The following is a 230,686-nucleotide window of genomic DNA, read 5'->3' on the forward strand; positions in this document are numbered from 1 at the left end:
ACCATTGGTACGCGTCAACAGGTCGGCCAATGATGACAGGTCGCGCTCGAGCGCATCGGCCCAGCGTAGAAGTGCCAACTGTCGTTCACGCGGTTGTTTCGGCCAGAGTGTGCTATCGAAGGCGTGACGCGCGGCTGCAATCGCCGCTTCTGCCTCGGCCCTGCCTCCGGCGGGGAAGCGTCCGATTAATTCACCCGTAGCGGGGTTGATAGACAGCGCCTCTGCCCCACCCTCGCTCGCTTCTCCCCCAATTGAATGGAGGGCCTGGTAGCGGCCAGTGTTGTCGTTATTCTGCACGTTTAAGCCTCTTATTATATTTGTACGTATCGCTTAGCTGTTGCCGATAGACAGTGGACTCAGGAGCTGGATCTCCTTTCTCATCCCCTGTTACTGATACATCCATGCTCCCGGATTGCCCGACTGATCGAGCGCCATAGAAAGGTCTATCTCCTGTTCGCCCGGCACGCTGATCCGCTTGAATCGGAAAGCCGGAGCATCGACGGGAACCGTTGCATCGAGCCCCATTTTGGCGCCCAGACCCTCATCGTTCGACGGATCGAGTTTTGAGCCCTGCGATCCCGCCACCACAAGCAGATCGGTATCGGCCTGGAATCTTGTAGCAACCGCCCACTCGACCATCTCGGCATCGTAAATATCGACATCTTCATCGACAACAACGACTTGCTTGATGTCATAGTGCGCAGCGAAGGCCGCCATGATGACATTCTTAACCTCCCCCCGCTGCCTTGGCTTCATCTGGACATAGAGGTGGTAGCGGCAGGTTCCACCCGGCGCCAGATGCACATTGCTGACACTGGGGAACATCGACTGGATCGTATTCAGGATTGTCGCCTCACGCGGAATACCGCCGAGGATCAGATGTTCCAGGCCTCCGCCCACGATCGTATGGAACAGCGGGCGCTGACGGGTTGTGACGCAGTCTACCTCCACCACGTGGCGATCTGCCCGGGCGCCGTAATATTGCGGGAACTCACCGAAGGGGCCTTCCGGACGCATTGTATTGGCGAGAAGACGGCCCTCAATCACGATTTCGCATTGCGCGGGGACGAAAAGCTCCTTGGTTTTGCACCGAACCACGTCCAGAGGTGCACCTCCGAGCGCGCTGGCGATTTCCAATTCATCCACATCGATCGGTACGATCGCCTGAGAAGCCAACAGACATGCAGGGGACGCCCCAATAACGATCGCAACCTCAAGATCCTGCCCTGCTTCTTCAGCGGCGGTGAAATAGGCCAGGGTATGGCGTGGCAGCAGCAGCGCTCCCAGCTCACGGGGACCTGACACCTGCAGCCGGTGGATCGAGACGTTTTGCAGGCCCGTGCGCGGGTCGCGACAGATCATCAGCCCCGCAGAAATATAAGCGCCGCTGTCATGTTCGTTATGGGTGGGGATTGGTAGCATGCGCGTCAGATCAACCGCCTCGCCTTCGTGAACCACCTCCTGACAGGGACCAGCTTCCAGCGTCTGGCATGCCACAGGCCGCGCCGCTGCGCGCTGGAACTCACTGAGCAGCTGGTCAGGCTCAATGCCCAGAGCTTCTGCCATCCACTCCCGTCGCGACAAAAGTCCGGATATCACCGTGCCCTCGGCACAGCCTTCCGGAGCGGGAGCTACCAACGCTTTATCTCCATCCAGTCGATTGGCCAATCCGGCGACACCATAGCGCAGCGCCGCACCAGGTTTCGCCACAGCCAAACGGCCAGTCTCATTCAAACGGGTCAGCCAACTGCGAAGATCCATATCTCTACGCTCGGCTTTGTTGATCCCGGCACTCGTATCATGCCACTTGTAAGCTGCCATCATTCGATTCCTCCTAGCTTCAGACTCAGGCTAGAAGAGCACTTTGATAATTTCTATTAATATCTATTTATGTTATGTATTGTAAAAAATGATACCTAAGAATAAGAGATGCTCTAGCAATGGAACTCCGTCAACTTCAATATTTCACGGTGATCTACGACGAAGGCTCACTGACGCGCGCAGCACAGCGACTCAATGTGGTTCAGCCCGCGCTGAGCCAGCAGCTGTCAAAGCTGGAAGAAGAGTTGGGTCGTCCGCTTTTCTTACGCACACCCAAAGGAATGATCCCGACGGAGGCAGGTATCCAGGCCTATCCACTTTTTGCCGGGGTACTGAGCGACATAAAATCGGCCAAACAGCAGATTGAAGAAAATAGCAGTAAGGTGCAGGGCAATGTCTCAATCGGCGTCGTGCATACCGTTTCTCACAACGTCCTGGCAGACACACTCGTCAGCTATCATCAGAAATATCCGGACGTCCAGGTAAGAGCCACCGGAGGCTACACCACCGACTTAACCGAGATGCTGCGGACATCTCAGCTGGACCTGATCGTCATTAACGCACCGCCTCAGGCACGCAACCCGGATATGATCGATATCATCTGCGAAGACCTGGTTTTGGTTGGTGCCGCGGATACGCCTTTGCCACTGCCCGTCCCGGTGGACTATGCCTCGGTTAACCAGTTGAAGCTGGTTATCCCGTCACCGCGCCATGGCTTGCGCTACATCATGGATAGCGCGGCCTCCAAGCTCGATTTTGCCCTCAGCCCGCGCATGGAGTTTGATGACCTAAAGCCCATTGAGGACTTCGTCGGGCACTCCGACTTCTTTACCATTCTGCCGCCGCTGACGGTCCACCGGGAACTACGCGCAGGCCGGCTGAAAGCCTACCCGATCGCTTCATCGATTCCACGACGTCTGATCTATATGTCATCGAAAAACCGGCCGCTATCCCACGCCGCCGAGTTACTCATTGAAGAAATCCGCGAGAGAATGATCGATGTCTCGCACGAGATATCGGCTTCCCTCGACATGGGATAAACGACCTAAAAGGTCACCGCTAGAAAGACTTGATCAGAGAACAGCGGTGAGAAACACCGCTGCGGTTCTCACGCGCCACGCAGCTTAGACTCCGCTGACGCCAAAGGGAGATCGATGCCGGTAGGTCACATTGGGAATATCCGTCACATTCCAGGCACCGGACTGCGCCATAGCCACCGCGAACTCCTCACGGATCAACTCCGCAAAATGCTCCCCGCCGCTATCGCCCAGCGCCGCAAGCGCGTACAGAAAAGCTCTGCCGCAAAAGACAGCCTCTGCCCCCAGCGCCAGCGCGCGCACCGCATCGAGCCCTGAGCGTACGCCACTGTCAAAAAGCAGGTGCGCACGCCCATCGATACGGTCACGTATAAGCGGCAACATATCCGCAGGACTTGGCGCAGCCTCGGACTGCCGCCCACCATGGTTCGACACCAGAATACCGTCTACACCGGCCTGGACTGCCGCTTCAGCATCATCCGGATGAAGCACGCCCTTTACGATCAGCGCCCCATCCCACGCCCGGCGCATCCGTGCTATCTCTTCCCAGGAGAAACTCCCGACCAGCTCTTTCTGCACAAAACCAGCGACCTGGTCGAGGCTAGGACGCCCCTCAACATAGCGCTCTATATTGGCGAACTTGGGCGATCCATGGCGCAGCAGGGCCCCAACCCAGGCAGGTGAAGTCGCCACCTCATACACGGTACGCGGTGTTGGCCGAAACGGTACGACAAGACGGTTGTGAAGATCACGGGGCCGCTTCGCACGAACCGGGGCATCGAGCGTCGCGACGATCGCGGTAACGCCCGCGGCCTTGGCGCGCGCTATCAGATCGAATGTCACCTTGTGCCCGTCGCGGGGAAATCCATAAAGCTGCAGCCAGGTGTTTCCTGCAGCTACAGACGCGACCTCCTCCAATGTCGAGTTAGCCAGAGTCCCCGTAATATAGGGCAGGTTGCCAGACCGGGCCGCCCTCGCCAGCGCCATACTGGCCCCAGGCCAGATCAGCGCGTCCATCCCGGTAGGCGCTATGCCGATGGGCGCAGCATAGCGGCGCCCAAATATTTCAGCGGATGTATCGGCTCGGCGCAGGTCGCCATAACGTGGAACGATCTCGACGGCGTCGAGCCCGCGTCGATTCACATCAAGACCGTAGTCAGCGCCGGTTCCACCTTGAACAAAGTCGAACGCAAACTTCGGCACCCTTTTGCGTGCCCGAGCTTCCAAAAACTCATAGGTCGGAGCGGCATACGTCATTCGCGCCGCTTGTCCGCTGCGCGACCCGGGGCCCCATGCAGACTTCGCCATGCTGCCCTCCTTAATAGTCGCAGATCACATTGATCAGCGCCTGGCGTCCTTCTCTCGTCGCCGCCAAAGCTCGCTCGATGGCCGGCTTCAGCTCCTCTACGGTTTCGACCCGAAGCCCGAGCCCTTCGGCTCCCGCCAGGGTTTCAAACGCCGGAGTCGGGCTCAAGTCAGCCAACATGCGCCCGGCACTCTTTGAGGAGTGACCGCCGGGATACATTGCGAGGGTCGAGTTTCGCACCGCACCGTGCAGGGCGTTGTTATAGATAATAGTGAGTACCGGCAAGCCCTGAGCCTGCGCGACCCAGTGGCTGGCGGTCGGGTTAGTAAAGATGTAGGCGCCATCCCCCATGGTGCAGATAACATCCTTTTCCGGGCTGGCCAGCTTGATACCCAGTGCCGCGCCCAAACCCCATCCCAGACCGCCGGCCGGCGAGAGACCGAAATAGGTACCGGGCTCTGTGCGAGAGCAATGTTCCACCCGAAGAGGATACTCGTTGACTATAACCGCATCCGGGTCTGCCACCTCGCCTATGACGCGGCTTATATATTCGGGGGTGAGGTGCTCCTTAGGTTCGCTCTCTGTGCGGATGCGAGCCTGAGCCGAAGCAATACGCTCAACCAGCAATCCGCGACGCGACTCTGCAACCGGAAGTTCTTCACCTAACTCCGCCAGCAAGGATTCGAGTACATCGACCGAGCGAGACGCCATCGACATATCCGACTGAAAACTGCGCATTGGATAGCGTGCAAAAATGGGATCCTCTCCCACATGCACAACCTTCGCGTCGTCCGCAGGCTCTGCAATCTGCGGAATCCAGGGAACGTCACAATCGAGCACCAGTATAAAATCAGCCTCTCGAACCCAAGGCATCGGATCCCCTCCCGCATTGAAGGGGTGATCAGTAGAGATCGAATTGAACCGCTGGTGATAACTGGTCACCGGCACTGCATATCGGTTGGCGAACTCGGCAAGCGCCTGAAAGGTCTCTGAGTCTCTGCCTGTACTTCCGGTGACAATCAGCGGCCGCTCGGCTTCACGCAACCAGCTGGCGATACGTTCGATATCCTGAGCCGCCGGCATCGACTGCGCCACTGCGGGACGCATTTTAGAACGTCCCTCCGCTGAGGAGTCCGGCGCGGCCAGAATATCCCGGGGTAACGTCAGGTAAACCGGGCCTTTGGGAGATGAGTTGGCTACTTCTATGGCGCGATTAACGACATCGCCCACCTGATCTGGCAGGTGTAGCTCGTAGTCCCACTTAACGGCCTCGCGGATCATGCCTGCCTGATCAAACATTTCCTGCGCCCAATGTATGTAGCGCGTCCGCGTGCCCAGATGACCTTTTTCCGAATAGGGTGAACGCCCTGCCATCAGGAGCATCGGAATCTGCTCACGGCTGGCATCAAGTACGGCGTTGATAGTATTGGCGGTCCCGACGTTAACGTGCACCATGACCGCCTGCATTTTACCCGTGGCCAGGTAAACCCCATGAGCCATCGCTACGGCTGTATTTTCATGAGGAACAACGATGGGCTGCGGCAACTTCCGCCCCTCAGCCTCGGCTTTACAGTAAGCCTCAACGATTGGTGGAAAGTCAGTCCCACCATTGGCAAATATATAATCGACTCCAGCCTTTTCGAGCTGTGACAGCAGTGTGTCTGCAGCTGATGGAGCTTCTACCTTCGACACATTTTTTAAATAATTATTCATTGCGTCTCCTCCGTCCTGAGGTTGATAGTCGGAAACCATGCCCATAAATTCAAATAATAAATAGATAACTCTGACATCATGAATAGTAATACCCCACTATTCATGGTCAGTTGGCGAGCCTAACGGTCTTTTGCCATAAGAGCACCTCTCTCGATACATCACGCATAAATAGCACCGCAGACAACAGTAACCCGATTCCCGGTTGCATTCGGAGAACGAGAATGAGGTATCGCGGCAGAAGGCAACGACAGAGGCTGCGCAGTAGATCCTGAGTCGACAGTGAAACAGCCCTTCAGGAAACTACCTGCGGCATCAAGTAGCCCAGGTGATGCCGAAAAGCATGCCTGGACATCCGCTTAGGACAGCAGCCTGAAAGCTTGTTTAGACCGGGCAGATTAGCCTTAAAAAAGAAAACGCCCGTCAGCTAATTAGCATGACGGGCGTGAGCTATTCACACTCGGTTTGATTTTCAGCCCGGGGGCTCCCAAGCGTCGAGTGGTTTAGCTGTTCTCGGTAGGCTCTGCCGGGGCTACGGGCGCGTCAGGGACCGCCTTAACTTCCTCGGCAACCGGAGCTTTTGGAGCGGGTTTTACTTCTGGAGCTGCTTTAAGTTCTGGAGCAACTTTTACTTCCGCAGCGGGTTTGGCTTCTGGAGCGGCCTGCACCTCTGGGGCTGCTTTAACTTCCACAACAGTCTTAACTTCCTCAGAGGCCATCTTCACTTCTGGAGCTGCCTTAACTTCGGGAGCCTTGGCCTTTCGAACGGGAGCTTTTGGGGCTGCCTTCGCTTTGGGGGCTGCTTTAGGAGCTGTCTTCGCTGTTGGAGTTGTTTTGGCCTTCGGAGCTACCTTTGCAGCTACCTTAGCCTGTGGAGCCGTTGCGGCCTTGGAAGCTGCTTTAGGAACGGCCTTTGGAGCAACCTTCGCAGCAACCTTGGCTTGTGGCGCTGTTTTAGCCTTTGGAGCTGCTTTGGCCTTTGGAGCGGCCTTTGGAGCTGCTTTCGGAGCGGCCTTGGCTTTTGCAGCTATCGGCGCCTTGGGGGCAGCCTGGGTTTTCGGTGCTTCCGGCTTCACAGTCTCTGTCTGGCCGGGCGTGTACTTAGCCAGGTCGAAGTAGGCGGGTAACCACTCGCCCATACCGGAAAAGCTCTTTTCTACGATGGCGGTCGCCTGCTCTCTAGCTTCGGTCAGTGCGGCCATCTCCTTTTCCGAAACGCTGGTAATCTTGCCTTCCAGCTCCTTAAAAAACTTGATCTGCAGATCCATCGCCTGCTTCGGCTCTTTAACTTCCAACATGGATTTAAGCTGAGCAAGGCTGGCATTGAAGAAATAAGCGAAGTAGTCAGATTGCAGGGATATCAGCGTCTCAGCTGCCTTCTTATTGACTTCGGCCAGTTCTGCGGCGGGCATCATCTTTTCTTTCATATTTTTCATCATACCGTCCTGCATCGCGACTCTCTCATCTCGGATGTTGGTTGAGCGGCTTATTGTGCAGCGCACCATTTTATCCCAAGTTAATGTGCGTCTTTTGAACTGTCAATACTCCCCACTTTTATCAAAAGCACCCCGGCGACTACCCCAGCTCTTTGCATCCAAACAGCCTGGCACCGCTCAAACTTTGTGTGTTTACTCAGAACAAGAGACCATCTCTTCGGAAGACGACAACATCGCCTCCACTGAAGATATACAGGTGGTCCACAACCCTGACCGTCCGCCTCTGATGCAAAAAGCCGCGCATTCGCGCGGCCAAATCGATGAATCCCAAACGACGAAACCGGTGTTACTCAGGACGTCGCACTACCCCCACGCGCTCTGCATATTCAGCCCAGGCCTGCTTCAGGCGCTCCAGAGTTTCCGGCTGACTTGCGGCGAGATCATGGGTTTCACCACGATCAACACTGAGATCGTAAAGCTCCCAGCGCATCTGCTTGCTCTGGCGATCAGTGTAGCCGACCAGTTTCAGGTCGCCTTCGTGGTAGTAGAGGTTGCCGAACAGTTCACCGGCCATTTCGCTTTTTGCACCAGCAGCGTCGGCTTCGCCCAACAGCGCAGACAGCATGGATTGGCCAGTAATCGGGTGCTTGGTCTGCCCCTTGTAGCTGTCGCCAGGCAGCGGTGTGCCACTGAGTTCCAGGAAGGTGGGTGACAGGTCATCCACACGCATACGAGTATTCACCAGGCCAGTGCGGGAGATCCCTTCAGGCAAACGCACGATGGCCGGAACGCTGATGCCACCTTCAAAGCTGGTGATCTTGAACTTGTTCAGCGGGCCGGAGCTGACTTCCGCCCAGCGGATACCGTAATCCACCTGGGAGTTTTCCCGCCCCAGGTTTGCATAGCTGTTATCGGTGTCCGGGCCGTGGGGATAGAAGCGCGTATGGTTGTCGCCCGAGGCGCCGTTATCCGACAGAAACACGATCATCGTGTTGTCGTACTGACCGCTCTCCTTCAGATAATCGATCAGCCGCCCCACGTTGTCGTCCAGGTTATCCACCATGGCCGCGTAGATCTCCATCAGGCGGGCCTGGTATTGGCGCTGCTCCTCATCCAGCTGCTCCCACTGCGGCAGCTTGGGGTTACCCGGAATGCGGTTGGCCGGCTGCATATCCTCAGGATAGAGACCCAGTTCTTTCATCCGCTCTATTCGCGCATCGCGCACCTCGGCATAACCGCCGTCATAAACGCCCTTGTACTTGTCCAGATAGGCATCCGGCGCCTGCAGCGGCCAGTGCGGCGACGTGTAAGCGGCGTAAGCGAAGAACGGCTTGCCGCTGCCCTCGTTGGCCTTGAGATAATCGATCAGTTTGTCGGTGTAGAAGTCGGTGGAGTAGAAATCATCCGGCAGCTCGACCGACTGGCCGTTTTCTCGGTAGGTAACCTGATCCAGTCGCGCCGGGTTGGTGGTGTTGGGTTTGAAGTGGACCGCGCCACCTTCAAACAGGGCGAACGAGCGCTCAAAACCACGGGCATCCGGCCCCTGATCCGCTCCCATCCCCAAATGCCATTTGCCGACCATGTTGGTGCTGTAGCCCGCGTCCTGCAGCAGTTCAGCCAGGGAGTGCGCCTTCTCGTTCAGGTAGCCCTCATAACCGGGTTTGCCCTGATGGAAAGGCTCGTGGGGCAGCGCCTCCGCCATGGTGCCAAGGCCAGCCAGGTGGTTATCGGTACCGGACATCAGCATGGAGCGTGTCGGTGAGCAACTGGCCGCCGCATACATATTGGTCAGTTTCAGGCCTTCATCGGCGAGGCTGTCGATGCTTGGGGTTTCGATCTCGCCGCCAAAGCTGCCGAGGTCCGAATAGCCTAGGTCATCAGCCAGGATCAGCAGAATATTCGGCTTTTCCGTCGCAGCCTGAACGCTGAGAGAACTGGCCATCGCCAGCGCGAACATGGCACCCACCAAAGGTTTAACTGTCATTTAATCTCTACTCCATCTTGTTCTTATTAGGTCGTTGCCGGAACCGGGGCCCGGAATCGAATCAGCGTAACGCACAGCAGGGCAACCAGCAGTTGCGCCAGGCCTACGGCCAACAGCGCGCTGGTCAAAGCCACACCGATCCCACCCGTCATCGCCAGAACAACGAGGGGGCTGGCAAACTCACCACCGAAAAGGGTTGCGGTGAAACCTCCGGCGGCGCGCCCACGCTGCCTGAGTTCAACCTGTGACATGATCCGGGTAATCAGTGTCGGCAGCATAAGACCGACACCCAGCCCATTAATCAGGACCGCCAAGGTTACCAGCATATGAGTCTGAGCGAACGCCATCAGGATGCCGCCGGCACCGGCCAGACTGAATCCGAGCATCAGCAGCGATCCGCTGGAGCGGCTGGATATCAGCCTGAACCCGAGCGCACCAAGCAATACGCCCAGCTGGTTGGCCCCCATGGTCATGCCGATATCCTGGGGCGCATCGATCTGCAGCTGGGTCAGCAGGAAACCCGCCTGCACCGGTACGATAAACAGGCTGATACCGGCCAGGAACGAGAGCAGGTAGAGCGGCGCCAATCCGCCCCAGGGAAAGGTTTCGTCCTGCCCTGCTGCGGCCTGGGCGTGATGTTTGACTGGCTCCCACAGCAGCCAGGCCATCAACGGCAGGAAGATAAAGCCCGCCGCGTAAAGTACAAACGGGGTACGCCAGCCCTGTTCGCCCAGCACGCCGCCTACGGAGATAAACACCGCTGCAGACAACGAGGTGACCACCGCCTGCAGGGCAAAGAGTTTTTCGCGACGTTTGCCGCCGTAGTAATCACCGATCAGCGTTGTGCAGCAGGTCATGATACCCGCCTCGGCAAAGCCAAGACCTGCCCGGCTGATAACGATGCCAACGAGCGAGTCGAGCCAGAACGGCATCAGGCCGAAGATGCTGTAAACGACCATCGATACCAGCAGTAGACGGCGACGGCCGAAGCGGTCGGCGACTAGCCCGGCAAAGGGCGCGGTCAGTGCAATCACCAGCGCGGGAATCGTCAGAGCGATAGGGACCAGCGCTTCCAGGCCCGGCGTACCGACAAAGTGGCTCTGCATCCGCGGCAGCACCGGTGCGATCAGCACCGCGCCGAGCACCGGCAGACAGCTGCCCAGCAGCAGCAACAGGGATTGCGGCAGACCCGCCTGACGTTCAGTGTTCATGATTCTCTCCTTCAATACCACTGCCAGGCTGAACACTGCCCCAGCAGAAAGATGGCGCCGAAAAAAGGGCCCAGGACGCAGCGTTCGAGGGCCTTCAAGGAAGGGGGATATATCTTGCAATCGGGCGGCTACAGCGCTTGTGCAGCCGGCGCTAAAGCCGCCCTTCTATGCCGGTTTAACGTACGCCCCGGCCAGCCATAATGGCGGGGTTGAACTCGGCCGCGCCGTGACGATCCACCAGGCGATAGGTGTGGTCATCGCCGACATAGAAGTTCTGTACGAACCAGGACTTGGAGGTCAGGTCATAGAAGCCACTGGTCATCGGGATGGTGCCTGGCGCCTTCGGGATCACCGCATTCAGGGCCCAGAGGGTTTTCGCCAGCTCGCCCTGCGCATCCCAGCGGTCAGCCAGAGTGGCGGACCAGGTGTCTTCATCGATGTAGTAGCGTGAACGTGGCAGCTGGTGACGCTCGCCCTCTTTCAGGTTCGCCTCTACCACCCAGACGCGGTGCATCTCCCAGCGTACGTGATCCGGGTTCAGGTGGTGTTTGTCGAACGCCGCTTCCGGGCTGTCCAGGTGCTGGATAGCGTTGTTGTTGTACGGAATCAGCATCTCCTGCTTGCCGATCAGCTTCCAGTCGAAACGGTCGAGACGACCGGAGAACACGGTCAGCTCGTCAAAGGACATCACCCCGGCGGTAGCCGGCGTCGGCGTATCACAGCAGGCGTTCGGCAGCTTACGCACACGGCGCTGGCCGGTCAGGTAGACATGGGACTGGCTCTTTTCCGGGTCCACGTTGTTGCGGCCCATGATCTGTTCACCGGCACGGATCGGCGGACCGATATTTTTCAGGCGGAACAGCCAACGGTCACCATCCTTGTCGAACTCTTCCACCGAGCTATCCCGATCGTAGAAAGGCATCTGCATCACCGATTCGCCATCGGTGGTCATCACCGATTGACCATCGGCGGTGATCAGGTAGTGGCGGAAGATCATGTCCGCCGCGAAGCCGCGCCAGAACATCAGGTGGTTCCACATCACCTCGGCCCCATTCTCGGGAATCGGGAAGGGAATACCGGCGAAGGCGCCCTTCACCACCGGTGCACCGTTGATCTCTTCTATCGTGGCGCGGGTGGCGTTGGTAGCCGTGTTCTCATACACCCAGTCCGGAGCCTTGGCGGTACGGACAGTTGGGTACACATCGATGCGGTAAGTGTCCGGGTATAGCTCGAACATCCGCTTGGTGCCTTCGGTCAGCTTGTCGGCATACTCGGCCAGATTGGCGGCCGTAATGCTGTAAAGCGGCTTATCATCACCAAACAGATCGGGAATATCCTGCTCCGCTTCCGCTGCATCCTTGGGGGTATAACCGCCGGTCCAGGCAGGGATCAGACCATCGGCGCTGGCCGCCATCTCGGCACCCAGCGGGGTCAGGCTGTCACCCAGCTTGGCGGCTTCTTCGGCGCTGACGCCGGCCATACTCAGCTGGGCACTCAGGGAACAGACGCCGATGATGGCGACACTCAAGGCTTTGAGTTTAGTTGTAGTTATCATGCTCAAGTCCTCTTAGAAGGTGGTCTTGACGTAAAATGAAATGAAGTCACGGTCAGCGCGGGACTGGTCGAAGGTCAGCTCCTGCACTTCGTCACGCGCGGCTTTTTCGCTACCGTAATAGTGGGTGTACTGCAGGCCCATCTGGATATCGTTCAGGTAGGTGGCGTCGATACCCAGGCTGATATCACCGCCCTCATCAACACCGAAGTTGCTGATGACCGAAGACTTGCCTCGCGGGAAGTAACTGATACCCACCGGAACGCTGATATCCCAGCCCGGGAACGCCTGACGATAGGTCGGGGTGTACACAACCTTTAGACCCCAGGCGTCGCGTTCTGCCTTGGAATCCAGCATTTCGGGGTTATCGGTGATACTCAGCAGGCGGTGCCAGGCCACCTCACCGACCAGGCTCGCTTCCTTGGCGATAAAAGACGGTCCCAGGGACGCCAGCATGTTCAGGTTGACATGGGCGGTGCGGCCAACCGCGTGCAGCGGATCATCCACATAATCGGATGGACGGCTGTCGTCATGCAGCTCTACCGCGTTGGACACCAACGGCATGTCCCAGCGCAGCGAGCCCTCACCGGCAATATTGACGTTGCCTACCGTGGTAATGAAGCTGGCACCTACGGTCTTGATATTCTCCTGATAGAGCCAGGCGTAGTGGCCCAGGTCACCCGCGGCGTAGTTGGCGCCGTATTCGTAGAGAGTCGGTGTACGAGCGTGGGTCTGCATGGCATAGAAGCCATAGTCTGTGGATTCACCGGCATAGCGCAGCTGGATACCGCCCTGGCCGGAGTCGCCCGCTTCGGCGTCGCTGGCCCGGGAGACACGTCCCAGCGGACCGGCGACGATGTTTTCGGCACCATCACCAATGATATCGGCGGTGGAGAAGTAGCTGCCCGATCCCGGCAGGCGGGTTTCCTCCCACTCCAGCTGGTAGAAGGCACCCAATGTCAGGTCATCGGTCAGCTGAAAAGTGCTGGAGAGCTGGTTAACCGGGCGGATCAACTCCTTGAACTGAGTATTCGGTACAGAGAGCGCCTTAACCACGTCCACCGGCGCCATGACACCGGCAACGGCGTTCGCGCCAAAGAACAGGCTCTCACCCCAAACCAGACCATGCTGACCGGCACGCACCGACAGGGCGCGATCGCCGATCAGGCCGTTCCAGTAGACGAACGCATCAAGCAGCTCGACATCGCCGCCGTGCAGATCCGCGGTCGCGTTGGTGAATTCGTTATAGGGAACAGAGGTAGCGTTGGGAGTATCCAGAAACGGAGGGATCGCCGAGCCCGGCTCGCGATCGGTTTTCTTGTGATACACATCGTCATACCAGGCGGCGCCGCTGAAGCGCGCACCGAAGTTTTTATAGCCGATATCCAGCTCTGACAGGATATCCACGCGGTTGGAGATCAACCCCTTGTCAAAGTTCAGGTCGCCATCGTTACCGTTCAACCCGCCGGTACCGTAGATCAGCTCCTCGCTTTGATTCTCCAAACGAAACGCTGTGCTGTATTTGACGGTGTTATCCCACCGCATATACAGGTCCCTGTTACCTGTGTCGATCTCAAATGCCTGGGCGACCGGTACCCCCAGTACCAGAGCCGCTGCCAGTGTCAGCCGGAACGGCGCAGCTGGCCGGAAAACCGCCTTTTTATTGGTCATGAGAACTGAGCCCCTGTTGTTTTTTTTAATTGGGAAATCGCCGCCAGTTCGCCAGACGCTCCCGATCACCCGGGGGTTACCGCGTCTGCCGATTCAGCGATGGGGAGAGGTTCTCTCTAAACGAGGCATCTGACCAATCGTTTATAAAAATGTAACCTATCGGTTTTACGGGTAGTAAACGCCTCTTCAAGATATCCACACAATCGATGGCTTACATGCCTATAAACGATTTATTGGATTGTCCGTCGATTGCATAGATTTATAGCGTCTCGAATTTATTCCCGGGTCGAAGCAGCCCTGAGCTCAGGTTTTAGATCAGCTTAAGTCCTGCTGCGCCGCCCAAGATAATCATAAAAAAAGGGAACCCAATGGACGCCATCCAACTGCATATCTGCGACTCCCGCTGTCCTCCCTCCTGTTCGCTGGCAAACAAGGCGCAACAAGCGGTTAACCAGCGCTCCCGGGCGGTTCAGGTTATCGATCTGCACTGCCACGTATTTGTACCCGATGTCGAAAGGCTGACTGCTCAGGAAGAGCGGCGCCGTCAGGAAAACGCCCGCATGCGGCTGACCACCGGCGAAGCCTCATCCCAATACAACGATGAGCGGATGCTGCCCGACATCGCCGGCAAGCTGGTTGACCCGGGCGCCCGGCTGGAAGATATGGAACGCCTGGGGATCGACCTGCAGGTGCTCAGCCCATCCCCCAGCCACTACTGCTACTGGGCGGATGAAACACTGGCCGAAGCGCTGGTGGATGTACAGAACAACGCTATCCTGTCGCTGATCGATCAGTATCCTGAGAAGTTCAGCGGCTTCTGTGCGCTCTCGTTACAACATCCGGAGCTGGCCGTTGCCCAGCTGGAAACAGCGGTCAAGAACGGCTTTCGTGGCGCAGAGATCTCCACCCACGTGGAAGGCACCCCGCTTAGCTCGCCTGCTTTAGAGCCGCTCTGGGCCTGCGCGGAAAAGCTCGGCGCGGTGATCTTTATCCACCCCTTTGGGGCCGACCTGGGCGATCGCCTGGACACCCATTATCTGTCCAATGTGATCGGCCAGCCGCTGGAAACCACCATTGCGCTGTCACAGCTGATCTTCGGCGGCGTATTCGACCGCTATCCGAATCTGAAGATACTGGCGGCCCACAGCGGCGGCTACCTGCCCTTCTACCCGGAACGCAGCAATCATGGTTATCGGGTGCGCCCGGAAGCACAGACGATGAAGTATGCACCCAGCGAATACCTGCGCCGCATCTGGTTCGATACGCTGGTCTATACACCGGAAGCGGTTCAGGCGCTGATCAATTCAGTCGGCGTGGATCAGGTGGTGGTGGGCACGGATTACCCGTTCGATATGGGCGCCTACGATATTCACGCACTGGTGAATGAGCTGACGGAACTCAGCCCGGAGGAGCGGGAGAAGATTCTCTCAAACAACGCCAAGCGACTGCTTGGGCTTTAAATCCGGACCGAGGACGGTAGTTATCAACTGCCGTCCTCGATGCCTTCAAGATGCCTTCAGAGCGCTTTACAGCGGTTGCGCATCACACCAATTCCGCTGATCTCCCCTTCCAGGCAATCGCCATCCCGCAGGAAACGACCATAGTGACTGCCATTACCGGACGGAGAACCGGTAATCAGGATATCGCCCGGTAGCAGGCGGATGCGGGAGCTCAGATAAGCGATCAGCTTCGCCACCGGGAAGATCATGTCCGAGCAGCCCTCATCCTGCATCACCGCGCCATTCAGGCTCAGTTTGACATGCAGATGCTGTGGATCACCGATCTGCGATGCCGGCACTATAAACGGCCCCATGGGGTTGTAGGTCGGTAACCCTTTGCCCATCACCCAGTCGGTACCGATCGCTTTCATATCGGTACGGTGGATCAGCTCACGGTTGGAGATATCGTTGATGATGGTATAGCCAGCGACATAGTTGAGCGCCTCGGCTTCGCTAACCTGAAAGGTCTCCTTCCCGATCACCACCGCCAGCTCCAACTCCCAGTCCGGCTGCTCAACGTCGGGCTGCAGCAGGATGTCATCATAAGGCCCGCAGATAGATCCCACAGGCTGAGTGAAGACGTAGGGCTCGCCGTGTTTGATCCGCTCGTCCATCGCCTGCTCAGCGGCGCGACGGGTCTCCTCCTTGGACAGATTCTGCAGCCCAGGGTCCCGCCCCTGATCCACGATCAGATCGATGACATGCTTGCGGTAATTAGCGCCTGCACAGAAAAACTGGCGTGGGTTTTCGATCGGAGCGTGTACGCGAAGATGCTGCAGAGAGACCCAGGGTAAACTCGGCGTGGCGAGCTCAAGGTCAGCGTATAGCGCCGGCATCACGGCTTCGAGCGCTACCCGATTTAACTCCCAATGATCGAGAAGATTCCGCATGGAATCAACGGCATAAAGCGGTTTAGCCAGGTTATGGCAGAACGGCAACAGCGCCTGGAGCGCGACCATGCGTTCGCCCAGAACAATACCGGGAAAAGCAGGAGAACCCGCCACTGAAAACGTACCTAGCGCATAGCCTAGAGACGAAGAGCAATCTGGAGATAAAGAGTAATCTAGAGACAAAGGAGCAGCCTTATTATGTTTTGTTTTGCGCTCTTGGCACACTGTATCGGTACAATGGCCATCTGTTAGAAGCTTAAACAATAATCCGGTTATCGGCCCATGCCAAGCGCCACTCCCGCCCTTTTAGACGAGACTGACCGACTGAACAACCTGTTGGTCCAGCGTGCGACGAATCAGGCTTTGCAGATCGCCATCATGTTTGAAACCCGCCGCCAAGGCAGCGCCGGACTCCAGCTCTGGAAAGCGTCCAAACACTGCTTCCAGCGCGTCATCGGGCTGGTATTCAACCAGCGCGGTACGGTTATCACCAAAGCGTTTGGCAAGCGCCTCTACCACGTCGGCAACGGTGAGCCTGAGCACCGGCAGGGTGTAATCGCAGCGCTGTTGCCAGGCTGGATCGCGATCGGTCACGGCGTGAATCAGGTTATCCACACAGCAACCCACCGACATCCACCAGGCCACCGCATCCGGCGACACCGGGCAGATCATCGGCTCACCCGCAGACAGTTTCCAGAACAGGTCGCTCATAAATGCGGAGCGCAGCCCCGACGGCTGGGGCGGCCTGGCAACGATACCGGGCAGGCGCAGAATACGGGCTTCGATCCAGCCACGCCGGTGATAGTCCTTCACCAGCACCTCGACAGCCAGCTTCTGCGCGCCGTAGCTCAGGCTCGGATTCATGGTTGAGTCATCGGTCACCGGATCCGGCATCGGCGCGCCATAAACGGCGATGGAGCTGGAGAACAGGAACACTGGGCACAACCCCTGGCAACGGACTAGCTCCAGCATAGCCAGGGTGGCGCGCAGGTTCACATCCAGACCGAGCTCATAGTGTTCTTCGGCAGCGCCACCGGGAATACTGGCCAGGTGATAGATCACCTCCGGCCTGCTGGCAAACGCCTGCTTCAGCACCCCGGTATCGACAATACTACCGCTGACCGCAGTTATGCGCGGATCATCCGGTAAACCGTCCACCGAGCAGTCCACGACGGTGAGCAGCTCTATCGACCGATCCTTCAGCAAACGGTTAACCAACGCTCGACCGACAAAGCCGTTACCGCCGGTGACCAGCACCTTCATCTTTTGGTATCCGCCTGCACAAAGCGATGATCGATGGCGCCGAAGATCGACTGGCCGTCGCGGCCAAACATCTCGAAACGCAGTCTTTCACCGAAGTGAAGGAAATCGGTTTTCGGCTCACCGCACTCGATCACATCGATGGCGCGGCGCTCGGCGAGGCAAGCTGAGCCCACCTTGTTGTATTTCTCATTGGAGAAGGTACCGCTACCGAGCACCATGCCGGCGCGTAGGTTACGGTTGTAGCACAGGTGCGCGATCAGCTCGCCAAAGCTGAAGTCCATCTCGCCGCCATTGGGATTGCCGAACCACTCGCCATTGCGCGATACGTTCATATCCAGATGCACGCGCCCCTCTTTCCAGTCCTCGCCCAGCTCATCCGGCGTGACAGCAACCGGGCCGAACACGGTGGCCGGTTTGGCCAGCAGGAAGCCGAACCCCAGCTGGATCTCCTTGAACAGATGGGCACGCATACTGACATCGTTCATCAACACCAGCAGACGGACCTTGCTTTCCGCTTCCGCCGGCGTGACGCCCATGGGGGTATCATCGAGGATGACCGCGACCTCGCCCTCAAAATCACCGTTATCGGCCTCTGACGGGAACGGGTAATCCTCACAGGGACCTCGGAAATCGTCGCCCTGGCGCTGAATCATGATCGGTCGGTTATCCTCGTTCTTAATGGTCAGATTGAACGCCTGCTCCATGATGTTGCCATGATTGAGGAAGGCCGAACCATCGACGAACTGATGAGTGCGCGGCAGCGGCGCCATCACCTGGGCCGGGTCGAAAAACAGTGTCTCGCTGAGCTCACCGTTATTAAGCTGGGCATACTGCTGCTGCAGACCGGGCTCAAAATCGGACCAGTTTTCCAGTAACTGCTGCATGGTATTAACGCCCTGCGCCTTGACCGCATGGCTCAGATCACGGGAGACGACCAGCAGCCTTCCATCACGGCTGCCGTCATTAAGAGTGGCCAGTTTCATCCTTTATATCCCTCTTTTAATACTTTTTATTCTTTGCCCGGCTCAGCGGGCTTCGAGTGCTTCGGCCAGCGCCGGATCATAGCGGCCATCGACCAGGATAAAGGCGATGCGGCAGGGCTTGCCGGAGCGGTTGGCCCAGGCGTGATTGGTACCGCGCTGCACCACCACACTGCCCGGTTTTAAAGTGACCACGCCCCTGTCGAGCACCAGCACCAGTTCCCCCTCCAGCAAAATGCCGTAATCCACCGTTTCGGTACGGTGCATCAGCGGATGGGGCGAATCGGACTTCACGGTGGAGGCCTCGACCTCGCCGATCTGGCTGAACGCCGCATCCATCGCCTCGGCGCCGCGGGCGAGAAACTCTTCACTGTCCGGCGGAATATCGACGATGCGGATACGGGTGCCCGATGCCGGTGGCGATAACTGCAGATCGCCCAGGGTGGGATCTTCGCCATTATCCACGACGGCCGGTGTCGCACCAGTGGCCCAGATCTCTTGGAACAGGGTGCCTGGGATCGACTCGATCTCGACCACCTTGGGCGGCGCCCCCTCGCTGGCGACCACGGCATTGCCCTCGGCATCATGGCCGGTGACTACCCGGTGAATCGGTGGAAAGCTCATCGCGGCTTCTCCCTGCCGGTTAATCTTCGTCGAAGATCGCCACGGCACGGGTCCAGCCCGCGGAAGCGCCACGAATCTTGTGCGGGAAGCAGCTGATCATGAAACCGGTGGCCGGCAGTGCTTCCAGGTTATGCAGCTTCTCCAGGTGGCAGTAGCCGATATCGCGCCCGGCCTTGTGCCCTTCCCAGATCAGGCTCTTGTCACCGGTTTCGCGGATACGCTCGGCGGTGTAGCTGAACGGGGCATCCCAGCTCCAGGCATCGGTGCCGGTCAGGCGCACACCGCGTTCGAGCAGATACATGGTCGCTTCATAGCCCATGCCGCAGCCGGCGTTCACGTAATCGTTATTGCCGTAGCGGGAGCCGGCGCGGGTGTTCACCACCACGATATCCAGCGGCTGCAGTTCATGCCCGATCCGCTCCAGCTCCTCTTCAACCTCTTTGGCCGTGACCACGTGACCATCCGGCAGGTGACGGAAATCGAGCTTTACGCCCTGCTGAAAGCACCACTCCAGCGGCACCTGGTCGATGGTCATGGAGGGCTTTTTCTCACCCAGCTTGGCATCCTGGGTGGAGTGAAAATGGTAAGGCGCATCCAGATGGGTGCCACTGTGCGTGGTGCAGGTGACCCACTCCGCCGCAGCTGCCTCACCATCGGGGAAATCTTCCGGCGTGGTACCCGGCAGCATCTGCACAAACTCATGCACGGTTTCGTCATGGGTCTGGTAGGTAATTTTCGGCGCCAGCGGCGGCGGATCGGAGAGAACATCGTTTTCCAGAAAGATCGACAGATCGACGAAACGACGCTTGGGATTGATCGCCATTGTTTGTCTCCTAAAAACTGTGGGGAGCAACGCCCGGAGCAAGCCGGGCGTTAAACCGAAGCGGAGCTGACCTTAGATCGGCTGTGCCAGCGTGGCCATGGACTCACGCATGATGCTCGCGTGCTCGTCACGGCTGCCGCCGCTCTTCTCGATCTCGCACAGCGCGGCGGAGTTCTCGATCACCATGCGGCAGCGCTCCCAGCGGCGCGCTTCGAACGCCTTGAGACCGGTTTCGATATCGGCGCTTTTATCCAGCTCTTCGGCCAGCACCATGGCGCTCTCGATACCGATACCGGCACCGGAGGCCAGATGCGGTGTGGTGGCGTGGGCGGCATCGCCGATCATCACGATGCGACCGGTGTGCCAGGGCAGCGGCACCAGCAGGTTAGCCAGCGGACGGTAGTCCACGTTGGCATCCGGTTTGTCCAGCTCGTTGGCCAGTTCCTGCAGCATCGGCGCAGGGAATTCACGCACCAGAGCAGCCAGCACTTCGGTTTGTTTTTCCGGTTCCACGCGATCATCGATGGCGCGATCTTCGGTCAGGAACATGTACATCTGGGTTTCGGAGATCGGGTTTACGCCGACCTTGGTACGGCCCATCCACATGCGAGGACGCACCACGTCGGCCGGTCGCGGCAGCACGGCACGCCAGACGCTCTGATGAATCGGTTTGGGCTGTGGCGCATCGGGAAAATAGGTTTTACGCACACTGGAGTGGACGCCATCGGCAGCCACCACCAGGTCATAATCGCCCTCGCTACCATCGGTAAACTGGACACGTGCGCCCCTTCCTGTCTGCGTAATCTCGCTGTAGCTCAGCCCCAGGCGCACGTTGGTGCCCACTTCCAGGCACTTGTCCGCCAGGATCTTTGCCAGCGCCGGGCGCAGAATCCCGCCTCCGCCCGGCAGTTCACGCTCATGCACTGGCGGACGTGTTGGCAGCTGCACGACAAACTCGCCGGTGGCGGCGAACACGTCGAAGTTTTCGCTGACGTAGCCGTGTTCCTTGAACTGTTCGTAGACTCCCAGTTCGTCGAGCGCACGCAGTGACGGGCCATTAATGGAGATACCTGCGCCTTCCGGGCGCCATTTTTCGTCGATCTCTACCAGATCAACCTCAACACCGGCTTTGCGAAAAGAGATCGCCGCCGACATGCCGGAAAATCCGCCCCCAATCACGAGGACCTTGTTCAAACCCGCTGCCATGATGACACTCCTGTTGTTCTTATCTTTGTTTTATTCGGTCAGGTAGACGTTTCCATCCCGGTCCTGCGACAGGGGCACCGCTGTCAGGGAAGCCCCCTGACAGGGCCCGTCGATGCAGAGACCGGATTCAATATCGAATTGCGCGCCGTGGGCGAAGCAGACGATCAGCGAAGCCTCTTTATTGAGGTACGCGTGTCTGCGCCAGGCCATGGGAGCGCCGGGCTGATGGGGGCAGCTGTTACGATAGGCGTACAGGACGCCTTCGCGATGCACGACAAACAGCTCGTCCTGACCGTCCCCATCCAGATCGAAGCCTTTTGACTCCCCTTCCGGCAACTCGTCGATAGCGCACAACCGCTGAGGGTTGTGAGACAAGTTACTTGCCTCCGCCCGGCCCCGGGATCCACTTCTCGCGATACTGGAACAGGAACGCCTGGGAGATCTCTGCACTGATCGGAATTTCACGGGCAACCCACTGCTCGTCGTGCAGGTCCATATCCGCGTCCATCTCCATGCGGGCGCCGAACGGGCTGTTGAAATACCAGAACCAGTTGGAGCCCATCTGATGACGACCCGGGCCCCAGAACGACTGGTAGCCTTTTTCGACCATACGGCTGCCGGCGAGCATCACCTCGGTGGGGCCACCAAAGTGGAAGGTGAAGTGCTCAAGACCACGCATAAACTCGGGTGCCTGGATCATGAACAGGGTATGGTGATCCTGGGTGCCGCCCGGCTGCATGAATGGGCCTGCGCCCACCAGACGGTCGGTGACACGGAAACCAAGACGATCACGGTAGAAAGCTTCGGCCTTGTCGCCATCGGGCACGAAGTAAACCAGGTGTGACAGAGAGCGCGGGGTAATTTTTACGCTGGGATCTACGCCTAGCTCGTTCAACTCACGTTTTGGAGCGTTGCTGCCCGGAGAGTGAACCACTTCGGCAGGCGCTTCATAGTCCCGGCGGATGGTGAGCTGAAAACCGAGGGTGAAGCCCATATCATCGAGCGCTTCGATCGAGCCATCTTCAAGGCGACGAACCTCACGATCCTTGCCCAGCTCCTCAGCAACAGCATTCAGAGTAGCTTCGTCTGCCACGCCGTAGAGTGTCTTGCGCAGCTGACAGCCATTGCCCATATCGGCAGGCAGGCTTGTATCGTCTTTAGCAGCGATAACGATGGCCGTGCCATCCATCGCTTCAAAGCGGCCATCACCGACCGGAGTCAGGCCATAATCGGTCAGGTATTGGGTGCAGGCTTCCAGGTCATCGACCCCAAAGAGCAGCGCGTCCGGTCCTATAATTTTCATACTTGATCCTCGTTATTATTCTTAGGTGCTGTTTGTGGGGTACGACTTATGCGGTGTGACCACCCAGCTTTTCGGCAACCCAGTCTACGATATAGGCACCGCTGTTGGCGGAGTTATCGAAGCTACCGTGCTGGATGCCGCCTTCCCGCTTGGTGAATACCTTCAACTCACGGTCGGGGCTATTCACCAACTGATCGTAGGTACGCTGGGCATACTCCAGCGGAATCTGTGAATCCTTTTCACCGTGAGTCACCAGAAACGGCACCTTGATGTTCTCTACAACACCATCCAGATGCACTTTTTCGGCGATCTGCATGAACTCGTCGATATCCTTGGCACCCCAGACCCAGCAGACGTGTTCCCAGTAATGCGGCACCGGGAAATCACCCTCGCGCTTGAGACGTGCCTTCTGCACGGCGCGCCAGTCGTGGTTTGCGCCCCAGACAACACCGCAGGCAAAGCGCGGCTCATAGGCCACGGCACGCGGGCAGTAGTAACCGCCTAAAGAGACGCCTTCCATACCGATCCGCTTGGCATCGACTTCTGGATGCTGCTCCAGCCAATCCACCACCTGGGAGGCCCAGTGCTCGGCGTTGTAGATCGCTTTCAGCCCCTGCAGGCGCAGTGCCTCACCAGTACCCGGCTGATCGATAATCAGAGAGGACACACCACGCTTGGCCAGCCAGCCCGGCATGCCAACGAAGTACTTCATCTCCTTGGTGGAATCGAGGCCGTTAACCTGCACCAACAGCGGCGCCTTGCCTTCAACACCCTCGGCGCGCACATAAAGGCCAGTCAGAAAAGAATCGCCGTAGGGAATCTCGACCCGAATGCAGTTATCTTTCGCCAGGTCGATACCACGCAAGAAGCTATCCAGAAAACGCTGATAAAGCGCCTCGCGGCCTTCAGAGCCATGCCCCTGCAAACGCTCGGCCGTGATGTAGTAGTTCGAAGCGCGCTTGTACTTGTCACCGGCGGAGATCATCCGGCCGCGCTCTTCATCCTCTTTGGCAAGCTCGCAGAGCTTGTCCGCCATCTTTTCCCAGCTTTCCCGGAATGCCCGTGTACCTTCGGCATCCTGCTGCTTGGCGGCTTCCTGAAGCGGGCCGCACATCTCTTCAATTTCACCGATTCTGGCGCCCATCTCGATAGAGAGATCCACCGACAGGTTCCAGACATAATTGGTTGGAAAGTATTTGAACACCGCAACTACCCCGATAGCTATTATCTAAACGTCGCCCTGAAGAATGAGTGACTTTGCGACTTTCACAGGCTACTCGGCGCGCTAACATCGTAAAAATCGTTTGACCGGATGACTTATATCGATCTTGCGGATACCTAACCGGCATGCAGCCTGGCACAGGTGAGGCAAAGGTGAAGGAAAGGTAAAGAGAGGAAGCAGATTGCTGCTGACAGCCTTAGCCGCCAGCAGCGTTTAGAAAGGTCATGGCGACGAAAGAGCCGCGACTTTATAGGGAGGAAGCATCGGACGCTGCTGCAATAACCGCTTCAAAACTGACCGGTTTATCGGCTCTTGCACTTTGATGTGATGCGAGCTGCTCCAACACCCTGCGGTGTTTATCTGACAGTTTTATCTTTGGGCGCGCCGCTTCAACCTGAGTAACAGCATCATCCACGCTCGTCCCGGATCGATAGCAAAGCAACCAGGCAGCCACCGCCATCGCACTGCGCGATACCCCCAGGGCACAACACACCAGTATCGGGCCCGACTGGCGATACCTTTCAATATGATCGGCGGCACAAAGACACTGATCGATGCTGGGCACCGTTAGATCCAACACCGGTACCGAGCAATAGTGGGCGGGCTTAGCTTTCCGCAACAACCCTAGCGGCAGCTCCGCACAGAGATCGACAATGCCGCAGTAGCGCCCTGCTTCCCGGGCTGAGGGCAGCCGCCCGAGATAGACGTTTTCATCGATCTGGCTGGCGTTCGGGTAGTTGAAAGTCCAGCCGCGCGAGTTCAACCAGGCCGCCGCCGTATAGGGCATGAACAAGAGCTGTGTCGTGAGGCTAAACCGACCCTCAGAGCGCTTTTGAAACCCGTCAGCTCCGATCAGCAGATAGTTCAGCGCGACCAAACTCAGCGATGCGGCCGGCCAAAACAGCCACAGCCCCCAAGGCTGGAGGTAGACGGCAAGCATAGCCGTTAAAAACGTACCAGCCAGGTAAGCAAATCCCAACTTCAGACGTCGCTGTAATAGCGAATTAGCCGGATCTCTGAAGACTTCGAGACTGCACATCCGGTACACCGGCTTCTCTTCGAATGGCCACAACCAGCAGCACAAACAACCCGCCAGAATACCGGTAGGCAGATCGATAAAATGGTGCTGCCAAGTAGTGAGCACCGATAGCCCTATAAGGAAAAACCAGCCATGAATCAGCCAGTTCCAGCGTCGTGCACAGTACTCACGGAAACAGGACCAGATAACAACTAACAGTGCGATATGCAGTGAAGGCGCCTGATTAAAGGGCTTATCAAAACCCATCAGAATATCGAAAAGATGCCCAAACACCCCGCCGGTATCCGGCCGGGTGAACGAGAAATGCAGCGGCCAGAGCATAAAGCAGGTCACACAGATGACCTGTACACTCAGCAACCGTAGCCCCAGGCGATGAATGCTGGTTCGTGTCCGCGGTAGCAGCAGCGACAGTCCATAAAGCAGATCGATCGACCAGTAGGGAATAATCGTCCAGGCCCAAAACGGCATATGCTGTTCCCAGGCAAATACCAGGCTATCGACCTCTGGCAGCTGAGCTGCGTAACGGTTGGCGAGGTTATAGGTAATAAAGAAGAACGGCGCGAGGAAGAGCAGCCAGATCAACCTCAACCGGAAAAAAGGAAAAGCCCTGTCCATATCCCTGTCCTGATGACACCTGATTCAAACGGCCATCCTGGCCGCGGCTATTTATCACACTTTGTACGACCTGCTCGTTATCGCTCGCTACCGCCCAATTCGCGCTTTCACGGGTTTGTACCTTGCTGGTCAGCCTGCTATCTCGTACAACGAACGGGCTTTGAAACTGCCAAAAGCAGATCACTGAGTCTATCTGTCGAGACCTGGAAATGGATAGTCCAGTGCCGGTTCTTGGCATCCAGTGAACTGCGGATGCGCTCTCCTGTCCATAACTAACCGGATACAAGGAGTAGATCTGCCGATGCAACCTCAGTCTTCAAACGATATCGTTCAACCATCCATGCCCGTCGAGCAAACAGCTCGCAATAAAAACGTCTGGGTGGCTTACGCGCAATGGATCGCGATTATTACCATGACGCTGGAGCACAGTTTCCATTATCTCTGGCCGGATTCTCCACTCGCACCCTGGACCCAGACCGCTGGCCGCACCGCCTTTCCTCTCTTTGCCGCATTAATCGCCTGGCACCTGGTACATAACACCCGCCGCCCCTATATCTACGGCCTCAGGGTTTTGGTGCTCGCAGCGATTAGTCAGATTCCCTATTTCTTCGTCATGGACAACGGCAAGCTGAATGTCTGCTTTACGCTGGCACTTGGACTGCTGGCATTCGCCACTGTCGATCGGATCGATAAAGGCGCCCTTAAACTCCTGGCTGCCGGCGGCATGTTACTGCTTGCCTTAGCGGTCAACCCTTATTTCGAATACAAACTCTGGGGCTTGCTACTGGTACCCGCCTTTGCATTTGGATTCAGGTACCGCGACCAACTCATCAGCCTGGTCCCCGCCTTGACGATCTGCGCACTGATTAACCACGCTCAGATCTCGATCCTGATCAGCTTTCTCACCGGCTGCGCCGTTTTCGCCGTCTCCCAGGCAAACCTGGATCGTGCGCCTATTCCAGGCATTCCCCGCTGGCTGCGACAGTCCTGGTACCCGCTGCATCTTGGGGTTATAGGATTGGTGGTTGCGTTTTAACTTGTGGCTCTCGATCAGCAAATCAGCTTAAAAAGCGCCAATTTCAATTTTGGTGGCGAGCCAGTATGACAATATTCACAAAGAGGACAGTATGGAGCCGCAACCGATAAGAGGCTCGTAGTGCGGTCACGAGGAAGATGGTGCGTTAAGAGGCAGTGAACAACTGTCATAAGATACTGTTTTAATTATGGCTAGTCATAAGAAACAGCCCAACATACCCCCATAAACACCCCCAAAATTAATTTTCATATTTCGCGGGCGTGAAAAAATGACGGGGGCGTCGCTATCCAGGACTAGGCGCTCCAAGGATTTGATACCCCTACCCAGTCATCCAGATGATTTAGGTGTGGTCTGCTCTGATATCGGATGACAGAGTCCGGCACTAATGCACCATTTGCGATTTTTCTGAAAAGCTGCGCACCCATGCACTCTCCAAACCAGCTTTCAAATAATCTGTACTGGCCGCACTCAAGTGCTGTGCGTCTGAAAAAAAACTCCACTGACCATTGTGAGCTACACACCGTCCTTCATGGCAGAATAGGTCACTTGGGCTAAGATAACCAGCTCGACCATTTAACATTGCGACAAATTCAGAATTATCCTGTATTAAATCCTTACTATCTGCAATCAATAGCTTGGAGAGTAACTTTTGGTATTTCTCTCTACTTGAAAAAATAGTTGGCTGTAAATCAGCTATACCTTCAACCATTGGATGAGGCCCAATAATAACTACTCTACTTCCCTGCCTTTTGAAATGGTCAATAGTAGATTCAATAAAGGGGCTCCATCGTGCGATTACATTTTTTGAACGATCAAAGTTCAGCACCGAATTGGAATATGATTTCCAAGACTGCGATAAAAACACTACTTCATAATGCTTTTCAAGATTGTACAAATTTTCTCTAAGAGCGTTACAAGAAATATCTGAAAATTTATCCTCGAATTCGACACCCTTTAGCAGAACACAACCGCCTCTAGTAACGAGATCAATGTCAGACTTTTCTATGCTCAGTGCTTGAGTTATTGGGTTTACGTATTGCTGCAGCAAAGAATCACCGACAAAAAGAACTCTGCCATCGCTTATTTGAAATCCCCTCTTGTAGTTTTCATGAAAAGTAGCCTTTTGTTGTTTTGATATTTCGCCTGCAAACGGGTTTAACAGGGTGAATCGTTGCGGAAATCCATTACTTTTAGCAACATAAAAACCTGATAAGGCAAAAACAGGTATTATCGCAACAAGACCGCCCCAAATTAACCACCCTTTCTTATGTCTTGCGCTTTTAAAGCGTGCGTAGTTACGAATTGGCTTTTCTACAAATTTGTACGTAATCCATGATGCAGGTAATGCAATAGTGAGAGTTACAATTAGTAGGCTTATAGGCTGAATTTTAGGCTGAAAGAATAGTACAAATGAAATAATCGGCTGGTGGTATAGGTACAGAGGATAAGAAATTAAACCAACTAGTACCACATACCTATTCTCTAGAATAGTTTTCACTATTCCGCTTGGTTTATTTAGTATCAAGAGAGAAGCACCAATGCATGGAACCAAAGCATTTATGCCAGGAAAATAACTGGCTTTACTTAGTAAAATACTTGGCATGAAAATCATTCCAAGTCCAATTAAAGACCAAACAGTATGGCCTAGATAAAACTTTTTTTCCTTTTTATTCTTTAGCAATAAAACAGAACAAAACGCTCCTATCAAAAGTTCAAATGCTCGATAATGGGGGAGAAAGTAACTGCCGCTTGTCCGCTCTAACAATGAAATTTCAGACCAAATAACAGATAAAATACTAATAAGTGTGATCAAACCAAGTAGATATTTACTAGATAACCTTACAGTGACAAGCAAAATAAAAGGCCATAGTAAGTAGAATTGCTCTTCAACACCAAGTGACCAAAGATGTATCAGTGGCTTATAAGAAACATCCTGTACAAAATAATTTAAACCTTGAGCAAACAAGATATTTGCCGCGCCAATTGAAGAAAAAAACACGTCTTTTCCTAAACTATCAAACGCATGCTCGGTGTAGAAAAAAAAACCAAAAATCAAAACTAATAAAAGCGTGATACTTAAAGCTGGCAGCAAGCGTGCAGCTCGGCGCTGATAGAAGTTAAGGAAAGTAAATTTTTTGTTTTCAATATCACTAATCAAAAGCGTGGTAATCAAATAACCACTGATAACAAAAAAAACATCTACGCCAACATACCCCCCCGTAAACATAGTGTTTGTGTGAAAAAAAATAACGAGCAAAACCGCAAGTGCCCGTAGACCATCTATGTCAGCTCTGTAAATCAATTGAGGGTCGCCTAATAAGTACATTAAATTTAACTAAAGTTACCATTTCTCACGTGACGACTGGAGCATCTGAAAAGATTTATTTTTGGTTCTCTATCTCCCGCCGATAAAGTCACTCCCAAAATTTCGAATGTCTACTTTGAATCGATCTGACATTCGCATTCATACCGGATCTGAACTACCACAGTTTAGGCGGATATCTGCTGTTGCTCGATCAGCATCCGGTAGATTGTGTCAGCCACCACTGCTATCAGCCGCTGATCGGAGTGAATCGGTAATAAATCTATCAGTTCAGCATCGAACAGATCGGGAAAGGGCAAAGCGTTGGATAGGGTGAAGGTGTCGCCGGTAGAGAGTAGGCGTACCCCGTTACGGATTGCCAATAGTTTGTAGTCCATGTGATCGCCTCCTGCGTTGATGGTTCGTCCTTAGTCCGGCAAGTATAGGCATATGGTGTCGGCATTGAACATACCCCACTGGGGGAAGTCTGCTGATCTGCGGCTGGCGCTTTTTATGGACTCCGATAACTCCGAGATATCCCGTAATTAGAACTACGATACTTCCGTAGGGGGGGGTGGGGGGCAGAGCCCTCTGAATGGCTTTGAGGCGGTCGCTTTTTCTGGAGCCAAGAAACTCAGAAGCCCCGTTTTTATAGCCGGGAAAATCTAGCCCCTATCGGGCCGTTATCCGGCCCTTTTTATGGACTAAAGAAACTCTACTCGGTCGGTCGCCTCCCTCGCGTAGTGAGGTTGGAAAAATCTTCATGCAGTCTCACGTAGTGACTGGGAAAAAATCTTTGCTTGTCTCGCGTAGTGATGTCAGAAAAACCTTTCCCGCCACCTCAGCGCCAGCGTTCACAATGTCAGGTTTTATCAGGTTTCGGCGTGGCCTTTTGCTGTGTTCGCACCCTTAGTTTTCTTGAGTAGTTACAGCCGGTTGAACGACAGGTTTTGACAGGTAGCTAGCGCCAGCAGAGTACAAGTTTTCCCTAGTAGTTAACGCCAGACTTAACAGGCGACTCCAGCAGGGAAAAAATCTCTGTATGCGGGGTGACGTGGTTTCCGTTGCTCGATCATGCCGAGCTTTCAACTTACCCCCCAGCCGTTACCCGTTTTCGGGTAGTTGGCCTGTTATGGTTTGTTATGGCTCCAGGTGTGAGGGTGTAATGGATCGGGACTCCCCGGTAACTGAAGTTTTTTGAAGGTGTGGTGTGCTGGTTGCCTGTTAGCTTTTGTTAGTAGATCGAAGCCCAGCCAGGGGGAAGCGTTACAGGTGTTCAGTGGTCACAGCGCCAGCATGGTTCCGTTGTTGGGTTGGCAGTTGCTGGATGCACTGCGAGGCTCGAATCCAGCTCACTGCCAATACTCCCGCTGGTATGGCTCGATCAGTTGGCGCAGTGCCGGTGTGCTGATCGGGCGTCAGGGTGTGCCCTCTTGGTCGTTATCACCTCCAGTACTTTTTTGCCTAATGTATGGCGTTATATATAAACCCTCAGTTTTTGAATGGATCGACACCCAAAAACCCCCTGTTAGTACTCAGTTTTTGAATGGGTTAGGCAATTTTGCGGTTTTGACCATTCAGTTTTTGGGTACTATCGGCCTCTATCCATTCAGTTTTTGAGGAGTTCTTTTGTAAGCACCTGGGGATTAGCTCCCATGTATCCGGGTGCTTGCACCAGTAATTGAGCGGCGCAGGTGACGGCTTCACCCCAGCGTCATACCGCACACCTTTGGCGGGCTCATCAATCCCGTTCCAGGTGATCGCCACGAGCGTTGCCCAGCCTCGCACCTTGTAGCCTTGCCGGGTTACAACTATCCAGCCTTTGCGCTGTAGTCCCGTTGATGCGGTGTATATGGACGAAGCAGCCCACCCCCTTTTGCTCAACTCTGACTCTGCAGTCGTTAGGCAGCCGTTATTCTTCCCGTTGAACTGCGTAAGAAGCTCGATAAGAAGCCTCAGCTCGCCGCCTTTGAGCTCATAGAAGTAGACGGACCTGGCCACGTTGTAGGGGATCCCAACGAAGCGGCCTTTTTTCCTCTGGCGCTCTGCCATCGGTTAACCTCCTGCCGGGCGCAATGCCCGGCCCTAAAGTCTCAAGCGGCAGAATCGGGCAGGAGTAACTGCTTCGGGTCTGTCCCTGGTCTCAGGTGGGAGGCTCGTTTTTCGATCAGCGCCAGCCGCTTCGCAAATGCAGACCGGGCCCGCTGGCGCTCAATGCTGGCGGCAGTCTCCCTGTCTGGCAGCAGATCCACGACTTGAATGGCGGCAGTTAGATCGGAGGGGCTGGGGGTTAGGGTGATGCTGCCAAGTAGGCGGTAGCTGTCCCCACCTTCCTGGTAGCTGGTGATGATGATCAGACCGAACTCTCTCAGCGTCGCCAGCGGGCGGCGTGTTTCTGCCTTGCCCTTAAGGCTTGCCGATAGAACCCAGTGACCGGGCCGTAGGTACGTCAGAATCTCGCACTCCCGACTCGACAAATACACCACAAAGCCCTCAGGGGCTGCTGGCGGCTGATAAACCGCTTTACAGTATCCCAGCGACTGCTGGCGCTTACGGTGGCTCTCAGCGGCTGCTAGAGGGTTTGTGGAGCCGATGTTTAACCGGGCGTTATCGGGTAGTGCCTCGATCTGGTCACGCCAAGGCAATGGAAATTCCAAAGCTTTCCGCCTAGTAAGCATTCCAGATACCAGCAAAGCTGCTATGATTGAAGTCGGCTTATCGACGGTGGCTCCCGCTTTGGCGGGGGCTGCTGTTGTTTTAGGCATACCTTCCCCCTTACGCTGCATTGTCATTGCAGCGACTATCAAGCCACCGATCGACATCAGACGCCCTCCATCCCACAGCATGAGCCGTAAGCTTTAGAGGCTTAGGAAAGTCGCCTTTTTCCATTAGGCGGTAAAGCGTTGAACAAGACAGGCCCACCCGCTGCTCTACTTCGCGGCGGCGGAGAATATGATTTGTGGAAGACATGTTCACACCTCGCTTGATTCAGACGTGTTAATGAAACGACCGAAAAACGGGGTGATAGGAGGGGGCTCAGTACTCCTGTCGGCGCACTTTGGCCTGACTACTGAGGTTCCGCGTGAAAGGTACGATTGGTTGGCTAGGGTGCAGCAATATGCTCCCTCAAAGGTATCAATGACCATATCGGTATTCGCCTTCTGTAATCGAAACATAGGATATTCATAGCGCGGTATTTGCCTCTGTTAGCCTTCTGTGCTTCCTGCGTAGAAGACGGTTTTTTGGATTCGCTTTCAAAAATTAAGCAAACAACAGCTCTTAAAGGGCTTGATCGTTTGCGCATCGCTAGGCTGTACGCCTAACCAGTATGTCAATTTATACAGCCCTTTCAGAATTATGCAAGCCTATTCAGGCGTTCTCATTTATCCGCCACAACCCACGATGGCGTTTAAGTCGGTGCCAGATTGCGCAATAAGATTTCAGGTTACGGATGTTATAAGCGGGTTGGGTTGGGTTGGGTTGGGTTGGGTTGGGTTGGGTTGGGTTGGGTTGGGTTGGGTTGGGTTGGGTTGAGTTGGGTTAGCCTTAGCAGCAGCTGTGTAGCGCACCCTCAGTTTGAGTAATCACCCGGCTCGGCCGCCAAAGCTGGCGCTTATCACGTTACCGGCTGCGGCTGCTGTCTTGAGCTGATCCAGGTAATCGGCCCAGCGTTGCATCATTTCCCGGCGTTGCTCCAGGTGCTGGGTGCGGTTGTAGGCCCTGCCGTTTGTGTCCCTTACCTCATGCGCCAGCTGTTGCTCGATCCACTCAAAGCGGTAGCCCAAAACCTCATCAAGCAGGGTGCGGGCGGTGGCTCTGAATCCGTGGGCGGTGTGGGTGTTATTGTCGTACCCCATGTTTAGTAGAGCTGTGCGTACCCCATTTTCAGATAGCGGGCGGCTAGCACCTCTGACACCCGGGAACACGTATTTACTGCGGCGGGTGAGCGGTTCCAACTCCCTAAGTATCTCGATACTCTGGCGACTGAGGGGGATGATGTGATCGTTGCGCATCTTCATGCGGTCGCCGGGAATAACAATCATCTGGTTATCAAAGTCCACCTCTGCCCACTCTGTTTGCCTTAGCTCTCCAGGGCGGCAAAACCACAGGGCTGAACACTTTAGGGCAGCTATCACTGCCGGGGTGCCCTGATAGTTATCAATGGCAAGCAGCAGCCTTCCGAACTCCTGAGGGGTGGTAATTGCGGCGTAGTGTTTGGTCTGTTTAGGCTTGAGCGTGCCCACCAAATCACCCGCTGGGTCACGGCTGGCCCTGCCGGTTGCTATGGCGTATTTGAAAACCTTGCTGGCATAGCTGCGCACCCGGTGGGCTGTTTCGTAGTGTTCTTTGGCCTCTATCTTGCGGATAAGGGTTAACAGCTCAGGCGCTTCTATTGAGTCTATGGGACGGCTTCCAATCACCGGGAACAGGTATTTCTCCATTCGCCCTTTAATCTTATCGGCGTTGCTTTGAGCCCATCCGGCAGACTTGAGTTGGTGCCACTCCAGCGCTATAGCTTCAAAGCTATTCAGTGCTGCCGTTATGGTTGCCTGCTTCCTAGCCCTCTTAGCTACGCTGGGGTCTGTCCCTTCAGCCAACAGTTGCCGGGCTTCGTCCCGTTTGGTGCGGGCGGCTTTCAAGCTAGTCTCAGGATAAACGCCGATAGACAGCAGTTTCTCCTTACCAGCAAAGCGGTATTTCATGCGCCAGTATTTGGCCCCGTTGCGCTTCACCAGCAGAAACAGGCCCTTTTCGTCAGCTAGCTTGTAGTCCTTTTCAGCCGGTGCGGCGGCCTTTGCCTGTTTATCGGTCAACGGCATGGAGTCCCCCTCTGAATGCGCTATTTGGGGGTATCAGATTTCACAAAAGCAAATACACCCCTAGATATACCCCCAGACACCCCCGGATAGGGTGGGCACGTATGGGAATAGCTGAACACAGAGATTAGGCTGTACGCCGCATGGGCACAAGGGATAAAGGAATAGGTAGGCACAGGAAAGAATGGTGATTGGTGCCGTTAAGAGGACTCGAACCTCCGACCTGCTCATTACGAGTGAGCTGCTCTACCAGCTGAGCTATAACGGCGATCAGGAATAGGTCCAAAAATATTAGCAACGGCGCATAACTAGAACAAGCAGCCGCTTGTGCAGCCCGACACAACCTTCTATTTTATGTGGGATTAGCCTGTATTCAGGTTTCAGCAGGGACGCTGTGTACCAACCATAATAATGAAGAACAGCGTGGGGGATATGTCGCCTATGGGTACGCCCGGCTTCCTGCCGATGGAAGAGTTTCAGAGCCTGCTCGAACAGCTGAGCCAGTGCGGTTACCGCTGTGTAGCCCCACAGGTCAAAGATGGCGCACTGCTGTTCGAAACCATCGAGCACATCAACGCCCTGCCCCGCGGCATAGTGCAAACCCAGGCACCGGGCCGATACCAGCTGCAACAGACCGACTCCCCGCGTTATTTCAGCTGGGCCAATGGCCCCCAGGCCTTAAAGCCCCTTACCTTCGCTCCCCGAGAAAATCTCTGGTATTCCGAAGTCACGGCAGAGGGAGGGTTGCGCTTTCGCGAAGCGCCTACCGAAACCGAACCCCTGGCAGTGATTGGAGTACGCTCCTGCGACCTGGCGGCGCTTAAACTCCAGGAACAGCACTTCCAGGGCGATCAGCTTGACCCTTACTTCACGGCCCGACGCCAGCGCCTGTTTCTGGTAGCCATCAGCTGTACCCACCCGGCCGATACCTGCTTCTGTGCGGCCACCGGCGATGGTCCGGAAGTAGACAGCGGCTTCGATATCTCACTGTACGAAACCGATCACGGCTATTTTGTCAGCCCCGGCAGTATCAACGGTGAAGCCATAGTGCAGCGGCTCACTCTGGAGCCTGGCGATGCCAAAGCGTTCACCCAAGCCCAAAAAGAGGTGACCGACTCCGCCGCCCAGCAGTTACGTCAGCTACCGGGCGAGGACCTGCAGCACAGTTTATTCACCAACCTGGATCACCCGCGCTGGCAGGAGGTTGCCGAACGCTGCCTGAGCTGCGGCAACTGCACCCAGGTCTGTCCCACCTGCTTCTGCCACAGCGAAAACGATGTGCCGGATATCTCCGGCACGAAGACCGGGCATGAGCGTCAGTGGGACTCCTGTTTCAGCCCCGGCCACAGCTACCTGCACGGTATCACCCTGCGTCAGGAAACCTCCCAGCGCTATCGTCAGTGGCTGACCCACAAATTCGGCAGTTGGCACGAACAATATGGCCGCAGCGGATGCGTCGGCTGTGGCCGTTGTATCACCTGGTGCCCGGTGGGAATCGATCCGACCGAGGAGCTGGCGGCGATCTGTACCCCCCCTAGCGGCAAGGAAAACTGACCGTGAATCCCTATCTGCCTCTCGAGGCCGAAGTGGTGGAGCGGATTCAGGAAACGCCCACCATCGTCACCCTGCGGCTGCGCCTTACCGATGCCGATGCGCGCCATCGGTTCTACTGCGCGCCTGGGCAGTTCAATATGCTCTACCTTTACGGGGTGGGTGAAGTGCCTATCTCTATCAAGTCAGGTCCCCAGGGCTTTCTCGATCAGACGCTGCTGCTGGATCACACCATCCGCGCCGTCGGTCGTGTTACCCGCGCCCTGGTGCGGCTGCAGCCTGGAGACCGTCTGGGACTTCGCGGCCCCTACGGACAGGGCTGGCCGATGCAGCGCGCCCGCGGCCAGGATGTGCATATCATCACCGGCGGTCTGGGCTGCGCACCAGCGGTCTCGGTCGTCCATGACCTGATGCGTCAGCGTGAACTCTATGGCCATATTTCCGTGGTTCAGGGCGTGAAACATGCTGATGATCTGATCTGGCATGAGCAGTATGAGCATTGGTCGCAGCAGCCCGATACCCAGGTACTGCTGGCTGCCGACCAGGCAAGCGCCCGCTGGCACTGGCATACCGGCATGGTCACAGGCCTGCTGGATAAACTTCGGTTACAACCGGACCGCGCCATCGCATTTCTCTGCGGCCCCGAACCGATGATGCGCGCCTCTGCCGAACGGCTCATGGAGCTGGGGCTTAATGCGGACCGGATCTGGCTCAGCATGGAGCGCAATATGCAGTGCGCTGTCGGCCACTGCGGCCACTGCCAGTTCGGCGCCAAGTTTATCTGTCGCGATGGCCCGGTCTTTAATTATCCGCAGGTACGCGACCTGCTCGGTACAAGGGGATTTTGATGAAGCCCTTTGGAGAAAAGCCCCGCATTGCAGTGCATAAGTTCAGCTCCTGCGATGGTTGCCAACTGGCGTTTCTTAATCTGGGCGCAAACCTGATTACGCTAAGCCAGCGTGTTCAGCTGACTCACTTTCTTGAAGCCGGTCTGGACGCCCCTGACACCCCGGTTGATATCGCCTTTGTTGAGGGCAGCCTGTCCACACCGGATGAAGTGGAGCGGATCCGTAAGGTACGTGAGAACAGTCGCTATCTGGTCAGTATCGGTGCCTGCGCCACCGCCGGAGGCTTACAGGCGCTACGCAACCTGGATAACAAACATGACGAATGGCGTGACGCGATTTACGCCCAGCCCGAATTTATCAACACCCTTAAACATGCGCGCCCCATCGCTCAAGAAGTGCGGGTCGACTACGAACTCTGGGGCTGCCCGATCAATAGTCGTCAGTTGGTAGCCTGCATCAACGCACTACTGTTCGGCGTGCCGCCGTTCGATAACAGCGAAAAGCTCTGCCTGGAGTGCAAGCGCCAGCAGAAGGTCTGCGTGATGGTCACCGAAGACAAGCCCTGCCTGGGACCTGTCACCCGCACCGGCTGCGGCGCGCTCTGCCCAAGTTTTGGACGTGACTGCTACGGTTGCTATGGCCCCTCGGAAAACAGCAATACCCAAAGCCTGAGCCGCCGTTTTGCCGGTATGGGGCTGCTGCCCGATGCCATCGCCCGGCGTTTTTTGCTGATCAACAGCGCAAGCCCTGCCTTCAATGAAGCGGGGCTTGCCGCACGAGCAACCGGGGAGGAGAAGGATGGGCAATAAGCGACGAATACGGATCGATGTTCCGGCGCTGACTCGGGTTGAAGGCGAAGGCTCACTTACCCTTAAGATCGACCAAGGGCGTATTGAACAGTTGCAGCTGTCGATCTTTGAACCACCGCGCTATTTCGAGAAATTTCTGGAAGGGCGCGCCTGGCATGAAGTGCCGGATATTGTCGCGCGTATATGTGGTATCTGCCCGGTGGCCTATCAGATGAGTGCAGTTCAGGCACTGGAGATGGCTTTCGACGTCACACCCTCCGACTGGGTCCAGCGCATGCGCCGCCTGTTCTACTGCGGAGAGTGGATCCAGAGCCATGCTCTGCATATCCACCTGCTGGCCTTGCCCGACTACCTGGGCTTTGACAGCGTGATCGGCATGGCGGAAAAACACCCGGATGAAGCCCGTCGTGGGCTGGCCCTTCAGGCGCTGGGCAACGAGCTGATTAAGCTGTTTGGCGGACGTTCGGTACACCCGGTGGGCGCTCGTGTCGGGGGCTTTCACCATGCACCCGATACCCTAGCCATGGAACGGCTGCATGAAAAGCTACAGCAGCTCAAACCTGAAGCCCAGGCGCTGACGGACTGGTGTGCTTCACTGCCGATGCCAGAAGTGGTGGATAACTTTATATCGGTGGCGATGACCAACACCACTGAATACCCCTTTCATACCGGCCGCCTGACCAGCTCGGAGGGCCTGGATATTAGCGCCCAGCAATGGGAACAATACTTCCGTGAGGAACAGGCTCCACACTCCACCGCGCTCTGGTCGTTCCTTCATAACAGACCCTACCTGGTCGGCCCCCTCGCCCGCTTGAACCTCAACAGCACACACCTGCCTGCTTCAATCACTGCAAGACTAAAAAACAAAGGGGTTAGTTTTCCCAGCCAGAACATGTTTCACAGCATGCTCGCCCGCGCCGTTGAGATCGAGATCGCTATCGAAGAAGCGCTGGCAATCAGCGGCAGCTATCACCTGCCGGACCGCCCCTACATTGAAATCACACCCCGCGAGGGCGTTGGCTACGGCATGACGGAAGCGCCCCGCGGACTGCTCTGGCATCGCTATGAAACCGATGCAAAGGGGCTGATCCACTCAGCGCGTATCGTTCCTCCCACCAGCCAGAACCAGGCACGTATCGAGCAGGACCTGCACCATTCACTGCAGGCGTTCGGTCTTGACCGTAGCGAAGAGGAACTGCGGCTTCATTGCGAAAAGGTGATTCGCAACTACGATCCCTGTATATCCTGCGCCACCCATTTTCTGCAGCTAAAGCTAGAGCGTAGATGAGCGACAAACTGAAGATTATCGGTATCGGCTCACCGAACGGTGATGATCGTCTGGGGTGGACGGTGATCGAACGGCTGTCGGAAAGGCTTGGCGAGAGAAAGGATGTTGAGCTGATTGCTCTAGATCGACCCGGTGTCGGGCTGATCGATTATCTGGCGGGTGAAACGGAATGTTGGCTGGTGGATGCGGTGAAAAGCGAGAGGAAAGCCCCCGGCTGCTACCTGCAACCGGGGCTTGATCAGCTGCTGCAGGCGGGAAGCGCTACAACTGGATCACATGGCGTTGGCCTGGCCGAAGCCCTGAATCTGGCCGGTACTCTTGGTCTGCTTCCGCAGCGCCTCGAACTCCACGGCATTACGATCGGCACGACGAATATCGTCGGCCAGGATCTGAGCCTGGCGGTTAACACAGGTGTTAACAGACTGGTTGAACGCTTTCTTGAGCGCCTGGAAAAAAATCTTGTTCATACAGCAACCTTCAACGGTGGTGTGGGTTCTTTGGGATCGTCATCCGGATCATCTGATTGATCCTGTGCGATCAGGTACTCTTTTATCGCTTCCGACACCTTTTCATTCAGCCCCGGCAGGCCGGTATTGCCAAACAGCCGGTTAAACTCCAGCACATAGGGATGGCCATCAACCATCGCGATATCGAAGCCGGCGTGATTAACGTCGAGCTTTTTCGCCAGTGTTAACGCCAGCTCAATAGCCGCTGCGGGCAGAGGCGTCTCTGCATCCACTTTGCCGCCCTGAGACAGGTTATTGTGAAACCCGTCGAAGCCCTGCAAGCGCCAGAAACCGCTGATAACCCGATCACCGATGACGATAATCCGCAGATCCCGGTCGATCGGAAGCAGTTCCTGCACGTAAAGCACATCAGTGCGGCTGCGGTATGCGTTCCAATCCTTCTGCGTGCGTATCAGCCAAACGCCTTGTCCCATCGATGCCTTCGGCAACTTGGCAACAAAAGGCAGTACCATCTGCGACCAGATACGCTCGGCGCCACTCTCGGTATTCGGTTCGATCAGCGTCCAGGGCATATTGCCCGGCGCCACCATCTCGAAAGCACGGCTCATCTCAACCTTGTCATGACCGATCATATAGGTCGCCAGACTGGGAAAGATCCGACTTTTCAAGCCGAAAAGAATACCGCCGAGCTGCCAGTACTCGGGAAAAAGCACCCATTGGGCCTCTGCGATCTCCGCTTTATGGCGAAACATATGTTCCGGTTTGATATAGCGGACATCCGGCAGGCCAAGCGTACGAAACGCATCAAACGACACGCACTGCATTGGATTTTCTCGGATTAGGGCCCCGCGGCGGATCACCGAAAGGGACGTTAAGCAACTGGACCAGGAACCTGGCCGTAAGGTCAGAAGCGCGGCGAATTGTAAACCCCGACATGGTGGGTTGTCAGGCTTTTTATTGGTGAAATTTTCTACACCAATTTTAGAAGATTGACTAGTTTTCAATCAGTAGTGGAAGCATTCAGTAGTTTGCTTTCAGCTACTGGATTTCGGGGCCAGAATCCCGATTCAACCTCCGTTCTATTCTTGATAGACTCGAGTTCATCATATCCTTTTTCTTCCCAGGCCGGTGGTTGGCGACACGCCTCACCGGTCTTTTTTCGTTCGCTCGTCAGAGCTCTTTGATCCTCGTGCCATCAAGGAATATGGCAATTCCCTGCTCCAGGCTTTTTTCCGGCAGATCTGGCGGGTAAGCGACGCCGAACAGAGCCTGCTGATGCCAGGGCTCCTTGATCAGATCGATGAACTGCCCTGCTGCAAGCTCGCAGCTGTCGACTTTCAGGCGTCCTTTATCGGCCTGGCTGCGCAGAAACTCGGTTAGCCGGCTACGCACCCTTTCAGGGCCGTTAGCGTAGAAAATCCGCTGAATATCTTCACGGTCAGCGCCATTGACCGATATCACCAGACGAAACAGCGCGATCGCGTGGGGAGTATTAATCTGTTCAATGAAGCGGCGACCAAAGCTTCTCAACCCCTCTTCCAGACCGTCATGCCATACGACACGATCATCGACGCTGTCGAAGAGGTCGTTGGTAGCCTGCTGCATCATCGCTTCAAACAGGCCCAGCTTGTTACCAAAGCAGCGATAGAGCGTGCTCATGGAACCGCCGGCCCGTTTCATGATTTCGCCGATACTGGCGTTTTCGAAGCCCTGCTCGAGAAACACCTCGCGGGCCGCATCCAGAATTCGCCGCTGGCGTTCACGCCCTTTCGGAGTCATCGCCTGGTTGTCGTTACACTGTTCGGGATTACTCATACTTTTCCACCGGTCGGGCGTCCGTGCTGACATAAATCCGAATTAGCCATGCGTTATAACCGCACCTTTATACCAGAGCGCCAAGGTCAGATACTGGACGCAGATCAATAGTGTAATGTATATTACATTATCATTTTACCCCGAAGCACAGGTCTTGGGCCGCCCATAACGATATCCAGGCCCGCCAATTAAACCTTCAGTGCCGCTTCACCACCAACGTTCGCTTACTCCGGCTTTTCCACCCAAGGCGCCGGAGCTTTCACTTTTTCGGAGTCATGAATGACAGCAGGCATTAAAAGCCTACATATACCCGGCTTTCTCTTTATTCTGGCGGCACTGACAGCGTTGGCACCGCTGGCCACCGATGCTTATCTACCGGCGGTACCCACCATCGCCGAGTCACTGGGAGCCAGTGTGCATCAGGTAGAACTGTCTATCAGCTTCTTTCTGCTCGGGTTTTCTCTCGGCCAGCTGTTCGGCGGCCCCTTCTCCGATCACTTCGGCCGTCGCGTGGGTATCTTCACCGGCCTTAGCCTGTTTCTTACCGGCTCGCTGGCGATCATGTTTACGCCCAACGTGGAGTGGCTCTGGTGTTTCCGTATTCTGCAGGCCCTGGGAGGCGGCATGACCGTGGTGAACACCCCGGCTATTGTGCGTGACCTTTATAGTGGTCGCGAGAGCGCGCAGACACTGTCACGTATGGCCGTGATTCTGATGCTGGCACCGCTGATGGCGCCGATCCTGGGTAGCCTGGTGCTGCAAACGCTGGGCTGGCACATGATCTTCGGTTTGCTGTTGATCTACGGTGCCATTATCGCCGTCGTGATTTACCGCTCTCTGCCAGAAACCCGAGTGGTGCAGAAAGATCGGCCCAATGCGATCAGGCGCTACTGGATGGTATTGAAGAACCGCCATGCCGTGGGATACCTGGCATCCGCCTGTTTCGGCTACGGCAGTCTGTTTGCTTTTATCACCAGCTCGCCGTCGGTGTACATGGGATATTTCAACCTGTCAGAGTCGGTCTACCCTTTCGCGTTCGGCGCCAACGTTTTCTCGGTACTGGTGATGAACAAGCTCAACATCCGCCTGCTGGGTAAACACGCGCCCCGTAAGTTGTTACTGGGCGGCCAGGTGGTCCAGTTGATTACAGGCGCGGCGCTGTTACTGTTCGTTGCCCTTGGCGGCGACTCACTGAACATTTTCCTGTTTATTCCGCTGGTGATGCTGTTCTTTGGCTGCCACGGTCTGGTCAGCGCCAACTCCATGGCCGGGATCACCGACTTTTTCCCGCGTAACAGCGCTACGGCCACGGCGCTCATGGGTGCCTGCGGCTTTGCCTTCGGTTCTCTTGCGGGCTCAGTTGCCAGCCTGTTTGCGGATGGCACACCTCTGCCGATGACCCTGGTGATGTTTGGCTGCGCCCTGCTCGCACCGGCGATCCGCCTGTTACTGCAGATGGGGCCGGCACCAGAGCCGGCCGAATAAACCATATTCGACCCACTCCGGCGGGCTCAAGTCAGGCCGGAGTGATCAACGCATCCATTTCGCTCGGCTCCGGTTTTTTCTCTTCGTTTCGCGCCCCGGCAATAAACTCCGCCCCCCAACGACGGATATCGTGATAGGTGACGATATCGTAAAGCAGGCGGATACGGGTGGCGGCTTCGCTCGGCGTCATTACCAGCCCCTGGTAACAGCGTTCCGCCAGATCATGCAGATCGTGCGGGTTGGTCAGCAGCGCGCCATGCAGCTCGGCTGCCGCTCCGGTAAATTCCGAAAGCACCAGACGACCCGCACCTTCTGTGAGCCCCTGAATCGCGACAAACTCTTTAGCGACCAAGTTCAGGCCATCACGCAGCGGTGTGATCCACATGACGTCAGCACGCTCATAAAAAGCGGTCAGCTGCTGCATCGGGAAACCGCGGTAGTAGTAACGGATCGGCGTCCAGCCCACCTGTGCAAAGCGTCCGTTGATACGCCCCACCGCCTGCTCGATATCCGCCACCAATTCCTGGTAAACCTTGATCTCCTGCGCCGCCGGCACACAGATGATCACCAGGGTGACCTCATTGAGCATATCCGGGTGGGCATCGAGCATCTTCTCGAACGCCAGCAGTTTCGGTAGCACGCCTTTGGTGTAATCCAGACGTTCAACCGAGAGAATCACCTGCCCATCCCCTTTGACACCTACATCCTCTTCCAGCAGACGCTTCTGCTTGCGATAGGCACGGGAATCCAACGCCTGCTTCATCCGGTCGATATCCAGACCGACCGGATGGGCGCCCAGGCGAATGGTACGGTGAGTCGTCTCGATCTCTGTGGTCATTTCACCAAGGCCAGCCGCACAGCCATAGGTCAAAAAGCGCGGCGCACAGGGCTGACGCTCCTGCACCTGAAACGGCATCACGCCACGTACCACATCGACAAAGTTTTCCACCTGGCGCGGGATATGGAAGCCGACATAGTCGCATTGCAGCAAGCTGCCAACGATCTCTCGACGCCAGGGCACCACGTTGAAGATATCCGCGGAGGGGAAGTGAGTATGGTGGAAGAAGGCGATCTTGAGATCCGGGCGCCGCTCACGCAGGTACGCCGGTACCATCCAGAGGTTGTAATCATGGATCCAGACCAGAGCGCCCTCGGCAGCTTCCTCGGCGGCCTTTTCAGCAAACTTGCGGTTCACCTCGCAGAACACCTCCCAATGATCCTCACGGAACTCCGCGCGCTCCCAGAAGGTGTGCAGCATGGGCCAGAACGCTTCCTTGGAGAAACGCTTGTAGAAGATATCCACATCTTCCTTGAGCAGTGGAACACGGGAGCAGATCAGGTTGGGGTAGGCCTCTTTGTCGACGCTGGTATGCGTAACAAAAGGTTCTTCGGTGCCATCATCGATACTCCAGGCGATCCAGGCGCCTCGGGTACCATCGCCAAAGAAGCTGAGCAGCGTGGGCAGAATACCATTGGGGGAACTGTGCGGCTGGCGTCGAACCTTGCCCTTCTCACGCACCTCTTCATAGGGCAGACGATGATAGACCATCACCAGATCCGAGGTACCGCGTTCGGTGTCATCGAACCCCTCATGAGCCACACCCTGAGGCCCGAGGAAGCCGAAATGGCTCATCGCTTCAAGGATCCCGCCACAGCCGGGCTCCTCCGTATGCAGAATCCAGGCGTTCTTCTCGGTCGCTTCCAGCAGGCTCTGCTCAGAGCCACCGACACAGACTCCCTTGAAGGTACCATCGAGCATCGGCAGATCATTCAGGGTATCGCCGGCACAGAGCACATCATCCGGGTGCTCCTCCATGAAACTAACCAGGCGGCTCAAGGTAGCGCCCTTATTGGCACCTTTGGGCAGAAAGTCCAGGTAGTAGTTGGAGGAGTACAGCAAGTCGCAGCCGAGATCCTTTGCGATCTGGCGTACTTCATCCGTCACCGCATCACGCTCACAGAACCAGGAGCAGCGACGGGTCTGAGGCACTTCCTGACGGCGAATGTTTTCGAATTTTTCCATCGCCTGCACGATCGGGAACTCGCCGGGCCAATTCTGCTCGATCTGCTCCAGCAACTCAGAGACAGGCTGCAACGTGGCCCCATCGATCACAGTCGCCCCCACATCACAAATGATGTACTCCGGCTCGGGAATCCCAGGGTCTGACAACAGCGGCATCACCGCCTCCAGGCCACGCCCGGTGACAAAGACCAGACGAATGCCGGGGTGAGCATTGATCAGTTGATAAAGACGAGCCCGGTCGTCAGGATTGCCGCTAAGAAACGTACCATCCAGATCGGTCGCTAAAATCATCGTTTTGACTCCTTCTCGTGGATCGGGGCCAGACGTGGCTGAGCACCGGAACAGCGGGCGAACAATATTGCGCCCGGGCTGTTCAACGGTTCAAAAGAGCACACTTTTTCCTGCCTGTGTCGCATTGCGCACAAATACGGTGCAAACAAAGCACACAGGCTGCCAACGTCTGGAATGAGGATAGGGTATGGGCCGCTAACGCGGGTTGGAGATAGGCCTGATATAGAGCCCGCCAAGGCGGAAAGCATTGGCGTGAAACGCGGAGTTTTTTGGGTATTACGATTAAAAATCAAAAACATAACATGCCGGTATACCGATAAATTCTTAGATGCTGATCGGCTTTACCCAGCTTGGTCGCTTAGCGGCTTCGTATCGACGAGGCCCCAGCATTCGAAGCAACCTCTGTAAGGTCCTCCTGTAGGCTAATCTATGCGCTTTTAAGCGCCCTCACCTCTGAATCTGCAAGTTTCACACCACCGCCACATCTGGCGATGGCTCATCTGACACAACAGAGCCTCAGGCAGACTCGCTCCGCTCTGAGTCACGCATTCTGATGCGATAGGCGTTGGCGGCCATTTTCCAGGTAGGCATGTGCGCCTTTACATCCATACGCTCGATATATTCCTCACTCAGCGTGGCGGACAGATCCACGCCGAGCTCATTATCGATCGTTGGTAGCAAGGCATCGGCAATATGAACCGCACAGAGGGCATTAAAGGTCTGTCCGACAGACTCTTCCGGGTTATGGTGCATCATCACCGCCTCTACAACCTGGGGCGACAAATTCCACATATCCAGCAGGTAAGCACCCAGCTCCGCATGGGTGACGCCATAAGCCATACGCTCAACCAGATGCAGCGGCTGTTTTTTACGCGCCGCAAAACGCAGCACTTTCAGATACCCTTCCCCCTGCTCCGCTGCCAGCATCAGCATACCCACATCCAGCAGCAGGCCCGCCAGAAACGCCTGATCCTTCAATGCCGGATTGTTTTTGGCGAACGGAGTCGCAATCTCCTGCGCCAGACGGGCAACACTGAGCGCTCGCTGGTTCATCCGGTCAAAGGAGAACAGCTTCCAGCCGGAATCATCCGGATAGTGAGCGTTAAGATGACCCGACAGCGCCAGCCCGCGAACGGTACGCACCCCCAGTAAAGTCAGGGCTTCTGTCAGGCTGGATATAGTGCGGTTCAGACCGAAATAGCTGGAGTTAACCAGACGTATAATCCGAACAGCGAGCGCAGGGTCTCGCTCAACAATAATGGCTATGTCGCGGGTGTTGGTGCGCTCGCTACTGAGCGCGTTGCTCAACTCCCGGTATATGGATGGCGAAGAGGGCAGCTGGCGAAATGCGCCAAAGGAACGCACTACCTTATCCCTGTATAGCTGACGGGTTACCAGCACGGTCTGCTCAACGGAAGCGATAATCTCTTCGATACTCGCCCCCTGGAAGATCGTGCGATGCACCACATCCAGAGCTTTAGCCAGCTTGGTAGAACTTAACGGCGGGGATAGTAGAATTCGGGCGACTTTCGGTTTGATCTGAGAAACCTGCTTGAGGATACCTATCTCGCGCTCGAAGCTAGAGATCGCACCTACGATCACTGCATCAAACGCAGTCTGCCTGAGCAGCTCAAGGGCAACCCGTTGATCGTCATTACGCACGATCTCCCAGTTACAGCCCTCCTGAACGAGACCACTGCCCCAAGTCACAAATGCAGAGTGAGGATCTATAAATAGAATTTTCAGCGGCCCGGTCTCTTTGCTTTCACCGGTTTCAGCTCTGTTCATATCGCGCTCGTCACAAACATTAAAGAGGTGTACCTCGAAAGCCGGTTCACCCTAACCCCAAGACTCGCTCAGAACAGGTTATTGAGTCTGAGCGTCTCCAAAAGTAAACGACATACTTCAGATCCTCAGAAGTGGTGGACTCTTCTCAGTTCACTCTCCTTCGACAGCCCAGCCGTCCCGACAGGGACCCGCGGCTTTGCGTCCCCCGATTACTCGGGGTTTGCCTTTTCGAGAAAGGATCCGGGTTTGCGGAAGCTTATCCGATACGGCCCTAAATTAGCCCTTAGGAGATTAGTGCTTCATCCCCGGAATATAGCACAAGGCCGTTTGCACAATGAACAGCGTTGCTGATTTACTCTATTTAACCTGATCTAAATAAGACCTTTCATATTCAGATTAAGGCCTGATGATGAAACCGTATATATCTGAATACACTTCTATTACCACATTACAGCATGGCACTCTTTCTCTGATCTCGCCATTCAACGCTTCTTAACGTTACGGCCGCCATTGAGCTCCAGGCAACTACCGGTGACATAAGGGTTATCCAGCAGATAGCGTACCGCCTGGAAAACCACCTCTGCGCCAGGTTCTATTCCCAACGCTGACTTGGCCAGGGTCTTGGTTCGATAGGCCTCGTCATCATCGGCATTAAACAGAATCATTGATGGCGCGATGCTGTTTACCTTGATTCCTGGCGCAAGCAGGCCGGCAAACGAGAGCGTGAGGTTTTCCAGTGCTGCCTTGGACGCTGCATAGGCTATGTGCCGGGGGCTGCCCTGACGGGCGATAAAATCAGTCATATGGATAATGTCACCGCCCCCTTCCGCCTCAAACCAGCGCTTTGCCGCCTGGTTGATCAAATAGGGGGCCTGCACATGCACCATCATCATCTGCTGCATAGCCTGCGCACCCGCGCTGTCATCCATCCAGTCCGACGCATTATGGATAATGGCCCGAAGTGTCAGCTTACGCCTGTCGATCTCATCGATCAGTGCCTGAATACCATCCACGGTGGAAAAGTCAGCCAGAATAACCTCGACACCCTCCAGCGGAGATAACTCCCACTCCTTGCGTAGATGTCGACAGGTGATAATCACCGGGTAACCCTCTTCCACCAGACGTTTGGCGCAATGCAGACCCAGGCGCTGGGCGCCGCCGGTGATCAGGATGCTCGGTTTGTCGCTCATGTTTCGCTCCTGAGACGATCCAACCCGCAAAGCGTTGCAGTGCCACTGCAGAGCTCGGCCAGCGAGGAAGCACAACCTTCAGCTAGCCCCTTACCCCCTGAAAGGCGCCAGAGAAAGAGCCTTTCGCTGCAGCCGAGCATCAGCACGCCCCAGCCACAATGTCGCTGTAATCGACTAAACAGCTCGGCCTGATACTCAGCATCTATAGGCATATCCACAAAGAGTTCCCGACGCAGGCGCTCCGCCAGGCCACCAAACTCGGCAGCAATTTCAACTCCAGCGCATTGCAGCAGATGCTCAAACTCCGCCATAAGCGCGAGCGCATGCTCAACGGAACCTGACGCCCCTGCCACACCCAACGAAAGCTGCTCTGAGGCGGACTGCGCATTAGCAAGCAGATAGCTTCCCAGTACGGGTAGCGCTTGCGCCAATGGCTGATTGAATACTGCCTTATCCAAGGTTGGCGTCGCAGGCATTCGCTGTGGGTCTACGAGACGATAGCCGCGTTCAGCCTTGGCGCTGTCCCAGGGCATGATCGGCAATTGAGCAGCCAGTTCGCGGGCAAAAGCAAACAACGCTTCCGCTGGACCCTGGCGCAGTTCAAGTTCCAGTTCACAAATCCCAGATGCCTGCCCCTCAGCTGTCGCCTCCCCCAGATCCAGGGCGACCTCAACCTCGACCGGCTGACCTGCAAAACTCCAGTTAAGCAGCCCTTTGGTACGCTGGAAATCGGTTCGGAACAGCGGCGTCAAAGCGGACACAGTTTCACTATTGAGCACTTCGGGTAGATCAAGCTCGGCCAACCGCTGCAGATCAAGCTGGTCTCTGTCGAGGTACCAGTCCCATTCGTCACGGACACTGAAACCGGCCAGGCTTTCACCACGGCCCTTGAAAGTCTGGATAATCTGATCACCATCTCGGCGCAGCCTCAGGGCATAACCGGCTCGATCAAGCGCCAGACCCGGCGTGTCGTAATACTGATTGAACAGCTCAACCTGTTTCCAGCCACCGCTTCGTCGCTGCTGGAATATGGGCAGAGACGTTGGATCGACCTCCAGCGGATCGGGCAGGCGTAACTTGATTTCGGTTTCGGTCAGCATCCCAAAGTCCAGCTCTCCAGCAGTTAACGCAACGCCGTATCAATCACGGCGATCACACAGGGTGATCGAAACGGAGTCGGCAAAACGCAGGGCATGGGGCTTGTCGATCTCCACCTGAGCAAAGCAGACCATCGGATCCTCCATCGCCAGCGCCAGCACTTCACTCGCCATGCGCTCCAGCAGCAGGAATCTGCCGCCCTCTACATGGTTGATGATCGCCTTGTTGATGGTGCGGTAGTTCAGCGCATGATCGATATCGTTATGCTGAATGGCGCTGCGCACGCGGTAGCGGATCAGCACGTTGATGATTACATCCTGCAGTTTCTGCTTCTCCTCATCGTTGATCCCGATGTAGGTTCTCAGTCGCAGATTTTTGATTCTGATGGTCGCCTGTCCCGGCTCGGCCTGGTTCATTTAGCTCTTCCTGTAAACGACGAGTTCCCCGGCTCTTGAAGCGAGGGAAGTGAAAACTTCTTCGAAACATCATACACATACAGATCGTCGCAATCACCGTGCCCTGGTATGCCCACTGCGCGCGTGACACTGCAGATTTAAGCCCGCCTTAAGCCTGAAACCTTAGCTTGGTGCCTGCGAAGATCACCCCCAAAGATCAAACCAATAACAAGAGCCCTGCGATGAGCGAAGCCCCGATTCCTTTCCGCACCAGCCTCTGGATCACACTGACCTTGTTTGGCCTCGCGCTGTTATGTCAGTTTTCCCGGCTGGACCTGCTACTGGAAAGGTCGATCTATTACTCTCTGGAAGGCGGATCAGGTGGCACCTTCCCCTGGCACAACAGTTACCTGCTCTACGACCTGATCCACGAGGGCGGCCGCTGGCTGGTCAAGCGGCTGTTTTTCCTCTCCGTGTTCCTGCTGCTGGCTGCGCTTGTAGTGCCACAACTGAAACCCTGGCGCCTGCGCTTTCTTTTTGTAGTGCTGTGTACGCTGCTGAGCACCGCTCTGATCAGTTACCTGAAACATCACACCACGCTGCCCTGCCCACAGAACCTGACCGAGTTTGGCGGCGACCGGCACTGGGTCGATATCTGGCAGCTGTTTTCGACAGAACTGCCGGTGGCCAGTTGCTATCCCGCGGGCCACTCCTCCGGCGGCTACGCCTGGCTCTGCCTGGCATTTATCTTTCCTTACCGCAGCCGCGCCTTCTATCTGGCACTGTTACCCGGCGCTTTGCTCGGGCTCGTCTTCGGCATCGCCCAGCAGCTGCGCGGCGCACACTTTATCTCCCACGACCTAACCACTATCGCGTTTTGCTGGGCCTTAGCCGCGCTGATGCTTTACCTGTTTCAAGCGATAAACCGATTTTGCCAGTCACTCAAATCCACCCGGCGCTACACCCAGCAGAGCCGTTGATACCCGCCCCCTGAACATTCTTTGTCGAATACGTATACTGCCAAGAAAAGCTTTGGAAGATGCAGATGGATTCAGCGGGCCCGCAACGCTTATCGCTGGTAGCAGATATAGGCGGCACTAATGCCCGCTTTGCGCTGCTTTTGCCTGACCAGATGCGCCCTATTGAAATGCGGAGCCTCGAAGTCAGCGAGTTCACCAGCCTCAACGAAGCGATCAGGGCCTATTGCGAACACATCAGTCTGTCTGGCAAAGAGTTACCCAGCCAGGCCTGCCTGGCGATTGCCGGCCCCACGGGTCAGGACCGCTTGGGTATCACCAACAACGGCTGGTGCTTTTCCCAGTCTGAGTTACAGCGGGATCTTGGCTTCGAACAGCTGAAGGTGATCAACGACTTTACCGCCCAGGCCTTTGCACTGCCGCTGCTTGATGCCGATGAGCTGGTACCGGTCGGCGCTGGAGCAGCAGTCAATGGCGACCCCATGGCTGTGCTCGGCCCCGGTACGGGGCTTGGCATCGGCGGTCTTGTCTTTGCCGGCTCACGCCCCGTACCTCTGTTCAGCGAAGGTGGACATGTGGACTTTGCGCCCGCCGATGAGCAGGAGATGGAGGTCTTGCGTTATCTCTGGCAGTGCTACGACCATGTTTCGACGGAACGACTGCTCTGCGGCGCTGGGCTCAGTAACCTGTACCAGGCGCTCTGCGCGATTCACGGCAGCGACTGCCTGCCACTCTCTCCCGCAGAAATAACCCAGGCCGCCCTGACGGACAGCGCCCCTCTTTGCCGGGAGAGCTTGGAGATATTCTGCGCGATGCTAGGCAGTGTCGCGGGCAACACCGCCTTAACCCTCGGCGCCCGCGGTGGCGTCTATATCGCCGGCGGGATCATTCCCAGAATCCTGGATCTGTTTCTGAGCAGCCGTTTCCGCAGCCGCTTTGAAGCCAAGGGGCGCTTTAGCGACTACCTGGCCGCCATTCCCACCCAGGTGGTCGTTGCCGAGCACCCCGGCCTGCTCGGCGCCGCCAACGCTTTACGCCAGCCACCACTGAGTTAGTCAGGATTCGCGTCTATACAGAGTCATCTACACTGAAGACAGCCAAAGCAGATTACTCAAGCCAGCATCTATAAGGAGAAGTCACCGCGAGACAACAGGGATGTGCGCCGTTAACCCACACATCCCAGCCCCTCCGTTCAGCAACAAAACGGTCAAAACCTGATCCTGACCGTTGTAACAGCTAAGCAGAATACGTAATTTGAAAGAAACGTTATTCCATCGGAGGTACTTATGACTATCCGCGTAGCGATTAACGGTTACGGTCGTATTGGACGCAACACCCTGCGAGCGCTGTATGAATCCGGCAAGCGGGAGCAGATCCAGATCGTCGCAATCAACGACCTGGGCGATGCCGAGATCAACGCCCACCTGACCCGCTTTGACAGCGTTCACGGCCCCTTCCATGGCGAGGTATCCATCGACGGCGACAACCTGGTCGTGAATGGTGACAGCATCCGCATCCTGGCGGAGCGAGATCCCGCCAAACTGCCCTGGAAAGCGCTTGAAGTAGATGTCGTCTACGAGTGCACAGGTCTGTTCACCAACCGCGAAAAGGCTGCCGCTCACCTGGAAGCCGGCGCCCGCAAAGTCATTGTCTCCGCACCAGCCAAGGGCGCAGACGCCACAGTGGTTTACGGTATCAACGAGAACTGCCTGACCGCGCAACATCAGGTGATCTCCGCTGCCTCCTGCACCACCAACTGCCTGGCGCCGATTGCAAAACCGCTGCACGATGCGATCGGTATAAAAACCGGACTGATGACCACCATCCACGCTTACACCAATGACCAGAAGCTATCGGATGTGTATCACTCCGACCCCTACCGCGCCCGCGCCGCGACACAGTCGATGATTCCAACCAAAACCGGCGCTGCAGCGGCGGTAGGTCTGGTACTGGCGGAGCTGAACGGCAAGCTGGATGGCATGGCGGTCCGTGTACCAACCATCAATGTCTCGTTGGTGGATCTCACCTTCGAGGCGTGCCGGGATACCAGTGTTGAAGAGGTCAACGCCATCATAACGGAGGCTGCATCCGGTCCGCTGAAAGGAATCCTGGCAGTGAACGAGCTGCCGCTGGTCTCCATCGACTTCAACCACAACCCGCACTCATCGGTGTTCGATAAAGCCCAGACCCGGGTGAACGGCCGCTTGGTCAAGGTGATGAGCTGGTATGACAACGAATGGGGCTTTTCCAACCGGATGCTCGATAACACCCTGGCCCTGATGAAAGTTGCAGATTGACCACTCGGGCAGGCCGCCAAGCGTCAGGAGTAAACGCGCAATGAAAACAGTGGAGATCCAGAGCAGCAGCACCAAGAACCTGGCGCTGGTGGCCCACGACAACCGTAAACCGGACCTGCTGGCCTGGGCGCAACGCAACCGGGATACTCTGGCGCAGCACCGTCTGTTCGCCACGGGAACCACCGGACATAAACTGGCGCAGCAACTCCAGTTGAATGTGCACGCCCTGCTCAGTGGCCCCATGGGTGGAGATCAGCAGCTTGGCGCCCGCATCGCCGAGGGCGAGATCGACCTGCTGATCTTTTTCTGGGATCCGCTGGATGCCCAGCCCCATGATCCGGATGTCAAAGCCCTGCTACGGATCGCTGCTGTCTGGAATATCCCGGTAGCGTGTAACGAGGCCTCCGCCGACTTTCTCTTCAGCTCTCCCTTACTGAACGAGACCTATACCCGTCGTGTTCCGGACTACAGCGCTTACTTGAAGGTCCGCACCTGATAGAGCTTATAAGCAAGAGTTCGAGACGGACGCCCTGAGTCCGCCAAGGCTATTTTTTGTAGATCACCTGAAGCTCAGCGTCCTGCAACGAAAATACCGGTTCCACGCCCTCTATGCTGTTGGCACTGAAACACCCGATTTGTGCATCCGTCAGGCTGTCACTCTTCAGCACGGTATAGGGCGTATTGAATGCAAAGCCACCATCGCTGGCCTGCCAGAAATCAAACTCACACTGGCCGTTCAACAACAGGCTTCCACTGACCAGCAGAGAGGTAGTGGCCGTGCCCAGCTGGATAGAGATCAGACCGCCATTGAGCAACAGATCCTTAACGCTTAACGGGCCATCGTGATCGCCGATCACCAGCTCGCCATTCCCCTGCAACTGGATAAAGGCGCTGGCAGCCTCGGACTGATCATAAAAAATGATTCGCCCACCACTCTTCTGACCCGTGCCGCCCAGCGCAATCAGGGTCGCTGCACCGGCACTGCACTGGCCCGAAAACTCGGTAAAGCCGCCGGCTAGCCCATCAGCACTGCCGCCCAGGTTAGAAATCACCGCCTTCCCAGCAGTAGGGTACCCCGCGGCCTCTCCTTCGCCAAACACCGCGAACTCGGTATATCCACCGGCACCTCCTTTGAGCGGGGCCGGTTGGTTGCAGATAGTCGCACGACCCGCTGTCGGCGCGTAAGAGGCGGGTAGACTGATCGAAAACAGGGTATGACCCGCACTGGAGCGGCTGGACATTACACTTCCCAGATTAGTGATCTGTGCATTCGCCGCCGTTGGTGCACCGTATTTAGCGCTGAACTCCAGATGGCCACCGCCACCCTCTTCTCCCGCTTGGGCGCCAAAATTGAAGTAACGTCCATTGCCCGCAGATGCCCCCCCATCCGAGGTTTTGGGGGGATTATTATTAAAACTGGTGACACCACCATAGGCACCGGCAGCGGGTGCCGCATGGTTTTGGAATATGCCGCAGCAGCCACTGGCCTGGCTATCAAATGCTACGTCGCCCCCATTGGCCTTGGCGTGGGTGCCTCCGAGGTTAATAAACATGCCGCTCGCTGCGCTGGAATTACCGTAAAACTGGGTGTTACCGCCATCACCACCGGAAACCGTGCCGCCCACATTCCTGAAGCTGGCGGCGGCTGCAGTGGCACTGTCGTGAAAGACCACATTGCCAAAGGTGTCGCCATCACTGCCCAGGCTGCCATAGATGCTAAAGCTCGCCTGTCCTGCCGAAGACTGATCACAAAAAGCTATTTCACCACCGACGGTGCTGTGATCCGGCGGCGCCGCCGCGCCGGTCCAGGCGGTAAAGCGCGCAGAACCGGCGCAGGCCTGCTGATGAAAGCTGATCACGCCGCCACCATAACCCGCCGGGGACTCCGGCCCAGCCGAATAGAAAACGGTGTCGCCGCCAGCGGAAGCCGTGCCCGTGAAGCTTAATTGCGGGTTGTTATAACCACTGGTGGTGGCGGCAACAATAAAACTCTGCTGCTGTTCCGAGTGATTGATCACCGCTCCGGTCAACGTCAGAGCCGGTTGGGTGGATGAGGTAAAATTAAAACGGTACGCAGCAGCAGCAGCGCTAAACTCAATGCTATCGACCTGCTGGGTGCCCCCCTCAGCAAAGTCGATGCAGGTCTTGGCCGATGGCCCGAAGACCGCCTGGGAATCTGGCAACTGCGTGGGCACCCAGTTATCGGGATCATTCCACTGTGCTGTTGCCGGGTTACTGCTCCATGTCGATTTTGTCATTGGTTCCTCCTGAACTGGATAGACTGACGGCGCCTTTTGCACTGGCCGGTGCTATCGAGCGCACCCGGTTTCTTCCCTGCTGTTTCGCCTTGTAGAGCCCCTGGTCGGCTTCATGTACCAGGTCAATGCTGCTACCACCCCGACAGGGCATCGCCGTGGCAAAACCTGCGCTGATCGTGACCACCGGGCCGGCCGATGAATGCTCGTGTGTAATCTCCAGCGCCTCGATGGCTCGACGGATCTTTTCGCCCACATCCCGGGCACCCTCTTTATGGGTATTCGGCAGGATGACGATAAACTCCTCACCACCGTAGCGCGCCACCAGATCGCCGGGCCTTAGCAGCTGCGCCTTCAGCGCCCCGGCCACGGCAGAGAGGCAGTAATCTCCGGCCTGATGGCCATAGTTGTCGTTGAAAGCCTTGAAATGGTCCACATCCAGCATGATCACGGAGAGCGGATCTCCCTCGCGGCGCAGACGAACCCAGACCTCGTCCAGGTATGAGTCGCCCCGGCGCCGGTTGGCAACGCCGGTCAGACCATCCCGATCCACCAGGCCCTGCAGCTCCAGATTCAACTGTTCCAGCCGGGCGGTACGTTCGGCCACCTTCTCCTCAAGAAGGTGGCTGTACTCCTGCACCTGTTCATACAGGCGCGCATTATCGATCGCCACCGCCGCCTGGGCCGCCAGCAGTTTGATCAATTCCACTCTCGCCTTGGTGAACACGCCGCTGGAGAGATTATTCTCCATATACAGAACACCTTCGAAGCGCTCTCTGCGCACCGGTACACAAAGCACCGAAGCGGGCCTGAACGCCCGAACGTAGGGATCGTGCAGGAACGCCCCCTCCCGCGCTGCGTCATCCAGTACAACGGCGCCTTCGCCGCTGAGCACCTCGCTGATCAGCGTGACCGGCAACGGCAGTGAATCGCCGCAGGCCATGGCCACCCGGGAATGCTCCGGCAGCGCAGGCACGGGCTGTGTGCGTTCGGGCACTCTGAGCGCTTCTATCCTCAGCAAGCCATGCTGGCGAACCACAAGACAGCCCCACTGGCCACCGGCGCTTTCCAGCAGGATATCCATACTTTTTTTCAGCAGCCGTTCCAGCACCATTTCGCCGGATATTTCCCGCGATGCCTTCATCACCGAGGCCAGATCCAGGTCACCAGCATCGATGCCCGTTGCGGAGTGCAACGAGGTTTGCGCGGGCACCAGCTCACGCAGCACCGCAAACTCCTGACGCATCATCTTGACCTTGCGCACCGCGCCCCAGCGCTCATACAGGCAATAAGCCGCGCGCAGATAGCCCTCAGCGCAGCGGCGTCGGCCCAGGGACAGCAGATATCGGGCGGCGGCTTCGCTGGCCATCGCCTCATCTCTGAGGAAACCCGCCTCGCGGGCGGCATCTATGGAACGTTCGTAGCATTCGAGCGCGGTGTCAGGCAGCTCATCCAGTGCGGCCAGTTCCGCCTGCATCAGATACTGCAGATGGCGGAAGTTGGCCTCGCAGTTATCCGCCCAACGGGTCATCCGCGCCAGGTCACTCTCCATCCGAGCCCTGTTAGCCAACTGTGTCGGCTCATCCATGGTCGGGTAATACCGGGCCAGCGTCAGACAGGCGAGGATATAAAACCGCGTCAGCTGCGGCAGAGACATGGCAGACTTGATCAGCTTGTCCTGCTCGCGCACATGTTTGTACGCACGCTCGTAATCACCATGAATCAGGCTGATTTCAGCGTTGTAGATGTGATAGTTGGCGATACCGGTCATGAACTGACGCTGACGCATCCCTTCAAGACACTGTTGTTCGTCGAAGTCCGCATCGCTCAAAGAGAAGGGCGAATCGGTGCGGCCAAGCAGGTTGCGCTGCATCTGCAGGAACAGCGTGCCTGAGTCGAGAGAATCCTGGTACGCGCACTCACGAACGATCTCCAGGTTCTCTGCGTGCAGGCGCTCCGCGCTCTCAAGATCCATGGTCGGATCCCAGATCACGCAGTCCTGGGCGCTGTAAGCCAGGTAGAGCAGATCACCGGACTGGTAACCCGCCTCGATACCACGCCGAAACAGCGGCGTCAGGCTGGACCAGTGGTTGCTCCAGTGGTGCACAAACATGGCGTAAACATAGATAACCCGGGCTCTCAGCGGCAGGTCATCAAGGCGCTCGTTGAGCTCCAGCCCGACTCGGCCATACTGATAGCCCAGCGCCGGCTCGTCCAGCTCACCGCAAAGCAGCATACCGTAGGCGGCGTAGGCAAAGGCGGACTCCGGGCAGTTGCCATAACGCAACGACAGGTTGACCGCTTTCAGTACCAGGTAAGGGAACAGATTACCGCTGCCGGAGAGAAAGGCCGCCGCGAAAATCTCGTTCAGCAGGCGCATGGCGGTCAGCACCGCTTCGTCATCCACCTCCGGCGCACTGACCAGATCCGCGATCTTGCGCCCGGCGAGATATTCAAGAACCCGCTGTTGCTCCTGCCTGATGTCGGCTTCTGTCGGCTGGTGGGTAAACTCCACGCCGAGCACCGCCAAGCCCTGGATCGCCGCCAGGATCGACTCCTCCATGCGCCCAAGAGTCACACACTGGCGGGTGCGCGTGGCAAGGATATCCGCGCGTTCCAGGTCGCTGCCCGCCCTTTCGAGCATCACCTCGATCCAGTGCTCCGCTTCCGCGGCATGGCCGTTGAGATAGGCGCATTGCTGGGTCTCTTCCGCCAGCTCGAACATCATCTCGGGCACCGTCGACCAGGGATCCTCGGGCAGCAGTTGGCGCGCCACCACCAGGTAATCCAGAGCCGCCTGATAGGCGGATGAGTGTCGCGCCCGAATGCCGGCCTTGAGGTTCAAGCTGGCCAGATGCAGCCGTTCCCCGGCATCGGTGATCAGTGCCCGCCCTTCGTTGAGATGACCGACGATATCGATCAGGCGCGATTCCGCCAGGCTGTCCCCGGCATCCTTCAGCATCAGCCGACCGATAGACAGATGCACCTCGTCGAGGTGATCCGCATCGATCAAGGCGTAGGCCGCCTGCTGCACCCGGTCGTGTTGAAAACGATAACTGGGGCTGAACGCCCAGCTATCTGAATCTTCGCTGTTCGGGCGCCCGCCAAACAGACGGTAATCGCTGTGCAGAGGCAGTACCGTGTGCTGCTTCAGCGCCGGCAGCAGCGCTGCTGCCGTAGCATCGATAGAGTCTTCATAAATAGTGGCCAGGGTGCGCAGGTCAAAGGTGTTACCGATACAGGCGGCCAACTGCAGTACTTTCTGCGTTTCTGGCTCAAGCTTGCGCAGGTTATCCACCATGAACCTGACCACATCGTCGCTGACGCTGGCCCAACGCGCCGCATCCATATCCCAGCGCCAGTAACCACTGGCCGGGTCGGCAAAAATGACGCCCTCTTTGTTCAGTTGCCGCAGCAGCTCGTTGGTAGAGAAGGGGTTTCCCTGCGCCTTGTCGAACAGCATGTCACTGAGCGGCTGCGCCTGGGCGACTTCACGACAGAGCGCGCCGGCAACCAGCTGGGCCACCGCCTCTCGCTGCAGCGGCCCCAGCGGCAACTGGCGGATCTCCCGCTTCTGCTCCAGCTCCTCCAGCATCAGTCGTAGCGGATGCGCGGCGCTGACCTCATTACTGCGATATGCGCCGATCAGCAACAGATGCGTGAGATCATGGGTGCTGACAAAGCGACGCAACAGCTCCAGCGTAGGTAGATCACTCCACTGCAGGTCATCCAGGAACAGCACCACCGGGTGGCCCTGGCCGGCAAACACCTGCAAAAACGCGGTCAGTACGATCTGCAGCCGGTTACGCGCTTCCGCCGGCGGCAGACTGGCTACGGCCGGCTGTGGCCCGATGACAAGCTCCAGTTCAGGCACCAGATCAATCACCAGACGGGCATTGGGGCCCAGCGCCGTCTGCAGCCGCAGGCGCCATTGTTCAAGGCGCTCTTCCGGCTCGGCCAGCACCTGCTGCACCAGGCTGCGAAACGCGCTGCCCAGGGCGCGGTAGGCCTCCCCGCTCTGAAACTGGTCAAACTTACCCTGCACCAGGAAACCGCGTTCGCGCACCAGTGGCCGGTCGATCTCATTAACCAGCGCGGACTTACCAACACCGGAGTAACCGTGAACCAGACAGAACTCGTTGCCTCCGGCCACGGCAGACTCGAACAGGTCGAGCAAGACACCCAGCTCCCGCTCCCTGCCATAGAGGGTCTGCGGAATGAGAAACTTCTGTACCCCGTCCTTTTCACTGAGTTCGAACGGTTCGATGGCACTGCCGGCGGCTAGCTGCTGCGCACAGTGTTCAAGGTCATGTGAGAGTCCCGCTGCACTCTGATATCGCGCTTCGGGACTTTTCGCGAGTAGCTTGAGCACGATAGCCGATACCGCGGCCGGCACATCGGGCTGAATTTCATGGGGTGGCCTGGGCAGGCGGCTGATATGGCTGTGAACCCATTCCAGCAGGCTTTGCTCCTGGAACGGCAGTTGGCCGGTAAGCATTTCGTAGAGCAGAACACCCAGCGAGTAATAGTCGGAGCGGTAATCCAGGTCCCGGTTCATCCGGCCGGTCTGCTCCGGTGACATGTAGGGTAGCGGTCCTTCCAGGCTGCGTGACATCTGCACCGCCTGGCGTTCCTGATCCAGCTCCGAGGCGATGCCGAAACCGGACAGGGCAAGGCCATCACTGGCGGGATCAAGCAGCACGTGAGCCGGAGTCAGTGCCTTATGCACTATATCCCTGGCGTGGATTCCGCCAAGAATCTGCACCAGGCGAAGCCCCAGCGCCAACACCTCGTGCACCGGCAGACGGTGTTCAGGGGCACTTTGCAACAGGTGCGCCAGGTTACTGCCGTAAAGCTCCGTGACCAGCGCCAGGTTGCCGCTGCCGTGGGCAATCACCTCATGCACCCGGCGCACACCCTCAACATCGCTCAAGCGCTGGGCGATGACGCCCTCGCGTCTGATTCTTGCCACCTGCTGGCGGCTGGGGAACTCCACATCAATGGTCTCAAGCGCCACAGCCATGCCATCGACACGGCGCCGCGCGCGAAAGGTCACGCGGTCGCCGCTGCGCTCCAGCACCGAAATCAGTTCGTAGTCGGGTAGTGTCAGCGCCGCCCTGCCAAGGCCGCTATCCCCAGTCGGTCGCATCAGATATCGAACACCTGCTTGAACCGGTCACTGAAGGCTTGATGAGCGCTATCGCGCAGCGGTTGGCCATGGCCACAGAGCGCATGACGGAACGAGAGGTCCTTGAGGCGGGTGAAGTCTTCGCCTGAGGGGGCGGCGGCCTGCACCCAGACCGGCCCCAGGTTGGCAGGCTGAAAAAAACCCATTTCGGTCATCACCTGGCGCGACTGATCGGAGAAATACTCATCCGGCCCGTGCCAGTTCTGCAGCGCATCGCAGGCGATCAGGATGCCGCCCTCGCGGTCCAGACGCAGGATCGCTTCGGGAATGCTGGTGGTATCAAACACAAACAGGGAGGCGCCGGCGATCGGCAGTTCGCCATCGACCGACAGGGTTTTCACCGACTCCGGCGGGCAGTCGTTTTCCATGCCCGGCAGGGTCCAGTAGTTCGCGTTATAACGATCGACATAGAAAGCGTCATCTCGACCATGCAGACAGCCCAGGCGAATCACATCGGTAACCTGACCCAGCTTATCCAGCGCCGCCAGCCCCTCGTCGTCGAGGCGCACACTGTTCACCAGAATCAGGCGTTCACCGTCGCGCACCACGGTCATATTGCGGCTGAATTGCCAGTCCATGCCCTGTAGCTCGGTTTCCATGGCGCCGCTGACAAAAAAGAGATCCGGAAACACCTCTTCAAGGGCGCCGTGAGGCAACGCGGGGCTAAAGCTATCCATTAAACCTGTTCCTCTTGCCGATAGATGAAACGACCTACATAACGGTATTCCCGATCATACTCGTTGAGGTAGGCGTTAAGGTAGTGCATCTGAGACGCATTAAGTTGCCCCAAACGTATATCCTCCAGAGTCTCGCTACCATCACTACAGTCAAGCCGTTTCAAGTGGAACAGCGTCATGTCGCGCCCGCCGAAAAAGCCTTTCAGATATTCATGCTGCGCCCGAGCCCCAGACATATCAAAAACCGCGCCATAAAGCGCCGTATACAGTGGATGCGCGGCCAGGGATCGGGCATCGAACTCAGGATAATCACCGACGGGCGGTTGGTAGAGAGGGTAATCTTCCGGTTCATGCACTGGGTGTTCCTGGATATAGCGCACATACTCCGACGCCAGCCCCTCATCCTCAGCGCCCCTGGCCAGTATGTTCAGGTAGCGCTGGCTCGGCCTGCATTCATCGTTGATAAAGTCCGGCAGGCCGACGTAGACGATCGCCTTCACCGTTTCGCGCTGTTCGTCATCGCCATCCACTTCCACTTCCACCTCTACCCGGTCGTAACCGTGGCCATAGGCCTCGGTGGCATCCAGCGGCGCCAGCGCCTCATCCGGGCAGTCGTGCAGCACGCCCCAAACACAATCATCCGGGTTGTCACTGGGCTCTATGTTGCCGACACCACCCTCATGGCGGAAAAAATGCTGCACATTGAAGCGCAGACGCCAGCCATGCAAGACGGCACGCCGCGACGCCAGGGGTTCGACACCCTTGGCTCGCAGCGAGGTGATATTCATGTTTGAACCGAAGCCGAAATAACGAAACATCAGGTATCAATCACCCTCCTGCGGATAAGACTTGTCATAGGGCGGCGTGAACACTGGTCGATCGCTGCGTACGCTCGGACACTGGAACACCTTTTCAAAGGTGGGCGCCTTGGCCATGCGATCCCCCAGCGACCAGAGCGGCCGTGGCACGCCAAACCATTTCAGCAGAGTGGCCGCAAACGAAGTCGAGTCATAAGGCGTAGCGCCATAGGCACGAAAAACAGTCTGCAGTTTGATCCAGGGCGATACCAGAATCGCTGGAACCCGCGGCCCCATCAGATCATAGGCAAAACCGTTATTGAGGTCATTGGGCCAGGGTTTGGCCGCATAGGGTGGCGCCACATGATCGTAAAGGCCGCCGTTTTTATCAAAGGTGACGACCAGCAGTGTCTGCTCCCAACCCGGCCCCTGCTTGATCGCCTCGTAGATCTCATTGAGCATCTGCTCACCGGGCACCAGGTCTCCTCCCGGATGGTAAGAGGTCGCCCCCTTGGGCGCTATCCAGGCGGGCTCCAGATAGCTGAATGCGGGCAGCGTACCGTTCGCCGCATCCTGCTTGAACTGATCAAGATCCGCGATAAATAGCTGGTCGTTGCTATCAACGCTGGGTATCTGTCCCTTCAGGTAGAGCTGGTTGGTAAACACCTCATCTTTCCACTCCACCTGATAATAGATTTTCCAGTCGGTGATTCCCTGGCTCCAGAGCAGCTTCCAGAGCGACTGGCGGTGCGGTGAATTGGGCCAGTATTTATAGGCATCGCCCCCTTCCCAGGTCCCGAGACGATCGAAGGCGGAACCGGTAACGGAGAAGGCACGGTTAACGTCGGTGCCTCCCGGTATAGAGCTGAACCAGCGATCGGAAATCGCGAACTCCCGGGCCAGACCGTTCAGCACCGGTAGTTGCGTCGGGCTGAAGCTTTCCATCACCTGAGGATTGGCATTACTGAGCACAAAGCCGCCCATATCGGGCGTCTGTCTGCCCCAGTACCCCGGCGACTCGGCAAACATCTGCTGCAGATTATCGGTGGTGTCGTGGAAAGGATCCTGGTCCAGCGCGACCAGATCCCATTGATCGCTTAGCTCGCCATCCTTGAACTGGCTGACATGTACCTTATCACTACCGTTGAGGTTGAAGTTGTCATAACTCGCCCCGTCGAAGGCACCGCCCGGGCCGATGTAGTTGCAGCCTTCCTCCCCTTTTTCATAAAGCCAGCCGCAGACATTATCGAAAGAGCGGCTCTCGAGCATGTAATACACCACATGTCGTATCTTTGAGCGCATAAAGTCGATGCTGCCGGGTTGAACCGCCTGAGCAGAATCGACCGACCGCTTGCCGAGGAATCCAACCAGCTCAGACGCAGCGCTTATCCCCTCGGGCAGCACCCCTTCGCGCAGCGGACCTACCAGCACGTTCTGCGCTTCGGGATCAAAACCCCAGAGTCGATAACGACCGCTCTGCAGGCAGCGTTCGAGAACCTTGTCACCGAGCACTGTCAGCTCCTGTTCAGCACCGATATCGGGCCAGACGCCCTCCTGAACGGTGGGCAGCGACAGCGGCGAGATCTGCTGGGGATCGAAACTCCAGAGGCGATAGCGGGTGCGCTCGGGCAGACGCTCCAGTACATAGTTGCCGATCGGCAGCAACTGATGCCCCTTGCGGATCAGCTGGAAACCGTTCTGCCCGGTATAGGGTGCTGGTAACGGGTCGGTTTGACCGGGGGACAGGGGAGCGGGATCAAAATTCCACAGTTCATAGGTACCGCGCCCCCTGGCAGGAATCATATTTAGAACGAAGCTGCCCATGGGGATCAGATCGAGCTGCTGACCTTCATCGGGATTTTCGCTGTAGTAGTCGCGATAGCCCCAAAATTTCTCCTGCTTCCAGAAGCCACTCTGCAACGGCGCGGCATTCAACGGGTCCTGCGACTCCAGGCCACTGTCCAACAGACGGTAACTGTAGCCATCGACTCCATTCAGGCTAATGCGAGAGCTCCAGATCAGCAGGTAACCGCCAACCTGTGCGACCCGACTCCCTGCCTCCAGCGTCCCGCCCGAACTTTCGTCCAGCGGTACAAAGAGCTCCTCAGCCCCGAAGTCGCAACGATAGCTTATATAGCTATTGCTAGTGAGGTCTCTGCAGATCAGGTACTGCGCACTCTGGTCATCGGTGTCCATGATTCATCCCTGTTGTTTATGCCCTGTTGCTTAAGCCCCCGGGCCACTCTCAGCAAGGCCCTGAGCAGGCTCATGACCTAAACGGCTAATCCTCAATGATATCGCCGCCCTGTGAAGTTTTGCAGTTACTGTTCGGAGAGCGCCTCTTCCAGCAGATTAACGCAGGCGCGCAGCTTGGCGGAGGTTTCCAGGCGGGTGGAATAGATAGCGTGGATATCCGCCTCCTGGCTGAACTCCGGCAGTACCTGGATCAACCGGCCATCGACCAGCTCTTCTTTGATATTCCAGGCAGATCGCAGCATGATGCCCTGGCCATCCAGACACCAGAGCTTCGCTACCGCACCGTTATTGGTGCTCATCGGTGCCCGCAACTCAAGCCTGCGACTGCCCGATGGACCGTGCAGCAGCCATTGGCCGGCAGTCTGATCCCTTTCTCTGATAGAGATACAGCGGTGCTTATGCAGCTCTTCAAGGCTCTGCGGACTGCCATGCTGCTCAATGTAAGCTGGCGAGGCGCAAAGCACCCTGCGATTGGTGGCCAACCGGCGTGCAATGACACTCTGCGGCAACAGACCGCCAACACGCAGCTCCAGGTCAAAGCCTTCCGAAACCAGATCGACCGGCCGATCCAGCAGCTCCAGATCGACCTCCAGCTCCGGGTAGCGGTAGATCAGTTTTGACAGCAGGGGCGCCACACAGAAGCTGCCGAACCCGGTGCTGGTAACGACCCGCACCCGCCCCTTGGGCACCTGGTGTTCACGGCTGATCTCAAGCTGCATCTGCTCCATGTTCTCAAGCAGGCGCTGCGCCCATTTCATCGCTATCTTTCCCTCCAGGCTCAACCGCACCTGCCTGGCGCTACGTACAAACAGCGTCACGCCCAGCACCTGCTCCAGCAGGGCTATACGTTTACTGACATAGGCCGGTGACACGCGCAGTTGGTCCGCAGCCAGGCTGAATCCTTCCAGCTGAGCCGCGACAACAAACACTCGGAGATCGGTTAACGAGGGAAGTTGTTTCACGATTCGTGATCCTTACGTTTACTAAAGCGAACTTCAAACACGATTAGTGTAGCTTATACTCTGTCGCACAAGATGGCACTGCCATCGCCCCCCTAACAGCCTGCTAATAACAGAACAGAGGTTCCCCCATGGCGAAGGTGAAGATTGCAGTCATTCCCGGTGATGGCATCGGCAAAGAAGTTATCCCCGAAGGTATCCGCGCACTGGAAGCGGCTGGTCGCAAGTTTGGTGTCGAATACGAATGGACCGAGTTCGACTGGTCCTGCGAGACCTATCACAAGACAGGCCGTATGATGCCGGAAGACGGTATCGAGCAGCTCAAGCAGTTCGATGCCATCTACCTGGGCGCCGTGGGTTACCCGGGTGTACCGGACCATATCTCTCTCTGGGGTCTGCTGCTGCCGATCCGCCGCGAGTTCGAACAGTACGTCAACCTGCGCCCGGTGCGCCTGTTTGAAGGCGTCCCCTGCCCGCTGGCTGGCAAAAAGCCGGGTGATATCGATTTTTATGTTGTGCGTGAAAACGTCGAGGGCGAATACTCCTCCGTGGGCGGTATCCAGTACGAAGGCACCGAGCACGAAGTGGTCTCTCAGCAGGCAATTTTCACCCGTCGTGGTACAGACCGTATTCTGCGTTATGCGTTCGACCTGGCCCAGAGCCGACCGAAAAAGCATCTCTCATCTGCGACAAAATCTAACGGAATCTACCACTCTATGCCCTGGTGGGATAGCCGTGTGGCAGAAATGGCCAAGGAATACCCGGAAATCAACGTGGATCAGTACCACATCGATATCCTGACCGCGAACTTCGTGCGCATGCCGGAACACTTCGATGTGGTCGTTGGTTCCAACCTGTTCGGCGACATTCTTTCCGACCTGGGTCCGGGCTGCACCGGCACCATCGCGATCGCTCCGTCCGCCAACATCAACCCGGAAAAGAACTTCCCGTCCATGTTCGAACCGGTACACGGTTCCGCACCGGATATCGCGGGCAAGGGCATCGCCAACCCGCTGGGCACCATCTGGGCCGGCGCGATGATGATGCAGCACCTGGGCTACGACAATATTCACGACAGCCTGATGGAAGCGATGGAAACCGTACTGCGCGAAGCTAAGGCGCTGACCGGTGATATGGGTGGTTCCGCCACCACCATCGAGCTGGGCAAGGCGGTCGAAGAAGCGATCGGCTAACCACCCGTCCCCCCTTGACACTCAGACACTGAGCGTCAAACAGCAAAGGCCCAGAGTTTAGAGCTCTGGGCCTTTTTTAGTTGTCGCTCTTAAACCACCTACTATGGGGGGGGGCGGTTATCGTTTAGTCGAGGCTATGCCTTTCTCGTGCCGTATCGATAACGGGGCTCGATGTCTTATGGCAATCTGAGCGCTGCAATCCATCCCCTTTGGTGCAGCCGAGCATCGCAGACTGAAAGAGAGATAAGGGACAGGCTGTTTGAGCAGCAACGCTGCGAGTTTCCTGTCCCGCTCTTTCAGACGAGAAGCACAGGGTAGTCGGCGCAGCCGACCAAACCATAGGGGCGGTTTGGGATTGCAAAGGGACTTGTCCGCACAAGTCCCTTTGCTCGGCAGCAGCCGAAACCGGCCTTGAAAAGGACACGGATATAGTTGATCCCGGCATTCATCGGTAGGTTTGCCGAGGCTTCCTTAATAGGGAGCTTAATGCAAACCGACCTGCTATGCGGATGGATTTTTACTTCGCTACTGCGGTCACTCAGGGTGCCCAGTAGACAGCCACCGGCGTTGTCGACTGGCGCAACACGGCACGCACCGGCATCGCTTCGATCTCACCCGGCGCCAGCGCCTGCTGCAACACTGGCAGTTTTGCCTCGCCACAGAGGTGCAAAAAGATCTGCGCGCTTGCCAGCAGTCGCGGCAGTGTCAGCGTCATCCTGGGCCAGGGCGCCTCTGGCGGTATCACTGCAGTACAGGCGCTATAAGGCTCAGGCAGCAACGCTTCACCAAGCTCCTTCGCCCCGGGAAAGAAAGACGCGGTATGACCGTCCTCCCCCATGCCCAGAATCACCGCATCGATACGCCGGGGCAAGGCTGCCAACCTGGACTCCAGCGCCGCCTGCCCTGCGGCCGGGCTCTGTTCTCCGTTATACAGCGGCATAAACTGCGCCGCTGCGGCACGGTTCTGCAGCAGATGCTCGCGCACACTGCGCTCGTTGGAATCCTCATGCTGATTATCGACCCAGCGCTCATCCGCCAGGGTGATCGTCACTTTAGACCAGTCCAGCGGCTGCTCTGACAAACACTGAAACATCGCCGCCGGTGTGCGTCCGCCGGAAACCACCAGAGCTGCCGAACCTCTTTCCGCTATGCCACGGCTCAGCAAGGTACTGATACGTTCGCAAAGTTGCTGCTCGAGGCCGGCGCGTGCTTCGAACGCCTCCAGGCTGACGCAGGGGTTCAACTCGGGGTTAAGATTCAGTTCGTTCATACAGGCTGGCGTCCGGGGATTGGCTTGGCTTACTTGGATTAACTCAGCTGGCTCGCACCTTCAACCGCACTACGTGCCAGCTCGGTGATTCCCACCCAGTCTCCGGCACGGATAAGATCGCCGGGAACGATCCAGGAACCGCCCACACAACTGACGTTGGGCAGTTTCAGGTAATCCCGGTAGTTGTTCTCACCGATACCGCCGGTGGGGCAAAAACGCACATCGGGAAAAGGCCCGGCTATCGACTTGAGGGCCGCCACACCGCCGCTGGCTTCGGCCGGAAAAAACTTGAATCCCCTATAGCCCGCTTCCAGACCGCACATCAACTCGGATACGGTGCTGATCGCCGGCAGATAGGGCAGTTCCCATTCGACACCGGCCTTGAGCAGCGCAGGAGTCGCTCCGGGGCTGATGGCAAAGGTGCCACCGGCCTGGCGCACTTTTTCCAGCTCCTCGACGCGGGTCACCGTGCCGGCGCCGACGATCACATCATCCACAGCATCGGCAATAGCGCGCATCGCATCCAGCGCCGCTGGTGTCCTCAGCGTGACCTCAAGCACGCGCAGACCGCCGGCCTTGAGCGCATTGGCCAGGGGCACCGCATCCTCTACCCGCTCGATCACCAGCACCGGCATCACCGGCGAGGTATTCAGAATTGCATCGACCTCTGTCGTCATCCTTCCGTCCTTCTTAATGCGCTGTGGATTCATCAACAAACAGGAAACTGGCGCCCTGCTCTGCCCCGGACACCAGCCGGCGCATACCGCCAAAGAGCTCCCGCCCCATGCCGAAATGACTGCGGCTAAGATCTGCGCCAGCGGCGTCACGTGCAGCCAGCTCCGCCTCATCCACCAGCAGCCTCAACTCACCGGTTTCGCCATCGACACGCACCAGGTCACCATCGCGTACTTTTGCGATCATCCCACCCTGGGTCGCTTCCGGCGTCAGGTGTATTGCCGCCGGCACCTTGCCGGATGCACCGGACATGCGGCCATCGGTCACCAACGCCACCTTGAAGCCGCGATCCTGCAGCGTACCGAGGAAAGGGGTGAGTTTGTGCAGTTCCGGCATGCCTATGGCGTTGGGGCCCTGGAAGCGGACCACCAGCACGCAGTCCCGATCCAGCTCACCGCGCTCGAACATCGGCTTGAGTTCATCCTGATCCTGCAGTACCACGGCCGGCGCCTCCACCACGCGATGTTCTGGTTTTACCGCCGATATTTTCATCACGCCCCGGCCGAGATTTCCGCTCATCAGCCGCAGCCCACCATTGGCGGAAAACGGCTCGGCGACCGAAGCGACCACCGCTTTATCCAGGGATTCCACCGGTCCTTCACGCCAGGCCAGCTGGCCGTTATCCAGGTAGGGCTCGCGGGTGTACTCGGCAAATCCCTTGCCCATCACTGTGGTCACATCTTCATTCAGCAGGCCGCCGCTAAGCAGCTCCCGGAACAGCAACGACATACCGCCCGCCGCATGGAAGTGGTTGATATCCGCGCTGCCGTTGGGATAGATCCGCGTCAGCAGCGGCACTACCTCGGACAGGTCGGCGAAATCATCCCAGTTGACGATGATCCCCGCCGCCCGGGCGATGGCGATGATATGCATGGTGTGGTTGGTGGAGCCACCGGTCGCCAGCAGCGCGACGATGCCGTTAACGATCGCTTTCTCATCGATCACTTCGCACAGCGGCCGGTAGTCGCGGCCCAGTTCAGTGATCCGGCAGGCCTGCTCCGCCGCCGCCCTGGTCAGCGCTTCGCGCAGCGGCGTGTTGGGGTTGATAAACGAGGCACCGGGCAGATGCACGCCCATCGCTTCCATCAGCAGCTGGTTGGAATTAGCGGTGCCGTAAAAGGTACAGGTGCCGGGCCCATGGTAGGAGTCGGACTCACACTTGAGCAGCTCGTCTCGCCCGACCTTGCCTTCGGCATAAAGCTGACGGATGCGCGATTTCTCGCTGTTGGACAGACCACTGGTCATGGGACCGGCCGGCACAAAAATGACCGGCAGATGGCCAAACGCCAGCGAGCCGATCATCAGCCCCGGCACAATCTTGTCGCAGACGCCGAGGCAAAGCACCGCATCGAACATGTTGTGAGACAGGCCCACCGCCGTGGCCATGGCGATGGTATCGCGGCTGAACAGGCTCAACTCCATGCCCGGCTGGCCCTGGGTCACACCATCGCACATGGCAGGCACACCGCCGGCAAACTGAGCGACGCAACCCATACCCGCCACCGCCTCTTTGATCTGCGCAGGAAACTGCTCCAGCGGCTGATGCGCCGAAAGCATATCGTTATAGGCGGAGATGATCGCGACATTGGCCTGATCCATCAGGGTCAGGCGATCCTTGTCTTCGCTCCCACAGGCGGCGAAGCCGTGGGCGAGATTACCGCACGAAAGCACGGAACGATGGGGTTTGTTGTCGCGGGCCTGGGCCATGCGGCTCAGATAATCGGCGCGGCTATCACGACTACGCTCGATAATCCTCTGAGTGACGGCAGCAACGGTAGTATTCATAACGGTCTGTTGGCCTTTTCACTGGAGATAATGGAATCGCAAAAACATGAGGGGCGCCTGAGCGCTGATCAACCTTTTCAGGCCCTGACTTTTACCGTCGTTTTTTATCGTCGTTTTTTATCGTAATTGTTTATCCGAGCCCGGATCTATGCCTTTAATGCGTCCTGTCTTTACTACACCAGTAACACATTTTTTCGGCAAGGCCGAATTTAAGGATGGCTCAGAAAGCGCCAGCTGTCAGGCCGATAACCTATCCATCCGGCCAGGAAAGAGGCTTACCCCCTCTAAAGGAAATGAGATAAATAGGTAGGTTAAAGAGGTGGAATAAAGAAAAAAGCGGCGCCGCCAGTGCAGGGAGCGACGCCGCTGTAAAAAGCATATGCCGGGGCGGGCAGGCGATTGCGGCTTCGGGTACTTATCCCCCTTCGATTCATACCCAGACAAGCGCTCTCCTTCCTGAGAACCACCTGCCATAAAACAACAATCAGCCGCCTGACCCGGAACCTTTGAGGGCTCACCGATCCGATCGGCAGGCCCCGCTAACCCGAATGCACAAAACACGCATCAGCGGGCTAGTCACCCGCTGCTGGCTTCTGGCGTTTGCACGAGCTCGCTGGGGAACACAGCAGGGCGAACAAACCGAAGCCGATGAGATAAAGCAGGGACTGTGCCAAAAACAATAAACCTTTAATTTTCAACAAGTTAAAAACAAACCTGGACTGGTGATCGATTATCTCGCCGCGTGCCCGTCGCCTACAGGCGACGCCGACACAGATCAAATAAATTAACTCTTTTATTACAACAACTTATCGCGTCACTTTTGAGCGACAGCGCATTCAATAGGCGCAATTCCTGCGGAACAACCATGGTAGAATGCAGTCTCACAGAGCCTTTCAACCGACGGACAAACCCACCGACGTGCCGACCAGAAGGAACTTCATCCCCGTGCCGTTAAAGCCGCGCCACCTTCCCTCATTCTCCGGATTGCTGATCACCGGCTTTATCCTGGTTGTGCTGCCGCTGCTCGGCGGCATCATCGGCATGACCTATGCGCTGGAACAGATGGCCTTTGAAGGCCGCCGTTCGGTCACCGTCAGCGCCCAGATCACCAGCGCCAGCCGCCAGCTCAGCGAAGCGGAAACAGCGCTGAAACGCGCCGCCGGCCAGTACTTCGTACTCGAAGACCCGGCGCTGAAAGAGCGCCTGGACAGGGCCCATTATCGCCTGGTCGAGGTACTGGACCGGCTGGAATCCCTGCCCTGGAGCCTTGAGCTGGCACAACAGGTGGTCGACCTTGCCAGACAAGAGCAAGCGCTGTACCAACAACTGTCTGAAACGCCGGCCAGCGGTGATTTTGAAAGCTATCGCCAGGCGTTCGAGCGCCTCGACCTGGCCACCGAATCACTCAACGAAGCCACCACCGACTATATTCACGCGCACCTGGTGACCGGCATGAATGACACCGCAGCCAGAATCCAGAACACCATGATCTATCTGGCCGCCGGCATGATCCTGTTGTCACTGCTGCTCTCGGCCATCTTCTCCTGGCTGCTGAGCCGTCCGGTGCGCAAGCTGTCGGCGACTATCCGCCAGCTCGGGCAGAACAACCTGGAAAATCCGATCAACATTCGCGGCCCGCGCGATCTGGAACATCTGGGCCAGCAGCTTGAATGGCTGCGCAGCCGCCTGCTGGAGCTGGAGGAGAAAAAACTCAACTTCTTCCGCGAAGTCTCACACGAACTGAAAACCCCGCTGACCAACATGCTGGAAGCCATATCCCTGCTACGCGACCAGGTCACCGGCCCGCTCACCACACAGCAGAGTGAAGTGGTCGAGATCATGCGCGGCAGCGCGTTCGACCTGCGCCAGCGTATCGAGGATCTGCTGCGTTATAACGAGGCGATCGCCCAACCCACGCTGGAGCCGGACTGGTTCGCACTGACGCCGCTGATCGACGAGATAAAAGGCCGCTTCGACCTGACCCTGCGCAGCCAGCAACTGCGCTGGGATGGCCAGATAGAAGCGCTGCAGTTGAAAGCGGATCGTAACCGCCTCAGCGTGGCGCTGGAGAACCTGGTCAGTAACGCTATCCGCTTCAGTCCCAAGGGTGGAACGCTTAGTATAGATGCGGCCAGCGAAACCGACGGACTGCGCATCAGCGTCGTCGACGAAGGCCCCGGGATCGCTGAAAGTCAGACAGAGCAGCTATTCCAGCCCTTCTACAAGGGAACCCGGCAACCCCAGGGCACTCTCAAGGGCAGCGGCCTGGGACTGGCTATCGCCAAAGCCAGTATCGAACAGCTGGGGGGAACACTCAGGCTCAAGCCCTCGTCCGCGCCTGGCGCCCATTTTGAAATTACACTGCCCCACAACAAGGAGGTCCCCCCTCGTGGATAGGAGGCTAACCGCACTCGCCTGGCTCAGTATCTCGGTAATGGCAGGTTGCTCAACCCTGGACATCAGTGCTCCTGAGCACGTCACTGTCGCGCCGATCGAGTCAAACCCGATGCTCGGCGATATGCTCGACTGCCTGGCCTCCCAGGAACAGCAGAGCCTGAGCCAGCGCCAGCAGCAGCTACAGACACGGCTCGTATCCAGCCTCCAGTTGCCCGCCCAGGAGCAGTTCCAGCTCGCCTGTCTGCTCGGTCATACCCAGGCCAGCAATGAGGAGCTACGCCAGGCACAGCAAATTCTCGTCGGGCTCAGAACGAATGCTGAATTTGCCACCGACGAACACCAGGCCCTGATCTCCATCTATCAGCGTAAGCTCGAGCTGATGCTGGCCCTGCGCCAGCAGGTGCGCGAAACCCGCGAATACCGGGACAAGATCGAGCAGTTAAAGGGGCTGGAAGAGGAGTTGGAAATCGAAGTACCGCTGCCACCCGACCTATCGGAGGTGAGCCGATGAGCGCGCTTCACCGCACCGTACTGTTGGTCGATGACGATGCAGGCCTGCTGCAGTTGCTGTCGATCCGGCTCAGATCTGCCGGTTTTTCGGTGGAAACCGCCAGCAGCGCTGAACAGGCGCTGGCACGGATCGCCGTATCCCGACCGGGCGCTGTCGTTACCGACCTGCGTATGGAAGGGATGAGCGGCATGGACCTGTTCGAGCGGATTCAGAGCGAGGATCCGGCCCTGCCGGTCATCCTGCTCACCGCCCATGGCACCATTCCCGACGCGGTGCGCGCCACCCAGCGCGGTCTGTTTGGCTACCTGACCAAGCCCTTTGACGATAACGCCCTGCTGGAGCTGTTGCAGAAGGCGCTCGCCACTCCGGGTAGCGGCGATAGCGCAGACACCGCCTCCTCCGAGGATCAGGCCTGGCGCAGCGAGATCCAGACCGCGAGCCCCGCCATGGAGGCCTTGCTGGCCGATGCAGGGCTGGTAGCAGCCAGCGAGGCCAGCGTGCTGATCCAGGGGCCCTCCGGCGCAGGCAAAGAGGTACTGGCCCAGGCACTGCACCGCGCCAGCCCCCGGCATAAAAAGCCGATGGTGGCGATCAACTGTGCCGCCATCCCCGAACAGCTGCTTGAGTCCGAACTGTTTGGCCACGCCAAGGGCGCCTTTACCGGCGCGACCAGTGCGCACAAGGGCCTGTTCCAGACCGGCTCCGGCGGCACGGTGTTCCTCGACGAAATCGGCGATATGCCGCTGGCCTTGCAGGCGAAACTGCTGCGCGTCCTGCAGGACAGGGAGATCCGCCCCGTCGGCGCCAGCCAGACAATCCCCGTGGACGTGAGAATTGTTTCGGCAACCCATCGCAACCTGGAAAACGCCATAGCCGCCGGCGAGTTTCGTGAGGATCTCTACTACCGCCTCAACGTGGTGACGCTGACGCTGCCATCGCTGCGCCAGCGGCGCGAGGATATCCCACTGCTGGCACGGCACTTCCTCACCCAACTGCAGGCCAAACACCCGCATCGCGCCAAGGACTTTACCCCGGAGGCGATGGAGCGGCTGGTTGCCTATGACTGGCCCGGCAATATCCGCCAGTTGCTTAACGTGGTGGAGCAGTGCTGCGTGCTCTGTACCACCGCGCTGGTACCGGTAACGCTGGTAGAACGCGCCCTGCAGCAGAAGAGCCCCAGCATCCGTACCTATGCGGAAGCCAAGGAGGCGTTTGAACGGGATTACCTGGTGCAGCTGCTGAAAATCACCAACGGCCAGGTGACGCAGGCAGCACGGCTGGCAGGACGTAACCGCACCGAGTTCTACCGCCTGTTACAGCGCAATCACCTGACACCGGGGATGTTCAAGGAAGGTGGTGACAAGGAAGGTAGCGACAGAGAAGAAGACGATAGCGAGGCCTGAAGCTCAGTGGATACTCTGCGGGCCCGGCTGAAACGGGCCCGCGGGAAGTGCCAGCCCAACTATCGGGAAGTCGTTTCGAAGGCTGAAAACTGACTGATCGGACGGTCATCGGGGCTGACCCGGGTATAACGATCATCAGTATATTGCTTGCTCATCTGCAGCTCAGACTCGGTCATCGCCAGGTGGAGATCACCCTCTCTCAGCCTCAGGTCGTCCAGCGGTACCGTATGGCGCGATTCGCCAAAGCCGAGGAATCCGCCGCTGCTGATCACCACGTAGATACGTCCGCTGATACGGTCACTGACAACACTGTTCAGCTCACCCAGCGTCTTGCCGCTGGCGCCCACCACCTGACCGCCGATCAGCGCCCCCGGACTCAGATCATAGAGCACCAGCGCTTCGGGCGCCGCAAGCACAAAGCTTGCCTCGTCGTTTTCAGTCATCTCCAGCGGTGGCAGAACCACCTTTGTGCCGGAAGCTACCACCTCTTCAACCTTGACCGTCAGCGCGCCGGAAACACCTTCTCCGGCCCACACTGAACTGATCCCCCCGGCCATCAATGCCACCGACAGCCCTACGGGGCGCACCCAATTGCTCATCGGAATCTCCTCTTTTCTTATCGCTAACCCCGAAGCCGTTTTCGGAGCTTTACAGGTCTATTCGCAATTACCGCGCCAGAAACCGCTAAAACAGGTGCAACACCAATAACCACGGGCGTTCCAGACAAACACCCGGTATCATCCCGCGGCTGACGAGGCTGCAGAGCCGGACTAAGCTGTCGGGTAGAAGCGACCGGCAAAGCAGCTGGTCGTCAAAGATCGATAAAAAAGGCTGATATTCAGCCAATAAGTAAGCAGTCATTGACCGAGACCAGCGCGGACCGCTTCTGGTAAGTGCAGAATCAACCATCTCCACAGGGTGGTTGGTTTCCCGTTTACAGGCCGGCCGATCGCTGTTATTGAGTAGTTATGGAGAATCCAATGGGTTCGGCGCCGATGTCCGCGCACGAAAAAGAACGCTTAAAGGCGCTGAGCGACTATCGAATCAGTGATGCCGATACCGGGCTCCTCGAGCTGACCCGGCTGGCCGCCTATATCTGCGATATGCCGATCGCCCTGATCAGCCTGATCGATGCGGATCGCCTCTGGTTCCGCTACCGGGTTGGCCTGGATATTCTGCAGACGCCGAGAAAGTCGTCTTTCTGCGACCGGACAATCAAGCAGCCGGAACTGCTGGAAGTGGAAGACACCGCCAAGGATCCGCGCTTTCGCAACAACCCGCTGGTCAAACACCGCCCCCATATCCATTTCTACGCCGGCGTTCCGCTGCTGACACCGAGCGGCCATGCTATTGGTTCTCTCTGCGTCATGGCGCCGGAACCCAACCGGCTGACAGCGTCGCAGCGGCACGCCCTGAAAACCCTCGCCGACCAGGTAATGACCCATCTGGAGCTGATCAAGGCGGGCGAGGAACTCAAGCGCGCCACCGGCCAGGTGGAGCAGGAACAGGCCCGTAAGGCTCGTTTTCTCGCCAACATGAGCCACGGCTTCAGCGCTCCGATCAGCGGCCTGACCACGGCGCTGCAGCAGCTCGAGTCAGAGCCCCAGGGCAGCAATGCCCGGCAGCATATTCGTGATGCTCTGCTCGCGTCTCGCCACCTGACCCAGATCGTTGACGACATCTTCGATTATTCACGCATCGAGAGTAACGACCTGCAGCTCGACTGCCGGCCGATGGAGCTGGACAACCTGCTGCGCAAGCTGGCCGCCCTGCTCTCCTCCCAGGTGGGCGATAAGCCCCTGGATCTCTGGTTCGATATCGACCCCGATGTGCCGGAACTCCTGATCGCCGATGAACTGCGCCTGTCCCAGGTGCTGCTGCACCTGGGCGAAAATGCGGTCAAGTTCACCGAGCATGGCCGTGTGGTGATCAAGATATCCAACCTGGGCAGGGAGCAGGAGCGTATCAAGCTGCATTTCGAGGTAATCGATACCGGCATCGGCATCTCACCGGAGCAGCAGCACCGGGTCTTCGAGGCGTTCCGCCAGGGCGACGGCATGATCCGTAAACGCTTTGGCGGCACGGGCCTCGGCCTGGCGATCAGCCGGGAGCTGGTGAACATCATGGGCGGCGAGCTGGAATTCAAAAGCGAATATGGCCTGGGCGCCCGCTTCTACTTCACGCTCCACCTCGCTATTCCCGAGGAGGAGGTCGCAGACGAACAGGACGCCGATGCCGAAACCAAATCACCCAGGGTGCTGATCGTCAGCAAGTCGGAAGTGGGCCGGCGCATCATCTCGAACCTTTGCCACACCCTCGGCTGGAGCACTGACCTGGCAAACTCCGGCGCCGCGGCTCTAAGCGCCTGCGAACAGGAAACAGCCTTCGATGCGATCCTGATCGATACCCCGACACTGACCCGCCAGGATCAGGTGCTGCTGCAGCACCTGGAAACCCTGCCGGTGGAACAGCGGCCGGTATGCGTCAGCTTTTCACGCCGCTACAACCCGCAGCTGGGCCAGAGCGAGCTGCCCGACGCCGAGCTGACCAAGCCGATAGTGCCATCGATTCTTGCCGAGCGGTTCAACCAGATCGCCCAGGCCCGCCAGACGGGTCCCGACGCCATACCTACACTCAATGACGCCCTGCATAACGATTCGCCGCTGGCCGGCGTGCGCCTGCTGCTGGTAGAGGACAACCGGGTCAACGCCACCGTGGCCACGCTGCTGCTGGAAACCGAGGGCGCCCAGGTGATCTGGAAACGTAACGGCGAGGAGGCTTACCGCTTCTTTACCGACGAAGCTGAGCCTGTGGATATCGTCCTGATGGACCTGGAGATGCCGGTGATGGATGGCTTTTCCGCCACCGAGAATATCCGCCACGACCGCCAGTGGGACAAGATTCCCATCGTTGCCCTGGGCATCAAGAGTAACGAAGAGATTCGCGCCCGCTGCCTCGATGCCGGTATGCAGGACTGCCTGGACAAGCCTTTCGACAGTGCCAAGCTGGTTCACGCCATACTCGGGCAGTTGAAACGCAGATAAGCATCCAGACTATCAACCCGGTTAACCCGGCATTCGCGTCCGCCCTTGGCCATTCAGGCGCGTCGCTAGAGGCAACACCAGCCAACACACGATAACGAAGGGCGCGGTCAGCACCACCCCGCCCGTTCGCGCCAGCCAGCCGGTGACAACAACACTCAAAAGCACCGCAGCGATCAGCGTCAGCGCATCGGATCCTCTGCGGCTCGATAGCGCAATCGCCACCAGCACGGCGTTGTAGGCATAAAATCCGCTGAAAACGACCTCCTCCACCTCCCCCACCAGAAAAGCAAAGCCACTGCTTAAGACGATAGCCACGGCTCCCCAGCAAAGAGCCCTGCGGGAGGCAACGGCAATGCCCAGCAACACCAGCAGGCATGACAGCGGATTATCCAGAAACAGCACCTGGCCAAACCCCAGCAGCAGGTTATCCAGCCCCGTTCGGCTAACCGGCTCGACCGCTACAGGCTCCACACCGACAAACGCCGTTATCAGCCAGATAGAGAGAATAAAGGGTGCGGTGAAAACCTGAGCGCCAAGCGGCTCAATCAGCAGCCGCATCAACAACGCACTGAGCAGCGCGGCCAGGGCAATAATCATCACCAGATCGGCCCCGAGCGGCCAGTAAACCGCACAGCCAAGCCCCACCAGCGCGGCGTTATAGCCGTAAAGGCCCTGCTCGAGATGTTCCCTGCGGGCACCCAGCAAAAACGCTGCCGCATTGGCGACCAGGCTTGCGCCGACGGCAGCCAGGCACATCCATAGCGAGTTGAGCGCAATGGCAGCGAGAAAAAGCAGCCCGGTCAGTGCATTCGAATGCAGTGTGATCTGGCTGAAGCCGAGCAGAAGCGCGCGGCAGAATCGATACTCTGCATTCACCTGTTTGCCTTCAGAAACATGAGAGAAATAAAAAGAGCGCCAGCCGGTGACTACTCCGAAAGGCGCCGGGAAAAACTCACACCGCTGCAGGATGAAAGGGAAAACCCACGGGGTGTGATCTAGAAACGAACATTAAAAGGCAGGTCAGAAATGCCACTTCAGCAGGAATGAGGGATTACGCTCATCGACCCCGTCGATCCCGAACTTGTTGTTCCAGTGGGCGTACTCAACGCCGACATAGACCGGTGCCCTGGCATCGAACAGCTTGCCGACGTTCCATTTAAGCTGAGAGGTGAAGTTCATTTCCGCGGCATGGTCGGACTCGCTGGTGGACCAGTCGAGGAAGCCGTCATAGAGAAACTCGGCGCTGCCAAGCTCGAACGGCAACCCCCAAGTCAGCGTCAGCTGCTGGTCATCGTCCTTGTTCTCGTTGTTGACGTGGTAGAGGTTGGCATTGAAGTAGCGAAAACCGGGAACATCCAGGCTGATGCCGATACCGGCAAGATAGTTATCAAAGCCCTCCCCGCTTTCCCAGGTACCGGAGAGCAGAAGATCCTTCACCGGGCCAAAGGAGAGATCGCGCCCGGTCAGGTTTCCCAGGCTCAGCCGCGGCGAAAGCTCCATGTAGTTTTCGGTGTAACCGTTGTCTGACTTCAAACGGTCGAGGAAGAAGAAGTTATCGCCCCAGCTATGAGCGCTGGCGTGTTCGACGGTGATTACCTGGCGGTCATCGTCTCCCACCTCATACTCACTGCCGTTCAGGTAGGTCAGGCTGAACGTACTCCAGAGCTGCTCGGCGGACGCCGGTGAGCAGATAAGAGCGCCGGTCAAAAGGCAGCCTGCTGTTGTTTTTATTTTCATTTGAGCACCATCCTTCATTGTTATTTTTAGGGTTTCGTTGAGGTGAATGCGGCCCTGCCGGCCCTGAGCGGGACAGCATGTTCAAAGGGATTCACAGGAACAGGTTGAGTGGGAGCGCGAGGGGCGCTCCCGTTTCTCTGAGCCTTGCGCTTAACCTGGCTTTGAGTGTTGCACTCGGCTGTTCACTAGCCGGAAAGCATCAGGCGGCCAGCTTGCGGGCCAGGCGCTTCTGCCGCTCGATCAACTCTTTAAGATCAAGGCCAAGAATCGCGCCATCGCGTACTCGCCACTGCCCCGCCACCATAACCTGGTCAGCCTGATGGGCACCGCAGAGCACCAGCGCGGCCAGCGGATCGCCGGCACCGGCAAAGCGCAGCTCATCCAGCCGGAACAGGGCGATATCCGCCTGCATACCGACTTTCAAAGCTCCCAGATCGTCGCGGCCCAGGCAGCGCGCCGAACCTTCGGTGGCCCAGCTGAGCACCTTCTGATGGGTAATTTCGGAGGCCTCATAGCGCAGCCGGCCGAGCAAAAACGCCTGCCGTACCTCCTGGATCATGTTGGAGCCATCGTTGGAGGCAGAACCGTCCACACCCAGCCCCACCGGAGAGCCGGCACGTTCCAGATCCAGGGTCGGACAAAGGCCCGAGGCCAGCAGCATGTTCGATGACGGGCAGTGGGCGATACCGGTTCCCGCCGCTCCGAGACGGCGGATCTCTTCGTCATTGAAGTGGATACCATGAGCCAGCCACACACGGTCGCTGAGCCAGCCCACCTTTTCCAGGTAATCGAGCGGTCTCAGACCAAACATCTTTTCGCAGAACGCGGTCTCATCGTGGGTCTCGGCCAGATGGGTATGCAGACGCACGCCGTGCTTTTCCGCCAGCTGCGCACTGGCTTTCATCAGGCTCTCACTGACCGAGAACGGCGAACAGGGCGCCAGCGCCACCCGACCCATGGCGCCGGGTTCAGCCCGGTGATAGCGCTGGATCAGCCGCTCGCTGTCGGCCAGGATGCTGTCTTCATCCTGCACTGTGCTTTGCGGTGGCAGACCGCCATCCTCTTCACCGAGACTCATGGAGCCGCGCGTCAGGTGCACACGCATCCCCAGCTTCTCAGCCTGCGCCATCTGGATATCGATGGCGTTCTCCAGCCCCTCGGGGAAGAGGTAGTGATGATCGCTCGCCGTGGTGCAGCCGGAGAGCAGCAGCTCCGCCAGCGCCACCTGGGTCGAGACCTCGATCATCTCCTCCCCTAGTCTGGCCCAGACCGGGTAAAGGCTTTTCAGCCAGCTGAACAGGGATTTGTTCAACGCCCCCGGAAAAGCCCGGGTCAGCGTCTGGTAAAAGTGATGATGACCGTTGATCAGCCCGGGTAACATCACATGTTCACGAGCATCAAACTGCTCATCGACGGGTGCGGCCGGCGCCTCTCCTGCGGCCAGCACTTCGACAATGCGCGATCCTTCGATAACCACACCACCGGCACTTGCCTCGTCCAGGGTTGCCAGCGGTGACTTAATCCAGATACGTCGGGAAGCGTTCACTCAGTTGTTCCAATTTATCGTTTTAGGTTAATGATGAGTTGATTAACTGTTGGCCGGGCGGGACACCGCGGCACGGGGCATGGAGCGTTTTTCCGCCTCACTGCTCTCAGACTTTTCAGCCGTTTCAGCCGGCTCGGCAGCGGTTTCCGGCGCCACATCCATATTCTGCGGCAGCAGGAAGTTAAGAATGATCGCGGACAGGGCACCGATGGTCAGCGGAGAACCGATGATGTTCTTCAGCCCCTGCGGCATTGCGGACAGCACCTCAGGAACACCGGCCACACCCAGTCCCATACCGATAGAGATTGCGGTGATCAGCATATTGCGGCGGTTCAGCCCCGCTTCCGCAATGATCTTCACCCCGGCCATGGCAACGGTACCGAACATGATCAGCGTCGCACCGCCCAGCACAGGCTTGGGCATCTGCTGCAATATGCCGCCGATAATCGGGAACAGTCCCAGCAGCGCCAGGATCGCCGCGATAAAGATCGCCACGTGGCGGCTGGCCACACCGGTAAGCTGAATCACGCCATTGTTCTGGCTGAAGGTGGTCATCGGCAGGCTGTTCAGGGTGGATGCGATAGCGGAGTTGACGCCGTCAGCCAGCACACCGGCCTTGATGCGGCGGATGTAGACAGGTCCATCCACCGGCTGGCGGGAGACCATGCTGTTGGCGGTGAGGTCACCGGTGGTTTCCAGCGCGGTGATCATGTAAATGATCGCGATCGGCATAAAGGCGGCGAAGTCGAAGCTGAAACCGTATTTAAACGGTACGGGAATCGCTATCAGGGAAAGTTCATCCAGGCCGCTGAAATCCACCTTGCCGATGGACCAGGCGACCACAAAGCCCAGGGTAAGGCCGATGATCACCGCACTCAGGCGCAGCATATGGATCTGAAAGCGGTTGAAGATAACGATGGTGATCAGCACCACGCCCGCCAGCGCCAGGTTAACCGGAGCCCCCAGATCCGGGGCGTTCACGCCACCAGCGATATCGGTCATCGACACCTTGATCAGCGACAGGCCGATCAGCGTGATGATGGTGCCGGTCACCACCGGCGTGATGATCCGGCGCAGTTTATCGATAAAGCGGCTGATGAATATCTCAACGAAAGCGGCGAGGAAGCAGACACCGAAAATGGTGGAGAGAATCTCATCCGGTCCGCCGCCATTGCCTTTAACGATAAAGCCGGCGGCGAGAATAGAGCTGAGAAATGCAAAGCTGGTGCCCTGCACACATAACAGACCGGAGCCGATCGGTCCGATCCGTCGGGCCTGAATAAACGTGCCGATACCGGACACGATCAGGGCCATGCTTACCAGGTAGGGCACTTCACTGCCTAAACCCAGTACACCGCCCACGATCAGGGTGGGCGTAATGATACCGATAAAGCTCGCCAGCACATGCTGGAGCGCAGCGAACACCGATACCGAAAAGCGCGGTTTGTCATCCAGTCCGAAGACCAGATCGATCGTAGAGTCTTGCTTTGCCATTGTGAAAATACCCTAATTATTTTTGTTGGCCTTTCTCTCAGCGGATTCCGGCTGAAGCGCTTCCATGGCAGAGCGCGTTCACGACCGAGAGAATCACAAGCGTTGCAGGCAGGCTTTGAACCCGCAGGCCTAAAAACCTAATCGACCGGTCAGCTTTTGTCCACAATTCAGGCCCGGATTTGTATTCACTATATGAAAGGCCGTCTCCGCGCTTTCTCAAATCTACAAAAGACCTTTACATTCAAACAGTAAAGCCAACTTACCTCCGACTGTTGTCGACCAAGAGCCAATCAAATAACGCGATAACAAGAACGCCCCATCGACCTAGAGCCACCCGTATTCGGCAAAAACAAAGAATTCACTTTGTACACAAAACACTATGAAAAAAAGTACACGAAACACCGAGAAGCACGAATAAACAAAACTATTAATCAATAAATTACTGATTCTTAATTTATTCATCTGCCAAAATCTCAATTAACAGATTTTCCATCTACAAAGACACGCCATTTACTGACTCGAGAGTCAGATTTAAAGTTGACTCAAAAGTCAGCTTTCACTTTAATCAGTCAAAACACAGGGAGCTCGGCACTGCAAAGTTCCGAATAACTGAACACTCAGTTCCTCAGTGACAAACACCTCAAAGATAAACACCTCAGTAATAAACATAAGAAAGGAGGCCCTCCTTGATCAGGTTCCTACTCAACAGAGAGCTGCGGGTCGAAGAACAGCTGGACCCCAACATGACGGTGCTCAACTACCTGCGCACCAAGGCTCGTAAAACCGGCACCAAGGAGGGCTGCGCCTCGGGCGACTGCGGCGCCTGTACCGTTGTGCTGGGCGAACCGGACGGCGACCGCATCCGCTATAAAAGCGTTAACTCCTGCCTCACCTTCGTCTCTGCCCTGAACGGCAAGCAGCTGATAACGGTGGAAGATCTGAAGCAGGGAAACCAGCTCCACCCCGCTCAGCAGGCGATGGTGGATTGCCACGGCAGCCAGTGTGGCTTCTGCACACCCGGCATCGTGATGTCGATGTTTGCCTTGGGTAAAAATAGTGCCAAGAACGTCGGCACACCGGGCAAAGAGGAGATCCACGAGGCCCTGGCCGGCAACCTTTGCCGCTGCACCGGATACCGCCCCATCGTCGAAGCGGCCGAAAAGATGTACGACGATGTCACACCCGACAGCTTCGATACCGAACAGGCCGCCACGCTTGCCCGCCTGCGCGAGATCCAACCACAGACCCAGGTAGAGCTTAGCGACGGAGCCAAAACCGCCTTTAACCCGAGTTCCCTGTCGGAGCTGGCCGGCCTGCTGGAACAGCACCCTGATGCCCGCCTTGTCGCTGGCGGCACTGACCTGGCGCTGGAGGTGACCCAGTTCCACCGCGAGATCCCCAGGCTTATTTATGTCGGCGATATCGCCGAGATGAAACAGGTCCGCGTCACTGATGAGCAGATCGAGCTCGGCGCCGCCGCGCCGCTGACCGACTGCTACCAGGCCCTGAGCCAGGACTATCCCGATTTCGGCGCCCTGCTTCACAGGTTCGCCTCCCTGCAGATCCGCAACCAGGGAACCCTGGGCGGCAATATCGGTAATGCCTCTCCGATTGGTGACTCACCGCCCGCCCTGATTGCGCTGGGTGCACAGCTTGTCCTCCGCAAGGGCAAGCAGACCCGGACCATTGATCTGCAGGATTATTTTATTGACTACAAGGTAACCGCCCAGCAGCCGGGCGAGTTTATCGAGAAGGTGCTTGTTCCCAGGGCCGCGGCTAATGGCGAGTTCCGCAGCTACAAGCTCTCCAAGCGCATTGATGACGATATCTCCGCGGTGCTCGGCTGTTTCAACCTGGTGGTCCGCGATGGTGTAGTCCAATCCGCCAGGATCGCCTACGGCGGTATGGCGGCCATTCCCAAACGCGCCAGCCTGTGCGAACAGGCGCTGACCGGCGCCGCCTGGAACCGCGACACCATCAACAAGGCAAAGCAGGCACTGGCGCAGGACTTTGCGCCGATCTCCGATTTCCGCGCCTCCCGCGAGTACCGACAGGTGACCGCCGTCAACCTGCTGACCCGCTACTTTGTCGAGCTTGAATCCCCAGAAGCAGAAACACGGGTGACCGCCTATGTCTAACCACCAGAACAATAAAAAAAGTTACGCCGAGATGCTGGAACTGACCAAACAGGACCTGGTGACCGGCGTCGGCCGCAGCGTCAAACATGAGAGCGCGGCGAAGCAGGTCAGCGGCGAAGCAATCTACGTCGATGACCGCCTGGAGTTTCCGAACCAGCTGCATGTTTATGCGCGCATGTCCGAGAAGGCGCACGCTCGCATCACCAAACTGGACGTGACCCCCTGCTACAACTTCCCAGGCGTCGCCATCGCTATTACCGCCCAGGATGTGCCGGGCCAGCTGGATATCGGCGCCGTGGCGCCCGGCGATCCGCTGCTGGCAGACGGTGTGGTCGAGTACTACGGTCAGCCAGTATTGGCGGTGGCCGCCAACGACCTGGAAACCGCCCGCAAGGCGGCCATGGCCGCCATCGTCGAGTACGAGGAGCTGGAACCGGTACTCTCCGTGGAACAGGCGCTTGAACAGGAGCACTTCGTCACCGAGCCGCATACTCACAAGCGCGGTGATTCAGCAGCGGCACTGGCCTCCGCCAAACACCGCATCAGCGGCAGCGCCCATATCGGCGGCCAGGAACACTTCTACCTGGAGACGCAGATCTCCTCGGTGGTCCCCACCGAAGATGGCGGCATGATCGTGTTCACTTCCAGCCAGAACCCCACCGAGATCCAGAAGCTGGTGGCCGAGGTGCTGGGCGTCTCCTTCAATAACGTGCAGATCGATATGCGCCGCATGGGTGGCGGCTTCGGCGGCAAGGAGACCCAGGCAGCAATGCCGGCCTGCCTGGCCGCGGTTGTCGCCCACCTCACCCGCCGACCGGCGAAGATGCGCCTGCCGCGCATGGAAGACATGATGATGACCGGCAAGCGTCACCCCTTCTTCAACCAGTATGTAGTGGGTTTTGACGACAACGGCCTTATCACCGGTTGCGAGATGAAGCTGGCCGGTAACTGCGGTTACTCGCCGGATCTCTCCAACTCCATCGTCGACCGCGCCATGTTCCACAGCGACAACGGCTACTACCTGGGCGACGCCACCATCACCGGTTACCGCTGCAAGACCAACCTGGCGTCCAACACTGCTTATCGCGGCTTCGGCGGACCCCAGGGGCTGATCATGCCGGAGATCATTCTGGATGATATCGCCCGCCGCCTGGGCAAGGACCCGCTTGAAGTGCGCAAGCACAACCTCTATGGCGGCGAAGGTCGCGACACCACCCACTACTTCCAGAAGGTAGAGGACAACGACCTGCCAGAAATGATTGCCGATCTGGAGGAGAGCTGCGAATACCAGAAACGGCGCCGCGAGATCCGTCAGTACAACGCCAGCAGCCCGATCCTGAAAAAGGGTCTGGCACTGACGCCGGTGAAGTTCGGTATCTCCTTTACCGCCACTTTCCTTAACCAGGCCGGCGCACTGATCCATATCTACACCGATGGCAGCATCCATCTGAACCACGGTGGCACCGAGATGGGCCAAGGCCTGAACACCAAGGTCGCCCAAATCGTGGCCGAAGAGTTCCAGGTGGACTTCGATACCATCAAGATCACCGCCACCAACACCGACAAGGTGCCGAACACCTCGCCCACCGCCGCCTCTTCCGGTGCGGACCTGAACGGCAAGGCGGCGCAGAACGCGGCGCGCACCATCAAGCAGCGCCTGGTCGAGTTTGCCGCCCGCCACTTCAATGTGACCGAAGAGGATGTGAGCTTCAGCAACAACTACGTGGTGATCCGCGACGAGGTACTGCCGTTCGCCGAGTTTATTCAGCTGGCGTACTTCAACCAGATCTCGCTCTCGAGCACCGGCTTCTACCGCACGCCGAAGATCTACTACGACCGCGACAACGCCCGAGGCCGCCCCTTCTACTACTTCGCCTACGGCGTCGCCTGCAGCGAGGTGGTGGTCGACACCCTGACCGGGGAATACAAGATCCTGCGCGCCGATATCCTCCACGATGTGGGCGCCTCGCTGAACCCGGCCATCGATATCGGCCAGGTCGAGGGAGCCTTTGTCCAGGGCGCCGGCTGGCTAACCTCGGAAGAGCTGGTCTGGAACGATCAGGGCCGCCTGATGACCTCGGGCCCCGCCAGCTACAAGATCCCGGCGATCACCGATATGCCGATCGACTTCCGCGTGCGCCTGGTGGAGAACCGCAAGAACCGCGAAGACACCGTGTTCCACTCCAAGGCGGTGGGCGAGCCACCGTTCATGCTCGGGATCTCCGTGTTCTGCGCCATCAAGGATGCCATCGCCAGTGTCGCCGACTACCGGGTCAGCCCGGCCATCGACGCGCCGGCCACGCCTGAGCGTGTGCTCTGGGCGATCCAGCGGATGGAAGCGTTCGCTCAGCAGACCGACCCTGACACCGTCACCGAACCGGCCTGAATTCTCCGTAACCACAAAAACACTATAAAAATCGGGAGCTGAATCATGAACAGCGAGTGGATCAAGGCGCTGAGCCGGCTGGAAGCGGAGGCCACACCGGCGGTGATGATCACCGTGGTGGAGGAGCGTGGCTCCACGCCGCGCAACGCCGGCGCCAAGATGCTGGTCAGCGCCAGCGAGCGTTTCGACACCATCGGCGGCGGCCATCTGGAGCACAAGTCGATCAAGATCGCCCGCGCCATGCTTGAGGAGAAACAGACCCAGCCACGGCTGGAGCGTTTCTCCCTCGGCGCTAGCCTCGGCCAGTGCTGCGGTGGCGCCACCACTCTGCTGTTCGAACCGCTCAACACCGGCATCGTGCAGATCGTGCTGTTCGGCGCCGGCCACGTGGGCCGCGCTCTGGTGCCGATTCTGGCCACCCTGCCCTGCCGTATCCGCTGGGTCGATGCCCGGGAGGATGAGTTCCCGGCAATGTTGCCGGAGGGTGTGGAAAAAGTGGTCAACGAATTCCCTGTGGATGAGATCGCCCGGCAACCGGCCGACAGCTACTTCATCGTGATGACCCATAACCACCAGCTGGACCAGGAGCTCACCGAAGCGATCCTGAAGCGTAACGACTTCAGTTACTTCGGCCTGATCGGCTCCCAGACCAAACGCAAAAAGTTCGAGCACCGCCTCAAAGCCAAGGGCTTTGACGACTCCCTGCTGGAACGGATGACCTGCCCCATGGGCATCCCGGAGGTGAAGGGCAAACTGCCGGCGGAGATCGCCGTCTCCGTGGCCGGTGAGGTGATCGCCCAATACAACGCGGCGTTCGGCGTTGAAGCCCAGCCTCCCGTGCAAACCCGCGCGCTGGAAAGGCTGGCCGTGTGAGCCACCTGTTTATCCCCTTAGTCAGCACTCGCTAACGCTGCTCTCAGCACAACTGGAACCAACACATGACAGATTCAACATCAGGCTCCGGCACCATCGCGTACCGGGCTTCTATCCTGGACAGCCTGGGCGACCCGGCCGAGCTGGGCCTTGAAAACAGCTACCGCTACTTTGAAGACGGCATGATGGTGGTGCAGGATGGCCGCATCCTAGCCCTTGGAGAAGCCGCGGAGATCATGCCGGGCCTGTCGTCAGGCACCACCATCCGCCACTACGAAGATGCCCTGATCACGCCGGGGTTTATCGACACACATATCCATTACCCACAGACCGGCATGATCGCCTCCTACGGCGAACAACTGCTGGACTGGCTGGAAAACTACACCTTCCCCGCCGAGCAGAAGTTCGCCGACCCGGCCCATGCCGAGCAGGTCTCCGAGATCTTTATCAACGAACTGCTGCGCAACGGCACCACTACCGCGCTGGTATTTGGCACCGTGCATCCGCAGTCGGTGGATGCCTTCTTCAGCACCGCAGAGAAACACAACCTGCGCATGATCGCCGGCAAGGTGATGATGGATCGCAACGCGCCGAAAGCGCTGACCGACACCCCGGAAAGCGGCTATCGCGACAGCAAGGCACTGATCGAGCGCTGGCACGGCAAGGGCCGCCTGCATTACGCGGTGACCCCGCGCTTCGCGCCGACAAGCAGCCCAGAGCAACTGGCCACCGCCGGGCAGTTGTTGCGGGAGCACGAAGGTTTGTATATGCACACTCACCTGTCGGAAAACCGCAACGAGATCGAGTGGGTGAAGGAGCTTTTCCCGGAGCAGAGTGGCTACCTGGATGTGTATGATCACCACAACCTGCTCGGCAAACGCTCGGTGTTCGCCCACGGCGTGCACCTCTGTGACGAGGAGTGCCAACGCCTGGCCGAGACCGACTCCGCCATCGCCTTCTGCCCCACCTCCAACCTGTTCCTCGGCAGCGGCCTGTTCAATCTGCCCCAGGCGGAACAGCACAAGATCAAGGTAGGTCTGGGCACCGATGTGGGCGCCGGCACCAGCTTCTCGATGCTGCAAACACTGAACGAGGCCTACAAGGTGATGCAACTGCAGGGCAGCAAACTCCACCCGTTCAAATCCTTCTACCTCGCAACCCTCGGCGGCGCCCGCGCCCTGGAACTGGACCAGCAGGTCGGCACCCTGGAACCCGGCAGCGAGGCCGACTTCCTGGTACTGGATTACAACGCCACACCGCTGATGAGCTACCGGATGCAGCAGGCGAAAAGTCTGGATGAGCGGCTGTTTGTGCTGATGACCCTGGGGGATGATCGGGCGGTGAAGGAGACCTTTGCCATGGGTCGGAAGATATACAGTCGCGACTGACCAAAGGATGGATCGCAAGAAATGGAATGTAGGAGGCACGGCCTCGTGCCGATTGAAGCAGGTACGTTGGTGAATCAACACGCTGACGGTGATCGCGACGGGGCGTCGCTCCTACCCGAAACGCGCAGCAGCAGAAGGCGAGCACCCAATGGGCACAACAACTCTGAGTCGACTCAGCCGTTGTAGGAGGCGCGCCCTCGCGCCGATTGGCGCCGGTAAGGTAGTGAATAAAAACGCTGGCGGCGGCCGCTCCTACAATTAGGGGCCATGCGCGGCGCTGAAGGGGACATAGGCTGCGCTTAGCGAATTGAGTGATTGTTTTGGACCGACAATGAGTTAGCCATTAAAAAACGCCCTTTCGGGCGTTTTATCTTTCAAGCATGAGAGTTTCAAGCCTGGGAGTTTCAGGCTTGCGGCGCACTCTGCTTACGGCTCATCACATTAGAGAAGATCGCCTTCAGGTCGTTCTCTTCCGCTTCATCGCCGAGGTTGAGCTTTTCCTCGATATGATCGAGGTGGTGCATCATCAGCGCCACGGCCTTCTCTTTATCGCGCTTTGCAAAAGCGTCAATCAACTCGAAATGCTCATCGTAGGAGCAATGGGATTTGGCGGTGCCTTTTTCAAACTGCGCGATGATCAGCGAGCTGAGTGACACCAGGCTGCGCTGAAAGCTCAGTAGCGGCGGGTTTTTGGCGATCTCCGCCAGCAGCAGGTGAAACTCGCCGGAAAGGCGGATACCCGCGCCCAGGTCACCACGGTCGAAGCAGGCCTGCTCGTCACGCACCATCTGCTTCAACTGTTCAATCTGGTTTGCATCGGCGTTTTCGCACACCAGCTCGGTGACCGCTTTCTCCACCACGCGGCGGGCAAACACGATCTGCCGGGCCTCATCGAGGCTGGGGCTGGCCACCACCGCACCGCGGTTCGGCCGCAGCACCACTACCTGTTCATAGCCGAGCCGCGCCAACGCGCGACGGATAATCGTACGGCTGACACCGAAAATATCGCCCAGCGACTCTTCGTTAAGCTTGGTTCCAGGCGCCAACCGCTGTTCCAGGATCGCATCGAAAATATGCTCGTAAACCACATCGTCCTGGGTTTTCTTCTCTCCCTTCATGGGATCTCTTTTCCTTATATCCATTTACCACCCCATAAAGCTTCACTCACGGCCGCTCGAAACGGCTGTGAGTGGCGTCGTAGCGGCGCCGCCCTTTGACTGTTCGCTACTCACGATTAACCAGCAATTCAGGCCTCGGCACGCCCGTAAATCGTACACTTTGGCTCATTTTTTGTACACATTTACGTCTACAACAATTGCAGGCATGGACAATCCCTCATTCTTACCTGCCGATATTGCACCGTTTTTTTCTCCGGCTAGACAGAAAATCGAGCGCAAACCGGGACGAATATCGATCTGATTCATCCAGTTTCGATTTCACCGTACGAAAAAACCTGACTCTAAGGTTGAATTTTATGTATACAATTTTATGATCAGTTAAAGCACAATTTAAAAAGGACAGTGCCTGGGGAGGCACCAGCGAAGCAGATCCTCTTCGCAGTGACGTACGCCAGACTGCAGCACCCCAGCAGCAGCGCCACAGGGCCAAAAGCCCATTCACACCCTCCCGAGTTTCCATGGAGTGAAACACAACACCCCGGCGGCCGATGATCCCCTGGAATTGATTCAAAGTTTTCCAAGCAGGCCGTCAGCCATAAAAATAAAATAGGGCACTGAAATTCCCTTTGAGGAGATGACGTTGTGGAACGCACGCAGCAGCAAGAAGTAGCAATGGACTCGGCGCCGCCCGAGAACCGCCGGTTTCTAGACCGTTTTTTCAAACTCCACGAGCATAAAACCGATGTACGCACCGAGGTGATCGCAGGTCTGACCACCTTTATCACCATGTCTTACATCATGTTCCTGAACCCGATCATTATGTCCAAAACCGGCATGCCGTTCGACGGGCTGTTCCTGGCCACCTGTATCGGTGCCGCGATCGCCACCATCTTTATGGGCGTGTACGCCAACTGGCCCATCGGCCTGGCACCCGGCATGGGCCTGAACGCCTTCTTTACCTTTACCGTGGTGATGGAGATGGACTACAGCTGGCAGATCGCCCTGGGGGCGGTGTTCCTTTCCGGCGTGCTGTTTGTGCTGATGAGTGTGACGCGGCTGCGTGAATGGATGCTCAACAGCATTCCACTCAGCCTGCGCCTGGCCATGACCGCCGGTGTCGGCCTGTTCCTCGGCTTTATCGGCCTGAGATTTACCGGCATCGTCGTCCCCAACCCGGACAACGTGGTCGCCCTGGCGGACCTGACCCACTTCGGCTTCGGCGAGTTCGGCCCGGAAGCGCCGGCGCTGGGCCTGCTGAACTTCCTGCTGATCTGCATCCTCAGCTATCGCGGCGTATTCGGCTCGGTCATTCTCGGTATCGGCATCACCACCGCCATCGCCTTCCTGATGGCCGCCCTGCTGCCCTATGAGTTCTTCAGCGTCAGCGTCGACTGGGCGCCCGCGTCCGGCTTTGTCTCCTGGCCCGATGGTGGCCTGGTCGCCATGCCCAACTTCGCCGACCTGGCGCCGGTGTTCATGCAGCTGGATATTGCCGGCGCCTTTGAAGTCGCACTGATTCCGGTGATTATCACCTTCCTGTTTGTGAACATCTTCGACACCGCCGGCACCCTGATGGGCGTCGCCCAGCGTGCCAACCTGCAGGACGAAAACGGCAAGATCGAAGGCCTGGACAAGTCACTGAAGGCGGACTCCATCTCCTCCGTCATCGGCACCGCCTTTGGCTGCCCGCCGGTCACCTCTTACGTGGAATCCGCCGCCGGCGTATCCGCGGGTGGCCGCACCGGCCTCACCGCGGTGGTGATCGGCGTGATGTTCCTGTTCGGCCTGTTCCTGCTACCGCTGGCACAGATGCTGCCCGCTTTTGCCGTCGATGGCGCACTGATCTATGTCGCCATGCTGATGATGGGATCACTGGCGAAGATCGACTGGGATGATATGACCGAGTTTACGCCGGCCATTCTGACCACCATCATGATGCCGCTGACCTTCTCCATCGCCAACGGCATCGCGATTGGCTTTGTCTCCTACACGGCGTTGAAACTGTGCACTGGCAAAGCGGCATCGATCAGCACCGGCGTCTGGGCACTCACAGCCATCTTTATTGCCAAGTTTATCTTCCTGCCCTGATGGCAGTGGGATAGGTAACACCCTGAAACCCTGGTTTGGGCCCCCTCACGGGGGCTCCTTTTATTACAGCAACCTCTTTACCCAACCCAAGAGTAACGCACTGATGAGTTTTGAAAGCTGGTCCCTGTTCTGCCTGGCATCACTGCTGGTGATCCTGATCCCCGGCCCGCTGTCCCTGCTGATGGTCGCCAACAGCCTTAACCACGGCATTAGACGCAGCCTGCCCGCTTTCGTCGGTGGCACCCTCGCCTCGCTGATTCTGCTCACCGCCTCGGCCACCGGTCTTGGCGCCCTGCTGGCGGCCTCCGAGACGCTGTTCTCGGTGATCCGTTACGCCGGTGCCTGCTACCTGATCTGGCTCGGTTACAAAGCGTGGCGCGAAGCGTCGCAGGGTACGCTGACCAGCGACTCGGAACCGGCCAAGCCGCTGGCGTCACGGATGTTTGTGCGTGCCTTTACCCTGGGGATCAGCAACCCGAAAGATATTCTGTTCTTCGTGGCTTTCCTGCCCCAGTTCATCTCAGCGGATACGGCACTGCTGCCGCAGCTACTGGTGATGTGCCTGAGCTGGTGCGTGCTCGACCTGATCTGCAAGCTGGCCTATGGCGGTGGTGCGCGTCTGCTGACGCCGGTATTGAAGAACGGGCGTAATCTGGAGCACTTCAATCGTGCCAGTGCGGGCTTGTTTGTGGGGATTGGGAGTGTGGTGCTTATCAAGTAGCGCCTTGGTTACTTTCTTGAGCAGTCGGGCTTAGCCAGCGGAATCATATATGACTAGCCTGGCGGCTTGGCTATATGCGGGTTTCGCCTGCTGGCGAATCAAGGATCTTGGACGGCCAAGATCCTTGATAATCCTAAGCCGCCCCGACGACTTGATCGGCTGCGCCGATTTCCCTGCGCTTCTCGACTGAAAGAGAGGGATCTCCAACTCGCTCCTCCGTCGCTCAGACAGTCGATCCCTTGTTTCTCTTTCAGCCTGCGATGCTCGGCTGCGTCGAAGGGGATCGAGGCTGCGTTCAGTGATGCCTACTTAAACGAGCCCTGCCCTCGGTCTCTGCCGCAAGTTTCCATCATCGCTGCGCGATGCTTGGTGAGAAACATTCAAAAAGCCGCTCGGTTTCCCGGGCGGCTTTTTAGTGTGCGATCTGCGTTAACGGCGGCTTAGCTGCCGCGGTAGGTGGAGTAGCTGTACGGGGAGATCAGCAGCGGCACATGGTAGTGCTCAGCTTCGTCGGCGATGCCGAAGCGCAGGACCACTTCATCGAGGAAGGCCGGTTCCGGCAGTGCTACGCCGCGTCCGCGGTAGTAGTCGCCGACGCTGAATACCAGTTCGTAGACGCCTTTCTTGAAATCTTCGGTGGCCAGCACCGGCTGGTCGCAGCGGCCGTCGTTGTTGGTGACGGTCTGGTTGATCAGCTCGCGGCTCTGGTCGCTGCCGATACGGTACAGGGATACCGGGATGTTTTCACCGGGACAACCGTGAGCGGAATCCAGCACATGCGTCGTCAGATAGCCCATCGTTCGTTACTCCTCTACTTATTGTTCTCTGTTTAGCCAGAGCTGCCCAAGCGCCCTCCAGCCAGTGATCCCCACTATAAGCCATCAACAGACAAAAACACATAACCACCAATTAATTGTATACATTTTGAGAGTTCACTTCGTGAAAACGTCTCAATCTCCCGGCTAAGCTCCTGTATATAAGGGAGAAAACAAGGATAAAACCGCGAGTCACAGGTAAAAAACGTCCACTTTCTGACCAAAAAGACAAATACGATCTTGTGAATTCTAAATTTCTTTGTATACAATCAATGCACACCAAAAAAGAGCTCCATTGCAACCAGCTCTATCGCTATCTCTACCCGGTATAAGGAGTTGAGCCGTGAACAAAGACTATCCGCGCGACCTGATTGGCTACGGCGAGAACCCGCCCCATGCCCAATGGCCCAACCAGGCCCGCATCGCTGTCTCGTTTGTACTGAACTACGAAGAGGGCGGCGAGCGTTGCGTCCTGCACGGCGATAAAGAATCCGAAGCCTTCCTGTCAGAGATGCCAGGCGCCCAGCCGCTGGAAGGCGTGCGTCATATGAGCATGGAATCCTGCTACGAATACGGCAGCCGCGCCGGTGTCTGGCGTCTGCTGCGACTGTTCAAGAAGCACGATATCCCGCTCACCATCTTTGCTGTGGCCATGGCGGTAGAGCGTCACCCGGATGTCGCCCAGGCGATGGCCCAGGTGGGACACGAGATCTGCAGCCACGGTTACCGCTGGATCGACTACCAGTACACCGACGAGTCGGAAGAGCGCGATCACCTGGTCCGCGCCATCGATATCATCAAGCAGGTGACCGGCGAGCGTCCGCAGGGCTGGTACACCGGCCGCACCGGTCCCAACACCCGCAAGCTGGTGATGGAGGAAGGCGGCTTTATGTATGACTCCGACGCCTACGATGACGACCTGCCCTACTGGGTCGAGAACAACGGCAAGGGCCACCTGGTGATCCCCTACACCCTGGACGTCAACGACATGCGCTTTGCCACCGCGCAGGGCTTTAACAGCGGCGAGCAGTTCTACGAATACCTGAAGGACAGCTTCGACACCCTGTATGAGGAAGGCGCCGAGTCACCGAAGATGCTCTCCATCGGTCTGCACTGCCGTCTGGCCGGTCGCCCGGGACGTATCGCCGCCCTGGCGCGCTTTATCGACTACGTGCGCAGCCACGACCAGGTCTGGTTCTGCCGCCGCATCGATATCGCCAAGCACTGGCATGAACACCATCCGTACAACCCGGAGGCGGCCAAGTGAGCGATATGACCTTTAAAACCTGCAAGCCGAGCGAGATGAGCCGCGATGCGTTCGTCAGCCACTTCGGCGATATCTACGAGCACTCCGCCTGGGTGGCCGAGCAGGCGTTCGATCAGGGCAGCGACAGCTCAATCGACAGCATCGACAGCCTGCAGCAGCGCATGGCCGAGATTCTGCTGAATGCCGACAAACAGGCCCAGCTCGACCTGATCAACGCGCACCCGGACCTGGCCGGCAAGGCTGCCGTGGCCGGAGAGCTGACCGCCGCCTCCACCTCTGAGCAGGCCGGCGCCGGTATCAGTGAATGCACGCCGGAAGAGTTCGAGCGCTTCACCGCGCTGAACAACGCCTACAAGGAGAAGTTCGGCTTCCCCTTCATCATGGCGGTGAAAGGCAGCAACCGGCACCAGATCCTGGCCGCCTTTGAAGAGCGCATTCACAACACACCGGACGAAGAGTTCGAACGGGCTCTGCAGGAGATCAACAAGATCGCCCGCTTCCGTTTGGAAATTATGTAAGCGTTAAAAACATATAAGCACCGGGCGTTAACAGGGTGTTGGAAATCGTTTTCGAGGCCGCCGAGGCAAGGCAAAAACTGGCGAAAAAGCGGAGTTTAGTGAGCTAAATGAGCATTTTGAGCCTGTTTTTAACGCAGCATTCGGCAACGCAGATAGTTTTTCAACGCCCTGGGACCCGGTCGGATTCGCAATGCCCCTTATTAAGCTTTAGGTAGAAAAATAATGAACAACACGAATTTCGAACAGCAGATCAACCTGGCCGACGCCCGTCTCGGCACCAAGTCTATCTTTGTGACCGACGACTGGTTCGCCGCCGTCGACCGCATGCTGCAGCCGGAGGCGCCGGTCTGGAAAGAAGGCGTCTTCGATGACAACGGCAAGTGGATGGATGGCTGGGAATCCCGCCGCAAGCGCTTTGAAGGCTACGACTACACCATCATCCGCCTGGGCGTACCGGGTGTGATCAGCGGTGTGGATATCGACACCTCTTTCTTCACCGGTAACTTCCCGCCGTCGGCATCGCTGGAAGCCTGCTTCTCCCCGGATGGCGATCCGGCGGACGATGCGGAATGGACCGAACTGCTCGGCGCCGTCAGCCTGCAGGGCGACAGCCACCACCTGCACGCCATCAACGATGACCGCCCCTGGACCCACATCCGCTTCAACATCTACCCGGATGGCGGCGTGGCGCGTCTGCGCGTTTACGGCACCCCGTACCTGGACTGGAAAACCGTTGCTGGCAAAGAGATCGACCTGGCCGCCACCCTTAACGGCGGTCGCGCCCTCGCCTGCAGCGATGAGCACTTCGGCAAGATGGGCAACATCCTCAACCCGGGCCGTGGCGTCAACATGGGCGATGGCTGGGAAACCGCCCGCCGCCGCACGCCGGGTAACGACTGGGTGATCGTCGCCCTGGGTCATCCGGGTGAAATCAGCCGTATCGTCGTCGACACCCTGCACTTCAAGGGCAACTACCCGGACAGCTGCTCTATCCAGGCGTCTTACGTTAAGGGCGGCACCGACGAGCAGATCAAAACCCAGAGCCTGTTCTGGAAAGAGCTGCTGCCGCAGCAGAAGCTGGAGATGCACCAGGAGCATGAGTTCAGCACCGAGATCAACGATATCGGCGCGATCACCCATATCCGCATCAACATCTTCCCGGATGGCGGCATCAGCCGACTGCGCCTGTTCGGCAAGATCACCGACTGAGCGGAGCCCGGCATGTTGATCATCCGACCGGAGCCCCTCACCGCCGAAGCGTTCAAACCCTTTGGCGATGTGATCGAAACCGCCGATCGTGATTTTTTCATGATCAATAACGGCTCGACCCAGCGCTTTCACCGCCTCGCCGAAGTCATGCTCGGCCGGGCGGGCGATCGCGGCATCATCAGCATCTTCAGGGCGCAACAGATCCCCATGCCCCTGGAGGTGAAAATGCTGGAACGCCACCCGCAGGGCAGCCAGGCGTTTGTACCGCTGAAACAGAACCCGTTCCTGGTGCTGGTCGCACCGGCCGGCGAGACGCCCGATCCCGCCGCCATCCGTGCCTTCATCACCGATGGCACCCAGGGCGTGAACTACCACACCGGCGTCTGGCACCACCCGGTGCTCAGCTGTGTGGCAGAAGATGACTTCCTGGTGGTCGACCGGGAAGGCGAAGGCAACAACTGCGACGAACACTTCTTCGCAGACGATACACAGATCCTGCTGCAGACCCCGTAAGGCTAAGGCCAGGGAAGCTAATACTTAGCTTCCCTGATGCCAGCAAATCTAAGGCACGTCGTAGGACTTCCATAAAAAGAAAGTGTTGGCTTAAGGCAGATGTGTCAAAGCCAACCGACTATGAGGAGTTGACTATGGATCCCCATATCACTGAATGGCTCAACCTGGCCGTGCGCTGGGTTCATATGATCACCGGTATCGCATGGATCGGTGCATCCTTCTATTTTGTCTGGCTGGAGAACCACCTGGACCGCCGCAACCCCAAAGATGGCTTGTCCGGCGACCTCTGGGCCATTCACGGCGGTGGTATCTACCACCTGGAAAAATACAAACTGGCCCCGCCAGAGATGCCAGAGCAGCTGCACTGGTTTAAATGGGAAGCCTACGCCACCTTCCTCTCCGGTTTCGCGCTGCTGAGCGTGGTGTATTACCTCAACGCCCAGCTCTACCTGGTAGCACCGGGTTCCGACCTGAGCTCCCCCTCCGCTATCGCCATCGGCGTGGGCAGCCTTGTTGTGGGCTGGCTGGTCTACACCAGCCTGTGCGATTCCCCGCTGGGTAAAACCCCCGCCCTGCTCGGTGCGGTGCTGTTTGCGCTGCTGGTGTTCGCCGCCTGGGGACTGTCACAGGTATTCAGCGGCCGTGGTGCCTTTATCCACGTCGGCGCCATCATCGGTACCATCATGGTCGGTAACGTATTCCGCGTGATCATGCCGGCCCAGCGCGCGCTGGTGAAAGCGATCGAAGAGGGCCGCGAGCCCGACCCGCTGCTGCCCGCCAAAGGCCTGCTGCGCTCACGCCACAACAACTACTTCACGCTGCCGGTTCTGTTCATCATGATCAGCAACCACTTCCCGAGCACCTACGGCAACGAGTTCAACTGGGCCGTACTGGCCGGCATCGCGGCACTGAGCGTACTGGTACGTCACTACTTCAACACCCGCCATGACTCCCAGAAATATATCTGGACCCTGCCCGCAGCCGCACTCGGCATGATCACCCTGGCCTTTGTGGTCGCACCGCAGAAAAACTCCAACGCGGCGCAGCCCCAGCAGGTCAGCTTCAACCAGGTATCTGAAGTGATCCACGAACGCTGCACCGTCTGCCACTCCTCCAGCCCAAGCTTTGCCGGCTTCGCCACCGCCCCGGCCGGCATCAAGCTCGACAACGCCGAAGAGATCAAACTGATGGCCGAAAAGATCCACGCCCAGGCCATCGCCACCCAGACCATGCCGCTAGGCAACGTCACCCAGATGACCCCGGAAGAACGGGACCTGGTAGGCATGTGGATCGCCGACGGCGCCCATATCGACTAACCAAATCCCCTTCCCTTTCCAGCCCTGCGTATACGCGGGGCTTTTTTTATTCCTAGCAAATCCGCTTTACAGCCGAAGGTAAGCATTCACTGACAACCCAAGCTTTTTGGCACAAGCTTCCGGCAGCGCACGTTTTCACAAAACAACCTAAGCGCACCCAGATTCCCCTTCGACGCAGCCGAGCATCGCACTCTGAAAGAGAAACAAGGGAAAGTCTGTCTGAATGCCGAAGGCATGAGTTTCCTTTCCCGCTCTTTCAGAGGAGAAGCACAGGGAAATCGGCGCAGCCGATCAAGTCGTCGGGGCGGCTTAGGATTATCAAGGATCTTGGCCGTCCAAGATCCTTGATTCGCCAGCAGGCGAAACCTGCATTCAAAAATAAACTGAGAGACCTGAACCACTGCAGGACTGCAGTCATCCCCACTGCTTGAGGCGCATTTCAGCCAAGTGCTAACATGCCGAAAAAACAAACCCAAAAGTCAAAAACCGGGAAACCACCATTCGATGTCGAGAATCAGTGAACACAACCGACAACTGATCATCCAGGCTGCCAGCGAAATCTTCGCCGACCAGGGCTACGCAGCCACAAAGATCATCGATATCGCCCACCGCGCAGGTCTCCCAAAACCCAACATCTACTACTACTTCAAAAGCAAAGAAAACCTCTACCGCAGCGTTATCGAAAGCGTGATCGACCCACTGCTGCAGGCCGCCCAGCCCTTCTATGAAAACGGCGACCCGGCCACCGTGTTGGCGCAATATATCCGCGCCAAGATCAAAGTCTCCCAGCAGCACCCCCACGCCTCAAAGGTATTCGCCAGCGAGATCATGCACGGCGCCCCTCACCTGCCCGAGGATATCGCCGAAAAGATGATGGAGCAGACGCTCCAGAGCAGCACCAAGATCCAGGACTGGATCGACCAGGGCCTGATGGACCCCGTTGATCCCCACCACCTGCTGTTTACCCTCTGGGCCTCCACCCAGACCTACGCCGATTTCGACTGGCAGATCTCCAAGGTCACCGGTAAAGAGAAGATGTCACAAGCCGATTACGACCTGGCGGCGGAGCAGCTGACACATGTGATACTGAAGGGCTGCGGTGTGAAGGCGTCATAAGACCTTAGTCCTGCCTCCCTACCTTTATCCCCCGAGAAACTTGCGCCTTTTACAATGGGATAGCAAACTGTCTCTAGCGTCATACAGGCAGTCGACGCATCAATAAGCTCGCAAAAGATCCTAAGGGACTGATTGATGGATATTTGCAGATCACACCCGCTGTTGGCGGAGACTCCAAAACCTTTCGGTAGAACCTCTAAAGTGGGTCTTAACAGGCGTTGGGCAAGTGCGAGCCGCGATACCCTTTCAGTTGTCTCCTTGCCGGGTGGAGTACTCTTTAATTCGATCACCACTGAGCAGAATTTATTTTTCATTAATACTTTCAATCAGTTACAGGCGACACGACTGGAATCGCGCTGTTAAAAAGTATACCCGCTAATAATTATTATGAGGTCGAAGACCTCATTAACAGACTGTTAAGCGCTACCAACCATCAGCATTTTGGAGTACATCAAAGTGGTAATAGAAAATGCAATTTAGAGTTCTATCTGCCTTTATAATTTTTATAGGCTCATACTTACCACTGGCTTTGATCCTCGCAGTGCAAGATATATCTATGTCATGGTGGGGCAAATCATTCTGTGATTTCTCTGATATAGGCAATTGCTTATTTAACCCATTTAATAGTCCGTATTTGTCAATCATATTTATTGTTGTTACTTGCATATCTGTAGTTGTATCCAATCTTTCCTTAAAGAAAATATCATTCCCATTTGATGCTCAGGTAGAAAGTTCTAAAACAATACCAAACGACATTATCAATTATGTATTTCCATATGTTGTTTCATTTATGGGGATAAGCTATGAAGCACCAGAAAAACTCTTAGGTTTCACAGTTTTCTTACTTTGGATGTTTGCGATTACATACAAGTCTGGGCAGATCATTATGAACCCACTTTTGTTAATGTTTGGCTGGAGGTTGTACGAGGCAAAGATCAATATCAACGGACAGTCTAGAGATGTAAGGATTTTAAAAAAGGGGCATTTAACTCCTGGGAACTATAAAGTCCAAACGATACAAGATTTTTATATTGCACGAGAAAACTAATGACAGCTGACTTTCAATCTTTAAAATCATTTGATTTTGCAAATTCAACACCACATTTGTGGGTTTTCAAGGACAGTAGCAGTGCGGCACGCTTCAGAACATTTTACGTTCAAACTGAAGACGGTCTAAACACACAGTTAAAGGGTTTCATCGCAACAGAGATTGAAAGAATCACTGAGCATACACCTTATACTTACATATCTCAGACAAATGAGAATAGCTGCCTGTCTATTGACCCAGTAAGTACAGATTTTCCACAACTGAAAGCACTTGTAGACCGGCTTGAGAGTGAGCATAGAATTACAGATGCAAAAGACCTGAAAGGTGCAAAGGGGTACGTAGTTAAATTTACCTCAAACGGAACTACTGTTTATGCAGTAAAACGATCCACCTCTACATGGAAAACATCATATCCAAAAAAATACATCAATATGATTTTTTCTAATGGTGAATTATCTGGGGTTGAGGACAATAGCTTTGCCATAGAGAAAAATTTTGACTTCTATGTCATTAATAATACTGTTTTCATCGCTAATAAACGCGGGTTTGAGTCCGCTATGCAACATAGAACTGCGTATGTTCAGGCATTTACGCAGCTTCAACAAACTCCAGCATTTAGTGGCTTGTTTTCTGACATAAATCCTATCATCGAATATGTTGGCACAAATTCCATACACTTGAGGCGCATGGCGGTTATCGAAGAAAAAGGTATTTACAGTAGACCAAACTTCATTCCTAACCTGCAAAGAGTAAATGCTACAAGAAATTGGGGTATTAATTTTGACCCATCAAACAACACGATAATTCCTTGTGAAACTACAGCGGCCACTATTATAAATGTTCTGCTTGATCACAGGCTTATGAGTGAGATAACAGATAATATCTATGATGTTCCTGATGCGACTCAAGTCTAGGCGCTTAACAAGCAAAAGCAGTCGGACGCATAAATGCGCCGCTGTTTTGGGCGTTAGGGATAAGGACGCATGAGACAGAAACGGAAGACTATCTTAGCCTCGTTATTAGCATGTGTTTCCCTTGTTACTTGTGTCATATTTTTGTGGTTTATGTACAACTCAGGATGTGCCGGTGACATGAAAACTGGCGCTTACGGAGATATAGCAAAGGCACTAGAGCTAGAAAACAAAGCGTTTTCAAGTTTATTTGCATCAACGTTCTGTATTTTTATTGCGTATATCGTGGCTGCTAAATCACATATCGCAGTCCGAATTCCATCAGGGGTTGGGATAAGCATAATTTACTTATTGTTTGCTCTCTATACGGGTAGTAGTGTTCAAGTAGAGGGGATTTCCATATGCAATCCCTAACAAAAAATTCAAGTCGCCCGCAAACGGGCTGGGACCTCCACTGCTACGCAGTTCCGGCCCCTTAATTGAGCGTTAAGTTTCTGAAGGTGCCATGAAGACACAACAGATTTTAGATTTCTTGCTTGAAGTAATCCGAATATTCAAGCCTGATCAACGGAAATGGATTGTCCGTATTTTCATAGTGTCAGGAATCGGCATGATAAGTACGCCGTTTTGGCAGCCTTGGATAGAGGCTATTTTAGAGAAGGAGGTTGGCCTCAACCTATCTTATACAGCAATACCTGGCTGGATTTTAATTGTATTGGGTTTGCTCATCTATATATTCAATGAGTGGCAATCTAGGCAGTCGGCAAAGGCTCCCACATTCAATCAAGAACATAAAAGTCTTAACTTCTCTTTAGGTAATGGTATGACTTGTGGGTACTCGATTGAACAACTGCGAAAACAACCAAATGAACCGTTCCATTTTGGCAGCCATGTACCAATCAAGGTCTATGTAGATAAAAACAAACTATACGGTGATGTTGAAATATTCGCTGAATCAGGGATGCCACCAATAAAAATTAGTAAAAACTCAATTTCAGGTCTACCTCATGACTGGGATGTTAATAAGAATGAAAAAGCTCTAGAGGTTGTAGATAGCAACAGTAACCCCGTATACCAACTTATTTACAAAAGCGATGGCCATATTATCTTGAATGGAATATTTCCTTTCCCAGGAGGTCTTGTGGTCGCTGATGAAACTGGCATGACAATGAATCCAACGTTGCCGTATACCATGCAGCTAAATCGGATTTTTAAATATCCAGCATGGAAGTATCCAGCTGAGTATCAAACTTAACAAACGGCTGCAGCGGATCAATTTTCGCTGCGCGCAAATTGCCCGCTGAGCCGGGCGTTATGCGCCAACATACCGAGACACAACTATAGGTTGAACATGAAAATTAAAAAATGAGCATCAAAAACTATCGCTCGTGTAAGGCGACGAAGTTTGAGCCTCATTCTGAACTAACGACTTTCATTGGTCCAAATGGCAGCGGAAAAACAAAAACTCTCTCTGCAGTGAGGTTGCTTGCCAGTTTATTGTAGACTGGCCGCCATCGCCGAAATATAAAAGAAGAGATACCTTCTTGTATGGCCCGTTATGCAAACAAGGACGCCATAGAGACAAATGGGAACACTGACAACAACTTTCGCTAAGGCTGTGGATGACCTATCGGGGAATATATTTATCCCTGGAATAATTGGGGTCAGAGTAAAGTTTCATAATTCTACTCTGACCCCAATTTTTCGCTTTAAAATACACTATCCTTGCTGTTAACTCCGCCTAGCTTTACCTGTGCGTTCGCTCACGCTACAGCTCAATCCAACGAGCCAACGCCTGACAAATAAAAAGGCCTGGCGCATCAGTACCAGGCCTTCTTTATAAAGCACCCTGCCCGTTATTACCCTTTCAGTTTCTCATCAAAAAACTGCAGCGTACGGCTCCAGGCCAGTTCGGCGCTTTCCTCGTTATAGCGGGACGTCGAATCGTTATGGAAGCCATGGTTCACGTCTGGATAAACATACGCCGTGTAGTCCACGTCCGCCTGCTTTAACGCCGCTTCATACTCAGGCCAGTAACCGTTCACCCGCGTATCCAGACCGGCAAAGTGAAGCTGCAGAGGCGCTTTAATGGCCGCAACCTCAGAACTCGGTGGTGTACCATAGAAAGGTGCCCCTGCGTCGATCACATCGGGCAGCGTTGCAGCCAGTTCGTTAGTGAGATAACCGCCGAAGCAGAACCCCACCATCCCCACCTTGCCTGTGCTCAATTCGTGGCTTTTCAGCAGCCGCGCACCAGCTTTGAAGTCTGCTTCAATCTTGCCGCGATCCAACTGCTTCTGCATGGCCCGCCCCTGATCGTCGTTCCCCGGGTAGCCCCCTAATGAGAACAGCGCGTCCGGTGCCAGAGCGATATAGCCGGCTTTAGCCAGCCGGCGCGCCACATCCTCGATGTATGGGTTCAGGCCCCGGTTTTCATGGGCTACGAGGACAGCAGGTGCCGGTTGATCAGCGCTGACACCGGCGGGAACAACCAGATATCCTCTGGCCCGGCCATAGCCATCGGGCGAATCGAACTCGACGTATGTCGCCTTAATATCGGGATCATTGAACGACACCTGTTCGGCCAATGCGTAGTTGGGTAGCAGACTGTTGGCCAAGCTAGCCGCGCTCAGCCCTGCAATCCCCAGCGTTCCGAGCCGCTGCAAAAAGGTACGGCGATCGATGTCGCCATGCGCATATTCGTCGTACCAATCAAACGCCTCCTGCGGGATTTCCGGTTGTACGATATTTCCAACGCCGCGCATGCCTTTCATCGTTTTCTCTCCTGAAAAAGTGCATTCAACTGAGTGTAGTCACTTTATGGGAATCCGGAGGACTGCTGGAAAAGAGCGATCAGAGCCCTATCTCCTTCATCATCAGCCGCTTTTACAATACTGTTGCAGCAGCACAATCAGGCATTAACCAGCCCACGCACGTCCTCTTCAAAATACGCTAAGGCGCGGCGCTCAATCGCCTGTACTCCCGCTTGTTGTGCAGATGTTAAGTTGTGGTATTTCGAGGCGGCACCAAAGTCGCCAAACAAAATATGTCCCGCAGCATTGATCAACACGTTATGGGCGTATAAGTCGCCGTGACTGACCGCTTTACTTTCAAAATAGGCTATCAGTTCACGCATCTGCTCAATAATGTGCTCTGCTTGCAACGCAGTGAATGACTGACCTTGGGTAAACGTGTCTCTTGTACAGGTTTCCAAACTCGGTGGCTGCCCCAGGTTGTAATAATCACCAGGAATCAGTCCCATAACTAACGCGGCACAATCAGGCTCATGGATATGAGCCAGCGGCTTCACTAAGTTATCGTGACGGCCCAGCGTTAAACACGCATCCAGTTCGTCTTTTGGGAAGCCATCACTGGTCACCTTTCCCTTGAACACTTTCACCGCTACTTCATCGGCAAAGCCATGTTCATTGTTACGCCATGTTCCGCGAGAAATGAGGCCCGATGCGCCCATTCCAAGCACTTCATGCAGCGTCATATCCTGTGAGTGAACCTGCACAAAATCCGCGTGCTCATCGTGGGCCGGGCAAAACGGATTTCCGGAAAATGCCAACCAAGCCAGTTTTGGCAGCGCCAGCAATAGATCGGGAAACTCAGCCAAGGCATTGGCTGACAGGCGTAATAGACCCAGTTTTTTAAGCTGCGCAAACGAATCAGGTAAAACGCTAATCTGGTTGCCTGCCAATGCTAACTTTTCCAGCCGAGTCAGGTTTCCAATACTCTCGGGTAAAGCGGTAATGCGGTTGTCGGTCAGGATCAGCCAACGGGTTTGCTCTGGCAAACAGTGCTCAGACACACGTGCAATACGGTTGTGCTTAAAACCGATCATCTCCAACCCTGGCATCTGGCCAAGCACATCCGGCAGGTGTTCAAACAGGTTGTTGGAGGCAAACAAGATCTTTAACCGAGTCAATCGCGTCAGGTCAGAAGGCAGATCACGCAAGCGATTATTGGATAGGTCCAGCACTTCCAGCGAGTCGGCCAAGTCATAGATCTCATCAGGAAACGAGGTCAGCTCTTCGCTTATCTGTAGCCGTTTAATGCCTTGTAATGCGCCGCTACGCAACTGCTCTAAGGTGTGCACCCATGCTCTCCGCTTCGTAAAAGCGCTCTATTATGCTTGATTATCTTGCGGAAATTGGCCCTAATTTTTGTCGGGATAGCGCCACCAGTAGAATGACCACCCAGCCCACCACTCTAGCGATATCCTGTCGCATGGGTGCTAATCACTCTCGGTGCAGATCTGGTCCAGCAGCGTTTTCAAACTCCACCGCCTTATCAAATCGCTTACTGATCCAGACCCCAGAACTTGCCGATAAAGTAGCTGGCACAGATATGGGTTTCGAGTATATGTCCGCCCGGCACACCGCACTGATCTTCGCTGCTACCCGGATCGACAGGTGCACCATGAGCCATATCGGTGATGAGGTAAGTCTCGATCAAGGCATTGCCCTCAGCATCCTTATAAACCCTATGTGGATAACCCTTCACGCTATCTTCAACGTCGGGCGTGGTATCGATGCCGTGAACATTAGCCCACTGCTCCAGCAGCTCTCTGGCATTGTCCGGGCTGACTCGCTTGTCTGCATCGCCCTGCCAGATCGACAGCCTGGGCCAGGGGCCGGTGTGATCGCTGGCATCGCGCACCCGATCGCCCCACTCCTCGGGTGACAGATCCTTGATAGATACAGACCCGGCACTGTCCGCATCAACGCCGCAATCGGTGAGCGCGGTGATGGAGTAACGTGCACATTTATATGGGATACCGGCGATGATGCCGCCGCCGGCGAAAGAGTCCGGGTAGGTAGCCAGCATTACCGCGGTCATGGCGCCACCGGCTGAGAGGCCGGTGACAAAAACACGGTTGGTATCCGACTGCTGTGTGCCCGCCAGGTGATCAACCATCTGCTTGATGGAGAGCGCTTCCCCCTCCCCGCGATCGATATCGTTACCCCAGTCGCTCCACCAGAAGATCCAGTCCAGATAATGGCTGCCGTTGAACCAGTTGAAGCACAGGGAGCTGTTGTTGCCCTTCTGCTGTTCTGGCAGCAGCAGCGCAAACTGCCAGCGTTCGGCCAGTGCAACCCAGCCGCTCTCATCGTCATAGTCGGATGCGCTCTGGCTGCATCCGTGCAGTGCGACCACCAGCGGGCGATCTGCTGGAAGGTCATCCGGGATGTATTCATACATGCGCAGATCGCCGGGGTTTGAGCCGAAGCCGGTCACTTCTGTGAGCGTGGCCGCGCGAGCGGGGCTTAAGCCGATCAGCAATAGGGCTGTCAGTAGCGCCAGCGTTAACACTTTTAATCCCGGCATCTGGATCGATTCCGTATTCAAACAAGTACCTGGTCGATTGAGCATTTCCGTGTGCCTCTTTCTGTTATTCAGGCTGTTGATAGGTACCGGGCTGGGGCTGCATTAAACGATAGTCAGGAAATAAAACTCTGCCCCTCCTTTAAAAAAGTAAGCCTCCATTACGGAGGCTTACTTCGACAGTGTTTCATATCTTACCGAGGGTTATAACTAGCCCGCATCAGCAACCAACCCGGCTGCCTGAATACCCGCAATAGCGCACTGCTCATCCACATCGGACAGGTCTCCGGTGATGCCCACCGCGCCGACTATCTCGTTATCAGCGTTACGCACCAGCACCCCGCCGGCCACCGGGACGATGTTGCCCTGCGCCAGGGTGTTGATGGCGGAGATAAAGGCGGGACGCTCCTGGGCATCCTGCCCCAGCAGACGGGAGGGTTTGCCCAGGGCTACAGCGCCCCAGGCTTTGCCGATGGCGATATCCGGGCGCATCAGGCTGGCGCCATCCTGGCGCTGCAGGGAGATCACGGCGCCGCCGCTATCGAGGATGGCTACGGTTAGTGGAGCGGTGTTGAGTTGTTGGCTTTTTTCGAAGGCGGCTTGGGTTATTTTTATGGAGCTTTCGAGGTTGAGCTTTTCCATTTTTATCTCCTGTAGGTTTTATTTTTTTGATCTAAAAATGTGGATGTGATGCTATTCATTCGCATGCATGTGGGCTTTTTAGGAGCGTGCGATGTCTCTTATTGCTCGTTTTGTTCTGGTGCGGGTTTCGCCTGCAGGCGAATCAAGGATCTTGGACGGCCAAGATCCTTGATAATCCTAAGCCGCCCCGACGACTTGGTCGGCTGCGCCGACTGCCCTGCGCTTCTCCTCCGCAAGAGCGGGAAAGGAAACTCGCTTCGCTCAAACAGCCTTTCCCTTTTTTCTCTTGCGGACTCCGATGCTCGGCTGCGTCGAAGGGGATGGGTGCTCAGCGAGCCCGCAGAAACTGAGTAGACCAACCCCTGGCTAGTCAGGATCAAATGCTCTTCTACTGCGTTATGGCTGCACCGTTTCTAGCTCAAACCGGGCCCAGGTAATCCTCACTGAGAGCTTTGAATTCTTGCTGGCCGGCGAAGCGGCTGATTAGTTGTTTGGCGTTTTGTTCGCTACCGATATCAGAGCCGCTCTCTGCGCCGGTATGCAATTCAAGCAATGAGGTGTAGGTGGCTTTCACGGCGTCTTCGTAGGCTTTGTGGCCGTTGAAGTGGATGCGCACACCGAGCTGGGTCATCTCTTCGAGGCTCATCTCGGGCTTGTTGTAATCAATCAGCATCAGCGGCAGGTCGGTGGCAGAGCGCAGCTGTTCCAGCAAGGCCTTGCTGGTCTTACCAAAAATGCAGATACCATCGACGCCGGTGTGGCTGTATGCGCCCACCCTTTCCAGGATGCTTTCCAGCGGCTGCTGGGCGTGGGTGCGGGCGACGATGGCGAGGTTGGGGTCGCGGCGGGCTCTCAGGGCTGCATTCAGTTTGCTGCAGCCCTCTTCGATGCTGCTTAGGTTGAGCTCCGGCTGTTTGTACGGCCGGGGGATGATGGTGTCTTCAAGGGTAATGACCGAGGCGCCGGCATGTTCGAGCTCGGAGACGGTGCGCATCACGTTGAGGGAGTTGCCGTAGCCGTTGTCGCCATCGACGATCACCGGCAGGCCCGATGCCTGGCAAACGCGGCGGGCCTGTTCGGCCAGTTCGCTCAGGGTTAACAAGTAGATATCCGGCACGCCCAATGCCATCAGCGAGGTTACGGAGCCGCCGAGTATCCCCACAGAGAAGCCGATATCGTCGGCCATGCGGGAGGACAGGGGGTCGAAAACCGAGGCGCAGCGGACACACTGCTGAGTTTCCAGCAGCTCGCGGAGTCTCATTCGTGCGGCAGAACTCATGGGTCAGTACCTGTATCTGTTGATGAATCGATTTTGAAGGGGCTGGGGTAACACCCTCACCCGTTGGGCGAGGATGTTGGGTGCCGTTGCCGATCAGGGGAGGCGGCAACGGGCTTAAGCAGCGGCGGAGAAAAGGGCTATCTCGCCACCTGCATAACGACGACGCGTCAGGCTTTAGAGAACAATCGTCTGCGAGAGACCTTTTTGATCGGCCAGCTCTGCTGCGGCGGAGGCCACCGCCAGATCCTGCAGGCCTACCCCAGTGCCATCAAACAGGGTGATCTCCTGATCGTCGCGGCGGCCCACATGAGTGCCGTTGATCACCTCGCCGATGGGGGTGATATCGGATTCAGCGATCAGGCCGGAGGCCACCGCATGCTGCGCTTCGCCGAGGAGTACGGACTGGGCCACTTCATCGGTAAACACGCTGGCGGCAGCCAGCAGGGCCGGATCGACCTCCTGTTTGCCCTTGGTATCGGTGCCCATGCAGGCGATATGGGTGCCGGGCTTGATCCACTCTTTCAGCAGCAGCGGTTCGAACGCCGAAGTGATGGTGATGATCACGTCGGCCTGGGCGCCCAGTTCCTGCTGGGTCACGGCCTCGAAAGGCACACGCAGTTCCTCGCAGACCGCGGCCAGACGCGGCAGGTGTTCCGGGTGCGGGTTCCAGGCGACCACCTTCTCGAAGTCACGCTGTTCCAGTGCGGCGCGCAGCTGGAAGGTGGACTGATGCCCTGCACCGATCATGCCCAGCACCTTGGCGTCCTTACGCGCCAGGTGCGCAATGGATACGGCCGAGGCCGCAGCGGTGCGCACCGCGGTGAGATAGTTACCACCCACTAACGATTTAAGCTGCCCGGTATCGGGATCGAACAGAATCACCGTGGACTGGTGGTTGGTCAGGTCTTTCTGCACATTACCGGGCCAGTAACCACCGGACTTCACACCCAGCGCCATGCCGGCGCGATCGAAGCCGGACTTGAAGCCGTACAGGGCATCGGCGTGGCCGATCGCCTCGCGCACCACCGGGAAGTTGTAAGCATCGCCACGGGCCATGGCCGCGAATACATTCTCTACCGCCTTGAACGCTTCCGGGCGACCGACGATCTGCTGGCACACCGCTTCCGATACGATCGAAATCGGGTTGCCTGCTCCACTTGCGGGAGTGGTCATAGATTCTCTCCTCTCATATTTGAGCGCTGCCGCCCTGCCCTGCAGAGCGGCGGATGCGGGTATCAGTACGCCTTGCCGCGGGCGGATACCGGCCACAGGGTTTCGACCTTGCCGTTGCGAACGCCAACGTAGTAGTCGTGCACGTTGCAGGTCGGATCGCAGTGCCCCGGCACCAGACGCAGCTTGTCGTTGACCTTCAGCGCGCCGTTCGGATCGGAGATAACGCCGTGCTCGTCGGAGCACTTGATGTACTCCACGTCATCGCGACCGAAGATAAACGGCAGGCCGCTGTCCACGGACTGAGCCTTGAGGCCTGCATCGCAGATCGCCTTGTCGGCCTTGGCGTGGCTCATCACGCTGGTGAGGATAAACAGGGCGTTTTCCCACTCTCCCTTGTCGATGCGGTTGCCGTCCTTATCGAGGATGCGGCCGTAGTCGGCATCCATGAAAGCGTAGGAGCCGCACTGCAGCTCGTTGTAGACGCCGGAGTTGCTCTCAAAGTAGTACGAGCCGGTGCCACCGCCGGAGACCAGTTCCGGTTCCAGGCCCACAGCCTTGAGGCCATCCACAGCGTCCTGAACCTGGGCGATGGCGATATCCAACTTCTCCTTGCGCGCCTCGTAGGTGTCGAGGTGCTGCATGGCGCCCTGGTAGGCCTGGATGCCGGTGAACTTGAGGTTGGCGGCCGCATCAATGGCCTGAGCGATCTGGACCACCGCTTCGGTGGTGGTCACACCGCAACGGCCCGCGCCACAGTCGATCTCGACGAAGCACTCGATCTCGGTGCCGTGCTTCTGCGCAGCGGCGGACAGCTCGGCCACGTTATCGATGTCATCGACGCAGACGATGGTGCGCGCACCCAGTTTCGGCAGCTGTGCCAGGCGGTCCAGCTTCTGCGGATCGCGCACCTGGTTTGAAACCAGTACATCCTTGATGCCGCCGCGGGCGAACACCTCGGCTTCGGAAACCTTCTGGCAGCAGACGCCGATGGCGCCGCCCAGCTCTTCCTGCAGCTTGGCTACATCCACGGACTTGTGCATCTTGCCGTGCACGCGGTGACGCATGCCGTGGGCCTTGGCGTAGTCGCCCATCTTCTTGATGTTGCGCTCCAGGGCGTCCAGATCGAGGATCAGGCAAGGGGTCTGGATGTCGGCTTCGTCCATGCCCGGAACGGCCGGAACGTCGTAGCCAACCTCAAGCTTTGAGAAATCGGTTTTTGCATTCATTAATTATCTCCTTTGATTCGTTATCAGCCGTTCAACCCTGCGCCTTCAGCCAGGGCAGTTTGTCCAGATCCACGTTGCCGCCGGTGATGATCACGCCCACCCGCTTGCCGCGGAAAATCTCCGGGTTCTTCAGGATGGTCGCCAGGGGTACCGCGCTGCTGGGCTCCATGACGATCTTCATCCGCTTCCAGATCAGCTTCATGGCATCGACGATCTCCTCCTCCGTGGCGGTGAGGATGTCGGTGACATGGTTGCTGACGAAGTGCCAGGTCAGATCTTTCAGCGGCACCTTGAGGCCGTCAGCTACGGTGTCCGGCGCATCGTCGGCGATGATATGGCCGGCACGGAAAGAGCGTGCGGCATCGTCGGCATTGAGTGGCTCGGCGGCGTAGATCTTCACCTCGGGCGCGATGTTCGACAGGGTCAGGCAGGTGCCGGAGATCATGCCGCCACCGCCGATCGGGGCGATCACTGCGTCCAGGTCTTTCACCTGTTCGTGTAGCTCCTTGGAGCAGGTCGCCTGACCCGCAATCACGCGCGGGTCGTTGTAGGGGTGCACAAACTCGGCCCCGGTCTCGGCCACCACTTCAGCGAAGATTGCTTCGCGGGAGCTGGTAGACGGCTCGCACTCGACGATCTTGCCGCCGTAACCGATCACCGCATCTTTCTTCGCCTGGGGTGCCGTGCGTGGCATCACCACGGTGACCGGAATACCGCGCTGCCCTGCCGCGTAGGAGAGCGACAGCGCGTGGTTGCCGGAAGAGTGAGTGGCCACTCCAAGCCTGGCCTGCTCCTCCGTCAGGCCGAACACCGCGTTGCTGGCACCGCGCACCTTGAACGCGCCGGCTTTCTGGAAGTTCTCGCATTTGAAGAACAGCTCTGCGCCGGTCAGCTCATTCAGGAAACGCGAGGTCAGCACCGGCGTTTCGTGGATGTAGGGCTTGATCCGCTCATGGGCGATCAGCACATCGTCATAGGTCGGGATCGTCATATCGGTTTCGCTCATGACTTGCCTCCTTTATTGGTTGGCGGCGGCAGTGGCGCGGTAGTATTCCTGCGCGGCACGCACGCCGGAGCCCAGCTCGATCGGGTAGTTGAGATCCGCCATCGCCATTTCGATGCTGGCCAGGCCCGACAGCACCATGACATCGGTGAGTGAACCCAAGTGGCCGATACGGAACGCCTTGCCGTTCATCTCGCCCAGGCCGATGCCGAAAGAGACGCCGTAGGCGTTGAAGGCATGCTCGGTGAGCTCGTTGCTGTCGAACCCTTCGGGTACATAGATGGCGCTGACGGTGTCGGAGTAGAGTTCCGGTGACTGGGCGCAGAGCTTCATGCCCCAGGCCTCAACCGCTTTGCGAACGCCTTCCGCCAGACGGAAGTGACGGGCGTAGACATTGTCGAGCCCCTCTTCCAGCAGCATCTTCAGGCTCTCACGCATGCCGTAGATCAGCTGCAGCGGCGGCGTATAAGGGAAGCCGCCGCTGGCGTTGGCCGCCATCATGTCGCGGAAATCGAAGAAGGTGCGCGGCAGGGTCGCGGTTTCCATCGCCGCCAGCGCCTTCTGGCTGACACCGAGAATCGCCATACCGGTGGCCAGCATGAAACCCTTCTGTGAACCGGACACCGCGATATCAACGCCCCAGTCATCCATATGGAACGGCATGGAGGCCAGGGAGCTTACGCAGTCAACAAACAGCATCGCCGGGTGGCTGGCCGCATCCATGGCGCGACGCACGGCGGCGATATCGCTTTTAACGCCGGTGGCCGTCTCGTTATGGGTTACCAGAACCGCCTTGATCGTTTTCTCGGTATCGGCCTTCAGCGCCTGCTCGAACAGGTCAGCCGGTGCACCGGAGCCCCACTCGCAATCGATCACCTGAACTTCCAGGTTGTGGCGCTGGCACAGATCGATCCAGCGGTGGGAGAACATGCCGTAACGGGCAACCAGAACGGTGTCGCCGGCTGACAGGGTGTTGCAGATGGATGCTTCCCAACCGCCGGTACCGCTTGCGGGGAACGTAATCACCTGCCCGGTTTCTGTCCCGAATACACGCTTGCAGTCCTCAAGCACCGGCGCGAAGGTTTCCACGAAATCCGGCGCGCGGTGATCGCGGGTCTGGATATGCATGGCGTTGCGCAACCGATCAGGAATATTGGTCGGGCCGGGAATAAAAACGGGGTTCTGGTCTGACATGGTGATTCGCCCTTTCTTGTTTGTTTGGCTATCTAACCGCCCGGGTGTCTTGCCTGGGCTTATTGCTTGGCTCTGCTGCGCGACCCGACTCGACTTTCAAATCGATCCTGAGTCAGCGCTGAAGTTGAGATTCACCTTAGGGAGCCCACTCTTATTCCGCAATACGCAACAATTTTCATATTATGAAAACTGACCAAAAAATCAGTTTATTCGACTTAAGCTAATGTTTATAAAGGGGTTATATCTTTAGAATGGATAAAATCACTGATTTTCACAATGTGAAAAGCTGCTTGTTATTACTGCATTGTGGTAACTTGAGGAGGATCAAAACGATAACAACGAAACCGTGAAAGCGAGGCAGCCAATGTCTGATGAAAAACCGGAAGCGCGCATCCAGGTCATTGACCGGGCGGCGACTCTGCTCGATGTAATCTCCCGCTACTCGACACCGGTCAAGCTCAAGGTATTGAGTGCCGATGCCGGCCTGCACCCCTCCACCGCCTACAGAATCCTGCACTCGCTGATCGATAATCGTTTTGTGGAACGCAGCGGCGACGGCACCTACCGCCTGGGTCAGCGCCTGCTTCAGCTCAGTAACCGCATCCACTCCGATATCGAGCTCAGAGCGGTGGCCATGCCCTACATGACCAAGCTGCGCGATCAGCTGGGCGAGACGATCAACCTGACGATCCGCGAAGGCGATGCGGTGGTTTACTACGACAAGGCCACACCGAACCGCATGATGCATGTGAACCAGATCATCGGTAGCCGCGCCCCTCTGCACGTGACCGGCGTCGGCAAGCTGATGCTAGGCAAGGGCGGTGAAAAGGAGATCGAGAGCTACGCCCAACGCACCAACCTGCCCGCCTACACCCGCAACACCTTTACCTCGCTGCCGACGCTGACCAACGAGTGTCTTGCCTCCGTGGAGCGAGGCTATGCCCTGGATAACGAGGAAGCAGAGATCGGTGTGGGTTGTATCGGTGTGCTGATCTACGACCACACCAATCAGCCGGTGGCAGGGCTTTCCCTGTCTGCGCCCATCGAGCGACGCCGGGACGAGTGGATAGAGGATCTCAAACTGGCCGGGGAAGCGATTTCTGAGCAGCTGGGATATCGGCCATTGCAGAGCGTTGAGGAATAAATCGAATTACGCGGAAGGTTGAGCCAGGGAGGGCCGGTTCCGAGAGGAGCCGACTGGAAGAGCCGGGACCGAGGCTAAGAAATCTGAGACCTGCACACTCGCCAGCAAGCAAATCACTCCATTTACTGCAGCGATTTAATCGCGGTCAATGCAGCGAATCTCGATCCACCCTATCGTATCTGCTGTTCATTTAATTCCGACCGACTACTGGATCTCAGCTGCTGGGTCTCAACTACAGGCTCTGAGCTACAGGCTTTAGCAGATCTTGACCTTACCAGAGTTGGAAGGTTTATCGTTTCATTGTCGAACCAATGAAGGAGTTTGAAATGCAGCACCAACTGAAAGTCACCGGCATGTCCTGCGGTCACTGCGTTTCTGCGATTGAAAAAGCGGTCAAGGGCCTGGACCCTCAGGCCGAGGTATCCGTCGATCTTGAAAAAGGCGAAGTGACCGTCAGCAGCGATACTGAGTTTTCAGCGATCAGCGCAGCCATCCTGGAAGCAGGTTACGAGAACCAGGCGATCAACGCCTGACTACCGGCTTGCAGAGAGCCGGAGAGTTTTCGCCCAGCGTAAAAATCCACCTGCATTGCAGGTGGATTTGCACCAAGCTTCCTCTAAGGGAGCCTGGGTAAACCTACCAAGGAATGCCGGGACCACCCATATCCGCGTCCTTTGTAAGGCCGGTTTCGGCTGCTGCCGAGCAAAGAGACTTGTGCGGACAAGTCCCTTTGCAATCCCAAACCGCCCCTAAGGCTTGGTCGGCTGCGCCGACTTCCCTGCGCTTCTCGTCTGAAAGAGAGGGAAAGGAAACTCGCTTCGCTCAAACAGCCTTTCCCTTGTTTCTCTTTCAGTCTGCGATGCTCGGCTGCGCCAAAGGGGATCGAGTATGCGCTCAGACAGCCATAAGACATCGAGCCCCGTTCTCAATACGGCAGAGAAAGCTATAGCCTCGACTAAACGTCACCACCTCTATAGCAGGTCATTTAAGAGCGACAGATATCAGTCCGATCCTTGCCGCCGCTTTCGATCCGGCTCGATACCGGTTTTGCCGAAACGCGGTTGAGCATGTTCATGGCTCTTATCGGATTCCCCCGCACAATGCCCGGCCGCATCGGACTTAGCGCCCGCAGATCCATCCTGCTCAGACAGCACATTGATGATCGGGCAATCCGGTCGATCATCGCCGTGGCAGTTGCCGGCCAGGTGCGAAAGCGTCTGGCTCATCTCCATCAGCTCGCGCGCCTTGCGTTCCAGCTCCGCCACATGCTCCAGCGCGATCCGTTTCACATCGGCACTAGCGCGGCCTCTGTCCTGCCACAGGGCCAGCAGCTCCGCCATCTGATCTACCGAAAAGCCGAGATCACGGGCACGCCGGATGAAACGCAGCCGGTGCACATCCTTATCCGAATAGTCCCGGTAACCGGCTTCGGTGCGGGACACCTCGGGAATCAGCCCGATCGATTCGTAGTAGCGAATCATCTTCGCCGAAACGCCTGAGGCCTCTGCCGCTTTGCCAATATTCATAGTTACCGCCCTCTTTTCCAATGCGTTCGGTGAATGCTGTTACGCCGCTTAGGCTGCCTGTACCGGCGCCTTGAAGCGGCGCAACCTGAGCGCGTTGGTCAGCACGAAGACCGAAGAGAGCGCCATGGCACCCGCCGCAAAGATCGGTGACAACAGCAGACCAAATGCCGGATAGAGCGCCCCTGCCGCCAGCGGAATCAGCGCCGTGTTGTAGGCGAACGCCCAGAACAGGTTCTGCTTGATATTGCGGATGGTCTCCTGCGACAGCGCGATCGCACTGGGAATACCGCCCAGACTCCCGGACATCAGCACCACATCCGCCGCTTCGATGGCGATATCGGTGCCTGTACCGATCGCCATGCCCACATCGGCTTCCGCCAGGGCCGGCGCATCGTTGATGCCATCACCCACAAAGGCCAGTTTGCCGTGCTCGGCCTTGAGCTTTTTCACCGCCTCAACCTTTCCTTCCGGCAACACCTCGGCAACCACATCATCGATACCCAGTTGCCGGGCGATCGCCTCGGCGGTACGGCGGTTATCGCCGGTTATCATCGCAACCTTGAGCCCCAGTGCGTGCAGCGCTGCAATCGCCTCAGGGGTGGATTCCTTGATCGGGTCCGATACGGCGATGATCGCCGCCAGCTTGCCATCAATCGCGGCATAAAGCGGAGATTTACCCTCATCGCCCAGACGTGCCGCCTCTTCGGCAAAAAGATCCACATCCAGACCGAGCTTGCTCATATAGCGGTCCGCGCCAATATCTACAGACACGCCTTCCGCCTGGGCCCTGACACCAAAACCAGTGACGGACTCAAAGCTTTCGGTAGCAGGAATACTGAGACCTTCCGCTTCTGCCGCCTCAGCGATGGCACGCCCGATGGGGTGCTCAGAACGGGATTCCACCGCTGCGATTTTCGCCAGGATATCGCTGCGCTCAAACCCTTCGGCGACCTGCAGATCGGTCAGCGCCGGCTTGCCCTCGGTCAGGGTACCGGTTTTATCGACCGCGACGACTTTCGCGTCTCGCAACAGCTGGAGTGCCTCACCCTTACGGAACAGCACGCCCATCTCGGCGCCACGTCCGGTGCCGACCATGATGGACGTAGGTGTCGCCAGCCCCATGGCGCAGGGACAGGCGATGATCAGTACCGCCACCGCGTTGACCAACGCCAGACTCAGTGCAGGCTCTGGCCCCGCGAAGAACCAGACCACGAAGGTAAGCAGCGCCGCTGTCATTACCGCGGGCACAAACCACATGGTTACCCTGTCCACCAGGCCCTGGATCGGCAGTTTGGAACCCTGCGCCTCCTCGACCATGCGGATAATCTGCGCCAGAACGGTGGTGCCACCCACCGCCGTGGCCTTGAACGTCAGCGCACCCTTCTGGTTGACGGTACCGCCCACCACCGGACTACCGCTGCCTTTAGCCACGGGTACCGGCTCACCGGTGATCATCGATTCGTCGACATAGCTGTCACCTTCGATCACCTCGCCGTCCACCGGTATACGCTCACCGGGACGCACCTCAACGGTATCCCCCGGCTGAACCTCACCAATACCGATCTCAACGGTCTTGCCATCACGCTGCACACGGGCGGTCTTTGCCTGCAGACCGACAAGGCGTTTGATCGCCTGGGAGGTACGCCCTTTCGCCCGGGCTTCAAAGAAACGGCCGAGCAGGATCAGGGTCACGATGACCGCTGCGGCCTCGTAGTAAACGTTAGCCGTTCCTTCAGGCAGCAGGTCGGAGAAGAAGGTCGCGATAACGGAATAACCCCAGGCCGCCGAGGTACCCAGCACCACCAGGGAGTTCATATCCGGCGCCGCGCGCAGCAGTGCCGGTACACCTTTTTTGAAGAAGCGCAGGCCCGGCCCGAACAGCGTCGCCGTGGCCAGCACAAACTGGATATACCAGCTCATCTGCATGCCGATGGTGTTGGCCACCAGGCTATGCACGCCGGGAATCAGGTGTGAGCCCATCTCAATCAGGAATACCGGCAGGGAGAGTAGCGCCGCAATGGTCAGATCTCGTTTCAGCCCCGCCAGCTCGGCATCTTTTTTCTCGCTGCTGTCATCGGCAACGGCGGCGCCCTGATCAACCTCGCTGGCCTCATAACCGGCATCGGCCACGGCAGCGATCAGCGTATCGACACTGGAATTACCGCGTATGCTGGCCTTTTCCGTCGCGAGGTTCACGTTGGCTTCAACAACACCAGGCACCGCCTTCAGCGCGCGCTCGACCCGGCCCACGCAGGACGCACAGCTCATCCCCTCTATGGAGAGTTCGGTGGTCGTTGCCGGTACCGAGTAGCCCGCTTTCTCTACCGCCTCAACCAGTGACTGGCGATCCAGCGGCTTGCTGGAGCGTATATCGGCACGCTCGGTCGCCAGGTTTACCGCGACCTCTTCAACGTTATCGACCTTTTTCAGTGCCGCTTCCACGCGCCCCACGCATGAGGCACAACTCATGCCCTCGATGGGCAGGCTTATCGATGACGCGGGCGACTGATTCGGTTTTAGCTGGGTGTTCATCAGCTGCCTCCTGGAAATATCTCATATTGATACTGGCAACTATAAACCTTCCCACGATTGGAAGGTCAAGGAATGAACATGAAAATAACAGCACGGATTGAATGGCTATTAAATGGTGTATGCAGCTTTGCCGGGGCCGATACCTGATATGCAGCGCGCACGAGTGTCTGAGTTTGGAATAAGTAATAAGCGCTGACTGCCGCCACGCTACGAGAAGTGAAAAGACCAAGCCTGCACGAGACGGATAAGATCTCTGTCGTAAGGGGCGTTCATCACTCTTCCTCCCTGCTACCGAATCAGCTGCACGGCCGAAACGAATAATTTTTCAAAACGATACAAATATAAATCAAAAACAATCTATTAAATTTTTGTTTACCAATTTTGTATCACTTGTGGCAACCCCATTGACCCAGCCCTTCTGTACACAACCAAATTCAAAAGAATCCCAAAAAACACAAGAAACATCTCAGAACAATCTTCTATAAAAATATCGCTAAACAGCAAATTAACTGGCAAATATTCCCAAAAAAGCAGTAACCGCCGCTATTTTATTCAACGAAATCCACCACAAAGACATCAAAGAATTGTTTACGACTTGCGAAAATATTGTTCACAATCTATCGTAATTCTAAGAAACAATAATAAACACGAGGCATCAAGATGAAGATACGCGTCATTAATCCCAACACGACTGCAAGCATGACGGACAAGATCGGCGTCGCCGCCCGTGCCGTTGCGATGCCCGGCACCGAGATCATTGCAACCAACCCCGCCAGTGGCCCCGTATCGATTGAGTGCCACTTTGACGAGGTTGTCAGTGCCGTGGGCGTAGCCGATGAGGTGCTTAAAGGTGAACAGGAAGGTACAGACGCCTACATCATCGCCTGTTTCGGCGACCCCGGCCTTCTGGCCGCACGAGAACTGACGCGCGCCCCGGTCATCGGCATCGCCGAAGCGGCGTTTCACCTGGCAACGATGATCAGCACCCGCTTTTCTATCGTCACCACCCTGGCGCGTACCGGGATCATTGCCGAACATCTGCTGCAGTCCTATGGCTTCAGCCACCACTGTCGGCGGGTGAGGGCGGCGGAAATCCCCGTCCTGGACCTGGAAGAAAATGGCAATGCGGCGCTGGACCGGATCATCGAGGAATGCCTGCGCGCCAAAGCAGAAGACGAAATCGGTGCGATTGTGCTGGGGTGCGGCGGTATGGCCGACCTGACCGAACAGATCAGCCACGCGGTTGGATTGCCGGTCGTAGAGGGCGTGACCGCCGCGGTGAAACTGGCCGAATCGCTGGTCAGTCTGAAGCTCAGTACCAGCAAGTTCGGCGATCTTGCATCACCCAGACCCAAGGCTTTTACCGGACAATTCAAGCACCTATCCCGATAGCTCCTATCCTGATGGGCGCATGAGCTCCGTTACCCCTTATCGACACGGAACTGCTCTCCTGGTGTCGGTAGCAAATAACAATAAACAAACAGGAAGCAAGACTTCCAATGGAGTAGAGCATGCAGAGCGAAGAACTAACCTACCCTTCGAACTCAATAGATGCATCAGCCGGCGATAAAGCCGGCAAGAGTGTTGAGCACGAGTCTCTCGCGCCGCAAAAAAACCGCATTATGGGCCGGGTGTCCTACCTTCTGGCCTGGTTCGGGGGTTGCGTATCCATCGGCACCTTCGCCATGGGCTCAAGCGTCGTCGGCACCCTAAACCTGCTTCAAGCCACAATGGCAATCGCGATCGGCTGTTTCATCATCGGTGTAGCCCTGGCGCTCAACGGCGCAGCCGGTTACAAGTACGGCGTCCCCTTCATGGTTCAAGCGCGCAGCGCCTTCGGCTTCGCCGGTACCCGCTTCCCCGGCCTAGTCAGGGCGGTCCCTGCCATCGTCTGGTATGGCTTTCAAAGTTGGATCGGTGCCGGTGCGCTGAACGCAGTATCGAGTACGCTGCTCGGCTTCGATAACCTGGTGTTCTACTTTATCGCCTTCCAGTTCCTGCAGATCGGCCTGTCGGTGCTCGGTTTCAAGGGCATCAAGTGGCTGGAGAACATCGGCAGCGGCTTCATCCTGGCATCCCTGGTCTACATGTTCTATAGCGTGGTGACCAAATACGGTGACGAGATCACCACCAACCTGGTTAACATCGAAGGTACCTGGGGCGCACCTTTCTGGGCTGCCACCATGCTGTTTCTCGGCATCTACAGCACCATGATGCTGAACGTCAGCGACTACTCCCGTGAGCTGAAAAAAGGCACCGGGCCTGGGCTACTGACCACGATGTATGCCATGTCCATCCTGCCCTGTACCCTGTTTATGGGACTGATCGGTCTGATGGTATCGGGCGCTACCGGCACCAACGATCCAATTCAGGTATTCGCCAGCGCCGTAGACAACACACCATTGCTGGTCACCACCCTGCTCTTCATTGCTTTCGCCCAGGTGACTACCAACGTACTCAACAACGTGGTGCCGCCGACCTACATCCTGATGGATGTTTTCAAGCTGAAATTCAAAACCTCGACCATTATCGTAGGTCTGGCCGCCTTCGCCACCTTCCCCTGGGAGCTGGTAAAACAGGAATCGTCTGCGGGCTTGCAGCTGTTCGTTCAAACCTACTCCGCTTTCCTAGGTCCCATCTTTGCGGTGCTGGTGGTGGACTACTTCGTGCTGCGCGGACGCACACTGAATCTTGACTACCTGTACGACGAGAACGGCCCCTATGCTGGTATAAACTGGGCTGCCGTCATCGCCTCGCTTGTTGGTGCAGCCGTGGCACTGATCTTCTCTTCCGTCTCCTGGTACGCGAGCCTGATTCCGGCCGGACTAACCTATTACGTGCTGATGACAAACTGGTCAGCCTGTGCGCGCTTCCGCAAATGATTTCATGCCCCTGACTCCAGTTGGAGGACGGGGCAATCCCTATCGGACTGGTATACAAGGTACTAGTGATCAAGCAGACCCATCCGGCGATAGCGCAAACCTCCCTCTAACCCCGAATAATGCATGAAAGTAAAAAGCCCGCATGAGCGTTCATGCGGGCTTTTTAAGGTTATAAGGTGTTCTAGATAAGCGGCTGTTCGCGACGTTTAAGCGAAGATATTCTTCAGATCTTTCGTATCTTCTGTGGGAGGATCGAGATTCAACGCTTTTTCGATGACGCAAAGATGATCAAGCATTATGCCGACCGCCTGTTCCACATGCCCGGCCTCAAGCACCTCTATCAGGGTTATATGATCGCAACTGGGAGGAAGCGGACCAAAACTCGATTTTGTTCGCTCGTATAACGCGATGATCAGCGAGGTCCGAGAGATAATCTCACGCAAAAATTCGGTCATCACCGGCTTCTCCGCCAGCTTTCCTATCAGCAGATGATATTCGCCGGATAGCCTGATCCGCCGGCTGTAGTCTCCGTTATCGTGGGCTTCCTGCTCCTTCGCCACATGCTCCCTTAGCGCCTCGGCCTTGGCGGGCGTAAAGTTCTCCGCCAACTCCCGCACCAGCTCAGCCTCGATAAGGCGGCGAGCCTGAAAAACCTCTTTCGACTCAGCAACTGTAGGCTCGGCTACAAACGCACCACTGTTGGGAACGATACGTACCAGATTCTCGTGAGACAACCACTGCAACACCTTGCGGATAGCGCCGCGGCCGGCCCCAAATACCTCGCACAACTCCTCCTCCTTAAGACGCGTCCCCGGATGAAGCTTGCGCTCAAATATAGCCGTCAGAATCTTTTCATAAATCTGGTCTGGATCCGCTCCTTTAGAGCCGCTTTGCCGTTTCAAACCGTTCATTTTTATTCGTTGAAAACCACCACAAAAGTATCGATCGTGCCCGCTGAACAACCCACAGAAAGTGCAGGAGACAGCAGACTGCCCCAAAACGTTGATTATACTCGATACGCAGCGGGAGATGACATTGTCAGCCCACGCTCTCGGCAGCGAGAGGATAAACCAGACCCGGAGGTTGAAACGCCAAAGCACGCAACCTGGGTAAGCCCTCGTCGATCATAACCATTCCTGATTCAAGCGCCGTCTGCGGAACTACACCAATGCCAATACCCGCTTGCACAGCCACTCAGCAGGCTACGCTCATAACCTGGATGAACACAGAGGAACTACTCACGCGATATCTTATCGACGCAGCGGCACCTGTTAGTCACGAGAAGTGGAAGAGATAGGTAGTTGAAAACAGTCAGGGAACGACCAGGAAAGAGAATAACCAGCCAAAAACAAAAAAATCGCCAGAAGGCGATTAATTTAGGCTCTCAGAGAGAGAAATGGTCGGGACGGAGTGATTTGAACACTCGACCCCTTGCACCCCATGCAAGTGCGCTACCAGACTGCGCTACGCCCCGACTAGGCGGAGACCCTTAGGCCCCGATTTGAGATGCGCATATTACATTAAGGGTTTGATAATGTGAAGCTTTTTTATCGCACTGTTTTTAACAGATCGCGGATATCTTCAAGCTCGGAAATGGTCTGTTTGAGCAGCTGACGGTACTGCTTGGTATCGTCACTGGCGTGGTCGCCCTTGAGCCACTGGCGGGCGCCGCCAATGGTAAAACCCTGATCGTAGAGAAGGCTGCGAATCTGGCGGATCAGCAGAAGATCCTGACGCTGATAGTAGCGCCGGTTACTGCGTTTGACCGGCTGAATCTGATCGAACTCCTGCTCCCAGTAACGCAGTACATGGGGCTTGAGGTCACAGAGTTTAGCTGCTTCGCCGATGGTGAAATAGCGTTTGCCGGGGATGGGCTCCAGCTCATTCTGAGTCGGACTGTTGTCCGGCATAGGCTTCTACACGTTCCTTGAGTTTTTGTCCTGGACGGAAGGTCACGACCCGGCGCGCCGAGATCGGGACCTCCTCTCCAGTCTTCGGATTTCGGCCCGGACGCTGGCGCTTGTCGCGCAGGTCGAAGTTACCGAAACCCGAAAGTTTCACATGCTCATTTGACGCCAGACTCGCCCGAATCTCTTCAAAGAAAGATTCAACCATGTCTTTAGCTTCACGTTTATTGAGGCCTAGTTCTTCGAACAGACGCTCCGCCATATCCGCTTTTGTCAAAGAGCTCATGACACCATCCTGTCTTAATCTCTTAGGATCGCTCCCAGCTTTGTGCCCAGAGCGGAAACCACAGCGCTCACTGCGCTGTTTATTTCTTCATCAGTAAGAGTGCGTGATGGATGTTGCCAGGTCAAGCCCAGGGCCAGACTTTTTCGTCCCGGTTCAATACCTTGGCCCTGATAGACGTCAAACAGAGTCACTTGTTTGAGGTGCTCTCCGGCCTCTGCGACAACCACTTCACGCAGTTGCGCAAAGTGAGTTTCCACGTTCATCAGTACCGCCAGATCGCGACGGGATTCAGGGAACTTGGACAGTTCGCTGAAGCGTGACACCTGCCCTTCGATCACCGCATCCAGCTCGATTTCGAACAGGAAGACAGGTCCGGTCAGGTCCAGAGACTTCTGTAGGCTCGGGTGCAGCGCACCGATACGACCCACGGTTTTACCACCGCGCTGGATAGACGCACTCTGCCCCGGATGCAGCGCCACATGGGGCTCTGCAGCGAAGCTGAACTGGTCAGCACAGCTGCCCAGACCCAGCAGTGACTCCACATCGCCCTTCAGGTCGAAGAAGTCCACCTTGTCGCTGCCGCCGTTCCAGCCTTCCGGCTGACGGGAGCCACAGATGATACCGGCGACCACGTTCTGCTGCTGCAGACCTTCGTCACCGGGTACAAAACGCTGACCGATCTCGAACAGGCGTACGCGCGGCTGCTGACGGTGCTGGTTGTACTGCAGCGCCTTGGCCAGACCCGGCCAGAGGGTGGTGCGCATCACCGCCATCTCGGCAGAGATCGGGTTTGCCAGCGCCATCGGCTCGTGCTGATCATCAAACTGAGCAGACAGGCCTTTTTCGATGAAGCTGTAAGTGATCGCTTCCTGGTAGCCCAGGCTGATCAAGTGGCTGCGGATACGGCCCTGCAGCACCAGAGCTTCAGACTTCGGCGCGATCGGCAGCTCTGCCAGCGGCGTGCGTGACGGCAGGTTGTTGTAACCGTATACGCGGGCGATCTCTTCGATCAGATCCACTTCCAGGCTGATATCGAAGCGATAGCTCGGTACGCTGACCAGCCACTGACGATCACCGCTGACTTCCAGCGACAGACCCAGACGGGTGAGGATTTCGACGATCTCTTCCGCCGGAATCTCCAGCGCCAGCATGGAGGTGACGCGGTCGTGACGCAGGGGCACCTGAGCCACTTCCGGCAGATCGGTTTCGGAAACCGCTTCGGTCACAGGACCGGCTTCACCGCCAACAATATCGAGCAGCAGCGCGGTAGCACGCTCGATGGCGCGACGCTGCTGCTGCCAGTCCACACCGCGCTCAAAGCGGTGTGAGGAGTCGGTATGCAGGCCGTAGCTGCGGGCACGACCGGCGATCGCCAGCGGTGCGAAGAAGGCGCTTTCCAGCAGGATATCGGTGGTTTCGCTGGTCACAGAGGTGGGTTCGCCACCCATGATGCCCGCCATCGCCACGGCTTTCGCCTGATCGGCGATCACCAGGGTATCGGCGTTGAGTTTGATCTCCTGACCGTCCAGCAGCGTCAGCGCTTCGCCCTGCTCCGCCATGCGCACCTGGATACCGCCTTCGAGCTTGTTCAGGTCGAACGCGTGCATCGGCTGGCCCAGCTCGAGCAATACATAGTTGGTCACATCAACCACCGGATCGATGGTACGTACACCGGAGCGGCGCAGTTTTTCCTGCATCCACAGCGGAGTTTCAACACCCGGGTTGATATTGCGGATCACGCGGGCCAGGTAACGCGGGCATCCGTTTGCGGCCACCAGGGTCGCTTCCACCTGATCGTCGATCTGCGGCGCTACAGCAGCGCAGTCAACCTCGGCAACCGGAACCTTGTTGAGCACGCCCACTTCACGCGCCATGCCCACCAGGCTCAGACAGTCACCACGGTTCGGGGTCAGATCCACATCGATGATCTGGTCGTTGAGCTTCAGGTATTCACGGATATCGGCGCCAACCGGCGCGTCCGCTGCCAGCTCCATCAGACCACCGTGGTCGTCGGACAGGCCCAGCTCGTCTTCGGCGCAAAGCATGCCGAAAGACTCAACCTGGCGCAGTTTGGCTTTCTTGATCTTGAAGTCGCCCGGCAGGACAGCACCTACCTTGGCGAAAGGCACGCGGATGCCAGCACGGGCATTGGGCGCGCCACAGACGATCTGGAACTCTTCGCTACCGTCAGACACCTGACAAACACGCAGTTTGTCGGCATCAGGGTGCTGTTCTGCACTGATGATCTCGCCAACGACAACGCCGCTGAACTGTCCGGCAACCGGCTCGACGTCGTCGACTTCCAGTCCCGACAGGCTGAGCTGATCGACCAGTGTCTGGGTATCAATTTCGGGCTGCACCAGTTCGCGCAACCAGTGTTCACTGAATTTCATGCTGCTGTCCTGAAATCTCTGAATTCTGGGTGGGGTCGATCAACGGAACTGGCCGAGGAAGCGCAGATCGTTTTCGAAGAACAGGCGCAGGTCATCGACGCCGTAACGGAGCATGGCAAAGCGCTCTACGCCCATACCAAATGCAAATCCGCTGTACTCCTCAGGATCGATACCGGACATCTCCAGCACCTTTGGATGCACCATGCCGCAACCCAGGACTTCAAGCCACTTGCCATCGCCACGGTCGATATCGACCTCAATGGAGGGCTCGGTAAACGGGAAGTAAGAGGGACGGAAACGGACCTTGACGTCTTCTTCGAAGAACGCGCGCAGGAACTGTTCCAGCGTACCCTTGAGGTCGGCAAAGCTGATGTTCTTGTCGATCAGCAGACCTTCCACCTGGTGGAACATCGGGGAGTGGGTCTGATCGTAGTCATTACGATAGACACGGCCCGGGCAGATGATCCGGATCGGTGGCTGCTGCTGTTCCATGGTACGCACCTGCACCGGCGAGGTGTGGGTACGCAACAGAGTACGCGCATCGAAATAGAAGGTATCGTGCATCGCACGGGCCGGGTGATGCGACGGGATATTGAGCGCTTCGAAGTTGTGGTAGTCGTCTTCGATCTCCGGACCTTCTTCAACGGTGTAACCGATGCTACCGAAGAAAGATTCGATACGCTCCATGGTCTTGGTAACCGGGTGCAAACCACCCAGCTGCTGACCACGGCCCGGCAGGGTCACGTCGATGGTTTCCGCTGCCAGCTTCTGTTCCAGCGCTGCACGCTCGAGCAACTCCTTACGGGCGTTCAGCTCTGCAGCCAGCTCTTCCTTGGCTTCATTGATTTTCGCACCTGCGGCAGGGCGTTCCTCGGCTGAGAGTTTACCCAGCCCCTTCAGCAACTGGGTAAGATGACCTTTCTTACCCAGGTACTGAACGCGCACATCGTCCAGCGTCTTAACGTTGTCGGCCTGTGCGACCGCCTGTTTGCCATCCGCCAGGAGGGCTTGAAGATTTTCCATGTCCGGCTCCAAACAAAAATAGGGGAAGAGCTTGCACCCTTCCCCTATTCGATTCGATCAATTACCTACCATCAGGCGGGTGACGCCTTATGCCAGGGCAGCTTTCGCTTTCTCGACAACCGCAGCGAAGGCAGCCTGCTGGTGAACAGCCAGGTCAGCCAGAACCTTACGGTCGATCTCGATGTTGGCCTTTTTCAGACCAGCGATGAAGCGGCTGTAGGACAGACCGTTGATACGGGCAGCAGCGTTGATACGTGCGATCCACAGAGCGCGGAACTGACGCTTACGCTGACGACGGTCACGGTAAGCATACTGACCTGCTTTGATGACCGCCTGCTTGGCAACACGGAATACACGGCTACGAGCGCCGTAGTAACCTTTTGCCTGCTTCAGGACTTTCTTATGACGAGCACGAGCCACAACACCACGTTTTACACGAGCCATGGTATTTCCTTCTTAAATAAAAGTTGATTCAGACAAAAAGCTTACAGATACGGCAGCATGCGCTTGACCAGAGCCTGGTCAGCATCATGAACCTGCAGCATCGGGCGCAGCTGACGCTTACGCTTGGTGCTTTTCTTGGTCAGAATGTGGCTTTTGAAGGCCTGCTTGTGCTTAACGCCATTAGCAGTTTTCTTGAAACGTTTTGCCGCACCGCGGACAGATTTAATCTTAGGCATTTTCAATCTCCACGCATTCGTTTGTAATGCGTTAGCTTAAGTCGACAAAACCCACGCTACTTCTCTACTAAAGAGAAACAACGCGGGCTTCGAAGAATTGCTAACTTTTCTTCTTCGGGGCGACGACCATCACCATCTGGCGACCTTCCATCTTCGGCTGCTGTTCTACAGTACCGAGCTCCCGCGCGACGAGGTCAGCCTCGACACGACGGAGCAGCTGCATACCCAGCTCCTGATGGGCCATCTCACGACCACGGAAACGCAGTGTTACCTTGGCCTTATCCCCGGCTTCAAGGAAACGTATCAGGTTGCGCAGTTTTACCTGATAATCCCCTTCTTCCGTACCGGGACGGAATTTCACTTCCTTGACCTGCATCTGAGACTGCTTCTTCTTAGCCTCATTTGCTTTCTTCTTCAGCTCGTACTGATGCTTACCATAGTCCATGATTTTGCAGACAATGGGATCAGAATCCGAGATCTGTACAAGGTCAAGTTCGGCTTCCTGAGCATGCTCAAGAGCCTCATTAATCGAAACGACACCAACCTGTTGGCCATCCGCTCCAATGAGACGGACTTCGCGAGCACGGATGTTATCGTTGATTGGCGGCAGGTTCTGACGACCGCCGCGCTTGTTATCACGCCTGATAGCTATATCTCCTGACGAATTTTATTCCTGACGCCCTTTAAGGGAGACTTCCACATTCAGCATCTCAATGAGGGCATCGACGGACATAGTACCGAGATCTTCACCGGAGCGCGTACGCACTGCAACGGTTCCGTTCTCCACCTCTTTGTCACCTATGACGAGCAGGTAGGGTACTTTCTGTAAAGTACGCTCGCGGATTTTAAAGCCGATCTTCTCGTTTCTCAAGTCCGCGACGGCACGATAACCCTGATTTTCCAGTCTTTCGGTCACTTCGTTAACAAAAGCAGCCTGTTTATCGGTGATATTCATCACCGCAACCTGCACCGGAGCCAGCCAGGTCGGCAGTGCGCCAGCGTAATGTTCGATCAGAATACCGATGAAACGTTCGAAGGAACCGAGAATTGCACGGTGCAACATAACCGGTGTTTCACGATTGCCCTGCTCGTTGACGAACTGGGCATCGAGACGACCCGGCATGGAGAAGTCCACCTGGATAGTACCGCACTGCCAGACACGGCCAAGGCAGTCACGCAGGGAGAATTCGATCTTCGGTCCGTAGAAGGCACCTTCACCCGGCAGCTCTTCCCAATCCAGCTCGGCAGCGTTCAGTGCGTCGGCCAGCGCTTTCTCGGCCTTGTCCCAGATCTCGTCTGAACCTACACGCTGTTCCGGACGGGTGGAGAGCTTGTAAAGGATGTCGGAGAAACCGAAGTCCGCATAAACCTCATGCAGGAAGTCGATGAACGATGCCACTTCCGCCTGGATAGAATCTTCAGCACAGAAGATGTGCGCGTCATCCTGCACGAAGCCACGTACACGCATGATGCCGTGCAGCGCGCCAGACGGCTCGTTACGGTGGCAGGAACCAAACTCAGCCAGACGCAGCGGCATCTCGCGGTACGAGCGCAGCCCCTGGTTGAACACCTGAATATGGCACGGGCAGTTCATAGGCTTGATGGCGAAGTCACGGCTCTCTGAGTGAGTGGTAAACATCTGCTCGGAGAACTTGTCCCAGTGACCGGATTTTTCCCACAGGGTGCGTTCAACCACCTGCGGAGTCTTGATCTCCTGGTAGCCGTGCTTGCGCTGCTTGGCGCGCATGTACTGCTCGATCTGCTGGTACAGGGTCCAGCCAAGCGGATGCCAGAACACCATGCCCGGCGCTTCTTCCTGCAGATGGAACAGGTTCAGCTGCTTGGCCAGTTTACGGTGATCGCGTTTTTCCGCTTCTTCCAGACGGTGCAGGTAAGCCTTGAGTTCTTTCTTGTCACCCCAGGCGGTACCGTAGATGCGCTGCAGCATCTCGTTCTTGGCATCGCCACGCCAGTAGGCACCGGCAACCTTCATCAGTTTGAAGGCCTTGATGTGACCGGTAGCCGGTACATGCGGGCCGCGGCACAGATCGATGAAATCGCCCTGACGATAGAAAGAGAGCGGCTGATCGCCCGGGATATCCTGGATGATCTCGACCTTGTACTTCTCCCCCATCTGATCGAACATCGCCACCGCTTCGTCGCGGCTCATGATGGAGCGGGAGACTTCCAGGTTCTGCTTGGAAAGCTCGTTCATGCGCTTCTCGATCTTTTCGAGATCTTCCTGGGTGAAGGCGCGCTCGTAGGCAAAGTCGTAATAGAAGCCGTTATCGATCACAGGGCCGATAGTGACCTGGGCACCCGGGAACAGCTCCTGCACAGCCATCGCCATCAGGTGGGCACAGGAGTGACGGATAACATCTACACCTTCCTCATCGCGCGCCGTGACGATCGCCAGTTCGGCATCGTTTTCAATGACGTAACTGGTATCTACCAGCGTACCGTCGACTTTGCCGGCAATCGCTGCCTTGGCCAGGCCCGTGCCGATATCGGCGGCCACATCGTATACGCTGACGGGATGATCGAATTCGCGAATGCTCGCATCGGGAAGGGTAATAACAGGCATGGTAAATCCTTTGCTTAGTGGTGGCCCCTACGACAGGCCACATAAGAGTGTCGGCCGGCGCTGACTCCGCCGCCCCTGGTGAACTCTGAAAATGAGACGCGAGAGTATAACGTCCCAACCCCTGCGGGACCACCCATACGGACAAATCAAACGCTTAGGCGTAAACTGCCCTGAAACAGCGGCTTCATAACTAAAACACCATGCCACGTATACGCTTACGCATTAGCACCCGTCTGATGATTGTTCTGTGCCTGCTGGTACTGGTGCAATCTGTCGTCCTGGGCGGTTTCGCCCTGCGCCACCTCGGTGACTCCCTTGAGGAGCAGATCGCCCAGAGGGCGCTGCAGCTCGCCTCGATGATCGCCCAGACCCCTTCAATCCGCAGCGCTGTCGCCGCCAATGACGCCGACGCCACCAGCCGCATTGTCGCCGAACTGCGCGACGCTACCGACGCCAGTTTTATCTCCATCGGTAATATCGACGGAATCCGCCTGGCGCACCCACTGCCCGACCGTATCGGCAAGCCGATGGTGGGCGGCGACAACTACGCCGTACTGCAGGAAGGCCGCACTATCATCTCCTCCGCCACCGGCAGCATGGGACCGTCGATTCGCGGCAAGGCGCCGGTGTTCAACGATATTGGCGAGGTGGTCGGTGTGGTTTCCGTGGGCTATCTGACCAACCAGATCGATAACACGGTGCTGACCTATCAACGCCTGGTGATCATCGTCACACTGGTACTGCTGGTGCTGTCGGTGTTGATCGCCAGCTGGATCGGACGCCGCTTCCGCGCCGCGATCTTTGACCTGGAACCCCACGAAATCGCAGCTATGTTCGAGGAGCGCAACGCCACTCTGGAATCGGTCCGCGAAGGCATTATCGCCATCAACAACCAGGGTCTGATTACCACGTTCAACCGAGCGGCCGTGGATACCCTGAACCTGGGCACAGAACAGCTTACCGGGCGCCATATTCGCGAAGTGCTGCCCGACAGCCGCATGCCTGCCCTGCTGGAAAGCGGCGAGCCCGAGTTTGACAAGGAGATGGTGGTCGACGGCCTGCACCTGGTGATCAACCGTATCCCGATCCGCGTACACGGCCGCATCACCGGTGTGGTCGCCAGTTTCCGCGTGCGCGATGAGCTGACCATGGTGAGCCGCCGCCTCACCCGGATTCGTCAGTACGCCGAATCTCTGCGCAGCCAGGCCCACGAATACGCCAACAAGCTGCACACCATCGCCGGGCTGATCCAGCTCGACAAAAGTGACGAAGCACTGGAGCTGATCGGCCAGGAAACCCGCGATCACCAGGCGATGCTGCGCTGGTTGGTGGATTCGGTGGATGACCCTGTCGTTTCCGGCTGCCTGCTGGGCAAATTCAACCGCGCCCACGAACTGGGCCTGCACCTGGAGATCGACCCGGACAGTCACCTGGGGCCACTTCCCGTCGGTATATCCACCGAACGTATGGTCACACTGATCGGCAACCTGCTGGATAATGCCTTCGATGCCACCCTGACCACCAGCAACCGACGCATCGCACTTTCCATGACCGACATCGGCCAGGACATCATAATTGAGGTTGAAGACCAGGGGCCCGGTATAGAAGATGAAGACTTCGCCCGGGTGTTCGAGCGCGGCTTCAGCCGCAAGGCCGAGGGTCGCGGCATCGGCCTGCATCTGGTTAAGGAGATCGTCTGCGATCTGGGCGGCGAAATAGTCGTTGAAAACCTGCCCGATCAGGGCGCGCGCTTTACACTCTACCTTCCCAAGGAGACGCAGTAATGAGTAGAGCGGTAGCTGCAATGGGTGCGATAGGCATCGTTATCGCGGAAGACGATCCTCAGATCGCTGAGATCCAGCGTCGCTTTGTCGAGCGCGTGCCCGACTTCGAGGTTCGCGGCATCGCCCATACCACCCGCGATGCCCGCGAGCTGATCGAGGTACTCCAGCCAAGCCTGGTGCTGCTGGATATTCAGTTTCCCGACGGCAGCGGGCTGGACCTGCTGCGCGAGATCCGCGCCTCCGCCAGCCCCACCGATGTGATTCTGGTGACCGCCGCCAAGGAGGTCGACAGCCTTACCGAAGCGCTGCGCTGCGGCGTGTTCGATTACATCCTCAAACCGTTGGTGTTCGAGCGTCTGGAACAGTCACTGCAGAACTTCACCGCACACCTGGAAAAACTCAAGGCACTGCAAAGCCTCAGTCAGCAATCCGTCGACGGCCTGCTGCCGCGCCACGGCTCGGTGGTTCCGCAGCAGGCATCACAGCCAACACGCAAGCGCCTGCCCAAGGGGATCGATACGCTGACACTGGATAAGGTGCGTTCAACGCTGATTGACAGCCGCGAAAGCCTTAGCGCCGAACAGGTGGGAGAGCGGATCGGCTCCAGCCGTACAACCGCCAGACGCTACCTGGAGTACCTGGTGTCCGAACAGGAACTGGAAGCGGACGTGAACTACGGCAGCATCGGCCGGCCGGAGCGACGCTATCGCGCGGCGCCGGAACTTAAACCCGCACCATAAAAAAACCACCTCGCCAGCAGCGCCGGCGGGTGGTCGTTAAATACCGGATAACAGGAACCTGTGCTATCCGGAGGGTGCAAACAACAACGACGTTTGCAGAGAGGCAACAGTTAAGGCTCGGGCTTAATCGCCCTCCTCTTCAACTTCAAGCCGGGCACGGGCGCGCTCCATGCGGCGACGCAGCACCGGGCCGATGATGTACGGCAGGGCCAGGCCAAGGAAGGCGACGATCCAGATACCGATGCTCAGACCGCTGGAGAACAGGATTCTCCAGTCACCATCTGAGATCGACAGCGCGTGACGCAGGTTACGCTCCATCTCAGGGCCCAGCAGCATACCGAGAATCACCGGCACCAGCGGCACATCCAGCTTACGCAGCAGGTAACCCAGCAGACCGAAGCCAACCATGAAGTAGAGATCCAGGGCGCTGTTGCTGATGGAGTATATACCCACCGCAGCCACCAGGGTCACCACCGGCATCAGGTACTTCGGCGGGATGCTCAGCAGTTTGACGAACACGCCAACCATCGGGATGTTCAACAGCAGCAGCATGATGTTACCCACCAGCAGCGCTGCAATAACGCCCCAGACCAGTTCCGCGTTCTGCTGGAACAGCATCGGGCCCGGCTGGATATTCAGCGAGATCAGCATCGCCAGCAGCACCGCAGTGGTACCACTGCCCGGCACACCCAGGGTCAGCATCGGCACCAAAGCACCGTTGGCGGCTGCGTTGTTACCGGCTTCAGGAGCCGCCACACCACGGGGATCACCTTCGCCGAAATTACCCTTTTCACCGACGATGCGTTTCTCCAGCGTGTAGCTGATAAAGCTACCCAGGGAGGCGCCAGCACCCGGCAGTACGCCAGAAACAAAGCCAAGCAGAGAGCCACGCAGGCTGGTTGGCAGAATCTCGATAATATCCTTCATCTTCAGGTTCAGCTTGTTCAGCGTCGCCCGACCCGCCCCCTCACCGATATGTTTCTCAATGAAGAACAGCAACTCGCTGATCGCGAACAGACCGACGATGGCGATAATGAAGTCCACACCCTCGTACAGTTCGAGAATGTTGTAGGTATAACGCTGGTTACCGGTGGTGATATCCACACCCACGGTAGCGATCATCAGACCCAGGGCTGCCGCCACAATGGTCTTGACCGGGTTCTTGCCGGTGATGCCGCCAAGGGTGGCAAACGCCAGAGAGAACAGCGCAAAGTATTCAGCCGGACCGAACTGCAGCGCAAAGCGCGCCAGGATCGGGGCCAGAATGATCAGGCCGATAGTGGCCAGCAGGCTACCGATAAAGGAGGCGATCGCGGAGATAGCCAGGGCCTCGGCGGCCTTGCCCTTCATCGCCATCGGATAACCGTCCAGCGTTGTCATCATCGCCGGCTCATCGCCGGGGATGTTCAACAGAATACTGGAGATACGGCCACCATACATGGCGCCGGCATAAACGGCGGTCAGCAGGATCAGGGACGAGGCCGGAGACAGACCCAGGCTGAACGCCAGCGGGATCAGAATCGCCACGCCGTTGGCAGGACCAAGACCGGGAAGTGCGCCGATCAGCGTACCCAGCATGGCGCCTATCGCTGCAAACATTAGGTTTTCCGGCGTCAGCGCAACGGCAAAACCCTGCAGCAGATAACTAATTGTTTCCATCAGTTCAGCTCCATCAGCTCAGCGAGAGGATGCCGGCAGGCAGATGCAGTTCAAGCACGAAGTTGAACAGCACGTAGACCACAACCGCACAGCCCAAACCGGTCAGACCGGACTGCAGCGGGCGCGCCCCTAGTCGCCAGCAGAGCACTGCCACCATGAAGGTGGTGGAGATGACAAATCCAAGCGGCGCCAGCAGCGCAGCAAAGATAAACAGCACAACCAGAACGAAGCCCAGATCCAGCAGGGTTTTGACACCCGGCCAATCCTGATCGGGATCCGGCTTTACGATCATGTAGATACTGCTCAGACCAAGAATCACCGACAGCATCAGAGGAAAGGTTTCAGGACCTACTTCTTCAGCCCCACCAAACGGCTCTGGGAACTGGCTGGCCTCCCAGCCGTACACGACGGCCAGGAGGAGCAGCAGGATCCCGAGGATGCGATCCCCAATCATTTGATCAGTCCAATCTCGATAGACAGGTCACGGATATCCTGAACCTGCTGGTTCACGAACGTGGTGAACTCTTCGCCGGATTTATGGAACGGCATCAGACCGTTCTGCTGCATCACGGCTTTCCACTCATCGCTGGCATAGATGCCATCGACGGTTTCGGTCCACCAGTTGTAGGCATCATCAGAAATGCCAGCCGGCAGATAGAAGCCGCGCCAGTTAGGAGCGATCGCCTGGATGCCCTGCTCTACCGCGGTCGGCATGCCGGCGTATTCGCCCGGCAGACGCTCTTCGGACATCACAGCCAGTACGCGCAGATCGCCGGACTCAACGAAGCCGAGGACTTCAGACACATCACCGGTAAACGCCTGGATGTGACCACCGACAACCTGGGTGATCGCTTCGGCACCACCGTTGTAAGCGAGGTATTTAATTTTCGGCAGGTTTTCTACGCCGTCAGCCTTGGCTGCGATCAGCACTTTCAGGTGATCCCAGCCGCCCGCAGCACTACCACCACCGAATTTCACGGAGGTAGGCTCTTCCTTAATGGCGGCGAACAGTTCGTTCAGGCTCTTGTATGGAGAATCGGAAGCGACGGCAATAACGCCGTAGTCTGCGCCCAGTGCACCGACCCAACGAACCTGGTCAGAGTTAAGCCCGGCGAACTGGCCCTGCGCCAGACGCGTAGTGGTTGCAGTACTTGCCGCCACGATCAGCGACTCATCGCCTTCACGCTTGGAAACAGTATGTGCAAATGCAACACCGCCACCGGCGCCCGGCATGTTAACGGTCTGTACGTTGCCTTCGATGTACTTAAGATCGGTCAGCACCTTGCCGACGCTACGGCAGGTAAAATCCCAGCCACCGCCCGGGTTAGCCGGTGCAATACACTCAGCGGTGCGCGAAGGCTCGAAAGCGTAGGATTGGGAAGCTGCGAATACGAGGGAGCTAGCAAGCAGCAGCTTGCGGATAGGACGTTGCATAATGCGATCTCTCCGAGATTATTGTTTTTGTCGTGAGAACCGGCCGCTTTGGGGAAGACCGGCCTTACGCAGGCCGTATGCGCGGCCTGATCACAACCAAAACATAGTCGCAGAGTCGCTGTCTTGAAAGTTAACGTTAATATTAAGCGTTTAGGCCTTAACGGCCCTTTTGTTCATAAAGTTCACGAGCGCGGGCGACAGATGCAGGAGACGCGCCTCCGCGCCGATACGCTCGGCACGGCGGTATTTCAAACCACAGTGATTGATCGCGACGGGGCGTCGCTCCTACTCAAAAGCCCCGGTAGGAAGCGCGCCCCGCGCCGATTGATACCGTTACAGGAGGTCTTTCATCCGGTAGTACAGCATCCCCATCGCCAGCAGCGGAGAGCGCAGCGCGGGCCCGCCGGGGAAGGTCATATGTTTGACCTTGTCGAACACATCAAAACGTTCCGCCTGACCGCTGAGCATCTCGGCGATCACCCTCGCCGCCATATGAGTGGCATTGACGCCATGACCCGCATAAGCCTGGGCAAAGAGGATATTCGGCGCATCCGGCAGGCGGCCGACCTGCGGCAGGCGGTTAGCGCCGATACCGATCATGCCGCCCCACTCGTAGTCGATTTTCACACCCTTGAGCTGCGGGAACACACGCTCCATATTGGGTCGCAACGCGCCGGTAATATCGCGCGGGTCCTTACCCGAGTAGTTACACAGACCACCGAACAGCAACCGGCGATCCGCCGACAGGTGGAAATAATCCAGCGCCACGCTGAGATCGGCAAAGGCCATATTCTGCGGAATGATCTCCGCCGCCTGCGCGTCGCTCAGCGGCTCGGTGGCGACTACATAACTGCCAGCGGGCAGTACCTTGCCGCCGATATGCGATTCCAGCTTATGGCCGATATAGGCGTTGCCGCAAAGCACCAGGTAGTTGCAGCTCACCTCGCCGTTCGGAGTAACCACACGGGGCTTATCGCCCTTTATGATCTTCTCCGCTGGCGAGTATTCAAAAATCTGTACACCAGCTTCTTCCGCGGCCACCGCCTCTCCCAGCACCAGGTTCAGCGGGTGCAGGTGACCGCTACCCATATCGACCATGGCGCCCAGATAGCGGTCGGAGCCGATCACCTCGCCGACCTGCTCACGGTCGAGGATTTTCAGGTCATAGCCGTAACCCAGCGCCTTAAGCTCTTCGCGCTCGGCGGCCATCTCGTCCATATGACGCGGTTTCAGCGCCAGGTCGCAATAGCCCATCTGCAGATCGCAGCCGATGTTGTAGCGTTCGACCCGCTTGCGGACGATCTCAACCGCTTCGATCCCCATGCGGCCCAGCGCCTCAACGCCGCTATCGCCGATCTGGTCACGAAACTGATCGACACCATGGCCGATGCCGCGAATCAGCTCACCGCCATTACGCCCGGAAGCGCCCCAGCCGACACGCTTGGCTTCCAGCAGCGCCACGGAAAAACCCCGCTCAGCCAGTTCCAGCGCCGTATTCACGCCGCTGAAACCGCCGCCGACAATGCAAACATCTACCTCCAGCGAGCCGGACAGCGCCGGCCTTTCTTTCTGATAGCGCGCCGTGGCGGTATAGAAGGAGTTGGGGTAGTTATTGCTGTGTACGGGGTCTTTCATGCGAGTCTCCCGGGTCCATCGGGTTAATAGGTGATAAACACTTTTAAGGTCTTAGGGCATAAGGTCTCAGGGCATGGGCTGCTGCTGGGTAATACAATGAATATTGCCCCCACCCAGCAGGATCTCACGCCCCGGCACGGCAACAATCTTCCGATCCGGGAACATCTGCTGCATCAGCGCCTGTGCGGGCTCATCGGCCGGGTCACCAAAGCGCGGCATAATGACACCGCCGTTGACCAGAAGGAAGTTCACGTAGGAACCGGCCAACCATTCGTCAGGGGTTCTTGGCTGGCTGCCCTCCACCTGTTCCACGCCCTGGCATTCGGCCTCGGTGGCGTAGATCGCTGACGGCAGCGGCATTTTGTGCACTTTAAGCTCACGCCCCTTGGCATCGCGGCTCTGCTCAATCACCGCCAGTGCCGCGCGGCAACGCTCGTAGTTGGGGTTAGCGGGATCATCGGTCCAGGCCAGCACCAGCTCACCGGGAGCCACGAAGCAGCAGCAGTTATCCACATGGCCGTCGGTCTCATCGTTGTAAAGCCCTTCCGGCAGCCAGATCACCTTGCTGACGCCCAGGTAATCGCCCAGCAGTTGCTCCAGGTCGGCACGGCTTAGATGCGGGTTACGGTTGGGGTTGAGCAGGCACTCTTCGGTGGTGATCAGCGTGCCTTCACCATCCACATGGATAGAGCCGCCCTCGAGCACGAAGTCTGCCGCATAGCGATCACAGCCGGCGACCGCCGCCATTTTGGCGGCAACCCGCTCGTCCTTATCCCAGGAAGCATAGAGCCCGCCGTTTTCGCCGCCCCAGGCGTTAAAACGCCAATCCACGGCACGCACGGTTTTGCCGTTGCTGACAAAAGTCGGCCCGGTATCCCGCGCCCAGGCGTCATCGCTGGAGATTTCCACCACGGAGATCCCGGGATAATCCAAGGCTAGCTGCGCACGGTCATACTGCGATGCGCTGGCGCCCACGGTCACCGGCTCGAACTCGGCAATCGCTTTGGCAACCGCGGTGAACGCCTGCTGCGCAGGCACGGCGCCATCGCGCCAGTTGTCGGTGCGCTCCGGCCAGATCATCCAGACGCGCTGCTGCGGTGCCCACTCGGCGGGCATACTGAAACCATCCTGTAGCGGCTTGGCGTTCACTAGCATCGTTTATCTCCGTCCTATTAACCTACCGATTTATGAGAGCCATCCAGCGTGGCCACAGCGGTGTACAGATCCGGCCGACGATCGCGGAACAGCCCCCAGGCCGCACGTTGCGCCGCCAGTTTATCCAGGTCAAACGCCTGCACCAGCACCGTTTCAGATTCCTGATCCGCTTCGGCGCAGAACTCGCCATCGGGACCTGCGATAAACGAGGAACCGTAGAAGCGCAGCTCCACCTCGCCATCACGTTCGCGACCGATGCGGTTGGAGGCGATCACCGGCGTCAGGTTGGCCGCGGCATGGCCGCGCTGGGTATTCTGCCAGTGCCGGCGGGAATCCAGCGTCGCGTCCTGGGGCTCACTGCCGATAGCCGTCGGGAAAAACAGCAGTTCGGCACCGGCCAGCGCCATGGAGCGCGCGGTTTCCGGGAACCACTGATCCCAGCAGATGGCTACGCCGATGCGCCCGAAGGCGGTATCCCAGACGCGAAAGCCGGTATCGCCGGGCGAGAAGTAGAACTTCTCACTGTAACCCGGGCCGTCCGGAATATGGCTTTTGCGATAAACGCCAGGCAACACCTGGCCGTTCGCATCGATCACCACCAGGGAGTTAAAGCGTGCCTGACCGGCACGCTCGTAAAAGCTGATCGGCAGCACCACACCCAGCTCTTCGGCAACACCCCGAAAATGCTGGATCGCCGGGTTTTCCTCCACGCTGGTAGCCAGCGCGAGATACTCGGCATCGTGACGTTTGCAGAAGTACGGTGTTTCGAACAGTTCCTGCAGCAGGATAACCTGGGCGCCCTGAGCCGACGCCTGGCGTACCAGCTTTTCGCCGTTGGCGATATTCTCTTCCACACTGTCGCTGCAGGCCATCTGGGTGGCCGCGACAACAACCTGTCTTGTCATTTTTATTCTCCTTAGCAGGATCTGTCAGACTGTATGCAGGTACCAGGCGTATTCCAGGTCGGAAATCGTCTGTTCAAACTCGGCCAGTTCGTGCTCTTTGCAGGCGACAAAAATATCGATGAACTCGGATCCAAGATACTCACGCAGGACACTGGATGCTTCCAGCGCACGCAGGGAGTCGCGCAGGTTGCACGGCAGGCTCGGCTCAACCTTCTCGTAGGCGTTACCCTCGATCATCTCGTTCGGCTCAATCTTGTTGGTGATGCCGTAATGGATCGCCGACAGCATCGCCGCCATCATCAGGTAAGGGTTGGCGTCAGTGCCGGCCACGCGATGCTCTATGCGGGTCGCTTCCGGTGCTCCGCCCGGAATACGCAGCGCGGTGGTACGGTTTTCTATACCCCAGGTCGGCGCCAGCGGCACAAAGAACTGGCTGCTGAAACGGCGGTAGGAGTTGATGTTCGGACAAAGAATGGCGAAATACTGTTCCAGGGTTTCCAGCAGGCCGCCCAGAGCCCAGCGCATGATATCGTTGGGCTTTTCATTATCGATGGCGAAGACATTGTTGCCATCCCGGTCCACCAGGCTGATATGCATATGCATACCGTTACCGGCCTGATCTTCGTACGGCTTGGCCATGAAGGTGGTGTCCATGCCGTGGTCATAGGCCACGTTCTTCACCACCCGGCGCAGCAGCGTGGTGTTATCGCAGGAACGTACCGGATCATCCACATGGTTCAGGTTGATCTCGAACTGCCCCGGCGCAGATTCGGCGACAATAGTATCCGCCGGCAGCCCCTGTTCGCGGGCACTGGAGATGATATCGACCAGCAGATCGGTGTATTCGTCGAGCTCATCGATGGAGTAGACCTGCACACTTTCCGGGCGCTTGCCGGAGATCGGCGAACAGGCGGGCTGCGGGCGGCCATTGACCATCTCCTGGTCGATCAGATAGAACTCAAGTTCAAAGGCGGTGACAGCGCGCAGGCCCAGCTCCTCGAAGCGGCGCACAACGCTGCGCAGGATCATGCGTGGGTCGGCAAAAAACGGCTCGCCCGGCTGTTCATACATAGACATCAGGCACTGGGCGATGGGACGTTTCTGCCAGGGTTCCATGGTCAGGGTGCCGGGCACCGGCAGACAGATGCGGTCGGAATCACCAATTTCCAGACCCAACCCGGTCTCTTCGACGGTTGTGCCCTGAATATTCAGGCCATAAATCGATGCTGGCAAGGCAACACCGGATTTAAATACTTTGGAAAGGACTGATTTATCGACTCTTTTTCCCCGTACTATGCCGTTCATATCGGCAATCAATAAATCGACGAACTGCACTTCGGGGTGTTTTTCAAGAAATGCTTCTGCTTCTTTTAATTCAGGATTTTCAGCATCCTTGGTACATACATTCGACATTTTATCTATCCAGTTATTAAAAACAGCCCAATGGGATCGGACCGGGAGGCGGAGCAGCCAGGCAAGACGCCGGGGAAGAACGCACCAAAAAGATGCATTGATAAGGCTGACCGCACTATATATGTGCTATATAATTCTGATTTAAAAGCGGTTTACAGAAAATACCTCCTGGGGGGTATTGTTGCTAAGCCGCTCCAAAACGATGATCGAACAACACTGAAATGATAGGACGAGGTTTCCGGAAAAGTCAGTTTTAAGGTATAGATTTACTGGTGTATAAAACATTTTCCGAAAGCTTCGCAGCAGATGGTTAAATAATATGGATAGCGATAAACCAGGCATCAAAGACTGGCTAAAAAACGAAGCGATTACCGAGGTGGAATGTGTAGTCAGTGACCTCACCGGCATTGCTCGTGGAAAGATTTCTCCGGTAGATAAATTTATCGCCGAAGGGGGTATGAGACTCCCGGAAAGCGTTCTATTGCAGACCGTCACCGGTGACTATGTAGAGGATGAACTCTACTATTCCCTGCTTCACCCCGCCGATATCGATTTCATCTGCAAACCCGATCCAAGCGCCGCCTTCCTGATTCCCTGGACCGAAGAAAAAACCGCCCTGGTTATTCACGACACCTTTGACCGTCAGGGCCGTCCCATCGAGCTGTCTCCCCGTAACGTACTGAAAAAAGTACTCGACCTTTACCGGGAAAAGGGCTGGAAACCTGTGGTGGCGCCGGAGATGGAATTTTACCTGACCGCCCGCACCGCCGACCCGGATCAGCCGCTGCAAGCGCCGATTGGCCGCTCGGGACGTCGTGAAAGCGGACGCCAGTCTTTCTCCATCGACGCTGCCAACGAATACGATCCGCTGTTTGAGGATATGTACGACTGGTGCGAGGCTCAGGGCCTGGATATCGACACCCTGATCCACGAGGAAGGCACCGCGCAGATGGAGATCAACTTCCTGCACGGTGACCCGCTGCATATCGCCGACCAGGTGTTTGTGTTCAAGCGCACCATGCGTGAGGCGGCGCTCAAACACAATGTAATCGCTACCTTTATGGCCAAGCCGGTCACCAACGAGCCCGGCAGCGCGATGCATATTCACCAGAGCATTCTGGACATCGAAACCGGCCGCAACGTGTTCAGCGCCGAGGGCGGTCAGCGCAGCGATCTGTTCCTGGCTCACGTAGCTGGCCTGCAGACCTATCTGCCGGAACTGATCCCGCTGCTGGCACCCAACGTTAACTCCTTCCGCCGTTTCCTGCCGGATACCTCCGCGCCGGTTAACGTGGAATGGGGCGCCGAAAACCGCACCTGCGGTCTGCGCGAACCCGAATCCAGCCCGGAAAACCGCCGCATCGAAAACCGCCTTGCCGGCGCCGATGCCAACGTTTACCTCGCCGTGGCCGCCAGCCTGCTGGCCGGCTACCTGGGCATGATCGAGAACCTGCGCCCCACCCCACCCATCGACGGCCGTGCCTACGACCGGGACAACCTGCGCCTGCCGGTCACCCTGGAAGCCGCCGTTGAGCAGATGGACGAATCCCAGCGGGTACGCGAATATCTCGGCGACCTGTTCGTCGACGGCTATATCGCCACCCGCAAAGCGGAAATGGAAAACTTCAAACGCGTCATCAGCTCATGGGAACGGGAGTTCCTGCTGCTGGCCGTTTGATCATTAAAAAATAAACAAGAATACCGGCGTAACCCGATAGCGATAGAGGGTTACAGCCGGAAGCTCTCGCCCCTTGTTGTAGAAGTCAAAAAACTAGCAGGGTGTTGAAAATCGTTTTCGAGGTAGCCGAGGCAAGGCAAAAACAGGCGAAAAAGCGGAGTTTAGTGAACTAAATGAGCATTTTGAGCCTGTTTTTAACGCAGCATTCGGCAACGCAGATAGTTTTTCAACGTCCTGCTCAAAGAACAACAACTGACAGCCACGGCCCTTGCCTGGCTTCCTGTAACAGCTGAGGAGAGAAACAATGACATCAGGTTTTAAACGCACCCTGCTCGCGGCATCCACAGCATTGGCGCTGTCCACTGCAGCCCAGGCCGAAGAGCGCACACTGCATGTCTACAACTGGTCTGATTACATCGCCGAGGAAACACTCGAAGAGTTCGAGAAAGAGACCGGCATCAACGTGGTCTATGACGTTTTCGACAGCAACCAGGTACTTGAAGCCAAGCTGCTGTCCGGCCACTCCGGCTACGACATTGTCGTTCCGTCCAACAGCTTCCTGGCCAAGCAGATCCGCGCCGGCATCTTCGCCGAACTGGATAAAGAGAAGCTGCCAAACTGGAAAAACCTCAACACCACCCTGCTGAAATCCCTGGACAGCGCGGACCCGGGCAACATGCACGCCTTCCCGTATCTCTGGGGCACCACCGGCATCGGCTATAACGCTGACAAGGTGAAAGAGGCGCTAGGTATCGACGAGATCACCTCCTGGGACGTGGTATTCAAACCGGAAAACCTCTCCAAGCTGCAGGATTGCGGCGTTTCCATGCTCGACGCTGTGGACGAGATCTACCCGGCGGCTCTGAACTACCTGGGCGAAGATCCGAACCCGACCACCACCGAAGCCGTAGACCGGGCTGAAGAAGTGGTCAGCGCAGTGCGTCCTTACGTGCGTTATTTCCACTCCTCCAAGTACATCACCGATCTGGCCAACGGCGACATCTGCCTGGCGATCGGCTGGTCCGGCGATATTCTCCAGGCCCAGGCCCGCGCTATCGAAGCGGATAACGGTGTCGATGTGCAGTACGTTATCCCGAAAGAGGGTGCAGGCACCTTCTTCGACATGATGGCGATGCCGGCGGACGCGAAGAACCAGGATGAAGCCTACGAGTTCATGAACTACATCCTGCGTCCGGACGTGATCGCCAAGATCTCCGACTACGTCGCTTATGCAAACGGTAACGCCGAAGCGACCCCGTTGATCGATGAAGAGATCCGCAACAACCCGGGTATTTACCCCAGCGAAGAAATCAGCGAAAAACTGTATACCTTCGCCGATCTCGATCCGAAGGTCATTCGTGCGATGACCCGCAGCTGGACCCGCGTCACCGCCGGTCAGTAATCAACATCCGTTTTAATAAAAGCCCAGGGTTCCGGCATCCACGCCGGAGCCCACCCTATCTGGAGTAGATTGATGGCATTAGCCCAGAACACTCAACCGACTCCCTCGGCCGATCCTGGCGAGGAGATCCTGCGTATTGAGGGTGTCAGCAAACTGTTCGACGACGTCCGCGCTGTCGACAATGTGTCTCTGAGTATCAAGCGCGGGGAGATCTTCGCACTGCTCGGAGGCTCCGGTTCCGGCAAGTCCACACTCCTGAGAATGCTTGCGGGTTTTGAAAAGCCCTCCAGCGGCCGTATCTACCTGGATGGACAGGACATTACCGACCTGCCGCCCTACGAACGCCCGATCAACATGATGTTCCAGTCTTACGCTCTGTTCCCGCATATGAGCGTGGCCGACAACATCGCCTTCGGCCTCAAGCGCGACAAGCTGCCCAAGGCCGAGGTCGAAACCCGGGTGAAAGAACTGCTCGCCCTGGTACACATGGAAAAGTTTGCCCGTCGCAAGCCGCACCAGCTCTCCGGTGGTCAGCGTCAGCGCGTGGCCCTGGCCCGCTCCCTGGCGAAGCGTCCCAAGCTTTTGCTGCTGGATGAGCCGATGGGCGCCCTGGACAAGAAGCTGCGTACCCAGATGCAGCTTGAGGTGGTCGAAATCCTGGAACGTGTCGGCGTTACCTGTGTGATGGTGACCCACGACCAGGAGGAAGCGATGACCATGGCGGCACGCATCGCCATCATGGACGAGGGCTGGATCGCCCAGACCGGTACCCCGGTGGATATCTATGAAAGCCCCAACAGCCGCATGATCGCCGAGTTTATCGGCTCGGTGAACCTGTTCGAGGGCGATATCGTTGCCGATGAGCCGGATCACGCCATTATCGAGTCGCCTGGACTGAGCCAGTCGCTTTACGTGGGTTACGGTGTCTCCACCAGCGCCGAGAGCCGGCACGTCTGGCTGGCGGTACGCCCGGAGAAAACCCTGCTCTCCCGTGAAAAGCCGGAAGGCGATTACAACTGGGCCGCAGGTGTCGTCGACGACGTGGCCTACCTGGGCGGCCTGTCTGTGTTCTATATACGTCTGGAAAGCGGTCAGATCGTGCAGTGCTGCATGACCAACCGCGAACGCCGCGGTGACAACCCGCAGTGGGAAGACAAGGTCTATATCAGCTGGGAAGCCGATAGCGGCGTGGTACTAAGATCATGAAGTTAAGCGCATTGAAGCGTCCCAACGGGCGCATCTTTACCATCGGGGTGCCCTACCTCTGGCTGCTGCTGTTCTTCGCCCTGCCCTTCCTGATCGTATTGAAGATCAGCTTCTCCAGCATGGCGATTGCGATCCCGCCCTATGAGGCGATCATGCAGTACCGCGACGAGGTTCTGGAGTTCGCCCTGAACATCGGCAACTACATTCTGCTGATGGACGACTCACTCTATGTATCGGCCTATCTGAACTCGGTGAAGGTGGCCTTTATCTCTACCCTCTGGTGTCTGATCCTGGGTTATCCGATGGCCTACGCCATCGCCAAGGCGCCGCCGCGCAAGCAGACCATCCTGCTGCTGTTGGTGATGCTGCCCTCCTGGACCTCCTTCCTGATCCGCGTTTACGCCTGGATGGGGCTGATCAGCGATACCGGCCTGATCAACACCACGCTGATGTCACTGGGCATCATCGACGACCCGCTGCGGATCATGAACACCAACACCGCGGTGTATATCGGTATCGTCTACGCCTACCTGCCGTTTATGGTACTGCCGCTCTACGCCAACCTGGTCAAGCTCGACGGCAGCCTGCTGGAAGCGGCATCAGACCTGGGTTCCCGCAGCCTGCACACCTTCTGGAGCATCACCCTGCCACTGTCCAAAGGCGGCATCATCGCCGGTTCCATGCTGGTGTTTATCCCGGCGGTGGGTGAGTTCGTTATACCGGAACTGCTCGGCGGCCCCAACTCGCTGATGATCGGTAAGGTGCTCTGGCAGGAGTTCTTCAACAACCGCGACTGGCCCGTAGCCTCGGCGCTGGCAATGGTAATGCTGTTACTGCTGATCATCCCGATCGCGCTGTTCCATCGTTACCAGTCACGCACCATGGAGGCAGGCTCATGAGAAAGCTCGGATTCTCCACCATCATGCTCTGGGTCGGCCTGCTGTTCCTCTACCTGCCGATGCTGATCCTGGTGATCTACTCCTTCAACGCCTCAAAGCTGGTAACGGTCTGGGGCGGCTGGTCCGGCAAGTGGTATGCGGAGCTGCTGAAGGATGAGCAGATCATCGATGCGGTGTTTACCAGTCTGGCGATCGCCTTCTACAGCTCCTGCATGGCGGTCATTCTGGGTACCATGGCGGCCTTCGTCATGACCCGGTTCCGCCACTCTTGGGCGAAGATGACGCTGTCCAACATGATCACCGCACCGCTGGTTATGCCGGAAGTGATCACCGGTCTGTCTCTGCTGCTGCTGTTTGTGCACATGGCAGACATGATTGGCTGGCCCACCGAGCGCGGCATGACCACCGTCTGGATCGCGCACTCTACCTTCTGCGCCGCCTACGTGGCCGTGGTGGTGTCGTCCCGACTGCGTGAGGTGGACCGCTCCGTGGAAGAAGCCGCGCTGGATCTGGGCGCTACGCCGCTGCAGTCCTTCTTCCTGGTCACCGTACCGATGATCACGCCGGCACTGGTTTCCGGCTGGCTGCTGGCGTTCAGTCTGTCGCTGGATGACCTGGTTATCGCCAGCTTCACCTCCGGCCCGGGTTCAACCACCCTGCCGATGGTGGTGTTCTCCTCGGTGCGCCTCGGCGTCTCACCGAAGATCAACGCCCTGGCCACGCTGATTATTGTGGCGGTCTCGCTGGTGGCACTGATCGCCTGGTACATCGCGCACCGCTCTCAGAAACGCTCACTCGCAAGGATGAACGAAGAGTAAGCACGACCTCAACAAGGCGGGCGCACAGCCGCCCGCCTTTCCTTCTTTTCCTCTCTGCGCAACTCCCCCGGCCACTCCTTCTTGAACCTTCGGGTCTATACAACTCACACTTGCGTTGCAGCTTGATGACGTCGCAACTAAAATTTGTCTGTTTCCCCGTACAGCTGTGATTACAAGGACGTTTTATGGCCAACTCTCTCATCCAGCTTGATGAGTCGTTGCTTATCGGCAAAGGGCTTCATCGCTTCTGCTATCAACACCCGAAGAATCCAGCGCTCTGCATCAAGGTGAGCCTGGATAACAGCAGCCGCAGTCTGAAAGAGATTAACCGCGAGCTGCGCTACTACCGTTTTCTCGAGAAGCAGAAAGACAGCTCAAACCTGGATAGCATCCTGCCGCGCTACCACGGCCCTGTGCAGACGAGCAAAGGCGAGGGCCATATATTCGACCTGGTGCTGGATGCGGATGGCAGGGTCGCCAAACCGCTCTCCTACTACCTGCGTAACGAGGCAGCGCTGGATAAGTACGGCGACATTATCAGAGACGCCTACTTAAGGTTCAGGGAGAAAGCCTCCCAGGGGAATCTGATCACCATGGCACTGAAGCCTTACAACATACTGCTGCAGGCGAAGGGTAACGAGGAGTATGAGCTGGTACTTATCGACAGCCTGGGGTCAGCGAACCTGATCCCAGGCGCTTACCTGAGCCGAAACCTGGCGAAGGCCAAGATCCGCCGCCACCTGACCCGGTTCGAACATCTGCTAATCGGGCGCTTTGACTTTGATATTGCGCCGGCCGATATAGGCACGGCGGTGGTTTCAAACTCCTGCGGATGATCGCGACGGGGGCGTCGCTCCTACCGAAACCGGCACCATGCCATTTGTAGGAGGCGCGCCTCGCGCCGATTGAATCCGGCACAGCGGTGATTCAAGCCCCGGCGAATGATCGCGACAGGGCAATAGCGGTTCGCTTATTTCCGCCCTTTCAGGAAGCGCACCATCCAGCGGCCAACCCGGGCCGACTCTGCCTGCTCCCCGTTTTCCAATCCCGCCAGCGCCTTATCGGCCACCGCTTCAGGCACCGTAGGACCACGACGTGAAGCGACCAGCTCACGCTCAAAGTTGTTGTTGAACTCCGGGTGTGCCTGGAGCGTCAGGATACGGTCGTCGTACACCAGCCCCGCGTACTGACAAAAGTCGGAGCTGGCAAACAGGCTCGCGTTTTCCGGCAGTTCCAGCACCTGATCCTGATGCATGGCGTTGATGGTAAAGCTTTTCGGTTCGGCGCTATCAAGGAAGCTATGCTCGCCCTCGATGCGATAGGTGTTAAGACCTACACCCCAGCCGCCGTCATATTTCTGCACCTTGGCGCCAAAGGCGCTGGCCACGATCTGGTGACCGAAGCAGATCCCCACCAGCGGCTGCCCCGCGGTATAGATCTCTTTGATCAGCCCCTTGAGACGCTGCATCCAGGGCAGGTCGTCATAAACGCCACAGCGGGAGCCAGTGATTACCCAGGCATCAAAGCCTTCGATGGAATCGGGGAAATTGTCATCCCGCACATCGAACACTTCAAAGCTCATCTGCGGGTCTTCATTACCCAGCAGCGCGACGAACATATCAGCGTAGGAGCCATACTGCCCCAGCAGTTCCGGCGGTGTAATGCCGGTGGCCAGAATTCCTGTCTTCATGGTTTTTCCCGTATCTCAACTGGCGGTAAAGGCTGTGTAAGCCTTCTATATAACCTATCTTTGCAAAGGCGATGAGCTACTTAAGCAAACATCTGTGCAAATCTTCTGTGCAATATCTTCAAAGTAAAACGCGGCTCTGAATGCAACCTTGAATATAGTCCTCAGTGTAGGAGACATGCGCGGCGTTCAAAATATCCCCCGGTAGGTATATGCCCCGCGCCAGCGCTCTCAGTATCGTGGTGGAAGCTTTGAACACGTCGATGGCGGTCACGTTTTGCCTTCGCCAACATTTGATACTGGAGAGATTGAATGAATTCAACCACCCGAGCGCCCCTCAGCCCCGAGTGCACCGAAACCCAGGCAAGGGACGCCCAGCACCACCTGCATCCCTTTACCGACACCAAGGCGCTGAACGCAAAAAACGCCCGGGTCATTGAACGCGCTAAAGGGATCTACATCTGGGACAGCGAAGGCAACCGCATGATCGACGGCATGGCCGGTCTCTGGTGCGTCAACCTGGGCTATGGTCGCCCGGAGCTGGCGGAAGTCGCTGCCGAGCAGATGAACCAGCTGCCCTACTACAACACCTTTTTCCAAACCACGACCCACCCGGCCGCCAAGCTGGCTGAGCAGATCGCCGCACTGACGCCGGGCGACCTGAACCACGTGTTCTTCGCCAACTCCGGTTCCGAAGCGATCGATACCGTGATCCGCATGGTGCGTCGTTACTGGGAAGTGGTCGGCAAGCCCTGGCGCAAGATTCTGATCTCCCGTGAAAACGCCTACCACGGCAGCACCCTCGGCGGTGTCAGCCTCGGCGGTATGGGTGGCATGCACGCCCAGGGCACACCGATGCTGCCGGGTATCGAACATATCCGTCAGCCTTACTGGTACGGTGAAGCCGCTGAGGGACAGAGCGAAGAGGAGTTCGCTCTGGAGTGCGCCAAGGCGCTGGAAGACCGTATTCTGGAAGTGGGCCCGGACAACGTGGCCGCCTTCGTCGGCGAACCGATCCAGGGTGCCGGTGGCGTGATCGTGCCACCGCCGGGTTACTGGAAAGAGATTCAGCGCATCTGCAAGAAATACGACATCCTGCTGGTTGCCGATGAAGTGATCTGTGGCTTTGGCCGCACCGGCCAGTGGTTCGGCAGCCAGACTCTGGGCATAGAGCCGGACCTGATGTCCATGGCCAAGGGCCTCTCCTCCGGTTACCAGCCGATCTCTGCAGTCGCTGTTGGCGACCGCGTAGCCAACGCGCTGATCGAGGATGGCGGTGAGTTCAACCACGGTTTTACCTACTCAGGTCACCCGGTAGCTGCCGCCGTGGCGCTGGAAAACATCCGCATTCTGCGCGACGAAGGCATCATCGAGAAAGTGGGTGCCGATACCGGCCCCTACTTCCAGCAGCAGCTGCGCGAACGCGTGGGTCAGCATCCGCTGGTCGGCCATATAGAAGGCACCGGTCTGGTCGCCGGCATGGCGCTGGTCAAGAGCAAGGAACCCAAGGCGTTCTTTGGCAAGGATCAGGACGCCGGCACCGTCTGCCGCGACCACTGCTTCAGCAACGGTCTCGTAATGCGTGCCTGCGGTAACCGCATGGTGCTGTCGCCGCCACTGATCATCAGCCGCGAGCAGATCGATGAGATGATCGACCTGATCCTGGTCTGCCTCGACAAAACCGAAGCCAGCCTTAAAGATCTAGACTGGATGTAAGCTCCTCAGTCAGACTGACACCGGGCTCTGGCGGCAAGCATCGCCAGAGCCCACTTTCCACGGTAAGCTGATACAATCGCGCAACCCTGGATAGCAACGGATCATTCATGGCTGAATATTTCCCGGCGATAAACGTCAAGAACAGCTGGCAGAAGAACCTGGCGGTTCTGATCGACCATGTTAAGTCGAACACCTTCCCGGACCTGCTGATCGAGTACCTTGCCACCCTCTGTCATTTCGACACGGCACTGACAGTCACCTACAAGAAGTCGTTCAAGCCGATCATTCTGCAGCCGCTGGATCCCGCGGAGCAGAGCAAGACGCTGATCTCCTACATCAATAACGGCTACTACCTGCTGGATCCGCTGTTCAACGCGGTACAAAAGGGCATAAGCGGCGTGGTCCGCGTAGCCGAGATCGCTCCCGACTCCTTCCAGCAGAGCGAGTTTTTCGAGAACTGCTACCAGTATTTCAATATCGTCGACGAGATCGTGCTGATTATCGATCTGAGCGACGAGGTCACCTGTACCATTTCACTGGGTCGCCAGCCGGACCTGGGCACCATCACCCGCGGCGAGCTGCGGGCGTTGCAGGAGATCTACCCGGTGGTGAGCGCACTTTACCGCCAGTTCTGGAGCACCCAGTTCGGTCAGTACGTGCAGTATGAGCAGTCGGACGATGCCACCAAGCAGGCGCTGAAGAGCTTCGGCAGCGGTGTGCTGACCCAGCGCGAACGCCAGATCACAGAGCTGGTGGTGAAGGGTAACTCCTCTCAGGCTATCGCCGATCAGCTCAATATCAGTGTCGGTACGGTGAAGGTGCACCGCAAGAATATCCACGCCAAGATGCACACCTCGAACCAGTCGGAGCTGTTCAACCTGTTCCTGGATCATCTGAAGTCGGTCACCTGAATCGACGACGTGAGTCGGACCTGAGAGGCCTGTCAGCCGTGGTCGCAGGACTTCATTGCTATGACTGGGCCCGCATCAGCTCCGCTGACCAGATCATATAGCGGTTTTTGCCCGCCCTTTTAGCGGCGTACATCGCCCGGTCGGCGCGTTGCTGCAAGGTTTCAAAATCGCGGCAGCCGGCTTCGGAGAGCGCAACACCGACGCTGGCAGAAACCCACTCGGTTTTGTTGAGCCCCTCCACCGCCATATTCATCGATTCGAGCAGCCGATCGAGCATCACGGTGACATCCCCTAGGGATCTGAGCTGGGGCATCAGCAGGACAAATTCATCACCACCTGTTCGTGCCGCCACATCACCGCCGCGGATGCTGCGCCTGAACAGCTCGGCCAGCTCGATCAGCAGATGATCTCCGCGCTGATGACCGAAGCTGTCGTTGACCTGTTTGAAGTTATCCAGATCGACGACGCAGACCGCACTGAAACTGCCGTCCCTCACCTCCAGCGCAAACACCTCCGCGGCCCTTTCCTCTATGCGTCGCCGGTTGGCCAGCCCTGTAAGCGGGTCACTGTTAGCCAGCTGCGACAGCTTACAATTGGCCGTCAGCAGCGCGGATGACTGACGGAAGCTTCGTTCCAGAGCGAGGATAATCACCAGCGTCAGTATCGCCACCAGAGAGGCGACCGCTGCCGGAACAATACTGAACGAGGAAGGTGCATCAAAAGCGATATCGATCTGCCACTGGCGGCTGCCCAGCTTCAGCGGGAAACTGTACTCCGGCCCGGTTGGCCAGTCGTGCGCTTCTCGCGGGTAGATCTGCTCCGGCTTGGTATCGCTGATATCGATCAGGCGCATCTCGTACGACTGCCCCTTTATGGGCTCGAGCCGCTCCGTCAGTGAGATTCCTGGCCTCAGCAGCAACATCAGAAATCCCCGCAACTGTTGCAACGACCAGGGCTCGGAACCGGAAAAACGCACCGGCTGAAACACGGCAACGCCAAGCGGGCCATCCCGGTCCTGGGCAATGGGAAAAGCAGATGAGGTGTAAACCCGGCCCTGCCGGGCCATCTCCAGCGGCGCTCCCGCACCGCCGAACCTTACCGCCACATCCAGACCGATCACATCGCGATTGCGTTCCAGCGGCTCACTGTGAGTGATAGGAAAATAGAAAGGGCGCGGCGCCACGCTCACGGGTTCCATGGAGGGCAAAACAAACTCGAAGATTCCTCCCGGTGCCAGACCTCTCGACCTGAGCCTCGCTTCGTGAGCGGCCACCTCCTCAAGAGCGATTTTCGGCGCCCAGTGTACCGCGTACAGATCGTCGCGCCCCGGCAGCAGAATGCCGGCGAACTCCCGGAACTCATCCATGGAGACATATTCAGACGCTCTGAACAGCGCCTGGAACGCCTCCAGCACCCGCTCGGCATCGCTGAACAGATCCTGCGCTCGGAAAGCCTGTACCTGTGCCAGGTCACGCAGAGTCTCATCCTGCCTTGTCTGCTCCAGCAGGCGTGACACGCTGTAAGCCTGCCAGGTACCGATAGCCCCCGCAGCGACGATCAGCAGCAACAGAGTCCAACGGTAGATTGAATAAGGGTAATGCACCGGTTATTTCGCCCTTCGCTGCATGAGAGGCGCCGGAACAACCATATGCCGACGATTAGAGACATTACAGTCCTGATTCGCAGGAAAAGCAAAGTATCCGCTGCACCGGGTTTCCAGGCTGTCCATAACGAAAAACGCCCGTCCGGTAGCTACCGGACGGGCGTTTTTCGTGATCGATCGGGCGCTTTAGATGCTGATCCAGACCGACTTGAGTTCGGTGTATTTCTCCAGCGAGTGCAGCGACTTGTCGCGGCCGTTGCCCGAACCTTTGACACCGCCGAACGGCATGGTGGTATCACCTTCGCCCCAGGTGTTGACCCAGACCATACCGCTTTCGATCTCGCGGCTGACGCGGTGAGCGCGGGACAGGTTATCGGTCCAGATCGACGCACCCAGGCCATAGACGCAGTCGTTGGCCATGGCGATCACCTCCTCTTCGGTATCGAAACCGGCCACCGCCAGCACCGGGCCGAAAATCTCTTCGCGTACGCAGGCCATATCGGCATGGGTATCGGTGATGATCGTCGGCTGGGAGAAGAAGCCTTTTTCGGCGCTTTCGGTGATGCCACCCAACTCTACCTTGCCGCCCTCTTCCAGAGCGCCGGCGATGTAGCGGTTAACGGTTTCCAGCTGCGCCTTGTCCACCATCGGGCCCATTTTCACGTCAGGGTCCAGCGGGTTACCCGGCTTGTATTCGGCGGCGTAGCGCTTCAGTGCTGCCATAAACTGCGCGCGGATACCGTTCTGTACATACAGGCGTGAGCCAGCGATGCAGACCTCACCCTGGTTGGTGAAGATCGCGATGGCAGCGCCCTGGGCAGCCGCTTCAATATCGCCGCAGTCATCGAACACGATCAGCGGTGACTTGCCGCCCGCTTCGATCCAGACCCGCTTCAGGTTGGACTGACCGGCGTACTGCATCAGCATGCCCGCCACACGGGTGGAACCGGTAAAGGCCAGGGAGTCCACATCCATATGCAGCGCCAGCGCCTTACCCGCGGTGTGGCCAAAGCCCGGCACCACGTTCAGTACGCCATCCGGCAGGCCCGCCTCTTTGGCAAGCTCGGCAAAACGCAGGCAGCTCAGCGAGGCCTTTTCGGACGGTTTGAGTACCACGGAGTTACCGGCGGCCAGTGCCGGCGCCAGCTTCCACATCGCCATCATCAGCGGGTAGTTCCACGGCGTGATGGCGCCGATAACACCGATAGGATGACGGGTGATCAGGCCGAGCGTAGTAGGTTTGGTCGGCGCAATTTCACCGTAAATCTTGTCGATGCACTCTGCGCTCCAGCGCAGGCAATCGATGGAATCGGGTACGTCGATGCCGGTCATCTCGGCAATGCCTTTACCCATGTCCAGGGTATCTAGCAGCGCGAACTCGTCGAAGTGCTCCTGCATCAGATCGGCCAGCTTCAGCAGGATACGCTTACGCTCTGCCGGCGCCGCACGGGACCAGTCCCCCGCCTTGAACGCAGCACGAGCCGCTTTCACCGCGGCATCGATATCGGGCGTATCGCAGCTGGCCAGATCGGTCAGCAGCTCTTCGGTGGTCGGGTTGATCGCCGGGAAGGTTTCACCGCTCGCTGCCGGGCGAAACTCGCCGTTAATCCATGCCTGGTGACGAAACTCGATTTTCTCGGACAGGGCTGTCCACTCAGCCAGCGTATGCATGGTGTCTCCTTTTAAACTGTACTAGTAACGGTACTAATAACTGTACTAACGATAGGTAGAGAGTAGGCCTCCTGACGGGCGAAGCCAATACACCCCAGGGGGTAGATAAGGGAAGCTATCAACGAGCCTATGGCATCTCAGGCTTTCAGACGATACGGAAAACTGGATTGCATACAGGTTTTACAGCTCAGCAACATCATTCTCACCGACTGGAACCGTCTGAAAGCCCCAAAGGGCGCGGCCTGAAGCACTCATCTACGGCGTTGAGCTTTTTGCCAAGGGCTACGGCCAAAGTCCCCGGTATTTTGGGGGTTGCCTGCAAAGCTCGCCTTGTACCTGAATACTTCAGACCACGCTGAAACGCCATCTACTCATTCACAGCTTCCCTAGTCAGCTGCCAGCAATCCCCGGGTATAGAGAATATGATCCCGGGCGACACGGCGGGCGGTCTCAGCATCCCGCGCCTGAATCGCGCGGTGAATATCGGCATGCTGGCCGCGGATACCCTCGGGGTAACGACCGAATTTTTTCAGCGTGCGTGAAAGCACGCCGTAGATCGCGTTGAAGTAGCGCTCGTAAAAGATCTGGCTGAAGGAGACCAGCAGCAGGTGGTGGCTGTAGCGGGCGATCTGGGTGTGAAACTGCAGGTCCGCCTTGGCTCTCGCCAGCGTTGTTTCGCGCTGCCCACGCTCATAAAGCCGGCCATACTCTTCGGCCAGCAGCGCAAGCTCCTCTTTACTGGCCCGGGTGGCGCAGTACCAGGCGCACTCCCCTTCCAAAAACGCCCGCACCTCCAGTACCTGCAGCTGGAATGTCAGATCATCCAGCCCCTCCAGCGGCAGGCTCAGGTGCGGCTCCAGCAGGTTGGCGACCCGGTTGGCCCGCCCCTGGGAGACCTCCACGAAACCAACCGCCTGCAAACGAGTGGTGGCCTGGCGCACTATCTCCCGCGACAAGCGCTGCTCCGCTGCCAGCGTTCTCTCTGACGGCAGCCGCTCGCCCGGCGCCAGCTGGGTGCTGGCGATCATGCCGAGCAGTTGCTCATAGAGATCCTCGCTGCGCGTGGCTCTTTTTGGCTTTTTAACTGTGGACAAAACACCCTCGCGCTAGACTGCATATTGCGACTTGGTCAGACCAGTTTGCAGGATAACATTTCCAACCGCTACCACCTCACCTATCTTTCTCTGCAAGCTTTTACATAAAGCGCGTGTACCCCAAACAACACGTCTAATAACAGCTAATAAGAGATAACCTGTCATGGCATCACCCCGTTCCCGGGTCGGCCTTTTCGTAACCTGCCTGGCCGATATGTTCCGCCCCGAAGTCGCCTTCGCCAGCGTCAAACTGCTCGAGATGGCCGGCTTCGACGTTGAGGTTCCCGAACGTCAGACCTGTTGCGGCCAGCCGGCATTCAACTCCGGCGCCCGTCACGACAGCGCGGCGATTGCGCGCCAGACCATCGAGGCGTTCGATGGTTTTGAATATGTGGTCGGCCCCTCCGGTTCCTGCATCGGCATGCTGCACCACTACCCGGAGCTGTTCGCTGAGGGCGATCCCTGGCACCAGCGTGCCCTGGATCTCAAGTCACGCGCTTTCGAGATCACCAGCTTCCTGGCCCAGCATCTCGATATGGACAAGCTCTCCAGCTCCTTCAAGGGCAAGGTCACCTACCACGACTCCTGCTCGGGCCTTAGGGAACTTGGCGTCAAGCGCCAGCCCCGTGAGCTGCTGTCAAAAATCCCCGGTGTGCAGATCTGCGAGATGGAAGAGTCAGAAACCTGCTGCGGCTTCGGTGGCACCTTCTGCGTCAAATACCCGGATATCTCCAACCGCATGGTCGGCAACAAGAGCGAGAACATCCGCGCCACCGGCGCCGATACCCTGCTTGCCGGTGACCTGGGCTGCCTGCTGAACATGGCCGGCAAGCTCAAGCGTGAAGGCATAGATATTCAGGCCCGCCACGTGGTCGAGATACTGGCGGACATGGCCAGCACTCCAGCCATTGGTGAAGCAGAGAAGAGGAGCTGAGCCATGCAGATCAAAAGCCCCGAGTTCAAACAGAACGCCCGTATCGCGCTGCAAGATGCCAACCTGCAGCGCGCACTGGGAAACCTGAAAGCCGGTTTCCCGCAGAAACGCGCCGCTGCCGTCGCCCGCCTGCCGGAGTTTGACCAGCTGCGCGATGAAGCCCGCGACCTGAAAAACCATATCCTCGAGCACCTGGATCTCTATCTTGAGGAGTTCGAGAAGAACGTGGTCGCAAACGGCGGCACCGTGCACTGGTGCCGCACCGCCGAGGATGCGCGCAAAAAGATCCTGGAGATCTGCAAGGATCAGGATGCGAAGACGGTCACCAAGGGTAAGTCCATGGTCACCGAAGAGATCGACCTGAACGACTACCTGGAAAAGAACGGCGTCACCCCGGTGGAAACCGACCTCGGTGAATACATCCTGCAGCTGCGCAAGGATCATCCGAGCCATATCATCGCGCCGGCGATCCACCTCAATATCGAGGATGTGGCGGATGCGTTCCACGAGCATCACAAGCGGCCGAAAAGCAACGATCCGGCCCACCTGATGCGCGAAGCGCGGGAGATGCTGCGCAAGCACTTCGTCGCCGCCGACGTGGGCATCACCGGCGCCAACTTCCTGGTGGCGGAAACCGGGTCCACCATCATCTGCACCAACGAGGGCAACGGCGACCTGACCCAGACGCTGCCGAAAACTCATATCGTTGTCTCCTCCATCGAGAAGCTGGTGCCTACCCTGGAGGATATGACCCTGTTCCTGCGCCTGCTGGCACGCTCCGCCACCGGACAGGAGTTCACCGTCTACAACACCCTGTCATCCGGCCCGCGTCGCCCCGGCGATCAGGACGGTCCGGAAAACTTCCATGTGGTGCTGGTCGATAACGGCCGCAGCGATATGGTCGGCTCGGAGTTTCAGGAGATGCTGCGCTGCATCCGCTGCTCCGCCTGCATGAACCACTGCCCGGTTTACGGCGCCGTGGGCGGTCACAGCTATGGCTGGGTTTACCCCGGCCCCATGGGTTCTGTGCTGACGCCGCAGATGGTCGGCATCGAAAACGCAGGCCTCTTGCCCAATGCATCCACCTTCTGCGGCAAGTGCGAAGAGGTTTGCCCGGTGCGTATCCCGCTACCCAAGCTGATGCGTCACTGGCGCGACAAGGAGTACGAGAAACACCTGAGCCCCACCAGCGTGCGCTCAGGGCTGGCTCTGTGGAGTTTCTTTGCCACCCGGCCGAAGCTTTATCGCCTGTTCGCCTCTGTGGGGAATCGCTTCCTGCGCTTCAAGGCGGGCAAAAAAGGACGTACCAGCAAGCTGCCGCTGGCCAGCGCCTGGACCGATCACCGTGATATGCCGGCACCGAGCGGCAAAACCTTCATGCAGCAGTGGAAGGAGCAGAACCGATGAGCAAGGCCGATATTTTCAACCGCATCCGCGGCGGGCTGCATGTACCCAGCGATGACTCGGCACGACGGGCGGCGGTCAAGGCACGACTCGACGCGCGCCAGCGCAATCTGATTCCGCAGCGGGCTCAACTGCCAGAAAACGAACGCCTGCGACTGTTTATCGATATGGCCGATGAAGCAGCGGCGGAGCTGATTGAGCTGCATAGCGCAGCTGAGCTGGTGGGCACCATCGAGAACTGGGCGCAGGAGAACGGCATCGCCCACCTGGTCACCGCCAGCGACGAGCAGATCAAGAGCCTGGACTGGTCCGGCAACGGTACCCTGGTACTTGAAGAGCGTGTGGCTCAGGTGGGCGACGAGGCGAGCCTCACCAGCGCGTTCTGCGGTATCGCTGAGACCGGCACTCTGATGCTCTACTCCGGCCAAGAGAGCCCCACCACGCTGAACTTCCTGCCCGATACCCATCTGGTCGTTCTGCGCGCCAGCACCATCGTCGGCCCCTACGAGGATGCCTGGCAGATGCTGCGACAGGCCACCGACGGCAGCATGCCGCGCACGGTGAACCTGATCACCGGCCCCTCACGCAGCGCCGATATCGAACAGAAGCTGCAGATGGGCGCCCACGGCCCACGCCGCCTGGTGATCTTTCTGCTGCACGGCGAGTAAGCGTTCAGGCCTTCTGTCTCTCTCGATCTCGCAACCTCTTGGCGCCCCATCCGGGGCGCATCTTTTACCCTCCCGCGATCTGGCAATTAATCTGGCTATTAGTCTCGCTATTTACCCTGCTCTTGACCGCGCTATTGACCCAGAGGCGTCCTGGCATTAAGAGTAACCACTCCTTTTTGACGGGCCTCAAACGGCATGGAATTTATCAGGCAGCGCATCGAGCGGCAGGTTTTCAGCATCACGGGGCTCGCCCTGAACCAGATCGATTATGAAAACCCGAAGGGCGACCCCGGCCTGTTTGGCCCAGGCAGCGTCTGCTGGACCGTCCATGCGGACTTTCCCTCCATGCTCTGCGGCGGCATCGGCGCACTGATGCTGCAGATGCTGCACCCGCTGGCCCTGGCCGGCGTCTGGGACCACTCCACCTTTCGCGAGGATATGATCGGTCGCCTGCGCCGCACCAGCCAGTTTATCGCCGGCACCACCTTTGCCGCACAGAAAGACGCCGAATGGCTGATCGGTCTTGTGCGTGAGATTCATGGCAAAGTGACCGGTGTCGCGCCGGACGGGCGTCCCTACTCCGCCAATGATCCGGAACTGCTGACCTGGGTGCATGTGGCCGAGGTTCGCAGCTTTATGGCGGGTTACCTGCGCTATGGCGACCCAACACTGAGCCTTGCCGAGCAGGACCGTTATTTCGATGAGGTGGCGCTGATTGCCGAAGCACTGGGAGCGAAAAATGTCCCGCGCACGCGGCAGGATATAGACGCCTATATCGAACGGATGCGACCGGAGCTCTGTTTTAATGAACGCACCGCAGAAGTCCTGCAACTGCTGCTGACGGCACCGACGCCGAACGTCGTCACCAAACCCGTGGGTTATATAATGGCGCGAGCCGGGGTGGATCTGCTACCGGACTGGGGGCTCGAGATGGCGGGTATCAAACTGAGTCCACTGCGGCGCAAGGCGATCCAGTCAGGCATGCACCTGCTTGCACCCTCCTTGCGCTGGGCACTGCGCAACGGTGTATCCGCAAGGGCGAAGCGGCGCATGGGTTCGGCCTAGCCAGACTTACTCCGTCAGCCCTCTTCTGCGAGACGGCTTTGCTGTGGAAGAGACCCGGCGCCAGACTGACGCCGGGGTATTCATTAGCGGGCGATCAGTTTTGCTCCGGCCACTCCGCGATGACCAGGCCATTCTCAGCCACGTAGCGCTCCCACTCCTGCTTCATCTCGGCAAGTTTGTCGGGGTTCGCGTCGGCCAGGTTAGTGGTTTCACCGGGATCACTGGCAATATTGAACAGCTGCCAGCCATCTGTTTTGACAGGTCCCTTCTTAACCCACACCAGCTTCCAGTCACCCTTGCGCAGCGCCTGTTTCTCGTCGATCTCGACACCCACCGCATAGTCGCTGTCGTGCACCGCCTCGGCTTCGCCCCTGATCATCGGCATCAGTGACTTACCCTTGTGCGGATAGATCTTGATGCCGTTGTAGGTCTCCGGATGCTCGGCACCGGCCACATCAAGGAATGTCGGCGCCAGGTCCATCACCGTGGTCAGCGCCGTGGTGTTCACCTTGCCCATCACGCCACCGGGGTATTTCACGATCAGCGGCGAGCGGATACCGCCTTCGGTGACGGTGCCCTTGAAGTCGCGGAAGGGTCCCGCACTGGCCTGCGCCCACTCCTGGTAAGCCGCGAACGAGTTCGGCCGGCCCAGGTTCTCCAGACTCAGGTCGTAGGTCGCCTTCCAGTCTGCGGCTACCTGCTCACCGTAGCGTTTCCAGATGTTGATGGGATTGCCGCCCTCCGGTCCGTTATCGGACATAAACACAAACAGGGTGTTGTCGTACTCGCCGATCTCTTTCAGATGTTGCAGCAGGCGACCGATATTGAAATCCATGTTCGCCACCATCGCCGCATAAATTTCCATTTTGCGGCTTGATACGGCTTTCTGCTCGTCGGACAGAGAGTCCCAGGCGTTATGAATTTTCAGTGGTGTAAAGGCATAAGGAGCGGCATCTTCGGGGAAGAGACCAAGCGCTTTGGCCCGCTCGCTGCGCTCTTGTGCCAGCGCCTCAAAACCCTGGGCGTAGCGCCCCTTGTACTTGTCGATCCAGCTGTCCGGTGCCTGCAAGGGCCAGTGCGGGGCGGTGTAGGCTACGTAGGCGAAAAACGGCTTGTCCTCTTTGCTATCGCCGTTTCTATCCGCGTCGATATACTCGATCACCTTGTCGGTATAGAAGTCGGTAGAGAAAAAGTCCTTCGGCAGTGACTCGACTTCTTTGCCGTTGTCCCGGTAGGGCGCGATAGGCTTCTCCGGGGTGTAGCCCTTCTGGGTGCCGAAATGACTCGCCCCCCCCTGAAGCAGAACAAACGACTGTTCAAAACCTCGGTTGTGAGGCATGTGCGGCTCATCCAGCCCCAGATGCCATTTGCCCACCATGTAAGTGTTGTAGCCGGAGTTTTTCAACGTTTCCGAGATCGGCATCACGTCGTCTCGCAGGTAGCCGACATAGCCCGGCTGCCCCTGCTGATTCGGTGCCTTTTTCCACTCGGCCATCTGTCCCATACCCGCCAGATGACTATCGGTGCCGGAAAGCATCATCGAGCGTGTCGGCGAACACTGTGGAGACACCTGGAAGTCCGAAATCAGCAAGCCCTGCTGGGCCATCTGATCCAGGTTCGGTGTATCGATTTCACCGCCGGTCACCCCGAGATCGGTATATCCCAGGTCGTCTGCAACGATCAAAACGATATTGGGGCGTTCAGCCAAAGCCAATGGAGCAAAAGCCAAGCCTCCGATCAATGCACCGAGGAGCGCGCTGGAACGGGCGTTAGCCCTGTATTTGCCAGTTAGAGAAGCCATTTGTAACCCTTCTTATTATCAGTATTTATTATTCTGTTTTGCTATCGAGCCAACATTTACCGCCATATCCACGATTCAGAACCAGGATAAAGAGCCACCCTGCAGAATCACTATGCCAAGCTGTACTTGGCCTGCGCCCTGCTATTCAGTGAGTTGTGGTCAATTTCGTGACAGCTAAACTCGAGTCTAGCGCTGCAGTAAAAGTCTGAAGAACAGATTCCTGGCGATTGATCCGCCTGATGGCACAACATCGACAAAAATAAAAAGGATTAACAAAACACCGTTGAGCCCTTACATCCTGTTAACCCTCACCTCGCTTAAACCGATACCTTTTAACCAATACATTGTTTAGCAAGCAGCTTTTTTACTAGGCGGCTTGTTTAACACTGAGAGTGTTCGCAGTCTCACAGCGTCATCCGCACCTGAGTCGTATTTGGCAATAATGCGAAACGATGATTAATGCTCAACCTTGGTAGAGGGGGTCGCAGTGTTTATTGATTGGCACTATAGTAGATGAAAACAATTATCAAAAAGATCGGGCCGGCTCCCCTCTGCACGGCAGCCCTGCACAGGCTGATTTCGATCGCTGAAATCGGGCAGGTATTGATGACCATCGGAATAAACACTGTTCGCAACGTTCATTTTCAACGTGTTGGTGGCCTATGATTTTTTCAAGCTCCCGCAAGCCCAGTCAGTCGCAACAGCACCTTGCACAGCTAGAACTCTCCTGCGGAGAACTCACCGATATCCTTAACGCGGTCAAGGCGTCGGTCGCCTACATAGCGTTCACCCCGGACGGGCAGATAGTCGACTGCAACGAGCTTTTTCTGAACGTCACCCGCTACGATCGAGCAGATGTTCTTGGCAAGCACCATCGCATTTTTTGCGATGCAGGCTACGCAGGCACCCAGGACTATGCGCAGTTCTGGCGCGACCGCGCCGCAGGCATACCGCTACGGGGAACCTTCAAGCGTCTGAACCGGCTCGGCCAGCGCATCTATATCGAGGCGACCTATATCCCGGTGAAAAATGTCGAGGGCGAGGTCACCCAGGTGATCAAGCTCGGCAACGATGTGACCGAACTGACCATAAAAGCCAACGACCGCGATTCCGTCTACCGCGCTATAGACCGCTCCCAGGCGATCATCGAGTTCACACCGGACGGCACCATACTCGACGCCAACGAGAACTTTCTCGGCGCGATGGGATATACGCTGGAGCAGATTGTCGGCAAACATCACAGGATGTTCTGCAGAGACGAGTTTTACCGTGATCATCCTCATTTCTGGCGCGAGCTGGCCCAGGGGGAATTCCGCAGCGGCAAATACGAACGCCTGAACTCCGACGGAAAATCGATCTGGCTGGAAGCCTCCTACAACCCGGTCTTCGACGAGGAGCAGAAGGTCAGCAAGATCATCAAGGTTGCGGCCGATATTTCCGATCGTGTGCGTCGCCAGGAGGAAAATATCACCTTCGCGGCAACCATCTCGGAAGAGACCTCGCAGATCACTCAGATCGCCCAGCAGACACTATCGGAAGCAGTGACAACCTCGGACAAGGTCACCCAGCGGGTCGGCAGCGTCGCCGGGGTTATAGAAGAGCTCAGCAGCAATGCCGGCTCGATCCACCAGATGGCGATAGCGATCGAAGAGATCGCTGCGCAGACCAACCTGCTTGCACTCAATGCCGCCATTGAAGCCGCGCGAGCAGGCGATGCCGGACGCGGGTTTTCTGTCGTTGCCGACGAGGTACGCAACCTGGCCCAGCGCAGTCAGCAGACCACCGAACAGATCAAGAAGATCGTTTCCACCAACGCCAACCTGATGGGCAGCATCGTGGGCCAGATAGACACGGTGAAGGAGAGCCTGGAAAACGAGATCGCCAAGATTGCGCTGGTCAGCGACGGTATGCAGGAGATAGAGCACGCGGTGACACGTTTATCGGAGCATATCTCTGGCATGACCGATCAGACCGGCATGGAACGCGTCTGAGCTCTGCAACCCTCTAAAGCCCCCTATCACAGACGAAAAAAATCCCGGCACTCAGGCCGGGATTTTTGTTTCTACTTCGGGACCGGGTATTAAGCTTCGCTAGCCTTCAGCTGCCGTGCTTTCTGCGCCTTGCGGTAGCGCTGATACAGCGGCAGACCGATAGACAGGGCTGACAGGATGAGGAATGTCAGGCTGATTGGGCGAGTGAAGAAGATGGTCCAGTCGCCTTCAAACATGGTCATGCCGCGACGGAAGTTCGACTCCACCATGTAACCCAGGATCATCCCCAGCACCACCGGCGCCGCGCTGAAGCCGAAGCGGTTGAGGAAATAACCGAACACACCGAAGAACAGAAGAATCCAGGCGGAGCTGAGCGTACCGCTGATACCGTAGGAACCCAGGATGCACATCACCATGATGAACGGCATCAGGTAGGAACGCGGAATCTGAAGCACCCGCACGAACAGCTTGATGCCGATCGACTGGAAGCTGAACATGAAGATGTTGGCAATGAGGAAGGCGATGATAATGCCGTAGGCGATATTGCTCTGCTCCTGGAACAGCATCGGACCAGGCTGCAGTCCCTGAATCAGCAGGCCACCCATCAGGATCGCCGCAGACGCATCACCGGGGATACCCAGGGTCATCATCGGAATCAGTGCGCCACCGGTCATGCCGTTGTTGGCGGATTCACAGGCCACCACACCTTCCGGCGTACCCTTGCCGAACTTCTCCGGTGTTTTCGACATGCGCTTGGCCTGATCGTAGGCCAGGAAGGAGGCGATGCTGCCACCGGCACCCGGAATCGCACCCACGATGGCACCGATCAGCGAGCTGCTCAGCCACACCTTCCACTTGCTCAGGGTTTCACGTACGCGCGGATAAGCGTTGGAAACGCGCACCTTTTTCTCGGTATTCAGCATTGCATCGTCGGAGGTGACATCACGAATAATCTGCGACAGCGCAAACAGACCGATCAGCGCCGGCATGAAATCCACGCCGCCGATCAGTTCGGGGATACCTGCGGTCAGACGCACCATACCGGTGAGGGAGTCGATACCGATCAGTGAGATCAACACCCCGATCAGGCCGGCAACCAGCCCCTTGATAATGGAGTCGCCGGAGACAGACGCGATAATCGTCAGACCGAACAGACCCAGGGCAAAGTACTCGATAGCGCTGAATTTTAGCGCCACGTCCGCCACCACCGGTGACATGAACGCGAATACCGCGACACTGATCAGACCGCCCACAAAGGAGGAGACGATACACAGCCCCAGTGCGCGACCCGGCTCGCCATTGCGCGCCATCGGGAAGGCATCAAGGGTGGTCGCCACCGAGGAGGGAGTACCGGGGATATTCAGCAGCGCGGCCGGGATAGAGCCGCCCGAGATCGCACCGCAATAGACACCCAGCAGCATACCGATACCGGTGACCGGCTCCATGCCGAAGGTCAGCGGCAGCAGCAGCGCAATACCCATGGTGGCGGTCAGGCCCGGCAGTGAGCCGAACACCAGACCCAGCAGGGTACCGAAAGCGATGGCGAGGAAAATCTGATAGTTGAAAAACAACCCTGCCGCATCGGCGAAGTTAGCGAGCATAAAACAACTCCTCTATGCCGCTCAGGGCAATGACAGCTCAAATATGACCGCGAACACCAGGTAGATAAAACCTGAGGCCACAGCGGAAAACAGCGCAGACGCCAGAATCGAACGCAGACCCGGATTTGCGCCACTGATGAACTTATCCACCAGCAAGCGGAACGCAAACAGGAACGCCAGCGTACTGATCAGGAAGCCCACGTGGGTCAGCAGCAGGATATACACGGCGATTGCAGCCAGTGTAATCACCAGGGCGAACGCCTCTTTCAGCCCGATGGGCTGGCTCTCGCCCTCCTCTCCAGAGAAGAGATCCTTAACCAGCAGATAGCCTGTCAGCACGATGATCAGGAGACTGATCCAGAACGGCAGAAATCCCGCACCGGGATCCCCCTTTACGCCCATCCCCGTGGGGATAGCCTGAGCCATACTGAGAAAATAACCTGCCGCCGCAATCAACAGCAGATAGAAAATCTGCTGCTCTTTGATTCTTAACATATCTGCATCCAACCCGTTAAAAACTGGGCCCGGCCATCTGGCCGGGCCTCTCTGTTACTGCTTGAGTTCCTGTGCAGTTTCAATGAACTCCTTGGCCAGTCCCTGCATACGCTGGTCCAGCTCTTCACCCGGCGCTACGTAATCGATGGTCGCGCCCTGCGCTGCAATCGCCTTGACGAAGGCCGGGTCGCTGGTCGCGGCTTTCAGCGCTTCGCCCCAGGCTTCCTTCACTTCATCGCTGACACCCGCCGGTGCGGCAACACCGCGCCAGTTGGTCAGCAGCAGCTCACCGCCCTCCTCTTTCAGGGTCGGCACATCCGGATACTCTTCCATGCGCTTCTCACCCAGGGACAGGAGCGGGCGCAGCTTGCCGGACTCAAGGCCGGAAGCCAGGTCACCCAGGTTCAGCATCAGCGCATCGATATGACCGCCCATGGCAGCAACCACGGCCTTGGAGGAGCCGTCATGCGGGATCTGCTTCACTTCGTAACCGATGTTACGCGCCAGGATAGCGCTGGCGACATGTGTGGAACCGCCGTAGCCGGAGAAACCGAACTTGATCTTGCCCGGGTTGGCTTTCATGTCCTCAACCAGCTCATCCCAGGTCTGCCAGGGGCCATCGGCACGCACGGCGACCACGTAGTCTTCGGTCAGCACGTTACCGAGGTAATCGAAGCCGGTGGATTTGTAGGTGGCGTTACCCATGCCTTCGGTAGCGAAGATCACGTTGTTGGGGATGGTTACGGTGTAACCGTCCGCCTTGGCGGTGGCCACCTTGGTGAATCCCAGGATGCCGCCTCCACCGGGGATGTTGTTGACGATGATGGTCTGCCCCAGGGATTTCTCCAGTGCGGGCTGCAGCGCGCGCGCCAGGACATCGGTACCGCCGCCAGCGTTGTAAGGAATCACCATGGTGATCGGCTTGGTGGGGTATTCGGCCAGTGCCATTCCGGAGGTCAGCGCGCTGGCCAGAAGAACGGATGCTGTAATTGCTTTTTTCATGGTCCTTCCTTTTTATTCTTGCGGGGTTTAGTTATTCGGTTATCTGCTTTTCGCTTTCCGGGCCACCCTGTCGCGGCCCGTCACTCGATCAGGGACCGTATCAATACGGCCCTTTGGTTGCTTCAGGCGCTTCTCCCAGTCCGAATTCAGCCGCCCGAGCCCGGGTGGCCTGCATCATCAGGGTGACATCCAGTCCTACGGCCACGAAGGTCGCGCCCAGCTCCAGGAACCGACGCGCCTGAGCCACGTCGCCTGTCAATGTTCCAGCAGCCTTGCCGGATGCGACGATCGTCTTGATCGCCTGATCGATTGCAGCCTGAACATCCGGATGACCCGGATTGCCCAGGTGCCCCATGGACGCCGCCAGATCGGCGGGACCGATAAAGACACCATCGACGCCGTCCACGGCGCAGATCGCTTCGAGATTTTCCAGCGCGGTTACGGTCTCGGCCTGAACCAGCAGACAAACCTCGTCATTGGCCTGGTGCACATAGTTCTTGATGCCGTTCCAGCGCGACGCACGCGCCACGGCGGCGCCAACACCGCGAATCCCCTCTGGCGGATACCGGGTAAAAGAGACCATCTGCTGCGCCTGCTCGGCGGTATCGATCATCGGCACCAGCAGCGTCTGCACGCCGATATCCAGCATCTTCTTGATGCCCGGCGCATCGCCCTGAACCACGCGGACCACCGGATGGCTTGAATAGGGCGCCACCGCCTGCAGCTGGGCAAGCGTGCTGTTCAGGTCATTGGGCGCATGTTCGTTGTCGATCAGCAGCCAGTTGAAACCAGCGGTGGCCGACATCTCGGCACTGTAGCCGGTGCCCATGGAAAGCCAGAAACCGATCTGGGCTTCGCCCTTGGCCAGCGCCTGTTTAAAGCTATTGCTCACTGTTTCACTCTCCTGCTCAAGGCTGCTTTCGTTTTCTTGCGCTCAAGGCTATTTCAGGTTGCCCTGACACAGGTACTTGATCTGCATAAAGTCTTCGAGGCCATGGATCGAGCCTTCGCGGCCGTAGCCGGACTCTTTAACACCACCGAACGGCGCTGCTTCCGAAGCCACCGCGCCTTCGTTGATACCGACGATGCCGGTCTCCAGCGCATCGGCCACACGCCAGATGCGGCTGACGTTTTCGGAGTAGAAGTAACCGGCCAGACCAAACGGCGTATCGTTGGCGGCGGCGATCACTTGCGCTTCGGTTTCAAAGGAGAACAGCGGCGCTACCGGACCGAAGGTCTCTTCGCAGCAGAGCACGGCCTGGTTGGACACGTTGGCCAGCACGGTCGGTGCGATGTAGTTCGGACCCAGCTCTTCGCGTACCCGGCGACCGCCAGTCAGCACCTTGGCGCCATGCACGACGGCGTCGTTGATGTGGTTGAGAATCTTGTCCACGGCGCGCTCGTTGATCATCGGCCCGATCATCACACCCTCTTCGGTGGCGGGACCGACCTTCAGCGCGGCAACACGCTCGGTCAGCTTGGCGGCGAACTCGTCGAACACGCCGGACTGAACATAGACACGGTTCGGGCAGACACAGGTCTGACCGCCGTTGCGGAACTTGGCAGCCATCAGGCCATCGACGGCGGCGTCCAGATCGGCATCGTCAAACACCACGAACGGCGCGTTGCCACCCAGTTCCAGGGAGAGCTTTTTCAGGGTATCCGCGGAACGGCGAGCCAGGTGTTTGCCTACCGGGGTGGAGCCGGTAAAGCTGACCTTGCGCACCTGCGGGCTGTCGAGCCAGACATCGACCACTTCCGGGGTCTGTTCGCGCGAAGCGCAAACCAGGTTCAGCACGCCTTCCGGCACACCGGCTTCTGCAGCCAGTTTGGCCAGCGCCAGGGAGGTCAGCGGGGTATCTTCCGCCGGCTTGCCCACTACGGTGCAACCCGCGGCCAGTGCCGGTGCTATCTTGCGGGCGATCATTGCCGCCGGGAAGTTCCACGGAGTAATCACGGCCACGACACCCACCGGCTCACGCACGGCGAACATTTTGCGACCGGCTACCGGAGACTCGATCACCTCACCGGTGATGCGGGCAGCTTCATCGCCAAACCATTCCACGTAGCTCGCGGCATAAACGATTTCACCAATGCCCTCGGCCAGCGGCTTACCCTGCTCATAGGAAACCAGCTTGCCCAGCTCCTCTTTATTCTCAAGGATCAGGGCGTTCCAGCGCTTGATGATCGCAGCGCGAGCCTTGGCCGGTGTTGCGCGCCAGGCCGGCAGCGCAGCGCGCGCCGCCTCGACGGCGCTCTGCGCATCAGCGGCACCGCTATCGGGAACACGGGTGATCTCGGTCATATCGGCCGGATCGAGCACCGGGAAAACCTGGCCTGATACCGCATCCTGCCAACGGCCGGCGATGAAGTTCTGTGATTTGATCAGATCCTGACGATCGAAGCTGAATGCCAAGGTGACACCTCCAAAAAAGTTAGCTGACAATACCGATATGCCAGGGGATAAACTCGTGATCGCCTAGACCAAGCTTCTCGCTGCAGCTGCGCTCGCCCGAGGCGACACGCAGAATGTGGTCAAAAATTTCCTGCCCCATCTCTTCGATCGACAGTTTTCCGTCAATGACCTGACCACAGTTGATATCCATATCTTCGCTGAGCTGCTCGAACACCGGGGTGTTGGAGGTCAGTTTGATAGTAGGAGCGGGTTTAGACCCAAACATGGACCCACGCCCTGTAGTGAAGCAGATAATATTGGCGCCGCTGGCAATCTGTCCCGTAACGGCAACAGGATCATACCCCGGTGAGTCCATGAACACGAACCCGGCCTTGTCGATCGGCTCGGCGTATTCATACACCTCCTGCAGCGGCGTGGTACCACCCTTCATGGCGGAGCCCAGCGACTTCTCGAAGATATTCGCAAGTCCTCCAGCCTGGTTACCCGGCCCTACAACACCATTAAACTGGCCGGCATGACCGCGGGTGTACTCTTCCCACCAGGCCAGGCGATCCAGCAGTTTCTGACCCACTTCCGGCGTTACCGCACGGCGGGTCAGCATGAATTCGACACCGTGAATCTCAGGAGTTTCAGACAGAATCGCCGTGCCACCGTGACGCACCAGAATATCCATGGCGGCGCCAAGACCCGGGTTGGCAGAGATACCGGAGAGACCATCGGAACCGCCGCACTCAAGGCCGATCTTCAGGTGGCTAGCACTCACCGGCTCTCGCTTCACCTGGTTGACGATCGGCAGCATCTCCTTGATCGCTTCGATACCCGCTTCGATAGAGGCGCGGGTACCGCGGGTTTCCTGCATCACCAGAGAGCGCACCAGGTTACCGGCTTCCAGCCCCTGGGACTCCATCAGGCCCGCCACCTGGTTGCGCTCGCAACCCAGGCCCACGATCAGCACACCACCCATATTGGGATGGCGGGCGTAACCGGCCAGGGTACGACGCAGCACGTCGAAGTGGTAGCTCGGGGAGGACATGCCGCAGCCACTGGTCTGGGCGAAGGCGACCACGCCATCCACGTTCGGATAGTCGGCAAGCTTTTCAGGGGTAAAGTAGGCAGCGATCTGGTTGATCACCGTGGCCGAACAGTTCACCGACGACATAATGCCGACGAAGTTACGCGTGGCGACCCGGCCATCGGGGCGCACAAAACCCTGGAAAGTGGCACGTTCCGATTCCGGCAGGTAATCCACCGGTTTTACATCGGCGCAGAACTCGGGATCGCGGTAGTAGTCCACCAGTTCCATGTTATGGGTGTGAACATGCTCACCGGCTTCGATATCGCGGGTAGCCGCGCCGATCACCGTGTTGTACTTGCAGATCTGTTCGCCCTGCTTGATCAGACGGGCCGCGATTTTGTGCCCTGAAGGGACCTGAGCGCGCACCTTGACGCCGAACTCCGGCACCTCATCGCCAAGCGACACAGCGCGACGTACTACCAGTACGTTGTCTGCAGGGTGGAGTCTCATCAACGGAGACACGCTGGACTGTTCTGCCATGAAACTTCCTCTGGCCTTAATTCCGGATACTCACTTGCGGAGTGTGGTTAAGGCGGAGTATGCGCGGCAGAATCATTACTTTAAAATGAAAGTATCGACTGTATTCATAACCATTTAGTTATGTATAGAGTTAGAATAACTCACCGATACGAAAAACAGAGCTCATCTATTGGCATAAAAACAGGGGGTTAGCGTGAATGATCTGGACCGGGTTCTGAGGTCGAACCTGAAGCTGAGACACCTGCAACTGCTGGTTGCTCTGGATGAGTTTCGCCATATCGGCCGTGTTGCCGAGCGCCTGTCGCTGACCCAGCCGGCAGTTTCGAAGATGCTCGCCGAGATCGAAAAGATGTTTGGACTGGAGCTGTTTATCCGCTCCACCAAGGGCACCGAACCCACCGCCTATGGCGAGGCGATCATTCGCTTTGCCCGCGCCGTACAGGCGGATTACGACAAAACCTGTGACGAGCTCGGCGCCGTGGCCAGCGGCGCCGCCGGCCGCGTCAATATTGGCGCCATGGTGGTGGTGATGCCGATGTTGCTCTCCCATGCCATAGAGACGTTGAAGCGTCACTCGCCCCACTCCACCGCTCTGATTGAAGAGGGCGACCTGAAGCGACTGCTGCCAAAACTGCGTACCGGAGAGCTGGACCTGATCGTCGGCCGCCTGGAGCCAGGCTACGCAGCGCCGGACCTGGCCACCGAACCACTTTACGACGAAGAGATGTGCCTGGTCTGCTCACCGGAACATCCGGCCGCGCAGCTGGAGTCGCCGGACTGGAAAGACCTGGTGGATGATCGCTGGGTGGTGCCGCCGCCCTGGGCATCGTCACGGGTGAAGCTGAACCAGATGTTCTACAAGCACGGCATCAATCCGCCCAGCGATCTGATCGAAACCGCCTCCTTTCTGGCGATCTTCAACGCCATCCAGCAGCGTCCGGCGATTGGCTATGTGGCGGGCAGCGTAGCGCGCCACTTCTGTGACCAGGGCCTGCTCTATCGTCTGCCGATCGAACTGCCGCTGGAGATGCCGCCGGTGGGGATTATCACGATTCAGGGACGACGGGAGTCGCTGACACTGTCGCAGATGCTGGCTGCGCTGCGCTCGGGAGCGAAAGAGCTCTATCCCGACAGCCATCACTGAGCCATTGGGCGCTGCAGCTCCAGACACTGGACTAGCGTTCGCCGAGCTTGAACTTAAACTCATCCCACTGTACGCCGACGGCGTGCAGGACTTCGCCGATATAAGCGGCACTGGGGCGATGCTCGGCGGGAAAGTTGGATAGTGCGCAGGAGGTGCGGTGTTTCTGCACCGCGTATTCGATCAGCTCCTCGGCCGACCCCTCCAGCGGCTGCAACACCGAGTGTGTTCTGGCTGCGGAATCGACCTTGCCATGCTCTGCTTCCAGCTGAGCAAGCTTTTCCAGCGCAGCGTTATAACCCCGCCGCAGCACATCGACGAGGTTACGTTTCAGCAGGCCATCAGAGTTCTGTCGCGACAGATCCCGGTTTACCTGGCGGTCATATTCGCGTTTCATCAGCTTGCGCCAGCCGACCAGCTCATCGTGCAGTAAACTCAGAGGCATGCTGCAGCTCTCCTGTCTCAGGCCCCAGAGATGAGGTCTGCTCGCTAAGATTAAGCGCTTGGGCAACTCGTTCTGCCGCCTCCAGCGCTCCTTCCAGATAGCCACCAAAGTGCGTAGCGGTCTCGCTACCGCAAAAGAGAAGCTTGTCGTTCCAGTGATCCAGTTCAAACCAGGGATGTCCATAGTCCGGGTGCGCACTCAACGGCTGGGCATCCGCTGTCGCCGCCGTCAGTGCCTCGTCGGCCCAATCCTGAATCTCGACCGACTCGGGCGTTGCCGCTTCAGGCCCAAAGGCGCGTACCAGCTGATCGAGCAGCAACGCTTCCAGATCGTCTCGCCAGCGCCGGCGCAGTTCAGCGGGTAGTGCGAAAAATCCCGACAGGGCCGCATCACCGCCCTGCTCGGCCCCGGCATCAAACACCTCTGCCAGCATCGCACTCGGGTAGCCGGACAGCATCGCTCCGGAAAGGCGCTGCTGCCGCCAGAATGGGTATTTATAGCGGATCAGTGCTTTCGCCTGCCCGGCCATCCAGGTGGGCGTCTCCCGCATCAACCGCTGCAATGAAGGCGCCAGCGCCGGCTTGAAAGCGACCCTCTCGGCCAGCAGACGCGGTGGCATACAAAGCACCACCTGATGAGCAAACAGTTGTCGCTGCGTCCCCTGATGCTCCAGGTTTAACAGGATGTACTCTCCGGCATCGGTCAGCGCATCCAGCCGGTGAGCACTGTGCAGGCGCTCCGCTGGCAGATGTTGAACCAGCTTGTCGATCACCGCGGCGGTGCCGCCCTCGACACGCCGGGCATCGGCATAGGTGGCCGGATCGCTATAGCGCTGCGCCGCCCTATCGCGGTCGATCTGGTAAAGGGAATCGCCCGAGACCCATTGTGGATAGGTATTCAGCCCCAGAGACCTGAGCAGACCCGCGATTCGTGGTTGGGAGTCGGGCCAGACCCACCCGGGGCCCAGGTCATAGTTAAACTCCCCCTTTACGGGCCGGCTTAGAATACGACCGCCAAATCGGCTTCGAGCCTCAAACAGCTCAAAAGAGCGCCCACTACTCCAAAGCTTCTGCGCCAGATAGAGCCCGGAGAGCCCGCCACCGATAATCGCCACATCGAGCATTAGCCTTACTCCCTCACCCCGACCATCGACCATCGACCATCGACCGGAACATCGATCACAACAAGTCGACCGGATTCACCGACCCATTCACTTTTTGGTCCAGAAACTAAAGTAGAAAGTCATTTCAAACAGTTAGGCAGAAATGCCCCTCGCAGCTTAGGCGATGCACCGGGGATTCTGTGATGAAGCTGACAAGCAGGTGAAGCGCCTTGAGCACTGGAGGGAAAAGAGATCGCAGAAGTCGACAGAGGTATAACAACTCAGGCCTGGCAGCTAACCAGGCCTGAGCAAAAGTTTCGTTTAGCTGGAAAGTCGATAGCTTCAGATATCACTATCGGCCCGTTTGCATTCAAGTACGCCCGCTCTGCCCTCTTCTTCAGAGACCTCATGGAGCTGTGAGCGGGCGGTCCACATTCCCATCTTGACCTCCTGCCAGATGAAATAGTTTTTCCCTGCCTCCGTGCTCAACCTCAGCCGCGCTTCATTCTCGGTATGGGAGATCACCTCATGAGCGCCGGGCTCCACTTCCCAGAGGAAATAGGTTTCTGGCCCTGTCCGCCCCGCCATCTTGCCGTCGAGGCTGACCGGCATCGCTATGGCGCCACCAAACATCTCGTTCCGGTAAAGATAGATATTGGATTTATCACTGGCCACTGCGAACTCTTTTGCCTGTCGGTCCGCATCGAGCGAGGTCATGGAGACCGAGGCGCAGCCGCTCAGCAGCAGAAACAGGCAGGTCAGTGTCGAAGCTATTATTTTTTTCATTGCCGGATACCCAGAAGCCTAATTAAGAGACATCTGAATTAAAGCTTAAACCGGGAGTTTGGTCGCACAAATCAAACGTTTCTTTGATCTGCACCAGCCTATCCGATAGACGGAAGGCTGGGACGAGCTTAGGAAAGAGAAGCGGTCTTAATCCGGCACTCTAAGCGTCAGGGTGCCGTCGCGCTGGGTCAGCTCCAGGTGCTGCATAAAGCTCATGCCGAGCAGCACCAGGTGGTCGTGCATACCAGGGTTGATGGTGGCGCTGACGTTGCTCATCCGGATACCGCCGAGAGTCACGCTATCCAGCTCAGTGCGATAAACGGTAACGATACCGTTGGCGGTCATCGACTGGATCGGTGCGCCGCGCTTAAGGCCAAGATCTTCCGCCAACGACTCCGGCACACTGACCATCGTGGCGCCTGTATCAAGCAGGAAATTGACCCGCTCACCATTGATACGCCCCGGCGCCTGGTAATGACCGGCGCGGTTGCGCTGCAGCACCACCTCGGAGTCGCTGCCATTGATATAGGCGAGATCCGCGTTGGGGTTTTCACGCGAGTCGATGTAGTTATTGAAGAACAGCGTCAGCATCGCCAGGATGGCGACCCAGGTCAGATGTGTCATCAGCCGGCCCATACGGCGGCGGTTTCGATCAGGATCGTACATCAGCCTCTCGCTTTCATTCTTCGGGCAGTTTTGGCCGCTTTCTATCCTTGTACACAGTGACTGCAGCTTCGGAGCGCAAGCCAGGCTCAGCAAACGTCACGCTCTCAGAACAGCCCTATCTGCGGCGCTACCAGAGATTCAAAATGTTCACCGATAAACGGCAGTATCGAATCAGCCACCGGCAGCAACTGCTTGTCGATATAGTGCTGGTAGTCGATCGGCGAGCGCAACAGCTCCACCGGCTCAGGCCCATTCACGGTGATCAGGTAACGCACACTGTCGCCGATGCCATAAGCGGGCGGCAAGCCGCGACTGCGGCGCTCGGCCTCCAGCAACCGGGCCGCCTTCACATGGGGCGGCTGGTTATGGGTGTAGGCATCCAGCGGCTGTCGCAGACGACGGTGGTAGATCAGCTCATCATCGCTATTGCCCGCTTTAAGCCGGTTGATCGTCTCCTCCAGCATCTCCCGGTAAGGGCGATCATGGAAGATCCGCTCATAAAGCTCACGCTGAAAATCCCGCGCCAGCGCAGTCCAGTCAGTGCGTACCGATTCGAGGCCGCGGAACACCAGCTCACTCGGCCCTTTCGCCTTACGTTTTAGACCGGCGTAACGCTTCTTGGTGCCCTTCTCGCTGTGCCGCATGGTCGGCATCAGGAAACGCTCGTAGTGCGCCTCGAACTGCAGCTCCAGGGCGCTCTCCAGGTCAAACTCCCGCTGCAGCCGCTGTTGCCACCAGCTATTGAGCTCCGCCGCCAGTTGCTGACCATATTCGGCAGTATTCTCATCGGGCCAGTCATCGCCTAGCCAGACAAAGACCGAGTCGGTATCGCCGTAGATCACCCGATGACCGTGATGCTCCTCGATCCGCTCCGCGGTCTGGTTAAGAATCTGGTGGCCGCGCAGGGTAATCGAACCGGACAGACGCTGATCGAAGAAACGGCAGATCTTGGAACCGAGCACCCCGTAGCAGGCGTTCATCTGGATCTTAATCGCCTGGGAAAGTGGCGCATTACCCTCGGCCTTGGCGCGGTCACGGGCCTGCCAGAGCTGTTCGATGATGCCGGGCAGCAGCGTGCGTGAACGGGAGAAGATGGCGCCATGATAACCGGGCACCAGGTCGTCGGGATCGGCGTCCTCAACCAGCCCCTGGGCCAGCCCCAACGGATCGATCTTGAAGGTGCGGATGATACTTGGATACAGACTTTTGAAGTCGAGCACCAGGATATGGCGGTAAAGCCCCGGCCGCGAGTCCATGACAAAACCACCGGGAATGGTCAGGTCCGAACGGCCAGAGGCATACTGAGGCGCCACATGCCCCTGCCGATGCAACGCCGGCAGGTAGAGGTTATCGAACGCTTGTTGAGAGCCACCCACCTTGTCCAGAGGCAGGCCGGTCAGGCGCGCCCGCTCGATCAGATATGCGATCAGGCCGGCGTGCTCAAAGATCTCGCTGACCAGCCGGCAGTCCTCCAGGTTGTACACCGCAAACGCCATCCGGTCTTCGGCATAAAGGCGCTGGATCTCGGCGCCGCGATCATCCACCTTGTCGATCGCCTTACCTCGCCCGAGCAGTTCATGGGCGACAAAATCGAGGCCGTAGCGCTCAAAGCGCCAGGTTGCGCCTTTCAGCGTATCGATGCCATCCAGCACCACCCGGCCAGGAATACGCGCAAACCAGCGCCCGTTCTGGGCTCGATCCACCAGAATCGGCTGAGGCTCCCTGCCTGTGCTGACTCGACCGATATTGAACGTCAGTCCACACGCCTTGGCGCGGACCTCTAGCACGCGCAGGTCAAAGCCGATGACGTTCCAGCCGATCAGGATATCCGGGTCGTATTCGTTGATAACCGCGATGGAGCGCTCCAGCAGATGCCGCTCGCCCTGACAGCTTTCGATCCAGGATTCAGCAGGGCCCTGGCCGTTAATAAGCACCCGTTCGAGCTCATCCCCTGAGCTAGCCCCTTGTAACGCCACCGACAGCACCCGGTCGGCGCGCATGGTGGTTTCGATGTCGATGGAAAGTACACGAAAGCCGGGAGCGTAATCGGCCGGTTTAAGCGCTATGCCGTCGCGGCGTTCAATTACCTGGGCGCCCGCCTGGACAAAGCGCTCCATCAGGTAACGGTCCACCGGGCGGATATCCTCTTCCATCAGCCCGATACCCGCCTGCTGCAGACGCTCGATCGCCTGCCGCCAAAGCGCCAGGCTGCGGCAATAGAGCGCACAGATAGGTTGCTGGGAGAGATCCTTCAGCGGCAGTTCGCGCAGGCGCCAGCCATTCGTACCGGACAGCAGCTCACTGACCCGTTGCTGATCGCTGGCGAGAATAAAGAACACCGCCTCCTCGCCCTGAATATCCACGCGACGGGCTCCCGCCGCGGTGGATAACCAGTAGCTCAGTTCAATGCGATCTTTGACGTCACGCTGCTGTCGGGTCAGAACAAACCCGGTATTCGATGTGTTCAACGAAGATTAGATGCCGAAAGGCTGGACGACTTCGAGCCCCGGGAACTGCGCTTCCACCGCACCCCGAGAAGCATCCTCGAACAGCAGCTTCAGGTTGGGGCCCGCATCCATGGTGAAATACAACGCCAGACCCTCGGCCCGCAGCTTCCAGATCTTCTGCATCGCGGCGACGCTGTCCGGCTGCCAGTAAAGCAGCGGCGGCCAGGAGGCGATCATGGTGGCGTGCATCGACAGTGCGTTCTGCTCGGCAACGCTGCCCAGCAGCGCGAAATCGCGCTCGGCAATCGCCTGCTGCAGCTTGCTCAGATCCGCGGCCGCCTGCATCGGCCAGCTCTGGTACAGATGCGCGGTCTCCTTGGTGCGCTGCATTCCGGCGCGGGAGTCGACGCTCTTTTCGTTCTCATCCACGTGGATCAGCCCCACGCAGAGCCCGGGCCAGCACTGCTCCAGCGGCAGCGCATAGCTGTCCATGCCATCCTCACGCACGCCCATCTGCCATTCGACAAAACCGTCGAACAGGGAGCGGCAGGCGCTACCGCTGCCCATGCGCGCCATAACGGAAAGCTCGGTATCGCTGAGCTCCAGCTTGAAGGCGTCGTTCATCGCCTTGGTCAACGCCGCAAAACCGGATGCCGACGAGGCCAGCCCCGCCGCCGTGGGGATATTGTTCTCTGTCGTAACCCGGAACGCCTGCTCCGGGTGATAGATACGAAACAGGTCGATAAACGCCGAGACCCGTTTGGCAAAACGGGAATCCGGCCGCTGCTGGGTACCGTTAAGCCAGACCGAATCGGTTTCGCCATCAATAGGCTCCACGCGGGTGCGACTGCCCAGGTGATCCAGGGACACCGACAGGGAACCGTTAACCGGCAGGTTCAGCTCGGTATCGCGTTTGCCCCAGTATTTGCACAGAGCGATGTTACTCGGCGCGAAATGCTCGGCACTGGCCCCGGGTGTGGCGCTCTTCGGCAACCAGCCGGTCATAAAGTCGGTCTTGTTCATCGCTACCCTTAACTGCGTTTCAAACCTGTCTTTTAAAGCTTTGTGCTCTTTATAGGATAACATCGGATCCGCCGCTCTACTGAATCCTTACTGCGTAACTCGACTGGCAGAAACCACGTAGCGTAACGGACCACCGGCGGTCAGCGCATCAAACGGATAACAGGTCACCAGCAGCAGCCCCTGCGGCAGTGCCGTGGGATCCAGCCTGACTCGGGTCGAGTCAACCACTTCCACCCTATCGACCCGGTACTCCACACGGCCGTCGCTATCGCTGAGCTGGAAACGATCGCCCGGCAGGACAGCCTGCAGAAAACGAAAATGGGTATCGCGATGGCCGCTGATCACCCGCGCGGCGCCACTCAGGTTTTTCGCCTGCATATTCTCGCCCGGTGCAAAGGCCAGCGAACTGCCCTCATCACCGGCCAGCACGATCTGATCGATATCGAAACGCCCAGCGCTTAGTCTCGCCACCGGGTAGTGATCCGCCCAGGGCCAGGGTGGATGGGCTTCGCCATCCGCCTGGGTCTGCAGCCAGGCACGCTGCAACAGCACCTGTGCAATCTCGGCCTTAAACGGTATCCACAGCGCCTGGACGATCATCGCGGCTCCGCCCAGCAGCAGCGCCAGTATCATCAGGCGCTTTGCGGCGGTCCTCGACAGACTCATGCGGATAGCTCTCTGTCGCTGCCGTTCACACGACGCTGCCACAACAGCAGCGCCAGAGCAGCGAACAGCATCAGGCTGCCGAGCAGCAGACTAAGCTCATAGCCGGTGGCTCCGCTGGCCAGCTGCAGGGTTTGTTTCACTTCAAGCCCCTGGGGCATCTTGCCCGGCAGTGCTTTCGTATCTAAAGATTCGGTATCAGGACGGACCGGGGTTTTATCCACCGCCACCAGGCTGGTGAAGGGGCTGACAAGATGGAAATCCAGCGCCAACCGGGTGACTTCATTGCGGATAGTGTCGGCGTCCACACCCCGCGCGGCGCCGCGCTGCCAACTGGCGATACTCCTGCGCGCCCAGTCGATACCGATACCCGCCTGCTGATCCACCGCGTCGATAGCCAGTGACTGTTTCCAGAGCGTATCGCCCATCTGCCCCTGGATCTGCACCGAGCTGTTCTCATCGCTCAGCTTCATCGCCACCACCAGCGGCTCGCCGGCGTAGAGGTCAGGCACCACCGCCGGGGCAAAACCGGACACACCTTCACCGCTGACCTGGATATTAGCCAGCACCGGTTTTGCCAGACGCTCAAACAGGGCGTTCATCTTTTCTGCCGCCTCATCGGGGCGACCGATATAGGTGAAGAAGCCCCGGCCCGCCAGCGCCGCCTCCTGCATAAAGTAGGTGTTGGGCGCACTGCCGATCCCCACGGTAAACAGCCGGCTGCCGGCCAGTTTGCGCTGGATATGGCTGAACAGTTCCTGCTCCTGGGCTACCGCTCCGTCGGTGATAAACACCACCTGGCGCAGACGCTGGCTGTCGCTCGGCTGCAGCGCCAGATCCAGCGCCGGGAACATATTGGTACCGCCCTCTGCCTCAAGGCGGGAGACAAACCGCTCAGCGATCCTGAGGTTCTGGTCATCCGCTGGTCGTGACGAAGTGAACAGCGCCGCAGTATCGGTGTTGAATTCGATAATATTGAAGCTGTCCCCGGCTTCGAGCCCCGCCAGCCCGTTCAGCAGCGCCTCCCTGGCGGCACGGATCGACTGACCGCCCATGGAACCGGAGGTATCGATCACGAACACAACCTCCCGCGCCGGTTTCTCCCAGCCATCCAGCTGCGGCGGCGTAAACATCAGCAGACCAAAGCGACCCTTGTCGCTGGTTTCAGCAAAGAGTGCGGCGTTGGGTTGCTGTGAGGGCACAGGTTTCCAGGAGAGCAGGAAATCACGGTCGGCCTGGACCGAACTCTGGGCCAGCTCTATATCGACCTCGCCATTCTCACCCTGGCTCTTCAGGATCTTGTGATAGTGACTCTTCACTTCAGCCAGCTCGAAGCCTGCACGCAGGCGCAGCCGCAGACTCACCGGACGGTCGATCTCCTCGTCTGCCAGAGGCAGGACCTGGTTGGGCCTTTCGCCCGGCAAAAGACTCCAACCGCTGTTCAACGAACCGGTCTGCTCAACAACATGGGTCGGCTCAGGCAGTGCACCGTTATATCTGGGAGTAATCGCCATCGGGAAGCGGATGCTGAACTCGCCCTCTTTCCAGCCCAGCGTCTGCTGGTACTCGATGCTTACGCTGACGCTACCGCCAGGCGGAATATTCGCCACCGAGGTGGAAAACAGGTTCGGCCGGTCCTGTTCCACCAGCGCGGTGCGTTTACCTTCCGCCTTGGCTTGCTCATAAACCGCCTTGGCCTCCTCCTTCTCCTTGATCTCACCTTCGATCACGCGCTCGCCAATCAACAGCTTCATCCGATCGACTGCAGCGTCTTCAGGCAAAGGAAACAGGTAAAGCGCCTCCACCCAGGTGTCGCCCGGGTTCTTGAACTCCTGGGTCACCACCGTCCGAGCAATCGGGCCTGTCACATCAATACTGACATCGGTGTTCAGCAGAGGCAGCGCCTCGGCCTCACCCCGATCATTGCGCATCATCAGCGAGCCCTGGGTGATATCATCTGCGCTGAGTGACGTTGCATGAGCCGCCAGGGCAGTCCAGAGACAGCCGAGCAGCAACAGCCCGAAGCGGACAAAGTGTGTTAGCGTTTGCATCCTTAACTTCTCCTCACTGGATTGATGGCCTCAGGATCTACCGTCAACCCGAAGAGAGTTTGAAGTGAGTGTGAAGTCCGCCGCTTTTTCAGCGGAAAATTGTTCACCAGGGAAGAGTTCGTCAGAGATGTCTATGGAAGTGCTGATTGTCGAGGATGAACCCGCCATCGCCGAGACGGTGGTCTACGCGCTGGAATCGGAAGGGATCAGTTGTGAGTGGGTTTCCACCGGCAACGCCTGCCTGACAAAAATCGCCGAACAGCCGGTGCAGCTTCTGCTGCTCGATATCGGCCTGCCGGACAGAAGCGGCTTTGATCTCTGCCGTGAGATCAGTGCCTCCCACCCGCTGCTGCCGATTATTTTTCTGACCTCTCGCCACAGCGAAATCGACCAGGTACTGGGCCTGGAGCTCGGCGCTGACGACTACATCACCAAGCCATTCAGCCCGAGAGTGTTAAGCGCCAGGGTACGCAGCAAGCTAAGACGACTTCAGCCGGCTTTCCAACCCACTATCCAACCCACTACCGCGTCCTCCATCCAAAGCGGCTTTCACGATGATGGCGACGCTCTGCGGATCAGCCTGGACGGTCAACTACTGGATCTGAGCCGTTACGAATACCGCCTGCTGAGCCTGTTGTTAGATCACCCCGGCCGCATCTACTCCCGCGACCAGCTAATGGAGCTGGTCTGGGAGGACCCGGGCAGCAGTTTCGATCGCACCGTGGATACCCATATCAAGACGCTGCGGCAGAAGATTCGTGAGGTCCAGCCTGAACTCGATCCGATCAAAACCCATCGCGGTCTGGGCTACAGCTATGAAGGCTAGTTACCGCTATGAAGCGATTCGGCAAGGGAAGCAGGAAGACTGACCATGAAGATCCGCACACGTCTGCTGCTCGCTTTTACCCTGTTCGTATTTCTCGGTGTTTTCGGCTTAGTGTACTGGATCGCCGATGAGATCCGCCCCCAGTTTCTCAAAGCCCAGGAGGAGACACTGGTCGATAGCGCCGAACTGATGGCTGCACTGGTCAGCGAGCAGGCGGTTCATGTCGAAGACGAAATCGTCCAGATCGATCCCACACCTTTGGCGGAACTGTTCGGCAACCTGCGCCAGCGCACACTGAACGCCCGGATCTACAACCTGGATAAGAACAACGTGGACCTGCGTATCTACCTGACCAACAGAGACGGCCGGGTGATTTTTGATTCGGACAACAGCCGCGATCTCGGCGCAGACTACTCTCGCTGGCGGGATGTGAACCTGACCCTGCAGGGTCGCTACGGTGCCCGCGCTACCGGCGGCGACCCGCTCTATCCGGAGGGCTCCACCCTCTACATTGCGCGCCCGGTGCTCTATGAGGGTGATGTAATCGGCGTACTTTCGCTGGGCAAACCCACCACCAACGCCAGCCGCTTTGTGATCGACCTGCGCAACAACCTGATACTCAGCGCCTTCGTTATAGCGCTGGCCGTGACGCTGGTGGGCGTGTTGCTGAATCTCTGGTTTACCCGGCCATTGCAGAAGCTGCAGCAGTACGCGGCAGCCATCAGCCGCGGCGAGCGCCGAGAACCGCCGAGGCTGGGCAATAACGAGGTCGGTGATGTGGGTAGCGCGCTGGAATCGATGCGCGTGGCGCTGGACGGCAAGTCCTACGTGGCCGACTACGTACAGAGCCTGACTCACGAGATCAAATCCCCTCTGGCCGGCATACGCGGTGCCGCCGAGTTATTGCAGGAACCTATGCCGGAGGCGCAGCGTGAGCGCTTCCTTAACAATATCGTTGGCCAGACCGAGCGTATCCAGCAGTTGATCGAGCGGCTGCTGGAGCTGGCCGCACTGGAGAACCGCCCCTCCCTTGAAGCACCTGAAAAGGTCTCCCTGGCAGCCATTATCGAGCAGGCGCTCAGCGCCGAACAGGATCAGGCCAGGGCACGCGGCGTCGGCCTGCGAGTAGAGTCCAGTGACTCAGGCTCTGTTCAGGGCGATCCCTTCCTGATCCGCCAGGCGCTGAGCAACCTGATCAAGAATGCGATCGAGTATTCACCGACGGGGGCTGAAGTGGTGATCGGGCTGGAAGCTCAGGAGGATTGCTGTGCTCTGAGGGTTAGCGACTCAGGCCCCGGCATTCCCGACTACGCCCGTGAGCGGGTGCTGGAGCGCTTCTATTCCCTGCCAAAACCGAACGGCGATAAGGGAACGGGGCTGGGGCTGAGTTTCGTCAAGGAGATCATGGCGCTGCACGATGGGGAGATAGAGATCGAATCCGACGAGAGCGGCACAAGGGTATGCCTGATCTTCAGCGCTAATGGATAACGCCTGAGCGTTTTTTATGGAAGGCGATCAGGCGTCCAGTTCTGCGCCGCGCGCCGAAACCGCCACGGGAATCTGCTCATAGGCTAAGCCATCGGGTACATCCTGCCCCAGTACCACCACGCAGTCACCAAGGCCCGAGCCTGAGATTTTGGCGGCCCGGTTGCCAGGTTCGGCACGCAGCCGATAGATCAGCTCGGACAACTGGGCATCATTCACACCCAGCGCATCCATCAGCCCCTGGTAGTAGTTCATCAACTCGCCCAGGGCGTCCCAGTCGCTGGCGTTGATCGCCACTTCCGCCTCTGCACAGCAATCTGCCATCAGTTTATCCAGGCCGGCGTAGAGCCCGGGAAAACGCTGACTGCGCTGTTCCACCAGCTCAAGCACGGCGGGGGTTTTCATCTTGTAGCCCACGTACCAGAGACTGATCGGCGGCAGGCCGTTAAGCGGCACCAGTTCACGGGGACTGACACGGTAGGCGATCAAACCGCCATAGAGGCTGGCCGCCAGATCCGTACCCGAGCCGCGGCCGTTCTGAACTGCGTGAATCACCCTGAGTGCCGCATCGAACTGCTGCTCGCGACTCAGCTCAGTGCCGGCAAAGCGATCCAGCGCCACGGTCAGCGCGGCGACTACGGCTGCTGAGGAGCCAAGCCCCACCGTATGGGAAAACTCGGATTCGATATTAAGGTTGAAACCGCAAGGCAGGCGATCTGCCCACTGGCGCACGGCGGTGACGACAAAGGAGAGATCATCGGATGTTGTCAGCTGATCGAGACAGGCGCTGTACTCGCCCAAAGCACTGTGGATAAGTACCTGTCGATCTTGTCGCGGTATCAGCTCAACATGGATATAGCTGTTCACAGCGCAGGCGATGGCGCGCGCGCCACGCAGCACCGCGTGTTCACCCATCAGCATGATGCTGCCGGGAGCACTAACCCTGATCGTCGAGTAACCGGACACCCTGAGAATCCTCTTTCAGTTCGCCCCAGTGCCAGTCATAGGGCATGTTCAGCTGCGCCGGTGTCCCCTCAGGCAACCAGACCAGCATCAGGCCACCGCTATCGCCGCTGACGGAACCTGCACCGGCGATTTTGGCCGCACCTCCATGCTGCTCGACCTGCTCGGCAAAACGCTGCAAGGGAGCGGGCACCACGCCCAGGCGCGACAGCAGATGATGGTTAGCACGAACCAGTTCGCACAGCGGCTGGCCTTCACTGAGGGCGGTTTCGAAGCGGGTGGTCAGCTCGCTGAACTCGCTCCAGATCGATGAGTGCTCAAAGCCACGTCGCACCTGTTCCACACAGGCTCCGGTGCTGGCCGCCGGCGTACCGGTAAACACCCAGAACCAGCCCTCGCCCAGGCCTGTCTCGGACAGGGTCTGGCGGCTGTATTCGCCGTCGCGCAGACGCACCAGGCCGCCCAGGCAAACGGTGGCCGCATCGATCAGGCTGCCACGGCCGTGCTGCAAACGCTCGCAGTGATGCACCTGGCGCACCAGCTCATCATCGCTGTCGATATGGCCGAACAGCTTCAGCAGTGCGGCGATAAGCGCAGCCGAAGAGCCCATGCCGGCACCAATAGGAATATCGGAATCGATCTTGACGCTGCCGCGGGGAATCGCATCCAGCCCGGACACCAGGCGCGCCATGTCCACGGCGTAAAACGCCAGCTCAGCGGGCTTTTTCAGGATATCGGTGATGGAGAGTTCGCCGCGCAGGTAGCGCTCGAAGTGAGAGTCCAGACGCCGCCGCAGCGCGGCAAACTTGTCCAGACCCAGCACATGGGTGCGCTCCTGAGCGTGCCAGCTCAGGCGCGGCAGGCGATCCGGCTCGTAGAACACGCGCATATGGCGGTCAACCGCCAGCGCCAGCGCCGGCGCGCCGTAAACCACGGCATGTTCACCGCTAAGGATCACCTTGCCAGGCGCACAGGCGATCCGCATCAGCAGGTCACATATTCGCGCTTGTGATGCGTGATAGCCGCGAGACGGAAGCGGCCAGGAGTCACGTGCGGCAGCTCGTGTTCACCGCCATCCGTAGGATTCGGGTAACGGTACAGGTTCAGGTACTCGTCGTAGCTCAGCGACTGGCGGTTATCCAGCATCTCGCGGTGTTTCGCGGTATGCAGGTGCTGCTCGTAGCCGGGCACAACACGGCCGCTGTAGAACTCCGCCACACTGCCGGAACCGTAGCTGAAGAAGCCGATGCGCTGATCCGCCAGGTTATCCTGGCAGGTTTCCAGCAGCGAGCAGAGACCGATATACATCGACGCGGTGTAGCTGTTGCCGATGATGCGGTTATAGCTCAGCGTCGGTTCGATCTGCTCTTCAACCTGCTCCGGCGTCATCACCACCTTGTTCATCTTCACCAGGTGCTGATGTGCCTTCTGCGCCATGCGGCTGAACGGCAGGTGGTAGCAGAAACGGCTAAGGTCGCCGAAGCTCAACGGGCTGACTTCACTGAAGTTCTCCCAGGCTTTCTTCAACGACTTGAGATAGATCTTGGTGGAGTATTTGCCATCGACCAGCGCCGTAGTGCGGTAGTTCGGGCGCCAGAAGTCCATCACATCTTCGGTGTAGTTACCGACTTCCGGGTCGATGCTGACCAGGCGCGGATTGGCGCTGATCATCATTGCCACGGCGCCACAGCCCTGGGTTGCTTCACCCGGGGTGTTGAGATCGTAGCGTGCCACGTCGGAGGCGATCACCAGCACCTTGCGCTGCGGCTGACGCGCCACCAGGGCGCAGGCCATCTGCAATGCAGCGGTGGCGCTATAGCAGGCCTGCTTGAGCTCAACCACGCGGCAGTTGGCACCCAGCCCCAGCAAACGGTGCACGTATACACCCGCCGCCTTGGACTGATCGATACCGGTTTCGGTGGCGAACAGCAGCGTACCCACGGCATCACTGCCGGCATTCTCGATCAACGGCAGGGCTGCGTTGGCTGCCATGGTGACGATATCTTCATCGGGGGCGGCCATGCCCATCTTTTCCTGCCCTATCCCGACATAGTACTTATCGGGATCGGTCTCCTGGATTTCCGCCAACGTCCTCAAATCGAAGTAATAGCTGGACGTATAAAAACTGATTTCGTCTATACCCACGGACATCTTAGGCTTGGATCCTCAACGCTCGTCCAAGATCAACGCACGGTTGTTACGCAGGGAGGCAACATCCGCGACGCCAAGCAGGAACATCGCTGTTACAAATTCACGTTTAAGCCGCTCGATTTCTACAATCACGGCCTCGGTCGACTCGGTTGCGGGGCGCAGAAAAGGCGCCGCCAGGCCGCACAGCGAGGCGCCGAGTATAACAGATTTAGCCATATCGAGCCCATCTCTGAGCCCGCCACTGGCGATCAGCTTGACCCGGTCCTGCCAGGGCTCGGCGCGCTCAAGCGCCAGCGGCGTCGGCAGCCCCCAATCCTGGAACCTGAGGCCGATATCGCTGCCATCGTCACGACGATGGTGTTCGATACGGCTCCACGAAGTCCCACCACTGCCGGCCAGATCAAAATGGCGTACACCCTGGGCATAGCCTGCTGCGATATCTTCCGGAGACAGGCCACAACCCACCTCTTTCAGCAGCACCGGCACACTGAGCTCACGGCAGATTTCACCAATACGCGTGGCGATACCGGCAAAGTTGGTATCCCCTTCCGGCTGCACCGCTTCCTGTAACGGATTCAGGTGCAGGTAGAGGCCATCCGCGCCGAGGATATCCACAGCCGCCTGGCACTGCTCGATCCCGAAACCATAGTTCAACTGCACAGCGCCCACATTGCCGATCAGCACTGTGGAAGGCGCAAACTGACGCAGTTCGAAACTCGCCCGTGCACCAGGCTGGTCGATCATCACCCGCTGGGAGCCCACGGCCAGGGCTACACCGCAATGCTCGGCGGCTTCCGCCAGATGGCGGTTGATCTTGCGCACCAGCTCATGGTCGCCGCCGGTCATCGAAGAGATCAGCAGCGGAAAACTCAGCCGCTTGCCGAGAAACTCCACTGCCGGATCCACAGCTGCCAGATCCAGATCCGGCAGTGCGCGATGCGTCAGATGGATACGGTCAAAGTAGCGCCCGTCCCTGTCGGTGGCGGGATCCTTCTCTATGGCGCGGATATGCTCGATCTTGCGATCATTGATCTGATCGGACATCAGCGCTCCAGCTTGATATGAGCGTCCATCAACTCACCCGGGTTAGTCTGGGCCGCCATCAGGGAAAGCTCGCCACAGAGCACCGTCGCTGCGCAGATAGCCGCCAGGCGGCGCGCATTGGCGCCCGGTTCACGCTCTTCGCGGCACCCCAGTTGCTTGAGGTTATCCTCGACAAAGTCGATCCCCTTGCCGTTGCCTACCGAGCCGACAATCAGGTTCGGCAGCGTGCAGGAGAAGTAGAGATCGCCGTCACGTACCTCGGCATGCACCACGCCCTGGGAACCCTCGATAATGTTGGCCGCGTCCTGACCGGTGGCCAGGTAGAACGCCAGCAGCATATTGGCGTAGTGCGCGTTGGCGCTGCGCAGACCGCCAGCCATCAGGGTGCCGATCAGGTTTTTCTTGATGTTCAGGTCGACCACTTTTTCCGGCGTGGTCTTGAGGCGACGCTCGCAGATCTCACGCGGAATCAGGATCTCGCTAACCACATATTTGCCGCGGCCCAGTATACCGTTGACGGCAGTGGCTTTTTTGTCGGAACAGTAATTGGCGGAGATCGAGCTGTAACGCAGCTGCGGGTATTCGGCGAGAATCCACGGGAACAGTTTGTCCGCCGCGTTGGTCACCATGTTGTGGCCGGAGGCATCGCCGGTGGTGAACTCGAGGCGCAGGTAGATCAGGTTGCCAACGATCTGGCTGTGCATATCGATCAGGTTGGCAAAACGGCTGCTGGTCGCCACCACCTTGTTGAGATCATCACGACGCGCCTTGATCGATTCCACCGCCTGGTGCGCCGCCAGGGCGTCATCTGCTTCAAGCAGGATCGAGCGCGTCATGCGCTCATCGACCAGGGTGGTCTTGATCCCCTCTTCGCACAGCATCGAAACCCGGGCGCCGCGGCCTACCGAGGGCCAGAGCGGAGTTTCATAGGTGGCCAGCGGTACACTGAGGCTTTCATCCAGCACATTGCCGCTGATTTTAACCGGCCCCACCCAACGCATCGGGATAGGCGCCTGAAGTATCTTGTGTGATTTCATCGGCTCTTGTTGTCCCGCTGCACGCTTCCTGCGAACGCGGTGAATCGACTTCCTGTGGCTAGAAATAGAAAGAGGGTTGCAACTCCTGCAACCCTCTCAGGTAAAAGGATGGCGGCGATTTTAGCCAGCCACCCCAGTGGATGCAATCGAACCTCAGCCGGCGCTGCTGTCCGTCTCCACCTCACCCTCGGCCGGAGCCATCTCCTCTTCCGTCATGGCCGGCTGCTCTTCTTCCAGCGTTTCCGCGGCCAGAACAACCTCTTCCTCCATCGGCACTACGATATCCATAGCCCCGAGCAACTGCCCCATACCGTTGAGAATACGCAGCTGGGCGATCTGCTGGTCCAGCTGAGCTTCCGCCAGCTGATTCTTGGCGGAAAACACCTCGTTCTCGGTATCCAGCAGGTCAAGCAGGGAGCGCTGGCCGATGTCGAACTGTTTCTTGTAGGAGTTGCGCGTCTCTTCACTGGATAGTACGTGCTGTTCGAGATGTTCGATCTGTCGACCGAGAATCTCGTTGGCATTCCAGGAGAGCGCCAGGCTCTGCTTGATCTGGCGCATGGAGTCGCGCTGTACCTGCTGGGCTTCGCCGATCTGGTACTCTGTCTGGCGGATACGCGCCTTGTCGGCGCCACCGTTGAACAGGTTGTAGCGCAGACGCAGCATGGCGGTCAGATCTTCATCATCGCCTTCGATACCGTCGATGTTTTCGTCCCAGCGACGCTCAACCTCAAGGTCGAGGCGCGGGTACATGCGGCTTTTCGCAGCATCACGCTGGGCGTAACTGGCTTCCACGTCAGACTGAGCCACACCAACGATCGGGTGGCTTTCGTCAGCTACCGCCTGCGCCTCTTCCAGCGTCGCCGGCAGCTCGAACATGGAGTCCATCGGTTCCAGATCATCCGGTGCCGGATGACCCACTACACGCTCGTAGCTTGCCTGGGCATCCAGCAGGTTGTTCTCGGCGGCCAGGGTGTTGACCTCGGCCAGCGCCAGACGACCTTCCGCCTGCTGAATCGATGCCAGGGTACCCAGACCGGATTCGGAGCGGCGCTTGATCTGATCGTAGATATTAACGTGGTTGTAGAGCGTCTCTTTCGCCAGCTTCAGCAGCTGATCACGACGCAGCAGTTCCAGATAGGCGCGGGACGCTTGCAGCGCATAGTTTTCAGCCGCATCGATAGCCGAGCTGCGGGCTGAATCCATGCGGGCTTTCTGACGTTTAACCTCGCTCGGCGTGGCAAAACCGTCAAACAGCATCTGGTTTACATTGAGGCGGGCTTCACGACGGTTAAGTTCCTGGTCCTGAATCCCCTCTTCCTTGTCAGTCCATTCATAGCCGTAACCCAGCGTGGCATCCACTGTGGGAAAATACCCCGCCTTTGCCTGGTCCACTTCTTTGGTCACTGCACGGTAATTTTCGATTGCGCGCGCGACATCGGGATTCTGGGCCAGATTATCCGCTACTACTTCCTGCACTGTCGCTGCCTGGGCACCGCCTGACAAGGCGGCCAACAACGCCGCAGCGAGCATAGACTGTTTAAACTCCATCTTTTTCTTCCCCTTTTCGGCTGTCCCTAGCTAGACAGCGTTCTGCTCAGCACGCTGAGCCAATAAGATCAGTTCAACACGATCGCGAGCGCCTGTTTTATTGAGGATAGCACTCATATGAGCTTTTACTGTGCGCTCGGTTATATCCAGCCGCCTGGCGGCGACCTTGTTACTCACGCCAGCCATTACTTCTGCCAGCACCTCGGCCTCACGCTCGCTCAATCCGAAACGCTCAACGAGGGTTTCCGTCGGTGGATCAACCTGCTCCAGCAGCTGCCTCAACACCGACTGCAAGACTTCGGGACCTGCCCAGATATCCCCAGCCTTGACCACCTTCACCATCTCCATCAGAAGACTGGCTGTTACGAAGGTGTTTCCATACCCCTTGGCACCGCGCCGAATAACCTCACGTCCCTGGTCCGTTTTCGGGTGATCGGTAAGCACAAGAAGCAGTAACTTGGTATCGTGCGCCTGCTTCAGCAGACGCTCCCTTCCTGCCTGCTGCAGGCAATCCCAATGCGCCAGACAGATGCCCAACATCGAAGGACCGCCAGCTAAAGACTCAGGATCAACTCTTTTCAGCTCTTTCTGTAGCGCCTGAGACCAACGCTCAGCAATATCATCGCGGGAGACTACGCAAAAATAATCCATCTCAACGCTCCGTCAGCGCGCGATCCCGCGCTCTGGTAATCGGTTTCAGCAGATATTGCAGCACTGTCTTCTTGCCGGTCATGATATCCACAGAAACGGTCATCCCCGCCATCAGCGGCATATTCTCGTCGTCCCCCAGGTAGGGACGATCAGTTTCCAGTCGTACCAGGTAGTAGGTCTCATCCTGCTCATCAACGATGGTGCTCGGGGAAATATAGACAAGCTGAGCTGGCAGGCCGCCATAGATCGCAAAATCGTAGGCGCTGACCTTGACCACTGCCGGCTGGCCAACGCGCAGCTGACCGATATCCGAGGGTCTTACCTTGGCTTCTACCAGCAGTTTGTCTTCCCAGGGCACGATGTTCAGCAACTGATCACCGGGACGGACAACACCACCGATGGTATTGATCAACAGCTGTTTCACCCGCCCCTTGATCGGTGCCCTCACCTCGGTACGACGGATACGGTCCTGCATACCGGTCAGCGTTTCCTGCAACCGCGCCTGTTCACCGGCCGCTTCATTCAGCTCGGCCCGCGCCTTGTTACGGAACTGCAGCTCCATCTCCCGACGCTTCTGGTCGATCTCTTCGATGGTCGACTTGATACGCGGCAGGCTCAGCTGAATGCCTGACAATTCTCCTCGCAGGTCGTTAACCTGGCGACGCAGACGCAGGTACTCCACCTCGGAAATAACGCCCTCGCTGAGTAGCGGTTCGGTGATCCTCAGCTCCTGCAGCAGCAGGTTATAGCTGCGCTGCACCTGCCCCTGACGGGACTCGGCCTCACGCAGTTCCTGCTCGCGCTGCTGACGCTGCTCGTTCAGCACCGCCAGGTTCGCTTCCAGCTCACTTTTACGGGTGTTATAAAGCCGGATCTCCTGGTCGAGCATGCTTGAGTACTGCTCCGGAAAATTCTCCGGCAATACCAGCTCCTCATGATTCGCTTCGGCGCTGAGACGAGCAGACTTCGCCTGCAGCTCCAGGTAGCGCACTCGGTTTTCCTCCACCGAGCTGACAAAGCGCTTATCCTCGATCCGCATCAACACCTGCCCCTCCTCCACCAGATCGCCTTCGCGGACGAGGATCTCGGAGACGATGCCGCCTTCAAGGTTCTGTACCACCTGCAGCTGACGGGACGGAATAATCTCGCCATCGCCGCGGGTTATTTCATCCAGTGTCGCCCAGCTGGCCCAGGCTACGGCCGCCGCAATAAACAGCGCCATTGACCAGAGTAACAAGCTGGCTCCACGGGGCGCCTGCTCCAGCATCGCTGCACTGATGCTGGAGGTGTAACCAAGATCTTCGGCCCTGGGCGTTACATCTTTATGTTTCATGCAAGCCCCCTTAGCGCCGCACCTGCAGGCGACCCTGTTTCAAGGCCTCCAGCACGGTATCTTTAGGTCCATCCGCCACGATCTGGCCCTGATCCACCACGATCAGGCGATCCACCAGAGACAGCAGCGACATCTTGTGGGTCACCATCAGCAGCGTGCGCCCCTCGATCACCTGGGTAAGCTGGCGCTTGAACTGCTCCTCGGTGGCGTTATCCATGGAGTTGCTCGGCTCATCCATGATCAGCATGTTCGGCTCGTGCAGCAGCGCCCGCGCTATGGCAATCGCCTGTTTCTGCCCGCCGGACAATGCCTGCCCACGCTCCCCTACCGGCATATCGAAGCCCATGGGGTGAAGGTTGACGAACTGATCCACACCGGCCAGACGCGCCGCCTTCAACATGTCGGCATCAGAGGCGCGGGGCGAACCGATAAGGATGTTATCCCGCACTGAGCCTGCAAAGAGCATGACATCCTGGGGCACGTAACCGGTGTTGCGGCGCAGATCCACAGGATCGATCTGGTTGATATCCACACCATCAAGCAGGATCGCACCGTCCGTGGGCTGGTAAAGCCCCAGCAACAGTTTTTCTATGGTGGTTTTGCCCGAGCCGATACGACCGATCATCGCCACCCGCTCACCGGCCTTAACCTTGAACGAGACTTTCTGCAGCGCAGCATATTCCACGCCGGGGTAGTTGAAGCTCACGCCCTTGAACTCGACGTTGCCTTCCAGGGTGGCACGGTGAACAAAGTGTGTATCTTCGTCGCGCTCTACCGGCAGCTCCATGATCTCATTCAGCGTCTTCAACGCCTTGGCAGACTGCTCGTACTGGATGATCAGGCTGGCCACCTGCGCCATCGGCGCAATGGCGCGACCGGAGAGAATGTTGCAGGCGATCAGCGCACCCAGCGACAGCTCCTGCTCCATGATCAAGTAAACGCCGCCGATAATGATCAGCACCGAGGCCAGCTGCTGCACAGCACCGGCGAAGGTAACCACTGATGAAGAGAGCATCCGCGAGCGCAGCCCCCAGCGCGAGATATAACCCACCGCCTGCTCCCAGCGCTCCTGCAACGGACTTGCTGCGCGCTGGGTTTTCACCGTTTCCATGGCGGTCAGGGACTCCACCAGGGTGCCGTTTTTCTGCGCCGAGGAGGCAAAGGTTTTCTCCACCGAGTCTCGCAGCTTGGGCCGCACGATCAGGGCGTAGATAATAATGACGGGAATAGCCACAGCTGGAATCACCACCAGCGGCCCGCCGATCAGGCTGATCACCAGGATGTAGATCAGCATGAACGGAATATCGATCAGTACGGTATTGGTGGTAGAACTGAGAAAGTTACGGATGCTGTCGAATTCGCGCAGGTTGCTGGCAAAGGCACCTACGGAGGCGGGCATGCGGTCGTAACGAACCCGCATCACCTTTTCAAAGATCTGTGCCGAGAGCAGCACATCCGACTTCTTCGCCGCCACCTCGATAAAGTAGGCGCGCAGCATCTTCAAGCCGAAATCGAACAGATAAACGATCATCACGCCGGCCGCGAGCACCCAGAGCGTTTCCACCGCGCCGTTGGGAACCACGCGGTCGTAGACGTTCATCACGAACAGGGGGTTGGCCAGTACAAACAGGTTGATCAGAAAACTGGCGACGAGTACATCGCGGTAGATGCGGCTGGAGCGTTTCAGCGTGCCCCAGAACCAGTGCCCCGAGCGGCCATCCAGTATCCGACTTTTATTACCGCCGGCGTTATATTCCTGACGAATAAAAATCAGGTAGCCGGAGTACTGTTCCTGGAGTTTTGCCAGTGAGATAGAGAAACTGCCGCCACTTTCGGGCTGCTGAACCACCGCCTCTTCGCGCTCATGATCGATCTCCTGGAGGATGCAGGCACCCTGATCCTTGAGCATCAGAACAACAGGCAGCAGCAGGCTGGACAGCTGATTCAGCGGGCGCTCCGCCACCTTGGCGGCAAGCCCTGCACGGGAAGCTGCACGAACAAATAATTGGGGGGTAAGCCGGTTATCAACCAAGGGCAAACCATCAGCCAGAACTTCCGCTGACGTGGGTCGCCGGAACTGCTGGGCAAGCAAGACCAGGCAGTCTAACAGCGGGTCGTGCGACGCATCCATACTCGTTGACCTTATTCTTAGGACGATTAATACTAACAGCTGTTTAGATTTATTCTAGCCCTCTAATACAGCCTCCAATCAATCAAGGAATTCGGTCGATGCTCTACGCTCAGTTCGACGACCAGGGGAAGGTAAAAGGACTGACAGAATCGCCGCTGCCCGGCGCGCGCGAGGTCAGTCTTAGAGATCCGGAGGTGCTGGAATTTCTTGCCATGGGCGATGGCGGCAACGGTGAGGAGTTCGACCCGGACACCTTTTTGCAGGAATCGGATAAAGCCACCATCCGTATTCTTGAGGATCTGATCGATACGCTGATCGGCCGTCACCTTATCCGTTTTACCGACCTGCCGATGCCGGCGCAGAAAAAACTGCTGGGACGCAGACTTGCGCGCTCACTGGCGCGGGAGGAAGCTGGTATCGACGACCGGCAGCAGGAGCAGGAAAAACGCGGCGGCATCCTTTCAGACGAAGAAGATTCGCTGTTCTAAACCTCTACTCGCCATCCAGCCGCCGCACAAAGTCAGACAGACGCCGACCGAGCCCCAGGTAACGTTGCTGCTGCTTCGGTGTTAACGCGGCGAATTGCAGCGCGTACAGCGCCTCGTCACACGCCACCAGCAAGGCTCTTGGAATCTCGTCACCCTTGCGGCGACAGAGCTCCAGCGCGGTCTGCACCAGGTTGAGGGCGATACTGGGTGTGCCAGGCTGCCGCCGCAGTGCATCGCTGAACGAGACGTAAGCCTCATCGAGCTCCCCATGGCGGAACTGCATCATCCCTTTCAGATTCGCCCGCCCCCACTGCAGTTTCGCCATATTTCGGTTCAGCGCCTGGCGGGCCTCCTGGGCTTCAACCTCCACGCTAGATCCCTCCACACCTTCCACCAGCTGCTCCAGCCACATCGCCTGCTCATCCGGCGACAGGCGTCGATAGATAGACATCGCCTCCCCGGCCGACAGATTGGCCTGCTCATCGTCACCCGCATTGCGATAAATTTCGCTGGCCAGCAGGCGGCTTTTAAAGTGGATGACCGGCTGATCAAGAAAATCGCGCCGCGCCTGTTCCAGCAGACGCACCGCCTCCTCCGCCTCAGCCGAGGCCGGGCCACTCATGCGTTTCATCAGCATCCGCACCAGGCCAAAATAGTAATCAGGATGCTGAAAGGCGGAGTAGCGGCTGTACTGTATCGCAGCACGGAAGGCGTCTACCGCCAGCGCGGTGTCGTTGTTCATTGCTGCCAGGTTAGCCAGGTCACCACGTAACAGCGCCACCGTGGGCTGCAACACCACCGCCCGGCGCAACAGGCTGGCAGCCTCGCCCAGGTCACCGAAGAGACGGTATACCCGGGCACGCCAGACAAACGCCTCGATACAGACCTGCTGCTGGGAAATGACGTGATCCAGCTGCCCCCGCGCCTGAAGGAACCAGCCACTACGACAGGCCGCCATCGCCAGGCCGATACGAATCCAGGGTTTATCGCGCGACGCCAGCAGACTGGAAAAAACCTTACGTGCCTCCTCAGCCTGTCCCTGCTGCAGGTAAATAATGCCGCGCAGCCGCTGCAGATAAACGCTTAACCCAGGATATCGCTCGGCATGCCGGTCGCAGGCTGCCAACGCCGCCTCCCACTCTCCGCGATCCAGCAACGACTCGATAGGACGCAGCGTTTCCTTAAGCCGCATCAGTTTCTCGATACGCTGACTTAACTGGACCCGGTCATAGGGCTTGGAGATATAGATATCGGGAGCGTTTTCCGGTGAGCCCAGCAGAAGCTCGGACTTTTCCGGCTCGATCACAAGAATATAAGCGGCGGCGAAAAGGCGACGGCCCTCGGCCTGGAGGTCGAACATCAGCTGCAGGCCGTTTTTCTCGTTGCGGCCGAGTTCGTAATTGAGGAAAAGGATATCCACAGCCTGCTCCCGCAGCAGGCTAAGCGCCATGTTGACCGAGGAAGCTACCTGAATATCGGAAACACCAATCTGCCCCAGGATCGTGCGCAGGGTCTGAAGGTCCTCGAACTTCTTGTCGAGGATCAACGTGGACTTTCCAGAAAACAGGTTTGCCATAGCCTCAGCCGTAACCGACTTTTTGCAAAAGTAGCATGAGAATCAGTAAATTAGCAAAAACCACGGCGATTGCGCGCGACAGACATAAAAAAGACCCGCGAGCACCAGGCTGGCGGGTCTTTTCTGAAGATATTGGCGCGCGGGGATCAGTCTTCCAGCAGGTTACGACCCTTGCTGGCGGCGATACGCATGCGCAGAGCGTTCAGCTTGATAAAGCCTTCCGCATCCTTCTGGTTGTAAGAGCCAGCATCATCTTCAAAGGTCGCGATGCTTTCGTCGAACAGGCTGTCTTTAGAACGACGACCGACAACAGATACAGCGCCCTTGTACAGTTTGACGCGAACGTCGCCGTTCACGTTGCGCTGGCTGTAGTCGATCATCTGCTGCATCATCTTGCGCTCTTCAGACCACCAGAAGCCGTTGTAGATAACCTTGGCGTAACGCGGCATCAGCTCGTCTTTGAGGTGCGCAGCTTCACGGTCCAGGGTGATCGACTCGATACCACGGTGAGCGGTCAGCATGATGGTGCCCCCCGGAGTCTCGTAGCAACCACGGGACTTCATGCCGACGAAGCGGTTTTCAACGATATCCAGACGACCTACACCGTTTTCGCCGCCGACCTTGTTAAGGTAAGCCAGCACGGTAGCCGGGCTCATCGCTTCGCCGTTGATGGCGACGATGTCACCCTTCTCGTAGGTCAGTTCCAGGTAGGTCGGCTGATCCGGGGCTTCTTCCGGAGACACGCTCCAGCGCCACATGTCAGCTTCAGCCTCTGCCCACGGATCTTCCAGAATGCCGCCCTCGTAGGAGATGTGCAGCAGGTTGGCGTCCATGGAGTACGGAGACTTTTTCTTGCCCTTGGCGAAGTCGACCGGGATATCGCGCTCTTCGCAGTAAGTCATCAGCTTTTCGCGAGAGTTCAGATCCCATTCACGCCAGGGAGCGATAACCTTGACGCCCGGCTTGAGCGCGTAGGCGCCCATTTCGAAACGCACCTGGTCGTTACCCTTGCCGGTGGCGCCATGAGAGATGGCGTCAGCGCCGGTCTCATTGGCGATCTCAACCAGTCGTTTGGCGATCAGCGGGCGCGCGATGGAGGTACCCAGCAGGTACTCACCTTCGTAGATGGTGTTGGCGCGGAACATCGGGAACACGTAATCACGCACGAACTCTTCGCGCAGATCTTCGATGTAGATCTCTTTAACGCCCAGGGCTTCAGCCTTGGCGCGGGCCGGCTCAACCTCTTCACCCTGACCCAGGTCAGCGGTAAAGGTCACCACTTCACAGTTATAGGTATCCTGCAGCCACCGGACGATCACGGAGGTATCCAGACCGCCGGAGTATGCCAGCACGACCTTGTTGATTTCGGACATGTATGCGACTCCAGATCACAGAAACCCGGCCCCCGAATGGAGGGAACCGGTTAGAAATTCTAAAAGGCGGTAAGTATAACAGATTGCGCACGCACGCAGAACCAGCCCCTGCTCAGAGACTGGTACCTTCTTCACGCTCCAGGCGCACTGTGACACGGCGGTTACGGGCACGATTTTCGGCACTGTTGTTGGGCACAACAGGATAGCGCTCACCGTGATAGCGGGTGATGATCTTGTCTTCCGGCAGCCCCAGCTGCACCAGGTAGCGGGTGACCTCTTCGGCGCGCTTCTTGGAAAGGTCACGGTTCAACAGACGACGACCAAAGTTATCGGAGTGACCATCCACATAGATCGTCTGCACGCTGTTATCCGCCTTAACGTAGGTAGCGATCAGATCGAGACGCTGACGGGTGGCATCGGACAACCCGGACTGACCGGAGGGGAACAGAATCGCGGTGCGCGCCACCTGGCGGAAGTTCGCCGGCAGCAGGCCGGTCACACACTGAAGGTAATCGGTATAGGCCGACTGAAAGTTTGCCGCCGAAACTCCTACCTTTAACATTTCGGGAGAACCAAACCACTGATCGGTGTTAAAGGTGGGCGTCATCCCCTGATACAAGGCGGCCAGCATGTTTTCGGCAAGGGTCGCGGGTACTTCGATAACACCACTGGAGTCCTTGACCCGCACCACACCCAGCAATTTGGGCGCGATACCTGGCTGCCACTGGGAAGCCTCCGCCACCAGACGCGCGGGCCCGGTAATCTGCTGCTGCTGCGTTGGGGTAAGGATAAAACGCACCGCTTCGCCGGCTTCATGCTCGAAGGCTCCGGTGCCATAAGAGGGGATCGCCTGGCTTAACAGGCAGGAAAACTGGGAGGTTTCCATCTGCCAGCGGGCTTCATCGATGGCGGCGCGAAACGTGACTGCTCCAGCCTGCGAAATCGGCAGGCAAAATAACAAAAACAGCAGGCAGGCTCGCATCACTTAAACTTCCATCGATCTGGGTTTGCGCAGTTCAGCAGGACTGTCGTCCTGGCGTGGTCCCAAAGCTATCGCCCCGGCTATGAAAGCGTAACGGCCTTTTCGACAATAACTTTAGAAACTGGACCCTCATCACGCGACTGTTAGAATACAGACAGGAATCTCCTCCCCACAACATTGATCTAAGGAAGCTGTTTGAGCTCTGCATCCAAACACCCAATGTCTGATCGCTTCCGCGGTTTTCTGCCCGTCGTCGTGGATGTGGAAACTGCCGGATTCAACTCCCGCACCGATGCCCTGCTGGAGATCGCTGCGGTCACCCTTACCATGGACGAAGAGGGCTATCTGATCCCGGACAAGAGCTTTGTCGCCCAGGTGGAGCCATTTGAAGGCGCCAACCTGGAGCCAGAAGCCCTGGCGTTCACCGGCATAGACCCCTACGACCCAGAGCGCGGCGCCATCAGCGAACAGAGCGCTCTGGAGATGATATTCAAGCCGATCCGCAAGTCAGTGAAATCTCACGACTGCAAGCGTGCCATCCTGGTCGGTCATAACGCCTCATTCGACCACGGTTTTGTCTGCAACGCAGCCGACCGCGCCGATATCAAGCGCAATCCGTTCCATCCGTTTTCCACCTTCGACACGGCTACACTGGCCGGGTTGGCCTTCGGCCAGACCGTACTGGCCCGGGCCTGCGATGTGGCCGGTATCGATTTTGACGGCAAACAGGCGCACTCGGCCCTGTACGACACCGAGAAAACGGCCGAACTTTTCTGCACCATCGTCAACCGCTGGAAAGACCTGGGCGGCTGGGAGATGGTCCTGGCGACACGCGACTAACCCCTTCAGCACCAGACAAACAGGATCGGCTTTTGCACAGATCAGCCTTGTGATCAGCTGTGCAAAAGCCGATCCTGCCCCCCCCCCCTTTCCTGTTCACCCTCGTTTAGCCAGCCCCGGAAACTTTCTATGTACGCTCCTACACGCCGCGAAGGCGCCCTGTTTAATCTGGCAATATGCCTCGGTTTTATCATCGTTCAGCTCGATGTCAGCATCGTCAATGTCGGCATTGAAGCCTTAAGCCATGCCTATAATGCCGGCATCGCCGACCTTGAGTGGGTTATCAACAGCTACTCGCTGATGTTCGCCGCCCTACTGCTCTCCTCTGGCTCCATCGCCGACCGCTTCGGCACCAAGCGCATCTTTATCAGCGGCGCCCTGCTGTTTATGGCCGCGTCGCTCGCCTGCGCCCTTGCGCCGACACTGATCCTGCTGGAGATCAGCCGCGCCGTTCAGGGAATCGGCGCGGCACTGCTGGTACCGGCCTCGCTGACACTGATCCGCCACTACTATGCCGAGGATGTTGAACGTCGCTCCCATGCGATCAGCCTCTGGGCGACCTCGGGGAGCCTCGCGCTCGCCGCCGGCCCCATCGTTGGTGGCTTCCTCATTGAACACGCCGGCTGGCAGAGTATCTTTCTGATCAACCTGCCGATCGGTGCACTCTGCGTACTGTTGACCGCGCGCTTCGCCAAAAGCCAGTCGCTGAACTCACCCGGCATAGATGTTGGCGCTCAGTGCCTGGTGATCGCCACGCTGGGACTGTTGACCTTCGCACTGACCGAGTCAGGCAGTGCCGGCTGGGCCAGCGTCATCACGCTGGGGCCGCTGCTCGCCGCCATTGTCACACTGATACTGTTTACGCTGCTAAACCGGCGTTCGGCGCGCCCGGTACTGCCGCTGTCGATTCGTGGCAGCGAACTGATCATGAGCTCGGCCGGCATCGGCTTTCTCTGTACGCTGATCTTCTACGGCATCATCTTTTCGATGAGTCTCTACTTTCAGAAATCCCTCGCCCGCTCTCCTTCGCAAACTGGCTGGCTGTTTCTGCCGATGATGCTCAGCGTAATTACCGCGAGCTACTATTCAGGCCGCCTGGGGCGCTACTTTCGAGTGCGCAACATCGTCATTATCGGCGGCACCTGTGCCCTGACAGGACTGGCACTGCTCTACACGCTGGCGAGCTACCACAGTACCTGGCTGGTAATCTTGCCAATGATGCTGATTGGCGCCGGAACATCACTGATTGTACCGGGCCTTGCCGATGTGGTGATCTCCCACGTCGAACACCAGGATGCGGGCACCGCCTCGGCGTTTTACTCCTGTGCCCGACAGATGGGCGGCGTCGTTGGCGTTGCCCTGTTTGGCTTTATTCTCTCGGGTTCAGAGGGCGATACCCTGGCCGATGAGCTGCAGACCATCTGCCTGCTGGCAAGCGCCCTGGTCGCCATCTGGCTGGTGCTGAACCAGCGCTATCAGCGCTAAGAAAACGCCAGACACAAAAAAACCGCCCGAAGGCGGTTTTTTTTCAAACTCTGGCAGGCCTTACAGCTTGTCAGATTCCTCAGACAGGTACTTGGCAACACCTTCAGTAGAGGCAGCCATACCCTTGTCACCCTTGTTCCAGCCAGCCGGGCAGACTTCGCCGTGCTCTTCGTGGAACTGCAGCGCATCAACCAGACGGATCAGCTCGTCCATGTTACGGCCCAGCGGCAGATCGTTAACGATCTGGGAACGTACGTTACCTTCCTGGTCGATCAGGAATGCGCCACGGAAAGCAACACCTGCGTCGGCTTCAACGTCGTAAGCCTGGCAGATTTCGTGCTTGGTGTCGGCAACCAGAGTGTATTTAACCTGACCGATACCACCGTCGTTAACCGGAGTGTTACGCCATGCGTTGTGGGTAAACTGGGAGTCGATGGAGACACCGATCACCTCAACGCCACGCTCAGTGAACGCGTCCATACGGTGATCCAGCGCGATCAGCTCGGAAGGACAAACGAAAGTGAAGTCCAGCGGGTAGAAGAAGACCAGGCCATATTTGCCCTTGATCGCTTCGCTGAGCGTGAATTCGTCAACGATGCTGCCATCGCCCAGAACCGCTGCCGCTGTAAAGTCAGGTGCTTTCTTACCTACGAGTACGCCCATGCTCTCTAAACTCCTTGCTTAGGTTGAGATATTCGGGACTGAATCAAACGCTAATAAAACCGCGTTACATTAATAAGAAGAGGCGATCACGCCTCTTCGGAACCTTCCTGCTTGGCAGCCGCTGCAACCAGCTCTTTGAGCTCGCCGCTTTCCGCCATCTCGCAGATAATGTCGCAACCGCCAACCAGCTCACCGTTCACCCACAGCTGCGGGAAAGTCGGCCAGTTTGCGTATTTCGGCAGCTCGGCACGAATCTCCGGCGCTTCCAGAATGTTTACAAACGCAAAGCGCTCGCCGCACTCGACCAGCGCCGCCGAAGCCCGCGAGGAGAATCCACACTGGGGAAAACGGGGAGTGCCCTTCATATATAGCAGAATCGTGTTGCTTTCGATCTGCTCTTTAATGGTGTCGACTACGCTCATGGTTACACCTTGCTGTTAAATGTCTGTGTACACGGACGCCTATGCCCGCAAAATAAATCAAACGGTATATCCTACCGCCCCGCTCGGACTATTTGAATATCCAAGTACGACCCGGGCGCACGAAAAGCGCTCATCCGTCTTCACCGTTCACTTTGTACTCTTTATTGTGGCCTATTCTGTGCGCTTCAACCCTTACCCTTATGAATATTGCTAAAATTCTGACCCACACATAGAATGGTCGTTTTTTCGGCAGCTTTGGCTGCCTTTTTGCGTTGTATGGAGATACGCCAGATGTCGCTTCAGCCCCTGATGAACACCTATAACCGGCTTTCGGTCGCCTTCGATCATGGCGAGGGTGCTTGGATTTACGACACCGACGGGAACAAATATCTGGACGCTCTCTGCGGCATCGCCGTCACCGGCCTCGGACACGCCCACCCCGCCGTTACTAAAGCGATCAGCGACCAGGCTGGCCGCCTTATTCACTGCTCCAACCTGTATACCGTTCCGCTGCAGGAGCAGCTCGCCGAGAAGCTGACCACGCTGTCCGGCATGGATAACGTCTTCTTCGGCAACTCCGGCGCCGAGGCCAATGAAGCCGCCATCAAACTGGCCCGTCGTTATGGCCACAGCAAAGGCGTTGACTGCCCCACCATCATCGTGATGGAGAACTCTTTCCACGGCCGCACCCTGGCGACCCTGAGCGCCACCGGCAACCGCGCCACCCAGGCCGGCTTCGAGCCGCTGGTCGCAGGTTTCGTCCGCGTGCCCTACGATGATGTCGAAGCGGTCCGCCAGGTCGCCGAAAAGAACACCAATGTCGTCGCTATCCTGGTTGAACCCGTACAGGGCGAAGGCGGCGTGCATATCCCCGCAGAGGGCTACCTGAAGCAGCTGCGCGAGATCTGCGACCAGCAGGAGTGGCTGCTGATGCTGGACGAGGTCCAGACCGGCAACGGCCGCACCGGCCGCTATTTTGCCTTCCAGCACAGCGACATCATGCCGGACGTAGTGACCACCGCCAAAGGCCTCGCCAACGGCGTACCTATCGGCGCCTGCCTGGCCCGTGGCGAAGCTGCCAAGCTGTTCACGCCGGGCACCCACGGCACCACCTTTGGCGGCAACCCGCTGGCCTGCGCCGCAGCGCTCGCCGTGGTCGACACCATCAGCGCTGAAAACCTCTGCCAGCGTGCAGAGGAACTGGGTAACTATCTGGTTGAGCAGTTCCGCGTCCAGCTGGGCGATGCCCCCTATATCCGCGAAGTACGCGGCAAGGGCCTGATGATCGGTATCGAACTGACCGAAGCCGGTACCGAACTTGCCGTTCTGGCCAAGGTTAAGGGCGTACTGTTGAACGTCACTGGCGGTGGTCGCGTGGTACGCTTGTTGCCGCCGCTGATCATGAGCCAGAGCGAAGCAGACCTGCTGATCAACACCGTCTCCCAACTGATCCGTGTATACGCCGGAGACGAACGCGACAGCTGAGCAGAGACTCAGACACATTCATCTAACTAAAATACCTGGAACCGGCGGCTTGTCCGCCGCTAACACTATGACCACAAGACACTTTCTGACCCTGCTGGATATGACGCCGGCGGAGCTGCAAGGCATTATCGAACGGGCTACCGAGCTCAAGCACATGCGTAACAACGGCGAGATCTACGAGCCGCTGAAGAACCGCGTCATGGCGATGATTTTTGAAAAGGCCTCCACCCGCACCCGCGTCTCCTTCGAGTCCGGAATGGCGCAGTTCGGCGGCCACGCCATGTTCCTTTCACCGCGCGATACCCAGCTGGGCCGCGGCGAGCCGATCGAAGACAGCGCCCGCGTGATCTCCAGCATGGTCGATGTGGTCATGATCCGGACCTTCAGCCACGAAACCGTTGAAACCTTCGCCGCCCACTCCCGAGTGCCGGTGATCAACGCCCTGACCGACGACTACCACCCCTGCCAGCTGCTGGCCGACATGCAGACGTTCCACGAGCTGCGCGGCTCCATCAAAGGCAAGACCGTGGTCTGGGTTGGCGACGGCAACAACATGTGCAACTCCTACATCAACGCGGCAAAGCAGTTCGACTTCAACCTGCATATCGCCTGCCCTGACGAGTTTGCTCCCAACGCCGAACTGGTACTGAAGAACGGCGACCGCGTGCGCGTTTTCAACGATCCGGAAGAAGCCGTTGCCGGTGCGCACATGGTATACACCGATGTCTGGGCCTCCATGGGCCAGGAAGAGGAACAGAAACAGCGCCTGCGCGAGTTTCGCGGTTACCAGGTCAGTCCTGCACTGATGGATCTGGCCGCCAAGGACGCCCTGTTCATGCACTGCCTGCCTGCCCACCGTGGCGAGGAGATCAGCGAAGACATGATGGATGACCCGCGCTGTGTCGCCTTCCATCAGGCTGAAAACCGTCTGCACGCGCAGAAAGCGCTGCTGGAGTTTCTGCTGGTCAAACAAGCCTAAGCAGCACCCAGTTATACGCGGGGCAAACCTCACCGCCCCGCGCCACCCCGCTGAACAAGCAGTTCTGCCGGAGCTGTCTCGCCGTTACACTCTTGTCAGTCCTGTCTCGCCAGAGCCGGAGCGGGCGACTATACTGGCGACAACGCCTTGTTTCGGTAACCGAAGAGAGTCTGTGCAGGCATGATAGAACTACGTCATTTGAAAACTCTGGCCGCCCTGCGTGATGCGGGAAGCCTTGTAGAAGCAGCCGAACGAGTTCATCTGACGCAGTCCGCGCTCTCACACCAGATCAAGGATCTCGAAGAGCGGCTCGATTGTTCCCTGTTTATCCGAAAAACCAAACCGATCTGTTTCACCAGCGCCGGACAGCGCCTACTGGCCCTGGCCGATGACCTGCTGCCGATGATCCGCAATGCCGAGCGAGATATCGCTCGCCTGGCGGGCGGCGAAGCAGGCAGGCTGAACATCTGCATCGAATGCCACAGCTGCTTCGACTGGCTGATGCCCACCATCGACCATTTCCGCCAGAACTGGCCGGAAGTGGAGCTAGACCTGTCTACCGGGTTTACCTTCCAGCCGCTGCCGGCTCTGGCCCGCGGCGATCTGGACCTGGTGATTACCTCTGACCCGGAACCACGGGCCGGCATCCATTACGTACCGCTGTTCAGCTATGAATCGGTACTTGCCCTGGGCCCTCAGCATCGTCTGGTCGCACGCAAGTTCATCCATCCGCGTGATCTGTCTCAGGAAACACTGATCACCTACCCAGTGGATCCGTCGCGCCTGGATGTATTCACCCGTTTCCTCGACCCAGCCAACGTGGAGCCGGCCGAAATTCGCACCGCAGAACTGACAGTGATGATGGTGCAACTGGTCGCCAGCGGCCGCGGCGTAGCCGCCCTGCCAAACTGGGCACTGCACGAATATCAGCAGCGCGACTACGTGGCGATCCGGCCTCTGGGTGAAAAAGGGCTTTGGTGCACCCTTTATGCCGCCATGCGCGAAGACCAGAAAAACGCCGATTTCATGCTCGACTTCCTCGGCACAGCCCGGGATGTGACCTTCCGCAATCTGAACGGAATCCGCAGCGCCTCCTCCTGATCCTGCGGGGCTGCGGCCGCTTCACTCTTTGTTTAGTCCACTCAATAACATACACTTGACCGTCCATCAGGGAAGCTATGATTAAGTCTATAGCGTCTCAGTGTGGCATGAAGTGCCCAGATACAAGGCGAGCTTTGCAGCCAATCCCCAAAATACCGGGGACTTTGGCCGTAGCCCTTGGCAAAAAGCTCAACGCCGTAGATGGGTGCCAGCCTGTAAGCCTGAGATGCCATGAACTTGTTCATAGCTTCCCTAGACAGTCATCAAGCACGTGGATAACAAGATGCAGAACTGGAGCCCGAGCAGCTGGAGAGAGAAACCGATCGTCCAGCAGCCCGTCTACCCCGATGCCGACGCCCTGGCGGCGGCCGAAGCCAAAATGTCAAAGTACCCGCCACTGGTGTTTGCCGGCGAGATCCGTTCTCTTAAACAGGATCTGGCATCGGTCAGCCGCGGCGAGGGCTTTCTGCTTCAGGGGGGCGACTGCGCCGAAAGTTTTGCCGAGTTTAACGCCAACAAGATCAAGGACACCTTCCAGCTGCTGCTGCAGATGGCGGTGGTGCTGACCTTCGCCGGCAGTTGCCCGGTGGTCAAGATCGGCCGTATGGCTGGCCAGTTTGCCAAGCCGCGCTCCGCCGACACCGAGACCATCGACGGTATCGAACTGCCGGCGTACCGCGGTGACATCGTTAACGACATCGCCTTCACGGCGGCATCACGCACCCCGGATCCGCAGCGCCTGCTCGACGCCTACCATCAGGCTTCGTCAACGCTTAACCTGCTGCGCGCCTTCGCCGGCGGCGGCCTGGCGGACCTGCACCAGGTACACAAGTGGAACATGGGCTTTGTCGCCCAAAGCCCGCTGCACGAGAAATATGAACACCTCGCCGCGCAGATCGAACAGACACTGGCGTTCATGAAAGCCTGCGGCCTGGGCCCGGATAACACCCCGCAGCTGAAAGAGACTGACTTCTACACCTCCCACGAGGCGCTGCTGCTCAACTACGAGCAGGCCCTGACCCGCATGGACAGCCTCACCGGTGACTGGTACGACTGCTCGGCCCATATGCTCTGGATCGGCGACCGTACCCGCCAGCCGGACCACGCCCATGTGGAGTTCCTGCGTGGCGTACACAACCCGATCGGTATCAAGGTAGGTCCGACCACCAACCCCGAAGATCTTCGCCGACTGCTGGATATCCTCAATCCGGACAACACACCGGGCCGGATCACGCTGATCGCGCGCATGGGCGCGGAGAAGATTCTCGACAAGCTGCCGCCACTGGTGCGCGCCGTCAAAGAGATGGGCGCCAACGTGGTGTGGAGCTCCGACCCGATGCACGGCAACACCATTAAGGCCGGTAACGGGTACAAGACCCGCAACGTGGCCGCCATCCTGCACGAGATGCAGGGTTTCTTCGAGGTCCATAATGCCGAAGGCACTTACGCCGGCGGCGTGCATTTCGAGATGACCGGCAACGACGTAACCGAATGTATCGGCGGCGCTTACCAGATCACCGAAGAGGGTCTGGCAGACCGCTATCACACCCATTGCGATCCGCGCCTCAACGCCGACCAGTCGCTGGAACTGGCCTTCATGATCGCAGACACCCTGAAAGTAGCCCGGAGACAACGTTGAACCATCGCCAGCAAATTTTGACCCTGCTGATGGAGGTCGAGCGCGAGATGCGTGCGCTCGAACTCTGGTCAGAGACCATGCCGTCGGCGGAAGCGCTGATGAGCCAGCAACCCTTCTGCGTCGACACCCTCGATTTCCACCAGTGGGTGCAGTGGTTGCTGCTGCCCCGCATGGAGCAGATCGTCGTCGAACAGATGCCGCTGCCGGAAAAATGCGATATCGCCCCGATGGCCGAGGAAGCATTCAAACAGCTCGACGCGGAAACCGACCAGTTACTCAAGTTGATCGCGGATTTGGACATCGCGGTCACTGAAGGGAAGTAACCCGGGCAATCACTCGTTAGCAGGCTCTTAAAAAGGGTCTTAAAAAGCGTCTTCAGCAGCTCAACGCTGATCGCTTTTTATATTCTGCTGGGCGCCTCGGGCAGGGAAGTAGAACTATGGAACACTCTCTTTTTGAACAGCTGCTGCTGATCCTGGTGGGGGCGGTCATCGCCACCACCCTGTTCCGGCGGCTGAAAATGCCACCGATACTGGCCTACATCGCCGTAGGCGTGGTCATCGGGCCCTACGCTCTGCAGAAAGCCGATCCCCACGAGATGGAGCTGATGTCGGAGCTGGGGGTGGTGTTCCTGCTGTTTATGCTTGGACTGGAGTTCTCCCTGCCACGAATGATCGCCATGCGGCGACTGGTATTTGGGCTAGGGGCGCTGCAGGTGGCGATGACCGCCGTGGCGCTGATACTGATATCCCTGGCGTTAGGCATCGACATCAACAGCGCCATCGTCATTGCCGGCGCCCTGGCGCTCTCCTCCACGGCGGTGGTGACCCGCGAGCTGCTGCGGCTTAACCAGCTCAGCGCGCCCCACGGACAGATCTCCTTCGGCATCCTGCTGTTTCAGGATCTGGCGGCAGTTTTCTTCCTGATCATTGTCCCTGTGCTGGGCAGCAACGGCGGCGAAATCAACTCCGACGAACTGTTCATGTCGCTGCTGCAGGGCGCGGGTCTGCTGCTGGTACTGCTGGTACTTGGGCGCACTGTGCTGCCGGCACTGTTCAAGGAGATCGCCCGCTCTCGCTCGGACGAGCTGTTCGTACTGATGGCCCTGGTAACCGCCCTCGCCGCCGCCTGGATCACTCACGCGGCGGGGCTCTCAATGGCACTGGGCGGCTTCCTCGCCGGCATGATGCTGGGCGAGAGCCATTACAAGCATCAGCTCGAGGCGGATATCCGCCCGTTCCGCGACGTACTGCTGGGTCTGTTCTTTGTCACTGTGGGGATGCAGCTGAACCTGGATACGCTGATCACCAACTGGCACTGGATCCTGATCTGCGCCCTCAGCCTGATGCTGCTGAAAGCCGCCATCATCGCCCTGGTGGTCGGCCGGGTGAACCGCGATGGCCATAACGCCCTGCGCTCTGCACTCTGCCTCGCCCAGGGCGGTGAGTTCGGCTTTGCCCTGCTGGCACTGGGTCTAGGCCATGGCGTCATCAGCAGCGAACTGAACGCCATCATCACCGCGACAATCATCCTCAGCATGGTGATCACACCACTGCTGATCGCCTTCAACGGCAATATCGCCTCCTTTTTGCTGCGCGAGAAGCTGCCGGAAACGGCCAGCGTCAGCGAGCCCAGCATCGAGGAGCTTAACGAAGCCAGCGAACACCTGGATGGTCACGTGATCATCTGCGGCTTTGGCCGTGTTGGCCAGATCGTCGCCCGCTTCCTGCGCCCACTCGACATCCCCTATATCGCCATCGACTCCGACCCCTTCCGCACCCATGAGGCGGCCCAGGCCGGTGAACCGATGTTCTACGGTGATGCCCGCCGTGGCGATATCCTCAAGGCGATCGGGGCCGAACGCGCCCGACTGCTGATCCTGACCGTACCCGATCACGGCGAAAGCATGGCGGCGCTGAAGCAGATCAAGCGCAACTGCCCCGATCTACCGGTGCTGGTGCGCACCCAGGATGACAGCAAGCTGGAGCTCTACCAGAACGCCGGCGCCACCGAGGTAGTCCCCGAAGCTCTCGAAGGCAGCCTGATGCTGGTGTCGCATATCCTGACACTGCTGGAGATCCCGGAAGAGGATATCCGCTCCCGTATCGATGCGGTGCGCGCAGAACGCTACCAGCTGCTGCACGGCTTCCTGCATGGCAAACGTTCGAAGAAGGTCACCGAATCCGGCGACCCCAACGAGCTGCGCCATCCAGTTACGCTGACCGAGGACTGTTACGCCAGCGGCCGTACCCTGGAAAGCCTGGCGCTGAAAGCGCGCGTGGTTGCATTGAAGCGCGGAGACATAGAGCTGGGATCACCACCGGGTGAAGAGGTGCTGCAGAGCGGCGATATCGTCATCCTGACCGGCGAGCCCAGCCAGGTTGAAGCTGCCGAAGAACGCCTGTTCAGCGGCTGACGCGCAACTGGTAGAATAGCGGCCCCTCAACGCCAGATCAGGAGCCGCTATGACCAGCCCCAACGAACAACCCACCCTCATGCAGGTGCTGCGCGAAGCCGGCGCGGCTGTGCGCGTGTTCGATATGGGTCGCCGCGTCAGCACGCTCACCTCCGATGAGTTCGAACGCATCGAAGAGGCACGTACCCCCTACCCCACTCCCTTCCTGCACCATGCCTGGCTGGGCATTTTGATCTGGCATCCGAAACAGCCCGCACAGAACGCCATCTGGTTTCTCAAGCTGCCGCTGGATGAGCAGGGCTACCTGGTGCAGGCCGCACGGGACGACCTGGTCAGCCGACTGCTGCTCAACGCCGTCAACAGTCAGCAGGGCGCGCTGGAAGAGGATGCTCTGAAAGACAACCCTTACTCCTTCAAACCCGAGCAGGAGAAGATGGCGATCTTCCATGCCCGCGCCGCTCAGGCGACCAGCGCTCCCGCTTCTGCCTATTACGAAGCCGCCCAACAGTACATCAACGGCTCCATGCCGCTGGATCGCTGGGCCGACCTGGCACTGCAGGGTTTGGCCGATCTGGTGGTAAGACTGGACGACAACAGCCCGGCCCTGGCGGCCCGCATCCCAGAGATGCCGGAGCCGGTGCTGGCATCGATCGCCACCCTGCTTGAACACGTTACTCCGCCGGTTGCCGTGCGTGATGCCCTGGCTGCACGCCTGGCGGGCGCACTGACAGAGGGCGAAGAGAAAGCGCTGCTGGTCGCCGCTCTGATTCGCGGTCTCTCCAACGTGGCTGACGAGCGCTTTAAACAGCAGCAGGTGCTGCTGGTACTGCAAAGCGAGCATGCGCTGGAGGCGGAAGTAATCGTCGCCACCGCCACCCGCTGCAGCTCTGCATTGCAGGCACCAGAGGTACTGCTGCCATTTCTGGAAAGGTTGGCGCAAGGCAAGGCTGGGCAGGCAGGATTTAGCCGGGTGCTGGCGGATCTGATGTTTATGCCGGCGCAGCGGGCTTTGATCATGCAGGCGTTTCGCAGTCCGGAGCGCAGCGAGCAGTTGAGTAAGGCGATTGGGGAGATGTTTGGGCAGACGTTTACGCGTCATTGATGACGTTTTTTGAGCAGACTTAGCGTCTAAGAACGGCAGTATATTTCTATTGCAGGTTTCGCCTGCTGGCGAATTAAGGGCTTTGATGGCAAAGCCCTTAATAATCCCAAGCCACCCCTGCTGCTTGATCGGCTGCGCCGATTACCCTGTGCTTCTCGCCTGAAAGAGCGGGAAAGGAAACTCGGCTTCGCCTCAAACAGCCTTTCCCTTGTTTCTCTTTCAGGCTGCGATGCTCGGCTTCGCAGAAGGGGAATACTTGCTGCACTCAGAGATTCTGACTGCTAACGCGCCCTGTTGCCCTCTCTGCCAACAATACCACTCAGACTATCGCGCCCGGCTCGTCGGGCAACTGGATCTCTTTACCCTGTTTATCAAGCTTTTCCTGGGCCTGAGCCTTCAGGCGCTTACGTACGGCGCTGCCCTTTGGCAGGGTCAGGTAGTAAAGCAGGCTGCAGGCTTCTTCCGGGGGCAGGCCCTGTTTCTCGCCAAAGGAGAGCATAAAGCGCGCCAGGGTGCCGTCCTGCTTATTCTCGATAGCAGGTACCACCGGCAGCTCCAGCTCCTCGCCCTGGCGTACGCGACGACAGAGCACATCATAGTGGTAGCTGAACTTGGGCAGTACTTCCGGCTCATCTTCGCTGCGCAGCTCGAACCAGCCGGTGTTACGACCCGCCAGATACACTGCCGGATGGCTCCAGTCATGCGCACGGGGATGATCAGCGAACATGCAAGCTTCGGTGTAGGCATCACGCAGAGGCGGCAAACCGAAGTCACCGTCCAGATCGCGGATAATCGCCAGGAACTCGGAGATGGTGGGCATCCAGGCCAGGGTTTCCTTGCAGCGGTTGACCGCCGCCACCAGCTCCCGCTCGCCATAGCCGCGCAGGCTCAGCGCCCACTCCCGCTTGGCGATACGGATCTCCTGCTCTGTTTCGAAACAGCTTTTGAACTTGTGGCCATAGATCGCCATGAAACGGGTGAAAATCATATTGACCAGCACCTTGGTTTCATCAGCGATCACCTGCTCCTGGGGCTCACGCTCACCGTAGCCCGCCCGGGGATCACGCACTTCACGGCCCTGATCACCAGTCGGTGTTCTTGATGTCCATGAGCGCTGCGGTAATCCGTTTCCGTTTTTCCCGAGAATCTGATCGGCTGTTTTCATCTTTAGCTGCCCCTGTTGCGCCGGATTCGCGCTCCTGCTGATAACGCTGGTCGCGCGCATCCTGTGTCTGCTTCTTCACCCATTCCCGTTTTACCCAGGCAAGAAACTTCTGATCCCAGTTGCTTTCCTTGCGATCCTTATCAAGAAAGTAGAGCACAAACTCGTCGATACAGCCGTCGGCAAAGTCAGCCGGAATGGCATAACGCGGCAGCATCTGATGGAACAGATCCGAGGGCTGCCAGCCGATAAACATCGCCTGCAGTTTCTGGTTACGCTGCTCTGCCTGCTCGAAGATCTCCTCAAGCTCATCCTTGTGACGGCGCCAGCCAATACTCCCACCGAAGGTGGGTGCCGGACCTTTTTGCCGCGCAAGGTTAGTGTGACGCGCGGGTCTTGGCGCCGGTGGCGGTTCATCCACCACCGGGATATGGCGGACTTCCGTATGCGGCACCGCCTGGCGTTCTGCCGGGCGCGGCACCTGCTGTGGTCGGCGCTCTGCCTGATCCGACGAGCTGGCAAAACCGAGACGCACTCTCAGGTTACCGGCTGCGCCCCAGCTGATTTCCAGCAGCCCCTGCTCTACCAGCTTCTCGCTGAGTGCACGCAGCTGCTGCTCATCCCAGAAATCCGCCAGCGCCAGCCACTGGCTGCGGGAAAGCACCAGTTCGCCGCGTCCGCGCTCATCGGTCATCCCGTTGCGCTCTATTGCCTCGTGATAAAGGCCAAGCAGCAGGGCCGGCTCTACTCCCACCTGGCGTGCCAGGGAGGGGTAAATCAGCAGCGGCTTTTCCGGGAAACTAAAACTCATGAGCGACAGGCTCTCCTCGAATGGGTTTACGAACTCTAATTCTAGCTCAGTGGTGCCGGCTTCCGATACGCTCAGTCAAACACCACTGTCTTGTTACCATGCACTAGCACCCTGTCTTCCAGATGCCAGCGCAGGCCACGCGCCAACGCCAGTTTTTCCACATCACGTCCCAGGCGAACCATGTCGTCCGGCAGGCTGCGGTGGCTGACACGGGTCACCTCCTGATCGATGATCGGGCCCGCATCCAGGTCCGGCGTGACATAGTGGCAGGTGGCGCCGATCAGTTTCACGCCGCGATCATAGGCCTGATGATAGGGGCGAGCGCCAACGAACGACGGCAGGAAGCTGTGATGGATATTGATGATGCGATGCTGGTAACGCTCGCACACCCTTTCCGGCAGGATCTGCATGTAACGCGCCAGTACCACGGTATCGGCATCGTGCTCGTTAATCAGCTCGTCAACACGATCAAAGTGCGCCTGCTTGTTTGCCGGATCCACCGGTACGCAGTGGTACGGAATCCCGTGCCACTCAACCATGGAACGCAGATCCTCATGGTTGGAGATCACACAGGGAATCTCGCAGAACAGCTCCTTGCTATGGTAGCGATAGAGCAGGTCCGCCAGACAGTGAGACTGACGGCTGGCCATCAGCACCACCTTTTTCGGCTGGCTCGAATCGCTGATATGCCACTCCATCTCGAACGAGCTGGCGATCGGGGTGAACGCCTCACGCAGCTTCTCCAGCGAGAACGGCAGCGATTGCGCATCGATCTCCACACGCATAAAGAAATAGCCACTGAGTGGGTCGGAATGCTGGTTAGCATCGGTGATCGAGCCGCCGTGGCTGGAGATAAAATTACTGACCATCGACACGATGCCTACCCGGTCCGGGCAGGATAAAACCAAGCGGTAATTACGTTCCATGAAAAATTGACCCTGTTCACTACCTGCGAATAAAAGAGCGGTATTCTAACAGCCAGAGCGCCTGGCAGGGAGTCCGCCGGCTACCGTCGGCCACATCGCCTGCGCTAACATGAAAGGAAAACGCAAGGATATCCCCGGCATGAGCTTTACTCCGGAAAAGATGGCCCCACTCAAGGCGCGTCGCCTTGGCATAGACACCCATCATGAGCCGACCCTGTTCCTGCGCGCCGACAGCCCCATCTGCCGCTCGGAGGGCTTTGACAGCCTGTCACGCGTGCGGGTGGACTGGGGTGAGCGCCACATCATCGCCTCCCTCAACATGGTTTGCTCGGAACTGCTGGAACCTGAACAGGCGGGATTTTCCGAATCAGCCTGGGAGCGCCTGGAGCTGGTGCCCAACGCCGAAATCCGCCTGTCTCACCCGCGCCCGGTACAGTCACTTTCCCATGTCCGCGCCAAGGTGTTCGGCCATGAGCTCGACGAGCTGCAGCTGCAGAGCATCATCAACGATATCGTCGAGGGCCGTTATGCCGATGTCCACCTGGCCGCATTTATCACCGCCTGTGGCGACGACGCCCTGAATGACCGCGAGATCACCGGGCTGACCCAGGCGATGGTCAAGGCGGGCAGCCGCATCGACTGGGGCCTGGAGCAGGTGATCGACAAGCACTGCGTCGGCGGCTTGCCCGGCAACCGTACCACGCCGATCGTGGTATCGATCCTGACCGCCTGCGGCCTCACCGTCCCCAAGACTTCATCCCGCGCGATCACCTCCCCGGCCGGCACCGCCGACACCATGGAAACCCTCACCGACGTAGCCCTGTCGCTGGAGCGGATGCGCGAGGTGGTACGCACCCAGGGCGGCTGCCTGGCCTGGGGCGGTTCGGTACGCCTGAGCCCGGCCGACGATCTTCTGATCCAGGTGGAGCGGGCGCTGGATATCGACAGTGAGGGCCAACTGATCGCCTCGGTACTGTCGAAAAAACTGGCCGCCGGCGCCACCCATGTACTGATCGATATCCCCGTGGGCCCCACCGCCAAGGTGCGCAGCCAGGAAGCCGCCGACAAACTGGCGCAGAGCTTTCAGATCGTAGCCGCCAACCTGGGCCTGAAGCTTGAAGTACTGATGACCGACGGTAGCCAGCCGGTAGGACGCGGCATAGGCCCGGCACTGGAAGCCCACGATATCCTCGCGGTGTTGAAAAACAAAGCAGATGCCCCCGCAGACCTGCGTCAGCGCGCCTGTAAAATTGCCGGAGCCATGCTGGAAATGGTGGGCCAGAGCCAATCCGGCGAGGGCGAGAAACGCGCACAGGAGGTTATCGAATCCGGCAGCGCCTGGGAGAAATTCCATGGTATCTGCGAAGCCCAGGGCGGCCTGAAGAACCCGCCGGTAGCCCCCTATCGTTATGCCCTGATCGCACCGCACGACTGTTGTGTCACCGGTATAGACAACCGCCAGCTGGCCAAGGTCGCCAAGCTCGCCGGTGCTCCGGCGGACCCTGCTGCCGGTATCGAGCTACACGTAAAAATCGGCGACCGGGTCAGCCAGTACGACACCTTGCTGACGATCCATGCAGAAAATGCAGGCGAGCTTAACTACGCGGTAGAGTACCTGAGCGACCACACGCTGGTGATGACACTGACTAATGAAAAGGGCAACGACAGCGAAGGAGAGCACTGATGCAGCCGCTACTGTTTAACCTGGATACCGATCCGGATCTGGGCAGCCGCCTGTGTCGGGCGCTGGATGCAACCCCTGGCGAGCTGGAGCAGCGCCACTTTCCTGATGGCGAAAGCTATCTGCGGGTGCACAGCGACCCCAACCAGCGGGACTGCCTCATCCTCTGTAACCTGTACCGGCCAGACAGCCTCACGCTCCGGCTGCTATTTCTGGCCGATACCCTGCGCGAACTGGGCGCTAAACGTATCGGCCTGATCACCCCTTACCTGCCCTACATGCGCCAGGACAAGCGCTTCCACCCCGGTGAATGTATCAGCTCCCGTCCCTTTGCACGCCTGCTCTCAAGCAGCCTGGACCTGCTGGTTACCGTGGACCCGCACCTGCACCGCTACGACTCGCTGGACGAGATCTACACACTGAAGTCCCGTGTCGTGCATGCCGCACCGATGATCGCCGACTGGATCATCCGCCAGATAGACAACCCTTTGCTGATCGGTCCGGACAGCGAAAGTGAGCAATGGGTATCCGAGGTCGCCCGGTTGGCGGGCGCTCCCTTCCAGGTGCTGACTAAGGAGCGCCGGGGCGACTATGACGTCAGCGTATCCCTGCCCGAAGTGGATAAGTGGCGCAGTCACACACCGGTGCTGGTCGACGACATTATCTCCAGCGGCCGTACCATGCTGGAAACGCTAAACCACCTTAAAGCAGCCGGTCTGCCACGTGCCCGGATCATCGCCGTGCACGGGCTGTTCGCGGGCGACGCCTGGCAGCAACTGCAAGCCCTGGCGGACGTAACCACTTGCGAATCGGTACCCCACCCAAGCAATGGAATCAGTCTTTCAGACGCCCTGGCCAAAGCCACTCTTGAGCTGCTTTCGGAGCTTGATGCATAGAGCGTATCGCAGCGATGCACAGTTTAGACTGGTTCACAGACCGGCTCAGGGTGCATCATTAGAGGTTGCACCAGGCCGGCTGCGACAGCCCCATGCCTGAAACCCGTTTACCGATAGAGGCCTCATTTCACCATGAACCCCGTGATAGACCTGCTCAAGAGCCATCGTTCCATCCGCAAATTTCGCCCGGAGCCGGTTGATCAGGAGACAGTGAACCAGCTGGTCGCCGCCGGTCAAAGCGCGGCCACCTCCAGCTTTATCCAGGCCTGCACCGTCATTCAGGTGGATGACCCGGAAGTACGCGGGCAACTGATGGAGTGCACCGGTGGACAGGTGTACGTCGGCAGCGCGCCCAGGTTTCTGGTGTTCTGTGCCGATATGCACCGCCACCAGATCGCCTGCACAATGCACGATGCCGAGATGCGCTCAGGCTTTACCGAGCAGTTTTTGACCGCCTCCCTGGACTGCGCCCTGTTTGCCCAGAATGTCGTGGTTGCCGCCGAATCAGCAGGACTGGGAACCGTTTATATCGGCGGTATCCGCAACCAGATTCAGCGTGTGGCTGAACTGCTTGAGCTGCCGGAACTGGTCTACCCGGTATTCGGGCTCTGCCTTGGCTTCCCGGACCAGGACCCGGAGACCAAGCCGCGCCTGCCGCTGGAGAGCGTGCTTAAGCACGAACGCTACGATGACAGCCAGGAGCGCGAGATCATCGCAGCCTACGATGAAGAGATCCGCGAGTACTACCGCACCCGCACCGGCGGCAACAAGGAGATGAGCTGGAGCGAGCAGATCTCCGGCATGCTGGTGAAGGAAGCCCGTCCTCATATGATGGATTTCCTCAACAGCCGCGGCTTCCTGAAAAAATAGCTTTGCGGAGCTGCTCACCTTGCATGCAGCGCACAAAACTCGTCTATGCTGAAGTTGTAACCCAAGCGACATAGCCGAGAGAGCGAAAAGCCATGCCAGACAGCAAGATCAATTCCCTGCTTGATGAGCTTGAGCATCGCGCGAAACGCGCAGCCAACGAACGCGAAGTCACACTGAAGGTGGATCAGGAAGACCTGATCCGCCTCAGGGCCTTGGCCGAAGTCTATGGACTCAGCGTCGATGAACTTACCGCCTGCCTGCTGCACAACATTCTGATGGAGGTGGAGGAAAAACTCCCCTACCGTGCCGGCAAGAAGATTATCCGGGTCGAGGACGATGATCCGGTCTATGAAGACATAGGCCCAACGCCGCGCTACCTGGAAGCAAAACGCCGGTTCGAGAAAGACTGCGCCTGACAGGATAGATTTACACAGGTCTGTCGCACCGGCCTGCCATAGCAGCGGTGCCGCTCACACTTGCCGCCAAACCTGCGGCACGGGACAATGCGCGCTCCCGACCAGATAAACCCCACGAAAAAAACCACGGAAGTTGAGAGCGCAGGATGCTATCGATCGTCAAAAAAGGGATCGTCAAAGCCGTTCCCACCAATATCCTGACCGGCTTTCTCGGCGCAGGTAAAACCACCGCTATCAATCAACTGCTGGCCAATAAACCCGCGAACGAGCGCTGGGCGGTTCTGGTCAATGAATTCGGTCAGATCGGGGTCGACCAGTCACTGCTGAATAGCGGCGACGATATCCGCATCAGCGAAATCCCGGGGGGCTGCCTCTGCTGTACGCGCGGACCACAGATGCGTGTTGCCCTGGCCCGTCTGCTGCGCGAAGCCAAACCTGATCGCCTGCTCATCGAACCCACTGGCCTTGGGCACCCCAGCGGTATTGTTGACCTGCTTCAGGGACCCGACTTCGCCGCGGCCATCGAACTGAGATCGATGATCTGCCTGATCGATCCACAGGTACTCGATGATCCCAGAGTGCTTCGGCATCAGGTGTTCAACGATCAGATAGAGCTGGCCGATATTCTCGTGCTGAACAAAACCGACCTCTGCTCGAGCGAACAGCTCGAAGAAGCCCGGCTGTTATCCAACAACATGTTCCCGCCTAAGGCTGCTGTACTAAACACGACCCGAGGCGAGCTAGCCACCGAATTTCTGGACCTGACCAGCGCCCGCAAAGCCCGCCCTTCTATCAGCCTGAACCCCGGCTCTACAACAAATTACGCGCCAGGAGACAGGGACACAGAAGAAGAAACACAGAAAGCAGTGCCCGGTGGCGCCGCATTCTGGACAAGCGAACTGGATGGCTCATATAGCTATAGCTGGCAATTTGACCCACAGGATTGCTTCGCTACCGATGCGATTCTTGGCCTCCTCGATAACGAAAGCGAGCCGCTGCGCATTAAAGCCGTGCTACGAATCGGCCATGCATGGATCAGTTACAATCGCGGTTTTTCCAATGATCGTGAGGTAAGGGAAAGCAGTTGGCGCCGCGATTCCCGCATCGAGATGATCAGCGACAGCAAACTGGACGCAGAGACGCTAAGCCTGCGTTTGCACGCCTGCCTGACTGACAAAAAACAGTGAAAGCCTCAGTTTGAATCAGCCCGCTGCATAGGAATTACAGACGGTAGATTCCGGAGGGGAATTCCGAAGGGAGATGGGTACGGGAGATATATGGAGGTTGGATACCAGAGCATCCAACCTCCATGAAACGGGCGCTACTTAAATAACTTAAGCAACAACCGTTACGTTCTCAGCCTGAGGACCTTTCTGGCCCTGAGTTACTTCGAAAGTAACCTGCTGGTTTTCGTGCAGAGTACGACGGCCAGTGCCGTTGATTGCACGGAAGTGAACGAATACGTCAGGACCGTTTTCCTGCTGGATGAAGCCGAAGCCTTTCTCATCGTTGAACCATTTAACGGTGCCGGTTACGAGCTGTGACATGTTTTGCCTCTTTCTTTTTACTTTCAGACCAGCCTTTTGACTGGTGACTTCTAACTGATCGAAATCCTGTATTTCGATCTATTCAAAACGAACCCAACCGGCTGCCAACCCTATGACAAGCCCGGAATGGAATCCGCGTGACGATAACCGGCTGCAGTACAACCTGGCTTCGCCGTTCCGGCAACCGCGTGAAGCTTTCCCGCGGTGCTGAACATTTTGAGTTTGGGCTTTTCAACCCCGGCCCGGGATCACCCTGCCTGTATCCCAACTCCTGCAAATTCCGGACGCAGAGAGGCCGCTATCGAGACATCGAAATCGACGACGATACGCTGGCAATCTTGAGTCAAACGGAAGGCGGCGGCCGAAATGGCCGAATGCTGAGATGGGGCAGTCGCTTCAGAGGCCGTCGTTCCCTGACAGATGGATCGTACCGGCAGTTTATGAAGCTTTGCGGTCAAATAACCGCGAACGTCTTGTTGCATCAAACTTAAAGTAACTCCGAACCAGCTTACCCGCTGGCGGGCCCGGTCTTGTCGCATCGTGCTTTAACTGGCTTAAACCTGCACGTTTAATGGCGCTTGTCGCTACCATTATTGTTGCCAACCGGAAGACAACCTTTTCCGCATAATACTCCAGTTTCGATCAATTACAATGGCCTGTTTATGCGAACTTGCTCATTCATGGAATGACTTCTTCGTCTATTCTCTAAGCTGAATCAAAATTCTTTCGCCGGGCTACCGCAAGCGGCAAAACAGCGGCCCGGTCACGACGATGCGCCCGGTTGCGATACAGCCCCCGACATCGATAATTCACCGACGCTTTGATGCCGAAACATAAACGCCGACAACATCGATCGCTAATCCGACAGTAAGGGAGTCGACAGGATGCAATTGAAATTCACCCATAAAATACTGCTACTGATATTGTTTCCGCTGCTGCTACTGATATTGCTGCAGGGGCAAAGGGTCATTGCATCACTGAGCGTTGCCGAAGAGCTCTCCAATATCGAACGCTACGCAGAACTTGCCACCTATAACAGCCAACTGGTCCATGAGCTGCAAAAAGAGCGCGGCCTGACCAGCGGCTGGCTTGGTTCCGGTGACTCAGCCTTTGCCGAGCGCCTAAAGGCACAGAGAAACCTGACCGACCAGGCCCGCTCCGCCTGGCAGAGCTACCGTGAAAACCTGAGCGTTGATGACAGCCTGGTCGCCGGCATCCTGAGCAAAACCTCCGATCAGCTGCGCCAGCTTCAGCAGATACGCAGCAGCGTGGATGCCCGCAATATTGCTCTCGGCGAGGCTCTTGGTTACTACACCGGGCTCAACGCCGACCTGCTTTCGGTGGCGGGCCAGATTGAACGCTTGAGCAGCAGTGTCGCGATGAGCCGCATGGGTAACGCCTTCTTCGCGTTCCTTCAAGCCAAGGAACGCGCCGGTATCGAACGCGCGGTGCTGAGCAACGCCTTTGCCGCGGATCAGTTTTCCCCGGGGCTGTTCCCCCGCTTTCTGAACCTCGTCGCGGAACAGAACACCTACCTACGCCAATTCGCCATCGCGGCCCCCGACGCGCTGAATCAAAGCTGGCAGCAGGCCAGCTCAGGCAGTGCTTTCCAATTCGTTGAGCAGGCGCGGGCCAAGGCTATCGAACGCGCCCAACAGGGCGGTTTTGGCCTCTCGGCCACTGAGTGGTTCAGCCAGGCCACCAGCCGCATCGAAGCGATGAAAAAGCTAGAGGATTCACTATCACAGGATCTGCTGGCACAGGCACAACTGGATCGTAGTTCCACATTGAAGGATATCTGGCTCCAGCTTGGCATGCTGCTGGCCGCCATTATCGTGGTCGGCTTTCTCTCCAGCTGGATCGTCCGCGGCGTGCGGCGCCAGGTACAGAGCCTGGCACAAACCATGGCCCAGGTGCGTGACCATCACGACCTCACGGCCAGGGCGGAAACCCTATCCGGGGATGAACTGGGTGATATCGCCCAGGCGCTTAATCACACCCTTGAGCAGTTCGCCGATGCCATTAAAGAGGTCCGGATCGCCAGCGAACGGGTCAGCGCCGAGGCCCGTAATACCCGCGACACGGTGAGACAGACCGAGCTGATCCTGCAAACACAAAACGCTGAAACCATGCAGGTCTCGGCCGCCATCGAAGAGATATCCACCGCCGTGGCGGATGTGGCCAACAGCACCTCCCACGCATCCGAGAGCGCCCGCTCAACCAATAGCCTGGCGTCCGAAGGACACGGCCGCATGCAGGATGCCTACGCCGCGATTCAGCAACTGGGGGAAGATATCGCACAGGTCGGCATCATGGCGGCAGAACTTCAGGCCAGCAGCAGTACCATTTCAGAGGTGATCGATGTCATCAACGGTATCTCCGAACAAACCAACCTGCTGGCCCTGAACGCGGCGATCGAAGCGGCAAGAGCGGGAGAACAGGGACGCGGCTTTGCCGTCGTTGCGGATGAAGTGAGAACCCTGGCCCAGCGAACTCATGCATCCACCGCGAAGGTTGAGGAGATCATTACCCGCCTGCAGCGCCAGACCAGCGAGGCCAGCCAGCTGGTGGAGAAAAACCAGCGCGATATGGATATCACCACCGGACAGATCGGCGAGGTGCGCTCTACCCTGGATGCGATAGTCGCTGCGGTAGATAACATCACCTCGCTATCGACCCAGATCGCAGCGGCCGCCGAAGAGCAGTCCACCGCGATGAATGACATCGGCCGCAGCATCGCGACAATAGATTCAAGCTCGGAAAACATCAGCCAGCAGGCAGCAAACCTGGGCGGGCATGCGGAGCAGCAGACGCAGATGTCTGAACAGCTGGAAAAGCTGATCAGCCGCTTCCGCGTTTAAAAGAGAAGAGACTGAAAAATAGCAAGCGCGCGGCGGTTAAACCCGCCGTGCCTTGGTTTTGCCTTTCACCGCCTTGCCCGGCTTTCCGGGCTTGGCCGCAGCGCCAGGCTTGCGCGCACCCGCGGGACGAGGCTTTTTCGATCCGTCGTCTCGTGGCGGCAGGCCGGTGTGCTGGGTCAGCAAACGTCCTTTACCGGCGCTCTTACCTGCACGTGAAGACTGCTTGGAGTTCTTGCGGCGCGGCGCGTTGTAGGTCTCCCCTTCCGGCTGATCTTTCGGAATCAGCTGGTGTTCGCCCTCACCGATCAGATCCGCACGCCCCATGGCGGTCAGCGCCTCACGCAGCAGCGGCCAGTTTTCCGGGTCGTGCCAGCGCAGAAACGCCTTGTGCAGCCGGCGCTGACGCTCGCCTTTGACTGTTTCCACCTTTTCCGAGCTTTTCTTGTAGCTCAGACGACGCAGCGGGTTACGACCGGAGTGATACATGGCGGTGGCCGACGCCATCGGCGAGGGATAAAACGCCTGCACCTGGTCGGCCTTGAAGCCGTTGGTTTTCAGCCAGAGCGCCAGGTTCATCATATCTTCATCGGTGGTGCCCGGGTGCGCCGCGATGAAGTAAGGGATCAGGTACTGCTCTTTGCCCGCTTCGGCGGAGAAGCGCTCAAACATTTTCTTGAACGCATCGTAGGTGCCGATACCCGGCTTCATCATTTTGTCGAGCGGACCGCGCTCGGTGTGTTCCGGTGCGATCTTCAGGTAGCCGCCCACATGATGGGTCACCAGTTCACGCACATACTCGGGGTCCTCCACCGCCAGGTCGTAACGCAGACCGGAGGCGATCAGGATCTTCTTGATCCCCTTGAGGCTGCGCGCCTCGCGATACAGCTTGGTCAGCGAAGAGTGATCGGTATTCAGGTTCTGGCAGATCCCCGGATAGACACAGGACGGCTTGCGACAGGCCGCCTCGATCTCACGGCTCTTGCACGCCAGACGGTACATGTTGGCGGTGGGACCGCCAAGATCGGAGATCACGCCGGTAAAGCCAGGCACCTTGTCGCGGATCTCCTTGATCTCGCGGACGATAGAGTCCTGGGAGCGGTTCTGGATAATCCGCCCCTCGTGCTCGGTGATCGAGCAGAAGGTACAGCCGCCAAAGCAGCCGCGCATGATGTTCACCGAGAAACGAATCATCTTGTAAGCCGGAATCTCTGCCTTGCCATAGCTCGGGTGCGGCACCCGGGCGTAGTTGAGATCGAACACGTAGTCCATCTCTTCCATGCTCAGCGGGATCGGCGGCGGATTGAGCCAGACTTCCTGATCGCCATGCAGCTGCACCAGCGCGCGGGCGTTGCCCGGATTGGTCTCCAGATGCAGTACGCGGTTGGCGTGGGCGTACAGAACAGGGTCCTTGCTGACCTTCTCGTAGGAGGGGATACGGATCACGGTTTTGGCGCGGTCCAGCCGCATCCGCGGCGAGGACTCGATATGCAGCACCTGCAGCTCATCCTCGGCATCCATCTCGGCGGTTTCACCGCCCTTCTCGCGCTCGATCTCGCAGGCGGCCAGATCCCGGGTATTCACATAGGGGTTGATGATCTTGTCGATCTTGCCGGGACGGTCGATGCGGGTGGAGTCGATCTCCATCCAGCCTTCGGGAGTGTCCTTGCGCACGAACGCGGTACCGCGAATATCGCGGATCTCTTCAACCGCCTCGCCGGCATCCAGACGATGCGCCAGCTCGACTACGGCACGTTCGGCATTGCCATAGAGCAAAAGGTCAGCGCGAGCATCCAGCAGAATGGAGCGACGCACCTTGTCCTGCCAGTAATCGTAATGGGCGATGCGGCGCAGGGAGCCCTCGATACCGCCGAGGATAATCGGCACATCCTTATAGGCTTCGCGGCAGCGCTGGCTGTAGACGAGGCTGGCCCGGTCCGGACGTTTGCCCGCCTGACCGCCCGGCGTATAGGCATCGTCGGAGCGTTTTTTACGATCCGCCGTGTAACGGTTGATCATGGAATCCATGTTGCCCGCAGCCACGCCGAAGAACAGCCGTGGTTTGCCCAGCGCCTTGAACGCATCGGCGCTGTGCCAGTCCGGCTGGGCAATGATGCCGACACGAAAGCCCTGAGCCTCGAGCAGGCGACCGATGATCGCCATGCCAAAGGAGGGGTGATCGACGTAAGCATCACCGGTTACCACGATAATATCGCAGGCGTCCCAGCCCAACTTATCCATCTCCTGCCGGCTCATCGGCAGAAAAGGTGCGGGGTCACGTCTGGCTTTGAAACTTGCCAGTTCCTGAAGAGAGGTAGGGGTCTGCATTAAAAGATAACCGGTTAAATCGAAGGTATCGAAGATGACGTATGAGGCCGAACGGCCTGAAACATGCGCAGTATACCTTAGCCATGACTAATTTCCGATCAATATACTGCGACATTAAGCCGGACTAGTCTTTAATCGGCTCCAGCCAGGCAACTCCCAACTGGCGCATCTGCCGCTCGATCCAGCGCGCCCGCTGCTGCACATAGGCTCCGGCAGGCTGTGCCGAATAGCGCCAGGGGTTAGGCAGGATCGCCGCCAGCCGCGCTGCCTGGTTATCGCTGATGTTCTGTACCGGTCGCTGGTACCAGTATTCGCTGGCTGCACCAACGCCATAAACACCAGGACCAAACTCAGCGATATTCAGGTACACCTCCAGAATCCGCTCCTTGCCCCAGATCCACTCCAGCAGAAACGCCAACGGCAGCTCCAGCCCCTTGCGCACCCAGTCGCGTCCCGGCCAGAGCAGCAGGTTTTTCGCCGTTTGCTGGGTCAGGGTACTGGCACCGCGGAGCCCCTCCCCTTCCAGAGCCTCGTTCACCGCGTCACCTATTGCCTGGGTATCGACGCCGGAGTGCAGCGGAAAGCGCTGATCCTCAGACGCGATTACTGCAAGCTGCATCCCAACAGGGATCTCTTCGATATCCACCCACTGATGGCGGAACTCGCCGCTGAACCCTTCCGGCGGGTTGATCCAACGGTGTACCTGCCAGCTCCACACCGGCGGATTCACGAAACGCAGCAGCAGGAGCAGCGCCAGCAAAAAGGCGATACAGCCCAGCAGCGTCCATACCATTAACCGACGCAGCCTGGCCCAAAAGCCTCTGCGGCGCCCGCTATTTCCTTTATTTCGACCTGGTATCAATCCCACCGATCCGCTCTCATCCTGACTGTCTCTTACGCGGCCTGTTCAACTGCTAACTCGGCCACCAATCTCTGATATGATCAATACCGCCCAATTCATAAGGATATCGACGTGCGATTAACCATGAATCTTAAAACCCGATTCATGCTGCTGATGCTGGTACTCTTCCTCGTTGCCGCCGGCATAGTATGGATTCTTGTACGACAACTTTCAGAGTCCATTGTCGAGGAATGGGTCACCCGCTACGCCGAAAAGCAGGTACTGTACGACAAGGGCCGTACGCTGCAACCTATCCTCACCGAAATCGCGCTGTCCCGCCAGTTTGCCAACTCCCACCAGCTGATCACCTGGGCCCGCAACCCGGAAGACCCTGAGCTCAAACGCCAGGCGATCGCCGAAATGGAGAACTACCGCCTCAACTTTGCAGACAACAGTTACTTCGTTGCACTGCGTGAATCGGGCGATTACTACCACAATAACGCTGCCAATGAGTATGCCGGCAGCCAGTACCGTTACTCACTGGACCCTGACCGCCCCGCCGACAGCTGGTTCTACAAGATCATCCAGCAGAATCGCAATATGCATCTGAACGTCAACCCTGACGTTGAGCTGGGCGTCACCAAGCTGTGGATCGATATGCTGCTGCGCGACGGCGATAAGATCCTCGGCGTTGTCGGTACAGGACTCGACCTGACCCGCCTGCTCAACAACGTGGTCAGCAAGGAAGAACCCGGCATCACCAGCCTGTTTACCGACCACGACGGCGCGATCCAGATTTACCGCGATCAGAGCATGATCGACTTTGCCTCGATCACCAAGGCCAGCGCTGACAAAACGCGGGTAGAGCGACTTTTCTCCAGCGATGCCGACAAGCGCGCAGTACAGCGACTGATGAAGCAGCTGGTTAATAGCCCCGGCGAGATAAAGACCCGGTTCGTCACCATCGACGATCGACGCCATCTGGTGGGGCTCGCCTATATTCCCGAGATCGAATGGTACGAGGTCACACTGCTCGATCTGGAAAAGGTACTGCCGTTCAGCCATTTCAGCGGCATCCTGCTCAGCTTTGCGCTGATGCTGCTGGCCAGTCTGTTGATGCTGCACCTGGCGCTGAACCGCTTTGTGCTCGGTCCGCTGACGCAGCTTGAAGCCGGCATGGATGAGATCCGTGAGGGGCACTACCCACAAAGCCTGCCCAGGACGCCCCCCAACAATGAGGTGGGCCGTTTGATGAATCATTTCCGTCACATGGCGCAGGCCGTACAGCACTCCCGGGAGGAGCTGGAGCAGAAGGTTATTAACCGTACCGAAGCGCTGGACCGCCTCACCAAGATCGACCCCTTAACCGAGTTGCTGAACCGCCGCGGCATGCAGGAACAGCTGGATAACCAGTGGCAGCTATTGCAGCGAGAGCGCCGCCGTTTTGGCATCGTCTGGCTGGACTTGGATCACTTCAAGCAGATCAACGACCGCTACGGTCACAAGGCTGGCGACCAGGTGCTGCTGTCTATCTCAGACCAACTGCGCAAACTGCTGCGCGGTTACGACTACGCCGCCCGCTGGGGTGGCGATGAGTTTCTGCTGCTGATCCAGACCGACCGGCTGGAGCTGATCGAAAGCCTGAGCGAACGTATTCGCAGCTCGGTGGCAGAATCCAGCATCATCTATGATGAGTCCCAGCCGCCAATCCAGATTACCCTCAGCGCCGGCTGCCACCTGGCCTCCTCCAGCGACGAATCTCTGGAGAAAGCGCTTCAGGCCGCAGATACAGCGCTTTACCAGGCCAAGGAGGCCGGCCGCAATCGCCTCGCCGTGCATCGCAAGTAACCAGGGTAAACACGCTGTTTATAAACGCTGCAACAGCGATGTCAGCGCCTGTTCGGTGCGTGAATCCATGCCTGTGCTGACATTAAGCCGCATACAGTTACGGTACTTGCCAGAGGCGGAAAACAGCGCTCCTGGCGCGATGCGGTAATCTTCATTTTCCAGCTGCCGGTTGATCTCGACACAATCCACCGATTCCGGAAACTCGAGCCAGAGCAGATAGCCACCCTGGGGATAACTGATGCGCGTACCGGCGGGCATGTGCTGCTGCAGCCAGGCGGTCACCTGATCCCGGTTACGCATATATTGCCCACGCATCTTGCGCAGGTGCCTCTCATATCCGCCCTGGGCAATAAACTCCGCCACGGCCAACTGCGGCAAGGTGCTTGATGCGGCCGTGGCGACAAACTTGCTATGCACCACTGCACTGCGATAACGACCAGGCGCGATCCAGCCAAGCCGCAGTCCCGGCGCCAGGGTTTTCGAGAACGAACTGCACAAAATCACCCGGTCATCGGTATCGAATGACTTGATCGTCACGGGCCGCGGCCAGGCGTAGGAGAGATCGCCGTAGATATCATCTTCGATGATCGCCACATCGTAGCGCTGCGCCAGTCGGTAAAGGGCGCGCTTGCGTTCATCGCTGAGGGTGTAACCCAGAGGGTTGTTACAGGTCGGGGTAACCAGAATCGCCTTGATCGGCCACTGCTCCAGCGCCAGCTCCAGTGCCTCTACGCTGATCCCCTCTTTGGCGTGGGTGGGTATCTCCATCACCTTGAGGCCGTTGGCCTTGATCGCCTGCATGGCGCCGTAGAAGCAGGGCGAATCCACCGCCACCACATCACCCGGTTCGGTAACGGCGCGCAGGGCGCAGAACAGCGCTTCCTGACAGCCAGTGGTAATAACCAGATCATCCGGATGCAGCTGGCAACCGGAGTGAGCCGCCAGGCGTGCCACCTCAACACGCAACTCTTCACTGCCACGCAGGCTGTCATACTCCAGTGCCGCCGGATCCCCCCGCCGAGCCCTTCGGGCCCACAACCGCAGTAACGGCTTCAGGGTATCGCCGGTAAGATCAGGCATCGCATGACCCAGGGAAAAAACCCGCGCCGACTTGTCTGCACCCAGCATCTGTAACACCCCCTCCCACTGGGAGATATCCAGCGGGCGCCGGGCGGTTGCCGTGGTGCTGGGCAGTTCAGCCGCCGCAGCCCGGTCACGGACGAAATAACCGGATCTCGGCCGGGACTCAACCAGGCCCAACAACTCAAGCCGGTGGTAAGCCTCTTGCACGGTGGTCACACTGACGCCACGCTCCCGGGTCAGGCTACGGATGGAGGGCAGACGATCACCGGCGGCGAACAGCCCTTTTTCTATCTGCTGGACAAGATGCTCCACCAGTTCTTCATACAGTTTCAAAGAAGCCCCCGCTGGTAACCAGTACAGATGTACAAAATTTTAGGTATACAGATAAATAAAACCCAATCTGTACACATAAAAACAGTTAACTCTGAATCTGTATACCTTTTTGACTCTCTCTTAATCTCTCTTTCCCAAGCCACTCCAGCCAAGGAGACAGAGATGAAAATAATCGAAACCGCACAGAAAGCCTGGCGTGAACTCACATACCGCTACCGGCTGCACCAGACGCGCAGGAAGCTGCTGACACTGGACGAACATCAATTGAAGGACCTGAATATCTCCCGCGTCGACGCGCTTAGAGAGGGGAAAAAGCCCTTCTGGCAGCTGTAAATTTTGTCGCTTCTGTAAACGACAGATCCACTATCCTGGAGTAATATGTATCCAAAGAGCATCTGTTTCGCGGAAGATCGACATGATAAAAAAGTCGCGCTTGCCCAGCCGACTGATAGTTGCGTTCGCGCTGGGCACCCTGATTACGGAAGTTTCAGCCGCACCTCTCGTCGTTGCCACCGAGGGAGTCTACCCGCCATTCAGCTATGTCGATGACAGCGGCCAGCTGAGCGGCTTTGATACCGATATCGCCCGCGCGCTTTGCCGCGAAATGGAGCGCGAGTGCGAACTCCGCCAGGTCGCCTGGAGCGAGCTGATCCCCGAGATGGAAGCAGGCCGGGTAGACTTTACCGTCGCCAGCATGGCCAAAACCGATGAGCGCGCCAGGCGCGTCGACTTTACCGATTATTATTACCGCTCTCACTCGACCTTCGCCGGCGATCCAAGCCGCTTCAGCGATGTATCCCCTCAAGCACTGGCAGGCTTCCGCCTTGCCACCGGCCGAGACACCATCCAGGCCGAGTTTCTGCAGAATCACTACCCCAACAGCGAGATCATCCTGACCGACGATCTGCCGCAAACGTTGGAACTGCTCAAGTCCGGCAAGGCAGACCTGGCGCTTTCCGACACCATCAACCTGCTGGACTTCCTGCAACAACCGGAATCGATTCAGTTCGACTATATAGGAGAACCGCTCCAGGCCGAGGAGCTTCACTCCAAGGCACACATCGCGGTACGCAAGGGCGAGGATAAACTGCTTCGGGATCTCAATGAGGCACTGGAAGACATCCGCCTGGATGGAAGCTACGAGCGGATAAACCGCAAGTACTTCCCGTTCAGTATCTACTGATCGATGCCAGGAGAGCCCGCCGTGCCGAGGAGCGAAGAGCGCCGTTTTCACCCCAGCCTGGCGCACGCCGTGCATTTCGGTATTTTCGCCCTGCTGCTGTTGCTGGTGCTGACCCTCTGGCTGGCACTGCCATTGCTGGATGGCATCGCCGAAAAAGCGCGCGAAACCCGTGATGTGCATGTGCCGGCCATTACCCGCTGGCGTCACAACACCCAGCGCTCTGAGCAGCTCTACAACTTTATCAACACGCTTTACCGCTCCGAAGATCCCACCCGGGTGCGCAATATCAGGCTGCAGTCTCAGGTGCTGGCCAATGGTTTCTCCTTTGAACCGGATAAACAGCTCGCCAAACAGGCCGAAAGGGTGATGCAGTCGGTGCTGCCACTGACCAATACACGGCTGAAACAGCACCAGCTGGAACAGGCCATGGCGATGCGAGCCAACCGCATACGCCAGTCCACCGACCGACTGGAAAACCTGTTCCTGAACCGGGAGCCACCGATGCTGGCCGCGGTGACGGTGAGCCACCTTACCTTCACCACCGCGGCCGAAACCCGATACGCTTCGCTGCACGCCACCAACTGGCCTGAGCTGATCGATAACATCAGGGCAACGGAAGAATCGATCACCAACCTGCTGCAATACCATAACGAACACAACGAAGCCGCCCAGGAACTGCTCGCCCTGCTGCAACAGCAACGCGCGGACGCCAACCAGATACTGAGCCTGCAGAGTGAGGCCGAAGCCTACTACCAGAGCGCGATCAACGAGCAGCGTCATCTCAGCAGCCTGCTCAACACCGACGCAACGCTGAGCGCCCAGGATCTTGCACAGCGAATGGAGGATGATGCCGGCCGGGTGCAGACCCTCGCCTGGACATTTATCCTCGCCTTCGTCGCCATCGGCGCGCTGCTTATTTTCGGCTTCAATTACCTGGTTCTCAGACCTATCCTGAAAGCCAGCAATGCACTGGAGATGGCCAGCGCAGGCAAGCCGATTGCCGCCTCCGACAAACAGCACACCTTCTTTAGCGAACTCAATATGATCGCCAGAAACGTGCAGCGTTACGGCGATACCACCCAGGAGCTGCGCCGCCTCAACAACGAGCTGGAAAAGCTCTCTCAGCTTGATGGTCTGACCGGCATCGCCAACCGCCGTCACTTCGATACCGCGCTACAGCAGGAATTCAATCGCGCCCAACGCCACCGCCAGAGCCTTGCCCTGGTTCTGCTCGATATCGACCACTTCAAACAGATCAACGATCACCACGGGCACCTGCAGGGCGACGACTGTCTGAAAGCCTTCGCGAGCCTGCTCAGGCGTTTCACCCAGCGTTCCGGCGACCTGGCAGCACGCTACGGCGGCGAGGAGTTTGTGCTGATACTGCCGACGCTACCGCTGACGGAAGCACAGAACCTCTGCGAGCAGATTCGCGCAGAAACACCGCAACTTTCCCTCTACTCCAGCCAGGGTGAGCTGATCAGCCTTAGCGTCAGTGCCGGCCTTGCCTACACTGATACTCCGACGCTCTGTAGTACAGAAGAGATGCTGGAGACCGCAGACACTGCGCTCTACGAAGCGAAAAAAGGCGGCAGAAACCAGGTCGTCACCAGACTCGTAAACACCACCGCTTCAAGCGCGAAACGCAGCGGCTGACTGCAGGACGCTGGATTCCCAACACTTTGTTGGCAATCCAACAGTACTTACCGAACGAACCTACCTGATTTCAAAAGCTTAGCGCTGGCACAACCCTTGCCCTCTCCACTCGGTGCAGCGATTCAATGCAGCGCTGAGACTCGATGACATGCGACGACTCAACGCAGAGCAACAGCGAGGGCTTCAGAGTGAAACTTCAAATCGAACGTAATGTAGCTTCACGGCTATTCCAACAGTGTCCTTCGCTCTCTTCCTGGGAGGAGCAACTCAAACTCGCCAGCCGGGTCGAGATCCCTTTTCAGGTGTTCAACCTGGAGCAGCTCAACCTGCTGATCGATCTATACGACCAGCTTCCCGGCGGCGCCGGCAAGAAAGCCCAGCTACAGGCCCTGCGGGACGCCAGTTTTGCGGACGAGCCGGTCAACGCAGGCGAGGACCTGGAGGAACTGCTGCCGGAACTGATCGCCCATCTGAGTCAGAATGTAGAACGCGGCTGGCTGTTTCGACTGGAGGGCAGCGGTACTCTGCTGCCCTGGGCGGTCTCCCGCATCGACTTCACCCCGGCGGGCAGCGAAGAACAGGCGCGCATCGTCATTGACCTCAAGGCTAACAGCCGTGGCAAGCTTGAGACCAAGCAGCTGATCATCTCCGAGCGTGACCTCAACAACCAGTCACTGGTTGAGTTGCTGGCCACCAAGGGCTACCTGAAAGA

General features: G+C 57.8%; 192 protein-coding genes, 2 tRNA genes and 1 riboswitch (2 of these 195 only partly in view). Of the genes, 77 read left to right on the forward strand and 117 right to left on the reverse strand.

Annotation, left to right across the window (positions count from 1 at the left end):
• Together C4S72_RS11030 and C4S72_RS11035 are read right to left on the reverse strand one after the other, a co-directional pair.
• Nucleotides 1–297, reverse strand: the beginning of a protein-coding gene (locus tag C4S72_RS11030; RefSeq protein ID WP_104003179.1) for an aldehyde dehydrogenase family protein. Its footprint begins 1,176 nt before the window's first position; only the first 297 of its 1,473 coding nucleotides appear in the window; the start codon lies at nt 295–297; its stop codon lies beyond the left edge, outside the window.
• A 90-nt stretch (nt 298–387) separates the two neighbouring features.
• The gene (locus C4S72_RS11035) at nt 388–1,824 is read right to left on the reverse strand and encodes a UbiD family decarboxylase (protein WP_200826751.1); all 1,437 of its coding nucleotides are present in this window, start codon (nt 1,822–1,824) and stop codon (nt 388–390) included.
• A 116-nt stretch (nt 1,825–1,940) separates the two neighbouring features.
• Here C4S72_RS11035 and C4S72_RS11040 point away from each other — a divergent pair, with 116 nt between their 5' ends.
• Nucleotides 1,941–2,861: a LysR family transcriptional regulator gene (locus tag C4S72_RS11040; protein ID WP_104003180.1), complete on the forward strand. Its 921-nt coding sequence runs from the start codon at nt 1,941–1,943 to the stop codon at nt 2,859–2,861.
• Nucleotides 2,862–2,945: 84 nt separating this feature from the next.
• Here the strand turns inward: C4S72_RS11040 and C4S72_RS11045 are convergent, their stop codons facing one another.
• The 7 genes from C4S72_RS11045 to C4S72_RS11075 all read right to left on the reverse strand — a co-directional run bounded on the left by C4S72_RS11045 (nt 2,946) and on the right by C4S72_RS11075 (nt 13,728).
• The gene (locus C4S72_RS11045; protein WP_104003181.1) at nt 2,946–4,166 is read right to left on the reverse strand and encodes an alpha-hydroxy acid oxidase; all 1,221 of its coding nucleotides are present in this window, start codon (nt 4,164–4,166) and stop codon (nt 2,946–2,948) included.
• 10 nt (nt 4,167–4,176) lie between these two features.
• Nucleotides 4,177–5,922: a thiamine pyrophosphate-requiring protein gene (locus C4S72_RS11050; RefSeq protein ID WP_104003182.1), complete on the reverse strand. Its 1,746-nt coding sequence runs from the start codon at nt 5,920–5,922 to the stop codon at nt 4,177–4,179.
• Between the two features lie 455 nt (nt 5,923–6,377).
• Nucleotides 6,378–7,325, reverse strand: coding sequence for a phasin family protein (locus C4S72_RS11055; protein ID WP_104003183.1), 948 nt, complete (start codon nt 7,323–7,325; stop codon nt 6,378–6,380).
• Between the two features lie 331 nt (nt 7,326–7,656).
• Nucleotides 7,657–9,294, reverse strand: a complete 1,638-nt coding sequence (locus tag C4S72_RS11060; RefSeq protein WP_104003184.1) for an arylsulfatase — start codon at nt 9,292–9,294, stop codon at nt 7,657–7,659.
• A 26-nt stretch (nt 9,295–9,320) separates the two neighbouring features.
• On the reverse strand, nt 9,321–10,505 hold the full coding sequence (locus tag C4S72_RS11065) for an MFS transporter (protein ID WP_104003185.1): 1,185 nt from the start codon (nt 10,503–10,505) through the stop codon (nt 9,321–9,323).
• A gap of 175 nt (nt 10,506–10,680) precedes the next feature.
• Nucleotides 10,681–12,060 carry a DUF1329 domain-containing protein gene (locus C4S72_RS11070; RefSeq protein ID WP_104003186.1) on the reverse strand — a complete coding sequence of 460 codons (1,380 nt, stop codon included), beginning with the start codon at nt 12,058–12,060 and terminating at the stop codon, nt 10,681–10,683.
• Nucleotides 12,061–12,072: 12 nt separating this feature from the next.
• Complete coding sequence (locus tag C4S72_RS11075; protein ID WP_104003187.1) at nt 12,073–13,728, reverse strand: DUF1302 domain-containing protein; 1,656 nt, start codon at nt 13,726–13,728, stop codon at nt 12,073–12,075.
• A 368-nt stretch (nt 13,729–14,096) separates the two neighbouring features.
• On the opposite strand from C4S72_RS11075, the gene C4S72_RS11080 reads away from it, so the two are divergent.
• Nucleotides 14,097–15,188 carry an amidohydrolase family protein gene (locus C4S72_RS11080; protein WP_200826752.1) on the forward strand — a complete coding sequence of 364 codons (1,092 nt, stop codon included), beginning with the start codon at nt 14,097–14,099 and terminating at the stop codon, nt 15,186–15,188.
• A gap of 56 nt (nt 15,189–15,244) precedes the next feature.
• Here the strand turns inward: C4S72_RS11080 and C4S72_RS11085 are convergent, their stop codons facing one another.
• The 10 genes from C4S72_RS11085 to C4S72_RS11130 all read right to left on the reverse strand — a co-directional run bounded on the left by C4S72_RS11085 (nt 15,245) and on the right by C4S72_RS11130 (nt 25,192).
• Nucleotides 15,245–16,231 (reverse strand): fumarylacetoacetate hydrolase family protein, encoded by a 987-nt coding sequence (locus tag C4S72_RS11085; RefSeq protein WP_200826753.1) that lies wholly within the window; start codon nt 16,229–16,231, stop codon nt 15,245–15,247.
• A gap of 192 nt (nt 16,232–16,423) precedes the next feature.
• Nucleotides 16,424–17,380 (reverse strand): NAD-dependent epimerase/dehydratase family protein, encoded by a 957-nt coding sequence (locus tag C4S72_RS11090; protein WP_104003188.1) that lies wholly within the window; start codon nt 17,378–17,380, stop codon nt 16,424–16,426.
• Entirely contained in the window at nt 17,377–18,363 is a 987-nt protein-coding gene (locus C4S72_RS11095; protein ID WP_104003189.1) for a fumarylacetoacetate hydrolase family protein, read from the reverse strand. Before C4S72_RS11095 ends, C4S72_RS11090 begins: the two co-directional genes overlap by 4 nt.
• 42 nt (nt 18,364–18,405) lie before the next feature.
• Entirely contained in the window at nt 18,406–18,984 is a 579-nt protein-coding gene (locus tag C4S72_RS11100) for a cupin domain-containing protein (RefSeq protein WP_104003190.1), read from the reverse strand.
• 19 nt (nt 18,985–19,003) lie between these two features.
• Complete coding sequence (locus C4S72_RS11105) at nt 19,004–19,807, reverse strand: cyclase family protein (protein ID WP_104003191.1); 804 nt, start codon at nt 19,805–19,807, stop codon at nt 19,004–19,006.
• Between the two features lie 72 nt (nt 19,808–19,879).
• A complete protein-coding gene (locus C4S72_RS11110) occupies nt 19,880–21,013 on the reverse strand; it encodes an FAD-dependent oxidoreductase (RefSeq protein ID WP_104003192.1) in 1,134 nt (377 codons plus the stop codon).
• Nucleotides 21,014–21,043: 30 nt separating this feature from the next.
• The gene (locus tag C4S72_RS11115; RefSeq protein WP_104003193.1) at nt 21,044–21,388 is read right to left on the reverse strand and encodes a Rieske (2Fe-2S) protein; all 345 of its coding nucleotides are present in this window, start codon (nt 21,386–21,388) and stop codon (nt 21,044–21,046) included.
• 1 nt (nt 21,389) lies between these two features.
• On the reverse strand, nt 21,390–22,316 hold the full coding sequence (locus tag C4S72_RS11120) for a VOC family protein (RefSeq protein ID WP_104003194.1): 927 nt from the start codon (nt 22,314–22,316) through the stop codon (nt 21,390–21,392).
• Between the two features lie 46 nt (nt 22,317–22,362).
• Entirely contained in the window at nt 22,363–23,520 is a 1,158-nt protein-coding gene (locus C4S72_RS11125; protein ID WP_104003195.1) for an alpha/beta hydrolase family protein, read from the reverse strand.
• 265 nt (nt 23,521–23,785) lie between these two features.
• Nucleotides 23,786–25,192 carry a phosphatase PAP2/dual specificity phosphatase family protein gene (locus tag C4S72_RS11130; protein WP_104003196.1) on the reverse strand — a complete coding sequence of 469 codons (1,407 nt, stop codon included), beginning with the start codon at nt 25,190–25,192 and terminating at the stop codon, nt 23,786–23,788.
• Between the two features lie 301 nt (nt 25,193–25,493).
• Here C4S72_RS11130 and C4S72_RS11135 point away from each other — a divergent pair, with 301 nt between their 5' ends.
• Nucleotides 25,494–26,228 (forward strand): TraX family protein, encoded by a 735-nt coding sequence (locus tag C4S72_RS11135; RefSeq protein ID WP_104003197.1) that lies wholly within the window; start codon nt 25,494–25,496, stop codon nt 26,226–26,228.
• Nucleotides 26,229–26,610: 382 nt separating this feature from the next.
• Here C4S72_RS11135 and C4S72_RS11140 read toward each other — a convergent pair whose 3' ends face one another.
• The 7 genes from C4S72_RS11140 to C4S72_RS11170 all read right to left on the reverse strand — a co-directional run bounded on the left by C4S72_RS11140 (nt 26,611) and on the right by C4S72_RS11170 (nt 33,615).
• Nucleotides 26,611–28,554 (reverse strand): acyltransferase family protein, encoded by a 1,944-nt coding sequence (locus tag C4S72_RS11140; protein ID WP_104003198.1) that lies wholly within the window; start codon nt 28,552–28,554, stop codon nt 26,611–26,613.
• A gap of 164 nt (nt 28,555–28,718) precedes the next feature.
• A complete protein-coding gene (locus tag C4S72_RS11145) occupies nt 28,719–28,928 on the reverse strand; it encodes a hypothetical protein (protein ID WP_104003199.1) in 210 nt (69 codons plus the stop codon).
• A gap of 1,153 nt (nt 28,929–30,081) precedes the next feature.
• The gene (locus C4S72_RS11150) at nt 30,082–30,582 is read right to left on the reverse strand and encodes a hypothetical protein (protein WP_104003200.1); all 501 of its coding nucleotides are present in this window, start codon (nt 30,580–30,582) and stop codon (nt 30,082–30,084) included.
• Nucleotides 30,583–30,623: 41 nt separating this feature from the next.
• Complete coding sequence (locus tag C4S72_RS11155) at nt 30,624–31,352, reverse strand: hypothetical protein (RefSeq protein WP_200826786.1); 729 nt, start codon at nt 31,350–31,352, stop codon at nt 30,624–30,626.
• Nucleotides 31,306–31,500 carry a helix-turn-helix transcriptional regulator gene (locus C4S72_RS26220; protein WP_104003202.1) on the reverse strand — a complete coding sequence of 65 codons (195 nt, stop codon included), beginning with the start codon at nt 31,498–31,500 and terminating at the stop codon, nt 31,306–31,308. Before C4S72_RS26220 ends, C4S72_RS11155 begins: the two co-directional genes overlap by 47 nt.
• Before the next feature lie 614 nt (nt 31,501–32,114).
• Nucleotides 32,115–33,350: a tyrosine-type recombinase/integrase gene (locus C4S72_RS11165; protein WP_104003203.1), complete on the reverse strand. Its 1,236-nt coding sequence runs from the start codon at nt 33,348–33,350 to the stop codon at nt 32,115–32,117.
• A 189-nt stretch (nt 33,351–33,539) separates the two neighbouring features.
• Nucleotides 33,540–33,615, reverse strand: a tRNA-Thr gene (locus tag C4S72_RS11170).
• A gap of 173 nt (nt 33,616–33,788) precedes the next feature.
• On the opposite strand from C4S72_RS11170, the gene C4S72_RS11175 reads away from it, so the two are divergent.
• Genes C4S72_RS11175 through C4S72_RS11195 form a run of 5 tightly spaced genes read left to right on the forward strand, consistent with a single transcriptional unit; the run spans nt 33,789 to nt 38,370 of the window.
• Complete coding sequence (locus C4S72_RS11175) at nt 33,789–34,901, forward strand: 4Fe-4S dicluster domain-containing protein (protein ID WP_104003843.1); 1,113 nt, start codon at nt 33,789–33,791, stop codon at nt 34,899–34,901.
• Nucleotides 34,902–34,903: 2 nt separating this feature from the next.
• On the forward strand, nt 34,904–35,746 hold the full coding sequence (locus C4S72_RS11180) for an FAD/NAD(P)-binding protein (RefSeq protein ID WP_104003204.1): 843 nt from the start codon (nt 34,904–34,906) through the stop codon (nt 35,744–35,746).
• On the forward strand, nt 35,746–36,555 hold the full coding sequence (locus C4S72_RS11185) for an NADH-quinone oxidoreductase subunit B family protein (RefSeq protein ID WP_104003205.1): 810 nt from the start codon (nt 35,746–35,748) through the stop codon (nt 36,553–36,555). Before C4S72_RS11180 ends, C4S72_RS11185 begins: the two co-directional genes overlap by 1 nt.
• Entirely contained in the window at nt 36,545–37,843 is a 1,299-nt protein-coding gene (locus C4S72_RS11190) for a Ni/Fe hydrogenase subunit alpha (RefSeq protein ID WP_104003206.1), read from the forward strand. Before C4S72_RS11185 ends, C4S72_RS11190 begins: the two co-directional genes overlap by 11 nt.
• On the forward strand, nt 37,840–38,370 hold the full coding sequence (locus C4S72_RS11195; RefSeq protein WP_104003207.1) for a hydrogenase maturation protease: 531 nt from the start codon (nt 37,840–37,842) through the stop codon (nt 38,368–38,370). Before C4S72_RS11190 ends, C4S72_RS11195 begins: the two co-directional genes overlap by 4 nt.
• Here C4S72_RS11195 and C4S72_RS11200 read toward each other — a convergent pair.
• Entirely contained in the window at nt 38,307–39,134 is an 828-nt protein-coding gene (locus tag C4S72_RS11200) for an ATP-grasp domain-containing protein (protein ID WP_104003208.1), read from the reverse strand. The genes C4S72_RS11195 and C4S72_RS11200 overlap by 64 nt on opposite strands.
• Nucleotides 39,135–39,480: 346 nt before the next feature.
• A complete protein-coding gene (locus C4S72_RS11205; protein ID WP_160115503.1) occupies nt 39,481–40,125 on the reverse strand; it encodes a TetR/AcrR family transcriptional regulator in 645 nt (214 codons plus the stop codon).
• 279 nt (nt 40,126–40,404) lie between these two features.
• On the opposite strand from C4S72_RS11205, the gene C4S72_RS11210 reads away from it, so the two are divergent.
• Nucleotides 40,405–41,610 (forward strand): multidrug effflux MFS transporter, encoded by a 1,206-nt coding sequence (locus C4S72_RS11210; protein ID WP_104003210.1) that lies wholly within the window; start codon nt 40,405–40,407, stop codon nt 41,608–41,610.
• 31 nt (nt 41,611–41,641) lie between these two features.
• Here the strand turns inward: C4S72_RS11210 and ggpS are convergent, their stop codons facing one another.
• The 5 genes from ggpS to folX form a co-directional block, all read right to left on the reverse strand.
• Nucleotides 41,642–43,924, reverse strand: coding sequence for a glucosylglycerol-phosphate synthase (ggpS, locus tag C4S72_RS11215; protein ID WP_104003211.1), 2,283 nt, complete (start codon nt 43,922–43,924; stop codon nt 41,642–41,644).
• A gap of 516 nt (nt 43,925–44,440) precedes the next feature.
• The gene (locus tag C4S72_RS11220) at nt 44,441–45,712 is read right to left on the reverse strand and encodes an HDOD domain-containing protein (protein ID WP_104003212.1); all 1,272 of its coding nucleotides are present in this window, start codon (nt 45,710–45,712) and stop codon (nt 44,441–44,443) included.
• A gap of 159 nt (nt 45,713–45,871) precedes the next feature.
• Nucleotides 45,872–45,947: riboswitch (cyclic di-GMP riboswitch) on the reverse strand.
• Between the two features lie 247 nt (nt 45,948–46,194).
• Nucleotides 46,195–46,902, reverse strand: coding sequence for a dihydromonapterin reductase (gene folM, locus C4S72_RS11225; protein WP_104003213.1), 708 nt, complete (start codon nt 46,900–46,902; stop codon nt 46,195–46,197).
• Entirely contained in the window at nt 46,899–48,002 is a 1,104-nt protein-coding gene (locus C4S72_RS11230) for a CYTH domain-containing protein (protein ID WP_104003214.1), read from the reverse strand. Before C4S72_RS11230 ends, folM begins: the two co-directional genes overlap by 4 nt.
• Before the next feature lie 39 nt (nt 48,003–48,041).
• Complete coding sequence (folX, locus tag C4S72_RS11235; RefSeq protein ID WP_104003215.1) at nt 48,042–48,416, reverse strand: dihydroneopterin triphosphate 2'-epimerase; 375 nt, start codon at nt 48,414–48,416, stop codon at nt 48,042–48,044.
• Nucleotides 48,417–48,637: 221 nt separating this feature from the next.
• On the opposite strand from folX, the gene C4S72_RS11240 reads away from it, so the two are divergent.
• From C4S72_RS11240 to C4S72_RS11255, 4 genes are all read left to right on the forward strand, one after another.
• Nucleotides 48,638–49,375: a phosphatase PAP2 family protein gene (locus C4S72_RS11240; protein ID WP_104003216.1), complete on the forward strand. Its 738-nt coding sequence runs from the start codon at nt 48,638–48,640 to the stop codon at nt 49,373–49,375.
• A 65-nt stretch (nt 49,376–49,440) separates the two neighbouring features.
• Complete coding sequence (locus C4S72_RS11245) at nt 49,441–50,427, forward strand: glucokinase (RefSeq protein ID WP_104003844.1); 987 nt, start codon at nt 49,441–49,443, stop codon at nt 50,425–50,427.
• 231 nt (nt 50,428–50,658) lie between these two features.
• Entirely contained in the window at nt 50,659–51,669 is a 1,011-nt protein-coding gene (gap, locus tag C4S72_RS11250) for a type I glyceraldehyde-3-phosphate dehydrogenase (protein WP_104003217.1), read from the forward strand.
• A 40-nt stretch (nt 51,670–51,709) separates the two neighbouring features.
• Nucleotides 51,710–52,165, forward strand: a complete 456-nt coding sequence (locus C4S72_RS11255) for a methylglyoxal synthase (protein ID WP_104003218.1) — start codon at nt 51,710–51,712, stop codon at nt 52,163–52,165.
• A gap of 49 nt (nt 52,166–52,214) precedes the next feature.
• Here the strand turns inward: C4S72_RS11255 and C4S72_RS11260 are convergent, their stop codons facing one another.
• The 6 genes from C4S72_RS11260 to C4S72_RS11285 all read right to left on the reverse strand — a co-directional run bounded on the left by C4S72_RS11260 (nt 52,215) and on the right by C4S72_RS11285 (nt 63,804).
• Nucleotides 52,215–53,927, reverse strand: a complete 1,713-nt coding sequence (locus C4S72_RS11260; RefSeq protein WP_104003219.1) for a hypothetical protein — start codon at nt 53,925–53,927, stop codon at nt 52,215–52,217.
• Nucleotides 53,902–59,073, reverse strand: a complete 5,172-nt coding sequence (locus tag C4S72_RS11265) for a diguanylate cyclase domain-containing protein (protein WP_104003220.1) — start codon at nt 59,071–59,073, stop codon at nt 53,902–53,904. Before C4S72_RS11265 ends, C4S72_RS11260 begins: the two co-directional genes overlap by 26 nt.
• Nucleotides 59,073–59,789, reverse strand: a complete 717-nt coding sequence (locus C4S72_RS11270; protein ID WP_104003221.1) for a hypothetical protein — start codon at nt 59,787–59,789, stop codon at nt 59,073–59,075. Before C4S72_RS11270 ends, C4S72_RS11265 begins: the two co-directional genes overlap by 1 nt.
• Nucleotides 59,789–60,607 carry a gamma-glutamylcyclotransferase family protein gene (locus tag C4S72_RS11275; RefSeq protein ID WP_104003222.1) on the reverse strand — a complete coding sequence of 273 codons (819 nt, stop codon included), beginning with the start codon at nt 60,605–60,607 and terminating at the stop codon, nt 59,789–59,791. Before C4S72_RS11275 ends, C4S72_RS11270 begins: the two co-directional genes overlap by 1 nt.
• A gap of 6 nt (nt 60,608–60,613) precedes the next feature.
• Complete coding sequence (locus C4S72_RS11280; RefSeq protein WP_104003223.1) at nt 60,614–62,782, reverse strand: alkaline phosphatase family protein; 2,169 nt, start codon at nt 62,780–62,782, stop codon at nt 60,614–60,616.
• Nucleotides 62,783–62,907: 125 nt separating this feature from the next.
• Nucleotides 62,908–63,804 carry a LysR family transcriptional regulator gene (locus tag C4S72_RS11285; protein ID WP_104003224.1) on the reverse strand — a complete coding sequence of 299 codons (897 nt, stop codon included), beginning with the start codon at nt 63,802–63,804 and terminating at the stop codon, nt 62,908–62,910.
• Between the two features lie 128 nt (nt 63,805–63,932).
• On the opposite strand from C4S72_RS11285, the gene C4S72_RS11290 reads away from it, so the two are divergent.
• Nucleotides 63,933–64,994, forward strand: coding sequence for a tartrate dehydrogenase (locus tag C4S72_RS11290; protein ID WP_104003225.1), 1,062 nt, complete (start codon nt 63,933–63,935; stop codon nt 64,992–64,994).
• Nucleotides 64,995–65,532: 538 nt separating this feature from the next.
• Here C4S72_RS11290 and pgl read toward each other — a convergent pair.
• From pgl to edd, 3 genes are read right to left on the reverse strand one after another with little or no spacing between them, the layout of a single operon-like run.
• Nucleotides 65,533–66,264, reverse strand: a complete 732-nt coding sequence (gene pgl / locus C4S72_RS11295) for a 6-phosphogluconolactonase (protein WP_104003226.1) — start codon at nt 66,262–66,264, stop codon at nt 65,533–65,535.
• 38 nt (nt 66,265–66,302) lie between these two features.
• Nucleotides 66,303–66,941 (reverse strand): bifunctional 4-hydroxy-2-oxoglutarate aldolase/2-dehydro-3-deoxy-phosphogluconate aldolase, encoded by a 639-nt coding sequence (locus C4S72_RS11300; protein WP_104003227.1) that lies wholly within the window; start codon nt 66,939–66,941, stop codon nt 66,303–66,305.
• 13 nt (nt 66,942–66,954) lie between these two features.
• Entirely contained in the window at nt 66,955–68,784 is a 1,830-nt protein-coding gene (gene edd, locus C4S72_RS11305) for a phosphogluconate dehydratase (RefSeq protein ID WP_104003228.1), read from the reverse strand.
• Nucleotides 68,785–69,729: 945 nt separating this feature from the next.
• On the opposite strand from edd, the gene C4S72_RS11310 reads away from it, so the two are divergent.
• The 3 genes from C4S72_RS11310 to C4S72_RS11320 are packed head-to-tail and all read left to right on the forward strand — an operon-like array spanning nt 69,730 to nt 73,095.
• Nucleotides 69,730–71,181, forward strand: a complete 1,452-nt coding sequence (locus tag C4S72_RS11310) for a sensor histidine kinase (RefSeq protein ID WP_160115504.1) — start codon at nt 69,730–69,732, stop codon at nt 71,179–71,181.
• Complete coding sequence (locus tag C4S72_RS11315) at nt 71,174–71,692, forward strand: hypothetical protein (protein ID WP_146071902.1); 519 nt, start codon at nt 71,174–71,176, stop codon at nt 71,690–71,692. The genes C4S72_RS11310 and C4S72_RS11315 overlap by 8 nt, the downstream gene beginning before the upstream one ends.
• Nucleotides 71,689–73,095 carry a sigma 54-interacting transcriptional regulator gene (locus C4S72_RS11320; protein ID WP_104003231.1) on the forward strand — a complete coding sequence of 469 codons (1,407 nt, stop codon included), beginning with the start codon at nt 71,689–71,691 and terminating at the stop codon, nt 73,093–73,095. Before C4S72_RS11315 ends, C4S72_RS11320 begins: the two co-directional genes overlap by 4 nt.
• Nucleotides 73,096–73,154: 59 nt before the next feature.
• On the opposite strand, the gene C4S72_RS11325 is transcribed toward C4S72_RS11320, so the two are convergent.
• Nucleotides 73,155–73,694 carry a PRC-barrel domain-containing protein gene (locus C4S72_RS11325; RefSeq protein WP_104003232.1) on the reverse strand — a complete coding sequence of 180 codons (540 nt, stop codon included), beginning with the start codon at nt 73,692–73,694 and terminating at the stop codon, nt 73,155–73,157.
• A 381-nt stretch (nt 73,695–74,075) separates the two neighbouring features.
• Between C4S72_RS11325 and C4S72_RS11330 the strand changes: the two genes are divergently transcribed.
• Nucleotides 74,076–76,139 carry a response regulator gene (locus C4S72_RS11330; protein WP_160115505.1) on the forward strand — a complete coding sequence of 688 codons (2,064 nt, stop codon included), beginning with the start codon at nt 74,076–74,078 and terminating at the stop codon, nt 76,137–76,139.
• A gap of 21 nt (nt 76,140–76,160) precedes the next feature.
• On the opposite strand, the gene C4S72_RS11335 is transcribed toward C4S72_RS11330, so the two are convergent.
• From C4S72_RS11335 to C4S72_RS11350, 4 genes are all read right to left on the reverse strand, one after another.
• Nucleotides 76,161–77,015, reverse strand: a complete 855-nt coding sequence (locus C4S72_RS11335) for an urea transporter (protein ID WP_160115506.1) — start codon at nt 77,013–77,015, stop codon at nt 76,161–76,163.
• A gap of 144 nt (nt 77,016–77,159) precedes the next feature.
• Entirely contained in the window at nt 77,160–77,876 is a 717-nt protein-coding gene (locus C4S72_RS11340; protein ID WP_104003235.1) for a DUF5020 family protein, read from the reverse strand.
• 199 nt (nt 77,877–78,075) lie between these two features.
• A complete protein-coding gene (locus C4S72_RS11345) occupies nt 78,076–79,422 on the reverse strand; it encodes an 8-oxoguanine deaminase (protein WP_104003236.1) in 1,347 nt (448 codons plus the stop codon).
• Nucleotides 79,423–79,464: 42 nt separating this feature from the next.
• Complete coding sequence (locus tag C4S72_RS11350) at nt 79,465–80,916, reverse strand: nucleobase:cation symporter-2 family protein (protein WP_104003237.1); 1,452 nt, start codon at nt 80,914–80,916, stop codon at nt 79,465–79,467.
• Between the two features lie 686 nt (nt 80,917–81,602).
• Here C4S72_RS11350 and xdhA point away from each other — a divergent pair.
• The 4 genes from xdhA (at nt 81,603) to guaD (ending at nt 87,701) form a co-directional block, all read left to right on the forward strand.
• Nucleotides 81,603–83,054: a xanthine dehydrogenase small subunit gene (gene xdhA, locus C4S72_RS11355; RefSeq protein WP_104003238.1), complete on the forward strand. Its 1,452-nt coding sequence runs from the start codon at nt 81,603–81,605 to the stop codon at nt 83,052–83,054.
• Complete coding sequence (gene xdhB / locus C4S72_RS11360) at nt 83,047–85,440, forward strand: xanthine dehydrogenase molybdopterin binding subunit (RefSeq protein ID WP_104003239.1); 2,394 nt, start codon at nt 83,047–83,049, stop codon at nt 85,438–85,440. The genes xdhA and xdhB overlap by 8 nt, the downstream gene beginning before the upstream one ends.
• 45 nt (nt 85,441–85,485) lie before the next feature.
• Nucleotides 85,486–86,313, forward strand: a complete 828-nt coding sequence (gene xdhC / locus C4S72_RS11365; RefSeq protein WP_104003240.1) for a xanthine dehydrogenase accessory protein XdhC — start codon at nt 85,486–85,488, stop codon at nt 86,311–86,313.
• A gap of 65 nt (nt 86,314–86,378) precedes the next feature.
• The gene (gene guaD / locus C4S72_RS11370) at nt 86,379–87,701 is read left to right on the forward strand and encodes a guanine deaminase (protein WP_104003241.1); all 1,323 of its coding nucleotides are present in this window, start codon (nt 86,379–86,381) and stop codon (nt 87,699–87,701) included.
• 404 nt (nt 87,702–88,105) lie between these two features.
• Here the strand turns inward: guaD and C4S72_RS11375 are convergent, their stop codons facing one another.
• Entirely contained in the window at nt 88,106–88,819 is a 714-nt protein-coding gene (locus tag C4S72_RS11375) for a GntR family transcriptional regulator (protein ID WP_235009125.1), read from the reverse strand.
• 672 nt (nt 88,820–89,491) lie between these two features.
• On the opposite strand from C4S72_RS11375, the gene C4S72_RS11380 reads away from it, so the two are divergent.
• Both C4S72_RS11380 and C4S72_RS11385 read left to right on the forward strand, forming a co-directional pair.
• Nucleotides 89,492–90,907: an NCS2 family permease gene (locus tag C4S72_RS11380; RefSeq protein WP_104003243.1), complete on the forward strand. Its 1,416-nt coding sequence runs from the start codon at nt 89,492–89,494 to the stop codon at nt 90,905–90,907.
• Between the two features lie 103 nt (nt 90,908–91,010).
• The gene (locus C4S72_RS11385) at nt 91,011–91,628 is read left to right on the forward strand and encodes a LysE family translocator (RefSeq protein WP_104003244.1); all 618 of its coding nucleotides are present in this window, start codon (nt 91,011–91,013) and stop codon (nt 91,626–91,628) included.
• 440 nt (nt 91,629–92,068) lie between these two features.
• Here the strand turns inward: C4S72_RS11385 and uraH are convergent, their stop codons facing one another.
• Entirely contained in the window at nt 92,069–92,425 is a 357-nt protein-coding gene (gene uraH / locus C4S72_RS11390; protein ID WP_104003245.1) for a hydroxyisourate hydrolase, read from the reverse strand.
• Between the two features lie 361 nt (nt 92,426–92,786).
• Here uraH and puuE point away from each other — a divergent pair, with 361 nt between their 5' ends.
• The 10 genes from puuE to C4S72_RS26225 all read left to right on the forward strand — a co-directional run bounded on the left by puuE (nt 92,787) and on the right by C4S72_RS26225 (nt 101,844).
• Nucleotides 92,787–93,710: an allantoinase PuuE gene (puuE, locus tag C4S72_RS11395; RefSeq protein WP_104003246.1), complete on the forward strand. Its 924-nt coding sequence runs from the start codon at nt 92,787–92,789 to the stop codon at nt 93,708–93,710.
• A gap of 5 nt (nt 93,711–93,715) precedes the next feature.
• Nucleotides 93,716–94,228, forward strand: a complete 513-nt coding sequence (uraD, locus tag C4S72_RS11400; RefSeq protein ID WP_104003845.1) for a 2-oxo-4-hydroxy-4-carboxy-5-ureidoimidazoline decarboxylase — start codon at nt 93,716–93,718, stop codon at nt 94,226–94,228.
• Nucleotides 94,229–94,450: 222 nt separating this feature from the next.
• Nucleotides 94,451–95,437, forward strand: coding sequence for an allantoicase (alc, locus tag C4S72_RS11405; protein ID WP_104003247.1), 987 nt, complete (start codon nt 94,451–94,453; stop codon nt 95,435–95,437).
• Between the two features lie 12 nt (nt 95,438–95,449).
• Nucleotides 95,450–95,950, forward strand: a complete 501-nt coding sequence (locus C4S72_RS11410; protein ID WP_104003248.1) for an ureidoglycolate lyase — start codon at nt 95,450–95,452, stop codon at nt 95,948–95,950.
• A 134-nt stretch (nt 95,951–96,084) separates the two neighbouring features.
• Nucleotides 96,085–97,266, forward strand: coding sequence for a urate hydroxylase PuuD (locus C4S72_RS11415; protein WP_104003249.1), 1,182 nt, complete (start codon nt 96,085–96,087; stop codon nt 97,264–97,266).
• A 504-nt stretch (nt 97,267–97,770) separates the two neighbouring features.
• On the forward strand, nt 97,771–98,382 hold the full coding sequence (locus tag C4S72_RS11420; protein WP_104003250.1) for a TetR/AcrR family transcriptional regulator: 612 nt from the start codon (nt 97,771–97,773) through the stop codon (nt 98,380–98,382).
• A gap of 469 nt (nt 98,383–98,851) precedes the next feature.
• Nucleotides 98,852–99,430 carry a hypothetical protein gene (locus tag C4S72_RS11425; RefSeq protein WP_104003251.1) on the forward strand — a complete coding sequence of 193 codons (579 nt, stop codon included), beginning with the start codon at nt 98,852–98,854 and terminating at the stop codon, nt 99,428–99,430.
• Nucleotides 99,430–100,344: a DUF4868 domain-containing protein gene (locus tag C4S72_RS11430; RefSeq protein WP_104003252.1), complete on the forward strand. Its 915-nt coding sequence runs from the start codon at nt 99,430–99,432 to the stop codon at nt 100,342–100,344. The genes C4S72_RS11425 and C4S72_RS11430 overlap by 1 nt, the downstream gene beginning before the upstream one ends.
• 502 nt (nt 100,345–100,846) lie before the next feature.
• On the forward strand, nt 100,847–101,596 hold the full coding sequence (locus C4S72_RS11435; protein WP_104003253.1) for a hypothetical protein: 750 nt from the start codon (nt 100,847–100,849) through the stop codon (nt 101,594–101,596).
• Between the two features lie 110 nt (nt 101,597–101,706).
• Complete coding sequence (locus tag C4S72_RS26225) at nt 101,707–101,844, forward strand: AAA family ATPase (RefSeq protein ID WP_104003254.1); 138 nt, start codon at nt 101,707–101,709, stop codon at nt 101,842–101,844.
• 356 nt (nt 101,845–102,200) lie between these two features.
• Here the strand turns inward: C4S72_RS26225 and C4S72_RS11445 are convergent, their stop codons facing one another.
• The 9 genes from C4S72_RS11445 to bhcA form a co-directional block, all read right to left on the reverse strand.
• The gene (locus C4S72_RS11445) at nt 102,201–103,115 is read right to left on the reverse strand and encodes a dienelactone hydrolase family protein (protein WP_104003255.1); all 915 of its coding nucleotides are present in this window, start codon (nt 103,113–103,115) and stop codon (nt 102,201–102,203) included.
• Nucleotides 103,116–103,252: 137 nt separating this feature from the next.
• Nucleotides 103,253–104,443 carry a leucine-rich repeat-containing protein kinase family protein gene (locus C4S72_RS11450; RefSeq protein ID WP_104003256.1) on the reverse strand — a complete coding sequence of 397 codons (1,191 nt, stop codon included), beginning with the start codon at nt 104,441–104,443 and terminating at the stop codon, nt 103,253–103,255.
• Between the two features lie 203 nt (nt 104,444–104,646).
• Nucleotides 104,647–105,675 carry an extracellular catalytic domain type 1 short-chain-length polyhydroxyalkanoate depolymerase gene (locus C4S72_RS11455; protein ID WP_104003257.1) on the reverse strand — a complete coding sequence of 343 codons (1,029 nt, stop codon included), beginning with the start codon at nt 105,673–105,675 and terminating at the stop codon, nt 104,647–104,649.
• 207 nt (nt 105,676–105,882) lie between these two features.
• Nucleotides 105,883–106,314 carry a GlcG/HbpS family heme-binding protein gene (locus C4S72_RS11460; protein WP_104003258.1) on the reverse strand — a complete coding sequence of 144 codons (432 nt, stop codon included), beginning with the start codon at nt 106,312–106,314 and terminating at the stop codon, nt 105,883–105,885.
• Between the two features lie 418 nt (nt 106,315–106,732).
• The gene (locus C4S72_RS11465) at nt 106,733–107,593 is read right to left on the reverse strand and encodes an isocitrate lyase/PEP mutase family protein (protein ID WP_104003259.1); all 861 of its coding nucleotides are present in this window, start codon (nt 107,591–107,593) and stop codon (nt 106,733–106,735) included.
• A gap of 174 nt (nt 107,594–107,767) precedes the next feature.
• Nucleotides 107,768–108,766: an iminosuccinate reductase BhcD gene (gene bhcD, locus C4S72_RS11470; RefSeq protein ID WP_104003260.1), complete on the reverse strand. Its 999-nt coding sequence runs from the start codon at nt 108,764–108,766 to the stop codon at nt 107,768–107,770.
• A gap of 62 nt (nt 108,767–108,828) precedes the next feature.
• On the reverse strand, nt 108,829–109,992 hold the full coding sequence (gene bhcC, locus C4S72_RS11475) for a 3-hydroxy-D-aspartate aldolase BhcC (RefSeq protein ID WP_104003261.1): 1,164 nt from the start codon (nt 109,990–109,992) through the stop codon (nt 108,829–108,831).
• Between the two features lie 31 nt (nt 109,993–110,023).
• Nucleotides 110,024–110,998: a beta-hydroxyaspartate dehydratase BhcB gene (bhcB, locus tag C4S72_RS11480; RefSeq protein ID WP_200826754.1), complete on the reverse strand. Its 975-nt coding sequence runs from the start codon at nt 110,996–110,998 to the stop codon at nt 110,024–110,026.
• 12 nt (nt 110,999–111,010) lie between these two features.
• Nucleotides 111,011–112,189: an L-aspartate--glyoxylate aminotransferase BhcA gene (bhcA, locus tag C4S72_RS11485; RefSeq protein WP_104003262.1), complete on the reverse strand. Its 1,179-nt coding sequence runs from the start codon at nt 112,187–112,189 to the stop codon at nt 111,011–111,013.
• A 364-nt stretch (nt 112,190–112,553) separates the two neighbouring features.
• Between bhcA and C4S72_RS11490 the strand changes: the two genes are divergently transcribed.
• On the forward strand, nt 112,554–113,333 hold the full coding sequence (locus tag C4S72_RS11490) for an IclR family transcriptional regulator (RefSeq protein ID WP_104003263.1): 780 nt from the start codon (nt 112,554–112,556) through the stop codon (nt 113,331–113,333).
• A 326-nt stretch (nt 113,334–113,659) separates the two neighbouring features.
• On the forward strand, nt 113,660–113,866 hold the full coding sequence (locus tag C4S72_RS11495; RefSeq protein ID WP_104003264.1) for a heavy-metal-associated domain-containing protein: 207 nt from the start codon (nt 113,660–113,662) through the stop codon (nt 113,864–113,866).
• Between the two features lie 468 nt (nt 113,867–114,334).
• Here C4S72_RS11495 and cueR read toward each other — a convergent pair whose 3' ends face one another.
• Both cueR and C4S72_RS11505 read right to left on the reverse strand, forming a co-directional pair.
• Entirely contained in the window at nt 114,335–114,859 is a 525-nt protein-coding gene (gene cueR / locus C4S72_RS11500; RefSeq protein ID WP_104003265.1) for a Cu(I)-responsive transcriptional regulator, read from the reverse strand.
• 48 nt (nt 114,860–114,907) lie between these two features.
• Nucleotides 114,908–117,391 carry a heavy metal translocating P-type ATPase gene (locus C4S72_RS11505; RefSeq protein WP_104003266.1) on the reverse strand — a complete coding sequence of 828 codons (2,484 nt, stop codon included), beginning with the start codon at nt 117,389–117,391 and terminating at the stop codon, nt 114,908–114,910.
• Between the two features lie 660 nt (nt 117,392–118,051).
• Here C4S72_RS11505 and C4S72_RS11510 point away from each other — a divergent pair.
• Nucleotides 118,052–118,783, forward strand: a complete 732-nt coding sequence (locus tag C4S72_RS11510; RefSeq protein WP_104003267.1) for an aspartate/glutamate racemase family protein — start codon at nt 118,052–118,054, stop codon at nt 118,781–118,783.
• Between the two features lie 119 nt (nt 118,784–118,902).
• Nucleotides 118,903–120,273: an NCS1 family transporter gene (locus tag C4S72_RS11515; RefSeq protein WP_104003268.1), complete on the forward strand. Its 1,371-nt coding sequence runs from the start codon at nt 118,903–118,905 to the stop codon at nt 120,271–120,273.
• Between the two features lie 206 nt (nt 120,274–120,479).
• On the opposite strand, the gene C4S72_RS11520 is transcribed toward C4S72_RS11515, so the two are convergent.
• From C4S72_RS11520 to thrS, 10 genes are all read right to left on the reverse strand, one after another.
• Complete coding sequence (locus C4S72_RS11520) at nt 120,480–121,184, reverse strand: GntR family transcriptional regulator (RefSeq protein WP_104003269.1); 705 nt, start codon at nt 121,182–121,184, stop codon at nt 120,480–120,482.
• A 486-nt stretch (nt 121,185–121,670) separates the two neighbouring features.
• A tRNA-Pro gene (locus C4S72_RS11525) sits at nt 121,671–121,747 on the reverse strand.
• A gap of 73 nt (nt 121,748–121,820) precedes the next feature.
• Entirely contained in the window at nt 121,821–122,183 is a 363-nt protein-coding gene (locus C4S72_RS11530; RefSeq protein WP_104003270.1) for a MerR family transcriptional regulator, read from the reverse strand.
• Nucleotides 122,155–122,466 carry an integration host factor subunit alpha gene (gene ihfA / locus C4S72_RS11535; protein ID WP_104003271.1) on the reverse strand — a complete coding sequence of 104 codons (312 nt, stop codon included), beginning with the start codon at nt 122,464–122,466 and terminating at the stop codon, nt 122,155–122,157. Before ihfA ends, C4S72_RS11530 begins: the two co-directional genes overlap by 29 nt.
• A 14-nt stretch (nt 122,467–122,480) precedes the next feature.
• A complete protein-coding gene (pheT, locus tag C4S72_RS11540; RefSeq protein WP_104003272.1) occupies nt 122,481–124,859 on the reverse strand; it encodes a phenylalanine--tRNA ligase subunit beta in 2,379 nt (792 codons plus the stop codon).
• A gap of 39 nt (nt 124,860–124,898) precedes the next feature.
• Nucleotides 124,899–125,882, reverse strand: a complete 984-nt coding sequence (gene pheS, locus C4S72_RS11545; protein WP_104003273.1) for a phenylalanine--tRNA ligase subunit alpha — start codon at nt 125,880–125,882, stop codon at nt 124,899–124,901.
• A gap of 87 nt (nt 125,883–125,969) precedes the next feature.
• The gene (rplT, locus tag C4S72_RS11550; protein ID WP_104003274.1) at nt 125,970–126,326 is read right to left on the reverse strand and encodes a 50S ribosomal protein L20; all 357 of its coding nucleotides are present in this window, start codon (nt 126,324–126,326) and stop codon (nt 125,970–125,972) included.
• A 41-nt stretch (nt 126,327–126,367) separates the two neighbouring features.
• Entirely contained in the window at nt 126,368–126,562 is a 195-nt protein-coding gene (gene rpmI / locus C4S72_RS11555; protein ID WP_104003275.1) for a 50S ribosomal protein L35, read from the reverse strand.
• 100 nt (nt 126,563–126,662) lie between these two features.
• Nucleotides 126,663–127,214 carry a translation initiation factor IF-3 gene (infC, locus tag C4S72_RS11560; RefSeq protein WP_104003276.1) on the reverse strand — a complete coding sequence of 184 codons (552 nt, stop codon included), beginning with the start codon at nt 127,212–127,214 and terminating at the stop codon, nt 126,663–126,665.
• A gap of 15 nt (nt 127,215–127,229) precedes the next feature.
• A complete protein-coding gene (gene thrS / locus C4S72_RS11565; RefSeq protein WP_104003277.1) occupies nt 127,230–129,146 on the reverse strand; it encodes a threonine--tRNA ligase in 1,917 nt (638 codons plus the stop codon).
• A gap of 236 nt (nt 129,147–129,382) precedes the next feature.
• Here thrS and C4S72_RS11570 point away from each other — a divergent pair, with 236 nt between their 5' ends.
• Both C4S72_RS11570 and C4S72_RS11575 read left to right on the forward strand, forming a co-directional pair.
• A complete protein-coding gene (locus C4S72_RS11570) occupies nt 129,383–130,930 on the forward strand; it encodes an ATP-binding protein (RefSeq protein ID WP_235009126.1) in 1,548 nt (515 codons plus the stop codon).
• A 20-nt stretch (nt 130,931–130,950) separates the two neighbouring features.
• Nucleotides 130,951–131,670 (forward strand): response regulator, encoded by a 720-nt coding sequence (locus tag C4S72_RS11575; protein ID WP_104003279.1) that lies wholly within the window; start codon nt 130,951–130,953, stop codon nt 131,668–131,670.
• A 123-nt stretch (nt 131,671–131,793) separates the two neighbouring features.
• On the opposite strand, the gene C4S72_RS11580 is transcribed toward C4S72_RS11575, so the two are convergent.
• The 7 genes from C4S72_RS11580 to C4S72_RS11610 form a co-directional block, all read right to left on the reverse strand.
• Nucleotides 131,794–133,329, reverse strand: coding sequence for a tripartite tricarboxylate transporter permease (locus C4S72_RS11580; RefSeq protein WP_104003280.1), 1,536 nt, complete (start codon nt 133,327–133,329; stop codon nt 131,794–131,796).
• A gap of 13 nt (nt 133,330–133,342) precedes the next feature.
• Nucleotides 133,343–133,783, reverse strand: a complete 441-nt coding sequence (locus C4S72_RS11585) for a tripartite tricarboxylate transporter TctB family protein (RefSeq protein ID WP_104003281.1) — start codon at nt 133,781–133,783, stop codon at nt 133,343–133,345.
• Nucleotides 133,780–134,763: a Bug family tripartite tricarboxylate transporter substrate binding protein gene (locus C4S72_RS11590; protein WP_104003282.1), complete on the reverse strand. Its 984-nt coding sequence runs from the start codon at nt 134,761–134,763 to the stop codon at nt 133,780–133,782. The genes C4S72_RS11585 and C4S72_RS11590 overlap by 4 nt, the downstream gene beginning before the upstream one ends.
• 333 nt (nt 134,764–135,096) lie before the next feature.
• On the reverse strand, nt 135,097–136,398 hold the full coding sequence (locus tag C4S72_RS11595) for an NAD(P)/FAD-dependent oxidoreductase (RefSeq protein WP_104003283.1): 1,302 nt from the start codon (nt 136,396–136,398) through the stop codon (nt 135,097–135,099).
• A 66-nt stretch (nt 136,399–136,464) separates the two neighbouring features.
• On the reverse strand, nt 136,465–137,553 hold the full coding sequence (gene aguA, locus C4S72_RS11600; RefSeq protein WP_104003284.1) for an agmatine deiminase: 1,089 nt from the start codon (nt 137,551–137,553) through the stop codon (nt 136,465–136,467).
• Nucleotides 137,554–137,570: 17 nt separating this feature from the next.
• Nucleotides 137,571–138,458 (reverse strand): N-carbamoylputrescine amidase, encoded by an 888-nt coding sequence (gene aguB, locus C4S72_RS11605; RefSeq protein ID WP_104003285.1) that lies wholly within the window; start codon nt 138,456–138,458, stop codon nt 137,571–137,573.
• 24 nt (nt 138,459–138,482) lie between these two features.
• Nucleotides 138,483–139,871, reverse strand: coding sequence for a glutamine synthetase family protein (locus C4S72_RS11610; RefSeq protein ID WP_104003286.1), 1,389 nt, complete (start codon nt 139,869–139,871; stop codon nt 138,483–138,485).
• A 319-nt stretch (nt 139,872–140,190) separates the two neighbouring features.
• Here C4S72_RS11610 and C4S72_RS11615 point away from each other — a divergent pair, with 319 nt between their 5' ends.
• The 6 genes from C4S72_RS11615 to C4S72_RS11640 all read left to right on the forward strand — a co-directional run bounded on the left by C4S72_RS11615 (nt 140,191) and on the right by C4S72_RS11640 (nt 146,710).
• Nucleotides 140,191–141,549: a glutamine synthetase family protein gene (locus tag C4S72_RS11615; protein ID WP_104003287.1), complete on the forward strand. Its 1,359-nt coding sequence runs from the start codon at nt 140,191–140,193 to the stop codon at nt 141,547–141,549.
• A gap of 304 nt (nt 141,550–141,853) precedes the next feature.
• A complete protein-coding gene (locus C4S72_RS11620; protein ID WP_104003288.1) occupies nt 141,854–142,951 on the forward strand; it encodes an extracellular solute-binding protein in 1,098 nt (365 codons plus the stop codon).
• Nucleotides 142,952–143,023: 72 nt separating this feature from the next.
• Nucleotides 143,024–144,157 carry a polyamine ABC transporter ATP-binding protein gene (gene potA / locus C4S72_RS11625; RefSeq protein ID WP_104003289.1) on the forward strand — a complete coding sequence of 378 codons (1,134 nt, stop codon included), beginning with the start codon at nt 143,024–143,026 and terminating at the stop codon, nt 144,155–144,157.
• Nucleotides 144,154–145,056 carry an ABC transporter permease subunit gene (locus C4S72_RS11630; RefSeq protein WP_104003290.1) on the forward strand — a complete coding sequence of 301 codons (903 nt, stop codon included), beginning with the start codon at nt 144,154–144,156 and terminating at the stop codon, nt 145,054–145,056. Before potA ends, C4S72_RS11630 begins: the two co-directional genes overlap by 4 nt.
• Nucleotides 145,053–145,874, forward strand: coding sequence for an ABC transporter permease subunit (locus tag C4S72_RS11635; protein ID WP_104003291.1), 822 nt, complete (start codon nt 145,053–145,055; stop codon nt 145,872–145,874). Before C4S72_RS11630 ends, C4S72_RS11635 begins: the two co-directional genes overlap by 4 nt.
• A gap of 185 nt (nt 145,875–146,059) precedes the next feature.
• Nucleotides 146,060–146,710 carry a YrbL family protein gene (locus tag C4S72_RS11640; protein ID WP_104003292.1) on the forward strand — a complete coding sequence of 217 codons (651 nt, stop codon included), beginning with the start codon at nt 146,060–146,062 and terminating at the stop codon, nt 146,708–146,710.
• 134 nt (nt 146,711–146,844) lie between these two features.
• On the opposite strand, the gene C4S72_RS11645 is transcribed toward C4S72_RS11640, so the two are convergent.
• Complete coding sequence (locus tag C4S72_RS11645) at nt 146,845–147,564, reverse strand: glutamine amidotransferase-related protein (protein ID WP_104003293.1); 720 nt, start codon at nt 147,562–147,564, stop codon at nt 146,845–146,847.
• A 309-nt stretch (nt 147,565–147,873) separates the two neighbouring features.
• Between C4S72_RS11645 and C4S72_RS11650 the strand changes: the two genes are divergently transcribed.
• Complete coding sequence (locus C4S72_RS11650; protein WP_104003294.1) at nt 147,874–149,277, forward strand: aspartate aminotransferase family protein; 1,404 nt, start codon at nt 147,874–147,876, stop codon at nt 149,275–149,277.
• A gap of 107 nt (nt 149,278–149,384) precedes the next feature.
• Nucleotides 149,385–150,188 (forward strand): response regulator transcription factor, encoded by an 804-nt coding sequence (locus tag C4S72_RS11655; protein WP_104003295.1) that lies wholly within the window; start codon nt 149,385–149,387, stop codon nt 150,186–150,188.
• 58 nt (nt 150,189–150,246) lie between these two features.
• On the opposite strand, the gene C4S72_RS11660 is transcribed toward C4S72_RS11655, so the two are convergent.
• The 3 genes from C4S72_RS11660 to C4S72_RS11670 all read right to left on the reverse strand — a co-directional run bounded on the left by C4S72_RS11660 (nt 150,247) and on the right by C4S72_RS11670 (nt 154,556).
• Complete coding sequence (locus C4S72_RS11660) at nt 150,247–151,791, reverse strand: GGDEF domain-containing protein (protein WP_146071904.1); 1,545 nt, start codon at nt 151,789–151,791, stop codon at nt 150,247–150,249.
• A 186-nt stretch (nt 151,792–151,977) separates the two neighbouring features.
• On the reverse strand, nt 151,978–153,462 hold the full coding sequence (locus C4S72_RS11665; RefSeq protein ID WP_104003297.1) for an aldehyde dehydrogenase: 1,485 nt from the start codon (nt 153,460–153,462) through the stop codon (nt 151,978–151,980).
• A gap of 386 nt (nt 153,463–153,848) precedes the next feature.
• Nucleotides 153,849–154,556: a FadR/GntR family transcriptional regulator gene (locus tag C4S72_RS11670; RefSeq protein WP_104003298.1), complete on the reverse strand. Its 708-nt coding sequence runs from the start codon at nt 154,554–154,556 to the stop codon at nt 153,849–153,851.
• Nucleotides 154,557–154,719: 163 nt separating this feature from the next.
• On the opposite strand from C4S72_RS11670, the gene C4S72_RS11675 reads away from it, so the two are divergent.
• The 4 genes from C4S72_RS11675 to C4S72_RS11690 all read left to right on the forward strand — a co-directional run bounded on the left by C4S72_RS11675 (nt 154,720) and on the right by C4S72_RS11690 (nt 158,627).
• Nucleotides 154,720–155,490 carry a (Fe-S)-binding protein gene (locus C4S72_RS11675; RefSeq protein WP_104003299.1) on the forward strand — a complete coding sequence of 257 codons (771 nt, stop codon included), beginning with the start codon at nt 154,720–154,722 and terminating at the stop codon, nt 155,488–155,490.
• Between the two features lie 3 nt (nt 155,491–155,493).
• A complete protein-coding gene (locus C4S72_RS11680; protein WP_104003300.1) occupies nt 155,494–156,897 on the forward strand; it encodes a LutB/LldF family L-lactate oxidation iron-sulfur protein in 1,404 nt (467 codons plus the stop codon).
• Nucleotides 156,894–157,562 (forward strand): LutC/YkgG family protein, encoded by a 669-nt coding sequence (locus C4S72_RS11685; RefSeq protein ID WP_104003301.1) that lies wholly within the window; start codon nt 156,894–156,896, stop codon nt 157,560–157,562. Before C4S72_RS11680 ends, C4S72_RS11685 begins: the two co-directional genes overlap by 4 nt.
• 195 nt (nt 157,563–157,757) lie before the next feature.
• On the forward strand, nt 157,758–158,627 hold the full coding sequence (locus tag C4S72_RS11690; protein ID WP_104003302.1) for an oxygenase MpaB family protein: 870 nt from the start codon (nt 157,758–157,760) through the stop codon (nt 158,625–158,627).
• 94 nt (nt 158,628–158,721) lie between these two features.
• Here the strand turns inward: C4S72_RS11690 and C4S72_RS11695 are convergent, their stop codons facing one another.
• Nucleotides 158,722–160,428, reverse strand: a complete 1,707-nt coding sequence (locus tag C4S72_RS11695) for an arylsulfatase (RefSeq protein ID WP_104003303.1) — start codon at nt 160,426–160,428, stop codon at nt 158,722–158,724.
• Between the two features lie 662 nt (nt 160,429–161,090).
• Between C4S72_RS11695 and C4S72_RS11700 the strand changes: the two genes are divergently transcribed.
• The gene (locus C4S72_RS11700; protein ID WP_104003304.1) at nt 161,091–162,419 is read left to right on the forward strand and encodes a methyl-accepting chemotaxis protein; all 1,329 of its coding nucleotides are present in this window, start codon (nt 161,091–161,093) and stop codon (nt 162,417–162,419) included.
• A gap of 89 nt (nt 162,420–162,508) precedes the next feature.
• Here C4S72_RS11700 and C4S72_RS11705 read toward each other — a convergent pair whose 3' ends face one another.
• The 6 genes from C4S72_RS11705 to C4S72_RS11730 all read right to left on the reverse strand — a co-directional run bounded on the left by C4S72_RS11705 (nt 162,509) and on the right by C4S72_RS11730 (nt 169,488).
• Nucleotides 162,509–164,020, reverse strand: coding sequence for a tripartite tricarboxylate transporter permease (locus C4S72_RS11705; RefSeq protein WP_104003305.1), 1,512 nt, complete (start codon nt 164,018–164,020; stop codon nt 162,509–162,511).
• A 21-nt stretch (nt 164,021–164,041) separates the two neighbouring features.
• Complete coding sequence (locus C4S72_RS11710; RefSeq protein WP_104003306.1) at nt 164,042–164,515, reverse strand: tripartite tricarboxylate transporter TctB family protein; 474 nt, start codon at nt 164,513–164,515, stop codon at nt 164,042–164,044.
• A gap of 54 nt (nt 164,516–164,569) precedes the next feature.
• Complete coding sequence (locus tag C4S72_RS11715; RefSeq protein ID WP_104003307.1) at nt 164,570–165,517, reverse strand: tripartite tricarboxylate transporter substrate binding protein; 948 nt, start codon at nt 165,515–165,517, stop codon at nt 164,570–164,572.
• 100 nt (nt 165,518–165,617) lie between these two features.
• On the reverse strand, nt 165,618–166,409 hold the full coding sequence (gene hpaI / locus C4S72_RS11720) for a 4-hydroxy-2-oxoheptanedioate aldolase (RefSeq protein WP_104003308.1): 792 nt from the start codon (nt 166,407–166,409) through the stop codon (nt 165,618–165,620).
• A gap of 48 nt (nt 166,410–166,457) precedes the next feature.
• Nucleotides 166,458–167,933 carry an NAD-dependent succinate-semialdehyde dehydrogenase gene (locus tag C4S72_RS11725; protein WP_104003309.1) on the reverse strand — a complete coding sequence of 492 codons (1,476 nt, stop codon included), beginning with the start codon at nt 167,931–167,933 and terminating at the stop codon, nt 166,458–166,460.
• A 19-nt stretch (nt 167,934–167,952) separates the two neighbouring features.
• Nucleotides 167,953–169,488 carry a UxaA family hydrolase gene (locus C4S72_RS11730; RefSeq protein WP_104003310.1) on the reverse strand — a complete coding sequence of 512 codons (1,536 nt, stop codon included), beginning with the start codon at nt 169,486–169,488 and terminating at the stop codon, nt 167,953–167,955.
• 193 nt (nt 169,489–169,681) lie between these two features.
• Between C4S72_RS11730 and C4S72_RS11735 the strand changes: the two genes are divergently transcribed.
• On the forward strand, nt 169,682–170,632 hold the full coding sequence (locus C4S72_RS11735) for a LysR family transcriptional regulator (protein WP_104003311.1): 951 nt from the start codon (nt 169,682–169,684) through the stop codon (nt 170,630–170,632).
• A gap of 31 nt (nt 170,633–170,663) precedes the next feature.
• Here the strand turns inward: C4S72_RS11735 and C4S72_RS11740 are convergent, their stop codons facing one another.
• From C4S72_RS11740 to C4S72_RS11775, 8 genes are all read right to left on the reverse strand, one after another.
• The gene (locus C4S72_RS11740; RefSeq protein ID WP_104003312.1) at nt 170,664–171,074 is read right to left on the reverse strand and encodes an amine oxidase; all 411 of its coding nucleotides are present in this window, start codon (nt 171,072–171,074) and stop codon (nt 170,664–170,666) included.
• Nucleotides 171,049–172,197 (reverse strand): flavin monoamine oxidase family protein, encoded by a 1,149-nt coding sequence (locus tag C4S72_RS11745; protein WP_200826755.1) that lies wholly within the window; start codon nt 172,195–172,197, stop codon nt 171,049–171,051. The genes C4S72_RS11740 and C4S72_RS11745 overlap by 26 nt, the downstream gene beginning before the upstream one ends.
• 321 nt (nt 172,198–172,518) lie before the next feature.
• The gene (locus C4S72_RS11750; protein WP_104003314.1) at nt 172,519–172,962 is read right to left on the reverse strand and encodes a DUF2846 domain-containing protein; all 444 of its coding nucleotides are present in this window, start codon (nt 172,960–172,962) and stop codon (nt 172,519–172,521) included.
• A gap of 147 nt (nt 172,963–173,109) precedes the next feature.
• Entirely contained in the window at nt 173,110–173,628 is a 519-nt protein-coding gene (locus C4S72_RS11755; RefSeq protein ID WP_104003315.1) for a retropepsin-like aspartic protease family protein, read from the reverse strand.
• Between the two features lie 104 nt (nt 173,629–173,732).
• Nucleotides 173,733–176,096, reverse strand: coding sequence for a DNA polymerase II (locus C4S72_RS11760; protein WP_104003316.1), 2,364 nt, complete (start codon nt 176,094–176,096; stop codon nt 173,733–173,735).
• A gap of 6 nt (nt 176,097–176,102) precedes the next feature.
• Nucleotides 176,103–177,098, reverse strand: coding sequence for a diphosphomevalonate decarboxylase (gene mvaD / locus C4S72_RS11765; protein WP_104003317.1), 996 nt, complete (start codon nt 177,096–177,098; stop codon nt 176,103–176,105).
• An 87-nt stretch (nt 177,099–177,185) separates the two neighbouring features.
• Nucleotides 177,186–177,764, reverse strand: a complete 579-nt coding sequence (locus tag C4S72_RS11770) for a class GN sortase (RefSeq protein ID WP_104003318.1) — start codon at nt 177,762–177,764, stop codon at nt 177,186–177,188.
• Nucleotides 177,761–179,812 (reverse strand): marine proteobacterial sortase target protein, encoded by a 2,052-nt coding sequence (locus C4S72_RS11775; protein ID WP_104003319.1) that lies wholly within the window; start codon nt 179,810–179,812, stop codon nt 177,761–177,763. The genes C4S72_RS11770 and C4S72_RS11775 overlap by 4 nt, the downstream gene beginning before the upstream one ends.
• Before the next feature lie 127 nt (nt 179,813–179,939).
• Between C4S72_RS11775 and creB the strand changes: the two genes are divergently transcribed.
• Nucleotides 179,940–180,638, forward strand: a complete 699-nt coding sequence (gene creB / locus C4S72_RS11780) for a two-component system response regulator CreB (protein ID WP_104003320.1) — start codon at nt 179,940–179,942, stop codon at nt 180,636–180,638.
• A gap of 45 nt (nt 180,639–180,683) precedes the next feature.
• Nucleotides 180,684–182,126 (forward strand): two-component system sensor histidine kinase CreC, encoded by a 1,443-nt coding sequence (creC, locus tag C4S72_RS11785; protein WP_104003321.1) that lies wholly within the window; start codon nt 180,684–180,686, stop codon nt 182,124–182,126.
• Nucleotides 182,127–182,153: 27 nt separating this feature from the next.
• On the opposite strand, the gene mvk is transcribed toward creC, so the two are convergent.
• The 9 genes from mvk to C4S72_RS11830 form a co-directional block, all read right to left on the reverse strand.
• A complete protein-coding gene (gene mvk / locus C4S72_RS11790; protein ID WP_235009127.1) occupies nt 182,154–183,089 on the reverse strand; it encodes a mevalonate kinase in 936 nt (311 codons plus the stop codon).
• Nucleotides 183,061–184,071, reverse strand: coding sequence for a mevalonate kinase family protein (locus C4S72_RS11795; RefSeq protein WP_104003323.1), 1,011 nt, complete (start codon nt 184,069–184,071; stop codon nt 183,061–183,063). Before C4S72_RS11795 ends, mvk begins: the two co-directional genes overlap by 29 nt.
• Nucleotides 184,071–185,237: a hydroxymethylglutaryl-CoA synthase gene (locus C4S72_RS11800; protein WP_104003324.1), complete on the reverse strand. Its 1,167-nt coding sequence runs from the start codon at nt 185,235–185,237 to the stop codon at nt 184,071–184,073. The genes C4S72_RS11795 and C4S72_RS11800 overlap by 1 nt, the downstream gene beginning before the upstream one ends.
• 15 nt (nt 185,238–185,252) lie before the next feature.
• On the reverse strand, nt 185,253–186,281 hold the full coding sequence (fni, locus tag C4S72_RS11805; RefSeq protein ID WP_104003325.1) for a type 2 isopentenyl-diphosphate Delta-isomerase: 1,029 nt from the start codon (nt 186,279–186,281) through the stop codon (nt 185,253–185,255).
• Nucleotides 186,281–187,318: a hydroxymethylglutaryl-CoA reductase gene (locus tag C4S72_RS11810; protein WP_104003326.1), complete on the reverse strand. Its 1,038-nt coding sequence runs from the start codon at nt 187,316–187,318 to the stop codon at nt 186,281–186,283. The genes fni and C4S72_RS11810 overlap by 1 nt, the downstream gene beginning before the upstream one ends.
• Before the next feature lie 153 nt (nt 187,319–187,471).
• Complete coding sequence (locus tag C4S72_RS11815) at nt 187,472–188,869, reverse strand: TolC family outer membrane protein (protein WP_104003327.1); 1,398 nt, start codon at nt 188,867–188,869, stop codon at nt 187,472–187,474.
• Between the two features lie 30 nt (nt 188,870–188,899).
• A complete protein-coding gene (locus C4S72_RS11820) occupies nt 188,900–189,520 on the reverse strand; it encodes a response regulator transcription factor (RefSeq protein ID WP_104003328.1) in 621 nt (206 codons plus the stop codon).
• Nucleotide 189,521: 1 nt separating this feature from the next.
• Nucleotides 189,522–190,853, reverse strand: a complete 1,332-nt coding sequence (locus C4S72_RS11825) for an HlyD family type I secretion periplasmic adaptor subunit (protein ID WP_104003329.1) — start codon at nt 190,851–190,853, stop codon at nt 189,522–189,524.
• A gap of 10 nt (nt 190,854–190,863) precedes the next feature.
• Complete coding sequence (locus tag C4S72_RS11830; RefSeq protein ID WP_104003330.1) at nt 190,864–192,984, reverse strand: type I secretion system permease/ATPase; 2,121 nt, start codon at nt 192,982–192,984, stop codon at nt 190,864–190,866.
• Nucleotides 192,985–193,082: 98 nt separating this feature from the next.
• Here C4S72_RS11830 and C4S72_RS11835 point away from each other — a divergent pair, with 98 nt between their 5' ends.
• Complete coding sequence (locus C4S72_RS11835; RefSeq protein WP_104003331.1) at nt 193,083–193,472, forward strand: hypothetical protein; 390 nt, start codon at nt 193,083–193,085, stop codon at nt 193,470–193,472.
• Nucleotides 193,473–193,476: 4 nt separating this feature from the next.
• Here C4S72_RS11835 and C4S72_RS11840 read toward each other — a convergent pair whose 3' ends face one another.
• From C4S72_RS11840 to C4S72_RS11850, 3 genes are all read right to left on the reverse strand, one after another.
• Nucleotides 193,477–195,048, reverse strand: a complete 1,572-nt coding sequence (locus C4S72_RS11840) for a tetratricopeptide repeat protein (protein ID WP_104003332.1) — start codon at nt 195,046–195,048, stop codon at nt 193,477–193,479.
• A 146-nt stretch (nt 195,049–195,194) separates the two neighbouring features.
• The gene (locus tag C4S72_RS11845; RefSeq protein WP_104003333.1) at nt 195,195–196,421 is read right to left on the reverse strand and encodes an argininosuccinate synthase; all 1,227 of its coding nucleotides are present in this window, start codon (nt 196,419–196,421) and stop codon (nt 195,195–195,197) included.
• Nucleotides 196,422–196,533: 112 nt separating this feature from the next.
• Nucleotides 196,534–197,403, reverse strand: a complete 870-nt coding sequence (locus C4S72_RS11850) for a flagellar protein MotY (RefSeq protein WP_104003334.1) — start codon at nt 197,401–197,403, stop codon at nt 196,534–196,536.
• Nucleotides 197,404–197,622: 219 nt separating this feature from the next.
• On the opposite strand from C4S72_RS11850, the gene rnt reads away from it, so the two are divergent.
• Complete coding sequence (rnt, locus tag C4S72_RS11855; RefSeq protein WP_200826775.1) at nt 197,623–198,243, forward strand: ribonuclease T; 621 nt, start codon at nt 197,623–197,625, stop codon at nt 198,241–198,243.
• Between the two features lie 129 nt (nt 198,244–198,372).
• On the forward strand, nt 198,373–199,728 hold the full coding sequence (locus C4S72_RS11860; protein WP_104003336.1) for an MFS transporter: 1,356 nt from the start codon (nt 198,373–198,375) through the stop codon (nt 199,726–199,728).
• A gap of 60 nt (nt 199,729–199,788) precedes the next feature.
• Here C4S72_RS11860 and C4S72_RS11865 read toward each other — a convergent pair whose 3' ends face one another.
• Both C4S72_RS11865 and grxD read right to left on the reverse strand, forming a co-directional pair.
• A complete protein-coding gene (locus C4S72_RS11865; protein WP_104003337.1) occupies nt 199,789–200,391 on the reverse strand; it encodes a peroxiredoxin in 603 nt (200 codons plus the stop codon).
• An 86-nt stretch (nt 200,392–200,477) separates the two neighbouring features.
• The gene (gene grxD, locus C4S72_RS11870) at nt 200,478–200,813 is read right to left on the reverse strand and encodes a Grx4 family monothiol glutaredoxin (RefSeq protein ID WP_104003338.1); all 336 of its coding nucleotides are present in this window, start codon (nt 200,811–200,813) and stop codon (nt 200,478–200,480) included.
• A gap of 291 nt (nt 200,814–201,104) precedes the next feature.
• On the opposite strand from grxD, the gene C4S72_RS11875 reads away from it, so the two are divergent.
• The 7 genes from C4S72_RS11875 to C4S72_RS11905 all read left to right on the forward strand — a co-directional run bounded on the left by C4S72_RS11875 (nt 201,105) and on the right by C4S72_RS11905 (nt 209,535).
• Nucleotides 201,105–202,298: an aspartate aminotransferase family protein gene (locus tag C4S72_RS11875; protein ID WP_104003339.1), complete on the forward strand. Its 1,194-nt coding sequence runs from the start codon at nt 201,105–201,107 to the stop codon at nt 202,296–202,298.
• A gap of 67 nt (nt 202,299–202,365) precedes the next feature.
• The gene (gene argF / locus C4S72_RS11880; RefSeq protein WP_104003340.1) at nt 202,366–203,277 is read left to right on the forward strand and encodes an ornithine carbamoyltransferase; all 912 of its coding nucleotides are present in this window, start codon (nt 202,366–202,368) and stop codon (nt 203,275–203,277) included.
• 180 nt (nt 203,278–203,457) lie between these two features.
• Nucleotides 203,458–204,378 (forward strand): LysR family transcriptional regulator, encoded by a 921-nt coding sequence (locus C4S72_RS11885; RefSeq protein WP_104003341.1) that lies wholly within the window; start codon nt 203,458–203,460, stop codon nt 204,376–204,378.
• A 283-nt stretch (nt 204,379–204,661) separates the two neighbouring features.
• Nucleotides 204,662–206,017: a class II 3-deoxy-7-phosphoheptulonate synthase gene (locus C4S72_RS11890; protein ID WP_104003342.1), complete on the forward strand. Its 1,356-nt coding sequence runs from the start codon at nt 204,662–204,664 to the stop codon at nt 206,015–206,017.
• Complete coding sequence (locus C4S72_RS11895) at nt 206,014–206,340, forward strand: YqcC family protein (protein WP_235009128.1); 327 nt, start codon at nt 206,014–206,016, stop codon at nt 206,338–206,340. The genes C4S72_RS11890 and C4S72_RS11895 overlap by 4 nt, the downstream gene beginning before the upstream one ends.
• A 116-nt stretch (nt 206,341–206,456) precedes the next feature.
• Nucleotides 206,457–208,433 carry a monovalent cation:proton antiporter family protein gene (locus C4S72_RS11900; RefSeq protein WP_104003343.1) on the forward strand — a complete coding sequence of 659 codons (1,977 nt, stop codon included), beginning with the start codon at nt 206,457–206,459 and terminating at the stop codon, nt 208,431–208,433.
• A 49-nt stretch (nt 208,434–208,482) separates the two neighbouring features.
• Nucleotides 208,483–209,535: a DUF3549 family protein gene (locus C4S72_RS11905; protein ID WP_104003344.1), complete on the forward strand. Its 1,053-nt coding sequence runs from the start codon at nt 208,483–208,485 to the stop codon at nt 209,533–209,535.
• 319 nt (nt 209,536–209,854) lie between these two features.
• Here the strand turns inward: C4S72_RS11905 and C4S72_RS11910 are convergent, their stop codons facing one another.
• The 3 genes from C4S72_RS11910 to purU form a co-directional block, all read right to left on the reverse strand.
• Nucleotides 209,855–210,700: a replication protein P gene (locus C4S72_RS11910; protein ID WP_235009129.1), complete on the reverse strand. Its 846-nt coding sequence runs from the start codon at nt 210,698–210,700 to the stop codon at nt 209,855–209,857.
• Entirely contained in the window at nt 210,618–211,508 is an 891-nt protein-coding gene (locus C4S72_RS11915) for a DnaT-like ssDNA-binding domain-containing protein (protein WP_104003345.1), read from the reverse strand. The genes C4S72_RS11910 and C4S72_RS11915 overlap by 83 nt, the downstream gene beginning before the upstream one ends.
• Nucleotides 211,509–211,579: 71 nt before the next feature.
• On the reverse strand, nt 211,580–212,434 hold the full coding sequence (gene purU, locus C4S72_RS11920; RefSeq protein WP_104003346.1) for a formyltetrahydrofolate deformylase: 855 nt from the start codon (nt 212,432–212,434) through the stop codon (nt 211,580–211,582).
• Between the two features lie 139 nt (nt 212,435–212,573).
• Here purU and C4S72_RS11925 point away from each other — a divergent pair, with 139 nt between their 5' ends.
• The 5 genes from C4S72_RS11925 (at nt 212,574) to C4S72_RS11945 (ending at nt 217,484) form a co-directional block, all read left to right on the forward strand.
• Nucleotides 212,574–214,118: a thymidine phosphorylase family protein gene (locus C4S72_RS11925; protein ID WP_104003347.1), complete on the forward strand. Its 1,545-nt coding sequence runs from the start codon at nt 212,574–212,576 to the stop codon at nt 214,116–214,118.
• Nucleotides 214,118–215,011 (forward strand): ribose-phosphate pyrophosphokinase, encoded by an 894-nt coding sequence (locus C4S72_RS11930; RefSeq protein WP_104003348.1) that lies wholly within the window; start codon nt 214,118–214,120, stop codon nt 215,009–215,011. Before C4S72_RS11925 ends, C4S72_RS11930 begins: the two co-directional genes overlap by 1 nt.
• Nucleotides 215,012–215,143: 132 nt before the next feature.
• The gene (nfsA, locus tag C4S72_RS11935) at nt 215,144–215,881 is read left to right on the forward strand and encodes an oxygen-insensitive NADPH nitroreductase (protein WP_104003349.1); all 738 of its coding nucleotides are present in this window, start codon (nt 215,144–215,146) and stop codon (nt 215,879–215,881) included.
• A 92-nt stretch (nt 215,882–215,973) separates the two neighbouring features.
• Nucleotides 215,974–216,297 carry a hypothetical protein gene (locus C4S72_RS11940; protein ID WP_104003350.1) on the forward strand — a complete coding sequence of 108 codons (324 nt, stop codon included), beginning with the start codon at nt 215,974–215,976 and terminating at the stop codon, nt 216,295–216,297.
• A 146-nt stretch (nt 216,298–216,443) separates the two neighbouring features.
• Entirely contained in the window at nt 216,444–217,484 is a 1,041-nt protein-coding gene (locus C4S72_RS11945) for a CobW family GTP-binding protein (RefSeq protein ID WP_104003351.1), read from the forward strand.
• Between the two features lie 147 nt (nt 217,485–217,631).
• Here the strand turns inward: C4S72_RS11945 and C4S72_RS11950 are convergent, their stop codons facing one another.
• A complete protein-coding gene (locus C4S72_RS11950) occupies nt 217,632–217,844 on the reverse strand; it encodes a cold-shock protein (protein ID WP_010325086.1) in 213 nt (70 codons plus the stop codon).
• 884 nt (nt 217,845–218,728) lie between these two features.
• Between C4S72_RS11950 and C4S72_RS11955 the strand changes: the two genes are divergently transcribed.
• Nucleotides 218,729–220,705, forward strand: coding sequence for a methyl-accepting chemotaxis protein (locus C4S72_RS11955; RefSeq protein ID WP_104003352.1), 1,977 nt, complete (start codon nt 218,729–218,731; stop codon nt 220,703–220,705).
• A 36-nt stretch (nt 220,706–220,741) separates the two neighbouring features.
• Here the strand turns inward: C4S72_RS11955 and C4S72_RS11960 are convergent, their stop codons facing one another.
• Entirely contained in the window at nt 220,742–223,030 is a 2,289-nt protein-coding gene (locus tag C4S72_RS11960) for a YgiQ family radical SAM protein (RefSeq protein ID WP_104003353.1), read from the reverse strand.
• A gap of 124 nt (nt 223,031–223,154) precedes the next feature.
• On the reverse strand, nt 223,155–223,823 hold the full coding sequence (mtgA, locus tag C4S72_RS11965; protein WP_200826756.1) for a monofunctional biosynthetic peptidoglycan transglycosylase: 669 nt from the start codon (nt 223,821–223,823) through the stop codon (nt 223,155–223,157).
• Between the two features lie 180 nt (nt 223,824–224,003).
• Here mtgA and C4S72_RS11970 point away from each other — a divergent pair, with 180 nt between their 5' ends.
• On the forward strand, nt 224,004–225,719 hold the full coding sequence (locus C4S72_RS11970) for a GGDEF domain-containing protein (protein WP_200826757.1): 1,716 nt from the start codon (nt 224,004–224,006) through the stop codon (nt 225,717–225,719).
• A gap of 18 nt (nt 225,720–225,737) precedes the next feature.
• On the opposite strand, the gene C4S72_RS11975 is transcribed toward C4S72_RS11970, so the two are convergent.
• Nucleotides 225,738–227,135, reverse strand: coding sequence for an aminotransferase-like domain-containing protein (locus tag C4S72_RS11975; protein ID WP_104003355.1), 1,398 nt, complete (start codon nt 227,133–227,135; stop codon nt 225,738–225,740).
• A gap of 162 nt (nt 227,136–227,297) precedes the next feature.
• Between C4S72_RS11975 and C4S72_RS11980 the strand changes: the two genes are divergently transcribed.
• The 4 genes from C4S72_RS11980 to C4S72_RS11995 all read left to right on the forward strand — a co-directional run.
• Complete coding sequence (locus C4S72_RS11980) at nt 227,298–227,468, forward strand: DUF1127 domain-containing protein (RefSeq protein ID WP_104003356.1); 171 nt, start codon at nt 227,298–227,300, stop codon at nt 227,466–227,468.
• 82 nt (nt 227,469–227,550) lie between these two features.
• Nucleotides 227,551–228,318, forward strand: coding sequence for a substrate-binding periplasmic protein (locus C4S72_RS11985; RefSeq protein ID WP_104003357.1), 768 nt, complete (start codon nt 227,551–227,553; stop codon nt 228,316–228,318).
• A 21-nt stretch (nt 228,319–228,339) separates the two neighbouring features.
• A complete protein-coding gene (locus C4S72_RS11990; protein ID WP_160115507.1) occupies nt 228,340–229,974 on the forward strand; it encodes a GGDEF domain-containing protein in 1,635 nt (544 codons plus the stop codon).
• 188 nt (nt 229,975–230,162) lie between these two features.
• A protein-coding gene (locus tag C4S72_RS11995; protein ID WP_200826758.1) for an ATP-binding protein crosses the window boundary here: on the forward strand, nt 230,163–230,686 show its 5' end (the start). The gene runs 1,201 nt beyond the window's last position; only the first 524 of its 1,725 coding nucleotides appear in the window; the start codon lies at nt 230,163–230,165; the stop codon falls past the right edge of the window.

This window comes from Marinobacterium lutimaris (genome assembly GCF_900108065.1).
GTDB classification, from domain to species: Bacteria; Pseudomonadota; Gammaproteobacteria; order Pseudomonadales; family Balneatricaceae; genus Marinobacterium_D; species Marinobacterium_D lutimaris.

Bases quoted from the DNA above. Each gene is read 5' to 3' on its own strand.
- C4S72_RS11035 (WP_200826751.1), bottom strand. From the start codon at position 1,824: ATGATGGCAGCTTACAAGTGGCATGATACGAGTGCCGGGATCAACAAA.
- C4S72_RS11040 (WP_104003180.1), top strand. From the start codon at position 1,941: ATGGAACTCCGTCAACTTCAATATTTCACGGTGATCTACGACGAAGGC.
- C4S72_RS11045 (WP_104003181.1), bottom strand. From the start codon at position 4,166: ATGGCGAAGTCTGCATGGGGCCCCGGGTCGCGCAGCGGACAAGCGGCG.
- C4S72_RS11050 (WP_104003182.1), bottom strand. From the start codon at position 5,922: ATGGGCATGGTTTCCGACTATCAACCTCAGGACGGAGGAGACGCAATG.
- C4S72_RS11055 (WP_104003183.1), bottom strand. From the start codon at position 7,325: ATGCAGGACGGTATGATGAAAAATATGAAAGAAAAGATGATGCCCGCC.
- C4S72_RS11060 (WP_104003184.1), bottom strand. From the start codon at position 9,294: ATGACAGTTAAACCTTTGGTGGGTGCCATGTTCGCGCTGGCGATGGCC.
- C4S72_RS11065 (WP_104003185.1), bottom strand. From the start codon at position 10,505: ATGAACACTGAACGTCAGGCGGGTCTGCCGCAATCCCTGTTGCTGCTG.
- C4S72_RS11070 (WP_104003186.1), bottom strand. From the start codon at position 12,060: ATGATAACTACAACTAAACTCAAAGCCTTGAGTGTCGCCATCATCGGC.
- C4S72_RS11075 (WP_104003187.1), bottom strand. From the start codon at position 13,728: ATGACCAATAAAAAGGCGGTTTTCCGGCCAGCTGCGCCGTTCCGGCTG.
- C4S72_RS11080 (WP_200826752.1), top strand. From the start codon at position 14,097: ATGGACGCCATCCAACTGCATATCTGCGACTCCCGCTGTCCTCCCTCC.
- C4S72_RS11090 (WP_104003188.1), bottom strand. From the start codon at position 17,380: ATGAAGGTGCTGGTCACCGGCGGTAACGGCTTTGTCGGTCGAGCGTTG.
- C4S72_RS11095 (WP_104003189.1), bottom strand. From the start codon at position 18,363: ATGAAACTGGCCACTCTTAATGACGGCAGCCGTGATGGAAGGCTGCTG.
- C4S72_RS11100 (WP_104003190.1), bottom strand. From the start codon at position 18,984: ATGAGCTTTCCACCGATTCACCGGGTAGTCACCGGCCATGATGCCGAG.
- C4S72_RS11105 (WP_104003191.1), bottom strand. From the start codon at position 19,807: ATGGCGATCAATCCCAAGCGTCGTTTCGTCGATCTGTCGATCTTTCTG.
- C4S72_RS11110 (WP_104003192.1), bottom strand. From the start codon at position 21,013: ATGGCAGCGGGTTTGAACAAGGTCCTCGTGATTGGGGGCGGATTTTCC.
- C4S72_RS11120 (WP_104003194.1), bottom strand. From the start codon at position 22,316: ATGAAAATTATAGGACCGGACGCGCTGCTCTTTGGGGTCGATGACCTG.
- C4S72_RS11130 (WP_104003196.1), bottom strand. From the start codon at position 25,192: ATGGACAGGGCTTTTCCTTTTTTCCGGTTGAGGTTGATCTGGCTGCTC.
- C4S72_RS11135 (WP_104003197.1), top strand. From the start codon at position 25,494: ATGCAACCTCAGTCTTCAAACGATATCGTTCAACCATCCATGCCCGTC.
- C4S72_RS11140 (WP_104003198.1), bottom strand. From the start codon at position 28,554: ATGTACTTATTAGGCGACCCTCAATTGATTTACAGAGCTGACATAGAT.
- C4S72_RS11145 (WP_104003199.1), bottom strand. From the start codon at position 28,928: ATGGACTACAAACTATTGGCAATCCGTAACGGGGTACGCCTACTCTCT.
- C4S72_RS11150 (WP_104003200.1), bottom strand. From the start codon at position 30,582: ATGGCAGAGCGCCAGAGGAAAAAAGGCCGCTTCGTTGGGATCCCCTAC.
- C4S72_RS11155 (WP_200826786.1), bottom strand. From the start codon at position 31,352: ATGTCGATCGGTGGCTTGATAGTCGCTGCAATGACAATGCAGCGTAAG.
- C4S72_RS26220 (WP_104003202.1), bottom strand. From the start codon at position 31,500: ATGTCTTCCACAAATCATATTCTCCGCCGCCGCGAAGTAGAGCAGCGG.
- C4S72_RS11165 (WP_104003203.1), bottom strand. From the start codon at position 33,350: ATGCCGTTGACCGATAAACAGGCAAAGGCCGCCGCACCGGCTGAAAAG.
- C4S72_RS11175 (WP_104003843.1), top strand. From the start codon at position 33,789: ATGGGTACGCCCGGCTTCCTGCCGATGGAAGAGTTTCAGAGCCTGCTC.
- C4S72_RS11185 (WP_104003205.1), top strand. From the start codon at position 35,746: ATGAAGCCCTTTGGAGAAAAGCCCCGCATTGCAGTGCATAAGTTCAGC.
- C4S72_RS11190 (WP_104003206.1), top strand. From the start codon at position 36,545: ATGGGCAATAAGCGACGAATACGGATCGATGTTCCGGCGCTGACTCGG.
- C4S72_RS11195 (WP_104003207.1), top strand. From the start codon at position 37,840: ATGAGCGACAAACTGAAGATTATCGGTATCGGCTCACCGAACGGTGAT.
- C4S72_RS11200 (WP_104003208.1), bottom strand. From the start codon at position 39,134: ATGCAGTGCGTGTCGTTTGATGCGTTTCGTACGCTTGGCCTGCCGGAT.
- C4S72_RS11205 (WP_160115503.1), bottom strand. From the start codon at position 40,125: ATGAGTAATCCCGAACAGTGTAACGACAACCAGGCGATGACTCCGAAA.
- C4S72_RS11210 (WP_104003210.1), top strand. From the start codon at position 40,405: ATGACAGCAGGCATTAAAAGCCTACATATACCCGGCTTTCTCTTTATT.
- ggpS (WP_104003211.1), bottom strand. From the start codon at position 43,924: ATGATTTTAGCGACCGATCTGGATGGTACGTTTCTTAGCGGCAATCCT.
- C4S72_RS11220 (WP_104003212.1), bottom strand. From the start codon at position 45,712: ATGAACAGAGCTGAAACCGGTGAAAGCAAAGAGACCGGGCCGCTGAAA.
- folM (WP_104003213.1), bottom strand. From the start codon at position 46,902: ATGAGCGACAAACCGAGCATCCTGATCACCGGCGGCGCCCAGCGCCTG.
- C4S72_RS11230 (WP_104003214.1), bottom strand. From the start codon at position 48,002: ATGCTGACCGAAACCGAAATCAAGTTACGCCTGCCCGATCCGCTGGAG.
- folX (WP_104003215.1), bottom strand. From the start codon at position 48,416: ATGAACCAGGCCGAGCCGGGACAGGCGACCATCAGAATCAAAAATCTG.
- C4S72_RS11240 (WP_104003216.1), top strand. From the start codon at position 48,638: ATGAGCGAAGCCCCGATTCCTTTCCGCACCAGCCTCTGGATCACACTG.
- C4S72_RS11245 (WP_104003844.1), top strand. From the start codon at position 49,441: ATGGATTCAGCGGGCCCGCAACGCTTATCGCTGGTAGCAGATATAGGC.
- gap (WP_104003217.1), top strand. From the start codon at position 50,659: ATGACTATCCGCGTAGCGATTAACGGTTACGGTCGTATTGGACGCAAC.
- C4S72_RS11255 (WP_104003218.1), top strand. From the start codon at position 51,710: ATGAAAACAGTGGAGATCCAGAGCAGCAGCACCAAGAACCTGGCGCTG.
- C4S72_RS11260 (WP_104003219.1), bottom strand. From the start codon at position 53,927: ATGACAAAATCGACATGGAGCAGTAACCCGGCAACAGCACAGTGGAAT.
- C4S72_RS11265 (WP_104003220.1), bottom strand. From the start codon at position 59,073: ATGCGACCGACTGGGGATAGCGGCCTTGGCAGGGCGGCGCTGACACTA.
- C4S72_RS11270 (WP_104003221.1), bottom strand. From the start codon at position 59,789: ATGGATAGCTTTAGCCCCGCGTTGCCTCACGGCGCCCTTGAAGAGGTG.
- C4S72_RS11275 (WP_104003222.1), bottom strand. From the start codon at position 60,607: ATGTTTCGTTATTTCGGCTTCGGTTCAAACATGAATATCACCTCGCTG.
- C4S72_RS11280 (WP_104003223.1), bottom strand. From the start codon at position 62,782: ATGGACACCGATGACCAGAGTGCGCAGTACCTGATCTGCAGAGACCTC.
- C4S72_RS11290 (WP_104003225.1), top strand. From the start codon at position 63,933: ATGGCGAAGGTGAAGATTGCAGTCATTCCCGGTGATGGCATCGGCAAA.
- pgl (WP_104003226.1), bottom strand. From the start codon at position 66,264: ATGAACGAACTGAATCTTAACCCCGAGTTGAACCCCTGCGTCAGCCTG.
- C4S72_RS11300 (WP_104003227.1), bottom strand. From the start codon at position 66,941: ATGACGACAGAGGTCGATGCAATTCTGAATACCTCGCCGGTGATGCCG.
- edd (WP_104003228.1), bottom strand. From the start codon at position 68,784: ATGAATACTACCGTTGCTGCCGTCACTCAGAGGATTATCGAGCGTAGT.
- C4S72_RS11320 (WP_104003231.1), top strand. From the start codon at position 71,689: ATGAGCGCGCTTCACCGCACCGTACTGTTGGTCGATGACGATGCAGGC.
- C4S72_RS11325 (WP_104003232.1), bottom strand. From the start codon at position 73,694: ATGAGCAATTGGGTGCGCCCCGTAGGGCTGTCGGTGGCATTGATGGCC.
- C4S72_RS11330 (WP_160115505.1), top strand. From the start codon at position 74,076: ATGGGTTCGGCGCCGATGTCCGCGCACGAAAAAGAACGCTTAAAGGCG.
- C4S72_RS11340 (WP_104003235.1), bottom strand. From the start codon at position 77,876: ATGAAAATAAAAACAACAGCAGGCTGCCTTTTGACCGGCGCTCTTATC.
- C4S72_RS11350 (WP_104003237.1), bottom strand. From the start codon at position 80,916: ATGGCAAAGCAAGACTCTACGATCGATCTGGTCTTCGGACTGGATGAC.
- xdhB (WP_104003239.1), top strand. From the start codon at position 83,047: ATGTCTAACCACCAGAACAATAAAAAAAGTTACGCCGAGATGCTGGAA.
- xdhC (WP_104003240.1), top strand. From the start codon at position 85,486: ATGAACAGCGAGTGGATCAAGGCGCTGAGCCGGCTGGAAGCGGAGGCC.
- guaD (WP_104003241.1), top strand. From the start codon at position 86,379: ATGACAGATTCAACATCAGGCTCCGGCACCATCGCGTACCGGGCTTCT.
- C4S72_RS11375 (WP_235009125.1), bottom strand. From the start codon at position 88,819: ATGAAGGGAGAGAAGAAAACCCAGGACGATGTGGTTTACGAGCATATT.
- C4S72_RS11380 (WP_104003243.1), top strand. From the start codon at position 89,492: ATGGACTCGGCGCCGCCCGAGAACCGCCGGTTTCTAGACCGTTTTTTC.
- C4S72_RS11385 (WP_104003244.1), top strand. From the start codon at position 91,011: ATGAGTTTTGAAAGCTGGTCCCTGTTCTGCCTGGCATCACTGCTGGTG.
- uraH (WP_104003245.1), bottom strand. From the start codon at position 92,425: ATGGGCTATCTGACGACGCATGTGCTGGATTCCGCTCACGGTTGTCCC.
- uraD (WP_104003845.1), top strand. From the start codon at position 93,716: ATGACCTTTAAAACCTGCAAGCCGAGCGAGATGAGCCGCGATGCGTTC.
- alc (WP_104003247.1), top strand. From the start codon at position 94,451: ATGAACAACACGAATTTCGAACAGCAGATCAACCTGGCCGACGCCCGT.
- C4S72_RS11410 (WP_104003248.1), top strand. From the start codon at position 95,450: ATGTTGATCATCCGACCGGAGCCCCTCACCGCCGAAGCGTTCAAACCC.
- C4S72_RS11415 (WP_104003249.1), top strand. From the start codon at position 96,085: ATGGATCCCCATATCACTGAATGGCTCAACCTGGCCGTGCGCTGGGTT.
- C4S72_RS11420 (WP_104003250.1), top strand. From the start codon at position 97,771: ATGTCGAGAATCAGTGAACACAACCGACAACTGATCATCCAGGCTGCC.
- C4S72_RS11425 (WP_104003251.1), top strand. From the start codon at position 98,852: ATGCAATTTAGAGTTCTATCTGCCTTTATAATTTTTATAGGCTCATAC.
- C4S72_RS11430 (WP_104003252.1), top strand. From the start codon at position 99,430: ATGACAGCTGACTTTCAATCTTTAAAATCATTTGATTTTGCAAATTCA.
- C4S72_RS11435 (WP_104003253.1), top strand. From the start codon at position 100,847: ATGAAGACACAACAGATTTTAGATTTCTTGCTTGAAGTAATCCGAATA.
- C4S72_RS26225 (WP_104003254.1), top strand. From the start codon at position 101,707: ATGAGCATCAAAAACTATCGCTCGTGTAAGGCGACGAAGTTTGAGCCT.
- C4S72_RS11445 (WP_104003255.1), bottom strand. From the start codon at position 103,115: ATGAAAGGCATGCGCGGCGTTGGAAATATCGTACAACCGGAAATCCCG.
- C4S72_RS11455 (WP_104003257.1), bottom strand. From the start codon at position 105,675: ATGCCGGGATTAAAAGTGTTAACGCTGGCGCTACTGACAGCCCTATTG.
- C4S72_RS11460 (WP_104003258.1), bottom strand. From the start codon at position 106,314: ATGGAAAAGCTCAACCTCGAAAGCTCCATAAAAATAACCCAAGCCGCC.
- C4S72_RS11465 (WP_104003259.1), bottom strand. From the start codon at position 107,593: ATGAGTTCTGCCGCACGAATGAGACTCCGCGAGCTGCTGGAAACTCAG.
- bhcD (WP_104003260.1), bottom strand. From the start codon at position 108,766: ATGACCACTCCCGCAAGTGGAGCAGGCAACCCGATTTCGATCGTATCG.
- bhcC (WP_104003261.1), bottom strand. From the start codon at position 109,992: ATGAATGCAAAAACCGATTTCTCAAAGCTTGAGGTTGGCTACGACGTT.
- bhcB (WP_200826754.1), bottom strand. From the start codon at position 110,998: ATGAGCGAAACCGATATGACGATCCCGACCTATGACGATGTGCTGATC.
- bhcA (WP_104003262.1), bottom strand. From the start codon at position 112,189: ATGTCAGACCAGAACCCCGTTTTTATTCCCGGCCCGACCAATATTCCT.
- C4S72_RS11490 (WP_104003263.1), top strand. From the start codon at position 112,554: ATGTCTGATGAAAAACCGGAAGCGCGCATCCAGGTCATTGACCGGGCG.
- C4S72_RS11495 (WP_104003264.1), top strand. From the start codon at position 113,660: ATGCAGCACCAACTGAAAGTCACCGGCATGTCCTGCGGTCACTGCGTT.
- cueR (WP_104003265.1), bottom strand. From the start codon at position 114,859: ATGAATATTGGCAAAGCGGCAGAGGCCTCAGGCGTTTCGGCGAAGATG.
- C4S72_RS11505 (WP_104003266.1), bottom strand. From the start codon at position 117,391: ATGAACACCCAGCTAAAACCGAATCAGTCGCCCGCGTCATCGATAAGC.
- C4S72_RS11510 (WP_104003267.1), top strand. From the start codon at position 118,052: ATGAAGATACGCGTCATTAATCCCAACACGACTGCAAGCATGACGGAC.
- C4S72_RS11515 (WP_104003268.1), top strand. From the start codon at position 118,903: ATGCAGAGCGAAGAACTAACCTACCCTTCGAACTCAATAGATGCATCA.
- C4S72_RS11520 (WP_104003269.1), bottom strand. From the start codon at position 121,184: ATGAACGGTTTGAAACGGCAAAGCGGCTCTAAAGGAGCGGATCCAGAC.
- C4S72_RS11530 (WP_104003270.1), bottom strand. From the start codon at position 122,183: ATGCCGGACAACAGTCCGACTCAGAATGAGCTGGAGCCCATCCCCGGC.
- ihfA (WP_104003271.1), bottom strand. From the start codon at position 122,466: ATGAGCTCTTTGACAAAAGCGGATATGGCGGAGCGTCTGTTCGAAGAA.
- pheT (WP_104003272.1), bottom strand. From the start codon at position 124,859: ATGAAATTCAGTGAACACTGGTTGCGCGAACTGGTGCAGCCCGAAATT.
- pheS (WP_104003273.1), bottom strand. From the start codon at position 125,882: ATGGAAAATCTTCAAGCCCTCCTGGCGGATGGCAAACAGGCGGTCGCA.
- rplT (WP_104003274.1), bottom strand. From the start codon at position 126,326: ATGGCTCGTGTAAAACGTGGTGTTGTGGCTCGTGCTCGTCATAAGAAA.
- rpmI (WP_104003275.1), bottom strand. From the start codon at position 126,562: ATGCCTAAGATTAAATCTGTCCGCGGTGCGGCAAAACGTTTCAAGAAA.
- thrS (WP_104003277.1), bottom strand. From the start codon at position 129,146: ATGCCTGTTATTACCCTTCCCGATGCGAGCATTCGCGAATTCGATCAT.
- C4S72_RS11570 (WP_235009126.1), top strand. From the start codon at position 129,383: ATGATTGTTCTGTGCCTGCTGGTACTGGTGCAATCTGTCGTCCTGGGC.
- C4S72_RS11575 (WP_104003279.1), top strand. From the start codon at position 130,951: ATGGGTGCGATAGGCATCGTTATCGCGGAAGACGATCCTCAGATCGCT.
- C4S72_RS11580 (WP_104003280.1), bottom strand. From the start codon at position 133,329: ATGGAAACAATTAGTTATCTGCTGCAGGGTTTTGCCGTTGCGCTGACG.
- C4S72_RS11585 (WP_104003281.1), bottom strand. From the start codon at position 133,783: ATGATTGGGGATCGCATCCTCGGGATCCTGCTGCTCCTCCTGGCCGTC.
- C4S72_RS11590 (WP_104003282.1), bottom strand. From the start codon at position 134,763: ATGCAACGTCCTATCCGCAAGCTGCTGCTTGCTAGCTCCCTCGTATTC.
- C4S72_RS11595 (WP_104003283.1), bottom strand. From the start codon at position 136,398: ATGAAAGACCCCGTACACAGCAATAACTACCCCAACTCCTTCTATACC.
- aguA (WP_104003284.1), bottom strand. From the start codon at position 137,553: ATGCTAGTGAACGCCAAGCCGCTACAGGATGGTTTCAGTATGCCCGCC.
- aguB (WP_104003285.1), bottom strand. From the start codon at position 138,458: ATGACAAGACAGGTTGTTGTCGCGGCCACCCAGATGGCCTGCAGCGAC.
- C4S72_RS11610 (WP_104003286.1), bottom strand. From the start codon at position 139,871: ATGTCGAATGTATGTACCAAGGATGCTGAAAATCCTGAATTAAAAGAA.
- C4S72_RS11615 (WP_104003287.1), top strand. From the start codon at position 140,191: ATGGATAGCGATAAACCAGGCATCAAAGACTGGCTAAAAAACGAAGCG.
- C4S72_RS11620 (WP_104003288.1), top strand. From the start codon at position 141,854: ATGACATCAGGTTTTAAACGCACCCTGCTCGCGGCATCCACAGCATTG.
- potA (WP_104003289.1), top strand. From the start codon at position 143,024: ATGGCATTAGCCCAGAACACTCAACCGACTCCCTCGGCCGATCCTGGC.
- C4S72_RS11630 (WP_104003290.1), top strand. From the start codon at position 144,154: ATGAAGTTAAGCGCATTGAAGCGTCCCAACGGGCGCATCTTTACCATC.
- C4S72_RS11635 (WP_104003291.1), top strand. From the start codon at position 145,053: ATGAGAAAGCTCGGATTCTCCACCATCATGCTCTGGGTCGGCCTGCTG.
- C4S72_RS11640 (WP_104003292.1), top strand. From the start codon at position 146,060: ATGGCCAACTCTCTCATCCAGCTTGATGAGTCGTTGCTTATCGGCAAA.
- C4S72_RS11645 (WP_104003293.1), bottom strand. From the start codon at position 147,564: ATGAAGACAGGAATTCTGGCCACCGGCATTACACCGCCGGAACTGCTG.
- C4S72_RS11650 (WP_104003294.1), top strand. From the start codon at position 147,874: ATGAATTCAACCACCCGAGCGCCCCTCAGCCCCGAGTGCACCGAAACC.
- C4S72_RS11655 (WP_104003295.1), top strand. From the start codon at position 149,385: ATGGCTGAATATTTCCCGGCGATAAACGTCAAGAACAGCTGGCAGAAG.
- C4S72_RS11665 (WP_104003297.1), bottom strand. From the start codon at position 153,462: ATGCATACGCTGGCTGAGTGGACAGCCCTGTCCGAGAAAATCGAGTTT.
- C4S72_RS11675 (WP_104003299.1), top strand. From the start codon at position 154,720: ATGGCATCACCCCGTTCCCGGGTCGGCCTTTTCGTAACCTGCCTGGCC.
- C4S72_RS11680 (WP_104003300.1), top strand. From the start codon at position 155,494: ATGCAGATCAAAAGCCCCGAGTTCAAACAGAACGCCCGTATCGCGCTG.
- C4S72_RS11685 (WP_104003301.1), top strand. From the start codon at position 156,894: ATGAGCAAGGCCGATATTTTCAACCGCATCCGCGGCGGGCTGCATGTA.
- C4S72_RS11690 (WP_104003302.1), top strand. From the start codon at position 157,758: ATGGAATTTATCAGGCAGCGCATCGAGCGGCAGGTTTTCAGCATCACG.
- C4S72_RS11695 (WP_104003303.1), bottom strand. From the start codon at position 160,428: ATGGCTTCTCTAACTGGCAAATACAGGGCTAACGCCCGTTCCAGCGCG.
- C4S72_RS11700 (WP_104003304.1), top strand. From the start codon at position 161,091: ATGATTTTTTCAAGCTCCCGCAAGCCCAGTCAGTCGCAACAGCACCTT.
- C4S72_RS11705 (WP_104003305.1), bottom strand. From the start codon at position 164,020: ATGCTCGCTAACTTCGCCGATGCGGCAGGGTTGTTTTTCAACTATCAG.
- C4S72_RS11710 (WP_104003306.1), bottom strand. From the start codon at position 164,515: ATGTTAAGAATCAAAGAGCAGCAGATTTTCTATCTGCTGTTGATTGCG.
- C4S72_RS11715 (WP_104003307.1), bottom strand. From the start codon at position 165,517: ATGAAAAAAGCAATTACAGCATCCGTTCTTCTGGCCAGCGCGCTGACC.
- C4S72_RS11730 (WP_104003310.1), bottom strand. From the start codon at position 169,488: ATGGCAGAACAGTCCAGCGTGTCTCCGTTGATGAGACTCCACCCTGCA.
- C4S72_RS11740 (WP_104003312.1), bottom strand. From the start codon at position 171,074: ATGCCTCTGAGTTTACTGCACGATGAGCTGGTCGGCTGGCGCAAGCTG.
- C4S72_RS11745 (WP_200826755.1), bottom strand. From the start codon at position 172,197: ATGCTCGATGTGGCGATTATCGGTGGCGGGCTCTCCGGGCTCTATCTG.
- C4S72_RS11750 (WP_104003314.1), bottom strand. From the start codon at position 172,962: ATGAAAAAAATAATAGCTTCGACACTGACCTGCCTGTTTCTGCTGCTG.
- C4S72_RS11755 (WP_104003315.1), bottom strand. From the start codon at position 173,628: ATGTACGATCCTGATCGAAACCGCCGCCGTATGGGCCGGCTGATGACA.
- mvaD (WP_104003317.1), bottom strand. From the start codon at position 177,098: ATGAACAAGACCGACTTTATGACCGGCTGGTTGCCGAAGAGCGCCACA.
- C4S72_RS11770 (WP_104003318.1), bottom strand. From the start codon at position 177,764: ATGAGTCTGTCGAGGACCGCCGCAAAGCGCCTGATGATACTGGCGCTG.
- C4S72_RS11775 (WP_104003319.1), bottom strand. From the start codon at position 179,812: ATGCAAACGCTAACACACTTTGTCCGCTTCGGGCTGTTGCTGCTCGGC.
- creB (WP_104003320.1), top strand. From the start codon at position 179,940: ATGTCTATGGAAGTGCTGATTGTCGAGGATGAACCCGCCATCGCCGAG.
- creC (WP_104003321.1), top strand. From the start codon at position 180,684: ATGAAGATCCGCACACGTCTGCTGCTCGCTTTTACCCTGTTCGTATTT.
- C4S72_RS11795 (WP_104003323.1), bottom strand. From the start codon at position 184,071: ATGCGGATCGCCTGTGCGCCTGGCAAGGTGATCCTTAGCGGTGAACAT.
- C4S72_RS11800 (WP_104003324.1), bottom strand. From the start codon at position 185,237: ATGTCCGTGGGTATAGACGAAATCAGTTTTTATACGTCCAGCTATTAC.
- fni (WP_104003325.1), bottom strand. From the start codon at position 186,281: ATGTCCGATCAGATCAATGATCGCAAGATCGAGCATATCCGCGCCATA.
- C4S72_RS11810 (WP_104003326.1), bottom strand. From the start codon at position 187,318: ATGAAATCACACAAGATACTTCAGGCGCCTATCCCGATGCGTTGGGTG.
- C4S72_RS11815 (WP_104003327.1), bottom strand. From the start codon at position 188,869: ATGGAGTTTAAACAGTCTATGCTCGCTGCGGCGTTGTTGGCCGCCTTG.
- C4S72_RS11820 (WP_104003328.1), bottom strand. From the start codon at position 189,520: ATGGATTATTTTTGCGTAGTCTCCCGCGATGATATTGCTGAGCGTTGG.
- C4S72_RS11825 (WP_104003329.1), bottom strand. From the start codon at position 190,853: ATGAAACATAAAGATGTAACGCCCAGGGCCGAAGATCTTGGTTACACC.
- C4S72_RS11830 (WP_104003330.1), bottom strand. From the start codon at position 192,984: ATGGATGCGTCGCACGACCCGCTGTTAGACTGCCTGGTCTTGCTTGCC.
- C4S72_RS11835 (WP_104003331.1), top strand. From the start codon at position 193,083: ATGCTCTACGCTCAGTTCGACGACCAGGGGAAGGTAAAAGGACTGACA.
- C4S72_RS11840 (WP_104003332.1), bottom strand. From the start codon at position 195,048: ATGGCAAACCTGTTTTCTGGAAAGTCCACGTTGATCCTCGACAAGAAG.
- C4S72_RS11845 (WP_104003333.1), bottom strand. From the start codon at position 196,421: ATGTCCGAAATCAACAAGGTCGTGCTGGCATACTCCGGCGGTCTGGAT.
- C4S72_RS11850 (WP_104003334.1), bottom strand. From the start codon at position 197,403: ATGCGAGCCTGCCTGCTGTTTTTGTTATTTTGCCTGCCGATTTCGCAG.
- rnt (WP_200826775.1), top strand. From the start codon at position 197,623: ATGTCTGATCGCTTCCGCGGTTTTCTGCCCGTCGTCGTGGATGTGGAA.
- C4S72_RS11860 (WP_104003336.1), top strand. From the start codon at position 198,373: ATGTACGCTCCTACACGCCGCGAAGGCGCCCTGTTTAATCTGGCAATA.
- C4S72_RS11865 (WP_104003337.1), bottom strand. From the start codon at position 200,391: ATGGGCGTACTCGTAGGTAAGAAAGCACCTGACTTTACAGCGGCAGCG.
- grxD (WP_104003338.1), bottom strand. From the start codon at position 200,813: ATGAGCGTAGTCGACACCATTAAAGAGCAGATCGAAAGCAACACGATT.
- C4S72_RS11875 (WP_104003339.1), top strand. From the start codon at position 201,105: ATGTCGCTTCAGCCCCTGATGAACACCTATAACCGGCTTTCGGTCGCC.
- argF (WP_104003340.1), top strand. From the start codon at position 202,366: ATGACCACAAGACACTTTCTGACCCTGCTGGATATGACGCCGGCGGAG.
- C4S72_RS11885 (WP_104003341.1), top strand. From the start codon at position 203,458: ATGATAGAACTACGTCATTTGAAAACTCTGGCCGCCCTGCGTGATGCG.
- C4S72_RS11890 (WP_104003342.1), top strand. From the start codon at position 204,662: ATGCAGAACTGGAGCCCGAGCAGCTGGAGAGAGAAACCGATCGTCCAG.
- C4S72_RS11900 (WP_104003343.1), top strand. From the start codon at position 206,457: ATGGAACACTCTCTTTTTGAACAGCTGCTGCTGATCCTGGTGGGGGCG.
- C4S72_RS11905 (WP_104003344.1), top strand. From the start codon at position 208,483: ATGACCAGCCCCAACGAACAACCCACCCTCATGCAGGTGCTGCGCGAA.
- C4S72_RS11910 (WP_235009129.1), bottom strand. From the start codon at position 210,700: ATGAAAACAGCCGATCAGATTCTCGGGAAAAACGGAAACGGATTACCG.
- C4S72_RS11915 (WP_104003345.1), bottom strand. From the start codon at position 211,508: ATGAGTTTTAGTTTCCCGGAAAAGCCGCTGCTGATTTACCCCTCCCTG.
- purU (WP_104003346.1), bottom strand. From the start codon at position 212,434: ATGGAACGTAATTACCGCTTGGTTTTATCCTGCCCGGACCGGGTAGGC.
- C4S72_RS11925 (WP_104003347.1), top strand. From the start codon at position 212,574: ATGAGCTTTACTCCGGAAAAGATGGCCCCACTCAAGGCGCGTCGCCTT.
- C4S72_RS11930 (WP_104003348.1), top strand. From the start codon at position 214,118: ATGCAGCCGCTACTGTTTAACCTGGATACCGATCCGGATCTGGGCAGC.
- nfsA (WP_104003349.1), top strand. From the start codon at position 215,144: ATGAACCCCGTGATAGACCTGCTCAAGAGCCATCGTTCCATCCGCAAA.
- C4S72_RS11940 (WP_104003350.1), top strand. From the start codon at position 215,974: ATGCCAGACAGCAAGATCAATTCCCTGCTTGATGAGCTTGAGCATCGC.
- C4S72_RS11945 (WP_104003351.1), top strand. From the start codon at position 216,444: ATGCTATCGATCGTCAAAAAAGGGATCGTCAAAGCCGTTCCCACCAAT.
- C4S72_RS11950 (WP_010325086.1), bottom strand. From the start codon at position 217,844: ATGTCACAGCTCGTAACCGGCACCGTTAAATGGTTCAACGATGAGAAA.
- C4S72_RS11955 (WP_104003352.1), top strand. From the start codon at position 218,729: ATGCAATTGAAATTCACCCATAAAATACTGCTACTGATATTGTTTCCG.
- C4S72_RS11960 (WP_104003353.1), bottom strand. From the start codon at position 223,030: ATGCAGACCCCTACCTCTCTTCAGGAACTGGCAAGTTTCAAAGCCAGA.
- mtgA (WP_200826756.1), bottom strand. From the start codon at position 223,823: ATGGTATGGACGCTGCTGGGCTGTATCGCCTTTTTGCTGGCGCTGCTC.
- C4S72_RS11980 (WP_104003356.1), top strand. From the start codon at position 227,298: ATGAAAATAATCGAAACCGCACAGAAAGCCTGGCGTGAACTCACATAC.
- C4S72_RS11985 (WP_104003357.1), top strand. From the start codon at position 227,551: ATGATAAAAAAGTCGCGCTTGCCCAGCCGACTGATAGTTGCGTTCGCG.